Below are 225,436 nucleotides of genomic sequence, written 5' to 3' on the forward strand. Positions count from 1 at the left end.
CTCTGCGCCAAGGCGCGGATCCTGCCGGTGATCACCATCGCCCGCGAACAGGACGTGCTGCCGCTGGCCGACGCCTTGGCCGCCGGTGGTCTGACCGCGCTGGAAGTGACCCTGCGTTCGCAGTTCGGCCTCAAGGCCATTCAGATCCTGCGCGACCAGCGTCCGGAACTGATGACCGGTGCCGGCACCGTGCTCGATCGCAACATGCTCGCGGCGGCCGAAGCTGCCGGCTCGCAATTCATCGTCACCCCAGGCATTACCCGTGACCTGCTGGAAGCCAGCGTCGACAGCCCGATTCCGCTGTTGCCGGGCATCAGCAACGCCTCCGGCATCATGGAAGGCTACGGTCTGGGTTATCGCCGCTTCAAGCTGTTTCCGGCGGAAGTCAGCGGTGGCGTCGCAGCAATCAAAGCCCTCGGCGGACCGTTCGGCGAAGTGAAATTCTGCCCGACTGGCGGCGTCGGCCCGGCCAACATCAAAAGCTACATGGCGCTGAAAAACGTCATGTGCGTGGGCGGTAGCTGGATGCTTGATCCGGAGTGGATCAAGAACGGCGACTGGGCCCGCATTCAGGAATGCACCGCTGAGGCGTTGGCGCTGCTGGACTGATTGTTACCAAACACTTCGTTGTGTGTTCTACGGCTTTACGGTGCGCTCGGTCGGCGCACCGTTTTTTTTTGCCCGCAGAAAAGCCAACATCAAAAGATCGCAGCCTTCGGCAGCTCCTACAGGGCGTTGATACGGGATGCAATGTAGGAGCTGTCGAGTGCAACGAGGCTGCGATCTTTTGATCTTGCTTTCAAATGGCTAGGCCAAAAAGATCGCAGCCTGGAGTTACGACGCGATACATAGTTACCGCACACAGGCGATTGCGTGGCGCTAATCTGCGTACTCTTATGGAAGAGAGAACGCATCATGGATCGAGACGCTGCAACACCCTCACCGAACCTGGTGTATCAACTGGCCCCCGAGCAAATCGCCGGGCCATATTTTCGCAACCCGCAATTGCTGCGCCGCAACATCAGCGAAGGTGCGGAAGGCTTGCCGCTGCTGCTACGCCTGACCATCGTCGATGCCATGACCGGTGAACCGGTGAGCGGCGCGCTGGTGGACATCTGGCATTGCAACGCTCGCGGTGCGTACTCGGGCTGGAGCCGGATCAACCCGGATCTCGAAGTCGACGCCGAAGCCATCGGTTCGATCCCGCGCACCGACGATGACACCTACCTGCGCGGCAGTCAGTTCTGTGATCACAAGGGCAGGGAGCGCTTTACCACGATTTATCCGGGGTTCTACGCCGGTCGTGCGTTGCACATCCATGTGGCGGTGCGCATGGTCACGGGTACCGAGTACCTCGAAGAGCGCAACGTGGCGTGGGTCGGTCAGTTGTATTTCCCCGAAGTAGTGTCGCGCTCGGTGCTCAACGCCAAAGCCTATCGCGGTCGCGCCTCAACAGCGTTGAACAATACTCAGGACAGTTTCTTTGCCGACATGGGCGGCGAGGCGTCGACCCTGACCGTTTGGCCGATCGGCCGCGACTCCCACGAGGACGGTTTCTTCGGCCACCTGACCATCGGCATCGACACCTTTGCGGTGTCGTCGCAGATCAAACCCGAGGACTTCGACAAATACACCGTTTAGGCGATTCAGCGCAGCTCGTTCAGCGCGCGCGTGAGCAATTGCATCTCGGCAGCGGTGGTGGTCAGCCCCGGCGTGATGCGAATGCACGGTCCGCAGGCGGCGCCCGTGCGCACCACGGTGAACAGGTTGTATTCGTTGAGCAGACGCTCGGCCATCGCCTGTTGATTGTCATGGCGAGTGAAACGCAGCGCAGTGATCCCGCAATACAAGCGTGGATCGTCTGGCGTCATCACTTCGATGCCCGGCAACTGGCGCACGGCGCTGACCCACAGGTTGCGCAGGTAATTGATTCGCGCCCCTTTGGCCGCTGCGCCGCCGAGCGAGCGATGCTCTTCGAACACCAGCGGCAAGGTCATCAGCGCCGGAATGTTCGGTGTGCTGTACGAGGTGCGCGAGCGGATATCGTTGACCGGGTAGTGCATCTCGCCCATGTCCGGGTCGATATCGGCCAGCCGCTGCGGAGCGATATAGAGGAAACCGAGGGTCAGCGGTGCACCGATCCATTTGTGCAGGTTGTACGCGGCGAAGGCGATGCCGAGGGCTTCGAAGTCGAATTCGATCTGGCCGAGGGCGTGGGCGCCATCAAGGATGATGTCGACGCCATGCTCTTTGGCCAGCGCGGCGATGGCCTGCACCGGCATCACCAGACCGGTGCGATGGGTGACGTGCGTCAGCGCCATAAGTTTCAGTTTCGGGTGACGAATAAAGGTTTCGCGGTAGGTGGCCAGCAGGCTCTCGAAAGTCGCCGGATGCGCGTGGTCAATTTCGATGACTTCGACCCCGCGATGCTTGGCTAGCCAGCGCATGGCACCTTTGACCGTATCGTATTCGAGGTCGCAGATGAGCACCTGATCGCCGGGTTGCAGGCGGTTGTAGTTGCGGATCAGCGATTGCAGGCCTTCAGTGGCATTGCGGGTAAACGCCACGCTTTGCGCGCGCACGCCGATCAGCTCGGCCAATTGTGCGCGGATGTCGAGGTTGTCGTATTGCTCGTAGCGCTGGCGCACATACACCGAATTGCTGGTGTTGATCAGCTCGATGTTGCGCTGGTATTCCTCGATCACCGTGCGCGACATGCGTCCGAAGTAACCGTTCTCCAGATTGATCGGGCCGGGCTGGACGTCATAACGGCCGACAAACATTTGCCAAAAAGCTTCATCACGGGCGCGCAGGGTGTTATCGGGCATGGCGGCTGGCTCTATAGAGGAGGGCGCTTCAGTGGCGCGGGGCGGGTTTGCCATGTTTGGCACGCAGTGGTTCGAGCAGCTCGGACAAACCGTTATGGTCGATCTCCTGCATCAGTGCAAGCAATCCGCCGAGTTCGCCGTGCGGGAAACCTTCACGGGCGAACCAGTTCAAGTAAGGGCCTGGCAGGTCGGCGATGATCCGGCCCTTGTACTTGCCGAAGGGCATTTCTCGGGTGATCAGCAGTTCGAGTTTTTCGGGATTCATCAAAAGGATCGTCTGGCTTCAAATCAGATTGGAAAATACAGGCATTCTGCATGCAGGCCAAATGACAGATCATGCAAATAACCGCAATACAGATAGTTCATTTATATTTAAGTTGTTGATTTATATATGTTTTCTTTCGGAGTAAAAACTGGCACGCACACTGCAATATCCCTTGCATCTTCCACCGATCGCAAGGAATTGAAAAATGACCGACATGAATAAAGAAGCCATCTCTGTACTCAATGACCTGATTGAAACCAGCAAGGACGGTCAGGAAGGGTTCAAGACTTGCGCTGAAGACATCAAGCATCCAGAACTGAAAACCCTGTTCGTGACCCGCTCTGCCGATTGCGCTACCGCTGCAGCTGAGCTGCAAGCTGAAGTTCGCAAACTGGGCGGCGATCCGGAAACTTCCACCAGCGTCAGCGGTGATCTGCACCGTCGCTGGGTCGACGTTAAAGCGATGTTCACCGGCAAAGACGAAGAGGCTGTGCTGAACGAAGCCGAACGTGGTGAAGACCATGCGCTGAAGGCTTACAAAGAAGCACTGGAAAAAATCAACAAGCACAACCTGGTGGGCATTCGTGACCTGGTTGAACGTCAGTACCACGGCGTACAACGCAACCACGACCAGGTGAAAGCCCTGCGTAACCAGGCTCGCGCACGCTCTTAAGCGTACGCCGGTAACAAAAAACGCCAGCTAGTTTGGCGTTTTTTTATGCATGGGGGAAAGTAAAAGCAAGAGCCCCTCACCCTAGCCCTCTCCCGGAGGGAGAGGGGACTGACCGGATTGGATGTTGGAGGTACATCGACCTGAGCGATCTGAGGTGAACTCAAGTTTTGAAAAGCATGAAAATCGGCTCCCTTCCCCCCTCGCCCCCTTGGGGGAGAGGGCTGGGGTGAGGGGGAAAAGCTCTACCTGACACCCCGCCAATCAATCAACCAATACTAATCGCCGGCAATGTCGGCAATGTCACCGTCTGCTGCTTACGCGGTGCCAGAATCTCTGCCTCACCATCTACCACCAACTCATCACGCTGGTTAAACACGCGAGTGGCAATGCGCACGCGAAATTTCGGCAGTTTCTCGAGGATTTCCAGACGCACCGTCAGCGTGTCGCCAATCTTCACCGGCTTCTGAAAGCTCATCTGCTGACCGATATAAATAGTGCCCGGCCCAGGCATTTCGCACGCCACGGCGGCGCTGATCAACGCGCCACTGAACATGCCGTGAGCGATGCGCTCCTTGAACATGCTGGCGGCGGCGAACTCGGCGTCCAGGTGCACCGGGTTGTGGTCGCCGGACATCGCGGCGAACAGCTGAATGTCGCGCTCTTCGACGGTCTTGCTGTAGCTGGCGGTCTGGCCGACTTCGAGGGCTTCGTAAGGGATGTTGGTAACCTGGGTCATCGGTCTCGATTCCTGTGACGGATTAAATAAATCCACAAAAAATTATTCGCTGCGTTGCGGGCGCGGATGGCTGAGCACCTGATCGATCCAGGCCAGCACATCGGCAATCACCTCATCGCGATTGGTTTCGTTGAACAATTCGTGCCGCGCCTGCGGGTAGATCTGCAGTTGCAGGTTCTGGCTGCCGGCCGAGCGCAAAGCGTTGGCCAGATCAGTCAGACGCTTGCCTTCACTCACCGGATCACATTCGCCGCCAATCACCAGCAACGGCAGGCCCGGGTTGATCTGGGCGAGATTGGACGCTTTGCTGATTTGCTGCAAGCCGCCGAGCAAGTCGATCCACAGCTGATTGGTGCAGCGAAAGCCACACAACGGGTCGTTGGCGTACAGATCGACTTCAGCCGGATCGCGGCTGAGCCAGTCGAACGGCGTGCGCACCGGTTTGAATTTTTTGTTGAACGAGCCGAACGACAACCACTCGATCAGCGCACTGCGCCCCTTGCCGCCCTGGCGCAGTTTTTCCAGTCGGGCGATCTGCCGTGCCGCGCCATAAAGCGCCACCGGCTGGAAGTTCGAACCGCTGAGAATCGCACCCTGCAAACTGGCGCTGTGGTGCAGCAGATAGGCCTGCGCGAGGTAGCTGCCCATGCTGTGGCCGAGCAGGATGATCGGCACGCCGGGGTGCTGCTGGCCGATGTGTTGATTGAGGCTCGCCAAATCACCCAGCACCTTGCACCAGCCATCGTCGTCGGCGAAATGTCCGAGCGTACCGTGTTCGGCAGTTTTGCCATGTCCGCGCAAATCCGGCGCGTAAACGCCATAACCTTTGTCGCAAAACGTGTCGGCCAAACGGGCATATCGGCCGCTGTGTTCGGCCATGCCGTGGGCCAGCAGGATCACCGCTTTCAACGGCGCGGCGGGCAGCCATTGGTTGACGAACAGGCGGCTGCGGTCACTCGCGTCCAGCCATAGGGTGTGGTGGATCATGGCGATTCCTTTGCTCAGAGTCGGCACATTGTATAGCGCGTCTGATCAGCCCACGCCACGGGACTAAGATTCACACGATCAATGACGGCTTTGCCCGTATTTGCCTCAATGGCCATAACTGCTAGTGTCCGTGAAGCTCCGCTTTTTCAGAAATGACAGAAAGCGGCCCGGATCGGCTCAGGTAAAGAGGACAAGAACAATGCAACCTGATTTCTGGAACGACAAACGCCCGGCCGGCGTACCGCTGGACATCGACATGGGTGAGTTCAAGTCGGTGATCGAGGTGTTTGAGCGCTCCTGCAAGAAGTTCGCGGATCGCCCGGCATTCAGCAACATGGGCGTGACCCTGACCTACGCCGAGCTCGAACGTCAAAGCGCCGCTTTCGCCGGTTACCTGCAAGCGCACACCGATCTGGTGCCGGGCGATCGCATCGCCGTGCAGATGCCCAACGTCCTGCATTACCCGATTGCCGTGTTCGGTGCCTTGCGCGCCGGGCTGATCGTGGTCAACACCAACCCGCTGTACACCGCGCGGGAAATGCGTCACCAGTTCAAGGATTCCGGCGCACGTGCGTTGGTGTACCTGAACATGTTCGGCCAGAAAGTCCAGGAAGTGCTGCCCGACACTGACATTCAATACCTGATCGAAGCGAAGATGGGCGACTTGATGCCCACCGCCAAAGGCTGGCTGATCAACACCGTGGTCAGCAAAGTGAAAAAAATGGTGCCGGCGTATTCGCTGCCGCAGGCGATCTCCTTCAAGAGTGCGCTGCGCATGGGCCGGGGCTTGGGCATCAAGCCGTTGAAGGTCAGCCTCGACGACATCGCCGTGCTGCAATACACCGGCGGCACCACCGGTCTGGCCAAGGGCGCGATGCTCACCCACGGCAATCTGGTGGCGAACATGCAGCAAGTGCGCGCGTGTCTGGCGCAGCTCGGGCCGGACGGTCAGCCACTGCTGCGCGAAGGTCAGGAGGTGATGATCGCGCCGCTGCCGCTGTACCACATCTATGCGTTCACCGCGAATTGCATGTGCATGATGGTCTCCGGCAACCACAACGTATTGATCAGCAATCCGCGCGACATTGCCGGCTTCATCAAAGAGCTGAAGAACTGGCGTTTCTCGGCGTTGCTGGGTCTGAACACACTGTTCGTTGCGCTGATGGATCACCCGGATTTCAAGACCCTGGATTTCTCCAGCCTGAAACTCACCAACTCCGGCGGCACCGCACTGGTCAAAGCCACCGCTGAGCGTTGGGAGCAAATGACCGGTTGCCGCATCACCGAAGGCTACGGCCTGACCGAAACCTCGCCGGTGGCCTGCACCAACCCGTACGGCGATCAATCGCGCCTGGGCACGGTCGGTTTGCCGGTACCGGGCACGTTGTTGAAAGTGATCAACGATGATGGCGTCGAGCAGCCAATGGGCGAGCGTGGCGAACTGTGCATCAAAGGCCCGCAGATCATGAAGGGCTACTGGAACAAACCCGAGGCCACCGCCGAAGTGCTGGATGCTGAAGGCTGGTTCAAATCCGGCGACATCGCGGTAATCGATCCGGACGGTTTCGTGCGCATCGTTGATCGCAAGAAGGACATGATCATCGTCTCCGGTTTCAACGTGTACCCGAACGAGATCGAAGACGTGGTGATGGCTCACCCGAAAGTCGCCAACTGCGCGGTGATCGGTGTGCCGGACGAGCGTTCGGGCGAGGCGGTGAAGCTGTTTGTGGTGGCGCGGGAAACCGGCGTCAGCCTGGAAGAGCTGAAGGCGTACTGCAAAGAGAATTTCACCGCGTACAAAGTGCCGAAGCACATCGTGCTGCGCGAATCGTTGCCGATGACGCCGGTCGGGAAGATTCTGCGACGTGAGTTGCGCGATATCGCTTAACGCCTGAAAACAAAAAGATCGCAGCCTTCGGCAGCTCCTACAGGAAACGCATTCCATGTAGGAGCTGCCGAAGGCTGCGATCTTTTGCTTTGAAGCCCCCATTTTGCGGGACTTTCAAGGTGTTCTAGGGTTTTTGCTCTAAAATGACTGTTAGCAAGTCTTGAGTCATAAATATGACTGTATGGGCCGCTTTTGGCTCTAGTCGACCCTCGGCAAAGCTGCTACTCTCGGCGCGCTTTGTGACTTCTCGGCCTATCAAAAAGCCAGATTCACCAATACAAAACACACACCAATAATAATCGCATCAAATGCGGTGAAGAATTCGCGTTGCTGAGGAGTGGGCTTCCATGAACGAAGACTTTTGGAAGGATAAGTACCCCGCTGGAATTGCTGCCGACATCAATCCAGATGAGTACCCGAATATTCAGGCAGTGTTGAAGCAGTCCTGCCAACGCTTCGCCAACAAACCGGCTTTCAGCAACCTGGGCAAGACAATCACCTACGGTGAACTGTACGAATTGTCCGGTGCGTTTGCCGCGTATCTGCAACAGCATACCGACTTGCAGCCCGGTGATCGAATCGCCGTGCAACTGCCCAACGTTCTGCAGTACCCGGTGGCCGTCTTCGGTGCCATCCGTGCCGGGCTGATCGTGGTCAACACCAACCCGCTGTACACCGCGCGGGAAATGGAACACCAATTCAACGACTCCGGTGCCAAAGCCCTTGTTTGCCTGGCGAACATGGCGCACCTGGCCGAAACCGTGGTGCCAAAAACCGGCGTCAAACACGTTTTCGTCACCGAAGTTGCCGACCTGTTGCCGCCGGTCAAGCGCCTGCTGATCAACAGCGTCATCAAGTACGTGAAGAAAATGGTGCCGGCTTACCACTTGCCGAAAGCCATCAAGTTCAATGACGCGTTGAGTAAAGGCCAAGGCCAGCCTGTGGCCGAAGCCAACCCGCACAGCGGCGATGTCGCGGTGCTGCAATACACCGGCGGCACCACCGGAGTGGCCAAAGGCGCGATGCTCACCCACCGCAACCTCGTCGCCAACATGCTGCAATGCAAGGCGCTGATGGGCTCGAACCTCAATGAAGGTTGCGAGATCCTGATCACGCCGCTGCCGCTGTACCACATCTATGCGTTCACCTTTCATTGCATGGCGATGATGCTGATCGGCAACCACAACATCCTGATCAGCAACCCGCGCGACCTGCCGGCGATGGTCAAGGAACTGTCGAAGTGGAAGTTCAGCGGTTTCGTCGGCCTCAACACGTTGTTCGTGGCGCTGTGCAACAACGAAGGTTTCCGCAAGCTGGACTTCTCGGCGCTGAAAGTGACGTTGTCGGGCGGCATGGCCCTGCAACTGGCCGCTGCCGAGCGCTGGAAAGCGGTGACCGGTTGCTCGATCTGCGAAGGTTACGGCATGACCGAAACCAGCCCGGTCGCCACGGTGAATCCGATCCAGAACATCCAGATCGGCACCATCGGCATCCCAGTGCCATCGACCCTGTGCAAAGTCATCGACGATGCCGGTGTCGAGCAGCCAATGGGCGAAATCGGCGAACTGTGCGTCAAGGGCCCGCAAGTCATGAAGGGCTACTGGCAGCGTCAGGAAGCTACCGATGAGATGCTCGACAGCGACGGCTGGCTGAAAACCGGCGACATCGCGCTGATTCAGCCGGACGGTTACATGCGCATTGTCGATCGCAAGAAAGACATGATTCTGGTCTCTGGTTTCAACGTTTATCCGAATGAACTGGAAGACGTACTGGCGACCCTGCCGGGCGTGTTGCAGTGCGCGGCCATTGGCATCCCGGACGAGAAGTCGGGCGAAGCGATCAAGATTTTCATCGTCGCCAAACCGGGCGTGACGCTGACCAAGGAAACGGTGATGGAGCACATGCGCGCCAACGTCACCGGTTACAAGGTGCCGCGTTCGGTCGAGTTCCGCGATGCGCTGCCGACCACCAACGTCGGCAAGATCCTGCGCCGCGAACTGCGCGATGAAGAGCTGAAGAAGATCAAGGCCAAGTCCGCCGCCTAAAACACAAAGCCCCGCAGATGCGGGGCTTTTTGTTGGTGCAGAGCATGGCTTTGATCGTTCCCACGCTCCGCGTGGGAATGCCGCCCCGGACGCTCTGCGTCCAGAACTGCTGGGACGCAGAGCGTCCCTAGATGCATTCCCACGCAGAGCGTGGGAATGATCATGTAGGAGCTGCCGCAGGCTGCGATCTTTTGATTTACTGACGGAACGGCGCGAAATTCACATTAGTCCCCGCCGGACGCATGTCCTGCAGATACGAATCCTTGTCCGCGCTCAATTCCAGGCTCAGCGCCGCTTTGCGCTTGCCTTCATTGCGAATCACCAGCCCTTCGAGCTTTTCACGCAGAAACACCGTCGGCACTTTCAGGTGCAGCAGTTCGTCGGTGGCCGGCGTGTGCATCAGCAGGTGAATCCACTCGTACTGACCAATCGCCAGACGCGACACTGGCAGGTCGAACCACCAGATGTTGCGGTTGCGGTTCAGTTCGGCGAAGTGGCAATTGTTGGTGCCGAGCACGGCGCCGCCCAGTTCCTTGTTTCTACGGGCGATGGCGAGCGTTTTATCGAGTTTCATAACATTCCTGCAGGATCGGTTCCTGGCGCGTGGCGCCCTTATGTTGCGCATTCTCGGGGCATTGCACGCAAACATAAAGCCCAACCTGTTCGTCGCGACGAAATGATCCGGCGAAAAATAAATGAAACTTGGCGCAAACCCGGCCAGTCAATCATTACGTACTGACTTTTCCCCCTAATTGCACCAAGGAGAAACACCATGAGTAGCACAGGCGATAAAGTAAAAGGCATGGCCAACGAAGCGGTCGGCAACGTCAAGCAAGGCGTCGGTAAAGCCACCGACAACACCAAGCTGCAGGCCGAAGGCAAAGTCCAAGAGAAAAAAGGCGAAGCCCAGCAAGCGGTCGGCAAAGCCAAGGACGCTGTCAAAAAAGGCGTCGACAAGGCGTAATCCAGCCTTGAACGAAAGACACGAGCGGCCATCCAAGGATGGCCGTTTTTGTGTCGAAATCCTGCTGACACCCACCAAGGTTCGCCAAACAAGCTACCTTGATGTAAAAAACGGCCCCTGAGTCGCCACGACTTCAAACCTGTATTGCGGCGAAAGGAGACGCGAATGATATTTCCAGACATGAAAGGTCTGCCCCTGCACCGAGTGATGGTGCGCACGGTCACTGAATTCGTCGATGACGAAATGTCGACCTACGCCTCGGCACTGGCCTACCAGATGCTGTTCTCGCTGTTCCCGTTCATCCTGTTTCTGATCGCCCTGATCGGTTTCCTGCACCTGCCGGACTTCTTCTCCTGGCTGCGCCTGCAATCGGAACTGGTGCTGCCACCGCAGGCGCTGGAATCAGTCAACCCGGTGATCGACCAGTTGCAGCAGTCCAAGGGCGGCTTGCTCTCGGTCGGTATCGTCATCGCCCTTTATACCGCGTCTGCCGGCGTGCGCCTGATGATGAGCGCGATGAATGCGGCGTATGACGTGGTCGAAGGCCGACCAATCTGGAAGCGCTTTCCGCTGTCGGTGGTCTACACCGTCGGCATCGCCGGCATGCTGTTGATGGCCGCCGCACTGATGGTGCTCGGCCCGCAAGTCATGGGCTGGATCGCCGCACAAGTAGGGCTGGAAGAGGTCATCGTGACCATCTGGACGATCGCGCGCTGGCCGGTGATCGTGATTTTGATGATGGTCGCCGTGGCCCTCATCTATTACGTGATGCCCGACGTCAAACAGGAATTCCGCTTCATAACCCCAGGCTCGGTATTGGCCGTGGTGGTGTGGATCATCGCCTCGTTGGGTTTCGCGTTCTACGTGAAAACCTTCGCCAACTACAACGCGATGTATGGCAGCATCGGGGCGATCATCGTGCTCTTGCTGTATTTCTACATTTCCGCTGCGGTGCTGCTGCTCGGCGCGGAGATGAATGCGGTGATCGAGCACATGTCCAGCGAGGGCAAAGACGAGGGCGAGAAAGTCCCCGGCGAACTCGATGAACAACCCAAACAACACGTCTCGGGCCTGGGTCGCGATCATTCGCTCAAGCCGGACACTGACGAAGCCACATCATGATCCGTGAAATCCTCAAAATGGGCGACGAGCGCTTGCTGCGCATCGCCCCGCCGGTGCCGCCGGAAATGTTCAACAGCCCTGAGCTGTGGCAACTGATCGACGACATGTTCCAGACCATGGAAAGCGTCGGCGGCGTCGGCCTGGCCGCGCCGCAGATCGGCGTCGATCTGCAATTGGTAATCTTTGGTTTCGAGCACAGCGAACGTTATCCGGACGCTGAGGCCGTGCCGCAGACGATCCTGATCAACCCGCTGATCACGCCGTTGAATCCGTTGATGGAGGAGGGGTTTGAAGGGTGTTTGTCGGTGCCGGGTTTGCGTGGCGCGGTGGATCGTTATCAGCAGATTCGCTACGAGGGTTTTGATCCGAAGGGCGAGCCGATCATGCGTGTGGCTTCAGGTTTTCATGCGCGGGTGGTGCAGCATGAGTGCGATCATCTGATTGGCCGGTTGTACCCGTCGCGGATTACTGATTTCAGCAAGTTCGGTTTTACCGAAGTGATGTTCCCGGATCTCGATCCCACAGCTGACGATTAACCAGAATCAAAAGATCGCACCCTTCGGCAGCTCCTACAGGGATAGGTGTAGGAGCTGCCGAAGGCTGCGATCTTTTGATCTTCACCCCAGGCCCATCGCAATCATCGGCTTGCTCCGCGCATACCGGCTCAATCGCTCCGCCATCGCCTGCGGCAACTCAGGATCAAACCGGAACCCGCGCCGCTCATAAAACCCGCGCAAATCCGGATGACAGAACAGCCACACCGGTTCCGTCACATCCTGAACCGCCGCTGCCATCAACTGCGCCGCAATCCCCTGATCCCGACACCCCGGATCAACAAACAACCCGGTCAACCAATGCCCACCCGCCACCGGTCGCAAGCACAACGCCGCAACAATTTCCCCACGTCGCGCCACCCACAATTGCGCGTCACGCACGGCTTTCATCGAGGATTGGTGGCTGCGGTAAAACTTGTTCATCAACGGCCAGAGAGACGCGTCGAGCAGGCTGTATTGGGTATCGGGCATGGGTTCTGACTGTCGGTAGATTTCGCGGCGATTATAAAAGAACGCGCGCGTCTGGATAGGTGTATACCTGAGCTCACATCCCCTGTGAGTGGAGTACGCATCATGTCCAAAGGTATGGATTCAAAGAAAGCCGCGAAGAAGAAACCGGCCAAGACCGCGATTGAAAAACGCGCAGAGAAGAAGGCCAAGAAAACTGATATTTTCGGTCATTGATCACGCCTTTCGGAAGCCCGGTTCTCGGGCTTCCTTGTTGATCCAAAATAATCTGCAAGATTCTCGGTGGTCGTTGCACAGAAAGGGAAGGAACCCGCTGCGAGCAACGCCATGTCTCATTATTTCGACGCCGCCCACCGTCAACACATCGAAACCCTGCGCCAACGTTTTACCGCTCGCAGCGACTGGCCGACCTGGCTGTTGTTGATCGGCGTGTATGGCGGCTGGTTTGCAATCATGTTCAACAGCCACTGGCTGGGACGGGGTTGCAGTACCGTGCTGCTGATTCCGCTGCTGGTGCTGTGGCTGTCGGTGCAACACGAATTGCTCCACGGCCATCCGACGCGATGGATTCGCTTCAATAAAATTCTCGGCTATGCGCCGTTTGCCGTGTGGTATCCGTACACGTTGTATCGCGACAGCCATCTACTGCATCACCGCGATGAAGATCTGACGGTGCCCGGTGTCGATCCGGAAAGCCGTTACCTGACGCGGGGGCGCTGGCAGGGCAGTTCGCTATTTGAACGCAGCTTGCACTGGCTGAATAAAACCGTGCTCGGGCGTTTCGCCATCGGTGCGCCGTTGGGCTTGCTGGCGTTGGCGAGTGAAGAATTGCAGCGGCTGAAAAACCGTGAGCGCCAGGCCTGGCTGATGTGGCTGACGCATGGCGCGTTCACGCTGCTGATGTTGTGGTTTATCGCGCGCTACAGCGTGTTGCCGGTGTGGCACTACTTGTTGTTGATCAGTGTGCCGGCGCTGTCGATTGCGATGATCCGCTCCTACTACGAACATCGACCGCACGCGCAACCGGAGCAGCGCACGGTGCTGAACGAAGCCGGATGGCCGTGGCGCTGGCTGTTTCTTAATCTGAATTTTCATCTGGTGCATCATGATTTGCCGGGGCTGGCGTGGTACGACTTGCCCAAGGTGTATCGCGCGAATCGCGAGCAATGGGTGGCGAGGAGTGGCGGGTTTCTGGTGCAAGGGTATGGGCAGTTGTGGCGGGAGCATGGCGTCAGACCGATCGACAGCCCCGAGCATCCTTATCACTAATTTCAAGCACTCCATATATCCCCTGTAGGAGCGAGCCTGCTCGCGAAGGCGGTGTGTCATTCAAAGTGGTTTTTACTGTTACACCGCTATCGCGAGCAGGCTCACTCCTACAGTTGGAAATCTGTTGTCAGGAAATATGCGTATGACTCAACACCACGCCGAGCTCCTCATGTACACCGCCCCCGAGCCTATCCGTGTGGCCAACGAGCGCTGGCTCGCGCGCATCCTTGACCACCTCGGTCACACGCGCCTGAGCGCTGAAACCCTGTCACTGCGCGAACTCTGGTTATCCCCCAATCTCCTGCTTACACAAACCTGCGGCTATCCATTGATGACGGCATTAAAAGGCCAGGTTCGTGTGATCGGCCGCCCACGCTACGAACTCCCGGACGCCAGTGCCGGCAACCATTGCAGCCTGATCCTTAGCCGTGCCGATGACCCACGCAAAACCTTGCCAGCCTTTCGCGACAGTCGCGGCGTGATCAACAGCGACGACTCCAACAGCGGCATGAACCTGTTGCGTCAGCGCCTCGCCCCGTTGCATCGCGATGGGCAATTCTTCTCCACGGTCGGCATCAGCGGCGGTCACCGTGAAAGCCTGCGCTGGTTGCGTGAGAAGCGCGCAGATCTGGCCGCCATCGACAGCGTCACCTACGCCTACCTCGCGCAGCATGCGCCTGAGGAAGTCAGGGGGTTACGTGTTGTTGCGCGCAGTGCGTTCAGTCCGACGTTGCCTTTTATCACCGTCGCCAGTGCTACGGATGAACAGATCGAGCGGCTGCGACAAGTGATGAATCAGTCGTTGCACGAACTTCCGGATGTTGTGCAAACGTTGGGATTGCCTGAGGTGTTGGCGGCGGGAGAGGGTGATTATCAGGTGGTGCTCGACTACCAGCGTGAGGCTGAGGAGTTGGGGTATGGCCGCTTGCGTTGAAAGATCGCAGCCTTCGGCAGCTCCTACGTACTACTGTAGGAGCTGCCGAAGGCTGCGATCTTTTGATCTTGTATTCCATAATCGAATATAAAAATGAAATTTAAATATTATTAATGCATAAGGCGCCTTGCTACGATCGCGCCACCGGAACACCGGACATTCAGCGACCCCTAACCCAGGAGCCCCTATGTCCGGCGCCGACCTTTCCCATCGCCAACACCTGGCCGGCCTGTTCCGCGCCCATCACCACTGGCTTTGCACCTATCTGCGTCGGCATCTGTACGACGCGGCGAGCGTTGAAGACATCGCCGCCGAAACCTTCGCGCAACTGCTTGAATCATCATCACTGACCGCGATCCGCGAGCCCCGCGCCTTGCTCACCACTGTTGCCCAACGCCTGCTTTATCAACACTGGCGCCGTGCGGATTTGCAGCGTCGGCATCAGCTACAGGGCGATGAGGAGGGCACCGCTTCGCCCGAACATCTCGCGCAACTGTCGCAAACCCTGAAACGCCTCGATCACAGCCTGCAACGCCTGCCCGGCAAAGTCCGTTCGACCTTTCTGCTCGCCCGCGTCGATGGCCTGACCTACCCGCAAATTGCTGCCGAACTGGGCATCTCCCAGCGCTCGGTCAGCGTGTACATGACCCGTTCCCAAGCCCTGTGCGATCGCCACAGCGCCAACCAATTCCTACAAGACAAGAGGTCTGCATGAGATCGATCAAAACCCTGCTCGGCGGTTCGCTGCTGGCGCTGAGCTTGAGCGTCGGGGCAGTTTCTGCAACGGAGAAAACCGCGCCGATTCACTTCGGTGACATCACCTGGGAGAGCGGCAGTTTCATCACCGAAGTGCTGCGCCTGATTGTCGAAAAAGGCTACGGCTACCCAACCGATACGCTGCCGGGCAGCACCGTCAGCCTCGAAGCAGCGTTGGCAAAAAACGATATTCAAGTGATCGGCGAAGAGTGGGCCGGGCGCAGTCCGGCGTGGGTCAAGGCTGCTGCTGAAGGCAAAGTATTTGGGCTCGGCGATACAGTGAAAGGTGCCACCGAAGGCTGGTGGGTGCCGGAGTACGTGATCAAGGGCGACCCTGAGCGCGGCATCAAACCCTTGGCGCCGGAGCTGAAATCGGTGGCGGATCTGCCGCGCTACAAAGACGTGTTCCGTGATCCCGAAGACCCGAGCCGCGGGCGTTTCCTCAACAGCCCGACGGGTTGGACATCGGAGATCGTCAACACTCAGAAGCTCAAGGCCTATGCGCTCAACGACAGCTTCGTCAACTTCCGCACCGGCTCCGGCGCGGCGCTGGATGCCGAGGTGGCGTCGTCGATCAAACGTGGCAAACCGGTGTTGTTCTATTACTGGTCACCGACGCCGCTGCTAGGGCGTTTCAAACTGGTGAAACTCGAGGAACCGCCGTTTGATGCCGAAGCCTGGAAGACCTTGGCCGATGCCAATAATCCGAATCCCAAAGGCACGCGGTCGATGCCGGCGAGTCTGGCGATTGGCGTGTCGGCGCCGTTCAAGGCGCAGTATCCGGAGCTGGTGACGTTTTTTGAGAAGGTCGACTTGCCGATTGATCTGTTGAACCAGACGCTGGCGGGGATGAGTGAAAAACGTTTGCAACCGAGGGTGGTGGCGCAGGCGTTTTTACGCGATCAGCCGCAGGTGTGGAAATCGTGGGTGCCAGCAGAAGTGGCTACCAAAGTCAGCAACAGCCTCTAATTCCCAACGCCGCCCCCTGTAGGAGCTGCCGAAGGCTGCGATCTTTTGATCTTAAAAAAATCAAAGTCCAAAGATCGCAGCCTTCGGCAGCTCCTACAGGGGGCTGTTCATTTTCCGCTGAACCGATTCTTGTGCAAAAAGTCCTCACTACTGGCCGACTAGTGGCCTTGCGCAAGGTTTTGCGCTAGCTATGCTGCTCTGTAACTAACTATGTCGACCGTGCACGGTTAGTCTGCAAATTCATGCTGCCAGAGTGCGCAACCCAAGGCACCGACACTGAACCAACAAGGAGCATTTTTTAAATGGAAGTTCTTCAACGCGTTAGGGCTGGCCCGCGAGCGGGCTATCAAGAGAAGGATGTCTTGATTAGAGCGTCGCTGCATGGACTCTCCGATTGACCATCATTTATCACCTGACAACTTCCTCCCGTGGAGGAATGCGTGTGCCTGTTCTTTGGAACGTAGTGGTGGATCGTGAAAGACCTGAACTTTCATCAAATCAAAAGTCCGCGCGGAAGGTGATACAACCATGTTTAACCTACATCACAAGGCTGACCTGCTGGAAATCGAACGATTCAGCTGTGCCTTGACCGAGGCCAATGCCAAGTTGGCCGCGATCAGCCGTTCGATGGCGATGATCGAATTCACCCCCGACGGCATCGTTCTGGATGCTAACGAAAATTTCTGTAAAACCATGGGCTATGGCGCCGATGAAGTGCGCGGCAAACATCACCGGATCTTCTGTGAAGAAGCGTTTTATCGCAGCGAGGAATACGCCAAGTTGTGGCGCGACCTGGCCCGTGGTGAACCGATCAGCGGGACGTTTCTGCGTTTGAACAAAAGTGGCAAGGAAGTCTGGCTCGAAGCCAGTTACATGCCGGTGTATGGCCCGGACAAGCAAGTTAAAAGTGTGATCAAAGTGGCGTCCGACATTACCGCGCGGATGAACAAGGAGCATGAACAAGAAGCCATGCTCGCGGCGATCGGTCGCTCGATGGCCGTGATCGAGTTCACCCCGGAAGGCAATGTCATCACCGCCAACGACAACTTTCTCAAGACCATGCAGTACGCGCACAACGAAGTCGTTGGGCATCACCACAGCATGTTCTGCCACCGCAGCGAATCCGAGTCGTCGCAATACAAAGCCTTCTGGGCTTCGCTCAATCGCGGCGAATATCACTCGCACCGTTTCGAGCGCAAGAACAAGTCCGGGCACATGGTTTACCTCGAAGCCTCGTACAACCCGCTGTTCGACGCCAAGGGCCGCTTGTACAAAGTGGTCAAGTTCGCCAGCGACATCACCCAACAAATGACCACGCTGCAGAACGCCGCGGAATCGGCCCACAGCACCTCGGTACAAAACGACGCCTGCGCGCAAAAAGGCTCACAAGTCGTGCAGCAAACGGTGCAGATCATTCAGGACATTTCTCGCGACCTCAACGAAGCGGCAGTCAGCATCGATGCGGTCAGCAAACAGTCAGACATCATCGGCACCATCGTCCAGACCATTCGCGGGATTGCCGATCAGACCAACCTGCTGGCGCTCAACGCCGCGATCGAAGCGGCGCGTGCCGGCGAGCACGGGCGCGGGTTTGCCGTGGTCGCGGATGAGGTGCGAAGTCTGGCGGCAAGAACGAGTCAGGCTACTTTAGAGATCGTCGACGTTGTGCGCCGCAACCACGACCTGTCGCTGAGTGCGGTGTCGAGCATGCAGTCGAGTCTCAGCCGTACCGGACTTGGTGTGGAGCTGGCGAACGAGGCGGGGGCAGTGATTCAAGAGATTCAGCAAGGCTCACGTCACGTCGTCGATGCCATCAGCCAGTTCAACGAAACCCTGCAACTGAACTGACATTTTCTAAACAACACAAAACTTGTGGGAGCGGGCTTGCTCGCGAAAGCGGTGTGTCAGTCGGTGGAAATTTCACTGATACACCGCTTTCGCGAGCAAGCCCGCTCCCACATTGGTTTTGTGCAGATCTTCGGATTAGAGGGCAGCGAGGAATTTGTCCGCCGTTTTATCGCTGTCCTTCACGTCGTTGTTTTTCTCCGATTCCGCCAACTTCATCTTGTCCTGCAAGCGCTCGGCGATCTCTTTGCCGATCGCCTGTTGTTGGGCTGGCGGCATGGCTTTGATGTCGTCCTCGGTCAGGCCCATTGACTGCAAGATGCTGTCACGCAGGCGCTGTTCCGGCGACTTGCTCATATAGTCCTTGAACGCGTCGGTGGCGGAAGTGCCGCTGGTTTGGCTCGCATCGGAAGTGTCGGTGGTTTGCAGACCCACACGGGTCTTGGCGAATGCCTCGTCAACGTTGTCGCTGATGCGTGATGCTTCGCTGACTTGTTGCGTGGCAATCTGCGTGGCCGAGGTCTGCACCGTCGAAGCGGTCTGGCTCGATTGGAGTTGGGTCTGATTCTGCAGGTTTTGCAGCATGGCGCCGTGCAGGCCACTCTGCAAACCGGCGGCCGCGGTGGCCGTTGCGTCGTCATTCACTTGTTTGGGCAGGTGGATGATCAGCGGTTGTTTGGCACTGACGAACATGATGGATAAACCTGTGGTAATGACTGACCCCGGTAGCGGAGCAATTACCGTGCCTTTCAGATAAGTCTTTTCATTTCAATGAATTGAGATTTGTCGCGGTTGAGCAAGCGGTCATCCCTTGCCGGTGAGCGGCAGCGGATGACCGTTATGCCGGTCAGCGATGGGCAATGTTCTCCAACGCCAGATTACGCGTGCGCGGGCCGAAGTAGCCGATGGTCAGCATCACGATCAACATGCTGCTGGCAATGAACGCCAACACGCCGGGCGTGCCAAAACTGTCGAGAAAAAAGCCGATCAGCAGGCTGCTGAACACCGTCGACAAACGACTGAAGGAATAGCAGAACCCTACCGCGCGGGCGCGAATATTGGTCGGGAACAACTCGCTCTGGTACGAGTGATAACTGAAGCTCAGCCAGGCGTTGCAGAAGGTGATCATCACCCCGCAAAAGATCAGCCCGAACGCACTGGTCTGCAAGGCGAACAAGGTACCGAAGGTCATCGCACCGAGGGCCGAGCCGACGATCTGCCATTTGTTCTCGAAACGGTTGGCGAACTTGACGAACAGCAGCGGCCCGAGCGGGTAGGCGAGGGTGATGATGAACGCGTACATCAAACTGTGGGTGACGCTCACGCCCTGGCCGGACAGCAGCGCCGGCAACCAATTGCCAAAACCGAAAAAACCGATCGCTTGAAAGACGTGGAAGACGATCAGCATCAAGGCGCGGCGGCGATACGGTGGTTGCCAGATGTCGGCGAAACGACCCTTGCCTTCAACATCGACCGACACTGTTTCCGGCGTATCCAAGGGCTGGCCATGATCCTTCTCGCAGCGTGCCTCGATGTTATCGAGAATCCGGTTGGCTTCGTCGAATCGACCGTGCTGCGCCAACCAGCGTGGCGACTCCGGCAGACGCTTGCGCAACCACCAGATAAACAGCGCAAACACCGCGCTGGCCAACACCACCCAACGCCAGCCGGACACACCGAACGGCGCTTGCGGCACCAGCCACCACGACATCAACGCCACTGCCGGCACCGAGAGAAACTGCACGAAAAACGCGAAAGCGAACGCGGAACTGCGCATGCGTTTGGGCACCAGTTCCGAGAGGTAAGCGTCGATGGTCACCAACTCGATGCCCAAACCGATGCCGACCAGAAAGCGCATGCAGATGATGCCCAGCGCCGAACTCTGAATACCCATCAACACCGTCGCCACGGTGTACCAAACCAGTGCGAAGGTGAAGATCGCGCGGCGACCGAAACGATCCGCCATCGGGCTGAGCAGACTGGCGCCGAGGAACAATCCCAGAAACGTCGCCGAAGCGAACGCCGCTTGATCGGAGAAACCGAACACGCCCTGATTGCCGGTGGCGAAGATGCCGTCGCGGATCAGTCCGGGGCTAATGTAGGCGGTCTGGAATAAATCGTAGAGTTCAAAGAAACCACCGATCGATAGCAGCGCCACCAATCGCCAGATCGTCGCGACGGCGGGGAGACGGTCGATACGGGCGGAAACTTCGGCAGCGCGGATCGGATCGATGCCGTCGCTTTGCGCGGCGGCGGGGGCGTGTGCAGTCATGGGCAGATCCATTTTTTATTGATGGAAAAGCTTAGCCTGCTATCGGAAACCACGGATTGTGAAGATCAGCGATTTGCGCCGGGAAACCGCTGATTTCTTGCAATATCTGCTTACGAATTAACGATTTATGCCGCAGCCGCCGAATCCGGCAGTGCCGAGGCCGGCAAACCGAAAATCCGGTCGAACAGCCAGTTGAACGCGAACGTGTAGCACGGGATGAAAATGATCAGCGCCAGATCCAGCAGAAAGGCCTGCACCAGGCTGATGTTCATCCACCAGGCAATCAACGGAATCAGGAACACGATCAAGGTCAACTGAAAACCGATGGCGTGGGCGATGCGGCGTTTCACCGTGCGCGTGCGCGACACCTGACGGCTTTCCCAGCGCTCGAACAATGAGGTGTAAATGAAGTTCCAGGTCACGGCGATGGTGGTGATGATCACCGCCAGCGGCCCGGTGCTGCCCGGGGATGTGCCGGACAACAGCGCCAGACCGAGGGCGGAGAAGGTCATGCCGATCACTTCGTAGAGCGACACGTAGACCAGTTTGCGTTTGACGCCTTGCATGGGAATTGCCTCTTTCTTGCCGTTTGTTGGCCAGCGGGACTGGCGAAGGCGACGAAAGATAGCTTCAATAGGGCTGACAGAAAAAGTCAGTAGCTTTCAGTTTTGGTGATAGGTAGATGAAGTGAATTTCAACAGCGACAGCATCGAGTTGTTTCTTGCGGTGATTGAGCGCGGCTCGTTTTCGGCGGCGGCTCGGGCATTGGGTCGGGTGCCATCGGCGGTGAGCATGAGTATTGGCAACCTTGAGGCCGAACTCGGTTATCTGCTGTTTGACCGCAGTCATCGCGAGCCACAACCCACGGCGATGGCGCTGTCACTGGTGCCGCACGCGCGGCTAATCGCCGAGCAACTCAAGCAACTGCAAGTGCACGCGGTGGAGTTGTCGTTGGGGCTGGAGAGCAAGTTGTCGATTGGCGTGGTTGCGGACATTGATCGGCGGCGTTTGCTCGCGGCGATCAAGGTGATCGCCGAGCGCCATCCGCTGCTCGATATCGAAGTGCTGACCGCGCCGCAGGATGACGTGCTGGCGATGCTGCACAGTGGTCGTGTCAGTGTGTGCCTGGCGTTCGCCGGGTTGAGCATGAACGTGCTGGAGCGTTTTCAGTTCGTCGGCAGCGAACGGATGATCGCCACGCTGGCGGCGGACAGCCCGTTGTTGCGGGGGCAGGATTTGTTTCTGGAAGATCTGGTGCATGTGCGGCAGATCATTGTCGCCAGTCGCGATTTACCGATTAGCGAGACGCGGCCCTTGGTGGCGGAATCGTACTGGCGCACCGACAGTCTTGAGACGGCGATGGAAATGGTTGAGGCGGGATTGGGTTGGGGCAATTTTCCGTTGTCGGTGGTGCAATCGAGACTGGATAACGGCCGGCTGAAACGCCTGAATTTTCGCAATATCGAAAACGGTCTGGTGATGCCGGTGCATGCGGTGTGGCTCAAAAGCCAGCCGCTACAGAAAGGCGCATTGGCCCTCGTTGATCTGCTCAGTCACTAGAAACGGTGGAGATCCAATGTGGGAGCGAGCCTGCTCGCGAAAGCGCCGTGTCAGACGGCACAGGTTTATCTGAATAACCGCTTTCGCGAGCAGGCTCGCTCCCACAGGGTTTGTGTTTCAACGCCGTATTTGTGAGCTTCACCTAAAACTGTAGGAGCTGCCGAAGGCTGCGATCTTTTGATGTTGATTTTAAAAGATCAGATCAAAAGATCGCAGCCTGCGGCAGCTCCTACGGGGATCATTTTTCAACCCGGGATTTGTGCCCAGGGAATTCAGGCGTCAGGTACTTTCGCGAATCTTCAGTTCGAAGCCCATGTCTTCCACCGGGCGCGCGACCGAGTTACCCGCCATCAACGTCAACATCTGCTCCGCCGCACGCCGGCCGATCGCCTCACGCGGGGTGTTAATGCTGCTCAAGCGCGGCACCATGTGTTCGGACATCGGCAAGTCGTTAAAACCGAGAATCGCCACCTGTTCAGGAATCTTGATGCCATTGCGCAACGCTTCCAGCAAAGCACCCTGCGCCAAATCGTCGTTACCAAAAAAGATCGCATCAACATCCGGATGCGCCGCGAGCAACTGCAAAAACAATTCCCCACCCAAGCCCACCGACGAAGCACGCGGCGTCAGCACTTCCAGATCCGGGTCGTAACGCCCGGCCTTCTGCAGTGCTTTGCGAAAACCCTCACCGCGCAACAACGTACGTTGATCGAGTTGCGCGCCAATGTAAGCAAGACGCTTGCGCCCACGAGAGAGCAAATGCTCAGCCGCCGTCTCCCCGGCACTCAGCTGCGAAAACCCGACGCAATTCACCCCGGCAGCGCTGTCGAGTTCCATCATGTACACGCAAGGAATGTTGCTCGCCTCGATCATCCGTCGCGAACTTTCCGTGCGATCAAATCCGGTCAACAGAAACCCGCGCGGCTGATAGGCCATGTAGTTGCGCAGGAGGTTTTCTTCTTCATCGCGGGAATAGTGAAAGTTGCCGATCAGCACTTCGAAGCCCTTGGGCGTGAGCACCCGATGAATGGCTTCCAGCGTGTCGATAAACAAAAGGTTGGACAACGATGGCACCAAAACCACCACCGAATGGCTCTGCGCCGAGGCCAGAGCGCGGGCGGCAGGGTTGACCACGTAGTTGAGTTCGAGGGCGGCTTTGCGGACTTTTTCTACCAGTTCGGTGGCCACGGTGCTGACCCCACGCAAGGCGCGGGAGGCGGTAATCGGACTGACACCGGCCAGGCGGGCAACTTCATTCAGGGTGGGACGGCCGGTGGTGCGGGTATTTTTATCGTTTTTAGGGGTGGTCATCGACGGCTTGCCAAACAAAAATCAAGGCACTAAGGTAGCGCTGTCCTGATGCAGCTGTAAATGCGTAAGCGAGGTCCTGCCTGATCTTCGCTTTTTGGCGTTGGGCGCAAACCTGCTGCAACCCAAAAAAACGACAAGAAGGCGTCGGCAACTTCTGCCTGTGCACTAGAGTCATAGCTAGCAAAGGTAGCGCTGTCTGCGCGCTGAGGTGTTATATGAGTCATCCCATCACCGCCCTGGTCATCATGGGCGTTGCCGGTTGCGGCAAGACGTGCGTCAGCGAGGCCCTGTGCCAATTGAGCGGCGCCACTGCCATTGAAGGCGATACTTTCCATCCGGCCGCGAACATCGAAAAGATGAGCGCGGGGATCCCCCTGAACGACGACGACCGCGCCGGCTGGCTCGACAGCCTGTGCGTCGAACTGCGTCGCGTCGATGCGCTGGGCAAACGCCCGGTGCTGACCTGCTCGGCCCTTAAACACAGTTATCGCGAAGTGTTGCGCAGCGCCTTGCCGGGCCTGGGCTTCGTGTTTCTTGAATTGACCCCTGAAGTCGCCGCTGAACGTGTGTCCCATCGTCCGGGCCACTTCATGCCGGCCACGTTGATCGAAAGCCAGTTCGCCACCCTCGAATCGCCCAAGGGCGAGCCGTTGACCCTGGCGCTGAACGCTTCGATCCACAGCGTTGAAGAACTGGCTTCGCAGGCTCACGTCTGGTGGCAGGCCCACGGTCTGAAACAGGCGGTATGAGTGTGTTGAAAGAGATAGCGCTGTCCTCACGATTTCTGTTTAACCCGCTTTAATAACAACAACAATCCAGGAGACACCCCCAATGTTTGGCATGTCCCACGACGCGTTTCTGCTGCTTGATGCAGTGGTCACCGTGATCGGACTGATTGTCCTGATCACCAAGTTCAAGCTGCACCCGTTTATTTCCCTGACCATCGCTGCCGCGTTCCTCGGTCTGACTTCCGGTATGCCGATCGGCACCATCATCAAAGCGTTCCAGGACGGCTTCGGTGGCGTGCTCGGTTTCGTCGGCATCATCCTCGCGCTGGGCACCATGCTCGGCAAAATGATGGCTGAATCGGGCGGGGCGGATCAGATTGCCCAAACCCTGATTCGTGCGTTCGGCAAGGACAAAGTCCAGTGGGCGATGATGTTCGCCGCGTTTCTGGTCGGCATCCCGCTGTTCTTCGAAATCGGCTTTGTTCTGCTGATTCCACTGGTGTTCATCGTGGCGCGCCGCACTGGCGTATCGATTATCAAGATCGGTATCCCGCTGCTCGCCGGTCTGTCCGCCGTGCACGGTCTGGTGCCACCGCACCCGGGCCCGTTGCTGGCCATCGGCGTGTTCGGCGCGGACATCGGCAAGACCATTCTTTATGGTCTGATCGTGGCGCTGCCAACCGCGATCATTGCCGGTCCGATCTTCGGTACCTTCATCGCCAAGCACATTCCGGGTCACCCGAATCAGGAACTGGTCGATCAATTGGCCCGTGAAAACGATGACTCGGCGAGCCTGCCGAGCTTCGGTATCACCCTGGTTACCGTGCTGCTGCCGGTGTTCCTGATGCTGCTGAAAACCTTCGCCGACGTCGCGCTGCCGGACGGTCACTTCTTCCGCACCTGGATGGACATGATCGGTCACCCGATCTCCGCACTGCTGCTGGCGTTGCTGCTGTCGCTGTACACCTTCGGTCACAAACAAGGCATCGGTTCGCAACAGATGCTCAAGTGGCTGGACGCGAGCCTGGCGCCAACCGCCGCGATCATTCTGATCATCGGTGCGGGCGGTGGCTTCAAGCAGATGCTGGTGACCAGCGGCGTGGGCGACGTGATCGGCCACATGGCGGTCAGCGCACAGATCTCGCCGATCCTGCTGGCATGGCTGGTGGCGGCGGTGATCCGTATCGCGACTGGTTCGGCAACCGTTGCAACCATCACTGGCGCGGGCATTGTGGTGCCGGTGGTGGGGATGATTCCGGGCGTTAACCGTGAGTTGCTGGTACTCGCGACCGGCGCCGGTTCGTTGATCCTGTCGCACGTGAACGACGCCGGTTTCTGGCTGGTGAAGCAGTACTTCAACATGACCGTGGCCGAGACGTTCAAGACCTGGACAGCGATGGAAACCATCCTGTCGGTGGTTGCGTTGGGCTTCATCCTGCTGCTGTCGCTGTTCGTTTAAGCGCTTCTCGCAGACACAAAAAAACCGCAGCGATGCGGTTTTTTTGTGGGTGATGGTCTGCGTGAACACGGCACCTGTAGGAGCTGTCGAGTGAAACGAGGCTGCGATCTTTTGATTGTAAAAAACCAGATCAAAAGATCGCAGCCTGCGGCAGCTCCTACAGGGGATGGGTGTCAGTTATTTGGTAACCAGGCCATCGGCCCGGAACATCCCGCGAATGCCGCGCACAGCCTGACGAATCCGATCCTGGTTTTCGATCAGCGCAAAGCGCACGTGATCGTCGCCATACTCACCAAACCCCACCCCCGGCGAGACGCAAACCTTCGCTTCAGCCAGCAGTTTCTTGGCGAATTCCAGCGAACCCAGATGCGCATATGCCTCGGGAATCTTCGCCCAGACGTACATCGACGCCTTCGGATTCTCGACCATCCAGCCCAGTTCATGCAGGCCTTTTACCAACACATTGCGACGCTGCCGATACTGCTCGGCGATGTCGCGCACGCACTGCTGATCACCTTCCAGCGCCGCGATCGCCGCGACTTGCAGCGGGGTGAACGTGCCGTAGTCGTGGTAGCTCTTGATCCGCGCCAAGGCGTTAACCAGTTCCGGATTGCCGACCATGAAACCAATGCGCCAGCCCGCCATGTTGTAGCTCTTGGACAGGGTGAAAAACTCCACCGCGATGTCTTTGGCGCCCGGCACTTGCATGATCGATGGGGCTTTCCAGCCGTCGTAGACGATGTCGGCGTAGGCCAGATCGTGAATCACCAGCACGTCGTATTGCTTGGCGAGGGCGATCACCCGCTCGAAGAAATCCAGTTCCACGCACTGCGCAGTCGGGTTCGACGGGAAGCCGAGGATCATCATTTTCGGTTTCGGAATCGAGCCGCGAATCGCCCGTTCCAGCTCATCGAAGAAGTCCACACCGGGCACCAGCGGCACCGAACGCACTTGGGCACCGGCAATCACCGCACCGTAAATATGAATCGGGTAGCTCGGGTTCGGCACCAGTACGGTGTCGCCCTGATCGAGGGTCGCGAGCATTAAATGCGCCAGGCCTTCCTTGGAACCGATGGTGACAATGGCTTCGCTTTCCGGGTCGATATCGACTTCGTAGCGTTGCTTGTACCAGTTGGAAATCGCTCGGCGCAGGCGCGGAATGCCCTTGGACGTCGAGTAACCGTGGGTGTCTTCGCGTTGGGCCACTTGTACGAGTTTTTCGACAATGTGCGGCGGCGTGGCCCCGTCGGGGTTGCCCATGCTCAAGTCGATGATGTCTTCACCACGACGACGCGCGGCCATCTTCAGCTCGGCGGTGATGTTGAAAACGTAAGGGGGGAGTCGATCTATGCGCGCAAAGCGGCGCGGCGAACCTTGTTCGGCCATTGTTGCCTCGGATAACGTAAGCGCCCGGAACCGTCCGAGCGACGCTGGTCACTGCGGTGACCTGTGGCGGAAGATAAGGTCAGTGATGGCATACTGTCCAGCCCGTTTGTTAACAAATTTTTCCAAGGAAAATGGTTGATGGAATTCACCAGCGGCTTCTTGCTGAGCCTTTCGCTGTGCCTGGATATCGGCGTGGCCAACATCGCAATGATCACATTGGCGATGCAGCGCGGTTACTTTCAAGGCTTCGCGCTGGGCCTCGGCACCTGCGTCGGCGACCTGATTTACGCGGTGCTGGCGCTGGCCGGGATGACCGTTCTGCTGCAATACGAAAGCGTACGCTGGGTGCTGTGGATCGGCGGTTCGGCGCTGCTGATCTACTTTGCGGCGAAGATGATTTACTCGGCGATCCATCACGAAGCGCTGCTGGCCGAGACGGCGGAGGTGGGGCAGAACTCCCATCGCAAGGAATTCTTTCGTGGGATTTTTCTCGCCATGTCGTCGCCGAGCGCGATTCTTTGGTTCGCTGCGGTGGGCGGCACGCTGATCGCCCGCTCCGGTGGCGGTGGCCCGGTGAGTTCGGCGCTGTTCCTCGGTGGTTTCCTCTGCGCCGGGCTGCTCTGGTCGGCCGGTTTGTGCTTTGCTGCCAGCCACGGTGGCAAGCTGCTGGGCGACAAGCTTTTGCGCTATTCCTACATGGCATCTGCAGCGATCTTCTGCTATTTCGCGGTGTACGTGATCGTATCCGGCTACAACGAATTCGTCGGTTCCGGTGCCGTCGAGCAGTTGCATTCGCTGTAACCGTGCGAAACGGGTTTGGCTTTCTATACTCCCAGCCGAACCCCTTTTTTGTGCCAGGAGTCGAGTCATGGATGAGCAAACACGCGTCGAAGTGGCTGAACCTCGCTTCGAACATGGACACTTCCTGCTGATTGCAGGATTTGGCGATCGATTTACCCAAGACACCGCCAAGGACATCCCGGCGCTGTGGGAGAAATTCCTGCCTCATCTGGGGCGAATTCCCGGGCAAAAAGGCGAAGTGACCTACGGCGTGTGCTGCAATTTCGACGGCAAGGGCGGCTTCGATTACATCGCCGGCGTGGAAATCACCAAGCTCGACGAACTGCCGCAGGACGTCTATCGCTGGGTCGAAGTGCTGCCCCGTCAATACGCGGTGTTCGAACACAAAGGGCCGCTCGATCAGTTGCCGCAAACCCTGCAATACATCTACAAAACCTGGTTGCCGACCTCTCATTACGTCGAGCTGAACGCCCCGGAACTGGAGCGTTACAGCGCCGATTTCAACCCGCGCCTGCACACTGGCAAACTGGAAATCTGCGTGCCGGTCGATACCAAGGCCTGAGCCTCCAGCGATCAGGCGGATCAAAGGATCCGCCTCATGCGTTTGCGCCGTGTGCGGATCGATATGCCCCCGCGATTCCTTTATGCTTTCGGCACTTTCTTCTGCTGATTTCCGAGCCGCCATGAACACCGTCATCCGCAACGTCACCGCCGCTGATCTGGATCGCTGCTACGCCATCGAAACCGTTGCTTACGAAGGCGACGAAGCCGCCACCCGCGAGAAAATCGCCACGCGTATTGCCACCTGGCCGGAAGGCTTTGTCGTGGCGGAAGTGGATGGCGTGGTGGCGGGTTTCGTCAATTCGGGCGCGGCGTTTGATGTGCAGATGTCGGACGAGGCGTTCAAGGAGCTGATCGGCCATGACCCGAAAGGGCCGAACGTGGTGATCATGTCGGTGGTGGTGCACCCGGATTATCAGGGGCAGGGGCTGGCGAAGCGCTTGATGGCTGAGTTTATCGAGCGCATGCGCGGGATGGACAAGGCGACGATTCATTTGATGTGCAAGGAAAAGCATATTCCGCTGTACGCCGGGTTTGGCTTTGCCTACATCAAACCGTCGGAGTCGGATCACGGCGGCATGGCGTGGCACGAGATGATCCTGACCCTCTGACAACACCGCAAAACCCATGATCGTTACCACGCTGATCGTTCCCACGCTCTGCGTGGGAATGCCTCCCGTGATGCTCTGCGTCACGACTTTGGGACGCAGAGTGTCCCCGGCTGCATGCCCACGCAGAGCGTGGGAACGATCATCAAAAACCCTTGTGGGAGCAGTGGTGTGTTCACGCCATGTGTCAGAAAGGGCGATCTGCTTGCGCATCGCCCGCTCGTGCGGCAGTCAGTAAATCGCTTCCAGCGCTTCGACTGAGTCGATCATCCTTACTTAGAAAACCAGCCCCATGCGCCGTTCGTAACCGATCCGGCCCTTGTACGCTTCGCCGCTGTCGACATAGCCGTGCTTGGCGTACAGCGCAATCGCCGCGTCATTGTCAGCGTCCACCGACAACTCCAGCCCTTTGATCTCCGGCCACGCCTGACGCGCGACCTCGGGCAGCGCTTGCAGACACGCCTTGCCATAACCCTTGCCCTGCGCGCGGCGATCAACCTGCAACGCATGCAAGGTGGCGCTGTGTTCATCAGCCCAGGCCGGCAACACGGGCGGGCGCTTGAGCAGCAGAAACGCCACCGGCACTTCATCCGCCAGCAAGGCAAAACCCTTCACGCCGGGGCCGGGTTTCGACAACAAGGTGTGCAACGCACCGTGAATATCGCCGGAGAACTTGATCTGCTCGGCATGGATTTCAATCGCCTCGACTTGTTGACGCTGCAAAGCATTCAGGCTGTCGTACGGCACGAGTTGGGCTGACACGGGAATTTCCTTTTTCCTACAAAGATAAGCCTCGGATTCTAGCGATTTTGCCCTCAGTGGAATTTTTTTGTTTCGCCTGTCGATCTGCCGATCCACCAAGCGACTAAGGGTGTCTTCACAACAAAAACCACGGAGAACACCATGAGCGCACAATCCGAAATCCAGACCCTGATCAACACCTACCGCGACGCCGTGATGAAAAAGGACGTAGAGAAAGTCATGGCGCTATACGCCGACGACATCGTCTCGTTCGACGCGATCAAGGCCCTGCAATTCAAGGGCAAACCGGCGTACCGCGAACACTGGGTCGCGTGCATGGAAATGTGCCCCGGCCCGCACATTTTCGAATTCCATGAAATCGCCATCGAAAGCGCCGACAACATCGCCTTCGCCCACTGGGTCGCCAACTGCGGCGGCACCAATGAAAAAGGCGAAACCCAGAGCTGCTGGATGCGCGTCACCGCCTGCTATCGGCAGATCGGCGGCGCGTGGAAAATCGCTCACGAACACTGGTCGGCGCCGTTCGATCCGATGAGCGGCGCGACCCTGTTCGATGTGCAACCCTGATCTTCAGCCATAGTTGATCCGTCCGCTTCAGGAGAACGCCATGAAGTATTTATGCCTGGTCTACAGCGATGAGCGCTTGCTGCATTCATCGCCCGACAGCCCGGAAGACGCCGAGTGCTGGGCCTACGCCGAGTCGATTCAGGGCAGCGGGCGAATGGTTGCCGCTGAGGCCTTGGAGTCAGTGCAGACCGCCACCACGGTGCGCATGCGCAACGGCAAACTGTCGATCACCGATGGCCCGTTCGCTGAAACCAAGGAGCAACTGGCCGGTTTCTACCTGATCGACGCCAAGGATCTCAACGAAGCGATTCAGGTCGCCGGCAACATTCCGGCGGCGCGGGTCGGCAGCGTTGAAGTGCGCCCGGTGCGGCAGTTGAATGTCTGAGGTTCGGGCGCGGGTCGAGCAGGTCTATCGTGAAGACTCGCGGCGGATTCTGGCGACGCTGATTCGCCTGCTCGGTGATTTCGACCTCGCCGAAGAAGCCTTGCACGAGGCGTTCTTCGTCGCCGTCGAACGCTGGCAGCGCGACGGCGTGCCGGACAATCCGCGCACCTGGCTGGTCTCGACCGGGCGCTTCAAGGCGATTGATGTATTGCGCCGCCGCGCCCGGTTCAAAGCCTCACAGCCGATGTTGCTGGCGCAACTGCAAGAACTTGAACAGGCCGACTGGAGTGGCGAAGACGTGGAAGATGATCGCCTGCGGCTGATCTTCACCTGTTGTCACCCGGCGCTGGCGGCGGATGCGCAAGTGCCGCTGACCTTGCGCGAAGTCTGCGACCTGACCACCGAAGAAATCGCCCGCGCGTTTCTCTCGGCACCGGCGGCGATTGCCCAACGTATCGTGCGGGCGAAAGCCAAGATCCGTGACGCGAAAATCCCTTATCAAGTGCCGAGCTTGAGTGAATTGCCCGAGCGCCTCGACAGCGTGTTGCGGGTGATTTATCTGGTGTTCAACGAAGGCTATTCGGCGTCGGTCGGCACTGAACTGACCCGCGAAGATCTGACGCGTGAGGCGATCAGGTTGGGGCGGTTGTTGATGGAATTGTTGCCGGAGCCGGAAGTGATGGGGCTGCTGGCGATGATGCTGTTGCACGAATCACGACGCTCGGCGCGCACGTCACCGAGTGGTGAACTGGTGCTGCTGGATGATCAGGATCGTTCGTTGTGGGATGCCGGGTTGATCGCTGAAGGTTGCGCGCTGGTCGAGCGCGCGCTGACCAGGAGGCGGTTTGGGCCGTATTGTTTGCAGGCAGCGATTGCGGCGGTGCATGCCGAAGCGCCGACGGCGGCGCAGACGGACTGGGAGCAGATCGTTGGTTTGTATGACGTGCTGTTGCGGGCGGTGCCTTCGCCGGTGATTGAGTTGAATCGAGCGGTGGCGGTGGCCAAGCGCGATGGGGCGTTGGCGGGGTTGCAGTTGATTGAAGGGATTTTGGCGCGGGGCGAGTTGCAGGATTATCACTTGGCGCATTCGGCGCGGGCGGAGTTTTGTCGGCAGTTGGGGCGGGTGGAAGAGGCGCGTTCAGCCTACCTTCGCGCCCTTGAACTGACCCGGCAAGAACCCGAAAGACGTTTCATCGAAGCACGCCTGAATCAGTTATCCACCCCCCTGTAGAAGCTGCCGAAGACTGCGATCTTTTGACCTTGATAAGCGAGATCAAAAGATCGCAGCCTCGTTTCACTCGACAGCTCCTACAGGATGGCGTTGTGGGTATCAGGCCTGCTGCCGGGTCGCGGCCATCACTATCTCGCGAATACACACCCCCTGCGGTTGCCCATACGCATACTCAATCGCCGTCGCCACATCTTCAGCACTCAACACCGTGCCGCCCATGTCCTGTTTCCAAGCCTGATACCCAGTCTTGATCGCCTCATCCGTGGTGTGGCTCAGCAACTCAGTTTCAACCGCCCCCGGCGCAATCGTCGTCACACGCACATTGTGCGGCGCCAGCTCCTCGCGCAGATTCTCCGACAACCCATGCACCGCAAACTTGGTGCCGACATACGCGACATGGTTCGGGAACGTCTTGCGCCCGGCCACCGAGCTGACGTTGATGATCGTCCCGTGCTTACGCTTGATCATCCCGGCAACCACCGCGTGCACACCGTTGAGCAAGCCCTTCACATTGACGTCGAGCATCTGATCCCACTGCGCCGGATCCTGCTCGCTCATCGCACCGAGCAACATGACGCCAGCGTTGTTGATCAGCGCATCCGCCGGGCCGAATTGCGCTTCGGCTTCCGCCACCGCCGCGAGCAATGCGTTGCGATCGGTGATGTCGACTTTGCGGCTCAGGCTGTGCGGCAGCGCCAACGCTTCAAGGCGTTCAACGCGACGCGCGAGCAACAGCAGCGGATGGCCGGCCGCGCTTAAACGACGGGCGGTGGCTTCGCCGATGCCCGAACTGGCGCCGGTGATGATGATCAATGGCTTGCTCATGGGTGAACTCCTGAAATAAGTTTTTCAAATGACTGAACGATGGGCGCAGTATATTTAGCGCCGTTGCGGCTGAAAAATGCCTTATTCCTCTGTCTGCTATCGGAATCTCCTATGGATGTCCGTCATCTCAAAGCCTTCCTCGCCGTGTTCGAAGAACGCAACATCACTGCCGCCGCGCAGTGCCTGTTTATCAGCCAGCCGACGCTGTCGGTGACGATCAAACAATTGGAAGAAGAACTCGGCGCGACGTTATTCGTGCGCCAGCCGCGCGGTGTCGAGGTCAGTGATGAAGCGCGGTTGCTGTATCCGCAAGCGCGGCGGATGGTCGCCGACGCCGAGGCGCTGAGCCGAATGTTTCGCGGCCGCGAAAACCGTGCGCCGCTGACCCTCGGCATCGAGGGCGACATCGCTGCCAGCCACATTGAAGCCTTTGTGCGCATGGCGCATCTGGCGTTGCCGAATCTGTTGCTGACGATGGAGGAGGGCTGTCAGGGTGATGGACGCTTGGCGGTCGAAGAGATGTGTTGCGAGGACGAATTGTTCCTGCCGCTGTGGGAAGAATCCTATGTGATGGCGCTGCCGGTGAATCATCCGATGGCGGCGGTGCAAGCGAATTGGGCACCGATCGAGGATTGGATTACCTGTCCGCAGCATCCGTCGCATCAGCGCTTGATGGCGTTGTACGGGCGTTCGCCGGAAGCGGTGGCGGGGCATGCCGGGTCGTTGCAACAGGCGTTGCACATGGTCGCGGCGGGAGTTGGCGTGGCGATGTTGCCGCAGTCATTGGTGACCGGGCATGCGCGGGTGGTGGTGCGCGTGTTGCACCTGCCGGCGCCGACGCGAAGGGTCGGGTTGTGTTATGCGGCCCAGGCGCTGGAAATGCCGGCGATGCGTGGGTTGCATGAGTATTTTTTGTTGAATCGACCGGTGGTGATTGAGGCTGCTTGAGGATCAAAAGATCGCAGCCTTCGGCAGCTCCTACAGAGGTACGCATTCCCATGTAGGAGCTGCCGAAGGCTGCGATCTTTTGATCTACTCCAACATCTTGTTAAGCAACCAGCTCCCCGCCGGCCCCGGCGGATACAGCCGCGACCACAGTGCATCAACAAACACCGGTTTCGGCCAGCCGCGCACCTTCAACTCCACCAGCAAATCATTGCCAAACCGCTGCGCCAGCCAACGCGGCAACGGCGCCCAGCCGAAACCCTTTTCGGCCATTTCCAGCAACATCAAATAACTCGGCGCCGACCACACCCGGCCTTTGCCACGACTGTCGTACGGATTAACGATGGTCGCCAGGCGCAGCTCGCGATGCAGTTCCAAGGTGTGTTGATCAATGTGCTCAAGCGTCGCCAATGGATGATCGCGATTGACGAACAAAGCTATTTCCGTGCGTTCGGCCACGGTCGAGGTCACCAGATCTGGCGGGTAGTTTTCCTGCATCTCTGCGAAGGCCAGATGTGCGCGACCGCGTTGCACCAGTTCAATCAAGTCATCGCATTCAGCGATCAAACATTCCAGCTCCAGATCCGGATAACGCTGCTCGAACCCCACCAATGCCGCTTCAAAACGATACGACTGATATGTGTCGGAAATCGCCACGGTCAGCTTCGGCTCGACACCTTGCGACAACTGCCGCGCGGTCATTTCCAGACGACTGGTCGCCGCCAGAATCGCCTCCGCTCGTTGCAACATCACATGGCCCGCGGGGGTGAGCGTCGGTTTGCGGCTGCTGCGATCGAACAGCACCAGATCCAGATCGATCTCAAGGCTGGCCACCGCCGCGCTGATGGTCGACTGGCTGCGCCCGAGTTTGCGCGCCGCCGCCGAAAACGAACCTTGGGTCGCCGCTTGCACAAACGCCAACAGCACTTCTTGCGAGGCCATGAACTATCGCCTTGATCGATGGTTATTGGTTATGAAGTATCGGTGTGAGGGTAGATCATGGCAACCATCTTCACTCAAGGAGTCAGGCAATGACTGCCCCTAAATCCATCACTGAACGTATTTTCCAGGCCGTTGGTTTCGAACTGCTGGCCATTCTGATCTGCACGCCGCTGTTGGCGTGGCTGATGAAAAAACCGATGCTTGAAATGGGCGCGGTGACGGTGTTGATCGCGATGCTGGCGCTGGGCTGGAACGTGGTGTTCAACCGCTACTTCGACCGGGTACTGGCGCGGATGAATGTTGCGCACAACGCCTGGGTGCGTGTGGTGCATGCGCTGCTGTTCGAGGGTGGTTTGATTGTGATGGGCGTGCCGCTGATTGCGTGGTGGTTGTCGGTGAGTTTGTGGCAGGCGTTTTTGCTGGATATCGGCGTGCTGGTGTTCTTCCTGCCGTACACCTATGTGTATCACTGGGCGTACGACGTGCTGCGCGAACGCTTCATGACCCGTGGTGTTTGCCAAGGCTAACCCGATCCTCGTGTAGGAGCTGCCGAAGGCTGCGATCTTTTGATCTTGATTTAAAGGGCAAAATCAAAAGATCGCAGCCTTCGGCAGCTCCTACAGAGGTAGGTGTTTTCAGGGATGTTAGAGGAACATCCCGCCGGAGGCTTCAACCCGCTGCCCATTGATCCACTGCGCACCCGGCGACAGCAACAACGCCAGCGCCCCGCCAATATCATCCGGCTGACCGGCGCGTCCTAGCGCAGTGTTTTCCGCGACCATCGCATTCACTGCCGCATTATCGCGAACAGTCCCGCCACCAAAATCAGTTTCAATCGCGCCTGGCGCCAACGTGTTCACAGCAATCTGCCGCGCGCCCAGCTCTTTCGCCTGATAACGAGTCAGCACTTCAATCGCGCCTTTCATCGCCGCATAAGCACTGGCGCCCGGAATGGTGAAACGCGCGAGGCCGCTGGAGATATTGATGATGCGTCCGCCGTCGTTAATCAGCGGCAAGAGTTGCTGCGTCAGGAAGAACGGCCCCTTGAAATGCACGTTCATCAGCATGTCGAATTGCTCAACCGTGGTCTCGGCGAAGCTCACGTGCAAACCTACCCCGGCGTTGTTGATCAGGAAATCAAAACGCTCACGTTCAAATTGTTCGCGCAGCGCTTGCTCAACCTTCGCGCCGAACCCGGCAAAGCTGTCACTGCGACCGACGTCCAGTTGCAGCATCACCGCTTTGGCGCCGAGTTTTTCCAGCTCCACGACCAGCGCCTGCGCTTCATCCGCGCGGCTGTGATAAGTGCCGATGATGTCGATACCTTGGGCGGCGAGGTGCAGGGCGGCGTTTTTGCCGAGGCCACGACTGGCGCCGGTGATCAATGCGATTTTGCGGTTCATGGGCTTTCCTCGATTGTGATGAGTGGTGATGGGACTCAGTTTATTTGTCCGCCGATAGGTGATAAACAGACTGAAATCGGAATCACTGATCGGCTCAGCCGAACAATCGTCAGGTGCTCACATGAACAAACTGGAACTGCTGCGCACCTTCGCCCGGGTCAGCGAACTGTCGAGTTTCACCCTCGCCGGCGAGAGCCTTGGCCTGCCGCGCTCCACCGTTTCCGAACATGTGCAGGCACTCGAAACACTGGTCGGCACGCGTCTATTGCAGCGCACCACGCGCAAAGTGCAGGCGACGCAGGACGGTTTGGTGCTGTACGAGCGCAGCAAGGATCTGCTTTCGCACATGGACGAGATTGAAGGGTTGTTCCGCCAGGACGAGGCCTCATTGACCGGACGCATTCGTGTCGACATGCCGAACATTCTGTCGCGACGTCTGGTCATACCGCTGTTGCCTGAGTTCATGGATCGTCATCCGAATCTCGAACTGGAAATCAGCAGCACCGACCGCCGCGTCGATCTGCTCAGCGAGGGTTTTGATTGCGTGGTGCGCATTGGCGCGCAGCCGGATCAATCGGTGGTGGCGCGGCATTTGGGCGATTTTTCGATGATCAACTGCGCGAGCCCGGCGTACCTTGAACGCTATGGTGTGCCGCAGACGCTGGAGGATCTGGCGCAGCATCGGCTGGTGCATTACGTCGGCGTATTGGGTTCGCGTTCGGAAGGGTTTGTGTACGAGGAGGGGGGTGAGGTTAAGCGTTTGCCGATGGCGGGCAGTGTGACGGTTAACAGCACGGATGCTTATGAGTCGGCGTGTCTGGGTGGGTTTGGTTTGACCCAAGTGCCGCGCTCGGGCATGAAGCCGCATTTGGATAACGGCGAACTGCTGACGGTGTTGCCGCAATTCACGGCGCCGTCGATGGCGATTTCGTTGTTGTATGCCCGGCAGCGACATTTGCCGTTGCGCGTGCGGGTGTTCATGGATTGGCTCGGCGATGTGATCCGCTCAACCCTCTAACCCACACCTTGCACTCAAACCTCACTGGATCTCTATCTGAAACGGCTACCTGTAGGAGCTGCCGCAGGCTGCGATCTTTTGATCTTTAAAAACAGGATCAAAAGATCGCAGCCTTCGGCAGCTCCTACAGGGGAATTGTTGTGGGTCAGAAGATTTGGGTGAACAGCCAGTAGAGGCTGCCGGACAGCAGGATCGCCGCCGGCAACGTCAGCACCCACGCCATCAACAAATTGCGGATGGTCTTCATCTGCAACCCGCCACCGTTGGCAACCATCGTCCCCGCCACGCCCGACGACAACACATGCGTCGTCGACACCGGCAAACCGAACATATCCGCCGCGCCAATGGTCAGCATCGCCACGGTTTCCGCCGACGCACCCTGGGCATACGTCAGGTGCGTCTTGCCGATTTTCTCACCCACCGTCACCACAATCCGCTTCCAGCCAACCATGGTGCCAAGCCCCAGTGCGATGGCCACGGCGATCTTCACCCACAGCGGAATAAACCGCGTGGCGTTGTCGATCTGTTGCTTGAACAGTTGCAGTTTGCTGCTGGTGTCGGCGTCGAAATTGCCGACCTTGTTCTTGTCCATTAGGCGAATGCTTTCGCTGGCCAAGTACATGTCGTTACGCACGTTGCCCATGGCCTCGGCCGGGACTTTCGCCAGCGAACCGTAGCCCCGGACTTCTTCGCCAATGTGCCCGGTGAGGGCGGCGAGGGCGGGGATCAGTTGCGGCGTGGCTTCCTTGCTGCGCACGTAATCGGAAAGGATCGGACGCGGATCAGCCGGCGCCGGCTGCGGTGCACTTTTCACCAGCGCTTGCTGGGTGACTTGCGCCACAGCGGCGAACTGCAGCGATTGTTCCTCGGGCATGGTGCGGTTCAAGGCGTACGCCATCGGCAGCGTGCCGACCAGAATCAACATGATCAGGCCCATGCCTTTCTGGCCGTCGTTGGAACCGTGAGCGAAAGACACGCCGGTGCACGTGGCGATCAGCAAACCGCGAATCCACCATGGCGGCGGCGCGTTGCCTTCCGGTGCCTTGTACAGCGAACGATTCTTCACGAACGCGCGCAGCGCCAGCAGCAACAGCGCGGCACAACCGAAACCCACCAGCGGCGACAGCAGCAGCGCGTAACCGATCTTGGTCGCCTGCGCCCAATCGACACCGCTGGTGCCGTCGCGGCCATGCATCAAGGCATTGGCCACGCCGACGCCGATGATCGAACCGATCAGCGTGTGCGACGAAGACGCCGGCAAACCCAGCCACCAAGTGCCGAGGTTCCACAGGATCGCGGCGATCAGCAGGGCGAAGATCATCGCGAAACCGGCCGACGAACCGACCTGCAAAATCAACTCAACCGGCAGTAACGCGATGATGCCGAACGCCACCGCGCCGCTCGAAAGCAGCACACCGAGAAAGTTGAAAAAACCCGACCAGACCACCGCCACATTCGGCGGCAGCGAGTGGGTATAAATCACCGTCGCGACGGCGTTGGCGGTGTCATGGAAACCGTTGACGAACTCGAAGCCCAGCGCAATCAGCAGCGCCACGCCGAGCAGCAGAAACGGCGTCCACGTGGTGACGACCGTGCCGAGTTCGTGCATGTCGTGCATCAGGCTGTAGGCGGTGAACAGCATGCCCATCGCCAGCACGGCGAAAAAAATCACGTAGGTGAACGGGCTGGTTTTCTTGTCGAGGGCGGGCCTGCCGCTGGGGGCGGATGTGTGGCTGGCGGTCAGGGAGGGAGTAGCCATGAGCGGACAATCCTCAGCGAGGGAAGGAATGTCGCCCATGATCATTGCAGAATGTTACAGAGAGACTGCGGCAGATCAGTGTTTGGATGAATAGCCTGACCATTGATCTGTTGAGTCCATTCCTGAACTTTGGGGAATTCAGGTGAGCTTTTGTGGCGAGGGGATTTATCCCCGTTGGGTTGCGAAGCAGCCCCAAAACCATTCACCTCGGTGTATCAGTTCAACCGCGATCACCGGATTTACGACTGCTGCGCAGCCGAACGGGGATAAATCCCCTCGCCACAGGATCTTTGTCATCTCGATAGATCTCTGCAGCGACAATAGATCTGTGGTGCGCAAGGGTCAGTAATCACCCCTTTTACGAAACGCCCACCGCCCCGCAATCACGGTAAACGTCGCCACCAGCGCCACCAATATCCAGAACCCTTCCGGATCCTGCGACAGTGGCACCCCGCCCACATTCATCCCGAAAAAACCGGCAATGATGTTGATCGGCAGCGCCAGCACCGTCACCACGGTCAGGGTAAACAGCGTGCGGTTGCTCTGTTCGTTGAGGTTGGCGGCGATCTCTTCCTGGAGCAATTTGATCCGCTCACCCAGCGCCGTGAGGTCGTTGATGATCAGCGCAAACTCTTCAGTGGATTTGCGCAGCTCCTTGACGTCCTCTTTCTGCAACCACGGCGGCGGCCGATTGAGCAGACGCAGCAACGAACCCGGCTCCAGCGCCAACAGCCGTTGCAGCCGCACCAGCACCCGCCGATTGGCACCCAGTTCCGCGCGGTTGGTCGACAGCTTTGAGGAGAGCAATTCATCCTCGACCTGATCCACACTCATACTGGTTTTGCGCACGATTTGCGTCAGCACCTCGCCCTGATCCCGCAACAAATGCACGAGCAGTTCCGACGGTGAACGAAAGCGCTCGCCAGCCTTCACCGACGAACGCAATTTATCCACCGAGTGCAGCGGTTGCAGGCGCGCGCTGACGATCAATTTGCTGCGCACGCAGACCCACAATGTCGACACGTCCGACGACACCATGCTGCTGAGGTTGAACACCACATCGTTGACCACCGCCAGCAACGCCGAGTCGACATGCTCGATGCGCGTCGACCGCGAGCCTTCATGCAGCGCCTCGAAAAACTCTTCAGGCAATTGCAGATGACTCTTCATCCAGCGCTCGCACGCCGCGTGCGCCAGATTGAGATGCAGCCAGAGAAATTCGCCGCTGTCGCTGTCGTCCTGCAAACAGCGTAAGGCCGTCGCCGAATCCACTTCGCGGCCACGTTCGCCGGGCAGAAAACGAAAACCGTAGAGCAGGCCAAACAGATCGGGATCGCGATGACTGATGTCGAGGCTATGGTTCATGGAGGCTCGCTGCGAGGAGGGCGTCTGGCGTGGGGTTTACAGATTCACCTGCTCGGCATCTTCGCAATCGTGTGTGACGGTTTTGTGACCGCTCGATGACGGGGTGACATGTACCGATTTCGATACCGTGTGGGTACACAGTCGATCTCAATTCATCGCGGCTCTGGTCGATGACCGCTTATCTATCACCGGTATTGGAGTATTTCCATGGTCAGCATCAGCTCTGTTTCGATCAATCAGACTGTCACTACGTCCACCAGTAAAACCACGATCAACGACGTTGGCGACGACACCACCACCACCGCCGCGACGGCAACTGCGAGTGCATCCGGCGATGCGCCGAAAGCGGCGGGCGGCGCGGCACCGGCGGGGGATAGCAGTTCCAGCAGCAGTGAAGAATCGGATTCGGTGAAGGAGCTGCGCAAGCAGATTGCCGAGCTGCAAAAGCAATTGCAGCAACAGCAGCAGGCACTGCAAGCGGCGCAGGCGAAGCAGGAAAGCGCGGACGCGAAAGCGGCGGACGTGGCGGCAGCGCAGGCGCAGATCACCACGACGTCGGCTTCGTTGCAGACGGCTACGGCGTCGTTGTTGCAGGCATTGCAGGATTCGGGGTCGAGTACGTCGGGGGCGCTGGTCAGTACTTCGGCGTGATGGCTTTTCCCCTCACCCTAACCCTCTCCCGGGGGGAGAGGGGACTGACCGAGGTGTTCTTTTAAGGTTCACCGACCTGAGATTTCGAGCCGTACTTTGACTTTGAAAAGCTCACGATTTGCTCCCTTTCCCCCTCGCCCCCTTGGGGGAGAGGGCTGGGGTGAGGGGGTAAAATCCCACCGTCGACAAATCTCTCAGACCAAACACAAAAAAGCCGCACGATCTTTCAATCGTGCGGCTTTCGCTAGTGCGCTGTATCAGTGGTCTTGCTTGTTGCTCAGCACTTTACCGGTAGTGGCGTCGAAGTCGACATCCCACTCAGTGCCATCGGCCAGTTTCAGTTCAACTTCATACTCATAACCATTGAAGTGGTTATCGAGATCGGTGTCGGTGATGGTCGCACCCGGGTGCAGTTTCAACGCTTCGGCGTTCATCGATTCCAGCGACTTGATCTTGCCTTCCTTCACCAACTGAGGGATCTGGTCGACGCGAACATCAGCTTGGGCCAGGCCAGCAGTCAGGGTCAGAGCAGCGGCAGTAAACAGGGCAGTCAAAGTTTTCATCGGTTCAATCCTTTAGTGGTGTGTCTAATTGGGTGAGCTGTTTAAGTGAGTTCAGGTTAACCAGCGCAACTTAATTCACCCTTAAAAACTAGCACCGCCAACAAACTGCTCTTACAGGAGCGAGCCTGCTCGCGATGCAGCCAACTCGATCTCCGCTCAATAACCGTTGTTCTTCAATACCTGATCAACACTGCCGGCCGCCGGACGCTTATAGAACTTCAACAGTTCGCTGGCGCGGTTGGTGAAGATGCCGTCAACACCCGCAGCCATGACTTTCTCGAAATCCACCGGCTCATCGACGGTGTAAACGTGAACGAGCATGCCTTGATCGTGGGTGTACTTATTCATCCACGGTTGCACCAGATCCGAATAGCTTTGATCGCCGCTGTTGGTCAACTTCGCGGAAGGGCCGGTGCCGATTGCACCTTGCGCCTTGGCATAGTCGACCCACTGCTTGAACTCGGCTTCGGACTTCGGCTCCTGTTTGCCGTAGAAAACGTTTTTGTCCTTCTCGCCCGACTCGGCAAAGGTCACTTTCAACTTCGGTTCGATGCTGCCTTCGCCGACCCACAACAGCAGGATTTTCGGCACTTGCGGCATTTCTTTTTCCAGCAGTTCGAGGCTGTTTTTCTCGAACGTCTGCAGGATCACTTTGCCTTTACCCTGACCCACGCCCAACGGGCTCTTCGCCAGTTTCGAACCGGCCGGGCTCAGCCAGCCGCGATCCTGCAGTTTTTCCTTGAGGTCATGCTCGATGCCAGGGAACAGTTGCGGCTCTTTGGTTTCGATGTACAGGCCTGGCTTGTGGTGCGGGTTGGCCTGGGCGATGTTGATGATTTCGTCCAGGGTCAGAATTTTCAGCCCGGCATAAGAAGGACGCGCGCGCTCCGGGTACTTGGCGTTGAACCAACTGCCGGCGTCGAGGGTTTTCAGTTCGGCCATGGTGAAGGCGTTGGCCGGGCTGTCCTTGCGATCCGGGAACTTGCTCGCGACGTCGGTGGTGCGCTGCAGGTTGTTGTCGTGCAGGGCGAACAGCACGCCATCCTTGCTGCGCTGCAAATCCATTTCCAGATAATCAGCGCCGAGGTCGCGGGCCAGTGTGTAGGAGGCGGCGGTGGATTCCGGTGCATCGAAGGACGCGCCACGGTGAGCGATCACCGCCGGGTGCGGGATGCCATGCGCCCCGGCCACGGCGTCGGGATTGCTCTGGCTGGCGGCGTGCGCCTGACCGAGTCCGAGCAACAGGCTCAGCATGAGGGCGCTTTTGGTGAAAGTGGCGGGCATGTTCGAGATCCTTTCGCGGGTCTGTTTCAAAGACGTACCTTTTAACAACTGAATCGATTGCGTGCTATCGCCAGACCGACATAAATGTATTAAAACCGAATTTTCCTACAATTCTGCTCGCCAACTGCAGTACGCTTGCCCTCGGCAGACGCCCCGGCAGAGGGCGCGCCACTCGATCGCCTTGCGTGTAAACCATCGATCACTTTTCGTGAGGTTTACCATGCGCATTACCTCCCAACTCATCTGCCAGGCTGCCGACGACCTCAAGGGTTTTGTTGGCCTCAATCGTAAAACCGGTCAATACATCGTGCGTTTCAGCGAAGATTCGTTCGGCATGGACGTCGCCGATGACGGCATTATTCCGACCAGCGAATTCGTCTGGGCGCCGGCGACCGAGCAGACCATGACGCTTAAACGTGAGTTGATTCAGTTGCTGCTGGATCAGCATATCGATGAGCGGATCAACATTACCGAGCCGTTGCGGGTGTATATGCAGAAGGTTGAAGTGCCGGAGATAGTGGCGGTGCGCAGCTTGGTGCGTGGTTGAGATTTTGCTGTGACTGAGAGCGCCTCTTCGCGAGCAAGCTCGGCTCCTACAAGGATTGGTGGCGCTCGCAAATCTTTTGTAGGAGCCGAGCTTGCTCGCGAAGGCGGCCTAGACTGCGCCGCCACCCTCACTGCCCAAACCGATACTCACGCTCAACCCGGCAAACCCGCGTATGAAACTTCGAATACCAAATCGATCGCCCACGCTCCTGAATCACCCGATGCTCAGGATTCTGCCGCCACGCAAGAATCGCCGCCTCACTCTCCCAATACGACACAGTAATGCCGACACCATCCGCCCCACGAACCGACTCCACACCGAGATACCCCGGTTGCATATTCACCAGTTCTTCCATGCGCTCCGCAGCTGCGGCATAACCGTTATCACCCTCGGTGCGCGTCGAGGTGAAGATCACCGCAAAACACGAGGTCATCGTCGTGCCTCCGCGCAAGCTTCGACAAACGCCCGCACCAGCGGCGGGATTTTCCCTTTGAGCGCCGCGCGTTCCGGCTGGAACAACGTCGCGACGAAGAACCGATGATCCTTGAGCTCGATCGCGCGTAAATCGCCCACCGAATCATGCCCTGTGGCGTGTAGGCCATTGCTCAGAAGATCACCCTCGAACTGCGGATTCACACCGTAGCGGCAGCGATAGCCTTCCTCAATTTCCGACGTTTCGTACGCCTTGGCGATCAGCGAACCGGATACCAGATGAATGCTGTCTGTCGCTTCGACCAACGAACAAGTCAACGGCGTGAGCAAAGCACGTTCGGAATCGGGCGAGGTTTCGCCATGCTCGGCGTCGGCCCAGCCCAGCACGTTGCGGGAAAATTCCAGCACGGCATGTTGAAAACCACCGCAGGTGCCGAGGAAAGGTCGCTGCTGCTCGCGGGCAAAACGGATGGCCCGCAGAGCGCCGGCTTCGTTTTTGTAAGGGCTGGCAGGGACGCACCAGATACCGTCGAAACGATCCAGCGCGCTATCGGCGTGAATCTGGTCGGTGGCCAGCCATTGGAAATGCACGGGGCGGGCGAGGTGTTCAGCGATCAGCCCAAGGGCGACGGGGATGGCCTGGTGGGCCGTCACCTGCGGGTCGTAATCGCCGATGAGGGCGATGGAAACAGCGTCCATGTAAATTCCTTTTTGAATAGATCGATGAACCCCTGTGGCGAGGGGATTTATCCCCGTTGGGCTACGAAGCGGCCCCAAGATTTCAAGAGCGACGACTGCTTCGCAGCCGAACGGGGATAAATCCCCTCACCACAGAGTTTTGCGTTTGCTTTGAAGAAGGTGTGATTGCCCGCTAACGCCACTCACTATAGATTGGCGCTCACGCTCTCGATATTGGCGTTTCCCCAAGTGATCAATGCAGCGGCGCACTATCAGCTCGACTACCCCGATCTGGCCCTTATCCTCGCTTTAGTGCGCGGCGGCTCTCTGGCCCGCGCGTCTCAGCTGTTAAAAGTAGACGTCTCCACCGTGTTCCGCGCCGTGCGCCGTCTCGAGTCGGCACTCGGTCAGCAACTCTTCGAAAAAAGCCGCGCCGGTTACCTGCCGACCACCCTCGCACAGAACCTCGCCGAGCAGGCCGAACGCGCCGAGCAAGCCCTCGAAGCGGCACGCATTGGCGTGGAGCAGGGTGGCGAAGTGATCAGCGGCACGGTGCGTCTGACCTGCACCGACTCGGTACTGCAAGGCCTGCTGCTGCCGGCGCTGGCGCAGTTCATGCCCAACTACCCGGCGCTGACCATCGAACTGAGCACCTCCAACGACTTCGCCAACCTCAGCCGCCGCGATGCCGACATTGCCCTGCGTCTCACGCGCACACCGCCGGAGCACTTGGTCGGACGGCAACTGGCGAAGATTTCCTACAGGGTCTGTGCCAGTCCGCGCTATCTGCAGAACGTCGATCCTACAGATCTGGCCGCGCTGACCTGGATCGCCCCGGATGACTTTCTGCCCGATCACCCGACCATCGCCTGGCGCCGTCAGCACTTGCCCGGCGTGGTGCCGGGTTATCGCTGCAACAGCATGCTCTCGGTGACGGAGTTGGTACGCGCCGGGCTCGGTGTGGCGGCATTGCCGGATTTTCTGATGGGCGATGACCTGCAAGCCTTGAGCGAACCGTTGCACGGTTACGACACCGCGCTGTGGCTGCTGACCCGTCCGGATTGCCGGGCGTTGCGCTCGGTGGTCACGCTGTTCGATGAACTTGGACGGGCGCTGCGTCTGCCGTGATCAGCGCTGCGCAGACTGGCGCATGTGATCGTGCATCTCGCTGGTGAGACTTTCGATACGTTCGGTCAGGCTTTTGGTCATTTCGGTGAGGCGGGTGTTTTGCTCCAGCAATTCCAGTAACTGCGCGGTGTTCTGTGCCGCCTGAGCCTGACGCTCAGTATTAGCTCGCGCGAGGTCTTCACGGTGCTGGGCGTCGGCGTCGGATTGCGCCTTGTCGCGCGCGGCCTGGCGGGTTTGCGCGAGCAGAATCAGCGGCGCGGCGTAGGCCGATTGCAGGCTGAACGCGAGGTTGAGCAGGATGAACGGGTAAACGTCGAACGTGGTCACGCCGAAAACGTTGAGGCAGACCCACAGCAACACGATCAGGGTTTGCGCGCCGAGAAATGTCGGCGTGCCGAAGAACCGCGCAAAGGCCTCGGCGCGTAGAGCGAAGGTGTCGTTGCCGAACGTGGTGGCGAGGTGGGCGTGGGGGCGATGGAAGCGCAGGTGATCGGTGGGGTCGGTGGTGGGTTTTTCCGATGGGTCAGGGGTCATGATGGGCTCGGCGGGGTTGGGTGGCTGTGCATCACTATAGTCTTGCGTCGATGCTGCTGGCCCCTTCGCGAGCAGGCTCGCTCCCACATTTGAACTGCATTCCTACTGATGAAGCTCGGTCAAACTGTGGGAGCGAGCCTGCTCGCGAAGGCGGCGCCACGCTCGCTCAAACTCTGGCGTCATGCGCCAACGCCGTACTGATCGTATTGCGCCCCGTATGTTTCGCCGTATACAACGCCTTGTCCGCATCCTCCAGCCAATCCACCGCGTCCTTATACCCGGCCTGATAGCGCGCCAAGCCAATACTCAAACTCACCCGCAAATCCGGCACATCCGGATGGCGATACTGCTCCAGTGCCTCGCGCAATTGCTCCATCAGCACCTCGGCTTTGGCCAATGGCAACGTCGGCAGAATCACGCAAAACTCATCTCCACCATAGCGCCCGGCCAACTCATATTCATCGAGCACACGCTTGAGCTCCAGACTCAATTGACGCAGCGCCGCATCGCCAACGATGTGCCCAAAACTGTCGTTGATCACTTTGAAATGATCGATATCGATCAACGCCAATGTGGCTTGCGTGTTGTGCTGACGACACTGCTGAAACTTCAGATGTAGCAGGTCTTTCCAGGCGCCGTGATTGAGCAGGCCGGTCAGGCTGTCGGTACGGCTGAGCGCACTCAACGCACGTTTATGCTGGGACAATTTGATCGCCAGTCGATAACAAACCATGCCCAGCGCCAGCGGATACAAGGTGAGCATCGGCAGACAGGCCCAGACTTGCGCCTGTGTCATCGTCAGACTGAATTTGAAACCGAAGATCGACCAGCCCAGCAACACGCCGACCAGTTGGGCGAGGGCGCCAAACACGAACAGTCGTTGGCCACCGGCCGCCACGTTGTTCATGGTCATCATCGACAGGATGGTCACGGTCGCCAGCGGACTGAACTGAAAACTCGCCGCCCAGAACCCGCCGCACAGCGAGTCATAAAGCATGTTGCGGCGCTCGGCCTGATAGGGGAACGCAGAGCGCGTGGAGATCTGATACGCCAGATGCGGCCAGGCAAAGCCGTTAAACAGCAACAGTGCCCAGATCCAGCTCGGCATGTTCAGCGGATGCAGCGCGGCGCCGACACAGAAAAACCCGACGCCCAGACCGATGATCCGGGGCAGGTAAATACGTCTGGCGAATGACAAGCCTTTGCCGCGATTGTTTTCCATGGTGTCCTGCGCGTGATTCGTCCTGAAATACTTTGCAGTATATTTCCTCAGGTCGACCGTCTGTCGGTCGATTGTCGGACATTGTCATTTATTCCAACGGGAATGATCAGTGTCCTTCCGAGCCATTTAATCGGTGGCTCACGCAGGAGAGCGGCGACTTAGAGCTGATAGCAGCCGAGAAACATGTCCAGAGCCGATTCAACGACGGTGTTCTGCATCTCTGCATCCAGCGGCGGTTGGCCCATGGAAATCTGCGGCCAGAAGCCAAACGACTTCAGCAACCCTTGCACCTGATGCGCGGCGAACTCCGGATCGATAGGTTTCAATCGACCGTCGGCCACCGCCGCACGAATCCACACCGTCAGGCCTTCTTCGCGTTCGCCCATGCGCGCCACCATGTTCTGCGCACGCTCCGGGGAATGAATGGTGGCGGCAATCGCGACCCGCGCCAGACCAAGGAAATTGTCATCCGCCATCATCTGCAATTTGGCCATCAGCATCTGCCGCAGCTGCTCGCGCAAAGGCTTGTCGGCGCAATACGGTTCGCGCATTTCTGCGCTGATCCGCGCCCACAACTGATTAAGAATCTCGGCGAACAACTCTTCCTTGCTGGGGAAATGGTTGTACACCGTGCGCTTCGACACACCCGCCGTCGCGGCGATCTTATCCATGCTGGTGACCTCGAACCCGTTGGCACGAAATTCGGCAATCGCCGCCTGAATAATGGCTTCGCGTTTACGGTCGGTGAGGCGCTGTGGAGCTGTCATAAGTAAGCTTCGGCAGGAAGTGAATGAAATTACACTCGGTAGTTTACTTGTCATCGTGTTTGATGCAACCTAGAAACTACACCGCTCAGTGTAATGTTGCGTTAATCCTCGCAACCTAAAAAACAGACAGTTCGGCCTGTGCGTGCAGCCTTGGCCATTTATCGTCCCACCGTGAAACGCCGTGAATTCCCCGGTTTTTCAGGAGTCATTCAGTCATGGCCAACCCAAATCCCGCTTCCACACCCGAAGCCTCACGTCAGGCTCAAGGGCTGTTCCGCAACCACGCGCCGGTGCAGCGCGAAGGCCTGCGCAAAATGTTGCGGATCATGTGGAACATGATCTTCCATAAACCCCGCGACACCCGGCCCGCCGCGCCGATCCCGGTGCAAGCGCTGACCCGCGAAGACCTGCTGGCCGCGCCGAACCACAGCGTCTATCGCCTCGGCCACTCAACTCTTCTATTGAAGATGCGCGACAAATTCTGGATCACCGACCCGGTCTTTGCCGAGCGCGCCTCGCCCGTGCAATGGGCCGGCCCGAAACGTTTTCACCAGCCACCGATCAGCATCGATCAATTGCCGCCGATCGAAGCGGTGATCCTGTCGCACAACCACTACGACCACCTCGACTACCAAGCCGTACTCAAACTCGCCGACAAAACCAACTACTTCCTGACCCCGCTCGGCGTCGGCGACACCCTGATCAAATGGGGCATCGATGCCAGCAAAGTGCGCCAATACGACTGGTGGCAGGGCACCGAAATCGCCGGCATCCGCTTCATCGCCACCCCGTCGCAACACTTCTCCGGTCGAGGCCTGTTCGACGGCAACAGCACACTCTGGGCGTCGTGGGTGATGATCGACGGCGACACGCGCATCTTCTTCAGCGGCGACAGCGGCTACTTCGACGGCTTCAAACGCATCGGCGAAGAATACGGCCCGTTCGACCTGACCCTGATGGAAACCGGCGCCTACAACGTCGAATGGCCACACGTGCACATGCAACCGGAACAAACCCTGCAAGCGCACATAGATCTCAAGGGCCGCTGGCTATTTCCAATCCACAACGGCACGTTCGACCTGGCCATGCATGCCTGGCACGAACCGTTCGACCGGATCCTCGCGCTGGCGTGGGAGCGCAGTGTGACGATCACGACGCCGCAGATGGGCGAGGCGTTTAATCTGGCGCAACCGCAGCGGGGGAGCGCGTGGTGGTTGAATCTGGAAGAAATCACGTCAGAAAAAGCCTCCCCCCCGTGTAGCGGCTACAAGTCAGGCTGACTTTTCCTACTGCTGATTGTCCTTGTTGCTGACAGCGCTTTCTGACGGTGTCGGTAGGCTGTATCGCGAGTGAATGAGTCACTCGCGTTATTTCATACAAGGATGATCCACATGAAACACCCCTTCAAACGCCGCATAAACACGCTGGCGCAAGCAATTCTGATTTCGCTGACAGCCACAACCGTTGCCAGCACCGCCACCGCGAATAGCGCGCTCGAATACGCCAGCGTTACTGAGCTCGGCAACATGATGGCGAGCAATGAACTGACTGCCGTCGCACTGGTTGAGCACCTCACGCAGCGAATCGCTGACCTGGACAAACAAGGCCCGGCCCTTCACGCCGTTATCGAGCTCAACCCGCAAGCGCTCGATATCGCCAAGGCGCTGGATGAAGAGCGCGCAGCAGGTCAGACGCGGGGCGCGCTGCATGGCATTCCCGTGCTGCTCAAAGACAACTTCGATACCGCCGACAGTCTGCAAACCAGCGCGGGTTCTTTGGCGATGGTCGGTCAGCCGGCTGCCGCTGATGCTTTCGTGGTTAAGCAATTACGGGATGCTGGCGCGATTGTGTTGGGCAAAACCAACATGAGTGAATGGGCTTACGTGCGGGACATGGATCTGCCGCATGGCTGGAGCGGTCGCGGTGGCCAAGGGAAAAACCCACATCTGGCGAGTGAAAGCACCTGCGGCTCCAGCTCCGGTTCCGCCTCTGCTGTGGCAGCAGGTTACGCCCCAATTTCCCTGGGCACTGAAACCAACGGTTCGATCACTTGCCCGGCCTCGGCTAACGGCGTGGTTGGCGTCAAACCGACATTAGGTCTGTTAAGCCGATCCGGGATCGTGCCGATCACTCGACTGCAAGACACTCCTGGAACCTTAAGCCGAACCGTTCGCGATGCGGCGCTGACCTTAAACCTCATGCAAGGCATCGATGCAGCGGACTCGGCCACCTCGGGCGCACCGACAGGAATCGATTACACCGCGCTGCTAAGCAACGATGCCCTGCAAGGCAAACGCATCGGCTATCCCGTTGCATACGTCGGCACTAACGGTACGCCTCTGACGCCTGGCGTCGAATTTCTAATGGCCATGGCAGCGATGCAGGAACAAGGCGCCACGATCGTACCTGTGACTATCCGTTTTCCCTATTCCGCTGATTACATACCAAGTCTGATGGGCGGGATGAAACACGAATTGCCGGAATACTTCGCAAGCCGTCCCGACCTGCCAATTCAGTCGCTGCAAGCGCTGATCGACTTCAACAAAATCAATCCCGGCACTGAAGGTCACGGACAAAGCATGCTCGAAGCGATCAACGATATGGACATGACCCATGATCAGGCACGTGCTTCGCTCGCAACCATCAGCGAAAAATTCAAGGGCGCCATCGACGAACAACTGCAAGAACACAATCTCGATGCAATGGTTGCCGAAGCCGACGGCTACTCGCAGTTCGCCGCCGCCGTCGCCGGCTATCCAGCGATCACTGTGCCATCGGGCATGGACGATGACGGACTGCCGACCTCGGTGTTCTTTTTCGGCAAAGCCTGGAGCGAACCGCAACTGTTCGCCATGGCCTACAGCTATGAACAAGCCTCGGCCGAACTGCGTCATCCTGCCTTCAAGTAATCATCCGACCTGAGCAAAATCCCCACGCTCGACAGCGTTCTGCTGCATAGCCTGGGGATTCAATTTACGGCCTGGCGCGAACCCGGGAAAGAACACCAACCCCTGCGCTTCCAAGCGATACGCCAATGCCAGACGCGCCGCATCGGCCACATCCTGCTGCGCCTCAAACCGCTGAATGTCTTCGACAGACACCTGGGCCTCACGCGACAACTGCTCAACGCTCCAGCCCAGCATGGCTCGGGCCTGTACGCAGTGCGTCGGGGTAAACTGGAAAAGCGCGATATGTTCGAGAATGAGGTTCATCGCAGAAGTGGCCATGGTGTGCTCCGGGCTCAAGAGTGCTGATTGAAAATATACTGTGTTTTTGTACAGTTGTTTTCGGCCGGGATCAAACGCATTTTTTGATTTTCCCTGATTCGCCGCCTCCAACCAGACGGACGGTGCCTGACCTAGTCATCGCTGCTCGCTGAAACTCGGCCCGGTCTGCGGGCGCAAGAACGATCGAAGGTAGGCAAGCTTACGGGTAACTGCTCCGTCGGCTGTGGGAGTGTTTGACGTGTGTTGGGACGTTGCAGAAAACTCCGACACCGTGTGGGTAGCTTTCCTTCAGTCGTCACTGGGAAGGGCACGAGATCAGTGAAGTGGATACCCGGTTGATCTAAGATGGCCTCGGTATTCAAAAGATAAAACGCATGTTGATCTTCAATTGCACCGAAGCTGCCAGCAAGTTTTTCAGCCGGGTTCACAAAGGCAAAAAAATCACGCCGGTGGACAACAACCCCCCGTCGAAGGCCATTGAAGATGACGAGACCAGCAATTCCGTAGAGCAATGGCTAGTCCATGCGATCACGGTGCAACGTAAGCACGTATTGTTGGTTATCCATGTGAAAACCCGTTACTGCATGGTATTCGCCGAGGCGAAAAAAGCCGACGCAGAAGGTTTCGTTGCCTGGTTTGCTGGTCGTTGGCGTGAAGGATTGATCCGCGATGCGATCAATCACGGCTTTATGGATTGGGTCGATGCCGGTGTCATGCCGGAGCGCATGGATCAAGGCTGTCACGATTACAGGTTTTATCGGCGTAGCCATCGAAGTGCGCAAAAACACATTGATGAAATTGCCTGGTATTTCCAAGGCAGTGCATCTGAGTCGGGCTGTTTACCACCGGGTGAACGGGCAGCCATTGGTTTCGATGCCGCGATGAATGACACGCCCAGAAGCAGCAAAGGTCAGAAAGATATGTACTGGCCGAATGTCGAAATGGTCGCTCATTGGTTGCGTGAATATTGCGCAGTTGATGAGGCGGGTATCGAACGTGCCTTGAAGCGACGTCTGGAGGCGTGGCGAGAGATCAATGCTTGTCATAGGCGCTAGGGTGCAGCCCATGCTTGAGCAACTCGGGCGCGAAGTCATCAGCTATCACGCTCGTATGTTGCAGGGGGGGGGAATGCTGAGCAGCATGAGCGTCGCTCCAGCAGTTCTGTATCCCGACATAGTCAGCCTGCTGGCGCCGCCAACCTGCAACTGCCTCAGGGATAACCGTCACTCCAGCCCCGGCGCCTCACGAATAATGAAGTGATCCAGGTTCTCGATATTGGCATTGAAGACCTCGAAAGGCTTTTCGGGGTTTTTCTTGCCGGGCACCTGTTTCAACTCCGGCGTCACCCCATAGAAGAAACAGAACAACGCCTTGTCGCTATCCACCGCGTGCTTGATCTCCTCCAGAAACGCCTTGCGCTTGCGGTAGGTGTCGATCAGCTTCTTGTTCAGATAAACGCTGACCGGATACGGCTTCTTCTTGCTGTCCTCGGGCTTCTTGAACCAGACCTTGTCCTCGAAATCGATACGAAAACTGGCACTGTGGAAGTCCTCGATCTTCTTGATCCGCCCCCAGTAAATCAGTCCCTTGTTGTCCGTCAGATACTCAATCTTCTTGAAGAACGAACTGTACGGCGCCGAATGCTCGCCGACCTTCAACGGCATCCGCTTAAGCAACTCCTTGTCGGCGAAGTTGGAAACAAAGCACTCCACCGGATGCGCAAATACACTGGTCTTGTCCGGCGCCGATTCGCGACTCGCCGACTCTTTACCACCGTCCGCCGCCGCCCGCACCGGATCATCCCGCAACACATCCGCCGCCCCCGCTGGCGTGACAGGCTTGCGCACAAACTCGCGCCGGGTCAGTAACAACTCTGATGGGAAATGTTCCTCACGACCGTCATCCACCTCGCCATCCGCCGTCTCAACGCCAGAAGCCAAAGCCTTCAAACTCACATACGGACAACCCGTCACATGCTGCGTAGTGGGCAGGTTTTTGAAGTGCGGCGTGCGAACGTAATTCACATTCTTGGCGTTGAACGTGCCCAACTCGTTGGAAGCCTCGAACGCCGAGCGACAAGCATCGTTGGGGCACTGGAAGTGTTCCTTCGCGGAATCGAAGGCAACCGTCTCATCGAAATTGAGATCGCGAACATCATAGATCGACAACTTGTCGTCGAGGCTGAGGCAGTAGGCGAGATCGAATTTCATGGTGGGGCTCGGATCATTGAGTGGGGGAGGGGTATTAATAGCGGGAGGCGGGGTGGGTTGCACTGATTGTTTTCAGGATGATGCGGGAATTGTGGGAGCCAGCCTGCTGGGGATTGGTGGTATCAACTCATTACCGAATCCAGACACCCGCCCGGCAGCAACACGTTTCAATTGTGGTGAGGGGATTTATCCCCGATGGGCAGCGAAGCGGCCTCAAGGACTTTTGGCCACAAAAAATCCGCTGCTTGAAAACTCAAACAGCGGATTCTGAAACCATCAGCCTCCACGCAACAATCGTGAAGCCTTGCGCCACCAGGACTCATGACGATTAAACGGATCATTCGCCAACAAACAAGGCATATCCCGCAACCGAATCCACGGCTCATCCTGCCAGTGCAATGTACTCAGCGACATCTGCGGCCAACTCAAAACACTCAGCGTCGGCCGCTCGACAGAACGTGTCGGACGAGCATCACGCAGCGTTGGCACAACCTGAAGCGTCACCCACTCACGAAGCTGTCGGTACTCAGGACAGTAGTGATAGATCAGCAAGGCGTACACGCCGGACTCACTCACCATCCACTGTTCTTCGGTTTCACCAAAAAGCTCCACGCACATCAACTGACGCTGATCAGCATCGAGTTTGCGTAGCTGGCGCTCATCAAGATGTTTACCCATCAACCGTCCAAGATCATGGACGCAGAACCACACCTGGTTCTCAACCAGAACGGCATGCAGGTGCGTTTTGTTGCGGGTAAACCGAGTAGGTAAAAGTGGCTCAGACATGGCGGGCCTCCGGAGTCGGAAGCGACGAGAGCGTTCTTCGGGTACAGCGATTCACCTTCATCATGAAGGTTTGATATCCAGGCATTTCCATTTACCTCTGGCTGCTTTCTTAGGGCATTCGTTAGGGTGTCGGGAGCTAAGAAACCCACCAGAGACGGGCCGGACATATTCCCCTTTCGGGTCTTGTATTCGCCCACTCCCGACATAACGGGATTTTTCGCAGGCGTAGGGAAACCGCAGACGAAAAAAAGCCGCATGACTGTCGGGTGCGGAGAACCGCTCTGGTTTAAGGCGTTTCTTAGGCGCCGAATCGAAAGCCTACGGGCTCAGCGCTAAACGGTCAACCGACCGATATCGATCAAAGTGTTTCGAAGAGGTAACGCGAATTTTAAATGTTTAATCTGAAGATTTTTTGTATTTCAGTGCGTAAAAGCTCACGATTTTTCGTTTGGCATTCCCAAATGATTGCCACTCTCCATCCATCATTTTTGAGGGATTCTTGCGCATTTTTATCTCGCTCAACGTTCTTCGCCAATTTGGGGAGCCAAAAATCCTGCCTACTTTTGGGTGTATAAGCATATTTGCAATCAGTATGTCTATGCCAAAAACAGCCATGTACAAATATGCACAAACGATGTTTGGGGAACACCAAATCAGGTTTTCCGGTTAGATCCTTCCTATGCAGACGATAACGAAGTCCCATTTCATGACATACCGAACGTACGGCCATTTCAGGCTGTGTATTTTTTCCCCTGATCATTGACATGATCTTGGAACGATGGGCCGGTGAGACTATATCTGCACTCATAAGATTTTTTCGTCGTCTCTGCGAATCGACTTTAAGGCGGATGCGTTTTGGGAGGGGGCAGTCCAAGGCGTCCTCTTGGTAAGCCTAGTGGTTTTCGAGATCCTATCTGAATTTAGTTTTCGAAAGCGGGCGCCGATTTTGGCAAGGACACTCCATGAACGACGTAGTCTGTCTTACTCGGGAAGTTTTACCCTTTAGCCTCAGTTGTAGTGCTCTTCCTTTACGCGCTTCTGACAAGTAGATATTGTGAATGGCATTGCGCCACCGTTAATCCATTTTGGTATGCCAAGAACCAAATGATTTCTTTGAGTCACGTCTGTTGGATGGCTATCGGTAAGATCCTTCAATACCAAGCTGTAGGGCGTGCGAAATTGGCAAGCGGATCAAAGACAAGGAGTCGGCTCTGAAAGCAAAAAATACTTGTAGCAAGCTCATCATCGCGAAAGCAACGGTTGAGGTGAATGCATGGGTGTGTGGGTAGCGCTATGGCTAAGCTGAACCCTTTGCTTCGCATGGCAGTCATTGCCGGTGTTGAGGTTGCAGTTAAACTCCACATCAGACGGGGTGACAACCTCGATGCTAGCGATGGGAGTGGCGCAACTCCTCTAATGCTGGCCTCCGCTCGCAAGAAAGCGGGCGTTGTGCGGCTGCTGTTGGCGGCCGGAGCAAACCCACAGTTGCTCGACCCCAACGGCAAGTCTGCCCTTGAATATGCACAGAAGGCCGAGTGTTCCCAATGTATCTCTCAGTTAAGAGATGCACTTGAGTACCCCGTACGAGCGAATCATTACGACGTAAACGAAGAGCTTCTACCTCATTTCGGTGGTAAGCCGGGAGAGCTATTTCATCTACGCCAATCGAACGAGTCTCCGCGTCAATCCTCGGACAGTGAAACGCCCGCGTCCAGATGTCAGATTGAGGAGGTAGTTCTGTCTGTACAACCTCCAGATCTTGGGCCCAATAGTGAGGAGCAGAGTTGCATCGTCGTGAATGAAGTGGCGGCGTACTCAAGTCTGATTGATCTTGACGATGAACCTCTCGATTTAGGGTTCGAAGATGAGTGGATGGTCGAGTCGGAAGCGGTTGCCCCCAAGGGAGACGCAAACGTAGCTAAAGCAATCGTTGAATTGCAAAGAGCGATGAGGCATCACAAGGCCATCGACACTGATATGGGGTGGGATGATGTCGATCTGTTTCTGCCAGAAAGGGCACATCCTTTAGAGATTAGTGATGGCGATGAAATCCGCGGTTTGCTCTTCCGAGGTTTGCGCGAAGGCACCGTATCTGAGACAGCTCTTATCGATTTATGTCTTAAGCCTGAATTCTCCAGTAATGAGAGTTTTCGGCGTCTCCTGACTATTGTATTAGGCGATCTTGGCGTCGTAATTGATGAATGGGAGAGAGACGACGAACAATCCGATCTTCTCGATCCTACAATGGACGAAGACGTCACACTATCAGAGGCCATGGAATTTGCAGCAGACCTCTCGTCAGGCCGCAATGAGCCGCTAAGATTTTATGTAAAGGGGTTGAAAAGAGAGTTACTCGGGGCAGCAGAAGAAATTTCTTTAAGCCGCGAGATGGCGGAAGCAAAAGCGCAAGCCCTGGATGAGCTTTCGTGCTGGCAATCGGGGCTTCATGTCGTTTTTGATGCTGCTGACAAGGTTGCGCTCGGGGAGGCAAGTCACGAGCAGTTCATGTCCCGAGATGATCTTCTAGGAGACTATGAGGGGCTGGAGCGCAATAGTGAGATATCTGCGGGTGAGGAAGTTTATCAGGCGGACGAAGAGTTCGGACTTGATCCTATCGCATCTTCCTTTGTCGCTGCAGTTTCAGCTGCTCGCTCTGCCGGCAACGACTCATCGAAAATCCGTGATGCACTTATTGCCGCCAACCTTTCCCGAATTTTTCTTATCGAACTTTCGAGAATTGCAAATTGTGATTTGGCAGGTGCAGGATTCGTTTCTGCAATTCAACGCCAAGAAGCTGCGCGGAAGATGATGATTCTTTCCAATCTTCGTTTGGTACTTTCTATAGCCAATAAGTATCGATGGTCCGAGCTGCCTTTTGATGATCTTGTGCAAGAAGGTAATATAGGTCTGATGAGGGCCGTTGAGCGCTACGACTGGCGTAAAGGATTCAGGTTTTCTACCTATGCTACTTGGTGGATTCGCCAGCAAATTACGCGTGCAATTGCCAATCAAGAGCGGGCGGTCCGTGTTCCTGTTCATATGCAAGATTTGGCGAGAGGTGTTTTACGAGAGCGGGATAAATTTGAGTTTCAGATGGGTGGGGCTGAAAGTGAGCGGAGTACGTCTGATCGAACAGGTATAGCTCTCGACAAACTAAAAATCCTTTTGACGGTATTTGAGAAAGTCAGCAGTTTAGACGAACCTATTGAAGAAAGCTCAAGATCGTTGGTTGATCTCTTGGTAGAGGAAGAACCATCAGACCCGGCGATTGCAGCAGAAAATGCTTCCTTAAGGGAAATTCTACTAGGCATGATTGGAGAACTCGATGAGCGTTCGGCCAAAGTTATCACTCTCCGTTTTGGCTTAGGCCAAGATGACGCCATGACCTTGGAAGAGATCGGCTGCCTATTTGATGTCACTCGTGAACGTATTCGACAGATTGAGTCAAAAGCTCTTAATAAACTATGCCATCCGATAAGAATGGAAAAGTTGATCTTGTATGTAGGCGACTACTTCGAGATTAAACAGTCCCTTTCCTCAGGAGGGCCGCCAGAATCCGGCTCAACTCAACCTGCTGAGCACAGCGGTAAAATTAAGGCAAGTAAATCGTTAGCTGTGAGTGAGGGCGAAGTCTAGATGGGGCTGCTTTATCCGGTGCTCCGACAAGACAAGTATTCTTTCACGAGCGATTTTTATTCGATCTTCTAGACTAGGGCTCTTGGCCTTTGTGTTGAAGAGCAAGCTTCCGGTGACAGGCGAACTCATGCATCGCTGCCAACACAGCTAGATGATCAGGTTCGTAGGATAGCCCGCAGTATGGCTGATGTGGGCTTCACACTTCTTTCTGGAACTACTTATTTCAAATGAACGAACGCACCAGGTATGCCCCTCCGCGAGCCAGCGCGATGTTGGAAGCCCTACGTGGCCTTGGATACTCGACCTCCTCAGCATTAGCTGATGTCATCGACAACGGTGTTTCCGCCGGAGCGTCTGAAATACATGTAACGTTCACTTGGGATGGTGACAAAAGCCGGATTTCGATTTTGGACAACGGGCGAGGCATGGACGACGCTGAGTTAGAGGTTGCAATGACTCTTGGTGCAAAAAGCCCACTTGATGATCGTGCGTCGAATGATCTCGGTCGTTTTGGGATGGGCTTGAAAACCGCGTCCTTTTCTCAGTGCCGCCGTCTCACTGTTGCATCTCGACAAATGAATGGGCCTCTTTCCTGTCTGCGATGGGATCTCGATGCCATAGCAGCATCGACGGACGTTGGATGGAGAATGTTTGAGGGGGCAGCTCATGGTTCCGAAGCTTTCGTTGAGCCTGCTTATTCCTCGCCCTCCGGAACAATAGTTCTCTGGGAAAACCTGGACCGAATCGTTACGCCTGGTTATACCTCTGATCATTTTGCCGACTTGATAGACGATGTTGAGCTACGTTTGGCAATGGTTTTTCATCGATTGCTAGAAGGGGCGAACCCAGTTTTCCGGCTATACCTCAACAGCAAAATAGTTAATCCATGGGATCCCTTTATGACGGGGCATCCTGCGAAGCCATGGCATTCGCCAGTGGCCAGAATTCACACGCCTTCAGGCATCGTGGAAGCTCAGTGTCACGTGTTACCACATAAAGATAGACTGTCTGAAGAGGAATTCAGTCGGTCGGGTGGGGCAGAGGGATGGACCTCTCAACAAGGATTTTATGTATATCGCAATCATCGCCTGCTTCTTGCCGGCGGATGGCTAGGAATTGGGCAAGGCCGTGCATGGAACCGAGAGGAGCCTCATCGGCTTGCTAGGATTAGGTTGGACATACCTAATACAGCCGATTCCGATTGGAAGATTGACGTTAAGAAATCCACCGCCCGGCCTCCTGTAACAGTGCGTCCGTGGCTTACGAAATTGGCTGAAGATACGAGAGAAAGAGCCAGAAGGGTATTTGCTTTTCGCGGCACGCCAATGCCTGGGCTTGGGGGAGTTAAGATTGAGCAACAAGCATGGCGTGTCGATAGGCTGAAGGATGGTGTTCGTTACCGCATTGATCAGCGGCATCCGGCCGTGGCCGCAGTAATTGAGGCTGTCGGTGGTAATGCAAACCTTGTGAAAGCCATGCTACGGGTTGTCGAGGAAACTGTGCCTGTGCAACGGATATGGCTCGATACAGCCGAGAATAAGGAAACGCCGCGCACCGGGTTTGAGGGGGAGCCCAACGCGGCAGTGATCGAGGTTGCAGGCGTACTTTTTAATGACTTGATCGAACGTAAGGGGTTAAGCATAGAAGATGCTCGTAAATCGATGCTTCGTACTGAGCCATTTCAAAAGTACCCAACACTGATTGCCAAATTAGGTGAAAACGAATGACCTCAGCGGAAGAGATAGCTGCGCAACTAGAGCTACTGGAAAATGTGATCGCTACAGCGCAAAGGCTGGTAAAAACCGAGAAGGATAAGTCAAAAGTTACCCCAACCTTTATTGCCGAAAAGGTTCGGCTCGCGGCGGAAATGTTCTCCGGTGATTCATCTTTTATAGTGGATCAAGAAAAGGTTGTAGCCACGCTCATCCAGCGTTTCAGCCACTGGATCGGCAAATCGACCACGCTTAAAGACAACGCGGGGCACTTTGACTGGCTCACAGCCACGCGTAAACGAGATTGGCAATACTGGCGGCGTTATGAAGACTATTTGGAGTCTAAACTTTCCGACATAGTGGTCGAAGGAATTGATGAGGCTACTGATGACATCCTGGGCCTGTTGGAAGATCCGCAGCGTGTAGATGACTGGGATCGCAGAGGGCTTGTGGTCGGACACGTGCAATCCGGGAAAACCAGCAATTACTCAGGGCTTATTTGTAAGGCCGCCGATGCTGGCTATAAAATAATCATAGTGCTAGCGGGTATGCACAACAACCTGCGCTCGCAAACCCAAATGCGGCTAGAGGAAAGTTTCCTAGGCTACGAGACGACTATTGACCGTGATCCGGGCATGCCCATTGGCGTTGCGGAATTCGGCGAAGACCTAAAGACCAACTCTGCAACCACGCGAGCAGAGAACGGCGACTTCAACAACGCTATCGCTAAACATTTCCATGGTATTTCTCCTGAAGAGCGGCCGTGGCTTTTTGTGGTTAAGAAACAGAAATCTGTCTTAACTGCCCTGTTGAATTGGATACAAAAACGAGTAGCCGATAGCAACGATGCAAGTAATGGACGAAAGCTCGTCACAAAGCTGCCTCTATTGATGATCGACGACGAAGCAGATAACGCCTCGGTTGATACAGGTGAGCAGATGTTCAACGACGACGGCACGCCGGATGAGGAGCACCATCCTAAAACTATTAATAGCCTCATACGCCAATTGCTACACGCATTCTCACGTAAAGCCTATGTCGGTTACACGGCTACGCCCTTTGCAAACATTTTCATTCATCACAAAGGTGCTACGGCTAAGGAAGGCCCGGACCTTTTCCCTAGGTCTTTCAAAATTAACTTGGCCGCTCCTTCCAACTACGTTGGTCCTGCCCGCATGTTCGGCAAAATGACTAAGGAAGGACGCAAAGGCGCGCTTCCCCTCTCACGAAATATCGCAGATCACTATGATGCTGAGTCGGATTCGGGATGGATGCCACCCAAGCACAAAAAGACACATGTTCCTACCTACAAAGGGCAGGAAATCATTCCGCCGTCCTTGAACGAGGCAATATGCGCTTTTGTGCTGGCTTGTGCCGTGCGAGAGCTACGCGGCCAAGATGGTCAGCACAATTCGATGCTAGTGCACGTTACCCGCTTCGTGGACGTGCAAAATCATGTACGCGAACAAATTGAGGCGGCCGTGCGTCGCATGCGCCAAAAAATCACTCGCCGTATTGATGCTCAAGAGCAAATTGAGCAGCTGCGCAATCTCTGGGAGCACGATTTTCTTCCGATACGTGATGAAGTGGTAAAACTTTCTCCTGTTGAGGATTGCCCCCCAGAGATGCCTAGCTGGGATGACATCCTTGCAGTCCTGCCTGATGTGCTGAATGACATAGAAGTTCGTTCCATCAACGGCACGGCTAAGGACGCGCTGGATTATGCGACACCCGGCGCGGTGCTGAAGGTAATTGCTGTTGGTGGTGACAAGCTTGCCCGTGGTCTGACGCTGGAGGGGCTGTGTGTGAGCTACTTCGTGCGTACGACAAAGATGTACGACACTCTCATGCAAATGGGACGTTGGTTTGGCTATCGTCCAGGCTATCTTGATCTATGTCGCCTATACACCTCTGCTGATCTGGTGAAGTGGTTTGGGCATATTGCTGATGCTTCGGAGGAACTACGAGAAGAATTCGATTTTATGGCTGAAGCGAAGCTGACGCCGGAGCAATACGGGCTTAAGGTAATGTCGCATGAGGTACTTACTGTCACCTCTCCGTTGAAAATGAGAAACGCGCAAACGCTATCGTTGACTTATAGCGGGACTCGACCACAGACCATCCTATTTCATCGTGACGCCAAGATTCAGCAACAGAATCTTGACGCTACCGACACTTTAATCAGGTCACTTGGCAATTCATGGGAGAACTCGCCAAAGCACGATCGCGATGGTGAGCCAGACTCATGGCCAAATGCGCGTCTTTGGAAGGACATAAACGTATCTGATGTTCTAACGTTCCTTGGTGCTTATGTGACGCATCCGAATGCCACCAGTGCCAAGTCTGTTTTGCTATCGGAATTCATAACCAAGATGGTCGGTACCGGGCAATTGACGAAGTGGAGCGTTGCGTTGCTCGGCGGTGGTAACGGCGTCGGTGATCAGCACGAATTCCCCGGTGGCGAACCTTCGAGCAGTTATTCGATCCGTAAGACTGAGGACTCTGTCGATCCTGAAAGGGTTGATCAAAAGAGTTTTGCCATAGGCGTGCTCACCGACCCAAAAGATGAGGGTATTGACCTAAGCGATGATGCTTGGCGAGAGGCACTAGCTCTTACTCGTGCGGCTTGGAAGCCTGAACCTTCACGCGGACGAACCTCGTTGCCGAACTTCCCGAGTGGCAAAGGCATTCGCGAAACTCGCGGAAGACTTGGTGGAGATGTGGACCGTGGACTGCTTTTGCTTTATCCGCTAACACCGCATTTTTACAAGGAAAAGACGCCTGAACGGTTGATCGTCCCCGGGTGGAGCAAGCCTATCATGGCTTTTGCCATCGCGTTCCCTAGCAGTGACAACCCAATTAGCGTGGAATACGAAGTTAACCTCCTCTACTGGATGCAAGAATATGGTCCGTCCGAATAAAGAGTTTCTGCTTGCATGGTCGTCGTTGTCCGGAAACGACATCATACCTGGCTGGCAGGTTATTTCCCTCGCTCCTGCAGGCCCTATCGAAGTACAAGCAGGACGACGATCTCCGTCCAACGTCGAGGCGATATTGTTCTGCTTTCCGACGGCCAAGCTGCCTCGCACAGAAAAATTGCCTGAAGGGCAGGGCTTTTTGGTAGAGCGAGCCGAACAATTAAATTCTCCAGGATTTAGGCTCGCACTCACTCGACAAGAAGCTGGAAGTATTGAACTCTTCACTGCGATGGTTTGTGATGTCGTCGGTGCATTAGACGAGACTGCAGCTACTGGCGTTGACGAAACTAAACTGTTGCGAGTTTTAATCGGTCGAGTATTTGCTTGGAAGCAGTTCATGTCGCGCGGTGCGAATCCTCTGAGTATTGAGGCAGAACTCGGCCTGATAGGCGAACTCAACTTCATGATTGCTCTCCTAGAAATGGGAGTTTCGGTTGAAGAGGTCCTTAAAGGTTGGGTGGGGCCAGATGACGCTCCACAAGATTTTCTATTGGGAGATGGTGCTTTTGAAGTCAAGGCGACGATGTCCACGTCTGGCTTCCCTGTGAGAATAACTTCTCTTGAGCAATTGGACGACTCCGTAGCGTCGCCTCTCTTTCTCTCCGCGGAGCGTTTCTCGCGTGAGGAGGGCGGGCAAACTCTTCCCGAGTTAGTCGTGAAAACCGAGCTACGGTTAGGTGGAGAACTTGGAACTGTTAACTTTCTAAGAGAAAGGCTTATGGTTGCTGGTTATTTCGAAGGACACTCAAGTCACTACACCAGAAAATTCGAATCGAAAGAAAGGCGGGTTTTTTCTATATCTAAAGGCTTCCCGAGATTGACACCCGGGACTGTTCCCGTTGGAGTCAGTCGGGCCCTCTATGAGATCAATCTAGACTACGCCGGAGATTTCCTATTGAGCCTCGATGTAGCACTGAAACAACTAGGAGTGAAGGGATGACGCTAGATGATTTTTTCGCAGAGACTCGGAGCGAGATAGCGATCCAGATGTTAGACGGCGCCACCTTTGGTGAGCTCGTTTTTTCCGAGGTGGTGATGCAGCACCTTGTTGACGCTGGAATGACTTTCGATCCAGTTGTTTGCCATTTTCAAGGGAAGGTAGGGAACGCAAATTTACGCTTAAGCGGATATGCGATGTCAGAGGACGCTGACCAGCTTGACCTTTTCGTAAGTCTTTACGAGGGCTTCGAAAGCTTGAGCCCGATATCCGATCAAGACATCAAAACAGCAGCGGCCCAATGTGTTCGCTTCTTAGAACTTTGCGCAGCCGGGCGCATCGCCGAAAAACTCGATCCCTCAAGTGATGTCCATTCACTTGCATTGACGATCCGCGAAATTTATGACGAGCTGGAGCAGGTTCGTGTCTACGTACTTGCAGACGGTATTGCAAAATCGAAGAGTTTCAAGCCCAGAGACGTTGGTGGGAAGCATGTGAAGCTTGAAGTCATGGATATGGAAAGGCTTTATCGACATCGTTCGGAAGGTAAGCCGCGTGATGAACTTGTAATCGATTTCAAAGAAGTTTCCGGGTCCCCGCTTCCGTGCGTATTTGTGCCAGGAGAGACTGGCGATTATGACTACGCTCTTACTGCGATCCCAGGGGAAGCACTCCGGTTTATTTATGAGAAATTTGGCCCTCGGTTACTCGAAGCTAACGTACGCTCCTTCTTAAGTGTGAAGGCGAAAGGCGTGAACGCAGGATTGCAGAACACTTTGCGGAGTGCACCTGAAAGATTCATGGCTTATAACAATGGGATTGTATTAGTCGCGGACGAGATGCGGTTGGATCGCGCTGGGGATGGATCGCCCGGTATTGCATGGTTACGTGGTATGCAAATCGTAAATGGAGGTCAAACCACTGCTTCAATTTTCTTTGCCAAAAAGAAATATGCGGATACAGATCTGAGCAAGGTTCGCGTCCCAGCTAAAATCATCGTAATGAAAGAGCAAGATCCAGCAAAAGAAGAGGCGCTTGTCTCCGATATTTCGCGGTATGCAAACAGTCAGAATGCTGTTCGGCAATCGGATCTATCAGCTAATAAGCCGTTCCATGTTGATATCGAACGATTGTCTCTATCTGTTTATTGCCCTGATGGAATGGGAAGGTGGTTTTACGAGAGGGCTGCGGGCAGTTACAACACTCTGCTCTCCCGAGAAGGTACCACTCCAGCTAAGCTTCGAGCTCTGAGGGATTCCGTACCAACCTCAAGGAAAATTACAAAAACTGAGTTGGCTAAGTATTCAACTGCATGGGATGGATACGCTGACATTGTTAGTCTTGGCGCACAGAAGTGCTTTGATCGGTTTATGTTTGGTATGACTGACGCTGAGGCTAAAAGCACCTCCTTTAATCCGGATGTCTCCTATTTTAAGGCTATCGTCTCGAAAGCTTTGTTATTTAAGGCTGTTCATAAAGCAGCGCGACCATTGGTACCTGCTTTTTTAGCAAACGTTGCAGCATATACTGTTGCATTGATTTCCAAAACTTACGGGAAGTCTTTCAGCCACGAGCGAGTTTGGAGTAAGCAGGGGGTTTCCCCTCAGCTTGTTAAGCAAATTGAAATATGGGCGCGGGAGGTCAATGACCGCCTTTATGAGACAGCGAACGGCAGGATGATCTCTGAATGGGCAAAGCGTCCAGAGTGTCGGGAGGCTATGTTCTCTCGACCGTTCTCTTTACCGTTGGAAGTTATTCCTGAAGCGTTGTAATAATTGTTTTAATCCATAAGGTCTTCAAGCCATTGGAGAAGGGGAAGTCGATTTATACCTCTGTTGTCGGAGGCAGGTCAGAAATTAAACTCCATTGTGAGTTCCTGCCTCCGAAACTACTTGTTGCCTTTGGTCGACAGCCTATCCGACTCGATCAGGTAATAGTTGATGTTTAGCTGTTTTTTCCTGATCGATACGAGTCGATGATCGCAGCAACAACTGCCGCGATTTTTCTGGCAAGAAGCGGAGGTACTGCGTTTCCGATTTGAGTGTACTGCTGTGTTCTGGTCCCTTCGAAGAAATAATTGTCAGGAAAAGTCTGCAATCGAGCAGCCTCTCGAACAGTCAGACTTCTGCACTGGCTTGGATCCGGATGAATGTAGTAATGACCATCTTTAGCTATGTGGGCGACCACTGTAGTTGAAGGGCCAGATGCTATTTGAACTCTGAAGCGGTCGTTAAAGGGAACCGAGTCGGATGTAACATTTTCATGCGCTGGGAGGAGCCGCGCAGGAAATTGATGAATTTTGGGTGAGGTGCCATTCAAAGTTGCGTAGCTTGCTGCAAATATATATCTATGGAGGTCGGAGCGCATATGGCCTCTAGCCTCGTGCTGCAATACTCCCTTCAATCGTGAGTCAAGGAACCATTCGCGCTGCTTTGTATTCATTTCTGGAAATGTTTTCCAAGGTATAAATCTATTGCCGCTAGAAGTCAGCTTGTTTGCGTCTTTAGCGGCATTTTTCATCGCATCTATTAATTTTCCCTGGCCAACTTCATAGGAAGGAAGAACCAAAGAGCTAGCTTCCTCCAAGGTGGAAAGCCAAGCTTCGAGGGAGTCTCCTCCTCTGGAAATTTTGCTCCGAATTGGAGGGAGTCCTGATAAAGCCTGCCCAACTGTAAAAGTTGTTTTGCTAGGCTCCATGACAAGCCCTTTCTGATTTTCCAGTAGAGCTCGGCAATTCGAGGCAACGTCAGAGCGGACTCCAAGTAAGATAACCCTGTGCCGAGCCTGCGGAAGACCGTAACGTTCTGCTTGAATAATAAAATCGTGTGGATCGGGTCTATCTGCATTTTTAGGGACAACTAAGGAGCGGATGTTGTACGAAAGACCGTCACCAGGAGTCGACAAATCCTGGAGAATTTGCTCGAAAATATTCGAGCCGCTGTGCTTCGAGGACAATATGCCCTTCACATTCTCCATGACGAAGATCGTTGGTTTGAACTCGCGAATAATCCGCAGATATTCTTTGTAGAGAAAGTGCTTCTCATCGCTTTCAAACTCTTCTTGGCTTTCGCGTGTTCGACGGGAACGCCCAGCTAAGGAGTATGCTTGGCACGGAGGTCCACCAATCAGAACCCATTCATCTGCACCTGCCAGTGCTTTTCTAATCCAATTGTCCACTTCATCGGGTGATATTTTACCAAGCTCCGCGAGCTTGGCTTCTTGCGAAGCCTCCACTGCTTCCGCTGGTACGTCTTTATGTTTGAAAAACTCTTCACGAGTGATATCACCGCGAACATAGTCGTAGTAAGCCTCGGGCACTTCGCCTTTCGGAAAAGAGCGGAACAATGCGCGGAGCGACAGAGTTGCGTGAGCGACAGGATCTTTCTCGATCGACACACGAAGCTGGAACTTACGGACTCCTTTTTCATGGCCACCGATTGAAGAGAATCCCTCACCGAGTCCGCCCGGGCCAGCAAAGAGGTCGATGACCGGAATAGATTCCTTATATTTCATTGATTTATTCGATGCGCCTAAGACAAAAATAATAAAAGCGCATGCAGCGCTTAAAGAAGTCGTATCTCCAAAGAGGCACGCACTATGTTCGATAAATGGTAACGGTTCACTAGGTGGTGGGCAAGAAATGAACCTCGGGAAGAGGATCAAAACAATACCGGATGTACGCGGAAAAGCGTCCAGTCATTTGCCTTTATTAAGCAATGCCCATAATCGTCAAATTAACGTTACGGTTGGTATGGTTTTAGGTGGGGGACGGATTGGTAGCGGTTTCAAGTGGGGTAGGATTTTTGACGTCTACGTATGAGGTAGTGAGCACCTATTTACCAATAAAAAGCCCCGATCAGATCGGGGCTTTTTGCTTTCTCGACTCGCCGACTCAAACCGCAATCGTCAAATCGTGCCAAGCGAGACTATTAGTCCCAGCTCAACGCACCACCAGTTTGGTACTCAATCACACGAGTCTCAAAGAAATTCTTCTCTTTCTTCAAGTCCATAATCTCGCTCATCCAAGGGAACGGGTTAGTCGTCCCTGGATATTCCTCTTTAAGGCCGATCTGCGACAAACGACGGTTAGCGATGAACTTCAGATAATCCTCCATCATCGCCGCGTTCATACCCAACACCCCGCGAGGCATGGTATCCCGTGCGTATTCAATCTCCAGCTGCGTACCCTGCAGAATCATCTGGGTCGCTTCTTCCTTCATCTCAGCATCCCACAGGTGCGGGTTTTCGATTTTGATCTGGTTGATCACGTCGATGCCGAAGTTCAGGTGCATGGATTCGTCGCGCAGGATGTATTGGAACTGCTCGGCGACGCCGGTCATTTTGTTGCGGCGGCCCATGGAGAGGATTTGGGTGAAGCCGCAGTAGAAGAAGATGCCTTCCAGAACGCAGTAGTAGGCGATCAGGTTGCGCAGCAGTTCTTTGTCGGTGTCCGGGGTGCCGGTTTCGAACTTCGGATCGGAGATCGAACGGGTGTATTTCAGGCCCCAGGCGGCTTTTTTAGCGACCGATGGGATCTCGTGGTACATGTTGAAGATTTCGCCTTCATCCATGGCCAGCGATTCAATGCAGTACTGGTAGGCGTGGGTGTGGATCGCTTCTTCGAAAGCCTGGCGCAGGATGTACTGGCGGCATTCCGGATTGGTGATCAGGCGGTACACGGCCAGTACCAGGTTGTTGGCAACCAGGGAGTCGGCGGTGGAGAAGAAGCCGAGGTTGCGCATGACGATGCGGCGCTCGTCGTCGGTCAGGCCTTCCGGGTCTTTCCAGAGGGCGATGTCGGCGGTCATGTTGACTTCTTGCGGCATCCAGTGGTTTGCGCAACCGTCCAGATACTTCTGCCAGGCCCAGTCGTACTTGAATGGCACGAGTTGGTTGAGGTCGGCGCGGCAGTTGATCATGCGCTTTTCGTCAACGGCGACACGGGCGGAGGCGCCTTCGAGTTCGGCGAGGCCTTCGGCAACGTCGAGGGAGTTCAGTGCAGCCTTGGCGCGGGCCACGGCGGCCGAGTCGTCGGCGGTCACGGCGCGGGCTTCGATCGCGGCGGCACCGCCAGCGTTGTCGAGGCGATCCATGTTGGCTTCAGTAGCGTGGCCGGCGTTGGCGCCTTTCACTGCTGCTACTTCACTGTCTTCTTTGTCGAATTCGTCCCAGCTCAGCATGACGTGTCGTCTCCTGCGTGAGGGCCTGTCGCCCGTGTGAAACCTGATTGGTTGGTTTTTCACACGGTCGTACAGACCGCGTTGGATCTTAAGGAATCGTTTTTTGCAGCTATACGCAGGCAATAAAACAGAATTTTTTCCGGGTTTCCGAGAGCCTCTGACGGGCGCAATCAGCGTTGAACACTGCTGCGGGGCTTCAGAATGGCTTTTGATCCCTGTAAGGGAATATTGCTAACCCGATTAGGGCGGCATTATAGGGAAAAAAATGAGGTCGTGGGGGAGGGCGAAAGCGCGCAGGGCGGTCGATCAGGAAGGGGATTTCTGTCGGAGCGAGGGTTTACAGGGCTTTCGCTGGGATTGGCCCCTGAGAATTTTTTTTGATTAATTTTTTCGTCGGGCTTTGGTTGCTCAAGAAATGAGCAAAAAACCGCGTTTTTCACTATATCTTGTGTTTTGCAACCCTTTTGACCGACTCCAGACACAACTGAGCCCGACCGAAGCCGGGCTGGAATCGACCCTCAATGAAGCGCTGAGAGATCCAATTCGGTGCAGTCTGCAATCATCAATTGGTGCAGCCGTTGCCCATCACGCTGTAACGCAGGATGTGGCGCTGGCCGGTGGAGTCGTCGTATTCCATTTTCATTGGCACAACTTCGCAGACATTCGGAACTTCGCTCATCGATACAACGTTGGCGATGTCCAGGTGGGTCGAGTAAGTGTATTCCTCGATGGCCGGTTTTTGCTGGGCGACATCAGTCGGGACCTCGTTTGCCATGGCGGTTGCGCACAGACTGCTGAGGGCCAGAACCAATAAAGCTTTCATTTCAAATTTACCTTTTTGAGGTCGAGTGGGGTCACGCAACCTTTTTAGGGTTGCGTGTGGAACTTCATCGTTTGCAGTTATTACTTGAGAGCTGGATTAACGGCCTTCGTGGGGGCTGTAACGTTGTTAATCGCGTTTGCCTTGTCGGCGAGGTGAATTCTAGGGAGGAGGGGTGGGGGTAAACAGACCGGGTTTTGATAAACACTTTTCACATATTTGGTAACAATCCCCCAAAAAACACCTCAATCCCCCGTAGGAGCTGCCGAAGGCTGCGATCTTTTGACTTTGATTTTTAGAGGCAAGGTCAAAAGATCGCAGCCTTCGGCAGCTCCTACACGGGCCATCGTGGGTGGGTGAGGGGTTGTTACTACCATCGTCGAATGGTTCTATGGGCCCGGCCCCGTTACAACAGGGTCATACAAAAACAACTATTACACCGAGGTAAGAAAGATGAGTGCGGCTTCTCTGTATCCCGTTCGTCCCGAGGTTTTGGCTAACACGCTGACTGACGAGGCGACCTACAAAGCCATGTACCAGCAGTCGGTCGTCAACCCTGACGGCTTCTGGCGTGAGCAAGCCAAGCGCCTCGACTGGATCAAGCCTTTCACCACGGTGAAACAGACTTCTTTCGACGATCACCACGTCGACATCAAATGGTTTGCCGACGGCACCCTGAACGTTTCCTACAACTGCCTCGACCGTCATCTGGCCGAGCGCGGCGATCAAGTGGCGATCATCTGGGAAGGCGACGATCCTTCCGAGAGCCGCAACATCACCTACCGCGAACTGCACGAGCAAGTGTGCAAACTCGCCAACGCCCTGCGTGGTCAGGACGTACACCGCGGCGACGTGGTGACCATTTATATGCCGATGATTCCCGAAGCCGTGGTCGCCATGCTGGCCTGCACCCGGATCGGCGCGATTCACTCGGTGGTGTTCGGTGGTTTCTCGCCAGAAGCCCTGGCCGGTCGCATCATCGACTGCAAATCGAAAGTGGTGATCACCGCTGACGAAGGCATTCGCGCCGGCAAGAAGATTTCCCTCAAGGCCAACGTCGACGACGCGCTGACCAACCCGGAAACCAGCAGCATTCAGAAAGTCATCGTCTGCAAGCGCACCGGTGGCGACATCAAGTGGAACCAGCATCGCGACATCTGGTACGAAGACCTGATGAAAGTGGCAGGCACCGTTTGCGCGCCGAAAGAGATGGGCGCCGAGGAAGCACTGTTCATCCTTTATACCTCCGGCTCGACCGGCAAGCCGAAGGGCGTGCAACACACCACCGGCGGTTATCTGCTGTACGCGGCGATGACCCACGAGCGCGTGTTCGACTACCGTCCGGGCGAAGTTTACTGGTGCACCGCCGACGTCGGCTGGGTCACCGGCCACAGCTACATCGTCTACGGCCCGCTGGCGAATGGCGCGACCACGCTGCTGTTCGAAGGCGTGCCGAACTATCCGGACATCACCCGGGTGGCGAAGATCATCGACAAGCACAAGGTCAACATCCTCTACACCGCACCGACCGCGATCCGCGCGATGATGGCCTCGGGTCAGGCTGCGGTTGAAGGCGCCGATGGCAGCAGCCTGCGTCTGCTCGGTTCGGTCGGCGAGCCGATCAACCCGGAAGCGTGGGATTGGTACTACAAGAATGTCGGCAAGTCGCGTTGCCCGATCGTTGATACCTGGTGGCAGACCGAAACCGGCGGCAACATGATGAGCCCGCTGCCGGGTGCGCATGCGCTGAAGCCGGGTTCGGCGGCGCGTCCGTTCTTCGGTGTGGTGCCGGCGCTGGTCGACAACCTCGGTAACATTATTGAGGGCGAGGCTGAAGGCAATCTGGTGATTCTCGATTCGTGGCCAGGTCAGGCGCGCACGCTGTATGGCGATCACGATCGTTTCGTTGATACCTACTTCAAGACTTTCCGTGGCATGTACTTCACCGGTGATGGCGCGCGCCGTGATGCTGATGGTTATTACTGGATCACCGGGCGTGTCGATGACGTGCTCAACGTGTCCGGTCACCGTATGGGCACGGCCGAGATCGAGAGCGCGATGGTTGCGCATCCGAAAGTCGCTGAGGCGGCGGTGGTTGGGGTTCCGCATGACATCAAAGGGCAGGGCATTTATGTCTATGTCACGTTGAAGAATGGCGAAGAGCCGACCGAGCAACTGCGTCTGGAGCTGAAGAACTGGGTGCGCAAAGAGATCGGGCCGATCGCTTCGCCGGACGTGATTCAGTGGGCGCCGGGTCTGCCGAAGACGCGTTCGGGCAAGATCATGCGCCGCATTCTGCGCAAGATTGCCACGGCGGAATACGATGGGCTGGGGGATATCTCGACGCTGGCGGATCCGGGTGTGGTGCAGCATTTGATTGATACGCATAAGACGATGAATGTGGCTTAAGCGTTAGATGCATAGGAGCCCTGTCCGGTGAATGCCGGGCGGGGCTTTTTTGTGCGGCAAGATCAAGGGATCGCAGCCTTCGGCAGCTCCTACAGGTTAACTGTTAATCCTCGAAATACGCGGTAGACACAATCAATGTAGGAGCTGCCGAAGGCTGCGATCTTTTGATCGTTCCCACGCTCTGCGTGGGAATGCAGCAAGGGGCGCTCTGCGTCCCAGAAGCCGACGCAGAGCGTCGAGGGAGGTATTCCCACGCAGAGCGTGGGAACGATCAGCGACTCAACCAATAATTATCGACCAGCGCCGTAAGCCCTTTCCTACTGTTACCCGCCGCCATCTACGTAACCGAATGTGTAACCGCCCGCCCCGGAGCGGGGCATTGGGAAACGCATCGCCCCGTTTTAGAGCCTCCAAACCCCCGGTGAAAAATAAGACACAACGCTGCGCTTGCCGGATTAGAGGGGTTTGCGAATAATAGGCCCGCAATTTGCAGCATAGATCGGTTCACTGTCTTTCGCTCTTGCATGAATTTGCAAGGCTGTCAACGTGCTCAAGCGGGTTTCTCTGTGCATCTGTAATTAGTTGTCGCATTGAAGAAATATCGACTTCGGGCCTGTCGTTAGAATGCCGATCACTCGCTCATCGTGGCTGATGTTGAAATCTCTCCAGGTTTCAACAGGAAATTTCCCACTGATGCAGCAACCGATTTCCCGATTCACCCATTCGCATATTGGGCTGTCGCTCACTCTGCCGTTTTTGCCCTTTACCGATGGAGTCCCAAGATGAAGAAACTTGTGCTGCTTGGCGCCCTGGCACTGTCCGTGCTGTCGCTGAATTCCTTCGCTGACGAAAAACCTCTGAAAATCGGTATCGAAGCGGCTTACCCTCCGTTTGCTTCGAAAGCACCGGACGGCAGCATCGTTGGTTTCGACTACGACATCGGCAACGCTCTGTGCGAGCAGATGCAGGTCAAGTGTGTGTGGGTCGAGCAAGAGTTCGACGGTCTGATCCCGGCACTGAAAGTGCGCAAGATCGACGCGATCCTGTCGTCCATGTCGATCACCGAAGATCGCAAGAAGTCGGTCGACTTCACCAACAAGTACTACAACACCCCGGCACGTCTGGTCATGAAGGCCGGTACTCAGGTCAGCGAAGGTCTGGCTGAGCTGAAGGGCAAGAACATCGGCGTACAACGTGGTTCGATCCACGAACGTTTCGCCCGCGAAGTGCTGGCTCCACTGGGTGCCGAGATCAAGCCGTACGGTTCGCAGAACGAAATCTACCTCGACGTGGCTGCCGGTCGCCTCGACGGTACCGTGGCTGACGCAACCCTGCTGGACGACGGTTTCCTGAAAACCGACGCCGGTAAAGGCTTCGCGTTCGTCGGTCCTGCGTTCACCGACGTCAAATACTTCGGTGACGGCGTAGGCATCGCGGTGCGTAAGGGCGACGCCCTGAAAGACAAGATCAACGCTGCCATCGCGGCCATCCGCGAAAACGGCAAATACAAAGCAATCCAGGATAAGTACTTCGCCTTCGATATCTACGGCAAGTAACACGTCTCTGCGACAAGTCCGAAATGGCGCAAGCAACAGGATCTCTGAGGTTTGCGCCATTTTTTCATCCCAACTTTCGAGGACCTGAATCATGTTGAAAGGCTACGGGGCTGTCATCCTCGATGGCGCATGGCTGACGCTTCAGCTCGCCTTGTCGTCCATGGCTCTGGCTATCGTTCTCGGGCTGATCGGTGTCGCGTTGCGCCTGTCGCCAGTGCGCTGGCTGGCCTGGCTGGGCGATCTGTATTCCACGGTTATTCGCGGGATTCCCGATCTGGTGCTGATCCTGCTGATCTTCTACGGCGGTCAGGACTTGCTCAACCGCGTTGCGCCGCTGCTCGGCTTCAACGATTACATCGACCTGAATCCGCTGGCCGCCGGTATCGGCACCCTCGGTTTCATCTTCGGTGCGTACTTGTCGGAAACCTTCCGTGGCGCGTTCATGGCGATCCCCAAGGGCCAGGCCGAAGCCGGCATGGCGTACGGCATGAGCAGTTTTCAGGTGTTCTTCCGGGTGATGGTGCCGCAGATGATTCGTCTGGCGATTCCGGGTTTCACCAACAACTGGCTGGTACTGACCAAGGCCACCGCGCTGATTTCCGTGGTCGGTCTGCAAGACATGATGTTCAAGGCCAAGCAGGCGGCAGATGCCACCCGCGAACCTTTCACCTTCTTCCTCGCAGTGGCGGCGATGTACCTGGTGATCACCAGCGTCTCGTTGCTGGCATTGCGTCAACTTGAGAAGCGCTACTCGGTAGGCGTAAGGGCGGCTGATCTATGATCTTCGACTACAACGTCATTTGGGAGGCGATGCCGCTGTACCTCGGCGGGCTGTTGACCACCCTCAAATTGCTCGCGCTCTCGCTGTTTTTCGGTCTGCTGGCGGCACTGCCGCTGGGCCTGATGCGCGTCTCGAAAAATCCGGTGGTCAACGGTGCCGCGTGGCTTTACACCTACGTGATTCGTGGCACGCCGATGCTGGTGCAACTGTTTCTGATCTACTACGGTCTGGCGCAGTTCGAAGCGGTACGCGAAAGCTTTTTGTGGCCATGGCTGTCCAGCGCAACGTTCTGCGCGTGCCTGGCCTTCGCGGTCAACACCAGCGCCTACACCGCTGAAATCATCGCCGGCAGCCTCAAAGCCACGCCGAACGGTGAGATCGAAGCGGCGAAAGCCATGGGCATGTCGCGCTTCAAACTGTACAAACGCATCCTGCTGCCATCGGCCCTGCGCCGGGCGCTGCCGCAGTACAGCAACGAAGTGATCATGATGCTGCAGACCACCAGTCTGGCGTCCATCGTGACCTTGATCGACATTACCGGCGCGGCCCGTACCGTCAACGCGCAGTACTATCTGCCGTTCGAGGCGTACATCACCGCTGGCGTTTTCTACCTCTGCCTGACGTTCATTCTGGTCAAGCTGTTCAAGCTGGCCGAGCGTCGCTGGTTGAGCTACCTCGCGCCGCGGAAGCATTGATATGGAACGCATCGACCACGTTTTGCCGTGGAGCCATTTGGGCAGCGAGCGCAAGATTTCCGTATTCCGCTTCGGACGCGGCGAGCGCAAGGCCTACATTCAGGCCAGCCTGCACGCTGATGAATTGCCGGGCATGCGCACTGCTTGGGAGCTGAAAAAGCGCCTCGGCGAACTCGAAGCCAAAGGCTTGCTCAACGGTGTCATCGAACTGGTGCCAGTCGCCAACCCGTTGGGTCTCGGGCAATTGCTGCAAGGCAATCATCAGGGCCGTTTCGAGGCGGGCAGCGGCAAGAATTTCAACCGTGATTTCGTTGAGCTGAGCGCACCGGTTGCGGCCGCTTTGGCTGACAGTCTCGGTGATGATCCGCACGCCAATGTGCGTCTGATTCGTCAGGCGATGGCCGATCATCTCGCCGCATTACCGGAGGCGAGCAGCCAGTTGCAAGGCATGCAGCGTGTGTTGCTCAGCCATGCCTGCACCGCCGATGTGGTGCTCGATCTGCATTGCGATGCCGAAGCCGCGCTGCACATGTATGCGTTGCCGCAGCACTGGCCGCAGTGGCGTTCGCTGGCCGCACACCTGAATGTGCGCGTGGGTTTGCTGGCGGAAGATTCCGGCGGCAGCTCGTTCGATGAGGCTTGCTCGTTGCCGTGGTTGCGTCTGTCGCGTCAGTTCCCCGATGCGCAGATTCCGTTGGCGTGCCTGGCCACGACAATCGAATTGGGCGGCCAGGCCGACACCGGTCGCGCGGAGGCCGAGGCGTATGCTGAAGGCATTCTGGCGTTCCTCGCCGAGCAAGGTTTGATCACCGGCGAGTGGCCGAATCCTGCGCACGAAGCGTGCGAAGGCATGCCGTTCGAAGGCACCGAATTGCTCCTCGCACCGCACCCTGGCGTCGTAAGTTTTCTGCGCAAGCCCGGCGAGTGGGTCGAGGCGGGCGACGAGATTTTTGAAGTGATTGATCCTGTGTCCGATCGGGTCAGCACGGTGTGTGCTGGTACCTCCGGGGTGCTGTTTGCCATTGAACGGCTGCGCTATGCCCAACCCGGTTTCTGGCTGGCCAAGGTGGCGGGGCGCGAAGCGCTGCGTCACGGGCGCTTGCTCAACGACTGACTGACTGTTTTTGTGAGAACCGACCGCATGTACAAACTTGAAGTCCAAGACCTGCATAAACGCTATGGCAGTCACGAAGTGCTCAAGGGCGTGTCCCTGAAAGCGGCAGCTGGCGATGTGATCAGCATCATCGGCTCCAGTGGCTCCGGCAAAAGTACTTTCCTGCGCTGCATCAACCTGCTCGAGCAGCCGCACGCGGGCAAGATTCTGCTCAACAACGAAGAGCTGAAACTGGTGGCGAACAAGGACGGCGCGCTGAAAGCCGCTGATCCGAAGCAGCTGCAACGCATGCGTTCGCGCCTGTCGATGGTGTTCCAGCATTTCAACCTGTGGTCGCACATGACCGCGATTGAAAACATCATGGAAGCGCCGGTTCACGTGCTCGGCGTACCCAAGTACGAAGCGCGCGAAAAAGCCGAGTACTACCTGAACAAGGTCGGCGTGGCCCATCGTAAAGATGCGTTCCCGGGCCACATGTCCGGTGGCGAGCAACAGCGTGTGGCGATCGCCCGTGCACTGGCGATGGAACCTGAGGTGATGCTGTTCGACGAACCGACCTCGGCCCTCGACCCTGAATTGGTTGGCGACGTGCTGAAGGTGATGCAAGCGCTGGCTCAGGAAGGTCGCACCATGGTCGTGGTAACACACGAAATGGGCTTCGCCCGTGAAGTGTCGAACCAGTTGGTGTTCCTGCACAAAGGCGTGGTTGAAGAAAGCGGCAACCCGCGTGAAGTGCTGGTGAATCCGCAATCAGAACGTTTGCAACAATTCCTCTCGGGCAGCCTCAAGTAATCGCTGCCGTTATGCACCAAATTAGGTCATGCTTCGCGACCTGAAGGTTGGCTCCAATCCACTGTAGGAGCTGCCGAAGGCTGCGATCTTTTGATCTGTTTTTGAAGATCAAAAGATCGCAGCCTCGTTTCACTCGACAGCTCCTACAGGGGAAAGGCATTTCATTCCCGATGATGGATCTGCGTCAGGCTCAAGATTTGTGTTCATTTACGGGCTAGCATTGGCCCATGCCTTCATCACTGTTCTTCGCTTCGGATTGCCCGCCCATGACTGCCCATCGAATTGGTTTCCTGATTTGGCCCAGCACTAAAGCGTTGACGCTGGCGCTGGCGGAGGAAGCCTTGCGTGTTGCTCAGCGGGTGCACCCGGACGTGGTTTACGAACTGTCGTTCCTGCAAGCCGAACCTCCGGCAGAAGGCGCATGGCAACTGCCCGGTGAAGCGTGGACCGGCAAGCTCGAAAACTTCCAGAAACTGTTCCTGCTCGCTGACGAGCCGCCGACCACATTGGCCCCGGCACTCAGCAGTGCGCTCAAGCAATTGGTACGTGCCGGTACGGTCATCGGCGGTTTGTCTGCCGGTGTGTATCCGTTGGCACAACTCGGTTTGCTCGACGGTTATCGCGCTGCCGTGCACTGGCGCTGGCAGGATGATTTCGCCGAGCGCTTCCCGAAAGTCATCGCCACCAGTCATCTGTTCGACTGGGATCGTGATCGCCTGACTGCCTGCGGCGGCATGTCGGTTCTCGATTTGCTGTTGGCGGTACTGGCCCGCGATCACGGTGCGGAATTGGCCGGCGCCGTTTCGGAAGAACTGGTCGTCGAGCGCATTCGCGAAGGTGGCGAGCGTCAGCGCATCCCGTTGCAGAACCGTCTCGGCTCCAGCCATCCGAAGCTCACCCAAGCGGTGTTGCTGATGGAAGCCAACATCGAAGAGCCGCTGACCACCGACGAAATCGCCCAGCACGTGTGCGTGTCCCGTCGTCAGTTGGAGCGCATCTTCAAGCAATACCTCAACCGTGTGCCGAGCCAGTACTACCTGGAATTGCGCCTGAACAAGGCCCGGCAGATGTTGATGCAAACCAGCAAGTCGATCATCCAGATCGGCCTGTCGTGTGGCTTCTCATCTGGGCCGCATTTCTCCAGCGCCTACCGCAATTTCTTCGGCGCCACGCCGCGGGAAGATCGCAACCAGCGGCGCAGCAGCAGCCCGTTTGAATTGTCATCGGTGCCGCCAGAGCGTGGGTGATGATTGCGCTCAGGAGTCGGTGAATTTATTCGTCGATTTCCGAGCCTTCGGACGTTGAAACTTCCATCTCCGCCTCCTCTATCGTGTTCTCGATACCAAAGTCCATGCCGTGCTTTTTGAAGTAGGCGGTGAGAATTATCTTGCTCTGTTCGTTGAACGGATTGCCGCGCAGATTAATGACTTCGGCCATTTCCCCAGGCAGCTCGAGCAGGTCGCTGGGCATCTCGGTGATGGCATTGCCGCTTAAATCGGCGTTACCCAAGTGTTGAAGTTGGAACAGGCCCTCCGGGATTCTGCTGATGCCGGTATTGTTGAGCGTCAATCCCCTGAGGTTGCTTAACTGCCTCAGGTCCGGGGTGCGCCCCAACGTGTTGTAGCTCAAGTCGAGAAACTCCAGCTCTACCATTTCCCCCAGTGCGGCAACGCTCTGTGCGCTCAGGCTGATGTTGCATTCGGTCAGGTAGAGCGCCGTCAGATTGCCCATCTTGAACACGGCCTGAGGAATGTCTTCGAGTGAAAACTCACGAATGTTCAACGTTCTGAGGTTGGGGAAATTGTGCAGGAATTGGTTGGCGCCGGAGGTTGCGCCCTCTTCGCTGAACAGGGTCAAGGTCGAGACATGACTGAAATCAGCGTGCAAAGCAGGAAGCTCGCCGATGACAGTGGTGGGCAGGTTGAGCTCGTAGAGTGATTCACCGCTTTCGCCCACCTCATCAAACTCGCTTTCCCTGCGCCAGCATTCTTCGACAAGGGTTTTGAATTCATCCCGAGCCGCGTGTTCTTCCGCCAGTTCGAGTGCTGTAAACGGTGCTTGGCTAAAGGGATTTATCGCTGGGATATTGCCGGTCCAGGCCGCGAGATCGGTGCTCATGGTTCTGAACTCATCTTCCAGTCGAGTCAGCGCGAGTCTTGCATCCTGCGTGAAGCCCGGCATGCGGTAGAAAAACAGACTGGCTTCTTCGACATTGAATAAAGAATAAAGCTGCCGGATTCGCGCGATATCAACAGGCTCGCTGAGCACTCCCAGTGTCTGTCCGGATTGATGAAAATGCGCTCTGATTCTGTCGCGTGTCGCGGTCGATACCGGGTTGTGGGCGAAATCGAAGCCCGAAGTAATCTCGGGCGGGGAGAGGAAAAACGCCTGCGGTATGTCGCTGATCTGGTTGTTATTGAAGATGCCTGTATTCAGTGAGGGATGGCCTGCCAGACCGTTTGGAATGCGGGTGATGCCGGTGTCGGCAAGATCGATGTAACTCAGTTCAGGCATCGCTGTGATGCTGGGTGTGCGTCCCAGAGGATTGCCGTACAAATCCAGCGCAGTGAGGCTTTTCAGATTGTTAAGCGTTGCCTCTGCCGCGTCGTCCAGAGTGATACCACATTCGGCGAGTATCAGTTGATCCAGTTGCGGCATGTTGCTGATTGCTTGAGGAAGGCTGCCGAGATTGAAACTGCGGATTTCCAGATGCCGTAATTTTGGAAAACTTTGCAAAAAGTAGTTGATGCCAAGTGCGGCCGGACTGCCTTCCAGGGATAAGTGCGTGATGTGGCTGAAGTCCGCAGTCAGTTGTGGAAATTCGCCAATGATCGGTCGGGCGAAGTTCAGCAGGCTGCCAGCCTCGGGTGATGCTTCGTCGAGTGTGGTTCGCTTGAGCCAGCAATGCTGGACTACCTCTTTAAAAACCAGTCGATCAAATTGCGCCTCAGCAAACGCCGTTGCGTCGACGTGAACACCGGTTAGCGGATGGTGCGCCGGGGTTTGAGTCGTCCAGACATGCAGGTCGAGCTGCAGTTTTGCGTACTCGGCTCGCAGGCGCGAAAGCTCGATGCGCGGGCCGTCAGGATGGTCATGCAGCCTTTGCATAAAGGTTTGCAGCTGTGGCTCGGTGAGGGATGGATTGAGCTCCATGGCGCGCTGCTCCAGAGTCGGAGCGCGAGGGCGCAGGCGGCGATGGCCTTCGGTGCCGCCCGGCAATCGCATGAAATTCGGGTCGTAAGCAGGTTTGAGCTGGCGATGTTGTGACAACAATTTTTGCAGGTCTTCGCGCGCCAGTGCGTTATCGCGCAGGCTGTATTTGAGTTTTGCGCTTTCGCCGATATTGATGTTCAGGGAGTGGCGTGCGTCGTCCGGCAGAGCTTGCAATATGGCGCTGTAGAAATCCTGCGGTGCCGACAAAGCCTGTCCTTGTTCATCGAATGCCTGATAACGCGCATCTTCAAGCTGCACCAGCGTCTTGCGCACCTCGGCATCTTGCTGGCCGACACTGTCGCGCAGCGTGCCTTCAAAACCGAATTCACGAACGTCGATGCGCAGGTGGTCCGGCCAGCCGGCGAGTTTCTCGAGTGAGTGCAGCGCCAATCGATGCGTGTCGAGCTGGTTGATCGAGTCAAGGTAGAAGCCTTCGAAGGCGCGAGTGCTGCGCACTTCGTCCATCGCCCAACGTGCGAGCTGCACCAGTCGTTTGGGCACTGGCAGTTGTTTCAGTTGTTGCCGTTCTCGGCCGGTGGCGGCGCGTAATATTTCCCGTGCGAGGCTGGTGGGCAGGCCCGGTGTTGTGTCGATGAGTGCGTCCACGCCGGCGTCAGTTATGTGTTCGCTCGCCCGATAGCGGGTGTCGAACAGGATGTTGCTGCGTTCCGTGGCAATTTTTGCCAGAGTTTTTCTAAGGGTACGGGCGCGTGCGGTATGTGCCTGTGGTGGTAGCCCGGGATCTTCTTTGAGCAGTGTTTTAAGTTCGCTCTCGTCGAGCTCCAACAGCAAGTTGGCGAGCAGATCGCCAGAGTTCGTCAGCTCAATCGCAGGAAGATCAGGACGACTGCTTTGCCACACGGTTTCACCTTGCTGATCGAGTAATCGCAGGCTTTTGTTTTCCGGCCATGGGCAATGTTCGGTGAGCAATTTCAGTTGAGTGACCGGATCCGCTTGCGCATATTCCTCTGCGTCGGGGCTGTTCATTTGTTCGATGAACGTGCGGATGTTCTTGTCGATGGAAAAGCGCTTGAGGGTGTCATCCAGCAGCGGCGGTAATGGTTTGCGTTCGGCGTGGAATTTGCGCAAGACGTCTTCGTGATAGCCGCTGGCGTTCAGCGCCTGTTCCAGTTCAACCGGCGATAACGTGTCGATGGTATGACCGATGCGACGCAACAGTTTGTCAGTCGACCAGCTCAACGGTTGATCGAGCTCGGTCTGCCAGGTGCCGGTGTGGAAGTGTTCGAGGGCGGGGGGGTAAGCGTCCGGACGGTTTGGGTGTTCGATACGAAAGCCATAAGGTTCGGGGGCTGGTCTCACTGCGAACACTTTACCATCCAGCGGCAGGAGTAATTTTCCTTGATGCTGATACAGTCCGTTTTGTTTGGGAACCGAATATTTCGGCAGGGCAATATCCTGCTCGTAAGGACGAAGATCCGGTTTCCAGTAGAGGGTTTTGCCGTTCGGGGCGGTCACGGGTTTGAACCGGTCGATAAAACGTACGACGTGTTGCGGCAATACGTTACGAAATTCACCGGCAACCAGTAGGCCGCCGCCCGCAAAGATCCCCAGTTGCACCACCGATTCAACGGCATCCATCAAGTGCAAAAAGGCTTCTGTTCGCTGGCCTTGCGCCCATTCGATGATGCCTTCGAAAGTCTCGTCCAGTAGCTGATAGGCCATGTAGCCGAGCATCAATTCGCCAAGAAACGGTACGAACGGCATGGCCGCGAACGCTGCAATTGTCAGCAGCGTGGAAGCGACGCTCATCAGCGAATCCCACAGTGCCCAGCGCGCCTGTTGATCCACTCGCGCCGTGGAAACCGCTAGGCTTTGTCCGTCGTTGAGGATTTTGTTCAGTGCATCTTCGAACTGCTGTTGCCATAACGGAAGCTCAATGATGTCGGCGACAAACTGCAGGTCGGGCTTCTCGATAGCGACTTCGCGCCAAGCCGGGCGCGGATCACCTTGTTCGTGGGGGAAGTACTGCACGTGGCTCAGGCGCGATTTCAAGGTGCTGAAGAAGCGACCGCGTTCGTTGTGCGCAATGAAGCGGCTGAAGAAATGCTGATAGTCGGAATCGCGTAATTGTCGGGTCAGCTCGGCAGCGAATTCTGCGCTGGACCCGTATTGCTTGATCGGGTGCTCGGGGTCGTTCGGTACGTACACCACCAGCCGGCTTATCTGATCGCTGGCCTGAAGGTCAGGGGCAAACACAACAATGCCGTGCAACGGCGAAGACAGCAGCGATAAGGTTTGACTGTGCAAGGCCTGGCCATCAAGTCGCATTCCACGCAAGCCATCGATCAATCCGCTGATCAGCCGGTACAGGTCTTCCTGAATATCGTTGTTCATTCGCGCCTGCAGCAGGGCTGCTTTCAATGCAGACTTTTGACTGATCTGGACGTGCAGGCGCAGCGTCGCTGCCACATCGGGACGGTCGACACCCAACTGGCTTTGCAGGTGCTGTTGGTATTGCATGCCCAAATCGAGCGTTCGGCACAGTTTAATGAAGTCTGTGATTGGCATTGTCTGCGTGATGTCGGGCAGGGTTTCAAATTGCCCGAGGTTGTCCGGCGCAGTGATGAAGCAGGAGCTGTCATCGAAGGCGCCTGCTTCCGTTTCGTGAAGCTCGAAGTTGTGCAGGGCGGCATCGAGCATCGATACCGTCCAGATGCGTTCTGCACCAGTGGTGAAGCCAAACCACGGATTTTTAGCGGGGATGTAAAGGCGCACGAAGGTGTTTTTGACGTCGAGCGTCCGGCCGACCTGATCCTTGATCGCTGCTGCCAGCAACGGTGCGGCAAAAGCATCGACGTTCTTTAGGTCGGCGAGCAGGCGATCCACCTGGTTTTGCGCGGTCCAGTGCTGGGCATTCAGCACGCGTAATTGCGCGTGATGCTGGCGAGGCGTTGCGGCGTGCCAGTCTGCCAAGTGCGGGATTACGCGCCCGAGAGCTTCACGTTTTTGCGCCGAGGCGTTCGCCAGCCAATCCGGCGTGGTATCAAGCAAATGCACGAAGTGCGCGTCGTCGTGATCAAGATCGAGGGCGTCAAGACGACCGGTAGATTGAAGCGGTTGTGACAGGTTCATACGCTCATCCATTAGCGTGTGGAGAGCGCCCAGCAAATCAGAAAAAAAATCATCATGTGCGGTACATAGTTACCGCACATGGAATTCTTCGATCAAATACAGTGAAGCCACCGCAGATCCGCCCGGGCAGTTTAAACTGCGCCTTTGCGACGCTATATGTCGCATTGCCGTAAACCCGGGAAAATCCGGGGTTTGCGCTATAAGAAGTTGTCGCTTGGCGGCAAGGCCGGGCTGAAAACTGTCCTTACAATCCCCCCATCGCTCGCCAGTTTCAGGCGGGTGTTCCTCTTCAGGAGACTCCGATGTCCGTTGAGCACGCTGCGGTACAACGCGCCGATTTCGACCAGGTAATGGTTCCCAACTACGCGCCTGCCGCTTTCATTCCGGTGCGTGGCGCCGGTTCCCGCGTCTGGGATCAGGCCGGCCGCGAGCTGATCGACTTCGCCGGCGGGATTGCCGTTAACGTATTGGGCCACGCGCACCCGGCGCTGGTCGGTGCATTGACCGAACAGGCGAACAAGCTGTGGCACGTGTCCAACGTGTTCACCAACGAGCCAGCCCTGCGTCTTGCGCACAAGCTGATCGACGCCACGTTCGCCGAGCGCGTGTTCTTCTGCAACTCCGGCGCTGAAGCCAACGAGGCCGCTTTCAAGCTGGCCCGTCGTGTTGCATTCGATCGTTTTGGCACTGAGAAATACGAAATCATCGCCGCGCTGAACAGCTTCCACGGCCGTACTTTGTTCACTGTTAACGTCGGTGGCCAGTCGAAGTATTCCGACGGTTTCGGCCCGAAAATCACCGGCATCACCCACGTTCCTTATAACGACCTGGCCGCGCTGAAAGCGGCGGTTTCCGACAAGACCTGTGCGGTCGTGCTGGAACCGATCCAGGGCGAGGGCGGCGTGCTGCCAGCCGAACTGGCTTACCTGCAAGGTGCCCGCGAACTCTGCGACGCGAACAACGCGCTGCTGGTGTTCGACGAAGTGCAAACCGGCATGGGCCGCAGCGGCAAGCTGTTCGCCTACCAGCATTACGGCGTGACCCCGGATATCCTGACCAGCGCCAAGAGCCTGGGCGGCGGTTTCCCGATCGCGGCGATGCTGACCACCGAAGCGCTGGCCAAACATCTGGTTGTCGGCACTCACGGCACCACCTACGGCGGCAACCCGCTGGCGTGCGCGGTCGCTGAAGCGGTGATCGACGTGATCAATACCCCGGAAGTGCTGAACGGCGTGAACGCCAAGCACGACAAGTTCAACGCGCGCCTCGAGCAGATCGGCGAGAAATACGGCCTGTTCACTCAGGTGCGTGGCCTCGGTCTGCTGATCGGCTGTGTGCTGAGCGATGCGTGGAAAGGCAAGGCCAAAGACATCTTCAACGCCGCTGAAAAAGAAGGCCTGATGATTCTGCAAGCCGGCCCGGACGTGATCCGTTTCGCCCCGAGCCTGGTGGTGGAAGACGCTGATATCGATGCCGGTCTGGATCGTTTCGAGCGCGCGGCTGCAGCACTGACGCAAGCCTGATAGACCCTTCGGCGCCTGGAGCTTTTCAGGCGTCGATCAAAATTTTGATGCCGGACCAGATCAACTGTAGGAGTGAGCCTGCTCGCGATTGCGGTATGTCAGTCGACTCATTGGTTTCTGACAGACCGCAATCGCGAGCAGGCTCACTCCTACTGATCTCCATGTAGGCCCGGTTATTTCTTCTGTGAATTGATAAGAGAAAAGGAGTGACACCATGCTGGTGATGCGCCCCGCGCAAATGGCTGATCTGGGCGAGGTACAGCGTCTGGCTGCGGACAGCCCGATTGGTGTCACTTCCTTGCCGGATGACGTGGAACGTCTGAGCGACAAGATCGCCGCGAGCGAAGCGTCGTTTTCCGCCGAAGTGAGCTTCAACGGTGAAGAGAGCTATTTCTTCGTCCTCGAAGAATCCACCACCGGCAAATTGGTCGGTTGCTCGGCAATTGTCGCGTCCGCCGGTTACTCGGAACCGTTCTACAGCTTCCGTAACGAGACCTTCGTCCACGCTTCCCGCGAGCTGAAGATCCACAACAAGATTCACGTGCTCTCGCAGTGCCACGACCTGACCGGCAACAGCTTGCTGACCAGTTTCTACGTGCAGCGTGAGCTGGTCGGGTCGCCGTGGTCGGAGCTGAATTCCCGTGGCCGTCTGCTGTTCGTCGCCAGCCATCCCGAACGTTTCGCTGATTCGGTGGTGACCGAGATCGTTGGTTACAGCGATGAGAATGGCGACTCGCCGTTCTGGGACGCGATTGGTCGTAACTTCTTCGACCTCAATTACGCCGAAGCCGAACGCCTGTGCGGGCTGAAAAGCCGCACGTTCCTCGCCGAGCTGATGCCGCACTACCCGATCTACGTGCCGCTGCTGCCGGACTCCGCCCAAGAGGCGATGGGCCAGGTGCACCCGCGTGCGCAGATCACCTTCGACATCCTGATGCGCGAAGGCTTTGAGACCGATCACTACATCGACATTTTCGACGGTGGGCCGACCCTGCATGCGCGTGTTTCGGGGATCCGTTCGATCGCCCAGAGCCGCGTGGTGCCAGTGAAGATCGGCGAGCCGGTGAAAGGCGCCGGACGCCAGTATCTGGTGGCCAACGCGCAGTTGCAGGATTACCGCGCGGTGCTGCTGGAACTGGATTACGCGCCGGGTAAACCGGTGACTCTGGATCTGGAAGCGGCCGAAGCCCTGGGCGTCGGTGAAGGTGCCAGCGTGCGCCTGGTGGCGGTTTAACGCCTTAGCGAGTTTCACGGGTGGCGAAGGCGGCCCGTTTGAGGAGATAGCATGATTGTTCGTCCCGTACGCAGCAGCGATTTATCCGCGCTGATCGACCTGGCCCGTAGCACCGGCACCGGTTTGACTACTTTGCCGGCCAACGAAGAACGTCTGGCCCACCGGGTCGGCTGGGCCGAGAAGACTTTTCGCGGCGAAGCTGGCCGTGGTGATGCGGACTACCTGTTCGTGCTCGAAGACGATGACGGCCGCGTGGTGGGGATTTCCGCCATTGCCGGCGCGGTCGGCATGCGTGAGCCTTGGTACAACTTCCGTGTCGGCCTGACCGTCAGCGCCTCGCAAGAACTGAATATCTATCGCGAGATTCCGACGCTGTTTCTCGCCAACGACCTCACCGGTAATTCCGAGCTGTGCTCGTTGTTCCTGCACGCCGATTACCGCAGCGGTCTGAACGGTCGCATGCTGTCGAAGGCGCGGATGCTGTTCATCGCGGAATTCCCTGAATTGTTCGGCAACAAGATCATCGCCGAAATGCGCGGTGTCTCCGATGACGCCGGTCGTTCGCCGTTCTGGGAAAGCCTCGGTCGGCACTTCTTCAAGATGGAATTCAGCCAGGCCGATTACCTCACCGGTGTCGGCAACAAGGCGTTCATCGCTGAACTGATGCCGAAATTCCCGCTGTACACCTGCTTCCTGTCCGAAGGCGCGCGTCAGGTCATCGGCCAGGTTCACCCGGACACCGAGCCAGCCTTGGCGATGCTCAAGGGCGAAGGTTTCAGCTATCAGGGTTACGTCGACATCTTCGACGCCGGCCCGGCCATCGAATGCGAAACCGGCAAGATCCGCGCGGTGCGTGACAGCGAAGCGCTGGTGCTGGCTGTGGGTACGCCGGGCGATGACGCCACGCCGTTCATCATCCATAACCGCAAGCGCGAAGACTGCCGCATCACCGCTGCGCCGGCGCGTCTCGCTGCCGGGACTTTGGTGGTCGATCCGCAGACCGCCAAACGTCTTCAACTCAACGCTGGCGATCAAGTGCGCGCCGTGGCGTTGTCCGCTGCACGGGAGTCGAAATAATGAATTCGCTATACATCGCAGGTGAGTGGCTGGCCGGTCAGGGCGAGGCCTTTCAATCGCTAAACCCGGTGACCCAGCAAGTGCTGTGGTCGGGGGAGGGCGCCACGGCGGCTCAGGTTGAATCGGCTGTGCAAGCTGCACGTCAGGCGTTTCCAGGCTGGGCGCGTCGCACGCTGGACGAGCGCATCACGGTGCTTGAGGCTTTCGCCGCGTCGCTGAAAAACCACGCTGACGAACTGGCTCGCACCATTGGTGAAGAGACCGGCAAACCGCTGTGGGAATCGGCGACCGAAGTGACCAGCATGGTCAACAAGATCGCGATTTCGGTGCAGAGCTACCGCGAGCGTACCGGTGAGAAGAGCGGCCCGTTGGGCGACGCCACTGCTGTGCTGCGCCACAAACCGCACGGCGTGGTCGCAGTATTCGGCCCTTACAACTTCCCTGGCCACTTGCCAAACGGCCACATCGTTCCGGCATTGCTGGCGGGTAACAGCGTGCTGTTCAAGCCAAGCGAACTGACCCCGAAAGTGGCCGAGCTGACGGTCAAGTGCTGGATCGAAGCCGGTCTGCCAGCGGGTGTTCTGAACCTGGTACAAGGCGCCCGGGAAACCGGTATCGCGCTGGCCGCGAACCCGGGCATCGATGGTTTGTTCTTCACCGGTTCGAGCCGCACCGGCAATCATCTGCACCAGCAATTCGCCGGTCGTCCGGACAAGATTCTGGCGCTGGAGATGGGCGGTAACAACCCGCTGGTGGTTGATCAGGTCGCGGATCTGGATGCGGCGGTTTACACGATTATTCAGTCGGCGTTCATTTCTGCCGGTCAGCGTTGCACCTGCGCACGCCGTCTGCTGGTGCCGCAAGGCGCGTGGGGCGACAGCCTGTTGAAGCGTCTGGTTGAAGTCAGCGCGACCATTGAAGTCGGCGCATTCGATCAGCAACCGGCGCCGTTCATGGGCTCGGTGATTTCCCTCGGCGCGGCGAAAGCGCTGATGGACGCTCAAGAACATCTACTGGCCAACGGCGCAGTGTCGCTGCTGGAAATGACTCAGCCGCAAGCACAAGCCGCGTTGCTGACGCCGGGCATCGTTGATGTGACGGAGGTCGCCGAGCGTCCGGACGAAGAACTGTTCGGCCCGTTGCTGCAAGTGATCCGCTACGTTGATTTTGAAGCAGCGATCGTTGAAGCCAACAACACCGCTTATGGGCTTGCTGCTGGTTTGCTGTCGGATTCCGAAGCGCGTTATCAGCAGTTCTGGCTGGAAAGCCGTGCCGGCATCGTCAACTGGAACAAACAGCTGACCGGCGCTGCGAGCAGCGCGCCGTTTGGTGGCGTCGGTGCCTCGGGCAACCATCGCGCCAGCGCCTATTACGCAGCGGATTACTGCGCGTACCCGGTGGCGTCGCTGGAAACACCGAGCCTGGTGTTGCCATCGGCCCTTACGCCAGGCGTGAAGATGGCGTAACGGCCATCGCGAGCAGGCTCACTCCCACATTGGAATGCATTTCCCTGTGGGAGCGAGCCTGCTCGCGAAGGCCGCGCCTCGGTCGCAAAGAATAGTTACTGAAGCCTATAACAACAGATTCTCGTGGAGCCTCGCTGATGAAATCCTATGAAGTCAATTTTGACGGTCTAGTGGGGCCGACCCATAACTACGGTGGTCTGTCCTACGGCAACGTTGCGTCCCAGAGCAACAGCCAGCAATCTTCGAACCCGAAGGAAGCGGCGCTGCAAGGTCTGGCGAAGATGAAAGCGCTGATGGAAATGGGCTTTCAGCAAGGCGTACTGGCGCCGCAGGAGCGCCCGGACGTGGCCGCTCTGCGCCGTCTGGGTTTCAGCGGCACCGACGCACAGGTGATCGAACGCGCTGCCAAGGAAGCCATGCCGCTGTTGGTCGCCAGTTGCTCGGCGTCGAGCATGTGGGTAGCCAACGCCGCCACGGTCAGCCCGAGTGCCGACACTGCTGACGGTCGCGTGCATTTCACCGCCGCCAACCTCAATTGCAAATACCACCGCAGCATCGAGCACCCGACCACCAGCCGTGTGCTCGGCGCAATGTTCGCCAATCAGCAACACTTCGCCCATCACGCCGCATTGCCGGCGGTGGCGCAGTTCGGTGATGAAGGCGCGGCCAACCACACGCGTTTCTGCCGTGAGTATGGCGAGGCGGGCGTTGAGTTCTTTGTGTTCGGTCGCAGCGCGTTCGACAACCGTTTCCCGGCGCCGCAAAAGTACCCGGCGCGGCAGACCCTCGAAGCCTCGCAAGCCGTTGCGCGTCTGCACGGTCTACGTGATGAAGGCGTGGTTTACGCCCAGCAGAACCCGAACGTGATCGATCAGGGCGTGTTCCACAACGACGTGATTGCCGTGGGCAATGGCGAGGTCTTGTTCTATCACGAGGACGCGTTCCTCGACACCGAATCGATGCTGGCCGAGCTGCAAAGCAAACTGGCAAAAGTCGGTGGTAACTTCCAATCCGTGTGTGTGCCGCGTTCGGCAGTCACCGTGGATGACGCGGTGCGCTCGTACCTGTTCAACAGCCAATTGCTCTCGCGTCCTGACGGTTCGATGCTGTTGATCGTGCCGCAAGAGTGCCAGGCCAACGAACGCGTCTGGGCTTACCTGCAAAGCCTGACCAGCTCCGGCGGTCTGATCCGCGAAGTGAAGGTTTTCGATCTCAAGCAAAGCATGCAAAACGGCGGTGGTCCAGCGTGCCTGCGACTGCGCGTCGCGCTTAACGAAACCGAACTGGCGGCGGTCAACCCAGGGGTTATCATGACGGCACCGTTGTACGGTTCGTTGACCGCATGGGTCGAGAAGCACTACCGCGATCGCCTGAGCGAAACCGATTTGGCGGATCCGCAGTTGTTGCTTGAATGCCGGACGGCACTGGATGAACTGACGCAAATCCTTAAACTGGGCGCGGTTTATCCATTCCAGATCAATTGATGGCCGGCGCGCCGCCTGAACGCGGCGCGCGGCTTGTCTCACCAAGAGAGTAAAAATATGAGCGATTCCCTGCAGCTGATCCTTGAAGACACCGACGGCACGCAACTGGAGACCTCCTGCACCCGCGTTGCGGTCATGTGGCAAGGCAAAGAGCTGTGGATCCAGCAGGACGGCCGTGGCCAGTTGCTGATCGGCGTGGACGTTGAAGAAGGTGACGCCGAATACGCCAACCTGCTGCTGCGCCCATTGGCGACTAATCTGGTAAGTCTGCAACTGGAAATGGAACCGGCTGACGCTGGCGACGACGAAGACCACGTGCACGGCCCGGATTGCAACCACGACCACTAAGGAAACCGCTCTATGCTCGCCCTCGGCAAACTGCTTGAACTGACCCTCGCCGGCCGCGAACCGGCGGAGAAGACTCAACTGACTGTCGAAGGCGTGCGTATGCGCTGGTTGAGCGAAGGGGCGCTGGAAGTCCGGCCACCCGAAGCGCGCGACAATGGCCTGGATCTGCTGCTGTCGGCAGGGATCCATGGCAACGAAACAGCGCCGATCGAGTTGCTTGATCGGCTGCTGCACGACATCGCACGCGGCGATCTGAAGCCGCGCGCACGCATTCTGTTTCTGTTCGGCAACCCCGAAGCGATTCGCAAAGGCGAGCGCTTTGTCGAGCAGGACGTCAATCGGCTGTTCAATGGCCGTCACGAACTAAGCAGTGGCTCAGAAGCGCTGCGAGCCTGTGAGCTGGAACGTTTGGCGGCGAGTTTCTTCAGCCTGCCGGATCGCCAGCGCCTGCACTACGACCTGCACACAGCGATTCGCGGCTCGAAGATCGAGCAGTTCGCGCTGTATCCGTGGAAGGAAGGTCGTCAGCATTCACGCCTTGAACTGGCGCGCCTGCGCGCTGCCGGGATGGAAGCGGTGCTGCTGCAGAACAAGCCGTCGATCGTGTTCAGCTCTTACACCTACGACAAGCTCGGCGCCGAGGCTTTCACGCTGGAACTGGGCAAGGCGCGGCCGTTCGGGCAGAACGACGGGGTTAACGTCTCGCTGCTGGAAACTCGCTTAAAGCAGATCATTGAAGGCACTGAACCAGAGATGGCTGAAGCGCAGCTGGATGGTTTGCAGTTGTTCAGTGTCGCGCGGGAAATCATCAAGCACAGCGATGCGTTCCGCCTGAACCTGCCGCAGGACATTGAAAACTTTTCCGAGTTGGAGGTGGGTTATGTGTTGGCCGAAGATCTGGCCAATACCCGCTGGATCATTGAGGAAGAGGGCGCACGCATCATCTTCCCAAATCCCAAGGTCAAGAACGGCTTGCGCGCGGGCATCCTGATCGTCCCGACCAGCGACGAAAACCTCGCCTGACCCTGCCACATTTTCCTGTAGGAGCTGCCGAAGGCTGCGATCTTTTGATCTTGTGGTTTTTTAAGATCAAAAGATCGCAGCCTTCGGCAGCTCCTACAGGTGATGATCGTTCCCGCGCGATGCATGGGAACGATCATCAGTGGGTCAGACCGCTACTGCATGCGGCTCAGTACGGCGCAGTGCACGAACCTTGCGCAGCGTATCCGCGCAAGTCCGCGCCGCTTCCTGACCCTTGTGTACAAAGTGCTCAAAGAAGAATTTCTGATGCTCGTCACCCGCATGGAAGTGATGCGGCGTCAGCGACACCGAGAACACCGGCACTTCGGTTTCCAGCTGCACTTGCATCAGGCCGCTGACCACCGATTGGGCAACGAATTCGTGACGGTAGATGCCGCCATCCACCACCAATGCAGCCGCAACGATGCCGGCATAACGACCGGTTTTGGCCAGCAACTTGGCGTGCAGAGGCATTTCAAAAGCGCCGCCGACTTCGAAGATGTCGATGTCCGATTCCTGATAACCCAGGGCAATCATTTCGGCGACGAAGCCTTTTCGGCTCTGGTCGACGATTTCTTTGTGCCAGCAGGCCTGGATGAACGCAACGCGCTCGCCGTGTGGGTGTTTGCTTTTGCTGTCGATAGCGGTGGGTTGCATGTTCTGACTCCTGTTTGTGTGAAAAACAGGGCGTTATGAATCGAAAGGGATTCAAGGGTGCGCACACGCACAACATCGCGCGGACGGCCCTTTGGCGTTAATCCCGTTCTCTCTTCATCCGGACTATGACCGTCGGCCCCGGGATCACACCGGGTCTGCTGACCTTGCCGCCGATCTCAACCGAAGTCGTATTCGTCGCCAAGCGCTCGCGGGCTATGCGCATTGCGCGCAATTACCGCCGGTGGGGAATTGCACCCCGCCCTGAGAACGTTTTTGCCGCCCTTTCGCGGGCGGCGCAGCGTTTTTAACACAGATTTTGTGTCTGTGCATTGCGCCTTTTTGATGATTGCCATCGAAAACCTGAAAGCCTTGAAACGAAAAATCCTTGCGCAAGGGTTGATTAATCCGCGCCATGACCGCAGTAATTCCACTTCGTAAAGGGATTTCCCCTGCTGAATTGAGGCCAGGTTCATGAGCGTTATCGATCTTCGCAGCGACACCGTCACCCAACCGACACCCGCCATGCTCGACGCGATGACCGCAGCCGATACCGGTGACGATGTGTACGGCGAAGACCCGACGGTCAATCGTCTGGAAGCCGAACTGGCTCAACGCTTGGGCTTTGCCGCCGCGCTGTTCGTGCCGACCGGCACCATGAGCAATCTGTTGGGATTGATGGCGCACTGCGAGCGCGGCGACGAATATGTCGTGGGTCAGCAGGCGCACACCTACAAGTACGAGGGCGGCGGCGCGGCGGTGCTCGGTTCGATTCAGCCGCAGCCGCTGGAAGTGCAGGCCGACGGTTCGCTGGATCTGGATCAAGTCGCGGCAGCGATTAAACCCGACGACTTCCATTTCGCTCGTACCCGTTTGCTGGCGCTGGAAAACACCATGCAAGGCAAAGTGCTGCCGCTGGAATATCTGGCGCGGGCGCGTAAATTCACCCAAGACCACGGCCTGCAGTTGCACCTCGACGGCGCGCGGCTTTACAACGCCGCGGTCAAGCTAGGTGTCGATGCGCGGGAAATCACTAAACATTTCGATTCGGTATCGGTGTGCCTGTCCAAAGGCCTCGGTGCGCCAGTGGGATCGGTGCTGTGCGGTTCCGAGCAACTGATCGGCAAGGCCCGCCGTTTGCGCAAAATGGTCGGCGGCGGCATGCGTCAGGCCGGGTTGCTGGCGGCGGCGGGGCTGTATGCGCTGGATCACAACGTCGAGCGTCTGGCGGATGACCACGCCAACGCGCAGTTTTTGGCCGATGGTCTGCGTGAAGCAGGTTTCACCGTTGAACCGGTGCAAACCAACATGGTTTATGTGCAAATGGGCGACACAGCCGAAGCGATCAAGGCGTTTGCCGGCGAACGCGGGATCAAGTTGAGCGCCGCCGCGCGTCTGCGTATGGTCACGCACATGGACGTCAGTCGCGCGCAAATCGAGCAAGTGATCGCGACATTCGTCGACTTTTCGCGCAAGTGACAGCGTTAGCCGTCCAATTGACCGTTTCTATCGTATAAACACGCTGTACCCCGCGCGCAGGGCCGATATAATGCGGCCCTTTGCCGTCGCTTCGTCTGTTGACGTTTCGAACAGGCCTTTGGCCGCAGCCTCCGTGGAAGAACCTAATGAAAAGCGCAGAAATCCGTGAAGCCTTCCTTCGCTTCTTCGAAGAGCAAGGCCACACCCGTGTAGCCTCCAGCTCTTTGATTCCGGGCAACGACCCAACCCTGCTGTTCACTAACGCGGGGATGAACCAGTTCAAGGACTGCTTCCTGGGCCAGGAAAAACGTGCGTACACCCGTGCGACCAGCAGCCAGAAATGCGTGCGTGCCGGTGGCAAGAACAGTGACCTGGAAAACGTCGGTTATACCGCCCGTCACCACACGTTCTTCGAAATGCTCGGTAACTTCAGCTTCGGTGACTATTTCAAGAAAGACGCGATTACCTACGCGTGGACCTTCCTGACCGGCGTTCTGCAACTGCCGAAGGAAAAACTCTGGGTCACCGTCTACGCCTCCGACGACGAAGCGTATGACATCTGGACCAAAGAAATCGGTGTGCCGGTCGAGCGCATGATCCGCATTGGCGACAACAAAGGCGCGCCGTACGCTTCCGACAACTTCTGGACCATGGGCGATACCGGCCCGTGCGGCCCATGCACCGAGATTTTCTACGATCACGGCGACCATATCTGGGGCGGCCCGCCGGGCTCGCCGGAAGAAGACGGCGACCGTTACATCGAGATCTGGAACAACGTGTTCATGCAGTTCAATCGCACCGCCGATGGCGTCTTGCATCCGTTGCCTGCGCCGTCGGTCGACACCGGCATGGGCCTGGAGCGGATCAGTGCGGTGATGCAGCACGTCAATTCCAACTACGACATCGACCTGTTCAAGAACCTGCTGAAGGCCTCGGCTGAAGCGATTGGCTGCGAAAACGGCGATCAGTCTTCGTTGAAAGTCGTGTCCGACCACATCCGTTCGTGCGGTTTCCTGATCGCCGACGGCGTGCTGCCGTCCAACGAAGGTCGCGGTTATGTACTGCGCCGGATCATCCGTCGCGCTTGCCGTCACGGTAACAAGCTGGGCGCTACCGGCAGCTTCTTCTACAAGATCGTTGCCGCACTGGTTGCCGAGATGGGCGAAGCCTTCCCGGAACTGAAAAAGCAGCAAAGCAACATCGAGCGCGTGCTCAAGGCTGAAGAAGAGCAGTTCTCCAAGACTCTGGAGCACGGCCTGAAAATTCTCGAGCAGGATTTGCTGGAACTCAAAGGCACCGTGGTGCCGGGCGACGTAGTGTTCAAACTCTACGACACCTATGGTTTCCCGATGGACCTGACCGCCGACATCGCCCGCGAGCGCAGCCTGACTGTCGATGAAGTCGGCTTCGAACGTGAGATGGAAGCTCAGCGTGTGCGTGCGCGTTCTGCCAGCTCGTTCGGTCTGGACTACAACACCTTGGTCAAGGTTGACGTGGCCACCGAGTTCACCGGTTACAAAGACACCAGCGGTTCGGCAAAAATCGTTGCTATCTATAAAGATGGCCAGTCGGTCGACGTCTTGAATGAAGGCGAAGAGGCGGTGATCGTTCTGAATCAGACGCCGTTCTACGCTGAGTCCGGCGGCCAGATCGGCGACTGCGGTTATCTGCAGGCCGGCAGCAGCCGTTTCGACGTGCGCGACACCACCAAAACCGGCGGCGCATTCCTGCACCACGGTGTGCTGGATTCGGGCAGCCTGACCATCGGCGCGCCAGTGGAAACCCACGTCGACGCCGAAGTGCGTCACGCCACTTCGTTGAACCATTCGGCCACGCACTTGCTGCACGCTGCACTGCGCCAGGTTCTGGGCGAGCACGTTCAGCAGAAAGGTTCGTTGGTCGACAGTCAGCGTCTGCGTTTCGACTTCAGCCACTTTGAAGCGATCAAGCCTGAGCAGATCAAAGCGCTGGAAGACATCGTCAACGCCGAGATTCGCAAGAACTCCGCCGTTGAAACCGAAGAAACCGACATCGAAACCGCGAAGAACAAAGGCGCGATGGCGCTGTTCGGCGAGAAGTACGGCGACAACGTGCGCGTGCTGAGCATGGGCGGCGATTTCTCCGTCGAACTGTGCGGCGGTATCCACGCCAACCGTACCGGCGACATCGGCCTGCTGAAAATCATCAGCGAAGGCGGCGTGGCTTCGGGCGTGCGTCGTATCGAAGCGGTCACCGGTGCTGCGGCACTGGCTTACTTGAATGCTGCAGAAGAACAACTCAAGGAAGCGGCCAGCCTGGTCAAGGGCAGCCGCGACAACCTGATCGACAAGCTGTCGGCTGTGCTCGAGCGCAATCGCCAACTGGAGAAGCAACTCGAGCAGTTGCAAGCCAAGGCGGCGAGCGCGGCGGGCGACGATCTGTCGTCCTCGGCACTGGACGTCAAAGGCGTGAAGGTTTTGGCCGCACGTCTGGATGGTCAGGACGCCAAGGCGCTGCTGGCGCTGGTTGATCAGTTGAAGAACAAACTCGGCCGCGCAGTGATCCTGCTCGGCAGTGTCCATGAGGAAAAGGTCGTTCTGGTTGCAGGCGTAACCAAAGACCTGACTGGCCAACTCAAAGCCGGTGATTTGATGAAGCAAGCTGCTGCGGCAGTGGGCGGGAAGGGCGGTGGTCGTCCGGACATGGCGCAGGGCGGTGGCGTTGATGCCGGCGCGCTGGATGGTGCACTGGCGCTGACCGTTCCATTCGTCGAGCAGGGTTTATAAGACGGTCCGTCGTGCTCGCAGTCTAGTGGCGGGCGCGGCAGCTGTTCGAGTGATTATTGGGCGCCCTTCATGGGCAGAGGCGGCTTTGAAATGGCTTTGATCGTACAGAAATTTGGAGGCACCTCGGTCGGTACTGTCGAGAGAATCGAGCAGGTCGCCGACAAGGTTAAGAAATTCCGCGATGCCGGCGATGACCTGGTGGTTGTGCTGTCTGCAATGAGCGGCGAAACCAACCGTCTGATCGATCTGGCCAAGCAAATCAGTGGCGACGGTCAACCGGTTCCGCGTGAGCTGGACGTGATTGTTTCCACCGGTGAGCAGGTGACGATTGCCCTGTTGGCCATGGCGCTGATCAAGCGCGGTGTGCCGGCGGTGTCGTACACCGGTAATCAGGTGCGGATCCTGACCGACAGTGCGCACAATAAAGCGCGTATCTTGCAGATTGATGACCAGAAGATTCGTGGTGATCTGAAAGCAGGTCGCGTGGTAGTTGTCGCCGGTTTCCAGGGCGTCGACGAGCACGGCAACATTACCACTCTCGGTCGTGGCGGTTCCGACACCACCGGCGTGGCACTGGCTGCGGCGTTGAAGGCTGACGAGTGCCAGATCTACACCGACGTTGATGGTGTTTACACCACTGACCCGCGCGTTGTGCCGGTCGCTCAGCGTCTGGACAAGATCACCTTCGAAGAGATGCTGGAAATGGCCAGCCTCGGTTCCAAGGTGTTGCAGATCCGTGCCGTGGAATTCGCCGGCAAGTACAACGTTCCGCTGCGCGTACTGCACAGCTTCAAGGAGGGTCCGGGCACCCTCATTACTATTGATGAAGAGGAAACCATGGAACAGCCGATCATTTCCGGCATCGCTTTCAACCGCGATGAAGCCAAGCTGACCATCCGTGGCGTGCCAGACACCCCGGGCGTGGCGTTCAAGATTCTCGGCCCGATCAGTGCCGCGAACATCGAAGTCGACATGATCGTGCAGAACGTCGCGCACGATAACACCACCGACTTCACCTTCACCGTACACCGCAACGACTTCCAGGCTGCACAGAACGTGCTGGAAAACACTGCTCGCGAGATCGGTGCCCGTGAAGTGGTTGGCGACATCAAGATTGCCAAGGTCTCGATCGTCGGCGTCGGCATGCGTTCCCACGCAGGCGTGGCCAGCCGCATGTTCGAATCGCTGGCAAAAGAAAGCATCAACATCCAGATGATCTCGACTTCGGAAATCAAGGTTTCCGTGGTGATTGAAGAGAAGTACCTGGAACTGGCCGTGCGCGCTCTGCACACGGCTTTCGAACTGGATGCGCCGGCCCGTCAAGGCGAGTAATTCCGTTCAACTGAAGGGCGCGGTCTGACCGCGCCCTTTATTTTTTTGAATGGCGTGAGCCCTGACTGTTCTTTTGCTCGCGCTGGTCAATACTCAGGCATGTAGGGCTACGATCGCTCCGGTTGTAGGTCGGGTGCCTTTTTTTTGCAGACTGTTGTCCCTGAACTGAATTGCGTAAGGAGAAAGGTATGCTGATTCTGACCCGTCGGTGCGCAGAAAGCCTGATTATCGGTGACGGCGAAATCACCGTGACCGTGCTCGGCGTTAAAGGAAACCAAGTGCGCATCGGTGTGAACGCGCCGAAAGAGGTTGCCGTGCACCGTGAGGAAATTTACCTGCGTATAAAGAAAGAGAAGGACGAAGAACCAAGCCATTAATTTTTATCGATTTTTATGTTTGCAAACGGGGAAAAGGTTGGTTAAGATACGCCCCGTGTTGCGGAGAGCTGGCCGAGTGGCCGAAGGCGCTCCCCTGCTAAGGGAGTACACCTCAAAAGGGTGTCGGGGGTTCGAATCCCCCGTTCTCCGCCATTATTTGCTTAGTACGTCGTAATCTGGCTTTTTCTGTAAGTTGTTGAAATTAATAGAAAAAGTGGTTGGAATAGAGATTAGACGGGCTATAATGCGGCGCAACAAATGCACTCGTAGCTCAGCTGGATAGAGTACTCGGCTACGAACCGAGCGGTCACAGGTTCGAATCCTGTCGAGTGCACCATTTAAGAGTCAGTTACAGCAATGTAAATGACTTGGCTTCAACCAGATGTGATCTGGTCTAAAAACACAAATGCACTCGTAGCTCAGCTGGATAGAGTACTCGGCTACGAACCGAGCGGTCACAGGTTCGAATCCTGTCGAGTGCACCATTTAAGAGTTACTTGCAGCAATGCAGATAACTTGGCTTCATCCAGTTGTGGTCTGGGCTAAAAACACAAAATGCACTCGTAGCTCAGCTGGATAGAGTACTCGGCTACGAACCGAGCGGTCACAGGTTCGAATCCTGTCGAGTGCACCATATACCGAAAAGCCCGCGTTTATCGCGGGCTTTTTGCTGTCCGGGATTTGGCTTTTTCCTTCACGCATCCCCTCTGATCAAAATCGATTTGTGCCGTTCGGCCTCGCTTGAGGTCGTAACGATACGTTGTCGTCGATGTCCGAATATTGATCTTGTCCGGCTTGCCTAAAGCGCTTTCGACATCTTGCGCGCTCATCCCTGCGATAACACGCCGATTGATGATCGCCTGGCGGCGTTGTCTCGCATCGATCACGTTGCCGCAGATGTGCTCCGCGCCGCCGACAATGCCCGGTGCTCGGCCTCTGGTATTCATACCGGATGTTTCTTCGTGATTGGCTTCAGGCATCACCGCCACGACAGATCCGGGCGAGTAGGGGTGTACTTCCTGCACGGAGAGGTGTTCGCCGTGCGCGCAACTCATCGTGGTGAAGGTGATGCTGCCGTCAGGTGCTTCGCAGCGATGCAGGGTGGTCGTGGCCCCGGCGTGCGGTAGGCAGAGCAAAAAAGTCAGTACGAAAAAAGATGATTTGAGTGGCATTCGACGTCCTCCATGACGATCTACGCTCAAGGGTAGTCGCTACATTTTGCGCTGCCGGTGTGTTTTCTTTTCAAGATGAGTCGTCGCATTTGCATGGATCAGGATGGCGCTCAGGTTTGTCTCGCAAGCGCTTGTTTCAGCCGTGATTTTTTAACGTATTAAACCGTCAGGCGTGTATCATTGCGCCCGTCAGCCCCGCCGGGGCTTATGGAAAACCTCCATGGACTTACCCAGTAGTTGTTCAGTAACCCGTTTCACCAATCATGAATTGACTGATTGATTCTTCCGGCGTGCCCCGCTGCTGGGAGTGGAGTTCGCCTATGTCCGAAATCGAAGTAAAGAAAACACAGGAAAGCCTGCAGGATCGCCTGGCCCAAGTGGTCGAGCTTTTGCAGCGCCAACGAGTCGTCGAAGACCTGACTCATCGCCAGGAAGGCGCGCACAACGACCGGGTGGAAAACCTGGTTCACCGGCAGAATCTGGTCGAGTTGCAACGCAAACTGGATGATCTGCACTCCGCTGACGTTGCCTACATTCTTGAAGCCTTGCCGCTGGACGATCGTCTGACGCTCTGGCAACTGGTCAAGGCTGATCGCGACGGCGACATTCTTCTCGAAGTATCCGATTCCGTTCGTGAAACGCTGATCGCCGACATGGACGATCACGAGCTCCTGGCTGCGGCCAAGGACATGGACGCCGACGAACTTGCTGACCTGGCTTCCGAGCTGCCGCGAGACGTCGTCCATGGACTAATGGAGAGCCTCGATAACCAGCAGCGTGAGCGCGTGCGTTCGGCCCTGTCTTATGACGAGGAGCAGGTCGGTGCGCTGATGGACTTCGAGATGGTGACGATCCGTGAGGATGTCAGCCTCGAAGTGGTGCTGCGTTATCTGCGTCGTCTCAAAGAGCTGCCGGGCCATACCGACAAACTGTTTGTGGTCGATTACGACGGCGTGCTCAAGGGCGTGCTGCCGATCAAACGTTTGCTGGTCAACGATCCGGACAAACAAGTGGCCGAGGTGATGGCCAGCGACCCGGTGAGTTTCCATCCGGACGAAGACGCCTATGACGCCGCTCAGGCGTTCGAGCGTTATGACTTGATCTCGGCCCCGGTGGTCGACAAGAACGGCAAGCTGATCGGCCGTCTGACCATCGACGAAATGGTCGACCTGATTCGTGAAGAGAGCGAAAACGAAGTCCTCAACATGGCGGGTCTGCGTGAAGAGGAAGACATCTTCGCCTCCGTGTGGAAATCGCTGCGTAACCGTTGGGCGTGGCTGGCAGTCAACCTGATCACCGCGTTTGTTGCGTCCCGTGTGATTGGTCTGTTTGAAGGCTCGATCGAGAAGCTGGTAGCGCTGGCGGCGTTGATGCCGATCGTGGCGGGTATTGGTGGAAACTCCGGTAACCAGACGATCACCATGATCGTTCGCGCGATGGCGCTCGATCAGGTCAGCACCGGCAATACCTCGCGTCTGATGCGCAAGGAACTGGCCGTAGGTTTGATCAACGGCCTGGTCTGGGGCGGGGTGATCGGTGTGGTCGCTTATCTGCTCTACGGCAGCTGGTCGTTGGGTGTGGTGATGACGGCGGCAATGACGCTCAACCTGCTGCTGGCAGCGCTGATGGGTGTATTGATCCCGATGACGCTGGCCAAGATGGGTCGCGACCCGGCCATGGGCGCCAGCGTGATGATCACCGCGATGACCGACAGCGGTGGCTTCTTCATCTTCCTCGGGTTGGCGACAATCTTCCTGCTCTGACCCGCTGCAAACAAAGAGCCCGCCAAATTGGCGGGCTTTTTTGTGCCTGACAGGCAATACAAAACAATTGTGGTGAGGGGATTTATCCCCGTTGGGCTGCGCAGCGGCCCCAAAAACATTAGGACAGCTGCGCACTCCAGCGGGGATAAATCCCCTCGCCACAGGTACGGTGTTTGATCAGCCAAATCGAAGGCAAAAAAAAGCCAGCAATCATGCTGGCTTGAGATATTCGGTGTAGCTCAGGACGCGTCTGCGGCCATCTCGGCGTCGTGGGCGATCAACGACACCAATGCGTTCTGTTGACGGTGCGACAGCTGGCGGAAGCGTTGCAGCAACTCACGTTCGTGAAGCGACAGCTCAGGGCTATCGAGGCGCATGCTCAATTCTTCGCCCAGTGCACCTTCTTGAATAAGGCTCTGTTCAAGGCGCGCGATGATTTCGGAGTTCATGCTGCGATGATGATTGCGAGCCACCTCGGCAATGCGTTCACGCATTCCGTCTGGCAGACGTACGACGAACTTGTCAGCCGTACGGCTGGAATAAATTGCCTGTTTCAATGGGCGCATATATTTAACCGGTTAGTTCAGGGGAGCGGTTCTCGGGAATGGCCGCAGGATGTGTGATAGGACAAGCATCCGGACCAAATGGTTCAACCTGAATTGTTAAGAGGCGCGCATCATGCCTCAAAATTGCCAGTTCATTGGCGTCAATTCTGTGACAAATATTGAGCCGGGTAAAGGCGTAATGCCAGCACCAATTGTCAGAAATGCGGACTGGTTTGAAATCTTTGCCTTCGTCCGAATCACTGCCCGCTTCCTGTTGCACATCAATGGGTGTCCAAAGACCTCAGAACGTGCATGCTATGCGGCTTTCTATCCTTGTTCCTTACCTGTACAGGATAGTGGCAATTTGCCGATTTACTAGGGGCAGACCCGTGCCAGAGGGCATTTTCAGGATGGATGGCAAGCTTATTTATCTGATGGGGCCGTCCGGTTCAGGCAAGGACAGCCTGATCGAGGCCGCACGCGAACCTTTGCGTGCGATGAATTGCGAAATCATTCGCCGAGTGATAACCCGATCAGCGGAGTCTGTGGGTGAGGACGCGGTCGGGGTTACGCCGGAAGAGTTTGAACGCCGCCAGCAAGCCGGTGATTTCGCGCTGGCCTGGCACGCTAATGGCCTCGCTTACGGCATTCCAGTAGAAATGGATCGGTGGCTTAAAGACGGGCGAAACGTCTTGGTGAATGGCTCGCGGGCCAACCTGCGTCAAGCGCAGGAGCTGTATCCAACGCTGGTGCCAGTGCTGTTGACGGTGAGGGATGAAGTGTTGCGTGAACGCTTGCTCAAACGAGGCCGTGAAACCCTTGAGCAAATCGATGCGAGGCTGGCGCGCAATGCGCTGTTCAAAGACCGACGAGCCAGCGACACGCCCGTGAATCTGATCGACAACTCCGGCGATCTGGCGACCGCCGTCAATCAATTGCTGGATGTGCTCAATTTCAACGCAGCACCGGGTCAAACTTGATCCTGCGCCCGGCCACCAGCGCCAGCACAAACAACACCGCAAACACGCCGCAGCCGATCAGGGGCAGGGTGACCTGGGTGTCCTCGAACAGCGAAAAATGCAAAACGCCACTCAATAAAGCGAGGATCAGAAATCCTGCAGCTGATTTGGACATGCTGTACTCCTGAAGATATTTCAAAAAACCAGACGTTCGGAAACCTGCGCCGGCAAAGCCTGTTCAGCCTCGCTTACAGCTCTTGGGCCGTAGCTGCCCTGATCGCTCAGCACCGCCAGTTGCGGCTGCTTCTGCACTTGCAGGTAATGTGGCATGCGCTGGGCGACCGTCTCATGACTATCCGGGGCGAAGTGAAAGCCCACCAATACCGCCAATGCGATTGCGTTTGCAACCAAGAGGGTGCTGTTCATGAGGCGGACTCCGATTGTTCTTCTATGGAACAGACATAGCACCCGCCGTGCCAACAGTCTAACCGCTGTTAAGTCCTTTAAAAACAAGCATTTGAGAGGGTTTTTCGCAGCGCCTAGGTTGCAATCTGCAATGATGGCATTTTGTAGTAGTGCAAAATGCACGGTAAAACATCCCGCAGCCTTGCAGGGCGCCTGCCTACACTTAAAAAGCCCTACGGATGACATGACAAATCAGGGCCTGGCCGTTACCATGCACGCCGTCCGTCGCGCCGCGTCTGCCCGCGACAACTCAGTGTCTCAGTAGCTCAATTGGATAGAGCATCCCCCTCCTAAGGGGAAGGTTGCAGGTTCGAACCCCGCCTGGGACACCACTTTTCAAAGCCCCATTCAGGACAATCCCGGTGGGGCTTTTTTGTGCCTTTCGTATGAGAGTTCCAGCAATGTGGAAGTGATCTGGCTGAGTTGGTTTCTTTTTCAGCATCGCGCTCCGACAAACACATCAGGAATCTTCAGGCACACACCCTCAGGGAACGCCACCCGTTGCCGATAACGTACTCGGTGACTTCAAAGTCGCGTGAAATTGCTTGATAGCATTTTGCCGCCAGCTATCATCGTCGCGCCCGAAATTGCCCTCACTTCAATTGCCTGGAAATCTTCGATGCTGTCGTATCACCAAAAGCGTTTTCTGATCGTCGATGATTTCTCGGATTTTCGCAGTTCGGTTCGCTCGATGCTGCGTGAGCTTGGGGTCAAGGACGTCGACACTGCGGACACCGGTGAGCAGGCGCTGAAGATGTGTGCGCAGAAATCCTACGATTTTATCCTGCAGGATTTCCATCTCGGCGACGGCAAGAAGAACGGTCAGCAGGTGCTTGAAGACCTGATGCTGGAAAAGCTCATCAGCCATGAAGCGGTGTTTGTCATGGTCACCGCCGAGACCAGTCAGGCGATGGTGCTCAGTGCGTTGGAGCATGAGCCGGACGCGTATCTGACCAAGCCGTTCAACCGTTCGGGTCTGGCGCAGCGACTGGAGCGTCTGGAGCAGCGCAAGACTTTGCTCAAACCGATTCTGCAGGCCCTCGACCGTGGCAAACCGGTTGAGGTGCTTAACGCCTGCATCGCGTTGTGCAAGCAGGACATTCGCTACTCGCCGTTGTGCCTGCGTTACCGCGCCGATGCGCTGCGCGATCTCAATCAGAACGAAGCGCTGGAGCGCCTCTACGACGGCATCATTGCTGACCGGCCTTTGCCGTGGGCGTTTGCCGGGTTGGGCAAACTGTTGTTCAAGCGCGGGCAGATTGCGCAGGCCAAAGGCGTTTACGAAAAAGCCCTGAAGGTGTTTCCGATGATGCCGTCGCTGTATGACGGCATGGCCGATGTGCTGGTGGCGGAGGGTGATACCAAAGGCGCGCAGCGGGTGCTTGAAGAGGCGATTCGCTTGTCGCCGCTGGCGGTGCGCCGGCAGGCCTTGCTCGGCAAACTGGCGATGACCAATGAAGATTTTGACACCGCCTCGCGAGCTTATCGGCAGGCCGTGGCGCAGGGCGCGCAGTCGCGTTTCAAGGATGCGGAAAGCAATCTCGGTCTGGCCCACGCGTTGATCAGCAAGGGCAGCGAGCGCGGTCTCGATACGCGCACACGACTCGAGATCAACACCACGCTCAGCGCCGTGGCCAAGGAAAACCCGAGCGACCCGGGCCTGCAAATTCGTGCGCGGTTGATGAAGGCCACCAGCCTGTTGCTCAACGATGCCGAAACCGCTGACAAACTCACCGAACAAGCGATGTTGCGTCTCGACGGCATGGAGCAATTCATGAGTCCTGAGGCCGCGCTGTTGGTGGCCAAACAACTGCAAATGCTCGGTCAGGCCGAGGCGGGCACTTCAATGCTCAAGAGCTGCGCGGAGATCTACGGCGATGATCCGGCGGTGATGAAAGACATCGCCAAGCTTACCGATGACCCGACTATCCTCAGTTCGAGCAACGCCGCTGCCGACCTCAACCGTCAGGGCGTGCGCGTGTACAAGACCGGCAATCTGGTGGAGGCCCGCGAGGTGTTCCGCAAGGCGCTGAAGTTGCAGCCGAAGAACATCAGTATTGCGCTGAACTTGGCCCAGTCGCTGCTGCACGGTAGCGACACGTCGGTGCCGTCGGCGGAGCTGGAAGAATGTCGGGCCTGCCTGAAAATGGTCGGCCTGATGCCCGACACCGACGCGCGTCATGCGCGTTACCAGAAGCTGAAAAGCAAGGCGTTTGGCGAATGAACCACGACGAGCAAACACTGGATTTTTCCACGGTGATCGCCTCCACCGTTCACGACATGAAGAACTCGCTGGCGATGCTCATGCAGGCCCACAGCCAATGGCTGGCGCGGTTGCCACAGGCGCAGCGCGAGGGATCCGAGCTGGGCGTGATCGACTTCGAATTCGCTCATCTCAACGGCATGCTCGTGCAGTTGCTCGGGCTGTATAAGCTCGGTGTTAATCAGATGCCGTTGCAGCCGGCGTATCACGAGCTCGACGACTTCATCGAGGCGCAACTGGCGGCGCATCAGGAAGTGTTCGCCAGTCGCGGGATCATCGCCACCTATGAAATTGATCCGCTGTGTCCGCTGGGTTTCTTCGACCGTGAACTGATTGCTTCAGTGCTCGGCAACTGCATCAACAATGCGATCCGTTATGCCCGCGAGTCGTTGCTGATTACTGTCAGCGACGAGGCGGGGCAGTTGGTGCTGACCATTAATGATGATGGCGACGGTTACCCGGCCGAGATGCTCGAGCGTCAGGCCGATTACGTGCAGGGCATCAATCACAGCAGCGGCAGCACGGGATTGGGTCTGTATTTCGCCCACCGTATTGCCGCATTGCATCAGCGCAACGGCGTCGAAGGACGCACCGAAATCAGCAACGGCGGCCCACTCGGTGGCGGCCTCTTCAGCCTCTTCCTCCCCTGAGACGTTCGAGTGATCGTGACGGCAACGTTCTCCCCGTGTAGGAGCTGCCGAAGGCTGCGATCTTTTGATCTTGTTTTCACCAACAACATCAAAAGATCGCAGCCTTCGGCAGCTCCTACATGGGGGATTCGCGTTGTTTGATTTTTTTGTTTTGACGCTGCTTGATATTCCGAACAGCCGCAGCCTATTTTGTCCGGGTCGCCGTTCGCGGCTCGCACAACAACAAGGATTGCGTCATGACAACCGATGGCCAGCGCTCACTCGCACAGCGATTGACGGGCATTGATGAGATTGAATGTGTCACGCCGGATTTGAACGGCGTGCCGCGAGGCAAGGTGATGACCGCCGAGGGGTTCCTCGAAGGGCGGCGTTTGCAGATGGCGCGGGGTGTGCTGCTGCAATGCATCATGGGCGGTTACCCGGCGGCGAAGTTTTACGGCAGCGATGACGGTGACCTGGCGCTGGTGGCCGAACCGAGCATGATTCATCCGTTGCCGTGGAGCGACGAGCCGCGCGCATGGGCGATCTGCGATGCCGATGAGCTGACCGGCGAAAGCTCCAACCTGTCGACCCGTGGCCAGTTGAAGAAAGTCATCGCCCGTTATGCGGCGTTGGGCCTGGCGCCGGTGGTGGCGACCGAGCTGGAATTCTTTGTCTTCGCACCCAATACCGATCCGAATCAACCGTTCCGCCCACCCGTTGGTCTCGACGGTCGCCGCGAGGATGGGCAGTCGGCGTTCAGCGTCAGTTCCAACAACGGTCTGCGGCCGTTCTTCAACGAAGTCTATAAATGCATGGCGGCCCTCGGTTTGCCGCGCGACACCTTTATGCATGAAATGGGCGTCAGCCAGTTCGAGATCAACCTGCTGCACGGTGATCCGCTGTTGCTGGCCGACCAGACTTTCCTGTTCAAACACTTGCTTAAAGAAGTCGCGCTCAAGCACGGCCTGACCGTGGTGTGCATGGCCAAACCGCTGGCGCACACGCCGGGCAGTTCGATGCACATTCACCAGAGCATCGTCGAGATCGGCAGCGGCAAGAATGTGTTCAGCGACGAGAAGGGTCAGCCGACCGCAATGTTCCGCCACTTCATCGGCGGACAGCAGGCGGGCATGGCTGAATTCACCGCGCTGTTTGCGCCCAACGTGAATTCCTATCAGCGTCTGTGTCATCCATTTGCGTCGCCGAACAATGCCTGCTGGTCACATGACAATCGCGCCGCCGGCTTACGGATTCCCGCCAGCTCGCCGGTGGCCCGTCGGGTCGAGAACCGTTTGCCGGGTGCCGACGCCAACCCGTATCTGGCAATCGCCGCCAGCCTGGCCGCGGGCTTGCATGGCATCGAGCATGAGCTGGAACCGACTGAAGCAATTCAGGGTGAATTCGAAGTCCCGGACAATCTGTCGCTGCCGTGTACCTTGCATGCCGCACTCGAACGTCTGAAACGTAGCCAATTGGCCATGGAACTGTTCGGCAAGGAGTTCATCGAAGGCTACATCGCTTCGAAGACCATGGAGTTGACGAGTTTCTTTGATGAAATTACCCCCTGGGAACGACGTGTTCTAGCAGCCCAGGCCTGACGAACTGTCGCCACCGGGCTATCGTTTGATAGCCCGGACTCACTGCAAGGAGCCGCTCGGAACGCCGATGCGCCAAATCTGGAAATCCTTTCGAGCGCTGTATTTCGCCTCGCTGATGATGTTGATCGGCTCGGGCCTTTTGTCTACTTATCTGGCTTTGCGCCTGGCCGCCGACAATGTCGACGGGCTGTGGGTCGGTGCGCTGATGGCCTGCAACTATTTTGGTCTGGTGCTGGGCGGCAAGATCGGTCACCGCTTGATCGCCCGTGTTGGGCATATTCGGGCGTATTCGGCGTGCGCCGGGATCGTCGGTGCGGCGGTGCTCGGGCATGGTCTGGTGGACTGGCTGCCGGCGTGGCTGGTGCTGCGGACGATTGTCGGTCTGGGTATGATGTGCCAATACATGGTGATCGAGAGCTGGCTCAACGAGCAGGCCGACGCCAATCAGCGCGGGCTGGTGTTCAGCGGATACATGATCGCTTCGTATCTGGGGCTGGTGTTGGGTCAGTTGATTCTGGTCATGCACCCGGGGCTGGGGCCGGAGCTGTTGATGCTCGTTGCGCTGTGTTTCGCCCTGTGCCTGGTGCCGGTGACGCTGACCCGCCGCATTCACCCGGCGCCTTTGCATCCGGCACCGATGGAACCGCGCTTCTTCATTAAACGTGTGCCGCAGTCGCTGAGTACGGTGCTCGGCGCGGGTTTGATCATTGGTGCGTTTTACGGTCTGGCGCCGTTGTATGCCTCGCAGCAAGGGCTCTCGACCGAGCAGGTCGGTCTGTTCATGGGTAGCTGCATTTTTGCCGGGCTGCTAGTGCAGTGGCCGCTGGGGTGGTTGTCCGACCGTTACGATCGTGCGCTGCTGATTCGCTGCTTTGCCGGGTTCCTCGCGGTGGCGGCGCTGCCGTTGGCGATCATGCCGGAGGTGCCGCTGGAGGTGCTGTTTGTGGTCGGCTTCTTCTGCTCGCTGGTGCAGTTCTGTCTTTATCCGCTGGCGGTGGCGTTTTCCAATGACCACGTTGAGGGCGATCGCCGGGTTTCGCTGACGGCGATGCTGCTGGTGACGTACGGCGTCGGCGCGAGCATCGGGCCGTTGCTGGCGGGTGTGTTGATGAAGTTTCTCGGCAGCCAGAGTCTGTATGCGTTTTTCAGCTTCTTTGCGTTGGTGCTGGTGTGGCGAATCCGTCCGAAAGCCGTGACCAATCTGCACCAGGTTGATGACGCGCCGCTGCATCACGTGGCGATGCCGGACAGCATGTCGAGCTCACCGCTGGTGGCAGCGCTGGATCCACGGGTGGATGAACAGGTGGTGCAGGATCAGATGCAGACACCGGTCGAGCCTGAGCCTGAACCGGAAGTGGAGCCTGAATCTGAGACTCCGCCGGAGCCAGTGGTGGAAACAGAGCCGGATGATGGCAGCGATAAACCGACGCCAGACATCAGCGGTGCCAGACCCTGACTCTGACTGCAATATTCACCTGTGGTGAAAACAGATTTAATGATGAATGGATAACCTTGAGGTGAGTGAATTCTTGTGGCGAGGGGATTTATCCCCGTTCGGCTGCGCAGCAGTCGTAAAACCATCCAGCTCGGTTCAACAGGAAAAATGTGCAGTCAGGATTTGGGGCCGCTTCGCAGCCCAGCGGGGATAAATCCCCTCGCCACAAGAACTCACTCACCACAGATTCTTGGTTGAATTCTCTCAGGCACAAAAAAGGGCAGTCCCGCCAAGGACTGCCCTTTTTTTATTTGCCGCTACGAATCACATATCGTCTTTATCGAAACGCCGTGCTTCACGCTGCAACTGATACACAAAGCGCTCAACGTTACGCGCCGCCTGGCCACTGATGTTGTGGAAGCGCAGACCCGCAAAGGTGATGTTGAGTTTTTCTTCGAAATGCAGATAACGCAGTTCAACCGAAGTCGGCTGATTGCCGAACAGCGGCGGGGCGATCAGGCGGTCGTAGACCTGGCCCAGTTGCAGGCGGTCAGTGATGTCGCCTTCAAAGCGCAGCTTGCAACCGGTGGCGGAGATGTCCAGCAGCTTGCCGTTGATCGACGCCTTGAGTTTCTCGCCGCCGAGTTCTACGTTGACCAGATCGGTCAGCTTCAGCGCGGCGCGGAAGGCATTGCGGCGCTGGTGATAAACCACTTCGGTCGGCAGTTCGCCGGTGTAGAAGCGGTCGCCGTCGGCATCGACGATGTCCAGCGTGCCATTGCATTCCCAGGCGATGCGTACGCCTTCATGGAAACCCTCAACCTTGAACGGCTCGCCCGCCAGCAGAAAGCGTTCACCGTCACGTGGCACCATTTCATCGAGGTTAATCGAAGCGGTATCGCGATCGACCTTGATCAAGTAGCTCTGGAAACGCTGGCTGCGCTCGTGAAAGGTGATGATCAGCGGATCATGGCTGTCTTGCAGCTGACGCAGGTTGCTGGAGATTTCCAGAGGTGTGGTGAGCACCTTAGGAGGCTGCGGAGCATCATCCGCGCTGAGGGCGTTGGACACGGTTTATCAATCTCCAGACAAAATATGACGACTAGCCAGCATTTTGCCAGCATGTTTCGCGAGTTGATAGAGCTGGCGCATCAACGACTCATGCCTGGCTGAGCGGACGCGGCATCGCGGGTTTGGCAAACGTGCCGCTGGCGTCATACAACGCTGGCGCTTCGCCCCCGGTGAGGATCTTCAGTTGATTGCTGGTCGCGGCCTGTTGCATGAGGATCGACTGGCCGTTTTTGACGTTGGCCGCCTGACATTGGGCGATGAGATCGGTCAGGGCATCGCCCTGGGTCAGCAGCTGCTGGCCAACGCTCGATTGCGCGGCCAGTTGCTCAAGACCTTGACGGTCTGGCGTCAGGTTGAGGCTGACGAGGATTTCGCTGCGCTTGCGGCCATGCTGTTCAAGCAGAATGATCAGTGCCTGTTTGGTTGCCAGAATCTCTTCGAGCAGGGGCATGTCGCGACCGTGCAAAGCGAGGGACTCGGTTTGCAATAACTCCAGCAATTGTTGAGCTGGAGCAAAGTCGTCGTTGATCAGTTGCAATAAATTAGTGTCGTGCATGGCTGGCCTTGGGTTTTAAGCGTCCAAAAGCCTCGCGCTGGCAAAAGCCTAGCGCTGGGCTTCGAAGTTGAGCAGTTTGCTGGCTACACGGTTGCTGTCGACTTTATAGCTGCCATCGGCAATCGCGGCTTTCAACTCGGCCACACGGGCTTTGTCGACAGCAGGCTGATCGCGCAGCTTGTCAGTGACCTTCTGCAACTGTTGAGCCTCATTGCTGAGGTGTACCGATTCCCCGCTTTTAGCGGTACTGGCCGTTTCGGCCTGGGTATTCAGCGGCGCGGAAGTGCCGTTTTCGGCGGTTTCCTTAGGCGCGCTGGTACGTGTACTGCCTGTCAGTGACGAGGAGCTGTTCAAACGGCTGAAATCGATGACCATGATAAAAACCTCTGGGAATTTGGACGCTTGCCATGTTTTCGGCCATCTCCTGGAAAACTTTAGGCACATTTAGCAATGAAAGCTGCATGCACCCGCGCGCGTCCTGCTGCGGCACAGTTTAGGGAACAGCCATGGCCAGCGCCAGTTTTCTCCTCGGTGTTTACATGGAAACTTCCACCTGTCCCGGCGCGATGATTTGCGCCTTGATCACCCGTTGCGAATTGAGGTTTTTCACTCGGATCTGTTCTTTCAGTCCGCCGTTGGACAGGGCTTCACCGGGCATGCGCACGGCGAGTGTGCCGCTGCGCGCGGTGATGACCACTTGATCACCTTTGCGCACGACTTCGGCCTGCTCCAGGTGGACTTGGGTAATCACCTGATCGGCGACCGTTGGTCGGGTCAATTTTTGCCCGATCGCTTCGTCTACCGAGGTTAGAAAACCTTGATTGATCTGACTGACATCGCGCTCGCGCAACGTCACGTCCTGAGGTTCGATAATCCCGGCGCGTCTGAGCGCTCGGGTGGTGGTGACAATCTCGCGAAACAGGCGGACTTGAGCGGGTACGAACACCGTCCAGGGCGAACTGCCTTCACAGCGAACCTTGACCGTCACCCGGCCCAAAGGACGGGGGGTGTTCTCCAGCGACGCTGTCAATTCCTTGTCGCACATCGGCATGCGCATACGCGGATCGAGCTGCTTGACTTCGATCTCGTAGCGGCCTTCGGTTTGACTGGTTGCCAAATAGTCTTCTACGGTGAACTCAAGAAAGCCCTGAGTGACGCCGATAAGCATGTCAGGCAAGGTAACCGAATCCGCAATGGCAGGGCTGCCAGCGAGCAAACAGCAGGCGGCAGACACCGCGCAAAGCCCTTTGCGAAGGGGAGAGGTCAGGTGTCGGAAAACTGTCGTTTGAGCGTTCATACGAGTTAAAAAGCAAGCGCCGTGCCGTTTAGCAATGAATGTGCGTCGCAACAACACTTGGCGTTGAGGTAGGAGTCTGGGCATGGCTGGTGTAATGGATTCGGTAAACCAGCGCACGCAACTGGTGGGGCAGAATCGCCTGGAGCTGTTGTTGTTCCGTCTCGACGGTCAGCAGCTCTACGGAATCAACGTGTTCAAGGTGCGGGAAGTGCTGCAATGCCCGTCGCTGACGTTGATGCCCAAGTCCAGTCCTGTCGTGTGCGGGGTGGCAAATATCCGGGGGGCGACCATTCCGATCCTTGATCTGGCGATGGCGACCGGCTCCGGCGCGTTGAAAGACAAGAACAACCCGTTCGTGATCATCACGGAGTACAACACCAAGACCCAGGGTTTCCTGGTGCGCTCGGTGGAGCGCATCGTCAACATGAACTGGGAAGAGATTCATCCGCCGCCCAAGGGCACGGGTCGCGATCATTACCTGACCGCTGTGACTCGGGTGGACAATCAGTTAGTCGAAATCATCGACGTCGAGAAAGTGCTGGCGGAAGTTGCGCCGACGCCGGAAGCGATTTCGGTGGGCGTGGTCGATGTCGAGACCCAGACCAAAGCGTTGTCGCTGCGGGTGCTGACGGTCGATGACTCGTCGGTGGCGCGCAAGCAGGTGTCGCGTTGTCTGCAAACGGTCGGCGTCGAAGTGGTGGCGCTGAACGACGGCAAACAGGCGCTGGATTACCTGCGCAAACTGGTCGATGAGGGCAAGAAGCCGGAAGAAGAGTTCCTGATGATGATCTCCGACATCGAGATGCCGGAGATGGACGGATACACTTTGACGGCCGAGATCCGCAGCGACCCACGCATGCAAAAGCTTCATATCATCCTGCATACTTCGTTGTCCGGGGTATTCAATCAGGCGATGGTCAAGAAAGTCGGCGCCGATGACTTTCTGGCCAAATTCCGCCCTGATGACCTGGCATCCCGGGTAGTCGACCGGATCAAAGCAGCAGATATCAGCTAGGAGCGCTTTGCTCCTGGCGGTCAACACGATTTAAGAGGCGGCATCATTGTCTACGGGTAATTTGGATTTCGAACAGTTCCGGGTCTTCCTGGAAAAAGCCTGTGGCATTTTGCTCGGTGAAAACAAGCAGTACCTGGTCTCGAGCCGTCTCAACAAACTGATGGAACAGCAAGGCATCAAATCCCTGGGTGAGCTGGTGCAGCGTATCCAGACCCAGCCGCGCAGCGGTTTGCGCGAGCAGGTGGTCGATGCCATGACGACCAACGAAACCCTGTGGTTTCGTGACACCTATCCGTTTGAAGTCTTGAAGAAAAAAGTCCTGCCCGAAGCGATCAAGGCCAGCCCCAACCAGCGTCTGCGGATCTGGTCGGCGGCGTGCTCGTCGGGTCAGGAACCGTATTCGCTGTCGATGTCGATCGATGAGTTCGAACGCACTAACCTCGGTCAGTTGAAGATGGGCGTGCAGATTGTTGCCACCGATCTGTCCGGCCTGATGCTCAACAACTGCAAGACCGGCGAGTACGACAGCCTGGCCATTGGTCGTGGTTTGTCGCCGGAACGTCTGCAGCGTTACTTCGATCCGAAAGGCCCGGGGCGCTGGGTAATCAAGGCGCCGATCAAAAGCCGCGTCGAGTTCCGCTCGTTCAATCTGCTCGACAGCTACGCCGCGCTGGGCAGGTTCGACATCGTGTTCTGCCGCAACGTGTTGATCTACTTCTCTGCCGAAGTGAAGAAAGACATCCTGCTGCGCATCCACAGCACGCTGAAGCCGGGCGGTTATCTGTTCCTTGGCGCGTCGGAAGCGCTGAACGGTTTGCCGGATCATTACCAGATGGTGCAGTGCAGCCCGGGGATTATTTACCAGGCGAAATGAAGCATGTGCAGAAGAAGGGAGCCCTCAGGGGCTCCTTTTTTTTGCCGCATGCTTCACGTAGGAGCTGCCGAAGGCTGCGATCTTTTGATTTTGTTTTTTAAGATCAAGATCTAAAGATCGCAGCCTTCGGCAGCTCCTACAGGTGGAGGTGCTCGCAGGGCGAAGCGGCAGAAAAGCGGCATCTGGCGGAAACCGCTTGCCGCTTTTCTGGCATTGTCGCTTTGCCGACTGCCCGCAAAGCCCCGGTTTACGGGGTTTCTTCTGTTTGGCACGCGGCTTGCTAAAGCTCATGTACGAAAAACCGGTCACCTGAAGGTTCCCGACATGAGCATCAGCTTCGATAAAGCGCTCGGCATTCACGAAAAAGCATTGGGCTTCCGCGCCCAGCGTGCCGAAGTGCTGGCCAACAACATCGCCAACGCCGATACCCCGAACTACAAGGCGCGGGATCTGGACTTCTCGAAAGTGCTCGAAGCACAGACCCAGAAGAACGCCAACGGCACCATCGCCCTGAACATGACCAACAGCCGTCACATCGAAGCTGAAGGCCTGGGCAATGGCGACGAATCGCTGCTGTATCGCACGCCGATGCAACCTTCGATCGACCAGAACACCGTGGATGCGCAACTGGAACAGTCCAACTACGCGGAAAACGCCGTGGGCTTCCAGGCCAGCTTCACGCTGCTCAACAGCAAATTCAAAGGGCTGGTCTCAGCCCTGCGCGGAGAGTAATCCATGTCCCTGTCCAGCGTTTTCAACATTGCCGGCAGCGGCATGAGCGCACAAACCACGCGTCTGAACACCGTGGCGTCGAACATCGCCAACGCCGAAACCGTTTCGTCGAGCATCGACCAGACCTACCGCGCCCGTCACCCGGTGTTCGCCACCATGTTCCAGGGCGGCCAAAACGCTGGCAGTAACTCGCTGTTCCAGAGTCAGGACGCCGCGGGGCAGGGCGTGCAGGTACTCGGTGTGGTCGAAGACCAGAGCAACCTCGAAGCGCGTTACGAGCCGAACCATCCGGCGGCCGACGCCAAAGGCTACGTCTACTACCCGAACGTCAACGTGGTGGAAGAAATGGCTGACATGATTTCCGCGAGCCGTTCGTTCCAGACCAACGCCGAAATGATGAACACCGCCAAAACCATGATGCAGAAGGTACTGACCCTCGGTCAGTAATAAGGGGCGACTGCCATGAGCGTTACCGATACCACCAGCTCCCTCAGCATGAACGACATTCTGGCCAACTCGTCGAAGACGGCCAGCAGCAGCACCTCCGGCGGCATCGCTTCGGCGACCAACAGCGCCACCGGTGGCCAGGCGCTGGGCAAAGATGCGTTCCTGCAATTGCTGGTGACCCAGCTGAAAAACCAGAACCCGCTCGATCCGCAGGACAACAGTGCGTTCGTTGCACAGTTGGCGCAGTTCAGCAGTCTGGAAGGCATCACCACACTGAACAGCACCGTCAGCTCGCTGGCCGGCAACTACAACTCCTCGCAAGCCTTGCAGGCGTCGTCGCTGGTCGGTCGCAACGTGATCGTGCAGACCAACACCGCGCAGCTCGACGACCCAACCAAAGGCCTGACCGGTTCGGTCACCGTGCCTTCGTCGATCGCCGGCGGCACCGTCACCATCACCGATAAGGACGGCAAAGCTGTTCGCACCATCGACCTGGGCAGTCGCGCGGCCGGCGATGCCAGCTTCACTTGGGACGGCAAGGATTCTTCCGGCACCGTGGTGCCGGTCGGTACTTACACCTTCAAGGCCAGCGCACCGATCGATGGCGCCGCAACGGATCTGGCCACTTACCTGCCGGCCACGGTCAACAGCGTGACCATCAGCCAGACCGGCGGCGAGCTGATGCTCAACCTGGCCGGCAAGGGCAGCGTTGCCCTGTCCAAAGTACAAACCATTGGTATATAGAGCCGATTAACCCGGCACAAAGGAGTGGAATATGTCTTTCAATATCGGCCTTAGCGGTCTCTATGCAGCCAACAAACAACTGGACGTGACCGGCAACAACATCGCCAACGTTGCCACCGCCGGTTTCAAATCCTCGCGCGCAGAATTCGAAGACGTCTACTCGGCGACTCGTCTGGGCAGCGGCAGCAAAGTGATTGGTAACGGCGTGCGCCTGGCCAACGTTTCGCAGCAGTTCACCCAGGGTGACATCAGCAACACCGGTAACGTGCTCGACATGGGCATCAACGGTTCGGGCTTCTTCACCATGAGCAACAACGGTTCGGTGTCGTATACCCGTGCCGGTACGTTCAAGGTCGACAACGCCGGTTACATCACCAACACCGATTACACCTCGCGTCTGCAGGGTTACGGTGTGGATGCCAACGGCAAGATTCTCAACGGTGTGTTGACTGACCTGAAAATCGACACGTCGAACCTGGCACCGAAATCGACTTCGTCGGTGACCTCGACCATCAACCTGAACTCGTCGGCACCGGTGATCGTTGACACCGGCGCCAACGCGGTCAAGTTCGATCCATCGAAAGCCGAGACGTACACCAAGTCGTTCAGCACACCGATTTATGACACTCAGGGTAACTCCCACGTCATGGATCAGTATGTGGTGAAGACCAGCGATAACACCTGGAAGGTTTACACCCTGGTTGACGGCCGTAACCCGGACGCGACCGGCAGTGATCCAACCCTGACGGCGCCGACGGCTTCGACGTTGTCGTTCGACAGCTCGGGCAAGTTGACTCAGGTGAGCACACCGAATCCGGCGGATCCTGCAAATCCGATTATCAGCAGCGACTTGACGCTGAGTAACTGGAAGCCAGGCACTGTGACCAATGGTGTGTTTACGCCTAACGGTGCGGCAGCGAACCCGGCGGGTGTGACCATTTCGATGGCCAAGACTACTCAGTACAACGCTGATACTGCGCGTTCGATTCCGACTCAGGATGGTTATGCCACCGGGCAGATCACTAACCTGACGATTGATGGCACCGGTACCTTGTTCGCCAACTTCAGTAACAATCAGAGCAAGGCGATTGGGCAGGTGGCGTTGGCCAGTTTCACTAACGAGCAGGGTTTGCAGGCGGTTGGTGGTACTAGCTGGAAGGAGACGTTTGCTTCGGGTATTCCGGGGTACGATGCGCCGGAGACCGGGACTTTGGGTTCGATCGCGTCGAACTCGCTGGAGGAGTCGAACGTTAACCTGACGAATGAGTTGGTTGATTTGATCAAGGGTCAGAGTAACTATCAGGCGAATGCGAAGACGATTTCTACGCAGAGCACGATTATGCAGACCATTATTCAGATGACCTGATTTTTGGTTTTGCTGTTTGAGAAGGGCCCCTCTTTTTTGAGGGGCTTTTTTTTTGGGTGTATATCCGTTGCTGCGGGTGTTGCGGCTGGCGGTTTCGCCCTTACGGCGAGTCCCTTTGGCAAACGCCCCAAAGGAACCAAAGGTCTGTGCCCTGACGTCCGGCCCTCGCTAAGGCTCGGGTTCCTTCGCTCCGGGTTCATCCGGGGGCATCGCCTACGGTTTGCTTCGCTGCACCTCCTCTCGATGCTTTCCCCGTATGAATCCCTCCACTCAGCCTCCCGACGGGCTCTAAGATCAAAATCAAAAGCAGGCGAGCTGACACTCGGCCTAGTGGTTGGCTTGGGTTCGCCGCGATTTCATGTAGGAGCTGCCGAAGGCTGCGATCTTTTGATCTCGCTTTTGTAGGAGCAGAGCTTGCTCGCGAAGGCGGTCTGCCATTCGGCCCGTTTCTGTCAGGTTGAACTCTATTCAAATGTAGGAGCTGCCGAAGGCTGCGATCTTTTGATCTCGCTGTTGTAGGAGCCGAGCTTGCTCGCGAAGGCGGTCTGACAGCCGGCCGGTTTCTGTCAGTTGAATACTATTCAAATGTAGGAGCTGCCGAAGGCTGCGATCTTTTGACTTTGCTGTTGTAGGAGCTGAGCTTGCTCGCGAAGGCGGTCTGACAGCCGGCCGGTTTCTGTCAGTTGAATACTATTCAAATGTAGGAGCTGCCGAAGGCTGCGATCTTTTGCTGTTGTCACTAGTAGCAAGATCAACAGATCGCAGCCTTCGGCAGTTCCTACAGGGAGTTGGGGCAAAAAAAAGCCCCCAACAAACCAGAGGTCTGTCAGGGGCTTTTTCAATCAGGTGTTTTTCAACACCTGATTTCGCTCAGCTTATTGGCAAGCTTCGCAATCTGGCTCGTCGATCGCGCAGGCTTTTGGCACTGGCGCTGGGCCGGCTGGAGCAGCCAGGACCGAGTCATCACCGTGGTTGCCGCCGCTGGATACAGCGTTCAGCTTGCTGGTGCTGATGGTCGACTTCTCGGTGCTGGTTGCGGCCAGGGCACGGAGGTAGTAGGTGGTTTTCAGGCCACGGTACCAAGCCATGCGGTAGGTCACGTCGAGTTTCTTGCCCGATGCGCCAGCGATGTACAGGTTCAGCGATTGGGCCTGGTCGATCCACTTCTGACGACGGCTGGCCGCGTCAACGATCCACTTGGTGTCCACTTCGAAGGCAGTCGCGTAGAGCTCTTTGAGTTCTTGCGGGATGCGCTCGATTTGCTGAACCGAACCGTCGTAGTACTTCAGGTCGTTGATCATGACCGAGTCCCACAGACCGCGAGCCTTGAGGTCGCGAACCAGGTACGGGTTGATCACGGTGAATTCGCCCGACAGGTTCGATTTCACATAGAGGTTCTGATAAGTCGGTTCGATCGACTGCGATACGCCAGTGATGTTGGCGATGGTCGCGGTCGGTGCGATGGCCATGATGTTGGAGTTACGAATGCCTTTCTGTACACGGGCGCGAACCGGTGCCCAGTCCAGGGATTCGTTCAGGTCAACGTCGATGTACTTCTGGCCACGTTGCTCGATCAGGATCTGTTGCGAATCCAGTGGCAGGATGCCTTTGGACCACAGCGAACCCTGGAACGTCTCGTACGCGCCGCGCTCGTCGGCCAGGTCGCAGGACGCCTGGATTGCGTAGTAGCTGACAGCTTCCATCGACTTGTCGGCGAATTCGACGGCAGCGTCGGAACCGTAAGGGATGTGCTGCAGGTACAGCGCGTCCTGGAAGCCCATGATGCCCAGACCGACCGGACGGTGCTTGAAGTTGGAGTTCTTCGCTTGTGGCACCGAGTAGTAGTTGATGTCGATAACGTTATCGAGCATGCGCACGGCGGTGTTCACGGTGCGTTCCAGCTTGGCGGTGTCCAGCTTGCCGTTGACGATGTGGTTCGGCAGGTTGATCGAGCCCAGGTTGCAAACGGCGATTTCGTCCTTGTTGGTGTTCAAGGTGATTTCGGTGCACAGGTTCGAGCTGTGAACCACGCCGACGTGCTGCTGCGGGCTGCGCAGGTTGCACGGGTCTTTGAAGGTCAGCCATGGGTGGCCGGTTTCAAACAGCATGGAGAGCATTTTGCGCCACAGGTCTTTAGCCTGGATGGTCTTGAACAGACGAACCTTGCCTGGGTATTCGGTCAGGGCTTCGTAGTACTCGTAGCGCTCTTCGAAGGCTTTACCGGTCAGGTCGTGCAGGTCCGGTACTTCGGATGGCGAGAACAGGGTCCACTTGCCATCGTCGAAGACGCGCTTCATGAACAGGTCAGGGATCCAGTTGGCAGTGTTCATGTCGTGGGTACGACGACGATCATCACCGGTGTTCTTGCGGAGTTCGATGAACTCCTCGATGTCCATGTGCCAGGTTTCCAGGTAAGCGCAGACAGCGCCTTTGCGCTTGCCACCCTGGTTAACGGCGACGGCGGTGTCGTTCACGACTTTCAGGAACGGAACCACGCCTTGCGACTTGCCGTTGGTGCCCTTGATGTACGAACCCAGTGCACGCACCGGCGTCCAGTCGTTGCCCAGGCCGCCAGCGAATTTCGACAACATGGCGTTGTCGTGGATCGCGTGGTAGATACCCGACAGGTCATCCGGCACGGTGGTCAGGTAGCAGCTCGACAGCTGTGGACGCAGGGTACCGGCGTTGAACAGGGTCGGCGTCGACGACATGTAGTCGAAGGACGACAGCAGGTTGTAGAACTCGATCGCACGGTCTTCTTTCTGCTTCTCTTCGATCGCCAGGCCCATGGCCACGCGCATGAAGAAAATCTGCGGCAGTTCGAAGCGGATACCGTCCTTGTGGATGAAGTAACGGTCGTACAGGGTTTGCAGGCCCAGGTAGGTGAATTGCTGATCGCGCTCGTGGTTGATCGCCTTGCCCAGTTTTTCCAGGTCGAAGGTGGCCAGCACAGGGTTCAGCAGTTCGAACTCGATACCTTTGGCGATGTAAGCCGGCAGCGCCTTGGCGTACAGGTCAACCATCTCGTGGTGAGTAGCGCTTTCGGCCACACCGAGGAAGCCCAGGCCTTCGGCACGCAGGGTGTCCATCAGCAGGCGGGCGGTGACGAACGAGTAGTTCGGCTCACGCTCAACCAGGGTACGGGCGGTCATCACCAGGGCGGTGTTGACGTCGGTCAGGGCCACGCCGTCATACAGGTTTTTCAGGGTTTCACGCTGGATCAGGTCGCCGTCGACTTCTTCCAGACCTTCGCACGCTTCGGTGACGATGGTGTTCAGGCGGCCCATGTCCAGCGGCGCCAGGCTGCCGTCAGCGCGGGTGATGCGGATCGACGGGTGAGCGTTGACCGCTTCTTCGGTCGGGGCGTGGGCCGCGCGTTCTTTCGAACGACCGTCACGGTAGATCACGTAGTCGCGCGCCACTTTCTGCTCGCCGGCACGCATCAGGGCCAGTTCAACCTGATCCTGGATTTCTTCGATGTGGATGGTGCCGCCCGAAGGCATGCGACGCTTGAAGGTCGCGGTGACTTGTTCGGTCAGGCGGGCAACGGTGTCGTGGATTCGCGACGAGGCGGCAGCGGTGCCGCCCTCAACTGCGAGGAACGCTTTGGTGATAGCGACGGTGATCTTGTCATCGGTGTAAGGAACGACAGTGCCATTACGCTTGATCACGCGCAGTTGACCAGGCGCGGTGGCTGCCAGATCCGAATTCGAATCAGCGGCCTGCGGCAAGGTGCCCTGCGGGTTCTCGCGAGTTGTGTCGGTTTGCATGGGGGGTGATCTCCACATTCTCTAGTTTGTTTGGGCACCATCATGGTGCCCACCGTTCTGGCCAGAAGCACTACAACCGACGGGCGTCGGGCATAACAACTTCGGACCAGTAGGAAAAAGGCTAATGACGCCGCGTCCCTGCCGAAGTTTTTGGCTGCGAGCCAAGGCTCGAGCCGGGTTCCATCCCGGGTGACAGTAATGACTGCAACACCCGTACCGTTTCGGTCGTTTCCGACCTGAAAAACGGTGCCATCCGCAAGTGCGGTTTGGTCTTCAGAAAACTTGCTTGGTTCAACCGGAAACCGGCAATAAATCGCTTGAGTTTCAGGTCTGAAATGTGGTTGGGCTTTTCAGTCAAAAACCCTATATGTAGGGTTTTTTTGGCGCCGTGCTACAAGATAATGCGTTTCGAGGGGTGTTGCAACGTACTACCTGTGGATAAACCTGTGCGTAAATTGTGTAAGAAAGGTGGAATTCTCGTGTAGGCCGCGAACCTGCTGAGCTAGACCGTTTGTCACCGTTTTCTCACGGGAAAAACGCTTCAGCGGATTTTTAAGGGCGCGAACCCTACCACAAAAAATCGCCTTGTCCGAACGCATTTACCGACTTGTGTTCTGGCTGTACGCCGTTTATACAATCGGGCCATGTGAGCGCGACAAAAGCACGAGAGGATCCCCCGTAGGAGCTGCCGAAGGCTGCGATCTTTTGATCTTGATAAAAACAAAATCAAAAGATCGCAGCCTCGTTTCACTCGACAGCTCCTACAGGGGGTCGTGGATTCGGGCAATCGTCTTCCTTTATTAATAACAATAGAAAGCAGAGGTCACCGGTGGAGCAACAAGCCTGGCAGGTATTGATCGTCGAGGATGACCAGCGACTGGCCGAACTCACGCGCGATTACCTGCAAGCCAATGGACTGCGCGTGGAAATCGAAGGCAACGGTGCGCTCGCCGCAGCGCGGATCATCAATGAGCAACCGGATCTGGTGATCCTCGACCTGATGCTGCCCGGCGAAGATGGCCTGAGCATCTGCCGCAAAGTCCGCGACCGTTACGACGGGCCGATCCTGATGCTCACCGCGCGCACCGACGATGCCGACCAGATCCAAGGCCTCGACCTCGGCGCCGACGATTACGTGTGCAAACCGGTGCGCCCGCGTTTGTTATTGGCGCGGATTCAGGCGTTGCTGCGACGCAGTGACTCACCCGAGCCGACCAGCGAAAAAAGCCGTCGCCTGCAATTCGGCCCGCTGGTGGTCGACAACGCATTGCGCGAAGCCTGGCTCAGCGATAACGGCATCGAACTGACCAGCGCCGAATTCGATTTGCTCTGGCTGCTGGTCTCCAACGCCGGGCGCATTCTCTCGCGGGAAGAAATCTTCACCGCCCTGCGCGGCATCGGTTACGACGGCCAGGATCGCTCGATCGATGTGCGCATCTCGCGCATTCGCCCGAAAATCGGCGACGACCCCGACCATCCACGCCTGATCAAAACCGTGCGCAGCAAAGGCTACCTGTTCGTCCCTGAAGCCTGCGTAGACTTGCCGCTGTGAACTCGATCTTCCTGCGCATTTACGGCGGCATGTGCGCAGCGATCATTCTGGTAGCGGTGCTCGGCGTGCTGGCGCTGAACCTGCTCAACCAAGTGCGCAGCGAGCAGTACCGCGAGCGTCTGGCCCACGGCACGTTCTCGCTGATGGCCAGCAACCTGCAACCGATGAACGAAACCGAACGCCATCGCGCATTGCTGGTGTGGGAACGTTTGCTGGGGATTCCGCTGGCGCTGAAGAAGTTTACTGACACCGATCTCGACCTGACCCAGCGCACCCGCGTGCAGCGCGGCCAGGCTTTGGTCGAACAGACCGGCCCGCACGCGGCGAAGGTCTATCGACTGGTCAGCGACAAAGAGCAGCTTGTGCTCGTAGGCGAGGTGCAGCAGATCAGCGAGCAACTGGCGCGCGCGACTATTTACCTGCTCGCCGATGAGCTGGTGCGCGTGCCGGTCGCTGACCAACCGAAACGGCTGGCGCAGATAAAGGAAGAGAAGGGCTTCGGGTTCGATTTGCGTTTGGTCACGGTGGATGACGCCGACATGGACGAAGACCAGAGCCGCCGCGTGTCTGAAGGCGACACGGTGATGGCGCTGGGCAAGGGCGGCGATTCGATCCGCGTGTTCGCCGGTATGGTCGGCACGCCGTGGGTGCTGGAGATCGGCCCGCTGTATCAGATGAATCCCTATCCGCCGGAGTGGCTGGTGCTGATCGCCGCGCTCGGGCTGAGTCTGATCGGCTTGATCGTTTACTTGCTGGTGCGCCAACTCGAACGGCGTTTACGCGGTCTCGAAGCCGCAGCCACGCGCATCGCCAAAGGCAGTCTGGAAACCCGTGTGCCGGCGCGCGGTGCCGACTCGGTCGGACGGCTGGCGGCGGCGTTCAATGGCATGGCTGAGCACTTGCAACAACTGCTGGCGATCCAGCGTGAACTGGTGCGCGCGGTGTCCCACGAACTACGCACGCCGGTGGCGCGTCTGCGTTTCGGTCTGGAAATGATCGGCTCGGCGACCACCCCGCAAGCGCTGGAAAAATACCGCGAAGGCATGGATCACGACATCGAGGATCTCGATAAGCTGGTCGATGAGATGCTCACCTACGCACGACTGGAGCAGGGCTCACCGGCGCTGACCTTCCAGCGGATTGATCTGGATGCGCTGGTCAATCAGGTCATCGAAGAATTGGCGCCGTTGCGCGCCGAGGTCACGGTGCAGCGCGGGCTGTGTCTGTCGGCTGCGGACAATGACGATGCCTGGGTCGAGGCTGAGCCGCGTTATCTGCACCGCGCGTTGCAGAATCTGGTGAGCAACGCCATGCGCCATGCCCGCTCGAATGTGACGGTGAGTTATCAGGTCGGGCAGTTGCGTTGCCGGGTCGACGTTGAGGATGACGGGCCGGGTGTGCCGGAAGTTGCCTGGGAGAAAATCTTCACGCCGTTTCTGCGCCTGGATGACAGCCGCACGCGGGCGTCGGGTGGGCATGGACTGGGGTTGTCGATTGTGCGACGGATTATTCACTGGCACGACGGCCGGGCGTTGATTGGCAAGAGCAAGAGTTTGGGTGGGGCGTGTTTTAGTTTGAGTTGGCCAAGGAATCAGGAGCGCCGGTAATTCTTGTGGTGGCCGCGATGCCGCCTTCGCGAGCAGGCTCGCTCCCACAGGGGAATGCATTTCAAAATGTGGGAGCGAGCCTGCTCGCGAAGAGGCCTGAACAGACGCTGAAAGATTTCAGGCGTGGATACTGACCAAACTCAACAACTGCCCATCCCGCACCCCAAACTGCGCATCCAGCTCCGTCCCGCTGCACCACTCAGCCGACAAATCCGTCAGCAGCCGCAAGCGCACTTCACCGGCCTCCGTCCATTCCAGCACTTCCGCATGCTCGAAATAAAAGCGCTTCTGCACAATCGGATACAGCGCTTTGAACAAACTCTCCTTCACCGAAAACGTCAGCGTCACCCACAACGCCAACTGATCCCGCGAGCCTGCTGCCATGCGCTGCATTTCCGCCGGCGTGAGGATTTCCCCGGCGAGGCGTTCGGCGCGTTCGGCGTTGAGCAGGTTTTCCAGATCCATGCCCAAGCCGCGCCAGTGCTGCTTATTGGCAACAATCGCCGCCGCGCGCCCGGTGCTGTGGGTGATCGAGCCGCAGATATGCGCCGGCCACACCGGTGCGCGATCTTCGCCAATCGGCGGAACCACGCTGGAGCCTTCCAGTTGCTGCAACGCCGCCCGTGCGCAGATCCGCCCCGCGAGAAACTCAGCCTGACGCTTGGCCACCGAACGCTGAATGCTCGGCGGCGGCTCGATGGCGCTGCGACGAAAGTCATCGCCGAGCAGTTGCGCCGGATCGAAGTGAGTACTGAGCAGCACGGTATCGGCCAGCACCGAGGGCAACGGCCAATCGGCATCGAGCGGGGTGCAGCAGGCGGGGAGGGTGAGGTTCATGGCGGGCATTTTGCCGGTTAGCACCCACGCTGACCAGTGCCTGCCCGTGTAGGAGCTGCCGAAGGCTGCGATCTTGATCGTTCCCACGCTCTGCGTGGGAATGCCTCAATAGACGCTCTGCGTCCGCGTTGGGACGCAGAGCGTCCCGGGCTGCATTCCCACGCAGAGCGTGGGAACGATCAGGGTCGGGGACGGTTAGCTGAAGATTTTCTGGAAGAACGCTTTCATGTCCGCCCAGGATTTCTCATCCGCCGCCTTGTTGTAACCAATATCCGGCCCGCCATGTTCGCCATGGCTCAAACGATCCGCATCCGGGTTGGTAAAACCATGCTTGGCACCCTCAAGCGTGACGAACTTGTAGTTGGCCCCGGCCTTGTCCATTTCCGACTTGAAGGCGATGACATTGTTCGGCGTGACCATGCTGTCCAGCGCGCCATGCTCCACCAGAATTTTCGCCTTCACACTGCCGGGCGTCGCCGGCGTATTGGTCGCCAACGCACCGTGGAAACTCACCACGCCCAACAACGGCTCACCCTGACGCGCCGCGTTCAGCACCACGCCACCGCCGAAGCAATAACCGATGGCCGCGAGTTTGTTCACGTCGGTCTGTGGCTGCTGCTTCAGCACATCCAGACCGGCTTCGAAGCGTTTGCTCGATGCCGCCGCATCCTTGCTCGCCGCCTGCATGAAAGCCATCGCATCCTTCGGGTGCTCGGTGTTCTTGCCCTCGCCGTACATATCAATCGCCAGCGCGCTGTAGCCAAGCTCGGCGAGATCGCGCGCTCGGCGTTTGGCGTAATCGTTCAGGCCCCACCATTCATGCACCACGACGACACCGGGGCGTGCGCCTTTTATAGCGTCGTCATAAGCGTAATAGCCGATCAGTTTGGTGCCGTCGGCACTCTGGTAAGGGATTTCTTCGGTCTTGATCGCTGCCTGAGTCAGGCTGCTGACCGCCAGCAAAGTGAGGGCGAGGAACAGGCGCATGGTCGGGGTCTCTTTATCGAAAGTGGTCAAAACAGCCTAGTCGATTTGGTTCAGGTCAGGTTCAGAGACGGTTCAGGGGCGGTACAGGGGCTGGTCAGTAACCTTGCGCCATACCCAAACAGCACTGTGAAAGAGGAAATACCCATGACTCGTCTAAACAAACTGCTGCTGGCATTTACCCTGTTGGGCTCCAGCCTCGCGGCCAATGCCGACGACACCACCAATTTCGCCGGCCTGTCCTTCGGCCAGACCAGTGACAAGATCGACAAGTCCAACGCGCTGAACGACAACCTCGGTCACCCGAACGCCACCGGCGCCATCGATGGCAACAACACTTACGGCGTGCGCCTCGGTCAGCAAAACAGTCAGGGTCGCTACTACGCCACCTACGACAACGTGTCGGGCTCGCACAATGGCATTAAACTGCGGCAGGAAAATCTGCTCGGCAGCTACGATCTGTTCTACCCGGTGGGCGGCAGCACCAAGTTGTTCGGCGGTGCCACGGCGGGTCTGACTAAACTGACTCAGGATTCGCCAGGCTACAGCCGCGACAGTGACATCGGTTATGCGGTCGGCGGCCAGTTGGGTGTGTTGCAACAAGTCACCCAGAACACCTCGGTGGAACTCGGTTATCGTTACCTGATGAGCAATGCCAGCACCGAAATGAAAGAAAGCGGCGGCAGCAAACAAGGCTCGCTGGATCTGAACAGCAGCGCGCAGACTTACCTGTCGGCCAACTACAACTTCTGAGGACGACAGCGAAATTATTGTAGGAGCAAAGCTTGCTCGCGATGGCGCCGGATCAGTCGACTTCTAATTGACTGATTCACCGCTTTCGCGAGCAAGCTTTGCTCCTACAGGTGTGTTTTTGGAGATTCTGGATTTACCCGGGAGAGCGTTATGAAACTGTTGGTCGTCGAAGATGAGGCGCTGTTGCGCCATCACCTGCAAACCCGCCTCACGGAGAGCGGTCACGTGGTCGAGTCCGTGGCCAATGCCGAAGAGGCGCTGTACCAGACCGGTCAGTTCAACTTTGATCTGGCGGTGATCGATCTCGGCTTGCCGGGCATGAACGGCCTCGACCTGATCCGCCAGTTGCGCTCGGGCGGCAAGACCTTTCCGATCCTGATCCTCACCGCGCGCGGCAACTGGCAGGACAAGGTCGAAGGCCTCGCCGCCGGTGCCGACGATTACGTGGTCAAGCCGTTCCAGTTCGAAGAACTTGACGCGCGCCTGAATGCCTTGCTGCGCCGCTCCAGCGGTTTCACCCAGTCGACCATCGTCGCCGGCCCGCTGCTGCTCGACCTCAATCGCAAACAGGCGACCCTCGACGAACAACCGCTGGCGCTGACCGCCTACGAGTACCGCATCCTCGAATACCTCATGCGCCACCATCAACAAGTGGTGCCCAAGGATCGCTTGATGGAGCAGCTCTACCCGGACGACGACGAGCGCGATCCGAACGTCATCGAAGTGCTGGTCGGCCGTCTGCGCCGCAAGCTGGAAGGCCCGGCCGGGTTCAAACCGATCGACACCGTGCGCGGCCTCGGCTACCTGTTCAATGAGCGCTGCACTTGATTCGTTCGCTTCGCGTTAGGCTGATGCTCGCCGCCACCACGTTGGCGGTGTTGTTCATGCTCGCCTTGCTCCCGGCGATGCAGGGCGCGTTCAGTCTCGCGTTGCAGGACTCGATCGAACAGCGCTTGGCTTCGGACGTCACCACGCTGATCTCTGCCGCACGCATTGAAAACGGTCGGCTGGTGATGCCGAATCAGTTGCCGGACGAGCGCTTCAACCTCACCGACTTCCGCCTGCTCGGCTACATCTACGACCGCGAAGGGCACTTGGTCTGGCGCTCGAAAGCCACCCAGGAAGAACAGATCAACTACAAACCGCGCTACGACGGCCTCGGCAACGAGTTCGCGCGGATTCGTGAGGCCAACGGTCAGGAATTCTTCGTCTATGACGTCGAAGTGAAACTGCTCGGCGGCAAAAGCGCGGCGTTCAGCATCGTCGCGCTGCAACCGGTGCGCGAATACGAAGTCACCCTCGAAGGCCTGCGCGAAAACCTCTACCTCGGTTTCGGCGCAGCTTTGCTGGTGTTGCTGGCGCTGTTGTGGATCGGCCTGACCTGGGGCTTAAAAGCGTTGCGCCGACTCAGTCAGGAACTCGATGAAATCGAAGGCGGCACCCGCGAAAGCCTCACCGAACAACACCCGCGCGAACTGCTGCGCCTGACCGGCTCGCTCAACCGCTTGCTGCACAGCGAACGCCAGCAGCGCAGCCGCTATCGTGACTCCCTCGATGACCTCGCGCACAGCCTGAAAACCCCGTTGACGGTGTTGCAAGGCGTCAGCGAAGACATGGCCCAGCGCCCCGAAGATCGCGATCAGGCCTGGGTGCTGCAATCGCAGATCGAACGCATGAGCCAGCAGATCGGCTACCAACTGCAACGCGCAAGCCTGCGCAAAAGCGGCCTGGTGCGCCATCAGGTGCGACTGCAACCGGTACTGAAAAGCCTTTGTGACACGCTGGACAAGGTCTACCGCGACAAACATGTGCGCGTGGCGTTTGATCTGCCGGAGCATTGTTACGTGCCGATCGAGCAGGGCGCCTTGCTGGAGATGATGGGCAACCTGCTGGAGAACGCCTATCGCCTGTGTCTGGGCGAAGTGCGCATCAGCGTGCGTGAAAATCACGCCGGGGTTGAACTGTGTATCGAAGACGACGGCCCGGGCGTACCGCCGGATCAGCGCGCGCGGATTCTCGAGCGCGGCGAACGCCTGGATGCCCAGCATCCGGGGCAGGGGATCGGGTTGGCGGTGGTCAAGGACATCATCGAGAGTTACAGCGCCAAGCTCACGCTGGGGGATTCACCGATGGGTGGGGCGGCGTTCAGGATTCATTTTCCGGCGGTGTGATTGGGGGCTGCCCTCACCCTAACCCTCTCCCAGAGGTAGAGGGGACTGACCGAGGTGTCTGGCGTTATCCATCGACCTGAAATAGCCAGTCGATTATGGATTCAACCGCGAAGTATCAGGTCGGCGGAGATTTCGAGCATCCCCCAATCAGTCCCCTCTCCCTCCGGGAGAGGGTTAGGGTGAGGGGCTTTTGATGTGGTGCCTCACTGTTCCTGCGCCCGATAAGCCCCCGGCGTCAGCCCCGTCCATTTCTTGAACGCCCGGTGAAACGCCGACGGCTCAGAAAACCCCAACTGCTCGGCAATCTGCTGCAACGACAAATCCGCCCGTCCCAAATGGTAGATGGCGATATCCCGCCGCAGTTGATCCTTCAACTCCTGAAAACTCGTGCCTTCCTCACGCAAATGCCGGCGCAGCGTCTGTGGGCTGATGTGCATTTGCGCGGCCACCGCTTCCAGATCCGGCCAATTCGCACTGTCACGGCTGAGCAAGCGGCGCAACCGACTGCTCAGGCTGTCACCATCATCCGGGCGTGAGAGCAAGTCAGCGGGGGAACGTTCGAGGAAGTGTTTGAGCGTGCGTTCGTCCTGCAACAACGGCATGTGCAGGTAGCGGCTGTGAAACAGCAGGCTGCTCTGATCGCTGGCAAACGTCATCGGGCAGGGAAACAGCAAATCGTATTCCGCGCCGTGTTCGGGGCGCGGATAGCTGAACGTCACCTGCTCCAGCCGGATGCGCTGGCCAATCAGCCAACTGCCGAGGCGATGCCAGATCACCAGCAGGCTCTCGGTGAGAAAGTGATCCGGATCCCACAATTGCGCATCGGCGAGGCTCAAACGCACCCATTCGTCTTCGCGGCTCAGGGTCAGGCGCGGGCCTTGCGGGAATAGGCTATAAAACAATAAGCCGCGTTGCAGAGCCTTCTCCAGATTGCGGCAATGAATCGAGGCGTGGCACATCATCGCGAAGCTGCCGGGCTTGCTCGGCGCGTTGCCGAAACCGAGGTATTCGTCGTCCAGCGCCAGCCACAGGCCCTGGATCAACTGAGTGAACTGCTCCGGCGCGAGACGCGCGCGAGGTTCGTCGAGCAATTCCGGGCTGATGCCCAGTTGCAGCAACAGACTCGAATAGTCGAAACCCAGGCGGCGTGCGCCACCGAGGGCGGCACGGGCGAAATGACTGGCGATGGTGCGTTCGCGCATAAGCGGCAAATCCTTCCTCAGGCGCCGGATGGTATCCGGGGGTGATGCGAGCAACAAGGCGGATTTCCGCCAAATTGTAGGACGACAAGCGGCGAGTTGGCGGAAATCCGCCACACTCAACTCACCGGAAGGTGACACTGAAAACACCTGCAGCCCTTGATGTCAAAAGGCTTGCCGGGAAATGCACCAAAGTGGCACGGCGTTTGCGATAAGAGCGACAGAAGCGTGCGTTTATCCCGCCCGGAAAACGCCGCTCCAACAACAAATCCCTCCAGTGCAGGAGGGTTCGCAATTCAGGTTTCGCGGCGTAACAGATGGATGTTGCACGCGGGGCTCTTGAGGAAACTTGCAATGACGACTCGTCAGCCACTGTACAAATCCCTGTATTTCCAGGTGATCATCGCGATCATCATCGGTATCGCGCTTGGTCATTACTACCCGCAGTTCGGCGTGGCGGTAAAGCCGCTGGGTGACGGGTTTATCAAACTGATCAAAATGATCATCGCTCCGATCATCTTCTGCACCGTGGTCAGCGGCATCGCTGGCATGCAAAGCATGAAATCGGTCGGCAAGACCGGTGGTTACGCGCTTCTGTACTTCGAAATCGTTTCGACCATCGCTCTGCTGGTTGGTCTGGTTGTGGTCAACATCGTGCAGCCGGGCAACGGCATGCACATCGACGTTGCCACCCTCGACGCTTCGAAAGTCGCTTCCTATGTCGCGGCGGGCGCTGACCAAAGCGTTGTCGGCTTCCTCCTCAACGTGATCCCGACCACCATCGTCGGCGCGTTCGCCACCGGTGACATCCTGCAAGTGCTGATGTTCTCGGTGATCTTCGGCTTCGCCCTGCATCGCCTGGGTGACTACGGCCGTCCGATCCTCGACTTCATCGATCGCTTCGCCCACGTGATGTTCAACATCATCAACATGATCATGAAGCTCGCGCCAATCGGTGCCTTCGGTGCCATGGCCTTCACCATCGGCGCTTACGGCGTGGGTTCGCTGGTGCAGCTGGGTCAACTGATGATCTGCTTCTACATCACTTGCCTGCTGTTCGTGTTGATCGTGCTTGGCGGTATCGCCCGCATGCACGGTTTCAGCGTGCTGAAGATGATCCGTTACATCCGTGAAGAGCTGCTGATCGTACTCGGCACTTCGTCGTCGGAATCGGTATTGCCACGCATGCTGATCAAGATGGAGCGTCTGGGCGCGAAGAAATCGGTAGTGGGTCTGGTGATCCCGACCGGTTACTCGTTCAACCTCGACGGCACCGCGATCTACCTGACCATGGCCGCCGTGTTTATTGCTCAGGCAACCGACACGCACATGGACATCACGCACCAGATCACTCTGCTGGTGGTGTTGCTGCTGTCCTCCAAAGGCGCAGCCGGTGTGACCGGTTCGGGCTTCATCGTGCTGGCCGCGACTCTGTCGGCGGTAGGTCACTTGCCGGTGGCCGGTCTGGCGCTGATCCTCGGTATCGACCGCTTCATGTCCGAAGCACGCGCACTGACCAACCTGGTGGGCAACGCCGTTGCGACCATCGTGGTTGCCAAGTGGGTGAAAGAGCTGGACACCGACGTACTGCAATCCGAGCTGGCTTCGGGCGGTCGCGGTATCGCTGATACCCGCCCTGAAGATGATCTGGGTGTGGCTGAAGGCCCAACCCCGAGCAGCGTCAAGTAACACCTTGTAGTAAGGGGCTTAACTGTGGCGAGGGAGCTTGCTCCCGCTGGACTGCGCAGCAGGCCCCGGCTTTTTTATTTAGAACGGGGGGCCGCTACGCGACCCAGCGGGAGCAAGCTCCCTCGCCACAGATGGACTGAAAAACCTGCTTTGGCAGGTTTTTTATTGCCTGCGATTTGAGCGTAACGGTCACACCCGCTGACATATCCGGTGATTGCTGCTTCGGCAATGGCTGCCTAGGCTGAGTGCATCGCCCAAGGAGTTCGCCCATGTCTGCACCGCTGGCCTCACTGAAAATCCTCGATTTCTCCACGCTGTTGCCGGGGCCGTTCGCGTCGCTGTTGCTGGCGGACATGGGCGCCGCGGTGCTGCGTATCGAATCGCCGACGCGCATGGATCTGCTGCGCGTATTACCGCCGCACGATGGCGGGATGTCTGCCAGTCACGCCTATCTCAATCGCAATAAGCGCAGTCTGGCGCTGGATCTCAAGCAGCCCGAAGCACTGGACGTGGTCAAGCAATTGCTGGCGGATCACGACATCGTTTTGGAACAGTTTCGTCCCGGCGTGATGGAGCGATTGGGCCTGGGTTATGAAGCGTTGAAGGCGATCAATCCGAAGCTGATCTATGTGTCGATCACCGGTTACGGCCAGACCGGCCCGTACAAGGATCGCGCCGGTCATGACATCAACTATCTCGCCCTCGCCGGGCTCTCCAGCTACACCGGTCGCGCCGACAGCGGGCCGTTGCCGTTGGGTATGCAGGTGGCGGATGTCGCCGGTGGTTCGTTGCACGGGGTGATCGGTTTACTCGCAGCGGTGATTGCGCGTCAGCAAACGGGGCAGGGTACCCATCTGGACGTGAGCATGACCGATTGCGCATTCAGCCTGAATGCCATGGCCGGCGCCGGTTATCTCGCTTGCGGCGAAGAGCCGGGCTGGGAAGACCAGATGCTCAATGGCGGCAGCTTTTACGACTATTACCGTTCGCGGGATGGGCGCTGGATGTCGGTCGGCAGTCTGGAGCCGGCGTTCATGCAGCAGCTGTGTACGGCGCTGGGCCGGCCGGAGTTGGCGGCGCAAGGCTTGTCGCCGAAACCTGCACAGCAGCGGGCGCTGAAGGAAGCATTGAAGATCGAGTTCGAACGGCATGACTTTGCTGAACTGTGCGAACTGTTTGCCGGGATCGATGCGTGTGTCGAACCGGTGTTGAATTTGAGTGAGGCGGTGCGGCATCCGCAGTTGCAGGCGCGCGAACTGGTGACGCAAGTGCCGCGCGGGGATGGCACGACGCAGGCGCAGATGGCGTGTCCATTGAAGTTTTCCGAGGATTTACCGGCGCCACGGCATGTGGGGGCGGTGTTGGGGCAGCATACGGATGAGGTGTTGGGGGAGTTGGGGTTTAGTCCTGAGCGAATTGCAGAATTGCGCTCTGTCAAAGTCGTTCTTTAGTGCCTGTGCCGGCCTCATCGCGAGCAGGCTCACTCCTACAATTGGAATGCATTTCACCTGTAGGAGTGAGCCTGCTCGCGATGGGGCCAGAACAGACAACACAAATCTGACTATTCCACCCGCATCTCACCACTGAACACCAACGTATTCCGGCAACTACGACACAAATACCGCCGCCCCTGCCGCACCAGGCTATGCCGCTGCGCCGAAAACGGAAAATCACTGTCCACGCACGGGCATTTGTAGATATAGCGGGTAACGCTGCGACGTTTAATGGCGTAGGTGTGGCAGCGATCCGGCGGCAGTTCGTAAACCCCGCGCATGATCAGTTGCCATTCCTCGCCGTGCGGCTGAATGCGGTCGCCAAACAACTGATGGGCGATCAGGTGCGCAACTTCGTGGGCCACGGTTTGTTTGAGGAAATGTTCGGTGTTTTCCCGGTACAGCTGCGGATTGAAGCGCAGCAGGTTCTCGTGCAAATGCGCGACACCGGCTTTTTGCCCGCGCAGCTTGAGACTGACGACAGGGCGTTGGAAGTGACGTTTGAAAAAGGATTCAGCGAGTTGGTAACAGTCTTCGACGCGGGTATTGAGTTGCTCGGGCATGCTTGATGGATCTCCAGAGACGTCGAGTATGCCGCAACCCTGGGGACTTGCGAATCGTCGAGCTGCCGAATGGTCGTCCGGCAAACGACAAGGCCGCCTCGCGGCGGCCTTTATGAACAAGACGTTTGCTAGTTGGTGTATACGGGCCCTACGCCCAGCCCCCAGACGATCACGGTAAACGCCATGATGGCGACCAGCACCACTAGACCCACCGCCAGCACTGAGCTTGAGAACAGGAAACCTTCATCCGACGGAATATTCATGAACGTCGGCAGCCCCACGTACAGCAGATAAACCGTGTAACAGATGGCCGCCGTGCCGACGATCATCCCCAGCCACATATGCGGATACAGCGCCGCCAGTCCGCCGACAAACAACGGTGTTGCGGTGTAAGTGGCGAATGCGACACAACGGGCCAGACTCGGGTTGGCGTCGTACGTACGCGCCATCCAGTGCACGAAAGCGCCCATGACCGCGACGCCGCCGAGCATCGCCAGGTACGACATGACGGTCATCCAGATCGCGCTTTCAACGGTGAGCATCACCGGTGCGCGGTTGCCGATCACCCAGCCGACCTGAGTGGTGCCGATAAACGCCGAAATGGCGGGGATCGCCGCCAGAATCAGCGTGTGCGTCAGGTACATGTGGCTGATGCTTTCCTCTTGGTCGCCACGGATTTCCTTCCATTCCTGATCGGGGTGGGTAAAAAGTCCCACTACGTGATGGATCATGCCAGTCACTCCTCTTGTTATTGCCATCGCCCCCCAACGGAGCGCCTACGGGCCAATGAGGCCGAGCAAAGTCAGGTCATGGATGTGTGCGACCTTATGTCGCAGTATAGAAAGGACTTAACCTCACAGGTATTAGGGGCTTAGAGCAAATCGCGCTGTAAACTCGGGGCTTAATCGCCGTACAGTCTTGAGTGATCGAACTTCCGATCCTGTAGGAGCTGCCGAAGGCTGCGATCTTTTGATCTTGTTTTAAAAATCCAAATCAAAAGATCGCAGCCTTCGGCAGCTCCTTGTATGTTGCCCTCACACCAGTCAATTGAGATCTAGGCTCACTGGTGCGGACATACGAAGATGTTTTTCTGGGGGAGACCGATCGCTCCTAAAGGCAGGACTTGCTCCTGACCTTGTCTGTAGAGAGGTCCCCCCGCCTCATTGCCCACCACGAAGAGTATCGAGAAGCCGACGAGTCGGACTTCGCATTACAAGGTTGCAGTGGCATGAAGTTCGAGGTCAGGGGAACCAGGAAGCATTTTTAACCCAGTTCACTCGGAGTTGAAAGCATGAGCATGCATGTCGGTTTGGATGTGGGGTCTCGCACGACCGCCATGGGTTGGCGTAACGACGGTCGTTTTGCAGGCGCCTGCAACATCGACCAAACACCCGCAGGGCGTAAGGCGGCGATCAACAAGTTGCTCGAACTCAAGCCTTTATCCGTGGTGATGGAAGCCACCGGCATCTATTACCTGGATTTGGCCATGGAGCTCGCTGCGGCGGGTTTGCCCGTTTCGGTTATCAATCCGAAGAGCTTTCATAACTTCGCCAAGCTGATGCTGAAAAACAGCAAAACCGATGCAATCGATGCCCAATTGCTAGCTGAATACGGCGAGCGCATGAGCCCAAGATTGTGGACTCCACCTACAGCCATACAGCTGGAGTTGCGGGCTATCGGAAGGCATATCAATCGTCTGACATGTCATCGCACCCGAGCCAAGAACGAGCTGCATGCGCTGAAGGCTACTCAAACAACCCTGACGATGTTGATTGAAGACGAAGAAGAAGCCATTGAGGCCTTCGACAAGCGAATCGAGCGTTTCAGGCTCGCAGGCCGGGCACTGATCGACAATTGCCCGACGTTAAGCGCCCAGTTCGGGCACATGATCGCAGCGCCGGGGATGGGCGAAATTTCAGTATTTGCGGCACTGGCTGAATTGACGACTTTGCCGGTGACGCTTAAATCCGCGCAGGTCAGCCGACATGCAGGACTCGATGTGCGGCTTACGCAATCAGGTACCAGCATCGATAAACCTGGGCGGATAAGTAAGGGCGGAAACGCCTACCTACGCTCAGCGATGTATATGCCAGCGCTGACCGCCATTCGTTGCGACAGCAACGTGAAAGCCTTTTACGAAGCGCTGATCGGGCGAGGAAAGAGAAAGATGCAGGCGATCGTCGCCGTCATGCGCAAATACCTGACCGGTCTGTGGGCTTGCATGCAAGCCGGAGAAGATTTCGATACGGCCAAGCTTTTTAGCGCAAAAGACCTCGCAAAAGCTTGACCGTAAACAGAGTATCTACATGATTATGCATTTCAGAATGCGGCCGGTCGGTATGCTTCGCCCACGCGAGGTTTTTGCGTAAAATGCCGGCCTTTCGTCACACCTCACGGATTTCGCGTCATGGGCACTCTTACGGTCAACCAGAACAAACTGCAAAAGCGCCTGCGCCGCCTGGCCGGCGAAGCGGTTGCTGACTTCAACATGATTGAAGACGGCGACAAGGTCATGGTCTGCCTGTCCGGGGGCAAGGACAGCTACACCATGCTCGACGTGCTGCTGCACCTGCAGAAGGTTGCACCGATCAAGTTCGAGATCGTCGCGGTGAACATGGATCAAAAGCAGCCGGGCTTCCCCGAGCACGTGCTGCCGGCCTATCTGAAAGAACTGGGCGTCGAATACCACATCGTCGAGAAAGACACCTACTCGGTGGTCAAGGAACTGATTCCGGAAGGCAAGACCACTTGCTCGCTGTGTTCACGTCTGCGTCGCGGCACGCTGTACACCTTTGCTGACGAAATCGGCGCGACCAAGATGGCCCTCGGTCATCACCGCGACGACATCGTCGAGACGTTCTTCCTCAACATGTTCTTCAACGGTTCGCTGAAAGCCATGCCACCCAAGCTGCGCGCCGATGACGGCCGCAACGTGGTGATCCGTCCGCTGGCGTACTGCAACGAGAAAGACATTCAGGCCTATTCGGATCTCAAAGAATTCCCGATCATCCCGTGCAACCTCTGTGGTTCGCAGGAAAACCTGCAGCGTCAGGTGGTCAAGGAAATGCTCCTGGACTGGGAACGCAAGACACCCGGTCGAACGGAAAGCATCTTCCGCAGTCTGCAGAATGTCATCCCGTCGCAACTGGCCGACCGCAACCTGTTCGACTTCACCAGCCTGAAGATCGACGAAACTGCGGCTTCGCGCTTCGTGAACGTCGTCAATCTGTAAACCCATTTGCACTTGTAGGAGCAAGCTCTGCTCCTACAGTTTTTTTATTCAATTCACCAGGAGAGGGCATGCGCGATTACAAGTGGCTGCACGAATACTGTCTGAACCGCTTCGGTTCGGCGGCTGAACTGGAAGCCCATCTGCCCGTTCCCAAGACTCCCGCACAACTGCGCAAAATCAGCGACGACCGCTACCTTTCGACCATGGCCCTGCGCGTGTTCCGTGCCGGCCTCAAGCACAGTCTGGTCGACGCCAAGTGGCCGGCCTTCGAAGAAGTGTTCTTCAAGTTCGATCCGGAAAAAGTCGTGCTGATGAGCGCCGAACACCTCGAACGCCTGATGCAGGATGCGCGGATCATCCGCCACCTCGGCAAGCTGAAAAGCGTGCCGCGCAATGCACAGTTCATTCTCGATGTGGAAAAGGACAAGGGCAGTTTCGGCGCACTGATCGCCGACTGGCCGGTGACCGATATCGTCGGCCTGTGGACGTATCTGAAAAAGCACGGCCATCAACTCGGCGGGCTGTCAGCGCCACGGTTTTTGCGCATGATTGGCAAGGATACTTTTGTGCCGAGCTACGACGTGGTCGCGGCGCTGAATGCGCAGAAGATCGTCGACAAAGTGCCGACCAGCCAGCGTGATCTGGCGATTGTGCAGAATGTCTTCAATCAGTGGCATGAAGAGAGTGGCGGACGGCCGATGAGCCAGATTTCGATGATGCTTGCTTACACCGTCAACCATTGAATCGCTAAAAGATCGCAGCCTTCGGCAGCTCCTACAGGGAAATGCATTCCAAATGTAGGAGCTGCCGAAGGCTGCGATCTTTTTCCATCAGGCGACGCTGATCTCGCCTTCACCCGCCAACTTGCGATTCAACTGATACCGCCACCGCACATACAGCAGCGCGGAGCAGAACACCGCCAGACTCGCGACCATCTCCAGCACGCCAAACAACTGCCGGTTGGGGTCATACGCCGCCAGTGCGCCTTTGATGAAATACAGATTCACCACAAAACACATCCACGAATGACCACGGGCGCTGCCCATGATCATCGCCGGGGCGAGAACCAGCCACGGGATCAGCTCGACCAGCAGAATCACCCACGGCCGCGCGCCGTGCAGATCGGCGAAGATCAGATAGTACGCAGCGAGCAACCCGGCCAAGGCAAAAAAGCTCAGCAGACTGATCACCCGCATCGCTTTCACGCGCGGCTCAAGCCACTCGACCGAGGGCAGGACTTTCGCCTTCTTCGCCACCGTCAGCCCTCCAGTTTCTGCGCAGTCTTGGCCAGACGATGGCCGAGCGCACGGCACAGCGCGACTTCGTGCTGATCCAGACCCTTTTTGCCGTCCGCCCCAGCATGATGACTGGCGCCGTATGGCGTGCCGCCGCCCTGGGTTTCCAGCAGTGCCGATTCGCTGTACGGCAGACCGGTGATGAGCATGCCGTGGTGCAGCAGTGGCAGCATCATCGACAGCAGCGTGGTTTCCTGTCCGCCGTGCAAACTGGCGGTGGAAGTGAACACGCCGGCCGGTTTGCCAACGAGAGCGCCGGTCAGCCACAGGTTGCTGGTGCCATCGAGGAAGTATTTCAGCGGCGCGGCCATGTTGCCGAAACGCGTCGGACTACCGAGGGCCAGGCCGGCGCAGTTTTTCAGATCATCCAGCGTGGCGTAGAGCGCGCCTTCGTCCGGAATGCTTGGCGCAACGGCTTCGCACTCGGTGGAGATCGCCGGCACGGTGCGCAAACGCGCTTCGAGGCCAGCCTGCTCGACACCGCGAGCAATCTGCCGCGCCATCTCGTTGGTCGAGCCATTGCGGCTGTAATACAACACCAGAATGTACGGCGCGCTCACGGCAGCAACTCCAGCACATTTTCCGGCGGACGACCGATCACGGCTTTGTCGCCGACTTCAAGAATCGGTCGCTCCATCAGTTTCGGATGCTGGGCGATGGCGTCGATCAATTGCGCTTCGCTGAGGCTTTCATCCGCCAGTTGAAGCATTTTGTATTCATCTTCCCCGGTACGCAGCAACTGGCGTGCGCTGATCCCGAGCTTGCCGAGCAGGGCCTTGATTTGCGCCGCATTCAGCGGGGTTTCGAGGTAACGCACGACGTTTGGGCTCAGGCCGCGGGCTTCAATTAGTTCCAGCGCGCCGCGGGATTTCGAGCAGCGCGGATTGTGATAAAGCGTCAGATCGGTCATGGCGGGTCGCTTCTGGCGTAAAGTGGCGGCTATTCTAACTGTGCAGCGCGCAATCCAGAACCGTCAGAGGCGATGGGTCGCAGGCGCGTTTAAATTTTCACAAGGAACATGACATGACACGGCGATTGGCAGCGGCATTGACGATTATCGGGGCGTTGATGCTGGGGGGCTGCGGCAACGACTACGGCATCGACCAGAACGGGCAGAAAGTCGCGTCCGAGCGTCTGGACAAACAATGGGTAGTGCTTAACTACTGGGCCGAATGGTGCGGGCCGTGCCGAACGGAGATTCCGGAACTCAATCATCTGGCTGACGAGCTCAAGGGCAAGAACGTCGGCGTGTTCGGGGTTAACTTCGACAACGTGCAGGGCGCGGAGCTGAAAGAGGCCAGTGAAAAACTCGGTATCAAGTTCACCGTGCTGGCGCAGGATCCGGCGGAGTTGTTCGACGTGCCGCGCAGTGAAGCGCTGCCGGTGACGTACATCATCGACAACAAAGGCAAGGTGCGTGAACAGCTGATGGGCGAGCAGACGGCGGCGGGGGTGATGGCGAAGCTGGAGGCGTTGCAGGCTACTAAATAGGTTGTTGCCGGTCAGGCTCGTTCCCACGCCGGAGTGTGGGAACGATCAAAAGATCGCAGCCTTCGGCAGCTCCTACAGGGGGTACGCGGACTCATGTAGGAGCTGCCGAAGGCTGCGATCTTTTTTGCGGCTGAACAATCAACCCTCTTCCAGCCACCAACGCAAAGGCTTGCCTTCAGCCGGCCAGAAGCGCATCTGCTCGATCGGCGAGATGTCCCAGCGCTCGACATGTTCCAGCGCCTCGAGGAAACGTTGCTCCTGCTCCATCAACGCCGGCGCGCACAGTTTGCGGGTCTTGCCGATTTTGCCGAAGCTCAGCTTGTCGCCTTCCAGCGTGTACGGCGCGAACCAATGGTTGCAGCCGCCGTTGCCGTAAGCGCGACCATCCTCGCCGAGGGTCACGGTCAGATGGCTGTAATCCATCAATGGCCGTTCACCGATCCATTCCAGAATGTAGCTGCGGTTTTGTTGCAGTTGCACAGGCTCAGCCGCACAACCCACCAGACCAACACCGACCAACGCGGTCAGGGCAAAGCGTTTCATCACGCAGGCTCCTGGCATTTCGGGCACAGGTGCTTGTCGCCAACGGCTTTCCAGCCCAGCTCGGCGATACGCGCGGTGGCCGCCGGTTTCTCTGCGGTTTTGCCCAGCTTGGCGTCCACGGCGAACTCAAAGCTCAGCTCTTTGGCGCAGCTGTCGCAGTTGACCTGCCAGGTGTGGATCGCCAGTTCGCCGAACACCGGGCCGGTGGTCATCGCAGTCCATTGGCCCGGCGGATTGATCAGGTGGCGGACGGTTTCGACGGTCAGGCGCATGGACAAATCCTTGCTGCCTTTAAGGGTGACCAACAGCGCGTCACCGATGCGAATCGAACCACCGTTGCCGGTGACCTGATAGCGGCCCGGAACGAGGGCGCGGCATTCGGTGAGGGTGTGTTGCGGGTTCATCAGCGTGTAGCGGAAATCGTGTTCGACCATGGGTCCTCCAAATATGCGCGACATGCTAGCACGGGCTCGATTGCAGGATGATGCGCGCGTGCGACCTTCGATCCGGTTCAAATCGACCCGCACCCATGGCAAACTGCCGCCCTCGACTCTGAAGGAACGGAACATGGCGCTGATCGAATGTTATGAATGCAAGCGGAACATCAGTTCCGAAGCCTTGGTGTGCATTCATTGCGGGGCCCCGATGGCCGAGCAAGCGGCGCATGTGCAAGCGCAGGCCGCCGCTGCCCCCACGAAGGCCCCGACGATTTCTTTCGGCAGTCTGCCGCGCAACAAGGCTGTGCCGGAGGCCGTTGTCCCGCCCGCCGCTGAACCGCTACCGAAAGTGATGCCCGCCGCAGCAGGGCGCCGTCGTCGTCAGCAAGCGGCGCAACCGGTTCAACCGCAGATCAATGCCGATGGCAGCCGCCCGGTCGAAGGCTGGCTGAAGATCATGATCTTCCTGCTGCCGATGGTGTTTGTCTGGTTCTTGCTGCGCAACGGGCACTCGGCGAAACAACGGCTGTTCGGCTTCGGCTGGCTGGCCTTGCTGATTCTGGCGTCGTCGCTGTCGCCGAAATAACGGTCAGCCCTCGACCTGGTTCTGCGGCGAACCCGCCGCCCAGGTCGCGATGTTGTGCAGCGTGGTTGCCGCGATCGCGCCCAGTGCCTCGCGCGTGAGAAACGCCTGATGCGCGGTGATGATCACGTTAGGAAAGGTCAGCAATCGCGCCAGCACATCGTCCTGTAACGGCAAGTCCGAACGATCCTCGAAAAATAGCTGTGCCTCTTCCTCGTAAACATCCAGCCCCAGATAACCGAGTTGACCGTCCTTCAGTGCGTCGATCAGCGCTGGCGTGTCGACCAGTCCGCCGCGCCCGGTGTTGATCAGCATCGCGCCGGCCTGCATGTGCGCCAGTGACTCGCGGTTGATCAGGTGTTTGCTCTGCTCATTGAGCGGGCAGTGCAGGCTGATGATCCGCGACTGCGCGAGCAGCTCCGGCAAGCTCAGATAACGCGCGCCCAAAGCGACAACGTCCGGGTTTGGATACGGGTCGTAAGCGAGCAACTTGCAGCCGAAACCGTGCATGATTTTCGCGAAGGTCGCACCGATCTGTCCGGTGCCGACGATGCCCACCGTTTTGCCAACCAGATCAAACCCGGTCAGACCGTGCAGGGTGAAATCACCTTCGCGAGTGCGGTTGTAGGCGCGGTGCAGACGACGGTTGAGGGCGAGAATCAATGCCACCGCATGTTCAGCTACAGCATGCGGCGAATACGCGGGAACACGCACGACCGCCAGTCCTAAACGCTTGGCGGCAGGCAGATCGACATGGTTGTAACCCGCCGAACGCAAGGCAATCAGCCGCGTGCCACCAGCGGCGAGACGTTCCAGCACCGGCGCGCTGAGGTCGTCATTGATAAACGCGCAGACTACTTCGTGCTGATCGGCGAGGGCCGCTGTGTCGAGGCTGAGCCGGGCCGGTTGAAAATGCAGTTCGAGATCCGCCGGGCAGTCGGCGGCGAGGAAGCTGTCGCGGTCGTAGGTCTGGCTGCTGAAAACGATCGTGCGCATGAAATCCTCCTAGAGCATCGACGCGGGTTGAAACACCCGCGAGCACTTTAGCGGCAACAGCGGTAGGCGGTGTTGCGCTGGGTCAGGCGCTGATCTTCGCTTGCGTGGCCAGGCGATTGATCGAGCGTTCAAGTTCATCCAGCGCTGCCGAGGCCTTGGGGTCATCCTGCTTGAGCAGGGTTTCGCTGCGCTGACAGGCCGCGCGCAATTGCGGCACGCCGCAGTAACGGGTGGCGCCGTGCAAGCGATGCACGCGCTCAAGCAAAGCGTTTTGATCGTGGCTGTCGCGGGCCGTGCGAATCGCTTCACGGTCGGCTTCAAGCGAGGCCAGCAGCATCGCCAGCATGTCCGCCGCCAGATCGGCTTTGCCGGCGGCCAGACGCAAACCTTCGTCGTGATCGAGCACCGGCAATTCATGGTTGAGTGCAGCGCTGTCGCTGAGTCGATCCGGCGCCTGATTGCGCAAGGCCAGACCGGTCCACTTCAACACCACCTGCGCCAGTTGCCGCTCGCTGATCGGTTTGGTCAGGTAATCGTCCATGCCGCTTTGCAGTAGCGCGCGTTTTTCGTTGGCCATCGCGTGGGCGGTGAGGGCGACGATCGGCAGCGGCGTGCAATGCCGCTCGCTTTCCCACTGGCGAATGGTTTCGGTACTCTGACGCCCGTCCATGCCGGGCATCTGCACGTCCATCAGCACCAGATCGAAGGATTCCGTTTGCACGGCTTTGACAGCGGCGTAACCGCTCTCGACCGCGAGCACTTTGGCGCCCATGTCTTCGAGCAAGGTCTGCACCAGCAACAGGTTTGCCGGGTTGTCGTCGACGCACAGCACACGCGGCGCACGACTCGACAACGGCTCGCCCGGTTCGCTGCGCATCTGGCGCGGATTGACCAGATCGGACAAGGCCCGGCGCAACTTGCGCGTGCACGCCGGTTTCGCCTGCAACTGGCTGTGCGGGTTGGGCACCGACAGATGGAACAGCGTCTGCTCGGTGGTCGGGCACAGCACCAGTACTTTGCAGCCGAGGTGTTCGAGATCCCAGATGTGCTGGTTCAAACGCTCCGGCAGCATGTCGTTGCTGGTGATGCCGATGACCGCCAGATCAATCGCCTGATCGGTCTGATGCGCGCCGGTGACGCCATTGGTCAAGGTTTCGAGGGTATTGAACGGTGTGACGTCGAGGCCGCAATCTTCCAGTTGATGCTGCAAGGCCTGACGCGCCAGTTCGTGATTTTCCAGCACCGCCACGCGGCGCCCGAGCAGCGGCGCGGCGGGCAGGTCTTCGGCGTCGTCGCGGGTTTTTGGCAGGCTCAGGCTGATCCAGAATTCCGAACCTTCGCCCGGCGTGCTGTCGACGCCGATTTCGCCGCCCATCTGCTCGATCAAGCGTTTGGAAATCACCAGCCCCAACCCGGTGCCGCCGGGCTGGCGCGACAGCGAATTGTCGGCTTGGCTGAACGCTTGAAACAGTGCGCGCACGTCCTGATTCGACAGGCCGATGCCGGTGTCCTGAATGCTGATGCGCAGTTGCACGCTGTCTTCGTGCTCTTCTTCGAGCATGGCGCGGGCGACGATGGTGCCTTCGCGGGTGAACTTGATCGCGTTGCTGACCAGATTGGTGAGGATCTGCTTGAGGCGCAGCGGATCGCCGACCAGCGACAGCGGCGTGTCGCGATACACCAGACTGACCAGCTCCAATTGCTTGGCGTGCGCGGCTGGGGCGAGGATGGTCAGAGTGTCCTGCAACAGGTCGCGCAGGTTGAACGGAATATGGTCGAGCACCAGTTTGCCGGCCTCGATTTTCGAGAAGTCGAGGATCTCGTTGATGATGCCCAGCAGGCTGTCGGCGGATTTTTCGATGGTGCCCAGATAGTCGAGCTGACGCGGGGTCAGTTCGCTTTTCTGCAACAGATGCGTGAAGCCGAGAATGCCGTTGAGTGGCGTGCGGATCTCGTGGCTCATGTTGGCGAGGAATTCGGATTTGATCCGGCTCGCCTCCAGCGCTTCTTTGCGCGCCAGATCCAGTTCGATGTTCTGGATCTCGATGGTTTCCAGATTCTGGCGCACGTCTTCGGTGGCCTGATCGACGCTGTGCTGCAACTCTTCGCGGGCGTTCTGCAGGGTGCCGGCCATGCGATTGATGCCGGAAGCGAGTTCATCCAGTTCCTGACTGCCGAGCGGCGGCAGGCGGGTTTCCAGATGACCGTCCTTGAGTTGCGCGACGGCCTGTTTGATCTGGCCCAGCGGACGGTTGATGGTGCGGCCCATGCGCAGCGCCAGCAGCGCGGCACCGGCCAGACCGGCGACTATTAATAGAAGGCTGGCGAACAGGCTGCGATAACCGCGTAGCAACATGCCGTTGTGCGACAGCTCCAGTTCGACCCAGCCCAAGAGGCGGTCTGACTCTGCCGGGATCAGTTCACCGGCGAGGTTGCGATGCTTGCCGAACACCGGCATCAGGTAACGCGTCGCGTCATTGCCGCTGCGTCGTTGCAGTTGCGCGCTGTCGCCGCTCGGCGCCTGATTGAGCATGGTCGGGCCGGCGTGGGCCAGCGGCGAGCGATCCGGCGCTAGGAACGTCACCGCGCGCACGTCGGGTTGTTCAAGGGATTGCGTGGCGATGCGCTCCAGCAACTCATTGTTGCCGTGACCCATGGCGGGTGCGACCAGCGGGGCCAGTTGTTCGGCGATCATTTCGCCGCGCTGCATCAATTGGCTCTGCAAGTCGGACTGCTGCATCCAGGTGAAATAGCCACCCAGCACCAGCGCCATCAGGCTGGTCGGCAACAAGGTCAGCAACAACACGCGACCTTTGATTCCCAGTTTCTTGAGCACGCCTATCTCCTGCATCCCGCTGATCTGTTGACTCATGCGTGCATCCGGCACGCGACATTGGCGCAGTGTAGCGATTTGCTCGCGGGCAATCTCCGGAAAAATGGTGTCGCCATCGGTCAGCGTGTGGGTGCTCGTTTGTCCGAAGGGCTAACCATCAGTTGCCCGATGCCCGGCAATCTTGAATAATCGCCCTCAACTGAGAATGACTTGCAGATACTCATGACTCCTGTTTCCGTTGGCCAGCCACGCATACTTTCCATCGAGGACGATCCGGTACTCGGCGCCTATGTTCACGAACATCTGGGCCGCAGCGGCTTTCAGGTGACCTGGTGCCAGAACGGTCAGGAGGGCTTGAACATTGCCAAGCGCCAGCCGTTCGACGTGGTGCTGATGGATATTCTGCTGCCGGGCATGGATGGTTTGAACGTGCTGACGCAATTGCGCCAGAGCCATTCGACGCCGGTGCTGCTGATGTCGGCCCTGGGTGCCGAGGCCGATCGCATCAGCGGTTTCCGACTGGGCGCCGATGATTATCTGCCCAAGCCGTTCAGCATGGCCGAGCTGCATGTGCGCATCGAAGCGATCCTGCGCCGGGTCGCGCTGGATCGGCGTCCGGCGGCGAGTGCGCCTGCCGCGACGATCAGCGCGCTGCATTTTGACGATGAACAGTGCGACGTGTTTTTCCGCGATCAACCTGCCGGGCTGACCCGTAGCGAATTTCGTCTGCTGGAAACCCTCAACCGCAATGATGAAGAAGTGCTGAGCAAAGCCTTCCTTTATCAGCACGTTTTGCAACGCGGCTACGCGGCCCACGATCGCAGCCTCGACATGCACATCAGCCAGATCCGCCGCAAACTCAAAGCCATCGGTTACATCGAGCGGGAAGTGCGCACGGTGTGGGGCAAGGGTTATGTACTGAGCGGTGCCGATGAAACTGTCTGAACTGCCGGGCCGCCATTCGCTGTTCTGGAAACTCGCCTGTCTGCTGGTCGCCTTCTGTCTGCTGATGATCTGGCTGAGCTGGTCGTGGGGCCGCTATATGGAGGAGCGCAATCAGTTTCTCTCCGATGAGGCGCGCGGCACCTTAACGCGTTATGCCGGTGAGGCCGAACGTGCCTGGCAGCGCGGTGGTCGCAGCGGTATTGATGACTGGTTACAGAGCATGGAATTGCGCGAGGCCAGTTGGGTCGGCGTGATCGGCGGCAATTTGCAGTCGCTGAGCAACGACCCGCTGAACGATCAGGAAACCCAGCACCTGACCTTTTTGCGCGGCCTCGACTGGCCGATTCACAAACAGGGGCGGCCGTGGCTGCGCATTCCATTTCCCAAAGACCCGGCCGCTGGCAGTCTGGTGATCGAATTGCCCGAGCGTTTTCTGCCGGGCAAATATCGGGTGTTCTGGCGGGTGATCACCAACGGCGTGATTCCGGGACTGTTCACTTTGCTGTTGTGTGTCGGGTTGTATCGCTTGCTGGTGGTGCCGCTGAATAATTTGCGCGAACAGGCCAACGCCTGGCGTGCTGATCAATTGAATGTGCGGTTGTCGAGCGGGATTACCCAGCGCCCGGATGAGCTCGGCGAACTGGCAAGGGCGTTTGACTCGATGTCCGAACGCCTGCAATCCACCGTCGCCCTGCAACAGCAATTGCTCCGCGACCTGTCCCACGAATTGCGCACGCCGCTGAGCCGCCTGCGCGTGGCCAGCGAAAGTGAGCAAGGTCTGCCGCAATTGCGCGAGCGCATCGGGCGTGAAGTCGACGGCATGCAACGGCTGGTCGAAGACACCTTGCAACTGGCCTGGCTCGACACCGACCGCACGCCACTGCCGGACGAGGCGATCCAGATTCAGGCGCTGTGGGAAATGCTTACCGACAACGCCTGTTACGAAAGCGGCTGGCCGAGCCTGCAATTGCAGTGTTCGGTCGAGGCATCGTGCTGGGTGCGCGGCAATCTCAACACGCTGGCGCAGGCGCTGGAGAACATTTTGCGCAACGCCATTCGGCATTCGCCGGAAGGCGGGATCGTCCGGCTCGATGGACGGCGTGATGGTGATTACTGGCATTTGTGGCTGGAGGATCAGGGCGGTGGTGTGGCTGACGCGGATCTGCAGCGGATCTTTTTACCATTCACCCGACTGGATGGCTCGCGGCCCGGCGACGGAGGGTTTGGTTTGGGGCTGAGCATTGCGCGCAATGCGGTGCAGCGTCAGGGCGGGTTTATTTGGGCGGAGAATGGCGGGGTGGGGTTGCGGCTGAATTTGCGCTTGATGGCTGAAGGTGACATTGCGCCGACTGACGCATTCGCGAGCAGGCTCGCTCCCACATTGGATCTTTGTTCACCACGGATTGTGTAATCAACACTTCTAACTGTCAGCACTGTTGACACTAATTTTTTGAGCGACACCGTCCCCTGTGGGAGCGAGCCTGCTCGCGAAGAGGCCATTCTCATCGCTACAAATGAAACTGCCGAGCTTAAAACTCTCACCAGTGGTGAGACAAATGCTGCTTATTCCCATAAACCATAAGCACCGCACTTTGCGTGATATGGCCTGCGCGGGTTTGCCGGTATGATAGGCGCCCCCGCACGTCTGGATTGCGAATACGCCATGACCTTGCAGTACCCAACCATCGCCGATTGCGTCGGCAACACTCCGCTGGTGCGTTTGCAGCGCCTGCCCGGTGCCACCAGCAACACCCTATTGCTCAAGCTCGAAGGGAATAACCCGGCGGGTTCGGTCAAGGACCGTCCGGCGTTGTCGATGATCACTCGCGCCGAGTTGCGTGGGCAGATCCACGCCGGCGATACGCTGATTGAAGCGACTTCGGGTAACACCGGCATTGCGCTGGCCATGGCCGCCGCGATCAAGGGTTACAAGATGATCCTGATCATGCCGGACAATTCCAGCGCCGAGCGCAAAGCGGCGATGACCGCTTACGGTGCCGAGCTGATTCTGGTCAGTCAGGAAGAAGGCATGGAAGGCGCGCGCGACCTCGCGCAGCGTATGGAAGCCGAAGGCCGTGGCAAGGTGCTCGATCAGTTCGCCAATGGCGACAATCCTGAAGCGCACTACACCACCACCGGTCCGGAAATCTGGCGTCAGACCCAGGGCACCATCACCCATTTCGTCAGTTCGATGGGCACCACCGGCACCATCATGGGCGTTTCGCGCTACTTGAAAGAGCAGAGCGACAACGTGCAGATCGTCGGTTTGCAGCCGATGGAAGGCTCGGCCATTCCCGGCATTCGCCGCTGGCCGCAGGAATACCTGCCGAAGATTTATCAGGCTGACCGTGTTGATCGTATCGTCGACATGGCGCAAAGCGAAGCCGAAGACGTCACCCGGCGTCTGGCCCGTGAAGAAGGCATCTTCTGCGGCGTGTCCTCGGGCGGTGCGGTGGCAGCGATGTTGCGCCTGTCCAAAGAAGTTGAAAACGCGGTGATCGTCGCGATCATCTGCGACCGTGGCGACCGTTACCTGTCGACCGGCATTTTCGACGCGCCCAACTGATGGCCAAGCACGAGAGAGGCCTGCGCTTTCAACCCACCGGTGGCAGCAAGGCTGCGCAAATTCCGACCGGCAAGAAGCAGCGCTTGAGCATCGAGCGCCTGGCCAATGACGGTCGCGGCATCGCGTTTTTCGAAGGCAAAACCTGGTTCGTCCTCGGCGCCCTTGCCGGTGAAGAGGTCGAAGCGCGGGTGCTCGGCGCCCACGGCAAAGTGGTCGAGGCGCGCACCGAGCGCGTGTTCACCGCCAGCGAACTGCGTCGCCCGGCGCCGTGTCAGCATGCCGGTCGTTGTGGCGGTTGCAGCGTTCAGCATTTGCCCCACAGCGAACAGCTTGCCCTGAAACAGCGCATGCTCGCCGAGCAATTGTCGCGCGTTGCCGGTGTCGAACCTGAAGAGTGGGCAGCGCCGCTGACCGGCCCGGAATTCGGCTATCGCCGTCGTGCCCGGATCGCGGTGCGCTGGGACATGAAAGCGAAGAAACTCGAAGTCGGTTTTCGCGCGGCTGGCAGTCAGGACATTGTCGCGATCAGCGAATGCCCGGTGCTGGTACAGCCCTTGCAACCGATCATGACCCGCTTGCCGGAGATGCTCCGTCGCTTGAGCAAGCCGCAAGCGTTGGGTCACGTCGAGTTGTTCAGCGGCTCGTCGCTGGCGGTATTGCTGCGGCACATGGCGCCGTTGTCCGAAGCGGATCTGAGCATCCTCAAGGACTTCTGCCAGTTTCATGAAGCGCAATTGTGGCTGCATGGCGAAGGCGAGCCGCAACCGGTCGATGCCACGCAGTCGCTGGGCTATCGCCTGGAGCAGTGGGATTTGAACCTGGCGTACCGGCCGGGCGACTTTATTCAGGTCAACGCCGGCGTCAACGAGGCGATGGTCGCGCAGGCGCTGGACTGGTTGACGCCGGGCAGCGATGAGCGCGTGCTGGATCTGTTCTGCGGCCTCGGCAACTTTGCCTTGCCGCTGGCCAAATCCGTGCGTGAAGTGGTGGCGGTCGAAGGCGTGCAGACCATGGTTGATCGCGCCGCAGCCAACGCTGCTAGTAACAATTTGCATAACACAAAGTTTTTTCAAGCCGATTTATCCCAGCCTTTGAGCCATGCTCAGTGGATCGGAAACGGTTTTTCTGCGGTACTCTTGGATCCACCGCGTGACGGTGCTTTCGAGGTGGTACGCAAGCTTGCGACCCTTGGCGCCAAGCGGTTGGTGTATGTGTCGTGCAACCCGGCAACGCTGGCGCGCGACACGGTCGAATTGATCAAGCAGGGCTACCGGTTAAAACGTGCCGGGATTCTCGATATGTTTCCTCAGACGGCACATGTCGAGGCCATGGCGTTATTTGAAGCGAGCCAGGATGGCTCGTCTGAATCCGCCTGACCTGTCCGCGCAGCGCTCGCATCAGCCCCGCGAGCGCAAACGGGCAGTAGAGGTCAGCGATTTGACGCATTGAATCTGCGTCGTAGGGAAGGTAAAGCAAGATGGTACAGGTGAGAGCACACCAGCCGATCAACACTGACGGCAGTATCAATCTCGAGGCTTGGCTCGATCACGCGGTCAGTGTCGATCTGGCACTGGATCGCGAAGCCTTGAAAGAAGCCTGCGAGTTCGCTCGCGAGGCCGAACAACAGTCCAATGCCAAGAAGAATCTGTGGGCCGAAGGCTCCGGGAGTTTCAGCACGGGACTTGAGATCGCCGAGATTCTCGCCGACCTCAAACTCGATCAGGATTCGCTGGTCGCTGCGGTGCTGTATCGCGGCGTGCGCGAAGGCCAGATCGAACTCGCGGCCATCAGCCAGCGCTTCGGCCCGGTGGTGGCCAAGCTGATCGACGGCGTGCAGCGCATGGCTGCGATCAGCGCCAGCCTCAGTCCGCGTCAGTCGATGGTGATGGGCACGCAAGGGCAGGTGGAAAACCTGCGCAAGATGCTCGTGGCGATGGTCGACGACGTGCGCGTCGCGCTGATCAAACTGGCCGAACGTACCTGCGCGATTCGTGCGGTGAAAACCGCCGACGATGAAAAGCGTAACCGCGTCGCCCGCGAAGTGTTCGACATCTATGCGCCGCTCGCGCATCGCCTCGGCATCGGTCATATCAAATGGGAACTGGAGGACTTGTCCTTCCGTTACCTCGAGCCGGATCAATACAAACAGATCGCCAAGTTGCTCCACGAGCGACGGCTTGATCGCGAGCGTTTCATCGCCGACGTGATGACCCAGCTCAAGGACGAATTGCAGGCCACCGGCGTTGACGCCGACATCAGCGGCCGGGCCAAACACATCTATTCGATCTGGCGCAAAATGCAGCGCAAGGGGCTGGAATTCAGCCAGATCTACGACGTGCGTGCGGTGCGTGTGCTGGTGCCGGAGATGCGCGACTGCTACACCGCGCTCGGCATCGTCCACACCTTGTGGCGGCACATCCCGAAAGAATTCGACGACTACATCGCCAACCCGAAAGAGAACGGCTACCGCTCGCTGCACACGGCGGTGATCGGCCCTGAGGGTAAAGTGCTTGAGGTGCAGATCCGGACGCACTCGATGCACGAAGAAGCCGAGCTCGGCGTCTGCGCGCACTGGCGCTACAAAGGCACCGACGTCAAATCCGGTTCGAATCACTACGAAGAGAAAATCTCCTGGCTGCGCCAGGTGCTCGAGTGGCACGAAGAGCTGGGCGATATCGGTGGTCTGGCCGAACAGTTGCGCGTCGATATCGAACCGGATCGGGTGTACATCTTCACCCCCGACGGTCACGCCATCGACTTGCCGAAAGGCGCGACGCCGCTGGACTTCGCTTACCGCGTGCACACCGAGATCGGTCACAACTGCCGTGGCGCGAAGATCAACGGGCGCATCGTCCCGCTCAACTACAGCCTGCAGACCGGTGAACAGGTCGAGATCATCACCAGCAAGCACGGCACGCCGAGCCGCGACTGGCTGAACTCGAACCTTGGCTACGTCACCACCTCGCGGGCGCGGGCGAAGATTGTTCACTGGTTTAAATTGCAGGCGCGTGATCAGAACGTCGCCGCCGGTAAAACCCTGATCGAACGCGAACTGGCGCGCCTCGGTCTGCCAGCGGTGGACTTCGACAAGCTGGCCGACAAGGCCAACATGAAAACCGCCGAAGACATGTTCGCCGCCCTTGGTGCCGGCGACTTGCGTCTGGCGCAACTGGTCAACCTCGCGCAACAACTGGTCGAGCCGGAGCGTGGTAACGAGCAGCTGGAACTGATACCGCGCAAAGCCACCGGTTACAAACCGGGCAAGCGCGGCGACATTCAGATTCAGGGCGTCGGTAACTTGATGACGCAGATGGCTGGCTGCTGCCAACCGCTGCCGGGCGATGCGATCGTCGGCTACATCACACAGGGCCGTGGCGTGAGCATTCACCGTCAGGACTGCGCCTCGGTGCTGCAACTGTCGGGGCGCGAGCCAGAGCGGATCATTCAGGTGAGCTGGGGCCCGGTGCCGGTGCTCACCTATCCGGTGGACATTATCATCCGTGCCTACGACCGTTCCGGTCTGCTGCGTGACGTTTCGCAGGTGCTGCTCAACGAGCGCATCAACGTGCTGGCGGTCAACACCCGCTCGAACAAAGAGGACAACACCGCGTTGATGTCCCTGACCATCGAGATCCCGGGTCTGGATGCGCTGGGACGGTTGTTGGGGCGGATTTCCCAGTTGCCGAACATCATCGAAACGCGGCGTAACCGTACCCCGTGAAGATCGACGCCGATCAACTGTGGGAGCGAGCCTGCTCGCGAAGAGGGTGTGTCAGTCGACATCATTGTTGCAGACACACCGCTTTCGCGAGCAGGCTCGCTCCCACAAGGTTTTGTGGTGAGAGATAAATGATGTACAGCCTTGAAGACCTGCTCCATCTGATGAACTGTCTGCGCGATCCGCAGTTCGGTTGCCCGTGGGACATCAAGCAAACCTACGCGACCATCGTTCCGCACACCCTTGAAGAAGCCTACGAAGTGGCCGACGCCATTGAGCGTGGCGACTTCGATCATTTGCAGGGCGAGCTCGGCGATCTGTTGTTCCAGGTCGTCTATTACAGCCAGTTGGCCAAGGAAGAAGGGCGCTTCGAATTTGCCGGGGTGATCGACAGCATCACTCGCAAACTCATCCGTCGTCATCCGCACGTGTTCCCAACGGGCGATCTGTACGCGCCGCTGGACGTGCCGCGCTTGAGCGAAGAACAGGTCAAGCAGCGCTGGGAAGAGATCAAGGCCGAAGAACGTGCCGAGCAATCCGCTGCGCCCGAGCAACTGTCGCTGCTCGACGACGTGCCGGCCACGCTGCCAGCCTTGTCGCGTTCAGCCAAGCTGCAGAAGCGTGCCGGGCAGGTCGGTTTCGACTGGCCGGAGGCTTTGCCGGTATTCGACAAGGTGCGCGAAGAGCTCGATGAAGTCCTTGAAGCCATGTCGCAAAACGATCCTGTCGCCGTGGCGGACGAGATCGGTGATTTGCTGTTTTCCGTGGTCAATCTGGCCCGGCATCTGAAGGTCGACCCGGAAACTTCGCTGCGTGGCGCCAACAGCAAATTCGAAAGACGCTTCCGTTTTATCGAACAGGCATTGCGCGACACCCACCGTCCCATAGAAGATTGCACCCTCGAAGAGTTGGACGCCCTGTGGGGCGAAGCCAAACGTCAGGAAAAGAATGCGCCCAGCTGCGGCTGAGCAACTGCCCAAGTGAGTAAGCATCAATGAGTATTTCCCTTCGCGACCAGTTGCTCAAAGCAGGCCTGGTCAACCAAAAGCAGGCCAAGCAGGTCGGCAAAGACAAGCAGAAGCAGCAGCGTCTGGCGCATAAAGGCCAGATCGAACTGGATGACTCGCAACAGCGCGCCGCTCAGGAAGCCAAGGCCGAGAAGGTCAAGCGCGACCAGGAGCTGAACCGCCAACAGCAGGAGAAAGTAGAAGCCAAGGCGCGTGCTGCTCAGGTCAAGCAACTGATTGAAGTCTCGCGTCTGCCGAAGCTGACCACCGAGGACTACTACAACTTCGTCGACGACAAGAAGGTCAAGCGGATCTCGGTCAACACGCTGATGCGCAACAAGCTCAGCAGCGGTTCGCTGGCGATCGTCCACCATGCCGGCGGCTACGAAGTGATTCCGCGTGAAGCGGCCCTGAAGATCCAGGAGCGCGATCCGCAGCGCATCGTGCAACTCAACGTGCAGACCGAAGAAGTCAGCACCGAAGATGATCCGTATGCGGCGTATCAGATTCCTGATGATCTGATGTGGTAATGGTTTAATGTTCTAGCGACTTACATCTTTGTTAGTACTTTGAAAGTGTTTATAGATTGAACCCGCCGATTCGTATCGATACGATCGGCGGGTTTTCTTTTGGCAGAAATTAACGTGTTTGAAGTGTGAAGATTTTGCGCTGCTTATAAACAGCGCGTTGCATTTTTATATAGGTTTTTTTTGTAGGGGAGAATAAATGGAATTAACTTGAATGAATAAGGATATTGCTAATGTTATTAAGCATTGCTTCGTTGCGCCAACCGACTTTTGAACCGCAGTTTTTTGAGTTGCGGGCGCCTGGCCAGTCAATTACCGATTACGTGATCAGCGAACTGGATGTGCGGGCCGAGTACGTACGCCGCAAGATCAGGATCGCCGCCAAGGCCGCTGCCGCGGATCACGATGGCGCGGACTGTCTGTTCTTCACCCTGCCAGAGTTTTTCTGGAATATCCCTTGGCGTGAAGTCGACAGCGAAGAAGAACTGCACGAACTAACGACCGCTTACCTGGAAAAAGTCCCCGCGTACATTTCGTCGTTAATGAAAGATCTGCCGATGGAACGCTATGGCAAGATTGTACTGTTGGCGGGAAGTTGTGCGACGTTGGTAAAGATAGGCGAGGGTGACGCAAGTTATTACGAGGTCATCAATTATTTGCTGACCATCACAAATAAAGAATACGAGGCAGATATACCGTTGATGTCGATGTGGCCCAAGCGCCATGTTTCCGGCATCGATTTTGGTCAGCATATTGGCAATGAAGATGGTTTTGGTTCTTCAGGCTGTTTGATGAGTTTGTCATCAAGGTCAAGGATCACAGTTCCGTCAGCGCGGAGCACAGTTACTTTGACGGATACGAAGGGCTGTTTATCAATAGCCTGGTGCCGGGATGCCCGTTCGGCATTAACGTGTGCCTTGACTATGCCGTGCTGAAGGAAGGTGAGCGGGATAAGGAAGTTGAAATCCCTGAAGTGAAAATCGACTTCCTGATTGCCTGCGGCATGTCCTTGGACTACGACAAGCAGCACCCGACTGCCGTGCAGTACTCAATCAGGAATGACGGCATGGGCCGTGGTGCATGTGAGGTGGTCAGACTCGAGGAGGGGCTGATCGTCGATGAAATAGCTTCGGAGGAAATCGACGACAACCTTTATTTGAGTGTGATTCGCGTGGTGTGAAGGTTTTGATGTTGTTGCAGCCTGCCACCCCGAAAGGGGCAGGCTGCAACCCTGAAGAGTGGTGAGTCAGGCGGATCGTAGATCCCGTTGCTGTTCTTGCACTTCCAGTTCGGCCTTATAGTTGTGGGCATCGATCTCGTTGTGGAACATGCCGACCAGCAAGTCTTGTTGATGCACATCCCAGATCCGTATACCCGCGGCTACGCCTTCATGGGACATGTGTGAATCGTCGCGTTCAGTTACTTTTACAGTCATCTGCTAGCTCCAATCTCTGGTTTATCTGCAGCAAGGCGTGTGCAGGACTCTTTTATATGTTTTGTTAGCTTGCTAAGTAAACGGCTGATTTATGCAATGTGTTGTTGCGGTTTTTGCAACAGTGCTGCAGCCCCCGTAAACCGCGACATTCGGTCGCAGGGGGTAAAGTTTCATGACAGAAGTTTCATTTCCAGATGCACGCAACCCTGTGTAGGAGCTGCCGAAGGCTGCGATCTTGATCGTTCCCACGCTCCGCGTTGATCGTTCCCACGCTCTGCGTGGGAATGCCTCTTGGGACGCTCTGCGTCCAGTGACGCGGAGCGTCACGGGCAGCATTCCCACGCAGAGCGTGGGAACGATCAGATAGGGGATTTGTGTTGGGCCAGGAGTTTTCTTCAGACGAAAAAAAACGCCCCGAACCAGTCGGGGCGTTTTTATGTGTGGCTCAAGCTCGGGGAATTACTTGCCTTCCCAGCGCTTCAGTACCAGCGTGGCGTTGGTGCCGCCGAAGCCGAAGCTGTTGCTCATCACGGTGTTGATGGTGGCGTTCTCGCGGGTCTTGGTCAGCACCGGCAGATCGGCCACTTCAGGGTCCAGCTCGTCGATGTTGGCGGAGCCGGCAATGAAGTTGCCTTCCATCATCAGCATGCAGTAGATCGCTTCGTGAACGCCGGCAGCGCCCAGGGAGTGACCGGACAGGCTCTTGGTCGAGCTGATCGCCGGTGCCTTGTCGCCGAACACTTCACGCACACCTTTCATTTCCGCAACGTCGCCGACCGGAGTCGAAGTGCCGTGGGTGTTCAGGTAGTCGATCGGGGTATCAACGGTGGACATCGCCATCTGCATGCAGCGGATCGCGCCTTCGCCGCTCGGGGCAACCATGTCGTAGCCGTCGGACGTCGCGCCGTAGCCAACGATTTCGGCGTAGATTTTCGCGCCACGGGCCAGAGCGTGTTCCAGCTCTTCAACCACGACCATGCCGCCACCGCCAGCGATGACGAAACCGTCACGGTCTTTGTCGTAGGCACGGGAAGCCAGTTCCGGAGTGTCGTTACGCTTGCTGGACAGAGCGCCCATGGCGTCGAACAGGAACGACTGGCTCCAGTGCTCTTCTTCACCGCCACCGGCGAAGACGATGTCCTGCTTGCCCATCTGGATCTGTTCCATGGCGGTACCGATGCAGTGAGCACTGGTGGCGCAGGCAGAAGCGATGGAGTAGTTCAGGCCTTTGATCTTGAATGGCGTGGCCAGGCAAGCGGAAACGGTGCTGCTCATGGTCCGCGTTACACGGTATGGGCCAACGCGCTTCACGCCTTTCTCGCGCAGGATGTCCAGCGCTTCCATCTGGTTCAGCGTGGAAGCACCACCGGAGCCAGCAACGAGGCCGGTACGCGGGTTGGACACTTGCTCTTCGGTCAGGCCGGAGTCAGCAATGGCGTCTTTCATGGCCAGGTAGGCGTAAGCCGCTGCGTGGCCGACGAAGCGATAGATCTTGCGATCGATCAGCTCTTCAAGGTTGAGGTCGATGGAGCCGGAAACCTGGCTACGCAGACCCATTTCGGCATATTCCGGGTTGAACCGGATGCCAGGGCGGCTTGCACGCAGGTTAGCGGAGACGGTCTCTTTGTCATTGCCCAGGCACGAAACAATGCCCAGACCAGTGATAACGACGCGGCGCATGCGAATAACCCTTAGAAGTTGTCAGTGGAGGTGAACACGCCGACGCGAAGGCCTTCGGCGGTGTAGATTTCGCGACCGTCAACAGACACCGAACCGTCGGCAATAGCCAGGTTCAGCTTGCCCTTGAGGACGCGCTTGATTTGAATGTTGTAAGTGACTTTCTTGGCGGTCGGCAGTACCTGACCGAAGAATTTCACTTCGCCCGAACCCAGCGCACGGCCACGGCCCGGCAGGCCTTGCCAGCCCAGGAAGAAGCCGACCAGTTGCCACATGGCATCCAGACCCAGGCAGCCCGGCATCACCGGATCACCTTCGAAGTGGCACGCGAAGAACCACAGGTCAGGGTTGATATCCAGTTCGGCGACCAATTCACCTTTGCCGTACTTGCCACCCTCTTCACTGATATGGGTGATGCGATCCACCATCAGCATGTTCGGGGCGGGCAGTTGCGCGTTACCTGGGCCGAACAGCTCACCGCGACTGCAGCGCAGCAGATCTTCCCGAGTAAAGGCGTTTTGTTTGGTCATGCGAGCTCCTCAATAATCCCATGCGGCAGGTGGGGCAAATCTTCCCGACCGTTCGAAGCGTTCATGCCTCGAACCGGCAGCCTACTCATAGACTATTGCGTTGTGGTGAAAGTCACAGCACCAAGGACATGAATGTACACTTGTGCACTGAAATTTTTAATCAAGCCCCTTTTGAGGCTCGTTCGGGTGCCTAAGACTGCCGCACTTTCGCTTTTCACGCCAGTCGCAGATGGTCGAAAGGCCCACTCTACGACACCCAGCGCTGCAGAATCTGCTGCAGATCATTACGTTTGAACGGCTTCGCCAGATAATCGTTCATACCCGCCTGCAGGCAGGTTTCGCGGTCGCCCTGCAAAGCGTTGGCAGTCAGCGCGATGATCGGCACGTCGGTGCGCCCGGGCAGACAGCGAATCTGCCGAGTCGCCTCGTAGCCGTCGATAATTGGCAAGCGGCAATCCATCAGAATCACTTCGAAATCATTTTCTTCGGCACTGCGCACCGCTTGCGCGCCATCGGTAGCCACGCTGACAGTAAAGCCCAGACTGCGCAGCATCGCTTCAATCACCGTTTGATTGACCGGGTTATCCTCGACCAGCAGCACATTGCGCCCTTCACCGTGGCCGTCGCCATTCAGCGTGCGCGGCGCGGTCAATTGCGGCAACGCCTGCTTCGACAGCGCCAGCGGAATCTCCAGGGTAAACACTGAGCCGCGACCTTCCTCGCTTTGCGCGCGCAATGTGCCGCCCATGCGCTCGGCCAGCGTTCGCGCGATCGGCAAACCGAGGCCGGTACCGCCGTAACGCCGTGAAATCGAACTGTCCGCCTGCTGGAACGCGTTGAACATCAGCTCCAGACTCTCCGACGAAATACCGATGCCGCTGTCGCGCACCGAGCAGGTGAACCACAGCAGTTCGTGATCCAGCGACTGCCACTGCGCCTCGATGCTGACCCGACCCTGTTCGGTGAACTTCAGCGCATTGCCGACCAGGTTGACCAGAATCTGCCGGATCCGCGTCGGATCGCCCTGTACTTGCAAGCCGCGCATGTCCTCGGGAACCCGCAGATTCAGCGCCAGACCCCGTTGTACCGCGCTGTGCTGGAACGACTGCGCGCAGGCACTGATCAACTCGGCGAGGTTGAACGGAATGTGTTCCAGCTCCAGCTCTGAGCGTTCGATCCGCGAGAAATCGAGAATATCGTTAATGACTTTCAGCAAGTGTTCGGTGGACTCGGAGGCGAGGGCGGCGTACTCGACCTGCTCCTCGGTCATCTCAGTGGTTTCCAGCAGTTGCAGCATGCCGAGTACGCCGTTCATGGGCGTGCGCAGTTCATGGCTCATCATCGCCAGAAAGTCGGATTTGGCGTTGTTGGCCTTTTCCGCTTCCTCGCGGGTCTGGATCAACTGCGCCATCGCCTGATGCTGTTCGCGGCTGGCCTGCTCCAGCGCCTGAGCAAGGTTATTGATGTGCTGTGACAGCGCGCCGAGTTCGGTGTCATCGACAATCGGCAGCGGAGTTTTGTACTCGCCTTCCTGAATCGCCTTGACCGCATTGCCGATGTCGCGGATCGGCTGCGACAGACTGCCGGCCAGACGCCGCGCCAATACGAAGGTGAAGAGCAGGGCAAACAGCGCGAGAATTCCGGCCTTGAGCAGAATTTCCTGCTGACGCTGATTAAAGGCATCGTTGGACAGACCGACGATCACCCGCCCCAGATAATCCTCGCCGGCCGCCGCGTTATTGGCTTTGGTGTCCTGGAAAAAATCATTGTGCAGAGCGATGCGTTGCAATCGCACCGGCGCCTGAAACACCTCGACCTGATGCGGTTGGCTGTGGGACGCCGCCGGTTGCTCGACGTACACCAGAATCCGGTTGGCGCTGTCCTGCACCTCAAGGAAACGCACATTCGGCGTGGCCAGCGTGGCCCTGAGCAGACTTTCCAGCACTTCATTGTTGCCGGAAATCACCCCGTATTCGGTGGCGGGCGCCAGTTGGTTGGCGATCAACTGACCGGTGTGAGTCAGCTCTTGCCGCAAATCCTGAATGCGCACAAAGGTGAAGAAGCTGATCAACAACAAGGTCAGCAACAGCGCTGGGCCCAAGCTGATCAACTGGGTGCGGGTGTTGATGTCCCAACGGCGACGGAAACTCATCAGTGGCGTTCTCCTTCAGCCAGCGTTCTGGCGACAGACGCTTCATTCAACGGTTCGATCCCTAAGGAACGCGCTACCTGCGCATTACTTGAGACTTTAAAACGTTCGGGATAGAGCGTTCGCGGCCAGCGCGTGGTGGGCTGGTCGAGCAAATCATCCAGAATCGCCAGCCAGTCGCTCTGGTCGCTGTAACTGCTGGCCAGGCTGCCGGCGCGTACGAAGGCAGCATTCGGTCCGATTAGCGCGACGTGCCGCGCATAGCTGCTGAGCAGCAGGTTCTTCGCGGTTTTCGGGTTGTACAGGTCAGGGTCGTCGAGGCCGAGCAGCACGTCGCTGTTTTTCAGGACTATTTGTAACGGGCGACTGTCGTTGGTGTTGTCCCAGCGCTGGCTGAAGATCTGCAGATTCAGCGGCTCGGCAATCAGATTCAGTTCTTTGAGGAGGAATTCGCTGTGCTCATCGAACAGCACGCCGACCCGCTTGGCCTGCGGCAGAATCCGTCGGATCAATTGCAACTGTCGAGCCAGCGGCGGATCGCTCCACAACAGGCTCAGGTGCGGTGGTTGCGCTGTACCAAAACGTTGCCGCGCTTGCAGACGGCTGATGCGCAGCACCAGCGTTGCCGGGCCTTGGGCATCTTGCAGGCGCCAGTCCAGCGCCGGCAGGTCAAGCAGGATAAGCCGCAGGCTGGACGGTAATTTACCCGGCGCCGGCAGGCTTGCCAGTGGCTGAAAACGCACGTTATCGGTCGGGCGCAATTCGCTCAGCGCCTCGACGAACGCCTGCACACCGGGGCTGTCTTCGGTGCCGGTCAACAGAATGTCGGCGGCCTGCACTCCGACGCCGTGCAGCCACGCGGTCAAAAACAGGCAGAGCCCGGCCAGCCAGTGGCCCAGGGTTGGCGTCTTCCGTGACGTGCCCAATCGCATCCTAGAACTCCAACTCGGCGCTGAAGTACATGACTCGGCGCTCGTCGTAGTTGTTGTCAACGAAAGTGGTCGGCTCATGGTCGAGGCGCTGTTGCAGCACGCCGGCCAGTTGCAACTGCGCCTTGCCCAGCGCGATGCGTTTGGCGATGCGCGTGTCGACCCGTTCGAAGCGGTAGCCGTTGAGGGCGTTGTCGCCGTAATAGAAGAGGGCACTGTTCCAGCCGTGGCCCCAGTCGCGCAGCCAGCCGGCGGAACCACTGTTGCGCGAAGTGAATTGCTGATCCATTGGATTGCTCGCCTCGGCATCGACGAAGGCATACGTGAAGCGCAAACGGTCGGCCCGGCTCACGCGCCAGTCGAGCTGGGTTTCGGTGCCGCGAAAACGTGAGCTGTTGGCGTTGCTGGCGATGTACTGATTGTTGCGCAACGGCTCGCTGATCATTCCGGTGATTTCGTCGTAGAACAGCTTCACGTCGAGGGCCAGACCGAGCTCGGCGAAATAGCCGTTGTAGCCCAACTCGCGCGAGCGCATGTGTTCCTGATCGAGATCGCCCGGGCCACGGGTCTTGACGAAATAACGCGCCGAAGACTGGCCGTAGGCCGAGGGCCGCAGGTTGCTCACCTGATAGCTCCAGTTGACGTTGTTTTCGAACATGTCCGGCGAGCGGATCGCTTCCGAGTACACCGCGCGCAGGCTGTGGCGCGGATTGATCAGGTAGTTGATCGCAAAGCGCGGGGTCAGCGAACTGCCGATCAGTTGCGTGTCCTCGTACATCGCGCCGCCCTGCAACAACCAGTGTTCTGTCGCGCGCCATTCCAGTTGGCCGAACGCGCGCCAGGTGGTGTCGTCCAGTGTGCCGTTGAAATAGGTTTCGGAGTCGGCGCGGTCGTAACGATAGTTCATGCCGCTGACCAGACGCAGGCTGTCGGACAGGCTGAGGGTGTCCTGCAATTCGAGGTCGTAGCGCGATTCGCGGGCGCTCTGGTCGATGTCACCGCACAGGGTTCGGCTGGCACCGTTGCGCCATTGATCGAGCACTTGGTTGGCCAGGGCCATTTCCTGCGGCGTACCGGGCGCGGCACCGGGGCCGGTGAACTGGGTGATGTTGCGCGCCAGGCGTTCGGTGTAATTCGGGTTGAGCTGCCACAGTTGCGTCAACTCAGGGCTGAACGACACTTCGGCATCACAGGCGCGCCACGTTTGCTGACGATCCCAGTGTTGCGCCGAAGCTTGTACATAAAGGCTGTGCTCGGGATTGATGTCGAGATTCCAGCGCACCGAACCAGCGTAATCCTTCGCCACCACGTCGGAATTGTTCCCGGCGGCGGTAATCCCCGAGAACACCGGGTGGTAGGTGTAGGGCCGCTGGTTGGTGCCGTCCTTGGCGTTGACCTGCCAGTCGAGGCTCTGGTTATCGCTGAGGGTGTGGCTGACCGCGAGGCTGAAGCGGTTCAAGCGGCGGCTGTCGCGATAGTCGTCGCCACGGCGGTCGCTGTCGAAACCGTCATCTTCCTGACCGGACAACGACAGGCGAAGATCGCCGCCATTCCAACCGGTGCCCTGACTGGCATAGAAATCATTGATGCCGCGCTGGCCACGGGTGATTTTCAGTCGCGTGCCGTGGCTGTCCGCCGGGTGACGGGTGATGATGTTGACCACCGCCATCAGCGCGTTGGCGCCGTAGCTGACGGTGTTCGGGCCGCGAAAGACTTCGATGCGCTCGATGTCTTCCATGGCCACCGGAATATCGCTCCAGTCCACCGTGGCCAAACCGGCGCGGTACACCGAACGGCCGTCGATCAGCACTTGCATGCGCCGCGCTTCGGTGGCGTTGGTGCCGTGGTAATTGACCGCCGCCTGATTGCCGCTGATGTTGCCGACCATCATTCCCGGCACCAGCCGCAGCAGTTCGCTGATGTCGCGGGCGCCGCTGGCGTTGATCAATTCACTGTCGAGTACGGTCATGCTTCCCGGCACTTCCGCCGGCGTCTGCTTCAAACGCGTGGCGGTCAGCACCTGCGGCAGCGCTTCGCTGTCGATGAACAGGTCGTCTGCCAGCACCACCGGGCTGAATAACAGCGCCAGCAACAGTGACGAACGCGGAGGAGGGGAACCGACGGACACGACACAGCCTTGAAAGCAAAGAATTGGCGCGCATGTTAACCGAGGACAGCGACTTTTCCAGTCACGTTGCGGGCATTTTCCTAGGTTTTATTGGTCTTCTTCCTACAAGTGTCGGTAATTGTTGCGGGGGCTGGCCGCGACCGGGTCGCCCCGTATAATGCCGCCATCGCCACTGGTATGGATTAACGGATTGCATATGACTGAACAGCGCCCGATTGCGGTCCTGGGAGGCGGAAGTTTTGGTACCGCCGTGGCCAATTTACTGGCCGAGAACGGCCATCAAGTCCTGCAATGGATGCGTGACCCCGAACAGGCTGAAGCCATCCGGGTCAATCGCGAAAACCCGCGTTACCTCAAAGGCATCAAGATTCTGCCGGGCGTGACTGCGGTCACCGACCTGCAAGCCACGCTCGACGCCTGTGATTTGTGCTTTGTCGCGCTGCCGTCCAGCGCGCTGCGCACGGTGCTCGCTGCCCACGCCGAGCGCCTCAGCGGCAAGATGCTGGTCAGCCTGACCAAAGGCATCGAAGCGCAGACTTTCAAACTGATGAGTCAGATTCTCGAAGAGATCGCCCCGCAAGCGCGCATCGGCGTGCTGTCCGGGCCGAACCTGGCGCGCGAAATCGCCGAGCACGCGCTGACCGCCACGGTGGTCGCCAGTGAAGACGAAGATCTGTGCAAAGCCGTGCAAGCCGCGCTGCACGGCCGCACCTTCCGCGTTTATGCGAGCGCCGACCGTTTTGGTGTCGAGTTGGGCGGGGCGTTGAAAAACGTCTACGCGATCATCGCCGGCATGGCGGTGGCGCTGGAGATGGGTGAGAACACCAAAAGCATGCTGATCACCCGTGCCCTCGCGGAGATGACCCGGTTTGCGGTGAATCAGGGCGCCAACCCGATGACCTTCCTCGGCCTGGCCGGTGTCGGCGATTTGATCGTCACCTGTTCGTCGCCGAAGAGCCGCAACTATCAGGTCGGTTTCGCCCTCGGTCAGGGTCTGAGCCTTGATGAAGCGGTGTCGCGTCTCGGTGAAGTCGCCGAAGGCGTAAATACGCTGAAAGTGCTCAAGGCCAAGTCGCAGGAAGTCGGCGTGTACATGCCGCTGGTCGCCGGGCTGCACGCGATCCTGTTCGAAGGACGCACGCTGGAGCAGGTCATCGGTCTACTGATGCGCGCCGAGCCGAAAACCGACGTCGACTTTATTTCCACCAGCGGTTTCAACTGAGTGAGCCGGGAGTAGCAAGCCATGAACGATCCGAAAACCGAAGCCAAGTACGAATCCATCCTCCTGCGCGTGCTGTGGATGATCGTTTACGTACTGGTCTGGCAAGTGGCGCAGTTCATCCTTGGCGCGGTGGTGCTGGTGCAACTGATCTATCGTTTGATCTATGGCGCGCCGAGCGCCAGCCTGATGAATTTCGGCGACAGCCTGAGCCAGTTTCTGGCGCAGATCGGCCGTTTCGGCAGTTTCCACAGCGACCAGAAACCGTGGCCGTTCGCCGACTGGCCAACGCCGCGTACCCCGGAAGGTGAAGCGCCGCACGCCGTCGCGCCGGCACCGCATCCGGTTCGAGATGAGGAGCCCAAGCTATGAAACTCTGGGTATTGCGTCACGGTGAAGCGGTGCCTTACGGCTCGTGCCCCGACTCCGAGCGGGAACTGACCGACCACGGTCGCAAAGAAGGCTTGAGCAGCGCCGCCCATTTGATCGGCCAGCCGCTCACGGCGATCTACGCCAGCCCGTATTTGCGTGCGCAGCAGACCGCGCAGATTGTGCGCGAGGCGCTGGGTTTTGAGCCGGAGATTCGTACGGTTGAGTGGCTGACGCCGGAGGTTGATCCGGACAAGGTCACCGATCAATTGGTCTCGGTGAGCAATGTGTTGTTGGTCAGCCACAATCCGTTGGTGGGCAATCTGCTCAGCTATTTGCAGCATGGCGCCGGTTATCCGCCGGAGAAGGTCAGCACTGCCGGGTTAGCCGAGCTGGAAAGCCCTGAGTTGCTGATTGGCTCGATGACCCTTAACAGCCTCAAACACCCTTAAAAGCAAAGATCGCAGCCTTCGGCAGCTCCTACATTGGAATGCATTTCCCTGTAGGAGCTGCCGAAGGCTGCGATCTTTTGATCTTGTTTCTTTTGGTAAAAAATCCAACCAAGCACTTGCTTGGTTGACTACGCTTGCTCCAGACCTAAAAAACAGGAGCGAGTCGCATGTCTGCCGCCTTCCGTTTGCCGCTGGACGTGTTCTACGAACGAGAAGCCCGGCACCCGCGCCAGCGCTTTCTCGTGCAGCCCATCGGTGGCGGGCAAGTCGAGACCCTGAGCTGGGCCGACGTCGGCCATCAGGCCCGCTGCGCCGCGCATTGGCTGCGTGCTCGCGAGTTGCCGCAAGGCAGCCACATCGCCCTGATCTCGAAAAACTGCGCGCACTGGATCATCGCCGACCTCGCGATCTGGATGGCCGGGCATGTCTCGGTGCCGCTCTATCCCAATCTCACCGCCGATTCCGTCGCGCAGGTGCTCAATCACTCGGAAAGCGTGCTGGCGTTTATCGGCAAACTCGATGACTGGCCGAGCATGTCCAAGGGCGTGCCGGATGATTTGCCGACCATCAGCCTGCCGCTGCACCCGCCTGGCGACTTTGATTTTAGCTGGGCTGACTTGCAGCGCAGCTCACCGATTCAGGACGATCCGCGTCCCGCCGCCGAGCAACTGGCGACGATCATCTACACCTCCGGCACCACCGGCCTGCCCAAAGGCGTGATGCACAGTTTTGCCAATCTCGGTTTCGCCACGACGCGCGGTACGCAGCTGTTCGGGCTCAACGAGAACGATCGGCTGCTGTCGTACCTGCCGCTGTGTCATGTTGCCGAACGGATGTTTGTGGAACTGGCCTCAATCTACACCGGGCAAACCGTGTTCTTCGCCGAAAGCCTCGACACCTTCATTACCGACCTGCAGCGCGCACGGCCCACCGCGATGTTCGGCGTGCCGCGTATCTGGACGAAGTTCCAGATGGGCGTGTACAGCAAGATCCCGGCGAAGCGTCTGGATTTCCTCCTCGGCTTGCCGTTCATCGGCAAACGCGTCGGCCACAAAGTGCTCGCGGGGCTGGGGCTGGATGCCTTGCGCGTGGCGTTGTCCGGCGCGGCGCCGGTGCCGCAGACCTTGCTCACCTGGTATCAGAAACTCGGCCTCGATGTACTCGAGGTTTATGGCATGACCGAGAGTTGCGGTTATTCGCACATCTGCCTGCCGGGGCAATACAAACAGGGCTGGATCGGCAAGCCGTGCCCGGATGTCGAGGTGCGCATCGATGAAACCGGCGAAGTGCAGGTGCGCAGTCAGGCGACCATGCTCGGCTACTTCAAGGATCCCCAGAAAACCGCTGAAACGCTCACCGAGGATGGCTTCCTGCGCACCGGCGACAAGGGCGAACAGGATGCCGAAGGGCGCTTGCGCCTGACCGGGCGGCTGAAGGAAATCTTCAAAACCAGCAAGGGCAAATACGTCGCCCCGGCGCCAATCGAAAATCGCCTGGCAGTGCATTCGCGCATCGAACAGGTCTGTGTGGTCGGCGATGGTTTGAGTGCGCCGCTGGGCTTGTGCGTGCTGTCGACGGTCAATCAGGAGGAGGGCCGGGCGAGTCTCCATTCCAGCCTGGAAAAACTCCTCGAAGAGGTCAACGCCGTGCTCGACAAACACGAACGCCTGCGCCGTCTGGTAGTGGTCAAGGACAGTTGGGCGGTGGAAAACGGATTTCTCACGCCGACCTTGAAGATCAAACGCAACGTCATCGAAGACACTTACGGCGCGCGATTCGAAGAATGGAGCGAGCGCAGCGAGGCGGTGCTGTGGCAGGATTGAGCGACGACTAAAACAACAAAGGAAGTCTGCGATGAGCTTGTGGCGTACCACTCCGAACATCGAGCAGTTGAACGCGATCCAGAAAAACACCATCGGCGAAGTGCTGGACATTCGCTTCGAGTCTTTCGACGAAGAGTCGCTGACCGCGAGCATGGTCATCGACCATCGCACCCATCAACCGTACGGTCTGCTGCACGGCGGCGCATCGGTGGTGCTGGCGGAAAGCGTCGGTTCGATGGCCAGTTATCTGTGCATCGATGCCAGCAAGTTTTATTGCGTGGGGCTTGAGATCAACGCCAACCATTTGCGTGGTTTGCGCAGCGGTCGGGTGACGGCGGTGGCCAAGCCGATTCACATCGGCCGCACCACGCATGTCTGGGATATTCGGTTGACCAGCGATGAGGGTAAAGCCAGTTGCGTGTCGCGGCTGACCATGGCGGTGGTGCCGTTGGGGCAGACGCCGCCTGCGCAGTGAGTCAAGGGCTGGATCAGGTTGATTGGCGACGGCCATATTGGGTCATCGACAGCCTCATCGCATTCGGTAATTCCGGGTGGTAGTCGGGTTCGAAGCTTCTCAGGATGCTGTTCGGAGGAGTAAATCGATCCAGCCTGAATTTCCTGTCGTCAGCGCCGATTAACTTGCTCACGCCGAACTGTACATGTTGCCCAAGGTAAGTGCGGGCTTCAGTGGGCGTTGCCAGACTGTTGATCGCTGCGGATTGTAAGTTGGCATTGCTGATTTTGCCTGTTTCAGAGGCTAAGCCCAATGTCAGGGTTGCAGTCAAAGTCGACCCTGCAGTACGCGTCGCCACCCCATACAGCACCTCCCCGAACTTCGGTTTCGAGAGTCCACTGTTTTCAGGGCGTTGGTATTTCCCCCCCCGGAATGAGTTGATTGTGGTGATAGATACGCCGTCCAGAGCTTCAACAACCGCACCGACAGCAACCCCGGCCGCAAACTCCGATAGTTCTGGTTTAACCGAGCCGCCGGCCGCCAGCAATACTGCGTAAGCGCTGGTGCGCAAGGCTGTCGTGCGGAACGAAGGTGCCACGGTAACGCTAGGGCCAGCGTCGGCGAGTATGCGTTGCCCGGTTTCTCTTGTCAGATTCCCGGGTGCGCTGGCTAGGATTCCAATGGCCGTTACGTTTAAAGCTTCACGGTTGGCGAGGTAGGCGTAAACCGGGGCAGCGGCTCCCGCCGCAGCCCCCACCAGCCCCAATGCGCCAGCCATGAATTTCTGTGTTTTGCGGCCGTAATTACGACCGATGGCAAGCCGACTACCCGCTCCCAATCCCATCGATCCACCGGCAGCGGCACCGACAATCGCGCCTGCGATGGTCAATCCCAGATTGACACCGGCATCCGGGGGCGAGTCCGTATCGCCAGAGGCCCATTGCTCCAATCCTGCGGCGGCAAAATATTTCACCGTACCGCCAGCCAATGCGCTCACGCCGTCTCGGAGGAAGGTAGCGAGTACCGCTGCCGTGCCTTCTTGCACCGTGATCAGCCCCTGCACATCGATGTTGCCGACCGGATTGCCATGCACCATGCCAAACAGATTCAGGCCGTCCGCAATGCCCAATGGATCAGCATTGAGCCAGCGCTGCAGCCACGGCGCGTAATAACGAAAACCGTAGTAATACAACCCAGTGGCATCGCGTTCTTTGCCCGAATAACGCAGGGTTTTGTAACTGGCTTGCACCTGATTGCGCCCAGCCCACCAACAGGTCTCTCCGTAGGGGTAAAACTCTTCCCGCGAGATAAGTTGTGCCTGTGCGTCCAGTTCCACGGTGCTGGAATTCAAGTGATCGCTGAAGTTGTAGCGCTGTTGATCCTGCACCAGGCCCGACGGCAGACCTTTCTCCCAATGCAGCACCTGGACGGTCGCGCGTGCAGCCTTGATCGAGATGACGTGGACAATCTGATCCGGCTCAGTGCGAATTTCCAGACCCGGGAGATAACGGGTTTCACTGCGCCGCGTCACCGAACCGGTGAAGGTTTGACGGATTTTGCGCTGGCGCTGGCCGCCGCCGTCATACAGATAAATCTCGACGTCATCAGGTTCGGCATCGCGAGCCACCTTCTTGACCCGCTGTAATTCATTGCGCCGATTCCATTGCAGATCATTTCCATGCTGCAAAAGCAGGCGATTCCCGCTGGCGTCATACGCCGTAGCAATGTCGCCTTCATCCGGCATCTGGCCGTCGGGTTTCTCCGCCAGACTGCGATTGCTGGAGTGGGCGACGGCGGTGCGTTCGGTGCGGTTACCGCTGGCGGCGCGGTGTTCCATGCGCAGTAAATTACCGGCGCAATCGTAGGTGTAGGTACGCGTGTAGTTTTCCAGTTCTGCCGGATCGGCAGGCGAGGAAAACTCCGGTAACTGTGGGCCGCCAGTGGCGTTACGGATCTGCCGGCCACTGGCCTCAATCAAGCGCGAGAGACTGTCGTAGCGATAGCGACAGGTCGCTTCGGTGCGCTGGTTGCGGTGAAAGTGAGCGGGCGCTGCGTGATCGGCGATGCAGACGATGTTGCCGACCGCGTCATATTGGTAAAGCAGATCCTGCACGGACTGGCCATCGGGTGTCCGGCTGAGCAGATGCTGCAGGCGACCATCTTCAGGGCCGAATGCTGCAAAAGTCTCCACGCCATTTCCTGCACGTTGGTGCTCCAGATGACCCTCGGCGTTGTACTGAATACCGCTAGCCAACGTCTGGCTCTGGACGCTGGCAGCCAGCGTCAGGCGGATTTCGCGCAACTGGCCGGCGCGATCCTGTAACAGTATTTGTTGATTACCCAGCGCATCAATCTGACGCGTCAACTCGCCCACTGCGTTGTAAGTGCAGAGCGTCGTGGCCGGGTTACTTTCCAGAAAGTGATCCCTATCGGTGTCCACCTCCGGCCAGTTCACCGGCCACTCCGGGTCGGCGCAAAAGGTGCGACTGCATTGCAGGGGCAGACCGCTCATGCTCAATTGCGCAAAGTGCAGGGTGCCTGCCGTATCGTCATGCCGAATCAATCGACCGCGACGGTTGCGGGCGATTTCAGCCGGTTCGTCGCCATAGGTGAAGCGCGCAGTGCAGTGCTCAGGCTCGTTCGCAGCCTGCTCGAATATCGCGCTGGGGCGACGCAGCGAGTCGAGGCCAGTGCGGCGGTGGTTGCGTTTCTCATCCCAGCCTTCAAGGCTGATACCGTCCGCTGCGATCAGGCTCAGGCGCCAGCCGGCGTCGGTGTTTTCACTTAACAGCGGCGATCCCGAGAGGCTGAACACGTTGCGCTGATTCGCCGGGGCCGAACGGTCGAGCTGATGCTGGAGGAACAGCCTCGGATCGCGGCTCTGCAGCGCGCGTCCTGCTGCATCGTAAATCTGTTGAGTGATGTAGCTTTCAACTGTCGAACTTGCGTCGCGGCGGTGACAGGCCACGCTGCGCACGGGCAATCCCCTTGGATCGAGCGCCTGGATGGCCGGCGTATTCGCGTGAGTCATGAGGAACCAGCGCCAGTCAAAAGGGGATAGGTTTTTATCGGCCTGAGCAGGGCGCCTGTCAACTGACAGAACTGACAGTTGACAAGTGCCACAACGGCGCGCGCCATAGCCGTGGCACGACTGTCATCATTCCTGGCAGTTACGGTCATTGCTGTCGCGCGCCGTCTTGCGGACAATCAACGCCACGTTTCCCGCTCATGGATGTACCGGTATGTCGCAACCCATCTTTTTCGCCCACGCCAACGGCTTCCCTTCGGGCACCTATGGCAAGTTGTTCGCGGCGCTGGCGCCCGAATACCGGGTCGCGCATCTCGAGCAGCATGCCCATGACCCGCGCTTCCCGGCGGATGACAACTGGTACAACCTCGTCGATGAGTTGATCCACCATTTGCAGCAGCAAGATCAACCGGTGTGGGGCGTTGGCCATTCGTTTGGCGGCGTGCTGCACCTGCACGCGGCACTGCGTTGCCCGGAGTTGTATCGCGGCGTGGTGATGCTCGATTCGCCGGTGCTCACGCGCACCGATCAATGGGTGATTCGTGCGGCCAAGCGTTTTGGCTTCATCGACAAACTGACCCCCGCCGGTCGCACCTTGGGCCGCCGCGAAGAGTTCGCCGACCTCGACAGTGCGCGCAGCTATTTTGCTGGCAAAAGCCTGTTTCGTGGCTTTGATCCGGAATGCTTCGACGCTTATCTGCAACACGGTTTGCACAAGGTCGGCGACAAGCTGCGCTTGCGCTTCGACCCCGCCACTGAGATCAGTATCTACCGCGGCGTGCCGCACACCAGCCCTGGCCGCACCGGGCAATTGCAAGTGCCGCTGGCGGTGGTGCGCGGGCACAAGAGTCGCGTGGTCATGCGCCATCACACGCGGTTCGTTTCGCGACTGGCGCAGGGCGAAGCGCTGAGCATGCCCGGCGGCCACATGTTTCCCCTTGAGCGCCCGCAGGACACCGCGCGGCTGCTGAAGACTCTGTTCACGCGCTGGGAAAACCGTCAGGACAAGGATTGCGCATGAGCCCGACTTTCGAAGAAGTGCGCTTAAGCCTGCCGCATATCGAATTGGCGGCGCATTTGTTCGGCCCCGAGGACGGTCTGCCGGTGATCGCCCTGCATGGCTGGCTCGATAACGCTAATAGCTTCGCGCGGCTGGCACCGAAGCTTAAAGGCTTGCGCATCATTGCACTGGACATGGCCGGGCACGGCCATTCCGGGCATCGTCCGAACGGCGCCGGTTACGCCCTGTGGGACTACGCCCATGACGTGCTGCAAGTCGCCGAGCAACTGGGCTGGAAGCGTTTCGGTCTGCTCGGGCATTCGATGGGCGCGATTGTTTCGCTGGTGCTGGCGGGTGCGTTGCCGGAACGCATCACCCATCTGGCGCTGATCGACGGCGTGATTCCTCCTACAGACAAAGGCGAAAATGCCGCCGAGCGCATGGGCATGGCCCTGCAAGCGCAACTGGATCTGCGCGAGAAGCGCAAACCGGTTTACAACACCCTCGACGGTGCGATCGAGGCACGGATGAAAGGGTTGGTGGCGGTCAGTCGTGAGGCGGCCGAACTCTTGGCCCAGCGCGGTTTGATGCCGGTGCCGGGCGGTTACACCTGGCGCACCGATAATCGCCTGACCTTGCCGTCGCCGTTGCGTCTGACCCAGGAACAGGCGATGGCTTTCGTCGCGCGCATCAGTTGCCCGGCGCAACTGGTTGTCGCGGCCGACGGCATGCTGGCGAAACATCCGGAGCTGCTGGAACGTCTACCCTTTAGCCGGGAACAGCTGCCGGGTGGCCACCATTTGCACCTGAACGATGAGGCCGGTGCCGACCTTGTCGCAGACTGTTTCAATCGGTTCTTCGCCATTCCTTGACTTGCTGCGGGCAACTGTCGAGGCTGGGCGGGTTGAAATGGGAGACAACCACGATGGATTTCTATACCGCTGCGACCTCGAATCACACAGTCATGCCGATCCGATGAGCCTGACTATGCGGTCACTCAGTCTGTTGGCGCTGTGCTGTTTCAGTACCTTTTCATTCGCCGCCGATGTGCCCGGCAGTCAGGATCTGCAGATCGTGCCGCGTCTGGCCGATGCGCAGATTGTCGACTATCGCCCTCCGGTGGAGCTGGAGCGCATCTATCCGATGGGCTCGATCCGCAAGATCAGCGGCCAGTTGCGCTTTGACGGCCAGGTCACCGCCCGAGGCCAAACCACGGCGGTGACCTATGAGTTGCCACCCGAACATTCCGCCACCGAAGCCTTCACCGCTGCCCGCGAAGCCCTGCAAAAGCAGGATGCCGAGTTGCTGTTCTGGTGTCAGGCGCGTGATTGTGGCGAGAGCAGCCTGTGGGCCAACGAGGTGTTCGGCAACTCCAAACTGTACGGCGCTGACGAACAACAGGCGTACTTGCTGTTGAGGCTGGCAGCTCCGCGCGACAACACGCTGGTGGCGCTTTACAGCATCACTCGCGGCAATCGCAAAGCCTATCTGCACGTTGAACAGTTCGAAGCAGTAGCGCCACTGGGCGAGCTGCTGCCGACCTCGGCGACCTTGTTGCGTCAATTGAAAAGCACCGGTGAGCTGGATTTCCCGAACCGCGTGGATGCTCCGGATGACGCTTGGCTGCGGCTGATTTCCCGTGGCTTGAATCTTGACACGACGTTGCGCGTGACGGTGTCCGGACCCAAGGCCGAGGCGTGGCGTCAGGCCTTGATCAATCAGGGCGTACGTGCGGCGCGTATGGAGACCGGCAGCGTCGATGGTGTTGGCCTGCGCATCGATCTGTTGCGATAAGCTGTATCGGGCGAGCGCGCGCGGCGTGTTCGCCTACTCTTGGCCTGACTGACTTTTTCGGAATCTTACATGCTCAATAACGATCGCCTGCTGGTGCAGATCCTCCTGCTGGTGTTGTTTGGCGCCAGCCTGTGGGTGATGGCGCCATTCTGGTCGGCGCTGTTCTGGGGCGCGGTGCTGGCATTCGCCAGTTGGCCGCTGATGCGCCTGCTGACCCGCTGGCTCAATGGCCGGGAATCGCTGGCGGCAGCCATTTTGACGCTGGGCTGGATGTTGCTGGTGGCGGCGCCGCTGGTTTGGCTGGGGTTCAACCTGGCGGACCATGTGCGCGATGCCACGGGTTTCATCAAGGACGTGCAGGTCGACGGTTTGCCGGAAGCGCCGGTGTGGCTGGGGACTGTGCCGTTGGTGGGCGAGCGTCTGGTCGGCATCTGGGACAGTATCGATCAGCAGGGCGCGGCGCTGATGGTGTCGATCAAGCCTTATCTGGGGCAGGTCGGTAACTGGTTGCTGGCGCGCAGTGCGCAGATCGGGGGCGGCATTCTTGAGCTGACGCTGAGTATTGTGTTTGTGTTCTTTTTCTACCGTGACGGGCCGCGACTGGCGGCGTTTGTTCATGGTTTGCTGGAGCGGTTGATTGGTGATCGCGCCGGGTATTACATCGAGCTGGTGGCCGGTACGGTGCAGCGGGTGGTCAACGGTGTGATCGGTACGGCAGCGGCGCAGGCGGTTCTGGCGTTGATCGGGTTTTTGATTGCCGGGGTACCGGGGGCGCTGGTGCTGGGGATTGTGACGTTCCTGCTCAGTCTGATTCCGATGGGGCCGCCGTTGGTGTGGGTGCCGGCGACGGCCTGGCTGGCGTGGAAGGGTGAGTATGGGATGGCGGTGTTCCTCGGGATTTGGGGGACGTTTGTCATCAGTGGCGTGGATAACGTGCTCAAGCCGTATTTGATCAGCCGCGGGGGGAATTTGCCGTTGGTGATTGTGTTGCTTGGGGTGTTTGGCGGGTTGATTGCGTTTGGGTTTATCGGGTTGTTTATTGGGCCTACGTTGTTGGCGGTGGCTTATAGTTTGTTGACGGATTGGAGTAAGAGTCAGGGTAGGGTTGAGGATCGGCGCTGAGTTGTTTGGGCATATCCGTTGCTGCGGGTGTGGCTGATTATGGTTTCGCCCTTACGGCGAGTCACCTTTTCCAAACGCCGAAAAGGTAACCGAAAAGGCTTTGCCCTGACGTTCGGCCCTCGCTGGGGCTCGGGTTCCTTCGCTCCGGGATTGATCCGGGGTTCATCGCCTACGGTTTGCTTCGCTGCACCTCCTCTCGATGTGTTTGGCTGCGCCAAACGGTCGCTGCGCTCCCACCCCGGATCAATCCCTCCACTCAGCCTGCCGACGGGCTCCGAGATCAAAATCAAAAGCTTGTCGAGCTTGCGCTCATCCTGTGTGGGAGCTGCCGAAGGCTGCGATCTTTTGATCTTCGTTGGATTCGCCCCTCACCCCAGCCCTCTCCCGAGGGAGAGGGGGCCGATTTTTGGGCTTTTCAAAATTTGTGTTCGACTCGGTATCCCACGTCGGCGTACCTCTTCCAAACACCTCGATCAGTCCCCTCTCCCTCAGGGAGAGGGCTAGGGTGAGGGGCTTTTGATTTTCCGCTGTAGATTGCGTCGCAGGCTCAAGTCGCCACGTTCAAATACTTGCCGACCGGCGCCGCGTTATCGAGCGAGTACTGCTTGCTCAAATTGGCAATCATGCGATTCAGCGCTTCTGTCGTGCTTTGAGTCGAAGCCGTCTGGTCTTCATCCGGGCGTTCGCGTCCAGCCTGTAAAGCGGCTTTCAGTTCATCACTGCTTACGCCGCCACTGCTGTCGCTATCGAGTACTTGGAGCAGGGCGGCGCTGGTGTCGGTGTTGCTCGTTGAGGTGCTGTCGCTGGTTTGCAACGCGCTGCTCAGTTCGGTGGCGGTGACGCTGCCGTCGCCATCGGCATCGAGTTGGCTGAACAGTTCGTCGCTGTTCATTTGTGGCGGTGGCGGTGGCGGGGGTGGCGTCAGGCTGGCGGTGAGTTCGTCCTGGCTGACGGTGCCGTCCTTGTTTTTGTCCAGGGCGGAGAAGATTTCGCTGCTGTCGGCGCTGGTCAGGCCGCTGCTCAGTTCGTCGCTGTTGATGGTGCCGTCGCCGTTGCTGTCGAGTTTGGCGAACAGTTCTTTTTGCAGTTCCTGACTGCGGGCGTTCCGTGTGGTGTTGCTGGTGCTGGTATAGCTCGTGTAGTTGCTGACGCTACCGATCATTGGACTCACTCCCTGGAATGAAAACCGGTGGGTGTACCGGCTTATGCAGCGTCGGGGCGCAAGTTGTCGGGGGTATGTGCGATTTGTACCGGGAGGTACACAGATCAAAAAAACACGACAAAACCCTGTGGAAGCGGGCTTGCTCGCGAATGCGGTGGGTCAGTCAAATCATTGCTGGCTGACACGCCGCTTTCGCGAGCAGGCTCACTCCTACAAGGGGATGATGGTGGTTTCAGGGGCGGGGCAGGCGGATGATGGCGGTGAGGCCGCCACCGGGGGTTTCTTCCAGATTCAGCTGTCCGCCCAGACGCTGCGCGGCTTCGCGGGCGATGGTCATGCCGAGGCCGACGCCGCCGGAGTTGCGGTTGCGTGAGCCTTCCAGTCGGTAGAACGGTTCAAACACCGCTTCACGTTTGTCGGCGGCGATGCCCGGGCCGTGGTCGATCACGTGAATCAGCAGTTGTTCACGCTGATCCTGCAGTTCGATCCGCGCCTGCCCGGCATAGCGCAACGCGTTGTCCATCAGGTTGTTGAGGCACGAGCGCAGCGCCATCGGTTGCACCGGCAGCGGTGCGCAATGGCCGCTGACCTGCACGTCGGCGCCCTGATCCTCGGCGTTTTCGCACAACGATTCGACCAGCGCCTGCACGTCCATCAGTTGCAGGGCTTCGCTGGTGCGCTGTTCGTGAAGGTAGGTGAGGGTGGCGTCGAGCATGCCGATCATGTCGTCGAGATCCTGACGCATCTGGCCTTGCAGCTTTTCATCGCTGATGTTTTCCAGACGCAGTTTCAGGCGTGACAGCGGCGTGCGCAGGTCGTGGGAAACGGCGCCGAGCATGCGCGCGCGTTGCTGCACCTGTTCGCGGATGCGCTGTTGCATCAGGTTGAAGGTGTGCGCCGCTTGCCGGGCTTCTTTCGGGCCTGATTCGTCGAGCGGCGGGCTGTCGAGGTTTTCGCTGAGGCGTTCGGCGGCGTCGCTCAGGCGCTGGATCGGTCGGGTCAGCAGTTTGGCGCCGTACCATGCGGCGATCATCAGCGAGATGAACTGAAACGTCAGCGGCACCAACGGCCCGCCAAACCATGGGCGCGGTGGACGCGGTTCGAAGCGCGGATCCATCGGCGGACGCTGGCCGTCGACGACCTCGGAGAAATCCGGCGGTGGCGGCGGCGGAGGCGGGCCGTAGTGGTGGAACCAGGCAAACGCCAGCAAGTGCGCCAGGACGATCGCCACGAACAGCATGCCAAACAGGCGGCCGAACAGCGTGTCGAAGCGCGCTCGCATCAGCCGATGTCCCGCGCGTCGAACAGGTAACCCTCACCGCGCACGGTTTTGATCAACTGCGGGGCTTTCGGATCGTCGCCGAGTTTCTGTCGCAAGCGTGACACCAGCAAATCGATGCTGCGGTCGAACGCTTCGATCGAGCGACCGCGCGCGGCATCGAGCAGTTGTTCGCGGCTGAGCACTCTGCGCGGGCGTTCGATAAACACCCAGAGCAAACGGAATTCGGCGTTGGACAGCGGCACCACGAGGCCGTCATCGGCGATCAACTGGCGCAGGACGCTGTTCAGGCGCCAGTTGTCGAAGCGAATATTCGCACGCTGTTCGGTACGGTCGTCGCGCACGCGACGCAGAATCGTCTGAATGCGCGCCACCAGTTCGCGCGGTTCGAACGGCTTGGCCATGTAGTCATCAGCGCCGAGTTCGAGGCCGATGATGCGGTCGGTCGGCTCGCAGCGCGCGGTGAGCATCAGGATCGGGATGTCCGATTCGCTGCGCAGCCAGCGGCACAGCGACAAACCGTCTTCGCCGGGCAGCATCAGGTCGAGCACCACCACGTCGAAATGTTCGGCCTGCATCGCCAAACGCATCGCCGCGCCGTCGGTCACACCGCTGGCGTGGATATTGAAACGCGCAAGGTAGTCGATCATCAGCTCGCGGATCGGCACATCGTCGTCGACGATCAGCGCGCGAATGCTCCAGCGTTTGTCGTCTTTGGGCTCATCAGTCGCGGTCATTTGGGTGTTGTGCATGAGGCTGTTCGTCTGCCAGGTAGGCCGCCAACCACAAAGATGGGCTGCGAGGTAGTGGTTTCAGCATAGGCGTCCGGCCGTGAGGCGGGAAGTGCTGATGTAAGGACGTGTTGCGGCTGGCGAGGCTAGCGCGGGCGCTTGTTGCTGGCGTGTCGGCTGTGTATCGGAGTCGACACAATAGCAGCGAGCGCTATGCTGATCACGGTTGGCGCGACGATTTACCGATCATCGGGTGCCGCGCCGCCGCCGGTTCCGCTACAATGCGCGCCGATTTCGTCCTGCCTGAGAGCCCATTCATGTCCGCCTGCCAGACTCCTATCATCGTCGCCCTGGATTTTCCCACCCGTGACGCCGCACTGAAGCTGGCCGACCAGTTGGACCCGAAACTGTGCCGGGTCAAAGTGGGCAAGGAATTGTTCACCAGTTGCGCCGCAGAAATCGTCGGCACCCTGCGTGACAAGGGTTTTGAGGTATTCCTCGACCTGAAATTCCACGACATTCCCAACACCACCGCGATGGCCGTGAAAGCCGCTGCCGAGATGGGCGTGTGGATGGTCAACGTTCACTGCTCCGGCGGTATGCGCATGATGGCTGCTTGCCGTGAAGTGCTCGACAAGCGCACGGGCCCGCAACCGTTGCTGATCGGCGTGACCGTGCTGACTTCGATGGAGCGAGAAGATTTGGCCGGTATCGGTCTGGACATCGAGCCACAAGAGCAAGTGCTGCGTCTGGCTGCACTGGCCGAGAAGGCTGGCATGGACGGCCTGGTGTGCTCGGCGCTGGAAGCCACCGCACTGAAAACTGCGCACCCGTCGCTGCAACTGGTGACCCCGGGGATTCGCCCGGCGGGCAGCGCGCAAGACGATCAGCGCCGCATTCTGACCCCGCGTCAGGCGCTGGATGCCGGTTCGGATTATCTGGTGATTGGCCGTCCGATCAGCCAGGCGGCGGATCCGGCTCAGGCATTGGCTTCGGTAGTCGCCGAAATCGCCTAAAAGATCGCAGCCTTCGGCAGCTCCTACAGGGCTATGTGAACACCTGTAGGAGCTGCGGCACGCTGCGATCTTTTGATCTTCTGCTTTAAACCTTCAACACCAACTTGCCAAAGTTCTCGCCGCTGAACAATTTCATCAGCGTCTCCGGAAAGGTCTCCAGGCCTTCGACGATATCTTCCTTGCTCTTGAGCTGCCCCTTGGCCATCCAGCCGGCCATTTCCTGCGCCGCGCTGGCGTACTGCGCCGCGTAATCCATCACCACAAAACCCTCCATCCGCGCACGGTTAACCAGCAGCGACAGGTAATTGGCCGGGCCTTTGACCGCTTCTTTATTGTTGTACTGGCTGATCGCGCCGCAAATCACCACCCGCGCTTTCAGATTCAAACGGCTCAGTACCGCGTCGAGAATGTCACCGCCAACGTTATCGAAATACACGTCCACGCCTTTCGGGCATTCGCGCTTGAGCCCGGCGATCACGTCTTCGTTTTTGTAATCGATGGCGCCGTCGAAACCCAGCTCATCGATGAGAAATTTGCACTTGTCGGCGCCACCGGCAATGCCCACCACGCGGCAACCTTTGATCTTGGCGATCTGCCCGGCAATGCTGCCCACCGCGCCGGCCGCGCCGGACAACACCACGGTGTCGCCCGCTTTCGGCGCGCCGACATCCAGCAGGGCGAAGTAAGCGGTCATGCCGGTCATGCCCAGTGCTGACAGATACACCGGCAGCGGGGCCAGTTTCGGATCGACTTTGTAGAAACCTCGTGGCTCGCCGAGGAAATAATCCTGCACGCCAATGGCACCGTTAACGTAGTCGCCGACGGCAAAACCCGGATTGTTCGAGGCGACGACTTTTCCCACGCCCAATGCGCGCATGACTTCACCGATGCCGACCGGTGGGATGTAGGACTTGCCCTCGTTCATCCAGCCACGCATGGCCGGGTCGAGGGACAGGTATTCGTTCTTGACCAGAATCTGGCCCGCCGCCGGCTCGCCGACCGGTACTTCCTGATAGGTGAAGGTCTCGCGGGTGGCAGCGCCCACCGGGCGTTTGGCGAGCAGGAACTGGCGATTGGTCTGGTTGGTCATGGCAGGCACTCGAACGGAATGAAGCCTTGTTGATAGACCTTCACCGCCGATGCCGCAAGGTTGGCTGATGCGGCGAATGCACGTCGATCCAGTGCAGTGATGATCACCGGGCCGGTTTTATCACTGCAACGCATGGGCGCCTAAACAGCCACTGGATAGTGCTGACGCCCGGCCAACCGCTGTGGCTATGCTGCAACGCTAAGCATTCCCCCTGCATCTATGCGTTCGAGGACATAACAATGAGCATGACGTTTTCCGGTCAGGTTGTCGTAGTCACAGGCGCGGCCAACGGCATCGGCCGTGCGACCGCCCAGGCATTCGCCGCCGAAGGCTTGAAAGTGGTGGTCGCCGATCTGGATAGCGCAGGGGGCGAGGGCACCGTGGCGCTGATTCGTACAGCCGGCGGCGAAGCGACCTTCGTCCGTTGTAACGTGACCGTCGAGAGCGAAGTGAAAAATCTGATGGACGAGGTGATCAATACCTACGGCCGTCTCGACTATGCCTTCAACAATGCCGGGATCGAAATCGAGAAGGGCAAGCTGGCTGAGGGCTCGATGGACGAGTTCGACGCGATCATCGGCGTCAATGTCAAAGGCGTCTGGCTGTGCATGAAGTACCAGTTGCCATTGCTGCTGGCGCAGGGCGGCGGGGCGATCGTCAACACCGCTTCGGTCGCCGGTCTTGGCGCAGCGCCGAAGATGAGCATTTATGCGGCGTCGAAACACGCAGTGATCGGCCTGACCAAGTCGGCGGCCATCGAATACGCGAAAAAGAAAATTCGCGTCAACGCCGTGTGCCCGGCGGTGATCGACACCGACATGTTCCGTCGCGCCTACGAGGCCGACCCGAAGAAAGGCGAGTTTGCCAACGCCATGCACCCGGTCGGCCGCATCGGCAAGGTCGAGGAAATCGCCAGCGCCGTGTTGTACCTGTGCAGTGACGGCGCGGCGTTCACCACCGGTCATTCGCTGGCAGTAGATGGCGGTGTGACCGCGTTCTGAACCTGCTCCCTCACCCAGCAATGTGTATCAAATAGTTAGATCGAGCGCTTTTGTCGGCTTTGTCGCACAGCCTCCTGACGGCGGCTGTGATTTACTGCGGCCAGCAAAACGGACAGGAGTTTGTGCGCTCATGGAATTGAGAATCGACCGACAGGCATTGGTGCCAGTGGTGCAGCAAATCGTTGATGGAATGACGGAGTGGGTCGCGCAGAGTGGCGTCGCGCCCGCCACTCGTTTGCCCTCGGTTCGGCAAATTGCCCGGGGCAACTTGCTCAGCCAGTCCTGTGTGACCGAGGCCTGCGAGCGGCTGGTCGCGCAGGGGATTCTGGCTTCATGCCAGGGCACGGGGTTCATGGTGGCCGCGTCACCCAAAACGCTGTGCGGACAGGGCGAGGGCGAGGCTGGTTGCAGCGGCTTCTACGGCGCTGCTGGCGGATTGAAGCTGGGCAGCGGCGGCTTGCCCGAGAGTTGGCGCGAGTCCGATGACTTGAGCTATGCGATCCGCGAGGTTGCCCGCACGGACATGGCCAGCCTGTTCAACTACAGCAGCGCGGCAGGCCTTCCGGCGCTACGCGAGCAGATCGTCAAACGCCTGAAAATATTCAATATCGATGCGCCTGCAGAGCAATTGCTCACCACGGCGGGTGCCAGCCATGCACTGGATTTGATCGTGCGCACCCTGTTGCAAGCGGGAGATTGCGTGGTCGTGGAAACACCCGGATACGCGCCACTGTTCAATCTGCTGCGCTTGAACGGAGTGAACATGATCGAGGTGCGCCGCACGCCGACCGGGCCTGATCTCGACGCGCTTGAAAGGTTGCTGGGTGAATTTCGCCCGGTGGCGATGTTCATCAACAGTCATCACCACAATCCCACGGGTACCAGCCTGACAGCGGCCGCGGCTCAGCAGGTTTTGTACTTGTGCAGGCTGCATGATGTCCGCCTGATCGAAGACGATGTCTACGCCGACCTACACACTGGCAACGGTACCCGGCTGGCGGCGCTGGATGAACGGGTGATTTACGTCGGCAGTTTTTCGAAAACCCTGAGCAGTTCATTACGGGTCGGTTTCGTCCTCGCCGAACCTGAAGTGATTGCCCGTCTGGCGCAAGTGAAGATGATCAGCAGCATGGGCGCCTCGAGCTTCAGTGAGGCGGTTGTGGCAAGCCTCATGGCCAGCGGCGCTTATCGAAAACTGGTGCAGCGCCAGCGCCAGCGCCTGAATACCGATCGCACCGCCGCATTGCAGTTGCTGGAAGACGCCGATTGGGAGGTGTTCGGCAAGCCTACGGGCGGATTGTTCATTTGGGCGCGGGCCCCGCAGACCGATGATGTTCGGTTGTGTCGCCAGGCTCAGCGCAGTGGTGTGTTGCTGTCGGCGTCCAGTGTGTTCAGTCCGAGTGGCGAAAGCAGCGACTGGCAGCGGATCAATGTGGCGCATGCCTGTGATCCGCGCGCGCGGCAGTTTTTTCGCAACACTTGTGCGGATCGACCTCGAGTGTCCTGAAAACGACGCGGACGTAGCTTTTTGCCATTATTCCGACGCCAGAGACTTGTGCTGCCTGTTGGCCGTTGCGACTCTGCGTTCACAGACTTTGGCAGGGGATTAAGCGCAATGATTTCGGCCGTGCAAGGACGTTTTGCTAACCTCGGTATGGCAAAAAAACTGGGTATCGGATTTGCACTGGTGCTGCTGTTGACCGCGTTGGTCGCGGCGATTGGCGTCTGGTCTCTGCAAACCATCAGTCAGCGTTTTGATGGGCTCAAACAGATGTCATCGCTCAATAGCGGTCTGCTCGATGTGCGGCTGCTGGAGCAGGAATATGCGTTGCGCGGCAATCCGAAAACCGCCGATGCCTTGCGTGAAGGCGTCGATGGGCTGATTGCTCAAGCCAATGCGCTCAAGGCGCAATCAGCGGCCAACGTGCCGGTGATGAACGATGTCGTGCAATCGCTGGAGGCCTATCGCAAGGCTTTCGATGAATTTGTTTCGCTGACCCAGACCAAGGATCTGGCGCTGGAGATGGCCAGTTGGTCGGTGTCCAGCGTCGCCAATAACCTCGATGTGTTGCAGGCCGGGTTGGCGGACGACGGCGCCTATACCTTGAAAGAGTCCGAGGGCAAGGACGGTGCGCAATTCATCGAGCAAGCCAGTCAGGTCAGTCAGGTGTCGCGGCTGATGTTGCAGGCGATGAACGAGGCACGGGTTCGTCTGGATCAAAGTCGCAAGGGCGATGCCGACGGTGCCGACAAAGGCAATATCGAGCAGGCCGCGCAGGCTCAGGCGCAGGCCGAGGCGCTGAAGTCGACGGTCAAGGACGAGGGTTATCTGACGGTGCTCAATGAAGTGTCGGGGCACATTGCCGGTTTCAACGAGAAGCTGGCGGAGTACACCCGGTTGTTGGCGCAGGAAAAAACCGTCTACGACCAATTGCATCAGCGGGCCGCGCAAGTGGTGGAGCGGGTCAATCAGGCGTACGTCGCTGAAGACGGCGCGATGCAGGCTGAGCTGAAGAAGAATTCGCTGCTGATTATTGCTTCGTCGGCGTTGGCGCTTTTGGTCGGGTTGATTGCGGCGTGGGTGATTACGCGATTGATCGTTGCGCCGTTGCGAAGTGTGATTCAGGTGGCGCAGCAGATTGCGGCGGGGGATTTGAGTGCGACAGTGCCGGTGACGCGTCGTGATGAAATTGGCCAGTTGATGCTGGCGATGCAGCAGATGGGCGCGGGGTTGAGCACGATTGTCAGCGGGTTGCAGGCGGGTATCGAGCAGTTGGCGAGTTCGGCGCAATCGCTGTCGGCAGTGACTGAGCAGACCAATCTTGAGGTCAGCAGTCAGAAGGAGGAAACCGAGCAGGTTGCCACCGCGATGAACCAGATGACGGCGACGGTGCATGATGTTGCGCGCAATGCCGAAGAAGCGGCGTTGGCGGCGCAGACGGCGGACAGCAAGGTCGAAAGTGGTCAGCAGGTGGTGCGGCAGAGCATGGCGCGGATCGAGCAACTGGCGGATTCGGCAACGTCGGCGAGTTCCAGCATCGAGAGCCTGAGTGCCGAGATTCAGAACATCGGCACGGTGCTGGGGGTGATCAAGAGCGTGGCCGAGCAGACCAATCTGTTGGCGTTGAACGCGGCGATCGAGGCGGCGCGCGCCGGGGAGCAGGGCAGGGGTTTTGCGGTGGTCGCGGATGAGGTGCGTGCGTTGGCGCGGCGTACGCAGCAGTCGACCGAGGAGATTGAGCGCTTGGTCAGTGCCTTGCGGGCGGCGGCGCATTCGTCGGTGCAGCAGATTCAGAGCAGTGGTGAGTTGGTGAAGCTGGCGGTGAGTGATGCGCTGCAGACGGAGAGTGCGTTGGGGAGTATTGCGGCGGCTGTTTCGTTGATTCAGCAGATGAATCAGCAGATTGCGGCGGCGGCGGAGGAGCAGAGTTCGGTGGCGGAGGAGATTAATCGCAGTGTGACGAGTATTCGTGCGAGTGCGGATCAGTCTTCGTTGGCTATGCGGGGGAATGCGGCTTCTAGTGTGGAGCTGGCGCAGTTGGGGGTTGGGTTGCGGGGGATGGTTGGGCATTTCCGGCTTTGACGCTTTGACTTGGCGGCCTTTGGGCCGACCATGTTCTTGGGGTTTTGGGTGTATATCCGGATCTTCGGGGGTTGCGGCTGGCGGTTTCGCTCTTACAGCGACTCCCTTTGGCAGACGCCCCAAAGGAAGCAAAGGTCTGGGCCCCGGCGTTCGGCCCGCTCGCTGGGGCTCGGGGTTCCTTCGTTACGGGATTCATCCGGGGGCATCGCCTCCGGTTTGCTTCGCTGCACCTCCTCTCGATGTGTTTGGCTGCGCCAAACGTCGCTGCGCTCCTACCCCCGGATAAACCCCTCCACTCAGCCTTCCGAAGGGGCCAGCACGGCAAGATCAAAAGCTGCAGCCGAGCTTGCGCTCATCCTGTGTAGGAGCTGCCGAAGGCTGCGATCTTTTGATCTTGATTATGCTTTTGTAGGAGCAGAGCTTGCTCGCGAAGGCGGCCTGACAGCCGACCCATTTCTACGGTTGTACTCAATCCCTGTGGGAGCAGGCTTGCCAGCGATGACGCCCTCACAACCAACAATTATCTGACTGTACGCACCCAATCCAACTGTAGGAGCTAGCCTGCTAGCGATGACGCCCTCACAACCAACAATTATCTGACTGTACGCACCGAATCTAATTGTGGGAGCTAGCCTGCTAGCGAAAGCGGCCTGACATTCCCCTCAGTCCCCATCCATCACCCACAAAAAAGCCACCTCCCGGTGGCTTCTCTCGCTACTTCTTCAATCAGTCGTAAATCACTTTCTTCTTCCAGTCCGCATCCGCCTCTACATCCTTCAAACCTGTGGTCAGTTGGTTCTCTTCACCTTCCACGGGTGCAATTTTGTCCATGACCTGGGCGTTGGCGCGGGCGAGCAGTTTTTCCAGGTATTGCAGTTGTTCGGCGTAGGCCTGCGGGTCTTGTTGTTTGCGCAGGTATTGCACGCCGCGTTCGAAGGCGAGGCGGGCTTGGCCGGGTTGGTTTTGTTGCAGGGATTGTTGGCCGAGGTTGTTGAAGAATTCGATGTGCAGCAGTACGAGGATGTGGCGGACTTCGCGGATCCACTGTTTGGCTTCGTTCGGTGGCAGGAAGCCGTCGTGGGCGGCGCGGGTGATTTGGCCGTGCAGGGCTTCGAGCAGGAAGCGCACGTCTTTGGCTTTGGCTTCGGTCAGGATCGGTGCCGGCGGGTTGTTGACCGGGATCGATTCGCCCTGGGCGACCAGTGCGCTGAGTTCGCTGATGCGCGCTTTGGTGGTGGCACTGGTTTTTTCCAGGTTGAGCAGGCGCTGGCAGACGTTGAGTTCCAGTCGGGTCAGCAACAGTTTGAGCGCAGGGGTCATGAACTGGCCGGGAAAGGTCTCGGTCAGTTCGCCGCAACGGCGCAGGCGGTCGTTGAGTTCGACCTTGGTGCGGGCCTTCTCCAGTTTGTTGTTTTCCACCACATGGTTCATGTAGCCAATGACGATCAGAATTGCGATCCCGGCTACGACTAGCAGGGTGATCATGAGTGGTGTCACCGGTAAGACCTCTTTATAGGGTTCACTTGCGAGTTCAGTGGCTCGGCATTCAGCTGGCTGCCGCTGCTCGACACGTTGGATCGGTAGCTTCTGTCTATATCGGCCACGCACTGCTTAGATAAATGCTGGCGCGGTAAGCGCATATGGCCATCACTGTGCGGTGGACTATAACGCCTTGGCGAGTGGCGGAATATAGGCGTCAATCGTCGGGCGACGGAAAAGCCTGATTGACTTGGTAAAGCAGGTCGAAGTCATTGATTTAAATAAATTTATATCAAGGGGTTGACGACCCCTTAATCCATCCATAGAATGCGCGCCACTTACAGCGTAAAGCACACAGCGAAACGCGGTAGGGAGTGAAGTTGTAGCGTGTCCCCTTCGTCTAGTGGCCTAGGACACCGCCCTTTCACGGCGGTAACAGGGGTTCGAGTCCCCTAGGGGACGCCATTGCGGGAATAGCTCAGTTGGTAGAGCACGACCTTGCCAAGGTCGGGGTCGCGAGTTCGAGTCTCGTTTCCCGCTCCATTTTTAAACAGCAGTGCTTTCGGGCGGTGCTGAGTGAAACCAGAACCAAGTCTTCGGATGCGGATCTGGACACCGAAACACACACCATGTGTTCCGGGTAGCGTGTCCCCTTCGTCTAGTGGCCTAGGACACCGCCCTTTCACGGCGGTAACAGGGGTTCGAGTCCCCTAGGGGACGCCATTTGCGGGAATAGCTCAGTTGGTAGAGCACGACCTTGCCAAGGTCGGGGTCGCGAGTTCGAGTCTCGTTTCCCGCTCCAAATTCTAGAAACGCCGCTCAGTGAGCGGCGTTTTTATTAGTGAAAGTTGTAGCCTGTGTCCCCTTCGTCTAGTGGCCTAGGACACCGCCCTTTCACGGCGGTAACAGGGGTTCGAGTCCCCTAGGGGACGCCATTGCGGGAATAGCTCAGTTGGTAGAGCACGACCTTGCCAAGGTCGGGGTCGCGAGTTCGAGTCTCGTTTCCCGCTCCATATTCAACAAAAACGCCGATCAGTGATGATCGGCGTTTTTGTTTGTGCGCGATTTATCGTCGCCCATAAAAAAGAACCTTTACGGTCCTTTTTTTGTTTCCGTTACAGCTTCGGCAGTTGCCCGATGCGCCCCATCATTTCGGTGACGATCTGCAGATCCAGCAAGAACTGGTCAACAGTCTTGAATTCGCCATCGGTGTGCCCGGTGTATTTCACCTCGGGACGCGCCAGACCAAACTGCACGCCATTCGGCAGTTCATGCACCGACGTCGCGCCGGCAGAGGTGCCGAACTCGTGCTTCATGCCAAGGTTTTCCGTCGACACTGCCAGCAGCGCCTTGACCCATTCGCCTTCCGGGTTGCGGTACATCGGCTCGGCGATCGAGTAATCGAAGGTCACGGCAACGTGGGTTTTCTTCGTCCACGCGCTCAGCTTGTCAGCAATTTCAGCCTTGAGTTTTTCTGGCGATTTGCCCTTCGGCACGCGCAGATTGACTGCCAGTTTGAAGGCTTTGTCGTTCTCACCAACGTAGGTCAAAGAAGTGGTCAGCGGGCCCATGAAGCTGTCGGCGAAACCGACTTTCAAGGTGTTGCCCAAGTAATCCAGGCCCCAGTTGTCAGCGGCATAATGCGCGGCGTCGGTGAACTGATTGTGCTTGAGGGCGACTTTGCCGTTCAGGCTATTGATGAACACCAACATGCGCGCCACCGGGTTCACACCCGATTCCGGCTCGGAGGAGTGCGCAGAAACACCAGTCACCGTCAGTTTGACGTCTTTGCCATCAACCTTGGCCGCCACTTCGAAGTTGCCGCCGTTGTTTTTGGCGAACTCATTGCCGGCCTTTTGCAGACTCGCCGCCAGTTCGGCAGGTTTGTCCGTCACCAACGTCACGACGGACGCCGACGGAATCTGGTTGGTCGCCAGGCCGCCGGTCATCGAAGTGATTTCGGCGCCTTTGCCTTCAGCTTTGCGCTTGGCGAAGTTGGCCATCACGGTGCCGTAACCTTTCTCGGCAATTACCACCGGGTAACCGCCATCCAGCGCCATGTTGTAGGCCGGCGTCGGGTTGTGTTCGAAGTAGTAAGGGATCGCATCGCCGGTGGTCTCTTCGGTGGTGTCGACCAGCAGCTTGAAGTTGCGTGCCAGTGGCAGCTTTTCTTCTTTGATGACCTTCATCGCGTACATGGCGACGACGATGCCGTTCTTGTCATCCTCGGTGCCGCGACCGTACATGCGATCGCCAATCAGCGTGACCTTGAACGGATCGAGTTTGGTGCCGTCCTTGAGCACCCAGTTTTCCGGGGTAACCGGCACCACGTCGGCGTGCGCGTGAATGCCGACGACTTCATCGCCCTGGCCTTCCAGCGAAATCTCGTAAACGCGGTTATCGACGTTGCGGAAATTCAGGTTGAAAGACTCGGCCAGGCTCTTGATCTTGGCAGCGATCTTGATGAACTCAGGGTTGTCGTGCTGTGCCACACCTTCCTTCTGGAAGGTCGGAATCTCGACCAGTTCGCGCAGGGTTTCCAGCGCGGCTTTGCCGTACTTCACGCGCGTATAGATGCCCAGCAGACGATGAATCTCGTTTTGCTGCTCTGCGTTCAGGGTTTTGTTGTCGAGGAAAGCGCTGATGGCCGGGCCGAGGTTGTCGGTTTTAGCGATGTCGCTTTTGGCCAGACTGCCCAGAAACTCGCGAAAATCCGTGACGGTTTTGGCGTCGAAGGATTTCAGGATGACCGCGCTCTGCTCTGGGGTGATGTTGGCTTGAGCGGCGGTGGTGAACGAGGCGAGGCTGGCCAGCATCAGGGTAGCGGCGGCCAGTTGCTTGAGGGAAAAGTCCATTACGGAGGCATTCCTTTGCAGGCGGTTAATGAGATGTTGCCGACGGGTGTGTCAGAAACATTTCGCAAACTAACACTGCAAGCACCTGCCGTGGGAGGCTCTAAACGGGATGTGTCGCACAGAACTGCAAAAGAGGCGCACAAATGAAAAAGTCCCGGCAGGCATCGCCGGGACTTTTTTTGCATTACATGGAGAGCATCAAGCGCCCGGCGAACAGAATCAAAATCACCCCCATGCTGCGTTCGAACCAGTGGCCCATGCGCATAAACAGCACGCGTACTTTGTTGCTGGAGAAGAACAGCGCGACGATGACAAACCACAACGCGTTTACAAAACACATCCACAAACCATACAAGGCCTGGATTTGCAGGGGCGTGCTGGCGCTGATGATCGTGGTGAAGATCGCCAGGAAAAACAGGGTTGCTTTGGGATTGGTCGCATTGGTCAGAAAACCGGTGCTGAACGCTTTGAACAAAGACTGTTCCACCAACGGTTCGTCGGCCGCTTTTTCCCCTTCCAGCGCTGTCTTCGGTTTGCTGCGAATCAGACTGACACCGAGGTATAAAATGTAAGCACCGCCAACCACTTTGGCCACGGTCAGCAACCACGGCGTGGTGTGCATCAGCGCGCCGACCCCAAGCAACGTGTACAGCACGTGCACGGAAATCCCCGCACCAATGCCCAGCGCCGTGCAGATCCCCACCAGTCGCCCGAAGCGCACGCTCTGGCGGATGGTCACCGCGAAATCAGGGCCGGGAGCGACCACGGCAAGGAAGTGAATAGTGGCCAGCGCCAGAAATTCGCCCAGGTAATTCGAATACATCTCAGCTCCAGAAAGTCAGGGGTGAAGCATTGCCGCGATAGCCGACAAAGAAGGAAAGGCTCAAACGCGGATCGGCCACGCCCGGGGTCACCGAGTGCATGCAGCGCGAATTGAACATGATGAAATCGCCGGGTTCGGGGCGTACCTCAAGGGCTGGGCGGCCTAACAGCGCCGGGTCGATGCCGTAGCTGTCGCCGCGCATTTCGTCGAACTGATCCGGCGTGATGTCGTCGTCCCACATCTGCAATGCGCCGCCCTCGGTGGGCATGTTCAGGTACACGTTGCAGGCAAATTGCGCATCGAGGCTGCGCGCCTGAAAACTGTCCGGAGCGTCCTTGGCGAAAATGTCGTGATGGGCGAGAAAGCACACGCCGGGCTTCACCACGCGCGACAGGCCGACGTACATTTTGCGGCCGTAAAGGTTTTCCAGATGCGCACCGGCCGGCCAGGATTCATCGAGCATGCAGCGCAGCGTGTCGACCGGCGAGGAGTAGGGCGCGCAGCGATGGCGCAACTCGGCGATGTTGCGAGTGGCGAGTTCGAAGTAGTCCTCGATCAGCATCGGCTGATTTTCTGCCTCGTAAAACGCCATGCCGATTCGGCCGATACTCGGCGCGTTGATGTAGCCCTCATAACCTGGGGCGAGGATCTTGTCGCCAATTTCGATCGCCAGCGGCTTGGGCAAAAAGCCTTTGACGCGGATGGCGAGGACTTCTTCGTTGGCCAGTTTTTTTATGCACGTCTCATCGAGACGCTCGACGTCTAGCATCATTTTATTTTAGGTCCATCTATCGATAGTCAACGGAACCGGCGAGTGCGGTTCCACGGCGTCGGGCGCTGCGTGGCGGCAGCGCCCGAAATGCTCAATCCACGCTGTAGTGGACGGACAGCGTGCCCTTCTTCTGCGAGAGGGACGCGATCGTGACTGTGCCCAGATCCTTCAGGCTACGTACATGGGTGCCGCCGCAACCGTAGGCTGGCAGCTCACCGAAACTGATTTCCCGTGCGCCTTCGCGCAGCGAGGTGAGGCGTGGCAGATCGTGTTCGATCCACTGGCCGACGCCGTATTGAACGGTCTCGGCATCGACTTCCTGAGCGACATCGCTCGGTTTGAATTGCACTCGGCCTTCGTCCGGCCAGTGATGCGCCTTGATCGGTGTCCAGCCCATGGCCTGGACGAAATGACCGATCAGGTGCCCGGCCGAATGCATGCGTGTGTTGAAGCGGCGGCGATCTTCGTCGACGCGGATACAAGTCATGCCGAGCGCTACCGGGCGATCAACGAAATGCACGATGCGCTCTGGCTCCTGCACCACGCGCAACACCTGGCTTTCGCCGATCCAGCCGGTATCGCAAGGCTGACCACCGCCCTGCGGGTGAAACAGAGTGGCGCGCAGTACCACGGCAAATTCGTTTTCGTGGGGTGTGCAGTCGAGGACTTCCACGTTGGCCTTGAGGTCATCACTGTGGAAAAACAGGCGAAGCGTCATGTTTCAGGCCTTATTAAAGTTCTGTTTTTATTATATGAATCGTGCAATAACGTGATAATCCATCCAAACATCAAAGGACTTGTGCGCTGTGAGCATCAATCTGCCGCTACCGCTGCTCGGTGAAATGGCGATTTTCGTCAAGGTCGTGGAGACCGGCAGCTTTTCTGAAGCGGCTCGCCAACTGGGCTCTTCGCCGTCGGCGGTCAGTCGCAGCATCTCGCGGTTGGAGAAAGCCCTGGCCACGCGCTTGTTGCAGCGCACCACGCGCAAACTGCGCCTGAGCGATGGCGGCGAAGAAGTGTTCAAGCGCTGTCAGGAGATGGTCAGCGCGGCCAAGTCGGTGATGGAAATCAGCGGCCAGTTCACCCACGAAGCGGAAGGGCTGGTGCGCGTCAGCGTGCCGAAAGCGGTGGGGCGTTTTGTGATTCATCCGCACATGCCGGAGTTTCTGCGGCGCTATCCCAAAGTCGATGTCGAGTTATTGCTGGAGGATCGGCAGGTCGATCTGATCGATGATCATGTTGATCTGGCCATCCGCATCACCGATCGGCCGCCGGCGGGGTTGGTCGGACGTCAATTACTGACCATCGACCATATGCTCTGCGCCACGCCGCAATACCTCGCCGAGCACGGCACACCCACACATCCGCATGACCTGCTCAATCACAGCTGTATTTATCTGGGCGAAACCCCGAGCGATGCGCGCTGGAAATTCAAGAAGGGCAGCAAAGCGGTGACGGTTGGTGTGCGTGGTCGCTATGCCGCCAATCACACTGGCGTGCGACTGGGCGCAGTGTTGCAGCACATCGGCATTGGCAGCCTGCCTTACTTCACTGCGCGTTATGCGTTGGAGCAGAAGTTGGTGGTGCAGGTGTTGCCGGACTGGACATTTTTGGCGTCTTACCACGGTGGGCTGTGGTTACTGCATTCGCCCACACGGTATCTGCCGCCGAAGCTGCGGGTGCTTATCGATTTTCTGGTGGAGTGTCTGGAGAAGGAACCGACCCTGAGCAAGCCGGGGAAGGTGGGCAATGCGAGTAACGCCGCGATGGCATATGAACTGCCTGAAAGCGAAGGGTTGTTGTAGCGCAAAAGCAAAAAATCGCAGCCTTCAGCAGTTCCCTGTAGGAGCTGCCGAAGGCTGCGATCTTTTGATCTTCAACCAATCTATTTGATCAGTGCTTGCTGTCCTGAGCAGACATCGCCAGCAACTGCTTTTCCTGATTCCAGTCGAACGGTTCGTCGTTCTGTTCAGCTTCGAAACGACGTTCTTCCAGCGCCTGATACAAGTCGATTTCTTCATCGGCCAGGTAATGCAGGCAATCACCGGCGAAGAACCACAGCAGATCCCGCGGGATCAGGTGGGCAATTTGCGGATAACGGCTAATCACTTGAGTCAGGATGTCCTGGCCCAGGTATTGGCTTTCGATCGGATCGATCGGCAACGAAGCGAGCAGTTCGTCGAAACGCTCCAGAAACAAGGCATGGCTTTCTTCGGGAACCTGTTCGGCCTCACCTACGGCGACCAGGATACTGCGCAGGTGGTCGAGCAACACAAGATGATCGGCAACGACGTTGGACACGAGATAAGTCCTCAAGAGCAAAACGGGCGCGGGAGTATAAAGCTCGTGCGCCCGCTTGGACATGGGTCTCAGGATCAGCGGACTTTGCCCTCTGCCTGTTTCAGCTCATCTTTGTCGAAATCATCGACATCGATCACCTTGCGTCGCGCCGCTTCGGCATCACGCAGGCTCTGCGCTTCCACCGCTTGCAGTACGCCAGCCTCCAGTGCCGCGTCGATCGCGTGTTCGCCGGCGACCGGTTTGACCTGACCGCTTTTCAGCGACGCATGCAGCTTTTTATGCAGCGGTTGCGCAGTCGTCAGCAGGTCGCTGGCGTGTTGCAGCGCACCCACCGCATCGTCCGGCGACTGTGGGCGATAGCAACCGGCGAGCAGTTCTTCCAGCGCCGGATCACCTTTCGCCCGACCAATCACGCCAGCCACTTCGGCCCCGAGTTTGTCCGACGGGCCCTTGTGAAGACGGCCAAACGGGAAGACGATGACGCGCAGCAGGCAACCGAAGACTTTGTTCGGGAAGTTGCGCAGCAACTCGTCCATGGCGCGTTCCGCCTGGCCGAGGCTTTCTTCCATCGCCCAGCGGAACAGCGGCTCCATATACGCCGGCGAATCCAGATCGTGATAACGCTTGAGCGCAGCCGACGCCAGATACAAGTTGCTCAACACATCGCCCAGTCGCGCCGACAGACGCTCGCGGCGTTTCAGCTCACCGCCAAGCAGCATCATGCTGAAGTCGGCAAGCATCGCGAAAGCCGCTGCCTGACGGTTAAGCGCGCGGAAGTAGCCTTGGCTGATCTTGTCGCCTGGTGCGTGTTCGAAGTGGCCGAAACCAAGGTTCAGCACCAGCGTGCTGGCGGCGTTGCTCACGGCAAAACCGATGTGCTTGAGCAGCAGACCGTCGAACTCTTTCAGCGCCTGATCCTTGTCCTCACGACCGGCCAGGGCCATTTCCTTGAGCACGAATGGATGGCAGCGAATCGCGCCCTGACCGAAGATCATCAGGTTGCGCGACAGGATGTTCGCGCCTTCCACGGTGATGAAGATCGGCGCACCGTTCCAGCTGCGCCCAAGGTAGTTGTTCGGGCCCATGATGATCGCCTTGCCGCCGTGGACATCCATGGCGTGGCTGATGCATTCGCGGCCGCGTTCGGTGAGGTGGTACTTGAGGATCGCCGACAGCACCGACGGTTTCTCACCCAAATCCACCGCGTTGGCGGTGAGCATCCGCGCCGCGTCCATCATCCACGCGTTACCGCCGATGCGCGCCATCGCTTCCTGAATGCCTTCGAACGCCGACAGCGGCACGTTGAACTGCTCACGAATCTGCGCGTACTGGCCGGTGACCAGACTGGTGAATTTCGCCGCACCGGTACCCACTGCTGGCAGCGAGATCGAACGGCCGACTGACAGGCAGTTCATCAGCATCATCCAGCCTTTGCCGAGCATCTCCTGACCGCCGATAAGGAAGTCCAGCGGGATGAACACGTCTTTGCCGGAGTTCGGGCCGTTCATGAACGCGGCGCCCAATGGCAGGTGACGACGGCCGATCTCGACGCCGTCGGTGTCGGTTGGGATCAACGCCAGGCTGATGCCGAGGTCTTCCTTGTCGCCGAGCAAGTGCTCTGGGTCATAGGCTTTGAATGCGAGGCCGAGCAGCGTCGCCACCGGCCCGAGGGTGATGTAGCGTTTTTCCCAGTTCAGGCGCAGACCAATGACTTCCTGACCTTCCCACTGACCTTTGCAGATAATCCCGGTGTCGGGCATCGCCCCGGCATCGGAACCGGCGAGCGGGCCGGTGAGGGCGAAGCACGGAATGTCGTCGCCACGGGCCAGACGTGGCAGGTAGTGATTGCGTTGTTCGTCGGTGCCGTAGTGCAGCAACAATTCGGCCGGGCCGAGGGAGTTGGGCACCATCACGGTGGAGGCGAGGTCGCCACTGCGGGTCGCGAGTTTCATCGCCACTTGCGAGTGGGCGTAAGCCGAGAAGCCTTTACCGCCAAATTCTTTCGGAATGATCAGGGCAAAAAAACCGTGTTCCTTGATGTGTGTCCAGGCTTCCGGCGGCAAGTCCATCGACTGGCCGATCTGCCAGTCAGTGACCATCGCGCACAGTTCTTCGGTCGGGCCATCGATAAAGGCTTGTTCTTCTTCGGTCAGTTGCACCTTGGGATAGGCCAGCAGTTTGTCCCAGTCCGGACGGCCGCTGAACAGCTCTCCATCCCACCACACGGTGCCGGCATCGATCGCGTCGCGCTCGGTCTGCGACATCGGCGGCAGGGTTTTCTGAAACCAGTTGAACAGCGGCGCGGTGAAATGTTTGCGGCGCAGGTCAGGCAGCAGCAACGGCGCGGCGACCACCGCCAGCAGCACCCAGAGCACCAGCATTAGCCAGCCGTGCGCGTGACTGAAAATGCCCATTGCCAATAAGTAGACGGCAACGATGCCCAACGCGGGCAGCGGGGCGATACGCCGGTGGGCGATGTACGCCACGCCGACAATCAAAACCAGTATCCACAACAACAGCATATTTCAGTCCTCCGTGAACCAAGGCAAATCGACCCTCCAGAGCTTAGACCGCATCTGCAAAACCGGGTGGTCAGACCAAGGTGATTGAAATCGTGGGAAACCCCGGATGGTGTTCGTAGGTTCGGTGGGCAACACGTGTGGGAAATCGTTCGGTGATCCCGCGTCTTTGCGTCCAAGTTTGGCCGAAACGTCGTTATCTCTGTGCTTGAGCTGTCGCTAGACTCCAGTTTCATCAAGGAGATTGTCGTCATGCACGAATATCTGAGTCCCGGCCGCTTCACCGATAGTGACCACCCGGCGGTGGTGGAGTTCGCTGAACGACATCGGGGTGCCAGCCGCGACCCGGTCGAGCAGGCGATCAATCTTTATTACGCCGTGCGCGAAGCGGTGCGCTACAACCCTTACACCTTCAGCCGTGATCCGCAAACCCTGCGTGGCAGCTATGCATTGGCGGCGGGGGAGAGTTATTGCGTGCCCAAAGCCACGCTGCTCGCGGGTTGCGCGCGGCATTGCGGGATCCCGGCGCGGATCGGTCTGGCCGACGTGAAGAATCATTTATCGACGCCACGTCTGCTCGAATTGCTGAAAAGCGACATGTTCGCCATGCACGGCTACACCGAGTTTTTCCTCAACGATCGTTGGGTAAAGGCCACACCGGCGTTCAACCAGAAACTCTGCGAACTGTTCAACGTCGCGCCGCTGGAATTCGACGGGATCAACGACAGTGTTTTCCACCCGTTCAACCGTGATGGCGCGCAGTTGATGGAGTACCTGGTCGATCACGGCCAGTTCACCGATGTGCCGGAAACCTTCTTCTTCGAACACCTGGAAAAATGCTATCCGCACCTGTTCGGCGATCAGCAGCCACAACTGTTGGGCGACATGCACAACGATGTAAGCCGCGTCTGATCCGGCGTATGCTGGCCGCCCACTCATTTGAAAAGAGGCGGTCATGCTGAAGATCTGGGGACGGAAAAACTCATCGAATGTCAGGAAGCCATTGTGGGCTGCCGAGGAACTCGGTCTGGCTTACGAGGCGATCGATGCCGGTGGCGCGTTCGGTGTGGTCGACACGCCGGAGTACCGGGCGATGAACCCGAACGGGCGCGTGCCGGTGATCGAAGACGACGGTTTCGTGCTGTGGGAATCCAACGCCATCGTGCGTTATCTGCTGGGCAAGCATGCGCCGAACAGCGCTTGGTATTCGGCCGATCCGCAAGCCCGCGCCCTCGCAGACAAGTGGATGGACTGGACGACCTCGAGTTTTGCCGGGCCGTTCCGCACGGTGTTCTGGGGCGTCTTGCGCACCCCGGCGGACAAGCAGGACTGGCCTGCGATCAACGCCGCGATCAAGGAATGCAGCGAGTTGCTGAGCATGGCCGACGAGGCGCTGGCCAGCCAACCGTATCTCTCCGGTCCAGACATTGGCATGGGCGATATTCCACTGGGCAGTTTCATTTATGCCTGGTTCGAGATGCCCATCGAACGCGCCCCGCAACCGCATCTGCAGGCCTGGTACGAGCGCCTGAAGCAGCGTCCGGCCTACAAAAAAGCCGTTATGACCGCGTTGACTTAATACCTACTATCGACACACTTGACTGTACTTGTACGGCGGCGGCAAGCACCATTGCGCACTTGCGCTGCGGTTCGATCCTTCGCCGCCGTCTTCTTTTTCCCTTCAATGGTGCGTAAATCAGATATGAGTTCCGCTCTGTCCATCCGGCAGCTAACCAAAACCTACGGCAACGGGTTCCAGGCCTTGAGTGGTATCGATCTGGACGTCGCCGAAGGTGACTTTTTCGCCTTGCTCGGCCCCAACGGTGCCGGCAAATCCACGACCATCGGCATTCTCTCGACCCTGGTCAACAAGACCAGCGGCAGCGTGAATATCTTCGGTCATGACCTCGACAAGAACCCTGCGCAGCTCAAGCGCTCGATCGGCGTGGTGCCGCAGGAATTCAACTTCAATCAGTTTGAGAAGACCTTCGACATCGTCGTCACTCAGGCCGGTTACTACGGCATTCCGGCGAAGATCGCCAAGGAACGCGCCGAGCAGTACCTGACGCAACTGGGCCTGTGGGACAAGCGCGATGTGCCGTCGCGTTCGCTGTCCGGCGGCATGAAGCGCCGTTTGATGATCGCCCGCGCGCTGGTGCACGAACCGCGTCTGCTGATCCTCGATGAACCGACCGCAGGCGTCGACATCGAGTTGCGCCGCTCGATGTGGACGTTCCTCACCGAGTTGAACCAGAAAGGCATCACCATCATCCTCACCACGCATTATCTGGAGGAGGCTGAGCAACTGTGCCGCAACATCGGCATTATCGACCACGGCACCATCGTCGAGAACACCAGCATGAAACAGCTGCTGGGCCAGTTGCACGTGGAAACCTTCTTGCTCGATCTGAAAAACGACTTGAGCGTCACGCCGCAATTGCTCGGCTACCCCGCGCGGTTGATCGACAGCCACACCCTGGAAGTCCAGGTCGACAAATCCATGGGCATTACGGCGTTGTTCACTCAATTGGCGCAGCAGAACATCGAAGTGCTGAGCCTGCGCAACAAAACCAATCGCCTTGAGGAGCTGTTCGTGTCCCTGGTGGAGAAAAATCTGTCGAAGGTGGCGGTATGAGTTCCGAGTTACGTCCCAACCTCGTCGCCCTCAACACCATCGTTTATCGCGAGGTTCGACGCTTCACGCGGATCTGGCCGCAGACCCTGCTGCCGCCGGCGATCACCATGGTTTTGTACTTTGTGATCTTCGGTAACCTGATCGGTCGACAGATCGGCGACATGGGTGGCTTCACCTACATGCAGTACATCGTGCCGGGGCTGATCATGATGTCGGTGATCACCAACTCCTACGGCAACGTGGTGTCGAGCTTCTTCGGCAGCAAGTTCCAGCGCTCCATTGAAGAACTGATGGTGTCGCCGGTGTCGCCGCACACAATCCTGATCGGTTATACCTGCGGCGGCGTGCTGCGCGGTTTGATGGTCGGCGTGATCGTGACGATTCTGTCGATGTTCTTCACCGATTTGCAGGTGCATCACCTCGGCGTGACGATTTTGGTGGTGGTACTGACGGCGACGATTTTCTCGCTGCTGGGCTTTATCAACGCCGTGTTCGCGCGCAACTTCGATGATATTTCGATCATTCCGACGTTCGTGCTGACGCCGCTGACCTACCTAGGCGGCGTGTTCTATTCGATCACCTTGCTGCCGCCGTTCTGGCAGACCGTATCACTGGCCAACCCGGTGCTGCACATGGTCAACGCCTTCCGTTACGGCATTCTCGGTGTGTCCGACATCAAGATCGGCATCGCCATCACCTTCATGCTGGTGGCTACGGTGGTGCTGTACCTCGGTTGTGCGCGGCTGCTGGTGAGTGGGCGCGGGATGCGTACCTGATCCACACACAATCCCTGTAGGAGCTGCCGAAGGCTGCGATCTTTTAATCTTGAAGATCACAATCAAAAGATCGCAGCGTGCCGCAGCTCCTACAGATAGTGTCCAGATAGCACAAACCAAAACGGCCTCCCATCGCGGAGGCCGTTTTGCATTGAGGATGTGTCGTTGGCCAACCCGGTGCTGCACATGGTCAACGCCTTCCGTTACGGCATTCTCGGTGTGTCCGACATCAAGATCGGCATCGCGATCACCTTTATGCTGGTGGCGACGGTGGTGCTGTATCTCGGTTGTGCGCGGTTGCTGGTGAGTGGGCGCGGGATGCGTACCTGATCCACACACAATCCCTGTAGGAGCTGCCGAAGGCTGCGATCTTTTGAACTTGAAGATCACAATCAAAAGATCGCAGCGTGCCGCAGCTCCTACAGATAGTGTCCAGATAGCACAAACCAAAACGGCCTCGCATAGCGGAGGCCGTTTTGCATTGAGGATGTGTCGTTGGCCAACCCGGTGCTGCACATGGTCAACGCCTTCCGTTACGGCATTCTCGGTGTGTCCGACATCAAGATCGGCATCGCCATCACCTTCAGGCTGGTGGCGACGGTGGTGCTGTATCTCGGTTGTGCGTGGTTGCTGGTGAGTGGGCGCGGGATGCGTACCTGACCCACACACAATCCCTGTAGGAGCTGCCGAAGGCTGCGATCTTTTGAACTTGAAGATCACAATCAAAAGATCGCAGCGTGCCGCAGCTCCTACAGTTCGTGTCCAGATAACACAAAACAAAACGGCCTCCCATCGCGGAGGCCGTTTTGCATTCAGGATTTGCGACTTTTCTTGCGCCGCGCCCACTGCCGCGCCACCCACCAGCGCCAATACATCATCACCAGAAAATAGGCGAGGGCACCGAGCACCAGTCCCACTACCACCGACCCCAGCAAAAACGGCTGCCACAACGTCGACAACTCACCGCTGATCCATTCCCAGGTCAACTCATCGGGCAGATGCCGCGCGGGTACATCCATCAACCACGCCCCGGCTTGATAGGTGCAGAAAAACACCGCCGGCATGGTGATCGGATTGGTCAGCCAGACCAGGCTCACCGCAATCGGCATATTGCCGCGCACCATGACGGCAAGCGCGGCAGCCACCAGCATCTGCGCCGGAATCGGCAGGAAAGCGGCAAACAATCCGACCGCCATCGCCCGCGCGACCGAGTGGCGATTGAGGTGCCAGAGGTTCGGGTCATGCAGCAACTTGCCGAGAAAGCGTAAGGATTTGTGTTCCCTGATGCTCGTCGGGTCGGGCATGTAACGTTTGAATAAGCGCCGGGGCATAAGGCTTCTCGGTCGGTTAAGGCGGCAAGTATGTCTGGATTCGATGAACCGCCCATTCAGACTTTGTGACAATTGTTGACGGCGCAAGTGCGCAACACCCGCTATGCCTAAGAACGGGACTCTCAAGGACGGGCTTATGCGCACAGGGATGATGGCGCTGGCAGTCGGTCTGCTGGCCCCGATGTTTTTACCGGCATTACCGCCGGTCGGCTTGATGCTGGTATTGCCGGTGGTGGGTTTGATGTTGCTGCCGTTTCGCAGCTATCCAGTGGCGTTTTTGTTGTTGGGCTTTACGTGGGCTTGTGTCAGTGCGCAATGGGCGCTGAATGATCGACTGCCCGCACATCTCGACGGTGAAACCCGTTGGCTCGAAGGGCGGGTGGTCGGCTTGCCGCAAAACGCTGACGGCGTGGTGCGTTTCGAACTGGCCGATGCGCACTCGCGGCACGAGAAATTGCCGTCGCTGCTGCGTCTGGCCTGGTACGCCGGGCCGCCGGTCAACAGCGGCGAGCGCTGGCGACTGGCAGTCAAACTCAAGCGTCCCGTTGGTTTGCTCAATCCGGATGCGTTCGATTATGAGGCGTGGCTGCTCGCGCAACGTGTCGGCGCGACGGGCACGATCAAGGATGGCCAGCGCCTGAGTGAGGCGCGCTGGGCCTGGCGCGACAGCATTCGTCAGCGCTTGCTGGCAGTGGAAGCGCAAGGTCGCGCCGGAGCATTGGCAGCGCTGGTGCTGGGCGATGGTTCGGGGCTCAGCCGTGAGGATTGGCAGATTCTGCAGGACACCGGCACTGTGCATTTGCTGGTGATTTCCGGGCAGCACATCGGTTTGCTGGCGGCGGTGATGTACCTGCTGGTCGCCGGGCTCGCGCGGTTTGGACTGTGGCCATTGCGCTGGCCATGGTTGCCGTGGGCCTGCGGATTGGCGTTCGCGGCGGCGCTGGGTTACGCCTTGCTCGCTGGTTTCGACGTGCCGGTGCAGCGCGCCTGCGTGATGGTCGGATTGGTGTTGTTGTGGCGCCTGCGATTTCGTCATCTGGGCGCGTGGTGGCCGCTGTTGCTGGCGTTCAACGGCGTGCTGTTGCTGGAACCGCTTGCCAGTTTGCGTCCGGGTTTGTGGCTGTCGTTCGCGGCGGTGGCGGTGTTGATTTTCACCTTTGGCGGCCGCTTGGGCGCGTGGCGTTGGTGGCAAACGTGGACGCGGGCGCAATGGTTGATTGCCATCGGTTTATGCCCGGTGCTGCTGGCGCTGAACCTGCCGATCAGTCTGAGCGGGCCGCTGGCGAATTTGCTCGCGGTGCCCTGGATCAGTCTGGTGGTGCTGCCGCCGGCGCTGCTCGGCACTGTGTTGTTGCCGGTTCCTTATGTCGGCGAAGGACTGCTGTGGCTGGCCGGCGGTTTGATCGATTGGCTGTTTCGCGCGCTGGCGCTGATTGCCGGGCAATGGCCTGCGTGGATTGCACCGTCGATATCGATCTGGGTGTGGATTCTCGGCAGTCTCGGCGCCGTGCTGTTGCTATTGCCACGCGGGGTGCCGCTGCGACCGCTGGGCTGGCCGTTGCTGCTGATTCTGCTGGTGCCGCCGCGCGAGCGACTGGACGAAGGACTGGCCGATGTCTGGCAGCTCGATGTCGGCCAAGGCCTGGCAATCCTGATCCGAACCCGCCATCACACGCTGCTGTACGACGCCGGCCCGCGCTTCGGCGATTTCGATCTCGGCGAACGCGTGGTGCTGCCAGCCCTGCGCAAACTCAGCGTGGACAATCTCGATGTGATGCTGCTCAGTCACGCCGACGCCGATCATGCCGGCGGTGCGCTGGCGATTGCGCGGGGCATGAAAGTCGTCCGTGTATTGAGCGGCGATCCGCCGGGCCTGCCTGCCGAATTGAGCGCTGAAGCCTGCGAAAGTGGCGAGCAATGGCAGTGGGACGGTGTGCGTTTTCAACTGTGGATGTGGGCGGACGCCCGCGACAGCAACCAGCGCTCCTGTGTATTGCAGATCGAAGCCAACGGCGAGCGTTTGCTGCTGACCGGCGATATCGATGTCCATGCTGAGCGCGTTCTGCTCGACAGTCCGTTGGCGGTGCCAACGCAATGGCTGCAATCCCCGCACCATGGCAGCCGTAGCTCATCATCCATGGCCCTGCTCAACGCGCTGAAGCCCGAAGCCGTGCTGATCTCCCGAGGCCACGGCAACGCCTTCGGCCATCCGCACCCGACCGTGCTGGCGCGTTATCGCAAACAAGGCCTGCGCATCTACGACAGTGCCGAGCAGGGCGCCATTCATCTGCAACTGGGCCGTTTCAAAGCGCCGTGGACGATGCGTCAACAGCGGCGTTTCTGGCGCGATCCGCCGGCGCTCGCCCGTTGATCGGGGGGCGCAAAAATGCGCTATCACGGTCGTCGGGGAGTCGGGACTCAACGTTTACCCTATATGGTAAAGTGGCGCACTTTTTCGAGGGGACTGTCACTGTGTGGGAATTGGTCAAATCCGGCGGCTGGATGATGTTGCCGATCATTCTGAGTTCCATCGCGGCCATGGCGATTGTCGCCGAGCGCCTGTGGACCCTGCGCGCCAGTCGCGTCACCCCCGAGCATTTGTTGGGCCAGGTCTGGGTCTGGATCAAGGACAAACAGCTCAATAAAGAAAAACTCAAGGAATTGCGCGCCAACTCGCCGCTGGGGGAAATCCTCGCCGCCGGTCTGGCCAACTCCAAGCATGGTCGCGAGATCATGAAAGAGTGCATTGAAGAGGCCGCCGCCCGCGTCATTCACGAGCTCGAACGCTACGTCAACGCGCTGGGCACCATCGCTGCGATGTCGCCGTTGCTCGGCCTGCTGGGTACGGTGCTGGGCATGATCGACATTTTCAGTGCCTTCACCGGTTCCGGCATGACCACCAACGCCTCGGTATTGGCCGGTGGTATCTCGAAAGCGCTGATCACCACGGCGGCTGGCCTGATGGTCGGTATTCCGGCGGTGTTCTTCCACCGGTTCCTGCAACGCCGCATCGACGAGTTGGTGGTCGGCATGGAGCAGGAAGCGATCAAACTGGTTGAAGTGGTGCAGGGCGACCGTGACGTCGATCTGGCCGAGGGCCGCGCGTGAAATTCCGTCGCAAACCACGGGAAACGATCGACATCAACCTCGCGTCACTGATCGACGTGGTGTTCATTCTGTTGCTGTTTTTCGTCGTGACCACCACGTTTACCCGCGAAACCCAGTTGCGCGTTGATCTGCCGGAAGCCGTCAGCGGCTCGCCCGCCGAAGATCAGCAGCTCAAGCAGATCGACGTGGCCATCAGCGCTGAGGGCGTGTTTTCGGTGAACAACAAGATTTTGCCGAAAAACGACCTGGCGACGCTGATGGAAGCGATGCAGAAAGAGTCCAACGGTGACACCAACCTGCCGTTGTCGATCAGTGCCGACGGCAAGACTCAGCATCAATCCGTGATCACCGCCATGGACGCGGCCGGCAAGCTCGGTTTCAGCCATCTGCGCATGACCACGGTCGAGGCGGCGCCCAAATCCTGATGAGCCTGTCCGATCGCTTGCTCGCCGCGTGGTATCAGGGGCACCCGGCCCTGACGTTGCTGCGGCCGCTGGAAATGTTGTATCGCCGCGTGGTGGTCAACAAGCGTCAGCGTTTTCTCGATGGCCAGGGCGAAATTTATCAGCCGCCGGTGCCGTTGATCGTGGTCGGCAACATCACCGTGGGCGGCACCGGCAAAACGCCGATGATCCTCTGGTTGATCGAACACTGTCGGCGCAGTGGTTTGCGCGTCGGCGTGGTCAGCCGTGGTTACGGCGCCAAACCGCCGCACTTGCCATGGCGCGTTGACGCGGATCAAACCGCTGACATCGCTGGCGACGAACCGCTGCTGATCGTCCAGCGCACCGGCGTGCCATTGATGATCGATCCCGATCGCAGCGCCGCCGTCAAAGCCTTGCTCGCCAGTGAACCGCTGGATCTGATCCTCTCCGATGACGGCATGCAGCATTACCGGCTGGCGCGGGATATGGAGCTGGTGTTGATTGATGCCGCTCGCGGTCTCGGCAACAAGCGCTGCCTGCCGGCGGGGCCGTTGCGTGAGCCGATCGAACGTCTGCAAAGCGTCGACGGCGTATTGTTCAACGGTGCCACCGAAGATCGCGACGACGGTTTCGCTTTTCATCTGCAGCCGACCGCGCTGGTCAATCTGCGCAGTGGCGAGCGCAAGTCGCTCGAGCATTTTGCGCCGGGGCAGAGCGTCCACGCAGTCGCCGGGATCGGCAATCCGCAACGTTTCTTCAATACCCTCGAAGCGCTAGACTGGCGCGCAGTCCCGCATGCATTTGCCGACCACGCTGAATACAGCGTGCAGGCCTTGAATTTCACACCGTCATTGCCGTTGGTGATGACCGAAAAGGACGCGGTGAAGTGCCGTGCCTTCGCTGCTGCCGACTGGTGGTATCTGGCGGTCGATGCCGTGCCGTCGCCGGCCTTCGTGGCCTGGTTCGACACACAGCTGATGCGCCTGATGCCCGATCGGCTTTTGCCTTAACTCATTTATCAGGGAAAGTTCATGGACACCAAATTGCTCGACATCCTCGCGTGCCCGATCTGCAAAGGCCCGCTCAAGCTCAGCGCCGACAAGACCGAGCTGATCAGCAAGGGCGCCGGCTTGGCCTATCCGATCCGCGACGGCATCCCAGTGATGCTCGAAAGCGAAGCGCGCACCCTGACCACTGACGAGCGTCTGGATAAATGACCACCGCCTTCACCGTTGTCATCCCGTCGCGTTATGCCTCGACCCGTCTGCCCGGCAAACCGCTGCTGGACATCGCCGGCAAGCCGATGATCCAGCACGTCTGGGAACAGGCGAGCAAAAGCAGCGCGAGCCGCGTGGTCGTTGCGACTGACGATCCGCGCATCGTCGAGGCCTGCAAAGGCTTTGGCGCCGAAGTGGTGCTGACCCGTGAAGATCACAATTCCGGCACCGATCGTCTGGCTGAAGTCGCGGCGAAACTGGGCCTTGAGCCTGACGCGATAGTGGTCAACGTGCAGGGCGACGAGCCGCTGATTCCGCCGAGCGTGATCGATCAAGTCGCTGCCAACCTGGCCGCACACACCGAAGCGCGCATGGCCACCCTGGCCGAGCCGATCGAAGACGTGGAAACCCTGTTCAATCCGAACGTGGTCAAGGTCGTCAGCGACATCAACGGTCTGGCGCTGACCTTCAGCCGCGCGACTTTGCCATGGGCACGCGATGCCTTCGCCAAAAGCCGCGAGCAACTGCCGGAAGGTGTGCCGTACCGTCGCCATATCGGCATTTATGCCTACCGCGCCGGGTTCCTTCAGGACTTCGTGAGCTGGGGCCCGTGCTGGCTGGAAAACACTGAATCCCTCGAGCAACTGCGTGCGCTGTGGCACGGCGTGCGTATTCATGTTGCTGACGCGTTGATCGCGCCGCCGACTGGCGTCGACACCGTCGAAGACCTCGAGCGCGTTCGTCGCCTGCTGGGGGCCTGATGCGCGTTCTGTTTGTGTGCCTGGGCAACATTTGCCGTTCGCCCACGGCTGAAGGCGTGTTACGCCACAAGTTGCGCGCCGCAGGGCTGGCGGATCAGGTTGAAGTGGCCTCCGCCGGCACCGGTGACTGGCACGTCGGCAATCCGCCGGACAAACGCAGCCAGGCCGCTGCCAAAGTGCGCGGTTATGACTTGTCGGCGCAACGCGCGCAGCAAGTCAGCCGCGCCGATTTCGCCAGTTACGACCTGATTCTGGCGATGGACAACAGCAACCTGCGCAACCTCAAGGCCCTGCAACCGTCCACCGGCCGCGCCGAACTGGATCTGTTCCTGCGCCGTTATGCCGGGTTGGTGGATGAAGTGCCGGATCCGTATTACGACGGCGATCAAGGGTTTGAGCAGGTGCTGGATCTGATTGAAGCGGCTTGTGACCAATTGTTGATCGAAGTGAAGGGCCGGTTATGAGTTTGCAGGTGCAACCGCAGGTTTCCCTGAAACCGTTCAACAGTTTTGGCGTCGACGTTCGCGCGCAACTGTTCGCCGAAGCCCATAGCGATGGCGATGTTCGTGAAGCGCTGGCCTATGCCGTTGCTCATGATGTGCCGCTGCTGGTGATCGGCGGTGGCAGCAATTTGCTGCTCACGGCAGATATTCCGGCGCTGGTGCTGCGCATGGCTACACGCGGGATTCGTGTGATCAGCGATGACGGTAACCGTGTGGTGATCGAGGCGGAAGCGGGCGAACCGTGGCATCCGTTCGTGCAGCACACGCTGGCGCTAGGATTTTCCGGACTGGAAAACCTCAGCCTGATTCCTGGCACCGTTGGCGCTGCGCCAATGCAGAACATTGGCGCTTACGGCGTCGAGATCAAGGATGTGTTTGCCGGGCTCACCGCGCTGGATCGTCAGAAGGGCGAGCTGCGCGACTTCAGCCTCGAAGAATGCAACTTCGCCTACCGCGACAGCCTGTTCAAACAGCAGCAGGGGCGTTGGTTGATTCTGCGCGTGCGCTTCAAACTGGATCGCGTCGCCCATCTGCATCTGGAATACGGCCCGGTGCGTCAGCGCCTGACCGAGCAGGGCATCGAACAACCGACGCCGACTGACGTCAGTCGCGCGATTTGCAGCATCCGCAGCGAAAAACTGCCGGATCCGGCGGTGCTCGGCAATGCCGGCAGTTTCTTCAAGAACCCGCTGGTGTCGGCGGCCATCGTCGCGCAGATCAAAGCGCAGCATCCGGATGTGGTGGCTTATGCGCAGCCGGACGGGCAGATGAAGCTCGCTGCTGGCTGGTTGATCGAACGCGCCGGTTGGAAAGGTTTCCGTGAAGCCGATGCCGGCGTGCACAAATTGCAGGCGCTGGTGCTGGTCAATTACGGCGCGGCGACCGGCCTGCAATTGCTCGATCTGGCGCAACGTATCCAGAAAGACATTGCCGAACGTTTCAATGTCGACCTGGAAATGGAGCCCAATCGGTATTGAAGCAGCTGCGAGCTTCAAGCTTCTAGCGGCAAGCTACAATCTCTGCAACATGAACCAGCAACTGCTCTTACTTGCAGCTTGCAGCTAAAAGCTCGCCACTGAAAAGCCCTGTCTCAGCAGGGCTTTTTCGTTAATGTTGGGTTAACTTAGCGAGCTAACGATAACCGTCATTTGCTCCACCAAAGGCCCGGTGCAGACGTTCGCGTCGACACAAGAGAGCCTCATTAGCCTGAGTCGATCTGCGTGAACCACCGCCGATGCAACGGCGGCAGATTGCTCGACCCCATAACCACCAAAAATATGCGGGCGTCCCCATGATTACCCTGAAACTCAATGGCCAGGATCATTCTCTCGACGTCACGGAGGACATGCCGCTGCTCTGGGCGATCCGCGACGTTGCCGGTTACAACGGCACCAAGTTCGGTTGCGGCATGGGCCTGTGTGGCGCGTGCACCATTCATATCGATGGCTTGCCGGCGCGCAGTTGCATCACGCCGATCGGCTCGGTGATCGGGCAGAACGTCACCACCATCGACAATCTGCATGCCGACCCGGTCGGGCAAGTCGTCCAGCAAGCCTGGCTCGACACGGCGGTCGCGCAGTGCGGTTTCTGTCAGGGCGGGCAAATCATGTCGGCCACCGCGTTGCTCAAAACCAATCCAAACCCGAGCGACGAGCAGATCGAAGAAGCGATGGTCGGCAACATCTGCCGCTGCGGCACTTATAACCGCATCAAAACCGCGATCCGCCAGGCCTCCACGCATTTGAAGGAGGCGAAAGCATGAGTCGCCTTCCGAACGATTTCGCCCTGAGCAATCTCAGTCGCCGCGGTTTCCTCAAAGGCGTCGGCGCGACGGGCGCGTTGGTGCTGGCCGCGAGTTGGGGTTGGCAGGATGCGCTGGCCGACGAGAAAGAAAAGAAATTCGGCGCTGATGGCATGCCCAACGGCTGGATCGATGACCCGAAAGTCTACGTGAGCATTGCCGCTGACGGCACGGTCACCGTGGTCTGCAACCGTTCGGAGATGGGGCAGGGCGTGCGCACCAGTCTGACCATGGTCGTTGCCGATGAACTGGACGCCGATTGGGCCAGGGTCAAAGTGCAGCAGGCGCCAGGCGATGAAGTGCGCTTCGGTAATCAGGACACCGACGGTTCGCGCAGCATGCGTCACTGGTACGAGCCGATGCGGCGTTGCGGTGCTGCAGCGCGGACGATGCTTGAACAAGCGGCGGCCACGCAGTGGAAAGTGCCGGTCGGCGAATGCCACGCGCAGTTGCACAAAGTCATTCACAAACCGTCTGGCCGTGAGCTGGGTTATGGCGAACTGGCCGCCGCCGCGAGTGCGTTGGCGGTGCCAGCGCGTGACAGCCTGCGCCTCAAGCAACCGTCGGAATTTCGCTACATCGGCAAGGAAGGCACCAAAGCCATCGACGGTGCCGATATCGTCAACGGCCGCGCGGTGTACGGTGCCGACGTGCATTTCGACGGCATGGTTTACGCGACCATCGCCCGTCCGGCGGTGTATGGCGGCACGGTCAAATCGCTGGATGACAGCGCTGCACTGAAAGTCCCCGGTGTGCTGAAAGTGCTCCAGATTGAAGGCCGTCCACTGCCTTCTGAATTTCAGCCATTGGGTGGCGTGGCGGTGGTGGCCAGCAATACCTGGGCTGCAATCAAGGGCCGCGAAGCGCTGAAGATCGAGTGGGACGACGGCCCCAACGCCAGTTACGACTCGATCGCCTATCGCAAGGAACTCGAAGCTGCCTCGCTGAAACCCGGCAAAGTGGTGCGCAACACCGGCGATATCGACAAGGCATTGAGCGGCGCTGCCAGCACCCTTGAAGCGTCCTACTATTTGCCGCATCTGGCGCAGGCACCGATGGAGCCAATGGTCGCCATCGCCCGTTACAAGGACGGTGTCTGTGAAGCCTGGGCACCGAGTCAGGCGCCGCAAGTCACCCGCGAACGCATTGCCGAACGCCTCGGGCTGCCCTTCGACAACGTCACCTTCAATGTCACGCTGCTCGGCGGCGGTTTCGGGCGCAAGTCGAAACCGGACTTCGTCGTTGAAGCGGCGATTCTCGCCAAAGAATTTCCCGGTAAAGCCGTGCGAGTGCAGTGGACGCGTGAAGATGACATCCACAACTCGTACTTCCACACCGTGTCCGCCGAATATTTGAAAGCAGGCATCGGCAAGGACGGCATGCCGTCCGACTGGTTGCATCGCACCGTGGCACCGAGCATCACTGCGCTGTTCGCGCCGGGCATGAACCACGAAGCGGCGTTCGAGCTGGGCATGGGTTTCACCAACATGGCCTACGCCATTCCCAACGTACGCCTGGAAAACCCCGAAGCGACCGTGCACACGCGGGTCGGCTGGTATCGCTCGGTGTCGAACATTCCTCATGGTTTCGCCATCCAGAGTTTCGTCGATGAGCTGGCGCACAAGGCCGGTGAGGATCCACTCAAGTACCAGATCAAACTGCTTGGGCCTGATCGCCAGATTGACCCGCGCACCTTGAGCGAAGAGTGGAATTACGGCGAATCCCCCGAGCGTTATCCGATCGATACCGGGCGCATGCGCACCGTGCTGGAAACCGCTGCCAAAGCCGCCGGTTGGGGGCGTAAATTACCCAAGGGCCGTGGCTTGGGGCTGGCGGTGCATTACAGCTTCGTCACCTATGTGGCGGCGGTGATCGAAGTCGAGGTTAAAGACGATGGCACGCTGATCGTGCACAAAGCTGACATCGCCGTGGATTGCGGGCCGCAGATCAACCCTGAGCGGATTCGCTCGCAGTTCGAAGGCGCCTGCGTGATGGGCCTTGGCAACGCGGTGCTGGGTGAAATCAGCTTCAAGGACGGCAAGGTTCAGCAGGACAACTTCCATATGTACGAAGTGGCGCGCATGTCGCTGGCGCCGAAGGAGGTCGCAGTGCATCTGGTGACGCCGCCGGGCGATGTGCCGTTGGGCGGTGTCGGCGAACCGGGTGTGCCGCCGATTGCGCCGGCACTGTGCAATGCGATTTTTGCTGCCACGGGCAAGCGCATTCGTAACTTGCCCGTGCGTTATCAACTGCAGGATTGGCAGAAGGCGGACGCCTGATGGACAGTGTCGACCTCAACGTTCTGCGCAGCGTGCTCGAATGGCGCCGCGCCGGGCAGCGGGTGGTGTTGTTTAGCGTGGTGCAAACCTGGGGCACAGCGCCTCGGGCGCCCGGGGCGATGCTCGCCTTGCGCGAGGATGGCGTGGTGATCGGTTCGGTGTCGGGCGGTTGCGTCGAGGATGACTTGATCGCCCGCCTGCACGACGGGCGGATTGCCAGTGATGGGCCGCCGGTGCAACTGATCACGTATGGCGTCACTCGGGAGGAGGCGGCGCGGTTTGGCTTGCCCTGCGGAGGTACGCTGCGCCTGACCGAAGAGCGGGTTGGCGATCCGCAGTGGGTCGCCGAGCTGCTCGCGCGTTGTGAAGCCCACGAAATCGTCGCCCGCGAACTGAATATCGAAACCGGTGAAGTGGTTTTGACAGCGGCGAGCAAAACCGATGCTCTGGAGTTCGACGGCAAGCTTCTGCGCGCGATTTACGGCCCGCGCTGGCGCTTGCTGTTGATCGGTGCCGGGCAATTGTCACGCTACGTCGCGGACATGGCGCGGTTGCTGGATTTCGAAGTGCTGATCTGCGATCCGCGCACTGAGTTCGTTTATGGCTGGGAAGAGCAACACGGTCGTTTTGTCGCGGGCATGCCGGATGAGGCGGTGTTGAACATTCAGACCGATGAGCGCACAGCGATTGTCGCGTTGACCCACGATCCGCGTCTGGATGACATGGCATTGCTGACCGCGCTGGATTCGCCGGCGTTTTATGTCGGCGCACTCGGCTCGCGGGTCAATAGTTTGAAGCGCCGGGAGAATCTGGCTCAGCTAGGCTTGTCGGTAGAGGCGATTGCTCGATTGCATGGGCCGATCGGTCTGCACATCGGCAGTCATTCGCCGGCGGAGATTGCCTTGTCTTTGCTCGCAGAGATTGTTGCGATCAAAAACGGCGTTGAGTTGAAGCAGAAGAAACCCGTGGAGGGCGCATGAGCCGAACCATTGGCGTGATTGTGTTGGCCGCAGGCGAGGGCAGTCGCTTTCGCAAAGTGGCGGGTGCGGACAAGGATAAGTTGCTCGCCGATTGCACCGGTCGCGATGGCGCGGTGCGCTCGGTGATCGAGCAGGTGCTGGTGAATCTGCCGGCGAGCCTCGACAAGCGTGTACTGGTCACGACGGAAGAACGACCGCAAGCGATGCGTATGGCTCAGGCGTATGGCTGTGAAGTTGTGACGATTGGCACGACCGGCATGGGCGACAGCATTGCGGCGGGCATCGCGACGTGCCCGCAAGCGGATGGCTGGCTGATTGTGCTGGGGGATATGCCGTTTATCTTGCCGTCGAGTATCGAGCGGGTTGTTGCGGCGATGGCTGATGATGCGGTGAGCGTGCCGGTGCAGGACGGTGAGTTTGGGCATCCGGTGGGGTTTGGCCGGTCGTTTGGTGCGGGGTTGCTGGCGTTGAGCGGTGATCGTGGGGCTCGGCCGTTGTTCAAGCAGGGCAGGGTGGTTGAGGTGGCGGTGGATGATCCCGGGGTGTTGTGGGATATCGATGTGCCGGAGGCTTTGGTTTTTAAATAACAGCAAGATCAAAAGATCGCAGCCTTCGGCAGCTCCTACAGGGGAACGTATTTCAAATTGTTGGAGCTGCCGAAGGCTGCGATCTCTTGATCTTTTAAATGGCATAAAAAAAGCCCCGCCAGGCTTTCACCGGGCGGGGCTTTTTTACAGCTTCAGGAATCAGACGAGGGGTTTAGGCTCGTGTTCTTTTTCCTGGGCTTCTTCGTGGTGCTCTGCTGCGTCTTGAACGGAGCGAGGCGCTTCAGCGATGACCGCTTCAACAACCGCTTGTTCAGCGACGACTTCTGCCACCGGAGCAGCAGCGGCAGCCTGTTCGGCTTCCTTCTGCAGGCGCTCTTCTTCACGCTTGCGACGACGCACTTCACGAGGATCGTTCGGTGCGCGACCGTTTGCAGCCAGAGCGCTGACCGGAGCCACTTCAGCCACCGGAGCAGGAGCTTCGACAACTACCGGCGCTTCGACGACTGGAGCTGGTTCAGCAACAACCACTGGCTCGGCAGCTTTGGTCTCTTCAACCACTGTAGCTTCGGCAACAGGCGCTTCGTACGCTGGTGCTTCGAACACTGGCGTCTCAACAACCGGCGCTTCAACCACTGGCGCTGGCGTTTCAGCGACAACCGGCTCTGCGACCCAGTTGAAAGCGGTCTGCTCTTCGCGAACTTCACGCACGGTTTCGGTCACGGTTTCAGCGACGGTTTCAACCACCGGCTCAGCAACCACAACTGGAGCCGGCTCTACCTGAGGCAGCGTTTCCTGAACCGGAGCCACTTCGACTTCCGGAGCAGCAACCACTTCTACTGGAGTGGTCGCTTCAACAACCGGCGCTTCCACTGGAGCAGTTTCCTGAACAGCAGCGGTGGCGCGTTCGGCTTGCTCAAAGGCTTGGGCTTCGGCCGGAGCGCTGATCACGGTGCTGGCAACGGCTGCGGTAACAGCCAGGCCGGCGGCCAGATCGGCAGTGCTTGGCTCTTCAGCGTTTTCGCCGGCTTCGGATTCTTCCGAACCTTCGATCACGTTGCCGTTGGCATCACGCTGACGCTCACGACGGTTGCTGCGACGACGCTGACCGCGCGAACGACGACGTGGGCGATCGCCTTCGGCGCTCTCCGAACCGTCTTCCGGCAGTTGCTCTTCGTTGGTGTTCACTTCTTCTTCAGCGACGGCAGCGGCGGCCTGTTCGGCGCGCGGTTGACGCTCTTCACGCGGCGGACGCGGTGCGCGCTCTTCGCGTGGCTGACGAACCGGACGCTCTTCAGCAGCCACCTCGGTGGTCACGGCAGGGGCGGCGTCGAGTGGCTCGCGCAGTTCACGTACACGCTCTTCACGCTCGCCACGTGGCTTGCGATCTTCACGCGGAGCGCGCGGAGCACGTTCTTCACGCGGCGCACGTGGCGCGCGTTCTTCACGGGCGGCTGGCGCTGCTTCGGTACGGGCTTCACGCGGCTCGCGAACTTCACGGGCTTCACGAGGCTGACGCTCTTCACGCGGCTCGCGTGGGGCGCGTTCTTCACGCGGTGCACGCTCTTCGCGCGGTTTGCGTTCTTCATCGCGGCGACCATTACGGTTGCGGCTCTGTTGACGACCGTTGCGACGCTCTTCGTTACGGGCTGGACGCTCGGCAGCCGGTTTTTCAACCACGGCTGGAGCAACTGGCTCTTCTTTGGTAGCGAACAGGCTGACCAGCGACTTCACCAGACCTTTGAACAGGCTTGGTTCTGGCGCGGCAGCCGGAGCCGGCGCGGCAGCAGCAGGTGCGGCCACTTCGGTCGGCACCGGAGCGTTGGCGCGAGCCGGTGCAGTTTTGACCGCGGCTTCCTGGCGAACCAGGGTGCGGGTCGCGGCGGCTGGCTGAACTTCTTCAACTTCGGCAGCGGCGGCAGCGATTTCGTAGCTGGACTGGTTGGTCGCGGCTTCCGGGCTGTCGTCACGCAGGCGCTGAACTTCGAAGTGCGGCGTTTCGAGGTGATCGTTCGGCAGAATGACGATGCGAGCACGGGTGCGCAGTTCGATCTTGGTGATCGAGTTGCGTTTTTCGTTGAGCAGGAACGCGGCCACCGGGATCGGCACTTGTGCGCGAACTTCGGCGGTGCGGTCTTTCAGGGCTTCTTCTTCGATCAGGCGCAGGATCGCCAGCGACAGCGATTCAACGTCACGAATGATGCCGGTGCCGTTGCAACGCGGGCAGACGATGCCGCTGCTTTCGCCCAGCGATGGACGCAGGCGCTGACGCGACATTTCCAGCAGGCCGAAGCGCGAGATGCGGCCGATCTGCACGCGAGCGCGGTCGGCTTCCAGGCATTCGCGGACTTTCTCTTCCACGGCGCGCTGGTTCTTGGCAGGGGTCATGTCGATGAAGTCGATGACGATCAGGCCGCCGATGTCGCGCAGGCGCAACTGACGGGCGATTTCTTCGGCGGCTTCAAGGTTGGTCTGCAGAGCGGTTTCTTCGATGTCGCTGCCTTTGGTGGCGCGCGCCGAGTTGATGTCGATGGACACCAGGGCTTCGGTCGGATCGATAACGATGGAGCCGCCGGAAGGCAGTTCAACGACGCGCTGGAAAGCGGTCTCGATCTGGCTTTCGATCTGGAAACGGTTGAACAGCGGAACGCTGTCTTCGTACAGCTTGATCTTGCTGGCGTACTGCGGCATCACCTGGCGGATGAAGGTCAGGGCTTCGTCCTGGGCTTCAACGCTGTCGATCAGCACTTCGCCGATGTCCTGGCGCAGGTAATCGCGGATGGCCCGGATGATCACGTTGCTTTCCTGATAGATCAGGAATGGCGCGGAGCGATCCAGCGAGGCTTCTTTAATAGCCGTCCACAGTTGCAGCAGGTAATCGAGGTCCCACTGCATTTCTTCGCTGCTGCGGCCAAGGCCGGCAGTGCGCACGATCAGACCCATGTCGGCCGGTGCAACCAGACCGTTCAGCGCTTCACGCAGTTCGTTGCGCTCTTCGCCTTCGATGCGGCGGGAGATACCGCCGGCACGCGGGTTGTTCGGCATCAGCACGAGGTAACGACCGGCCAGGCTGATGAAGGTGGTCAGGGCTGCGCCCTTGTTGCCACGTTCTTCTTTTTCGACCTGAACGATAACTTCCTGGCCTTCGCTCAGGACGTCCTTGATGTTGACGCGGCCTTCGGGGGCTTTCTTGAAGTATTCGCGGGAGATTTCTTTGAGGGGCAGGAAGCCATGGCGCTCAGAGCCAAAATCGACAAAGGCAGCCTCAAGGCTTGGTTCGATGCGAGTGATACGGCCTTTATAAATGTTGGCCTTCTTCTGCTCGCGTGCACCGGATTCGATGTCCAGGTCGTAGAGGCGTTGGCCATCTACCAGTGCAACACGCAACTCTTCGGGTTGAGTTGCGTTAATCAGCATTCTTTTCATGTAGTACCGTCGGTTTCCGGGCTGCCGGAAACGGCGTTCGGCACACACGACTTCTCACGGTCGGTGTCAGGTGCGTCGGGAGTGGTTGGCCATTCCCGTGTCCAGCGATATGCGGCCAATTGGGCCGATATAGCGACGTACGCGTCCTGCTTGCTGTGGCTACTTAAGCACTCAGTCAGGAGGAGGAATCAACCGTGGCTGTGGACGAGATGAAGCGTCTTGATAAAGCCTATTGCTACACAGTCCAGCGGTTGTGCATCTCCACCCTACACGTATCCCTGATAATTCGGGTGCTGCCGCGCGCAGAATCCGCAGCGGGTTGGCATTTACCGTGAGCTCCGAAAGGGGAGGTCACGCATCATGGCTAATCAGGCGGTGTTTCCGAAGCTCTCGCTCGGGGTCATCTGCGGTTGACTGCACTTTGTGAACTGGCCGTGAATATCTGCCTGTCAGGCGAGTAAAAACTCTGCTCGACGGTGTAATTCAGGCCTCATGTCACCTGCGCTTGTTACAACTGCAAACTCCACCGTTACGTAGCAAAAGCCCCGTAGGACGGCCTCGCGTCCTGGTGAATTGCGATGGTCAGGGCCGGTTTTTGACCGTGGTGCCGCTGTCCAGGCCGCTTTTGGCGGCGTTCGCGACTATAGCAGCAATGATTAAGTGCTTCAATTCCATAAAAATTGTTATCATCCGCGGCATGACAACTACTGCCCCTTCGACTCCAGGCGTTCAATTGCTTGAAGTCTCGCCGGAGTATGCCGGCCAACGAATCGACAATTTCCTTCTCGCCCGGCTCAAAGGCGTGCCCAAGACCCTGATTTACCGCATTTTGCGCAAAGGCGAAGTGCGCGTGAACAAAGGTCGGATCAAGCCCGAATACAAGCTGCAGGCCGGCGATATCGTGCGCGTGCCGCCCGTTCGCGTGCCTGAGCGCGACGAACCGGTGCCATTGGCCCAGGGTCTGTTGCAGCGCCTGGAAGCCTCGATTGTCTTCGAAGACAAAGCCCTGATCGTGATCAACAAGCCCGCGGGCATTGCGGTTCACGGCGGCAGTGGCTTGAATTTCGGTGTGATCGAAGCCTTTCGTCAGTTGCGCCCGGATACCAAAGAGCTGGAGCTGGTTCACCGTCTCGACCGTGACACCTCCGGCCTGCTGATGATCGCCAAAAAGCGCAGCATGTTGCGTCACCTCCACGAGCAATTGCGCGGCGATGGCGTCGACAAGCGCTACATGGCGCTGGTGCGTGGCAACTGGGCGACCTCGATCAAGAAAGTCAGCGCGCCATTGCTCAAGAGCAATCTGCGTTCCGGCGAGCGCATGGTCGAAGTCAACGAAGAAGGCAAAGAGGCCCTGACGATGTTCAAGGTGCTGCGCCGCTTCGGTGATTTCGCCACCATGGTCGAAGCCAAACCGGTTACCGGTCGCACCCACCAGATTCGCGTACACACCTTGCATGCTGGCCATTGCATTGCTGGCGACAGCAAGTATGGCGATGAAGACTTCACCAAGGAAATCCGCGATCTGGGCGGCAAGCGTCTGTTTCTGCACGCTTACATGCTGACCGTGCCGCTGCCGGATGGCGGCAAGCTGACCTTGCAGGCGCCGGTCGACGAAATGTGGGCCAAGACCGTGGAGCGATTGAGTGCGCCCATCTGATTACAAGCTACTGATTTTTGATTGGGACGGCACGCTGGCCGATTCCATCCATCGGATCGTCGAGGCGATGCACTCGGCGTCCGGGCGCTCCGGTTTCGAGTTGCGCGATGATTTCGCCGTCAAAGGCATCATCGGCCTGGGCCTGCCTGAGGCGATCCGCACCTTGTATCCCGAGATCAGTGACGCCGAAATGACCTTGTTTCGCGAGTATTACGCGGATCACTACATCGCCGCCGAAGCCGTGCCTTCGCCGTTGTTCGAAGGGGTCGTCGAGTCGATGGCTTCGTTCCGCGAGCAGGGTTATCACCTGGCTGTGGCCACCGGCAAGAATCGCCGGGGTCTGGATCGAGTGCTCAAGGCCAATGGCTGGGAAGATTATTTCGATATCACCCGCGCTGCCGATGAAACTGCGAGCAAGCCGCACCCTCTGATGCTGGAGCAGATCCTTGCTCATTGCGGCGTGCGCGCCGAGCAGGCGCTGATGGTTGGTGATTCGTCCTTCGATCTGCTGATGGCGCGTAACGCGGGGATGGATTCGGTGGCGGTCAGTTATGGCGCGCAATCGATCGAATCGCTGCAGCAGTTCGAGCCGCGCCTGTCGATCGACCGTTTTTCCGAATTGCATGCCTGGCTGGCGCAGCAGGCTTAATACGTTTTTGCTGGGGTGGATGGCATGACCGACGAATGGAAAGCACCAGCCAAGGCAGATGCCGACGGCGGTGACGAGAAAAGCTGGAAGCTGCTGGAGAAGACTCTCCTGGCCGGCGTGCAAGAGCAGCGCCGTTCGCGGCGCTGGGGGATCTTCTTCAAGCTGCTGACGTTTGTTTATCTGTTTATTGCGCTGATCCTGTTCACGCCGCTGATGGACATGGAAAAAAGCGCCACCCGTAGCGATAACTACACCGCGTTGATCGATGTCACCGGGGTGATCGCCGATAAGGAGCCGGCCAGCGCCGATAATATTGTCGGCAGTCTGCGCGCAGCGTTTGAGGACAAGAAGGTCAAAGGTGTCGTCCTGCGTATCAACAGCCCGGGCGGCAGTCCGGTGCAGTCAGGTTATGTGTATGACGAGATCAAGCGCCTGCGCGGCCTGCACCCGGATATCAAGGTGTATGCCGTGATTTCCGACCTGGGTGCCTCCGGTGCTTATTACATCGCCAGCGCGGCGGATCAGATCTATGCCGACAAGGCGAGTCTGGTCGGTTCGATCGGTGTGACGGCGGCCGGTTACGGTTTTGTCGGCACCATGGAGAAGCTTGGCGTTGAGCGTCGCACGTACACTTCGGGCGAGCACAAGTCGTTCCTCGATCCGTTCCAGCCGCAGAAGCCGGATGAAACGGCGTTCTGGCAGACGGTGCTGGATACCACGCACAAACAGTTCATCAATAGCGTCAAGCAGGGCCGTGGTGATCGTCTGAAGGACAAAGAGCATCCGGAACTGTTCTCCGGGCTGGTCTGGTCGGGTGAGCAGGCGCTGCCGTTAGGTTTGATCGATGGGCTGGGCAATGCCAGTTCGGTTGCGCGTGACGTGATTGGCGAGAAAGAACTGGTGGATTTCACCGTTCAGGAATCGCCGTTTGATCGCTTCTCGAAAAAGCTTGGCGCCAGCGTGGCTGAGCAGTTGGCGATGTGGATGGGTTTCCATGGGCCTTCGTTGCGTTAGTTCGTTGTAAAGATCAAAAGATCGCAGCCTGCGGCAGCTCCTACAGGGTTTTACATTCCCTTGTAGGAGCTGCCGAAGGCTGCGATCTTTTGCTTTAAGGGATCTGCACACCCTCAGCCAATAACATGTCGATCAGCCGAATCAGTGGCAGGCCAATCAGGCTGGTAGCGTCAGGCCCTTCAGTGGATTGGAACAGGCTTACCCCCAGTCCTTCGGCCTTGAAGCTGCCAGCGCAGTCATAGGGCTGCTCGATACGCAGGTAGCGCTCAATGCGCGCCTGATCGAGCTGACGCATGTGCACGGTGAACGGCACGCAGTCGGCCTGGCATTCACCGGTCTGGCTGTTGAGCAGTGCCAGGCCGGTCAGGAAGGTCACACTGGCGCCGCTGGCGGCCATCAGTTGCTCGCGGGCCTTCTCGAAGGTGTGCGGCTTGCCGATGATCTGCTCGCCGAGCACGGCAACCTGGTCAGAGCCGATGATCAAGTGCGCAGGATGACTGTCGGCCAGTGCCCGGGCTTTTTGTTCGGCGAGGCGTTTGACCAGTTCGATGGCTGGCTCGCCCGGACGATGACTTTCATCGATATCCGGCGAGGAGCAGACGAACGGCACGTGCAGTCTGGCGAGCAATTCGCGACGATATGTCGAGCTTGAAGCGAGTAATAAAGGCAGCATTCGTGTCTCCTGAGGCAGGTGCGAATTCTAGCGGAGGCGTGCAAGTGACGGACAGGGAACAATTTCCTTTGACATGGGTGGGTGCATCCCTATAATGCTGCGCCTATGTTGAATGACCCGATTCCACCTCACGTTGACCCGCGCAAATTGGCTGATCGTGGCACCACCCTTCAAGGTGAATTGCTGCTGGCCGATTTGAAGAGACTCTGCGACCCGCTTTCCGACGATGTCGGTACGGTGCAGGCGAAATTCGTTTTTGAACGAGATGAACGTAAATCTGTGGTGATCCACAGCTTTATCGACACCGAGGTCAAAATGGTTTGCCAGCGTTGTCTTGAGCTGGTCACCCTGCCGATCCACAGCGAATGCAGTTATGCTGTGGTGAAAGAGGGTGCGAATACCCAGTCGTTGCCGAAAGGTTATGACGTGCTGGAACTGGGCGAAGATCCATTGGATCTGCAGTCACTGATCGAGGAGGAGCTTCTGCTCGCCTTGCCCATTGTGCCTGCTCATCATCCGGAAGAATGCCAGCAGCCGGCGGGTCTCGATGAGCCCGAACCGAGCGAGGACGAGTCAACGCGGTCCAACCCGTTCAGTGTATTGGCGCAGTTAAAGCGTGACCCAAACGTTTAGGAGTTAATCAATTATGGCTGTTCAGCAGAACAAAAAATCCCGCTCTGCCCGTGACATGCGCCGTTCGCACGACGCTCTCGAGGCTAGCACCCTGTCTGTAGAAAAAACCACTGGTGAAGTTCACCTGCGTCACCACGTATCGCCAGAAGGCGTATACCGTGGCCGTAAAGTGATCGACAAGGGCGCTGACGAGTAATCACTTGTCCGCTCAAGTCATCGCGATTGACGCAATGGGCGGGGACTTCGGTCCCCGCAGCATTGTTCAGGCCAGCCTTGCTTGCCTTTCTGCTACGCCCTCGCTGCACCTGACCCTCGTCGGTCAACCCTCCCTTCTTGAAGAATTGATCCACGGCCAATCGGCTGCCGATCGCGCGCGCCTGACGATTGTGGGTGCCAGCGAAGTCATCACCATGGACGAAAAACCGACTCAAGCCCTGCGTGGCAAGCCGGACTCGTCGATGCGTGTCGCCCTGGAGCTGGTGCGTGATGGCAAGGCGCAAGCCTGTGTCAGTGCCGGCAATACCGGTGCGTTGATGGCGCTGTCGCGATTTGTGCTGAAGACCTTGCCGGGTATTGATCGCCCGGCGATGGTGGCGGCGATTCCGACGCAGAAGGGTTTTTGCCAGTTGCTCGATCTGGGCGCCAATGTCGATTGCAGTGCCGAGCATCTGCTGCAATTTGCGGTAATGGGTTCGGTGGCGGCGCAGACGCTGGGGATCAATCGTCCGCGTGTGGCGCTGCTGAATATCGGCACTGAAGACATCAAGGGTAACCAGCAGGTCAAACTGGCGGCGACGTTGTTGCAGGCTGCTCGTGGCATCAACTACATCGGCTTCATTGAAGGCGACGGGTTGTATCGCGGCGAGGCGGATGTGGTGGTGTGCGACGGTTTCGTCGGCAATATTCTGCTCAAATCCAGCGAAGGTCTGGCGACGATGATTGCTGTGCGCATCGAGGCGCTGTTCAAAAAGAATCTGGCGTCCCGTGCAGTGGGTGCGTTGGCGCTGCCATTGATGAAGCGTTTGCAGGCGGATCTGGCGCCGGCGCGACACAATGGCGCAAGCTTTCTCGGCTTGCAGGGCATCGTCGTGAAAAGTCACGGTTCGGCCGGTGTTCAGGGCTTCCAGAGTGCGATCCAGCGTGCGCTGATCGAGATTCAAGAGAACTTGCCCGAGCGTCTCCACGGTCGTCTGGAGGATTTGTTGTCTTAGGCGTTTTCGTCGGACAATGCTTAAATGTGACCGCCCGGTTCAAAGGGCCATCCAACTGTCAGTTTCTTGCGTCCCCAAGCGGGGCGTCATTTTCCGACGACAAGATCATTAGGGGCTTGTTACATGTCTGCTTCCCTCGCATTCGTCTTTCCAGGACAGGGTTCGCAGTCCCTCGGCATGCTGGCCGAGTTGGGCGCGCAATACCCGCTGATCCTCGAAACATTCCAAGAAGCCTCCGCTGCTCTGGGCTATGACCTGTGGGCACTGACCCAGCAGGGCCCGGAAGAGCTGCTCAATCAAACCGATAAAACCCAACCGGCCATTCTGACCGCTTCGATCGCTCTGTGGCGTCTGTGGCTGGCAGAAGGTGGCGCGCGTCCGGCCTTTGTTGCCGGTCACAGCCTGGGTGAATACAGCGCGCTGGTTGCCGCTGGCAGCCTGACGCTGGCTGACGCCGTGAAGCTCGTTGAGCGCCGTGGCCAACTGATGCAGGAAGCGGTTCCGGCCGGGCAGGGTGGCATGGCTGCCATCCTCGGTCTGGAAGACGCTGACGTGCTGGCAGCCTGCGCCGAAGCTGCGCAAGGTGAGGTGGTCAGCGCCGTCAACTTCAACTCGCCTGGCCAAGTCGTTATCGCCGGTGCCAAGGCTGCCGTTGAGCGCGCCATCGAAGGCTGCAAGGCCCGTGGTGCCAAGCGCGCGATGCCGCTGCCGGTAAGCGTGCCGTCGCACTGCGAACTGATGCGTCCGGCCGCCGAGCGCTTTGCTGAATCCATCGCCGCCATCGACTGGCAGGCGCCGCAGATCCCGGTGGTTCAGAACGTCAGCGCGCAAGTGCCGGCTGATCTGGAAACCCTCAAGCGTGATCTGCTCGAACAACTCTACAAGCCAGTCCGCTGGGTTGAATCGGTACAGACGCTGGCAGCCAAGGGCGCGACCAATCTGGTCGAATGCGGCCCGGGCAAAGTCCTCGCCGGTCTGAACAAACGTTGCGCTGAAGGCGTGGCGACTTCCAACCTCAATACCCCAGACGCTTTCGCTGCCGCTCGCGCAGCGCAAGCCTGAATCAGGAGAAACTTGCATGAGTCTGCAAGGTAAAGTTGCACTGGTCACCGGTGCAAGCCGTGGCATCGGCCAGGCCATCGCGCTGGAACTGGGTCGTCAGGGCGCCATCGTTATTGGCACCGCGACCTCGGCTTCGGGTGCTGAGCGCATTGCTGCAACCCTGAAGGAAAATGGTATTCAGGGCACTGGCCTTGAGCTGAACGTGACCAGCGATGAATCGGTCAGCGCAGTGCTGGCGAGCATTCAGGAGCAGTTCGGTGCGCCAGTGGCGATCCTGGTCAATAATGCCGGCATCACCCGCGATAACCTGATGATGCGCATGAAAGACGATGAGTGGTACGACGTGATCGATACCAACCTGAACAGTCTATTCCGCCTGTCCAAGGGCGTTCTGCGCGGCATGACCAAGGCGCGCTGGGGTCGAATTATCAGTATTGGCTCGGTAGTGGGTGCCATGGGCAACGCTGGCCAAGTAAACTATGCAGCCGCCAAGGCCGGTCTGGAAGGTTTCAGCCGTGCCATGGCGCGTGAAGTCGGTTCGCGTTCGATTACGGTCAACTCGGTAACCCCAGGGTTTATCGACACCGATATGACCCGCGAACTGCCTGAAGCACAGCGTGAAGCCTTGCAGACGCAGATTCCGCTGGGTCGTCTGGGACAAGCTCAAGAGATCGCGTCTGTGGTCGCTTTTCTTGCATCCGACGGTGCGGCATACGTCACTGGGGCTACAATCCCGGTGAACGGTGGGATGTACATGTAAGTAAAATGTGACGGATTGCTTCAAAAAAATGTCATACGAGCTGTCTAAAATCCGTTATAAAGCTGCAATCTATTTATAGGCAGAGGGCCACCGGGTTTGAGGAGTGAAGCTTTCAGTTGAAAAGCTGAAAAGTCTTTCTATACACTTACCCACTGGCCAGCTGCCTGAATTTGTCCATTAGGAGTGAAAACAAGGTATGAGCACCATCGAAGAGCGCGTCAAGAAAATCGTTGCCGAGCAACTGGGTGTTAAAGAAGAAGAAGTGGTTAACACCGCTTCCTTCGTAGAAGACCTGGGTGCCGACTCCCTTGACACCGTTGAGCTGGTGATGGCTCTGGAAGAGGAATTCGAGACCGAAATCCCTGACGAAGAAGCTGAGAAGATCACTACTGTACAAGCTGCAATCGACTACGTTACTAGCCACCAGGCGTAATAGTTTGTAATCGTTGTTTGCTGTCATGGAAAAACCGCACTGCCATCATGGCGTGCGGTTTTTTCTTTAGGCCTGATGCAAAGTCGTCGTCATTTGAAAAAGGAGAGTGCTGTGTCGCGTAGACGCGTCGTAGTCACCGGTATGGGTATGTTGTCGCCACTGGGCACGGATGTGCCGAGCAGTTGGCAGGGCATTCTGGCTGGCCGCAGTGGCATTGGTCTGATCGAACACACCGACCTTTCTGCCTATTCCACCCGCTTTGGCGGCTCGGTAAAGGGCTTCAATGTCGAGGAATACCTGTCGGTCAAGGAAGCACGCAAGCTCGACCTGTTCATTCAGTACGGTCTCGCCGCCGGTTTTCAAGCCGTGCGCAACTCCGGTCTGGAAGTCACCGACGCCAACCGTGAACGCATTGGCGTGGCCATGGGTTCGGGTATCGGCGGTCTGACCAACATCGAAGAAACCAGCCGTACCCTGCATGAGACGGGCCCGCGTCGAATCTCGCCATTCTTCGTGCCAGGCTCGATCATCAATATGATTTCCGGTTTTCTGTCCATCCATCTGGGTGCACAGGGGCCTAACTACGCCATCGCCACTGCATGCACCACCGGTACGCACTGCATCGGCATGGCCGCGCGCAACATCATGTACGACGAAGCCGACGTGATGATTGCCGGCGGTGCCGAAATGGCCGCGTGCGGTCTGGGCATGGGCGGCTTCGGCGCGTCCCGTGCGCTGTCGACCCGCAACGACGAGCCAACCCGTGCCAGCCGTCCGTGGGACAAGGGCCGTGACGGTTTCGTCCTGTCCGACGGTGCCGGTGCACTGGTGCTTGAAGAACTCGAACACGCCAAGGCACGTGGCGCGACCATCTACGCCGAGCTGATCGGTTTCGGCACCAGCGGCGATGCGTTCCACATGACTTCGCCACCTGCCGACGGCGCCGGTGCAGCACGCTGCATCACCAATGCACTGCGCGACGCGAAGATCAACGTCGATCAAGTGCAATACATCAACGCCCACGGCACGTCGACTCCGGCCGGCGACCTTGCCGAAGCCAACGCGATCAAGTCGGTGTTCGGTGAGCACGCCTACAAGTTGGCGGTCAGCTCGACCAAATCGATGACCGGCCACCTGTTGGGTGCGGCGGGCGCGGTTGAAGCGATCTTCAGCGTGCTGGCGATCAACAGCCAAGTGGCACCGCCAACCATCAACCTCGATGAGCCGGACGAAGGCTGTGATCTCGATTTTGTGCCGCACACTGCGCGCAACATGGACATCGATGTCGTGCTGTCCAACTCCTTCGGTTTCGGCGGCACCAACGGCACCCTGGCGTTCCGTCGGTTCGCAGGCTGATGGACTGCTGGGTCGACGGTCAACCGGCTGACGCTCTGTCGCTGAAAGATCGCGGCCTGGCTTACGGCGATGGTCTGTTCGAGACCATTGCTGTGCGTGGCGGCCAACCGATCCTGCTGGATCGGCATCTGACGCGACTGGCCGATGGCTGTTCGCGTCTGGCCATCGCCGCCGATATCGAGTTGATTCGTCATGAGCTGCTGAGCTATGCGGCAGCGATGGGCGAGGGCGTGCTCAAACTCATCCTCACCCGTGGCGACGGTTTGCGCGGTTATGCGCCCGATCCTGCGGCGCCGGGCCGACGCATTCTGCAAGGCAATCCACCGGCGGCTTATCCCGTTGTTCATGTTGAACAAGGCGTTCGCCTGTTTCCGTGCAGCACACGCTTGGCTATTCAGCCATTGCTTGCCGGACTCAAACACCTCAACCGACTCGAACAAGTGCTCGCCCGTGCCGAATGGCAGGACAGCGAGCACGCCGAAGGCTTGATGCTCGATCAGGCTGGTCGCGTCATCGAAGGGGTGTTCAGCAACGTGTTTCTGGTGCGTGACGGTGTGTTGATCACGCCCGATCTGAAACGCTGCGGTGTTGCCGGTGTGATGCGCGCCGAAATATTGTTTCAGGCCGAGTCATTGGCCATCCCCACGCAAATCGCCGACATCAGCCTCGAACAGCTGCAATGGGCTGATGAAGTGTTCCTCTGCAACAGTGTTTATGGCGTGTGGCCGGTACGCGCCTACGCTGCACTGAGCTGGCCGGTTGGCCCGCTCACCCGTAAACTGCAAACCATTGCCCGCGCGCTACTGGATGCCTGATTCGTGAGACGTAAACTTTTGCTGCTGCTGGAAACCGGACTGGTTCTGGCAGGGCTGTTGTTGGGCGCCAGCGCCTGGAAGATTCACTCCGCACTGGAACAACCCCTGAACATCACGCAGGAAGAGCTGCTGGATGTGCCGAAAGGCTCTACCCCCACCCGTACTTTCCTCGAACTCGAAACCGATGGCGTCATCAAGGACGCGTTCTGGCTACGGGTTTACTGGCGCTTCAACCTCGCCGGCACACCGATCCACAGCGGTGAATACCGCATGCAGCCGGACATGACCGTTAATGGTCTGATCGACTCTTGGAAGCGCGGCGACGTGGTTCAGTACAGCCTCACGCTGGTGGAAGGCTGGAACTTCCATCAAGTGCGTGCTGCATTGGCCAAGGACGAGAAAATCGAGCAGACCCTGAGCGGTTTGAGCGACAGCGACGTAATGGCGAAGATCGGCCATAAAGGCCTGTTTCCGGAAGGGCGTTTCTTTCCTGACACCTATCGCTTCGTGCGCGGTATGACCGATGCCGAGTTGCTGAAAAAGTCCTTCGACCGTCTCGATGAAGTGCTGGCCAGCGAATGGGAAAAACGTGCGTCGGACGTGCCTTACCGAGAGCCGTATCAAGCGCTGATCATGGCTTCGCTGGTCGAAAAAGAAACCGGCGTCCCGCAAGAGCGTGGGCAGATTGCCGGGGTCTTCGTACGGCGGATGGCGTTGGGCATGCAGTTGCAGACCGACCCGACGGTGATCTACGGTTTGGGCGATCGCTACACCGGCAAGCTGACGCGCGCGCATTTGAAAGAGCCGACGCCGTACAACACTTACGTGATTCCTGGCCTGCCGCCGACGCCAATTGCGATGGTCGGGCGTGAAGCGATTCATGCGGCGCTGAATCCGGTCGATGGCACCAGCCTGTATTTCGTCGCGCGTGGCGACGGCAGCCATGTGTTCTCGGATGATCTCGATGCGCATAACGCGGCGGTGCGTGAGTTTCAGCTCAAGCGCCGTGCGGATTATCGTTCCAGCCCGGCGCCTGTAGTTGCACC

Annotated in this window: 204 protein-coding genes, 11 tRNA genes, 5 pseudogenes and 1 riboswitch (2 of these 221 running past the window's edge); of the genes and pseudogenes, 144 read left to right on the forward strand and 76 right to left on the reverse strand. The window is 58.3% G+C overall.

Going from position 1 to position 225,436, the window contains the following annotated elements; all coding sequences use genetic code 11:
* On the forward strand, positions 1-609 hold the 3' portion of the coding sequence (locus ACP3TY_RS03775) for a bifunctional 4-hydroxy-2-oxoglutarate aldolase/2-dehydro-3-deoxy-phosphogluconate aldolase (RefSeq protein WP_008082815.1). Its footprint begins 57 nt before the window's first position; only the last 609 of its 666 coding nucleotides appear in the window; the start codon falls outside the window, past its left edge; its stop codon occupies positions 607-609.
* Between the two features lie 306 nt (positions 610-915).
* Positions 916-1,641 (forward strand): intradiol ring-cleavage dioxygenase, encoded by a 726-nt coding sequence (locus ACP3TY_RS03780; RefSeq protein ID WP_426619266.1) that lies wholly within the window; start codon positions 916-918, stop codon positions 1,639-1,641.
* A 5-nt stretch (positions 1,642-1,646) separates the two neighbouring features.
* On the opposite strand, the gene ACP3TY_RS03785 is transcribed toward ACP3TY_RS03780, so the two are convergent.
* Complete coding sequence (locus tag ACP3TY_RS03785) at positions 1,647-2,828, reverse strand: aminotransferase class V-fold PLP-dependent enzyme (protein WP_426619267.1); 1,182 nt, start codon at positions 2,826-2,828, stop codon at positions 1,647-1,649.
* A 28-nt stretch (positions 2,829-2,856) separates the two neighbouring features.
* The gene (locus ACP3TY_RS03790; protein ID WP_003213031.1) at positions 2,857-3,093 is read right to left on the reverse strand and encodes a DUF3820 family protein; all 237 of its coding nucleotides are present in this window, start codon (positions 3,091-3,093) and stop codon (positions 2,857-2,859) included.
* Between the two features lie 205 nt (positions 3,094-3,298).
* Between ACP3TY_RS03790 and ACP3TY_RS03795 the strand changes: the two genes are divergently transcribed.
* The gene (locus ACP3TY_RS03795; RefSeq protein ID WP_038369175.1) at positions 3,299-3,766 is read left to right on the forward strand and encodes a ferritin-like domain-containing protein; all 468 of its coding nucleotides are present in this window, start codon (positions 3,299-3,301) and stop codon (positions 3,764-3,766) included.
* A gap of 265 nt (positions 3,767-4,031) precedes the next feature.
* On the opposite strand, the gene ACP3TY_RS03800 is transcribed toward ACP3TY_RS03795, so the two are convergent.
* Together ACP3TY_RS03800 and ACP3TY_RS03805 are read right to left on the reverse strand one after the other, a co-directional pair.
* Positions 4,032-4,502 (reverse strand): MaoC family dehydratase, encoded by a 471-nt coding sequence (locus ACP3TY_RS03800; RefSeq protein ID WP_053123003.1) that lies wholly within the window; start codon positions 4,500-4,502, stop codon positions 4,032-4,034.
* A 42-nt stretch (positions 4,503-4,544) separates the two neighbouring features.
* Entirely contained in the window at positions 4,545-5,489 is a 945-nt protein-coding gene (locus ACP3TY_RS03805; RefSeq protein ID WP_159812803.1) for an alpha/beta hydrolase, read from the reverse strand.
* Positions 5,490-5,688: 199 nt separating this feature from the next.
* On the opposite strand from ACP3TY_RS03805, the gene fadD2 reads away from it, so the two are divergent.
* Together fadD2 and fadD1 are read left to right on the forward strand one after the other, a co-directional pair.
* Positions 5,689-7,377, forward strand: coding sequence for a long-chain-fatty-acid--CoA ligase FadD2 (gene fadD2, locus ACP3TY_RS03810; protein ID WP_426619268.1), 1,689 nt, complete (start codon positions 5,689-5,691; stop codon positions 7,375-7,377).
* Between the two features lie 347 nt (positions 7,378-7,724).
* On the forward strand, positions 7,725-9,422 hold the full coding sequence (gene fadD1 / locus ACP3TY_RS03815) for a long-chain-fatty-acid--CoA ligase FadD1 (RefSeq protein ID WP_212548889.1): 1,698 nt from the start codon (positions 7,725-7,727) through the stop codon (positions 9,420-9,422).
* A gap of 196 nt (positions 9,423-9,618) precedes the next feature.
* On the opposite strand, the gene ACP3TY_RS03820 is transcribed toward fadD1, so the two are convergent.
* Entirely contained in the window at positions 9,619-9,996 is a 378-nt protein-coding gene (locus ACP3TY_RS03820) for a hypothetical protein (protein ID WP_008082340.1), read from the reverse strand.
* A 198-nt stretch (positions 9,997-10,194) separates the two neighbouring features.
* Between ACP3TY_RS03820 and ACP3TY_RS03825 the strand changes: the two genes are divergently transcribed.
* The 3 genes from ACP3TY_RS03825 (at position 10,195) to def (ending at position 12,044) form a co-directional block, all read left to right on the forward strand.
* On the forward strand, positions 10,195-10,386 hold the full coding sequence (locus tag ACP3TY_RS03825) for a CsbD family protein (RefSeq protein WP_053122994.1): 192 nt from the start codon (positions 10,195-10,197) through the stop codon (positions 10,384-10,386).
* 165 nt (positions 10,387-10,551) lie between these two features.
* Positions 10,552-11,508, forward strand: coding sequence for a YihY/virulence factor BrkB family protein (locus ACP3TY_RS03830; protein WP_053122992.1), 957 nt, complete (start codon positions 10,552-10,554; stop codon positions 11,506-11,508).
* Positions 11,505-12,044, forward strand: a complete 540-nt coding sequence (gene def, locus ACP3TY_RS03835) for a peptide deformylase (protein ID WP_053122989.1) — start codon at positions 11,505-11,507, stop codon at positions 12,042-12,044. The genes ACP3TY_RS03830 and def overlap by 4 nt, the downstream gene beginning before the upstream one ends.
* 81 nt (positions 12,045-12,125) lie before the next feature.
* Here def and ACP3TY_RS03840 read toward each other — a convergent pair whose 3' ends face one another.
* A complete protein-coding gene (locus ACP3TY_RS03840; protein ID WP_426619269.1) occupies positions 12,126-12,533 on the reverse strand; it encodes a GNAT family N-acetyltransferase in 408 nt (135 codons plus the stop codon).
* Positions 12,534-12,857: 324 nt separating this feature from the next.
* Here ACP3TY_RS03840 and ACP3TY_RS03845 point away from each other — a divergent pair, with 324 nt between their 5' ends.
* The 6 genes and pseudogenes from ACP3TY_RS03845 to ACP3TY_RS03870 all read left to right on the forward strand — a co-directional run.
* A complete protein-coding gene (locus ACP3TY_RS03845; RefSeq protein WP_426619270.1) occupies positions 12,858-13,799 on the forward strand; it encodes a fatty acid desaturase in 942 nt (313 codons plus the stop codon).
* A gap of 142 nt (positions 13,800-13,941) precedes the next feature.
* Entirely contained in the window at positions 13,942-14,733 is a 792-nt protein-coding gene (locus ACP3TY_RS03850) for a phosphate/phosphite/phosphonate ABC transporter substrate-binding protein (protein WP_426619271.1), read from the forward strand.
* 187 nt (positions 14,734-14,920) lie between these two features.
* Positions 14,921-15,448: a sigma-70 family RNA polymerase sigma factor gene (locus ACP3TY_RS03855; protein ID WP_426619272.1), complete on the forward strand. Its 528-nt coding sequence runs from the start codon at positions 14,921-14,923 to the stop codon at positions 15,446-15,448.
* A complete protein-coding gene (locus tag ACP3TY_RS03860) occupies positions 15,445-16,458 on the forward strand; it encodes an ABC transporter substrate-binding protein (RefSeq protein ID WP_426619273.1) in 1,014 nt (337 codons plus the stop codon). The genes ACP3TY_RS03855 and ACP3TY_RS03860 overlap by 4 nt, the downstream gene beginning before the upstream one ends.
* A 528-nt stretch (positions 16,459-16,986) precedes the next feature.
* A pseudogene (locus tag ACP3TY_RS03865) lies at positions 16,987-17,763 on the forward strand (PAS domain-containing protein); the annotation flags it as partial.
* A 114-nt stretch (positions 17,764-17,877) separates the two neighbouring features.
* Positions 17,878-18,306: pseudogene (locus tag ACP3TY_RS03870) on the forward strand (methyl-accepting chemotaxis protein); the annotation flags it as partial.
* Between the two features lie 135 nt (positions 18,307-18,441).
* On the opposite strand, the gene ACP3TY_RS03875 reads toward ACP3TY_RS03870, so the two are convergent.
* The 3 genes from ACP3TY_RS03875 to ACP3TY_RS03885 form a co-directional block, all read right to left on the reverse strand.
* Positions 18,442-18,996 carry a hypothetical protein gene (locus tag ACP3TY_RS03875; protein ID WP_426619274.1) on the reverse strand — a complete coding sequence of 185 codons (555 nt, stop codon included), beginning with the start codon at positions 18,994-18,996 and terminating at the stop codon, positions 18,442-18,444.
* Between the two features lie 154 nt (positions 18,997-19,150).
* Positions 19,151-20,575: an MFS transporter gene (locus ACP3TY_RS03880; protein ID WP_426619275.1), complete on the reverse strand. Its 1,425-nt coding sequence runs from the start codon at positions 20,573-20,575 to the stop codon at positions 19,151-19,153.
* A gap of 125 nt (positions 20,576-20,700) precedes the next feature.
* Positions 20,701-21,141, reverse strand: coding sequence for a PACE efflux transporter (locus tag ACP3TY_RS03885; protein ID WP_053122973.1), 441 nt, complete (start codon positions 21,139-21,141; stop codon positions 20,701-20,703).
* Between the two features lie 121 nt (positions 21,142-21,262).
* Between ACP3TY_RS03885 and ACP3TY_RS03890 the strand changes: the two genes are divergently transcribed.
* A complete protein-coding gene (locus ACP3TY_RS03890; RefSeq protein ID WP_053122971.1) occupies positions 21,263-22,135 on the forward strand; it encodes a LysR family transcriptional regulator in 873 nt (290 codons plus the stop codon).
* A gap of 279 nt (positions 22,136-22,414) precedes the next feature.
* Here the strand turns inward: ACP3TY_RS03890 and ACP3TY_RS03895 are convergent, their stop codons facing one another.
* Positions 22,415-23,446, reverse strand: a complete 1,032-nt coding sequence (locus ACP3TY_RS03895) for a LacI family DNA-binding transcriptional regulator (RefSeq protein WP_053122969.1) — start codon at positions 23,444-23,446, stop codon at positions 22,415-22,417.
* Positions 23,447-23,661: 215 nt separating this feature from the next.
* On the opposite strand from ACP3TY_RS03895, the gene ACP3TY_RS03900 reads away from it, so the two are divergent.
* Together ACP3TY_RS03900 and ACP3TY_RS03905 are read left to right on the forward strand one after the other, a co-directional pair.
* Positions 23,662-24,195: a gluconokinase gene (locus ACP3TY_RS03900; RefSeq protein WP_426619276.1), complete on the forward strand. Its 534-nt coding sequence runs from the start codon at positions 23,662-23,664 to the stop codon at positions 24,193-24,195.
* A gap of 82 nt (positions 24,196-24,277) precedes the next feature.
* Positions 24,278-25,633 carry a GntP family permease gene (locus tag ACP3TY_RS03905; protein ID WP_159812783.1) on the forward strand — a complete coding sequence of 452 codons (1,356 nt, stop codon included), beginning with the start codon at positions 24,278-24,280 and terminating at the stop codon, positions 25,631-25,633.
* Between the two features lie 177 nt (positions 25,634-25,810).
* Here ACP3TY_RS03905 and alaC read toward each other — a convergent pair whose 3' ends face one another.
* Positions 25,811-27,019 (reverse strand): alanine transaminase, encoded by a 1,209-nt coding sequence (gene alaC / locus ACP3TY_RS03910; RefSeq protein ID WP_053122962.1) that lies wholly within the window; start codon positions 27,017-27,019, stop codon positions 25,811-25,813.
* A 138-nt stretch (positions 27,020-27,157) separates the two neighbouring features.
* On the opposite strand from alaC, the gene ACP3TY_RS03915 reads away from it, so the two are divergent.
* From ACP3TY_RS03915 to ACP3TY_RS03925, 3 genes are all read left to right on the forward strand, one after another.
* Positions 27,158-27,820, forward strand: coding sequence for a LysE family translocator (locus ACP3TY_RS03915; RefSeq protein ID WP_212543864.1), 663 nt, complete (start codon positions 27,158-27,160; stop codon positions 27,818-27,820).
* 67 nt (positions 27,821-27,887) lie between these two features.
* A complete protein-coding gene (locus tag ACP3TY_RS03920) occupies positions 27,888-28,382 on the forward strand; it encodes a GyrI-like domain-containing protein (protein ID WP_053122959.1) in 495 nt (164 codons plus the stop codon).
* A 121-nt stretch (positions 28,383-28,503) separates the two neighbouring features.
* Positions 28,504-28,992 (forward strand): GNAT family N-acetyltransferase, encoded by a 489-nt coding sequence (locus ACP3TY_RS03925; RefSeq protein ID WP_053122958.1) that lies wholly within the window; start codon positions 28,504-28,506, stop codon positions 28,990-28,992.
* A 273-nt stretch (positions 28,993-29,265) separates the two neighbouring features.
* On the opposite strand, the gene ACP3TY_RS03930 is transcribed toward ACP3TY_RS03925, so the two are convergent.
* Positions 29,266-29,751 carry a GNAT family N-acetyltransferase gene (locus ACP3TY_RS03930; RefSeq protein ID WP_159812775.1) on the reverse strand — a complete coding sequence of 162 codons (486 nt, stop codon included), beginning with the start codon at positions 29,749-29,751 and terminating at the stop codon, positions 29,266-29,268.
* 141 nt (positions 29,752-29,892) lie between these two features.
* Between ACP3TY_RS03930 and ACP3TY_RS03935 the strand changes: the two genes are divergently transcribed.
* From ACP3TY_RS03935 to ACP3TY_RS03945, 3 genes are read left to right on the forward strand one after another with little or no spacing between them, the layout of a single operon-like run.
* Complete coding sequence (locus ACP3TY_RS03935; protein ID WP_400753398.1) at positions 29,893-30,318, forward strand: YybH family protein; 426 nt, start codon at positions 29,893-29,895, stop codon at positions 30,316-30,318.
* A 40-nt stretch (positions 30,319-30,358) separates the two neighbouring features.
* Complete coding sequence (locus tag ACP3TY_RS03940; RefSeq protein ID WP_008081988.1) at positions 30,359-30,703, forward strand: YciI family protein; 345 nt, start codon at positions 30,359-30,361, stop codon at positions 30,701-30,703.
* Positions 30,696-31,934, forward strand: a complete 1,239-nt coding sequence (locus tag ACP3TY_RS03945; protein ID WP_426619277.1) for an RNA polymerase sigma factor — start codon at positions 30,696-30,698, stop codon at positions 31,932-31,934. Before ACP3TY_RS03940 ends, ACP3TY_RS03945 begins: the two co-directional genes overlap by 8 nt.
* A gap of 99 nt (positions 31,935-32,033) precedes the next feature.
* Here the strand turns inward: ACP3TY_RS03945 and ACP3TY_RS03950 are convergent, their stop codons facing one another.
* Positions 32,034-32,759: an SDR family oxidoreductase gene (locus tag ACP3TY_RS03950; RefSeq protein ID WP_426619278.1), complete on the reverse strand. Its 726-nt coding sequence runs from the start codon at positions 32,757-32,759 to the stop codon at positions 32,034-32,036.
* Positions 32,760-32,870: 111 nt separating this feature from the next.
* Between ACP3TY_RS03950 and ACP3TY_RS03955 the strand changes: the two genes are divergently transcribed.
* Positions 32,871-33,707 carry a LysR family transcriptional regulator gene (locus ACP3TY_RS03955; protein ID WP_426619279.1) on the forward strand — a complete coding sequence of 279 codons (837 nt, stop codon included), beginning with the start codon at positions 32,871-32,873 and terminating at the stop codon, positions 33,705-33,707.
* Positions 33,708-33,791: 84 nt separating this feature from the next.
* On the opposite strand, the gene ACP3TY_RS03960 is transcribed toward ACP3TY_RS03955, so the two are convergent.
* Complete coding sequence (locus tag ACP3TY_RS03960; RefSeq protein WP_159812766.1) at positions 33,792-34,646, reverse strand: LysR family transcriptional regulator; 855 nt, start codon at positions 34,644-34,646, stop codon at positions 33,792-33,794.
* Positions 34,647-34,735: 89 nt separating this feature from the next.
* On the opposite strand from ACP3TY_RS03960, the gene ACP3TY_RS03965 reads away from it, so the two are divergent.
* Entirely contained in the window at positions 34,736-35,173 is a 438-nt protein-coding gene (locus ACP3TY_RS03965) for a multidrug/biocide efflux PACE transporter (RefSeq protein WP_426619280.1), read from the forward strand.
* 117 nt (positions 35,174-35,290) lie between these two features.
* Here ACP3TY_RS03965 and ACP3TY_RS03970 read toward each other — a convergent pair whose 3' ends face one another.
* On the reverse strand, positions 35,291-36,049 hold the full coding sequence (locus ACP3TY_RS03970; protein WP_426619281.1) for an SDR family NAD(P)-dependent oxidoreductase: 759 nt from the start codon (positions 36,047-36,049) through the stop codon (positions 35,291-35,293).
* Positions 36,050-36,170: 121 nt separating this feature from the next.
* Here ACP3TY_RS03970 and ACP3TY_RS03975 point away from each other — a divergent pair, with 121 nt between their 5' ends.
* Positions 36,171-37,067 carry a LysR family transcriptional regulator gene (locus ACP3TY_RS03975; protein WP_426619282.1) on the forward strand — a complete coding sequence of 299 codons (897 nt, stop codon included), beginning with the start codon at positions 36,171-36,173 and terminating at the stop codon, positions 37,065-37,067.
* Between the two features lie 145 nt (positions 37,068-37,212).
* Here ACP3TY_RS03975 and ACP3TY_RS03980 read toward each other — a convergent pair whose 3' ends face one another.
* A complete protein-coding gene (locus tag ACP3TY_RS03980) occupies positions 37,213-38,826 on the reverse strand; it encodes an inorganic phosphate transporter (protein WP_212543853.1) in 1,614 nt (537 codons plus the stop codon).
* Between the two features lie 342 nt (positions 38,827-39,168).
* Positions 39,169-40,191, reverse strand: coding sequence for a transporter (locus ACP3TY_RS03985; protein WP_212543852.1), 1,023 nt, complete (start codon positions 40,189-40,191; stop codon positions 39,169-39,171).
* A gap of 207 nt (positions 40,192-40,398) precedes the next feature.
* Between ACP3TY_RS03985 and ACP3TY_RS03990 the strand changes: the two genes are divergently transcribed.
* Positions 40,399-40,842 carry a hypothetical protein gene (locus tag ACP3TY_RS03990; protein ID WP_426619283.1) on the forward strand — a complete coding sequence of 148 codons (444 nt, stop codon included), beginning with the start codon at positions 40,399-40,401 and terminating at the stop codon, positions 40,840-40,842.
* Between the two features lie 257 nt (positions 40,843-41,099).
* On the opposite strand, the gene ACP3TY_RS03995 is transcribed toward ACP3TY_RS03990, so the two are convergent.
* Together ACP3TY_RS03995 and ACP3TY_RS04000 are read right to left on the reverse strand one after the other, a co-directional pair.
* Complete coding sequence (locus tag ACP3TY_RS03995) at positions 41,100-41,405, reverse strand: PepSY domain-containing protein (protein ID WP_282357912.1); 306 nt, start codon at positions 41,403-41,405, stop codon at positions 41,100-41,102.
* 156 nt (positions 41,406-41,561) lie between these two features.
* Entirely contained in the window at positions 41,562-42,689 is a 1,128-nt protein-coding gene (locus tag ACP3TY_RS04000; protein ID WP_426619284.1) for a glycerophosphodiester phosphodiesterase, read from the reverse strand.
* A gap of 220 nt (positions 42,690-42,909) precedes the next feature.
* On the opposite strand from ACP3TY_RS04000, the gene ACP3TY_RS04005 reads away from it, so the two are divergent.
* On the forward strand, positions 42,910-43,236 hold the full coding sequence (locus ACP3TY_RS04005; RefSeq protein WP_159812749.1) for a DUF2025 family protein: 327 nt from the start codon (positions 42,910-42,912) through the stop codon (positions 43,234-43,236).
* Positions 43,237-43,363: 127 nt separating this feature from the next.
* Here the strand turns inward: ACP3TY_RS04005 and ACP3TY_RS04010 are convergent, their stop codons facing one another.
* On the reverse strand, positions 43,364-43,669 hold the full coding sequence (locus ACP3TY_RS04010; RefSeq protein WP_159812747.1) for an antibiotic biosynthesis monooxygenase family protein: 306 nt from the start codon (positions 43,667-43,669) through the stop codon (positions 43,364-43,366).
* Complete coding sequence (locus ACP3TY_RS04015; protein WP_426619285.1) at positions 43,666-44,367, reverse strand: CTP synthase C-terminal region-related (seleno)protein; 702 nt, start codon at positions 44,365-44,367, stop codon at positions 43,666-43,668. Before ACP3TY_RS04015 ends, ACP3TY_RS04010 begins: the two co-directional genes overlap by 4 nt.
* 228 nt (positions 44,368-44,595) lie before the next feature.
* Here ACP3TY_RS04015 and ACP3TY_RS04020 point away from each other — a divergent pair, with 228 nt between their 5' ends.
* A complete protein-coding gene (locus ACP3TY_RS04020) occupies positions 44,596-45,474 on the forward strand; it encodes a LysR family transcriptional regulator (RefSeq protein ID WP_420851013.1) in 879 nt (292 codons plus the stop codon).
* Here the strand turns inward: ACP3TY_RS04020 and ACP3TY_RS04025 are convergent, their stop codons facing one another.
* From ACP3TY_RS04025 to ACP3TY_RS04035, 3 genes are all read right to left on the reverse strand, one after another.
* Positions 45,475-46,008, reverse strand: coding sequence for a DUF1003 domain-containing protein (locus tag ACP3TY_RS04025; protein WP_053122919.1), 534 nt, complete (start codon positions 46,006-46,008; stop codon positions 45,475-45,477). It lies immediately after the preceding gene.
* Positions 46,009-46,174: 166 nt separating this feature from the next.
* On the reverse strand, positions 46,175-47,230 hold the full coding sequence (locus tag ACP3TY_RS04030) for a diguanylate cyclase (protein WP_426619286.1): 1,056 nt from the start codon (positions 47,228-47,230) through the stop codon (positions 46,175-46,177).
* 158 nt (positions 47,231-47,388) lie between these two features.
* Positions 47,389-47,997 carry a TetR/AcrR family transcriptional regulator gene (locus tag ACP3TY_RS04035; RefSeq protein WP_426619287.1) on the reverse strand — a complete coding sequence of 203 codons (609 nt, stop codon included), beginning with the start codon at positions 47,995-47,997 and terminating at the stop codon, positions 47,389-47,391.
* 215 nt (positions 47,998-48,212) lie between these two features.
* On the opposite strand from ACP3TY_RS04035, the gene ACP3TY_RS04040 reads away from it, so the two are divergent.
* The gene (locus ACP3TY_RS04040; protein ID WP_426619288.1) at positions 48,213-49,277 is read left to right on the forward strand and encodes an MBL fold metallo-hydrolase; all 1,065 of its coding nucleotides are present in this window, start codon (positions 48,213-48,215) and stop codon (positions 49,275-49,277) included.
* 111 nt (positions 49,278-49,388) lie between these two features.
* The gene (locus tag ACP3TY_RS04045) at positions 49,389-50,906 is read left to right on the forward strand and encodes an amidase family protein (protein WP_426619289.1); all 1,518 of its coding nucleotides are present in this window, start codon (positions 49,389-49,391) and stop codon (positions 50,904-50,906) included.
* On the opposite strand, the gene ACP3TY_RS04050 is transcribed toward ACP3TY_RS04045, so the two are convergent.
* On the reverse strand, positions 50,907-51,224 hold the full coding sequence (locus ACP3TY_RS04050; protein ID WP_426619290.1) for an XRE family transcriptional regulator: 318 nt from the start codon (positions 51,222-51,224) through the stop codon (positions 50,907-50,909).
* A gap of 374 nt (positions 51,225-51,598) precedes the next feature.
* Here ACP3TY_RS04050 and ACP3TY_RS04055 point away from each other — a divergent pair, with 374 nt between their 5' ends.
* Positions 51,599-52,279 carry a DUF6933 domain-containing protein gene (locus ACP3TY_RS04055; protein WP_426619291.1) on the forward strand — a complete coding sequence of 227 codons (681 nt, stop codon included), beginning with the start codon at positions 51,599-51,601 and terminating at the stop codon, positions 52,277-52,279.
* 168 nt (positions 52,280-52,447) lie between these two features.
* Here the strand turns inward: ACP3TY_RS04055 and ACP3TY_RS04060 are convergent, their stop codons facing one another.
* The 3 genes from ACP3TY_RS04060 to ACP3TY_RS04070 form a co-directional block, all read right to left on the reverse strand.
* Positions 52,448-53,434 (reverse strand): hypothetical protein, encoded by a 987-nt coding sequence (locus tag ACP3TY_RS04060; RefSeq protein WP_426620426.1) that lies wholly within the window; start codon positions 53,432-53,434, stop codon positions 52,448-52,450.
* Positions 53,435-53,710: 276 nt separating this feature from the next.
* Complete coding sequence (locus tag ACP3TY_RS04065) at positions 53,711-54,220, reverse strand: BRO-N domain-containing protein (protein WP_426619292.1); 510 nt, start codon at positions 54,218-54,220, stop codon at positions 53,711-53,713.
* Positions 54,221-54,608: 388 nt separating this feature from the next.
* Positions 54,609-55,028, reverse strand: a complete 420-nt coding sequence (locus ACP3TY_RS04070; protein ID WP_082341476.1) for a very short patch repair endonuclease — start codon at positions 55,026-55,028, stop codon at positions 54,609-54,611.
* Between the two features lie 485 nt (positions 55,029-55,513).
* On the opposite strand from ACP3TY_RS04070, the gene ACP3TY_RS04075 reads away from it, so the two are divergent.
* The 5 genes from ACP3TY_RS04075 to ACP3TY_RS04095 all read left to right on the forward strand — a co-directional run bounded on the left by ACP3TY_RS04075 (position 55,514) and on the right by ACP3TY_RS04095 (position 65,255).
* Positions 55,514-57,856 carry a sigma-70 family RNA polymerase sigma factor gene (locus tag ACP3TY_RS04075; protein ID WP_426619293.1) on the forward strand — a complete coding sequence of 781 codons (2,343 nt, stop codon included), beginning with the start codon at positions 55,514-55,516 and terminating at the stop codon, positions 57,854-57,856.
* 269 nt (positions 57,857-58,125) lie between these two features.
* Positions 58,126-59,583 (forward strand): ATP-binding protein, encoded by a 1,458-nt coding sequence (locus ACP3TY_RS04080; RefSeq protein WP_053123308.1) that lies wholly within the window; start codon positions 58,126-58,128, stop codon positions 59,581-59,583.
* Positions 59,580-62,489: a Z1 domain-containing protein gene (locus tag ACP3TY_RS04085; RefSeq protein ID WP_426619294.1), complete on the forward strand. Its 2,910-nt coding sequence runs from the start codon at positions 59,580-59,582 to the stop codon at positions 62,487-62,489. Before ACP3TY_RS04080 ends, ACP3TY_RS04085 begins: the two co-directional genes overlap by 4 nt.
* Positions 62,473-63,486 carry a PD-(D/E)XK motif protein gene (locus ACP3TY_RS04090; protein WP_426619295.1) on the forward strand — a complete coding sequence of 338 codons (1,014 nt, stop codon included), beginning with the start codon at positions 62,473-62,475 and terminating at the stop codon, positions 63,484-63,486. Before ACP3TY_RS04085 ends, ACP3TY_RS04090 begins: the two co-directional genes overlap by 17 nt.
* The gene (locus ACP3TY_RS04095) at positions 63,483-65,255 is read left to right on the forward strand and encodes an AIPR family protein (RefSeq protein WP_426619296.1); all 1,773 of its coding nucleotides are present in this window, start codon (positions 63,483-63,485) and stop codon (positions 65,253-65,255) included. Before ACP3TY_RS04090 ends, ACP3TY_RS04095 begins: the two co-directional genes overlap by 4 nt.
* A gap of 172 nt (positions 65,256-65,427) precedes the next feature.
* Here the strand turns inward: ACP3TY_RS04095 and ACP3TY_RS04100 are convergent, their stop codons facing one another.
* The 3 genes from ACP3TY_RS04100 to ACP3TY_RS04110 all read right to left on the reverse strand — a co-directional run bounded on the left by ACP3TY_RS04100 (position 65,428) and on the right by ACP3TY_RS04110 (position 69,486).
* Positions 65,428-66,996 (reverse strand): DNA cytosine methyltransferase, encoded by a 1,569-nt coding sequence (locus tag ACP3TY_RS04100; protein WP_053122888.1) that lies wholly within the window; start codon positions 66,994-66,996, stop codon positions 65,428-65,430.
* A 416-nt stretch (positions 66,997-67,412) separates the two neighbouring features.
* A complete protein-coding gene (locus ACP3TY_RS04105) occupies positions 67,413-68,663 on the reverse strand; it encodes a ribonucleotide-diphosphate reductase subunit beta (protein WP_064119947.1) in 1,251 nt (416 codons plus the stop codon).
* 562 nt (positions 68,664-69,225) lie between these two features.
* A complete protein-coding gene (locus tag ACP3TY_RS04110; protein WP_053122884.1) occupies positions 69,226-69,486 on the reverse strand; it encodes a DUF2790 domain-containing protein in 261 nt (86 codons plus the stop codon).
* Between the two features lie 450 nt (positions 69,487-69,936).
* Here ACP3TY_RS04110 and acs point away from each other — a divergent pair, with 450 nt between their 5' ends.
* The 7 genes from acs to argR all read left to right on the forward strand — a co-directional run bounded on the left by acs (position 69,937) and on the right by argR (position 78,077).
* Positions 69,937-71,892, forward strand: coding sequence for an acetate--CoA ligase (gene acs, locus ACP3TY_RS04115; RefSeq protein ID WP_053122882.1), 1,956 nt, complete (start codon positions 69,937-69,939; stop codon positions 71,890-71,892).
* Positions 71,893-72,674: 782 nt separating this feature from the next.
* Positions 72,675-73,448, forward strand: a complete 774-nt coding sequence (locus tag ACP3TY_RS04120) for an ABC transporter substrate-binding protein (RefSeq protein ID WP_053122880.1) — start codon at positions 72,675-72,677, stop codon at positions 73,446-73,448.
* 91 nt (positions 73,449-73,539) lie between these two features.
* Positions 73,540-74,229 carry an ABC transporter permease gene (locus tag ACP3TY_RS04125; RefSeq protein ID WP_053122878.1) on the forward strand — a complete coding sequence of 230 codons (690 nt, stop codon included), beginning with the start codon at positions 73,540-73,542 and terminating at the stop codon, positions 74,227-74,229.
* Entirely contained in the window at positions 74,226-74,924 is a 699-nt protein-coding gene (locus ACP3TY_RS04130; RefSeq protein ID WP_053122875.1) for an ABC transporter permease, read from the forward strand. Before ACP3TY_RS04125 ends, ACP3TY_RS04130 begins: the two co-directional genes overlap by 4 nt.
* Position 74,925: 1 nt before the next feature.
* Positions 74,926-76,038, forward strand: a complete 1,113-nt coding sequence (locus ACP3TY_RS04135; RefSeq protein WP_282358401.1) for a M14 family metallopeptidase — start codon at positions 74,926-74,928, stop codon at positions 76,036-76,038.
* Between the two features lie 27 nt (positions 76,039-76,065).
* Positions 76,066-76,830 (forward strand): ABC transporter ATP-binding protein, encoded by a 765-nt coding sequence (locus ACP3TY_RS04140; protein ID WP_007912705.1) that lies wholly within the window; start codon positions 76,066-76,068, stop codon positions 76,828-76,830.
* A 266-nt stretch (positions 76,831-77,096) separates the two neighbouring features.
* Positions 77,097-78,077 (forward strand): transcriptional regulator ArgR, encoded by a 981-nt coding sequence (gene argR, locus ACP3TY_RS04145; protein ID WP_034153329.1) that lies wholly within the window; start codon positions 77,097-77,099, stop codon positions 78,075-78,077.
* A 25-nt stretch (positions 78,078-78,102) separates the two neighbouring features.
* On the opposite strand, the gene ACP3TY_RS04150 is transcribed toward argR, so the two are convergent.
* Positions 78,103-83,136: a dermonecrotic toxin domain-containing protein gene (locus ACP3TY_RS04150; RefSeq protein ID WP_426619297.1), complete on the reverse strand. Its 5,034-nt coding sequence runs from the start codon at positions 83,134-83,136 to the stop codon at positions 78,103-78,105.
* 302 nt (positions 83,137-83,438) lie between these two features.
* Here ACP3TY_RS04150 and ACP3TY_RS04155 point away from each other — a divergent pair, with 302 nt between their 5' ends.
* From ACP3TY_RS04155 to astE, 7 genes are all read left to right on the forward strand, one after another.
* On the forward strand, positions 83,439-84,659 hold the full coding sequence (locus ACP3TY_RS04155) for an aspartate aminotransferase family protein (RefSeq protein WP_426619298.1): 1,221 nt from the start codon (positions 83,439-83,441) through the stop codon (positions 84,657-84,659).
* A gap of 214 nt (positions 84,660-84,873) precedes the next feature.
* Positions 84,874-85,893 carry an arginine/ornithine succinyltransferase subunit alpha gene (aruF, locus tag ACP3TY_RS04160; RefSeq protein WP_053122867.1) on the forward strand — a complete coding sequence of 340 codons (1,020 nt, stop codon included), beginning with the start codon at positions 84,874-84,876 and terminating at the stop codon, positions 85,891-85,893.
* A gap of 51 nt (positions 85,894-85,944) precedes the next feature.
* Positions 85,945-86,970, forward strand: coding sequence for an arginine N-succinyltransferase (astA, locus tag ACP3TY_RS04165; RefSeq protein WP_053122864.1), 1,026 nt, complete (start codon positions 85,945-85,947; stop codon positions 86,968-86,970).
* Positions 86,967-88,436 (forward strand): succinylglutamate-semialdehyde dehydrogenase, encoded by a 1,470-nt coding sequence (gene astD, locus ACP3TY_RS04170; protein WP_426620427.1) that lies wholly within the window; start codon positions 86,967-86,969, stop codon positions 88,434-88,436. The genes astA and astD overlap by 4 nt, the downstream gene beginning before the upstream one ends.
* A gap of 137 nt (positions 88,437-88,573) precedes the next feature.
* Positions 88,574-89,920, forward strand: coding sequence for an N-succinylarginine dihydrolase (gene astB, locus ACP3TY_RS04175; RefSeq protein WP_053122860.1), 1,347 nt, complete (start codon positions 88,574-88,576; stop codon positions 89,918-89,920).
* 57 nt (positions 89,921-89,977) lie between these two features.
* Complete coding sequence (locus ACP3TY_RS04180) at positions 89,978-90,268, forward strand: hypothetical protein (protein WP_008077915.1); 291 nt, start codon at positions 89,978-89,980, stop codon at positions 90,266-90,268.
* A 12-nt stretch (positions 90,269-90,280) separates the two neighbouring features.
* Positions 90,281-91,291 carry a succinylglutamate desuccinylase gene (gene astE, locus ACP3TY_RS04185; protein WP_426619299.1) on the forward strand — a complete coding sequence of 337 codons (1,011 nt, stop codon included), beginning with the start codon at positions 90,281-90,283 and terminating at the stop codon, positions 91,289-91,291.
* A 144-nt stretch (positions 91,292-91,435) separates the two neighbouring features.
* Here the strand turns inward: astE and ACP3TY_RS04190 are convergent, their stop codons facing one another.
* Positions 91,436-91,945 carry a 6,7-dimethyl-8-ribityllumazine synthase gene (locus ACP3TY_RS04190; protein WP_007919335.1) on the reverse strand — a complete coding sequence of 170 codons (510 nt, stop codon included), beginning with the start codon at positions 91,943-91,945 and terminating at the stop codon, positions 91,436-91,438.
* Positions 91,946-92,046: 101 nt separating this feature from the next.
* Positions 92,047-92,218: riboswitch (FMN riboswitch) on the reverse strand.
* A 198-nt stretch (positions 92,219-92,416) separates the two neighbouring features.
* On the opposite strand from ACP3TY_RS04190, the gene ltaE reads away from it, so the two are divergent.
* The 8 genes from ltaE to ACP3TY_RS04230 all read left to right on the forward strand — a co-directional run bounded on the left by ltaE (position 92,417) and on the right by ACP3TY_RS04230 (position 98,529).
* Positions 92,417-93,421, forward strand: a complete 1,005-nt coding sequence (ltaE, locus tag ACP3TY_RS04195) for a low-specificity L-threonine aldolase (protein WP_426619300.1) — start codon at positions 92,417-92,419, stop codon at positions 93,419-93,421.
* Positions 93,422-93,567: 146 nt separating this feature from the next.
* A complete protein-coding gene (gene alaS, locus ACP3TY_RS04200; RefSeq protein WP_159812715.1) occupies positions 93,568-96,186 on the forward strand; it encodes an alanine--tRNA ligase in 2,619 nt (872 codons plus the stop codon).
* Positions 96,187-96,276: 90 nt separating this feature from the next.
* Positions 96,277-97,518: an aspartate kinase gene (locus ACP3TY_RS04205; RefSeq protein WP_053122853.1), complete on the forward strand. Its 1,242-nt coding sequence runs from the start codon at positions 96,277-96,279 to the stop codon at positions 97,516-97,518.
* 188 nt (positions 97,519-97,706) lie between these two features.
* Complete coding sequence (gene csrA / locus ACP3TY_RS04210; RefSeq protein WP_002554426.1) at positions 97,707-97,895, forward strand: carbon storage regulator CsrA; 189 nt, start codon at positions 97,707-97,709, stop codon at positions 97,893-97,895.
* A gap of 62 nt (positions 97,896-97,957) precedes the next feature.
* Positions 97,958-98,048, forward strand: a tRNA-Ser gene (locus ACP3TY_RS04215).
* Positions 98,049-98,155: 107 nt separating this feature from the next.
* Positions 98,156-98,232, forward strand: a tRNA-Arg gene (locus tag ACP3TY_RS04220).
* Positions 98,233-98,303: 71 nt separating this feature from the next.
* Positions 98,304-98,380 (forward strand) — tRNA-Arg (locus ACP3TY_RS04225).
* Positions 98,381-98,452: 72 nt separating this feature from the next.
* Positions 98,453-98,529, forward strand: a tRNA-Arg gene (locus tag ACP3TY_RS04230).
* A gap of 19 nt (positions 98,530-98,548) precedes the next feature.
* On the opposite strand, the gene ACP3TY_RS04235 is transcribed toward ACP3TY_RS04230, so the two are convergent.
* The gene (locus tag ACP3TY_RS04235; RefSeq protein ID WP_426619301.1) at positions 98,549-99,067 is read right to left on the reverse strand and encodes a cell envelope protein SmpA; all 519 of its coding nucleotides are present in this window, start codon (positions 99,065-99,067) and stop codon (positions 98,549-98,551) included.
* Between the two features lie 320 nt (positions 99,068-99,387).
* Here ACP3TY_RS04235 and mgtE point away from each other — a divergent pair, with 320 nt between their 5' ends.
* Positions 99,388-100,830, forward strand: a complete 1,443-nt coding sequence (gene mgtE / locus ACP3TY_RS04240) for a magnesium transporter (protein WP_053122849.1) — start codon at positions 99,388-99,390, stop codon at positions 100,828-100,830.
* 239 nt (positions 100,831-101,069) lie between these two features.
* On the opposite strand, the gene ACP3TY_RS04245 is transcribed toward mgtE, so the two are convergent.
* Positions 101,070-101,396 (reverse strand): Arc family DNA-binding protein, encoded by a 327-nt coding sequence (locus ACP3TY_RS04245; RefSeq protein ID WP_003178899.1) that lies wholly within the window; start codon positions 101,394-101,396, stop codon positions 101,070-101,072.
* A 389-nt stretch (positions 101,397-101,785) separates the two neighbouring features.
* Between ACP3TY_RS04245 and phnN the strand changes: the two genes are divergently transcribed.
* The gene (gene phnN, locus ACP3TY_RS04250) at positions 101,786-102,355 is read left to right on the forward strand and encodes a phosphonate metabolism protein/1,5-bisphosphokinase (PRPP-forming) PhnN (protein ID WP_426619302.1); all 570 of its coding nucleotides are present in this window, start codon (positions 101,786-101,788) and stop codon (positions 102,353-102,355) included.
* Here phnN and ACP3TY_RS04255 read toward each other — a convergent pair.
* A complete protein-coding gene (locus ACP3TY_RS04255) occupies positions 102,330-102,509 on the reverse strand; it encodes a PA3371 family protein (protein WP_053122845.1) in 180 nt (59 codons plus the stop codon). The genes phnN and ACP3TY_RS04255 overlap by 26 nt on opposite strands.
* A 20-nt stretch (positions 102,510-102,529) precedes the next feature.
* Positions 102,530-102,760, reverse strand: coding sequence for a hypothetical protein (locus ACP3TY_RS04260; protein WP_282357628.1), 231 nt, complete (start codon positions 102,758-102,760; stop codon positions 102,530-102,532).
* Between the two features lie 294 nt (positions 102,761-103,054).
* Between ACP3TY_RS04260 and ACP3TY_RS04265 the strand changes: the two genes are divergently transcribed.
* The 5 genes from ACP3TY_RS04265 (at position 103,055) to ACP3TY_RS04285 (ending at position 108,748) form a co-directional block, all read left to right on the forward strand.
* Positions 103,055-103,131: transfer RNA gene (locus tag ACP3TY_RS04265), tRNA-Arg, on the forward strand.
* 287 nt (positions 103,132-103,418) lie between these two features.
* The gene (locus tag ACP3TY_RS04270) at positions 103,419-105,023 is read left to right on the forward strand and encodes a response regulator (RefSeq protein WP_426619303.1); all 1,605 of its coding nucleotides are present in this window, start codon (positions 103,419-103,421) and stop codon (positions 105,021-105,023) included.
* Positions 105,020-105,712 carry a sensor histidine kinase gene (locus ACP3TY_RS04275; RefSeq protein ID WP_400755476.1) on the forward strand — a complete coding sequence of 231 codons (693 nt, stop codon included), beginning with the start codon at positions 105,020-105,022 and terminating at the stop codon, positions 105,710-105,712. Before ACP3TY_RS04270 ends, ACP3TY_RS04275 begins: the two co-directional genes overlap by 4 nt.
* A 338-nt stretch (positions 105,713-106,050) precedes the next feature.
* On the forward strand, positions 106,051-107,292 hold the full coding sequence (locus ACP3TY_RS04280) for a glutamine synthetase family protein (RefSeq protein WP_212543940.1): 1,242 nt from the start codon (positions 106,051-106,053) through the stop codon (positions 107,290-107,292).
* Positions 107,293-107,359: 67 nt separating this feature from the next.
* Positions 107,360-108,748, forward strand: coding sequence for an MFS transporter (locus tag ACP3TY_RS04285; protein ID WP_053122834.1), 1,389 nt, complete (start codon positions 107,360-107,362; stop codon positions 108,746-108,748).
* A 303-nt stretch (positions 108,749-109,051) separates the two neighbouring features.
* Here ACP3TY_RS04285 and ACP3TY_RS04290 read toward each other — a convergent pair whose 3' ends face one another.
* The 4 genes from ACP3TY_RS04290 to flgA all read right to left on the reverse strand — a co-directional run bounded on the left by ACP3TY_RS04290 (position 109,052) and on the right by flgA (position 111,651).
* On the reverse strand, positions 109,052-109,798 hold the full coding sequence (locus ACP3TY_RS04290; RefSeq protein WP_426619304.1) for a flagellar brake protein: 747 nt from the start codon (positions 109,796-109,798) through the stop codon (positions 109,052-109,054).
* An 88-nt stretch (positions 109,799-109,886) separates the two neighbouring features.
* Positions 109,887-110,354 carry a flagella synthesis protein FlgN gene (locus tag ACP3TY_RS04295; RefSeq protein WP_053122830.1) on the reverse strand — a complete coding sequence of 156 codons (468 nt, stop codon included), beginning with the start codon at positions 110,352-110,354 and terminating at the stop codon, positions 109,887-109,889.
* A gap of 48 nt (positions 110,355-110,402) precedes the next feature.
* Positions 110,403-110,729, reverse strand: a complete 327-nt coding sequence (gene flgM / locus ACP3TY_RS04300) for a flagellar biosynthesis anti-sigma factor FlgM (protein ID WP_053122828.1) — start codon at positions 110,727-110,729, stop codon at positions 110,403-110,405.
* A 160-nt stretch (positions 110,730-110,889) separates the two neighbouring features.
* On the reverse strand, positions 110,890-111,651 hold the full coding sequence (gene flgA / locus ACP3TY_RS04305) for a flagellar basal body P-ring formation chaperone FlgA (RefSeq protein ID WP_426620429.1): 762 nt from the start codon (positions 111,649-111,651) through the stop codon (positions 110,890-110,892).
* A gap of 82 nt (positions 111,652-111,733) precedes the next feature.
* Between flgA and ACP3TY_RS04310 the strand changes: the two genes are divergently transcribed.
* The 6 genes from ACP3TY_RS04310 (at position 111,734) to flgE (ending at position 116,829) form a co-directional block, all read left to right on the forward strand.
* Entirely contained in the window at positions 111,734-112,666 is a 933-nt protein-coding gene (locus ACP3TY_RS04310; RefSeq protein WP_159812703.1) for a chemotaxis protein CheV, read from the forward strand.
* 46 nt (positions 112,667-112,712) lie between these two features.
* On the forward strand, positions 112,713-113,540 hold the full coding sequence (gene cheR / locus ACP3TY_RS04315; protein ID WP_426619305.1) for a protein-glutamate O-methyltransferase CheR: 828 nt from the start codon (positions 112,713-112,715) through the stop codon (positions 113,538-113,540).
* A gap of 324 nt (positions 113,541-113,864) precedes the next feature.
* On the forward strand, positions 113,865-114,272 hold the full coding sequence (gene flgB, locus ACP3TY_RS04320) for a flagellar basal body rod protein FlgB (RefSeq protein WP_053122819.1): 408 nt from the start codon (positions 113,865-113,867) through the stop codon (positions 114,270-114,272).
* A 3-nt stretch (positions 114,273-114,275) separates the two neighbouring features.
* The gene (flgC, locus tag ACP3TY_RS04325; RefSeq protein ID WP_053122816.1) at positions 114,276-114,719 is read left to right on the forward strand and encodes a flagellar basal body rod protein FlgC; all 444 of its coding nucleotides are present in this window, start codon (positions 114,276-114,278) and stop codon (positions 114,717-114,719) included.
* 15 nt (positions 114,720-114,734) lie between these two features.
* On the forward strand, positions 114,735-115,463 hold the full coding sequence (gene flgD, locus ACP3TY_RS04330) for a flagellar hook assembly protein FlgD (protein ID WP_053122813.1): 729 nt from the start codon (positions 114,735-114,737) through the stop codon (positions 115,461-115,463).
* A 31-nt stretch (positions 115,464-115,494) separates the two neighbouring features.
* Complete coding sequence (gene flgE, locus ACP3TY_RS04335; RefSeq protein ID WP_159812701.1) at positions 115,495-116,829, forward strand: flagellar hook protein FlgE; 1,335 nt, start codon at positions 115,495-115,497, stop codon at positions 116,827-116,829.
* An 875-nt stretch (positions 116,830-117,704) separates the two neighbouring features.
* Here flgE and ACP3TY_RS04340 read toward each other — a convergent pair.
* Positions 117,705-120,599 (reverse strand): ribonucleoside-diphosphate reductase subunit alpha, encoded by a 2,895-nt coding sequence (locus ACP3TY_RS04340; protein WP_053122809.1) that lies wholly within the window; start codon positions 120,597-120,599, stop codon positions 117,705-117,707.
* 829 nt (positions 120,600-121,428) lie between these two features.
* On the opposite strand from ACP3TY_RS04340, the gene ACP3TY_RS04345 reads away from it, so the two are divergent.
* Both ACP3TY_RS04345 and ACP3TY_RS04350 read left to right on the forward strand, forming a co-directional pair.
* Complete coding sequence (locus ACP3TY_RS04345; RefSeq protein ID WP_159812697.1) at positions 121,429-122,151, forward strand: response regulator; 723 nt, start codon at positions 121,429-121,431, stop codon at positions 122,149-122,151.
* Positions 122,148-123,758, forward strand: a complete 1,611-nt coding sequence (locus tag ACP3TY_RS04350) for an ATP-binding protein (RefSeq protein ID WP_426619306.1) — start codon at positions 122,148-122,150, stop codon at positions 123,756-123,758. Before ACP3TY_RS04345 ends, ACP3TY_RS04350 begins: the two co-directional genes overlap by 4 nt.
* 117 nt (positions 123,759-123,875) lie before the next feature.
* Here ACP3TY_RS04350 and ACP3TY_RS04355 read toward each other — a convergent pair whose 3' ends face one another.
* Entirely contained in the window at positions 123,876-124,595 is a 720-nt protein-coding gene (locus ACP3TY_RS04355; RefSeq protein ID WP_400754182.1) for a 4'-phosphopantetheinyl transferase family protein, read from the reverse strand.
* Between the two features lie 195 nt (positions 124,596-124,790).
* Complete coding sequence (locus ACP3TY_RS04360; protein ID WP_426620430.1) at positions 124,791-125,582, reverse strand: dienelactone hydrolase family protein; 792 nt, start codon at positions 125,580-125,582, stop codon at positions 124,791-124,793.
* A gap of 144 nt (positions 125,583-125,726) precedes the next feature.
* Here ACP3TY_RS04360 and ACP3TY_RS04365 point away from each other — a divergent pair, with 144 nt between their 5' ends.
* The 3 genes from ACP3TY_RS04365 (at position 125,727) to ACP3TY_RS04375 (ending at position 128,503) form a co-directional block, all read left to right on the forward strand.
* Positions 125,727-126,332 carry a hypothetical protein gene (locus ACP3TY_RS04365; protein WP_159812689.1) on the forward strand — a complete coding sequence of 202 codons (606 nt, stop codon included), beginning with the start codon at positions 125,727-125,729 and terminating at the stop codon, positions 126,330-126,332.
* Between the two features lie 150 nt (positions 126,333-126,482).
* A complete protein-coding gene (locus ACP3TY_RS04370; RefSeq protein ID WP_053122799.1) occupies positions 126,483-127,160 on the forward strand; it encodes a response regulator transcription factor in 678 nt (225 codons plus the stop codon).
* Positions 127,157-128,503, forward strand: coding sequence for an ATP-binding protein (locus tag ACP3TY_RS04375; RefSeq protein WP_053122797.1), 1,347 nt, complete (start codon positions 127,157-127,159; stop codon positions 128,501-128,503). The genes ACP3TY_RS04370 and ACP3TY_RS04375 overlap by 4 nt, the downstream gene beginning before the upstream one ends.
* A 203-nt stretch (positions 128,504-128,706) precedes the next feature.
* On the opposite strand, the gene ACP3TY_RS04380 is transcribed toward ACP3TY_RS04375, so the two are convergent.
* Positions 128,707-129,705 (reverse strand): AraC family transcriptional regulator, encoded by a 999-nt coding sequence (locus tag ACP3TY_RS04380; protein ID WP_212548941.1) that lies wholly within the window; start codon positions 129,703-129,705, stop codon positions 128,707-128,709.
* Between the two features lie 351 nt (positions 129,706-130,056).
* Here ACP3TY_RS04380 and ACP3TY_RS04385 point away from each other — a divergent pair, with 351 nt between their 5' ends.
* Both ACP3TY_RS04385 and ACP3TY_RS04390 read left to right on the forward strand, forming a co-directional pair.
* Positions 130,057-131,391, forward strand: coding sequence for a dicarboxylate/amino acid:cation symporter (locus ACP3TY_RS04385; RefSeq protein WP_053122793.1), 1,335 nt, complete (start codon positions 130,057-130,059; stop codon positions 131,389-131,391).
* A gap of 269 nt (positions 131,392-131,660) precedes the next feature.
* Positions 131,661-132,842, forward strand: a complete 1,182-nt coding sequence (locus ACP3TY_RS04390; RefSeq protein WP_426619307.1) for a CaiB/BaiF CoA transferase family protein — start codon at positions 131,661-131,663, stop codon at positions 132,840-132,842.
* Between the two features lie 110 nt (positions 132,843-132,952).
* On the opposite strand, the gene ACP3TY_RS04395 is transcribed toward ACP3TY_RS04390, so the two are convergent.
* Together ACP3TY_RS04395 and ACP3TY_RS04400 are read right to left on the reverse strand one after the other, a co-directional pair.
* Positions 132,953-133,447 carry a SprT family zinc-dependent metalloprotease gene (locus ACP3TY_RS04395; protein WP_053122789.1) on the reverse strand — a complete coding sequence of 165 codons (495 nt, stop codon included), beginning with the start codon at positions 133,445-133,447 and terminating at the stop codon, positions 132,953-132,955.
* Between the two features lie 128 nt (positions 133,448-133,575).
* Positions 133,576-134,178, reverse strand: a complete 603-nt coding sequence (locus ACP3TY_RS04400) for a Yip1 family protein (RefSeq protein WP_053122787.1) — start codon at positions 134,176-134,178, stop codon at positions 133,576-133,578.
* 560 nt (positions 134,179-134,738) lie between these two features.
* Between ACP3TY_RS04400 and ACP3TY_RS04405 the strand changes: the two genes are divergently transcribed.
* The 3 genes from ACP3TY_RS04405 to ACP3TY_RS04415 all read left to right on the forward strand — a co-directional run bounded on the left by ACP3TY_RS04405 (position 134,739) and on the right by ACP3TY_RS04415 (position 137,422).
* Positions 134,739-135,734 (forward strand): IS110 family transposase, encoded by a 996-nt coding sequence (locus ACP3TY_RS04405; RefSeq protein ID WP_426617800.1) that lies wholly within the window; start codon positions 134,739-134,741, stop codon positions 135,732-135,734.
* A 120-nt stretch (positions 135,735-135,854) separates the two neighbouring features.
* Positions 135,855-136,679, forward strand: coding sequence for a tRNA 2-thiocytidine(32) synthetase TtcA (gene ttcA, locus ACP3TY_RS04410; RefSeq protein ID WP_038367448.1), 825 nt, complete (start codon positions 135,855-135,857; stop codon positions 136,677-136,679).
* Between the two features lie 68 nt (positions 136,680-136,747).
* Positions 136,748-137,422: a DNA-3-methyladenine glycosylase I gene (locus ACP3TY_RS04415; RefSeq protein ID WP_426619308.1), complete on the forward strand. Its 675-nt coding sequence runs from the start codon at positions 136,748-136,750 to the stop codon at positions 137,420-137,422.
* An 87-nt stretch (positions 137,423-137,509) separates the two neighbouring features.
* Here the strand turns inward: ACP3TY_RS04415 and ACP3TY_RS04420 are convergent, their stop codons facing one another.
* From ACP3TY_RS04420 to arsC, 3 genes are read right to left on the reverse strand one after another with little or no spacing between them, the layout of a single operon-like run.
* Positions 137,510-137,935: a DUF2069 domain-containing protein gene (locus ACP3TY_RS04420; RefSeq protein ID WP_426619309.1), complete on the reverse strand. Its 426-nt coding sequence runs from the start codon at positions 137,933-137,935 to the stop codon at positions 137,510-137,512.
* A gap of 2 nt (positions 137,936-137,937) precedes the next feature.
* Positions 137,938-138,534 carry an NAD(P)H:quinone oxidoreductase gene (gene wrbA / locus ACP3TY_RS04425; RefSeq protein WP_053122780.1) on the reverse strand — a complete coding sequence of 199 codons (597 nt, stop codon included), beginning with the start codon at positions 138,532-138,534 and terminating at the stop codon, positions 137,938-137,940.
* Entirely contained in the window at positions 138,531-138,884 is a 354-nt protein-coding gene (gene arsC / locus ACP3TY_RS04430) for an arsenate reductase (glutaredoxin) (protein WP_053122778.1), read from the reverse strand. The genes wrbA and arsC overlap by 4 nt, the downstream gene beginning before the upstream one ends.
* Before the next feature lie 113 nt (positions 138,885-138,997).
* Here arsC and ACP3TY_RS04435 point away from each other — a divergent pair, with 113 nt between their 5' ends.
* Positions 138,998-139,465: a TlpA disulfide reductase family protein gene (locus ACP3TY_RS04435; protein WP_159814989.1), complete on the forward strand. Its 468-nt coding sequence runs from the start codon at positions 138,998-139,000 to the stop codon at positions 139,463-139,465.
* 138 nt (positions 139,466-139,603) lie between these two features.
* Here ACP3TY_RS04435 and ACP3TY_RS04440 read toward each other — a convergent pair whose 3' ends face one another.
* Positions 139,604-140,008: an META domain-containing protein gene (locus tag ACP3TY_RS04440; RefSeq protein WP_053122774.1), complete on the reverse strand. Its 405-nt coding sequence runs from the start codon at positions 140,006-140,008 to the stop codon at positions 139,604-139,606.
* On the reverse strand, positions 140,008-140,442 hold the full coding sequence (locus tag ACP3TY_RS04445; protein ID WP_038367468.1) for a hypothetical protein: 435 nt from the start codon (positions 140,440-140,442) through the stop codon (positions 140,008-140,010). The genes ACP3TY_RS04440 and ACP3TY_RS04445 overlap by 1 nt, the downstream gene beginning before the upstream one ends.
* A 133-nt stretch (positions 140,443-140,575) precedes the next feature.
* Between ACP3TY_RS04445 and ACP3TY_RS04450 the strand changes: the two genes are divergently transcribed.
* Positions 140,576-141,031, forward strand: coding sequence for a hypothetical protein (locus tag ACP3TY_RS04450; protein WP_426619310.1), 456 nt, complete (start codon positions 140,576-140,578; stop codon positions 141,029-141,031).
* 3 nt (positions 141,032-141,034) lie between these two features.
* Here the strand turns inward: ACP3TY_RS04450 and ACP3TY_RS04455 are convergent, their stop codons facing one another.
* Both ACP3TY_RS04455 and ACP3TY_RS04460 read right to left on the reverse strand, forming a co-directional pair.
* Positions 141,035-142,024 carry a 2-hydroxyacid dehydrogenase gene (locus tag ACP3TY_RS04455; protein WP_426619311.1) on the reverse strand — a complete coding sequence of 330 codons (990 nt, stop codon included), beginning with the start codon at positions 142,022-142,024 and terminating at the stop codon, positions 141,035-141,037.
* Between the two features lie 82 nt (positions 142,025-142,106).
* Complete coding sequence (locus tag ACP3TY_RS04460) at positions 142,107-144,860, reverse strand: response regulator (protein ID WP_053123306.1); 2,754 nt, start codon at positions 144,858-144,860, stop codon at positions 142,107-142,109.
* 219 nt (positions 144,861-145,079) lie between these two features.
* On the opposite strand from ACP3TY_RS04460, the gene ACP3TY_RS04465 reads away from it, so the two are divergent.
* From ACP3TY_RS04465 to ACP3TY_RS04505, 9 genes are all read left to right on the forward strand, one after another.
* Positions 145,080-145,802: a response regulator transcription factor gene (locus ACP3TY_RS04465; RefSeq protein WP_426619312.1), complete on the forward strand. Its 723-nt coding sequence runs from the start codon at positions 145,080-145,082 to the stop codon at positions 145,800-145,802.
* Positions 145,789-147,213, forward strand: a complete 1,425-nt coding sequence (locus tag ACP3TY_RS04470; protein WP_426619313.1) for a histidine kinase sensor domain-containing protein — start codon at positions 145,789-145,791, stop codon at positions 147,211-147,213. The genes ACP3TY_RS04465 and ACP3TY_RS04470 overlap by 14 nt, the downstream gene beginning before the upstream one ends.
* A 252-nt stretch (positions 147,214-147,465) precedes the next feature.
* The gene (gene cysM, locus ACP3TY_RS04475; RefSeq protein WP_053122764.1) at positions 147,466-148,368 is read left to right on the forward strand and encodes a cysteine synthase CysM; all 903 of its coding nucleotides are present in this window, start codon (positions 147,466-147,468) and stop codon (positions 148,366-148,368) included.
* A complete protein-coding gene (gene rlmD / locus ACP3TY_RS04480; protein ID WP_426619314.1) occupies positions 148,368-149,744 on the forward strand; it encodes a 23S rRNA (uracil(1939)-C(5))-methyltransferase RlmD in 1,377 nt (458 codons plus the stop codon). The genes cysM and rlmD overlap by 1 nt, the downstream gene beginning before the upstream one ends.
* Before the next feature lie 101 nt (positions 149,745-149,845).
* Positions 149,846-152,089, forward strand: coding sequence for a GTP diphosphokinase (gene relA / locus ACP3TY_RS04485; protein ID WP_053122760.1), 2,244 nt, complete (start codon positions 149,846-149,848; stop codon positions 152,087-152,089).
* 131 nt (positions 152,090-152,220) lie between these two features.
* Entirely contained in the window at positions 152,221-153,054 is an 834-nt protein-coding gene (mazG, locus tag ACP3TY_RS04490; protein ID WP_426620431.1) for a nucleoside triphosphate pyrophosphohydrolase, read from the forward strand.
* Between the two features lie 26 nt (positions 153,055-153,080).
* Positions 153,081-153,623, forward strand: a complete 543-nt coding sequence (locus tag ACP3TY_RS04495) for a DUF2058 domain-containing protein (RefSeq protein WP_053122756.1) — start codon at positions 153,081-153,083, stop codon at positions 153,621-153,623.
* 230 nt (positions 153,624-153,853) lie between these two features.
* A complete protein-coding gene (locus ACP3TY_RS04500; protein WP_426619315.1) occupies positions 153,854-154,555 on the forward strand; it encodes a hypothetical protein in 702 nt (233 codons plus the stop codon).
* A complete protein-coding gene (locus ACP3TY_RS04505; RefSeq protein WP_426619316.1) occupies positions 154,549-154,800 on the forward strand; it encodes a hypothetical protein in 252 nt (83 codons plus the stop codon). Before ACP3TY_RS04500 ends, ACP3TY_RS04505 begins: the two co-directional genes overlap by 7 nt.
* Positions 154,801-154,866: 66 nt before the next feature.
* On the opposite strand, the gene ACP3TY_RS04510 is transcribed toward ACP3TY_RS04505, so the two are convergent.
* The 6 genes from ACP3TY_RS04510 to ACP3TY_RS04535 all read right to left on the reverse strand — a co-directional run bounded on the left by ACP3TY_RS04510 (position 154,867) and on the right by ACP3TY_RS04535 (position 162,468).
* Positions 154,867-155,055, reverse strand: a complete 189-nt coding sequence (locus tag ACP3TY_RS04510) for a hypothetical protein (RefSeq protein ID WP_008079144.1) — start codon at positions 155,053-155,055, stop codon at positions 154,867-154,869.
* A 459-nt stretch (positions 155,056-155,514) separates the two neighbouring features.
* Positions 155,515-156,735: a beta-ketoacyl-ACP synthase I gene (gene fabB / locus ACP3TY_RS04515; protein ID WP_053122750.1), complete on the reverse strand. Its 1,221-nt coding sequence runs from the start codon at positions 156,733-156,735 to the stop codon at positions 155,515-155,517.
* An 11-nt stretch (positions 156,736-156,746) separates the two neighbouring features.
* On the reverse strand, positions 156,747-157,262 hold the full coding sequence (gene fabA / locus ACP3TY_RS04520; RefSeq protein ID WP_003172830.1) for a 3-hydroxyacyl-[acyl-carrier-protein] dehydratase FabA: 516 nt from the start codon (positions 157,260-157,262) through the stop codon (positions 156,747-156,749).
* Between the two features lie 247 nt (positions 157,263-157,509).
* Positions 157,510-159,414, reverse strand: a complete 1,905-nt coding sequence (locus ACP3TY_RS04525; protein WP_053122748.1) for a response regulator — start codon at positions 159,412-159,414, stop codon at positions 157,510-157,512.
* A complete protein-coding gene (locus ACP3TY_RS04530) occupies positions 159,414-160,343 on the reverse strand; it encodes an ABC transporter substrate-binding protein (RefSeq protein ID WP_426619317.1) in 930 nt (309 codons plus the stop codon). The genes ACP3TY_RS04525 and ACP3TY_RS04530 overlap by 1 nt, the downstream gene beginning before the upstream one ends.
* 1 nt (position 160,344) lies before the next feature.
* Positions 160,345-162,468, reverse strand: coding sequence for a TonB-dependent receptor plug domain-containing protein (locus tag ACP3TY_RS04535; protein ID WP_426619318.1), 2,124 nt, complete (start codon positions 162,466-162,468; stop codon positions 160,345-160,347).
* A 196-nt stretch (positions 162,469-162,664) separates the two neighbouring features.
* Here ACP3TY_RS04535 and ACP3TY_RS04540 point away from each other — a divergent pair, with 196 nt between their 5' ends.
* The 5 genes from ACP3TY_RS04540 (at position 162,665) to ACP3TY_RS04560 (ending at position 166,806) form a co-directional block, all read left to right on the forward strand.
* Positions 162,665-163,690 (forward strand): NAD(P)H-dependent glycerol-3-phosphate dehydrogenase, encoded by a 1,026-nt coding sequence (locus ACP3TY_RS04540; RefSeq protein WP_159814978.1) that lies wholly within the window; start codon positions 162,665-162,667, stop codon positions 163,688-163,690.
* A gap of 21 nt (positions 163,691-163,711) precedes the next feature.
* Entirely contained in the window at positions 163,712-164,059 is a 348-nt protein-coding gene (locus tag ACP3TY_RS04545) for a DUF4389 domain-containing protein (RefSeq protein ID WP_008087808.1), read from the forward strand.
* Entirely contained in the window at positions 164,056-164,508 is a 453-nt protein-coding gene (sixA, locus tag ACP3TY_RS04550; protein WP_426619319.1) for a phosphohistidine phosphatase SixA, read from the forward strand. The genes ACP3TY_RS04545 and sixA overlap by 4 nt, the downstream gene beginning before the upstream one ends.
* Positions 164,509-164,675: 167 nt before the next feature.
* Entirely contained in the window at positions 164,676-166,331 is a 1,656-nt protein-coding gene (locus ACP3TY_RS04555; protein WP_426619320.1) for an AMP-binding protein, read from the forward strand.
* Between the two features lie 31 nt (positions 166,332-166,362).
* Positions 166,363-166,806: a hotdog fold thioesterase gene (locus ACP3TY_RS04560; protein WP_053122736.1), complete on the forward strand. Its 444-nt coding sequence runs from the start codon at positions 166,363-166,365 to the stop codon at positions 166,804-166,806.
* Between the two features lie 13 nt (positions 166,807-166,819).
* On the opposite strand, the gene ACP3TY_RS04565 is transcribed toward ACP3TY_RS04560, so the two are convergent.
* Entirely contained in the window at positions 166,820-169,762 is a 2,943-nt protein-coding gene (locus tag ACP3TY_RS04565; RefSeq protein WP_426619321.1) for an RHS repeat-associated core domain-containing protein, read from the reverse strand.
* Between the two features lie 265 nt (positions 169,763-170,027).
* Here ACP3TY_RS04565 and ACP3TY_RS04570 point away from each other — a divergent pair, with 265 nt between their 5' ends.
* The 4 genes from ACP3TY_RS04570 (at position 170,028) to ACP3TY_RS04585 (ending at position 173,729) form a co-directional block, all read left to right on the forward strand.
* On the forward strand, positions 170,028-170,834 hold the full coding sequence (locus ACP3TY_RS04570) for an alpha/beta fold hydrolase (RefSeq protein WP_053122732.1): 807 nt from the start codon (positions 170,028-170,030) through the stop codon (positions 170,832-170,834).
* Positions 170,831-171,685, forward strand: a complete 855-nt coding sequence (locus ACP3TY_RS04575) for an alpha/beta hydrolase (protein ID WP_426619322.1) — start codon at positions 170,831-170,833, stop codon at positions 171,683-171,685. The genes ACP3TY_RS04570 and ACP3TY_RS04575 overlap by 4 nt, the downstream gene beginning before the upstream one ends.
* 115 nt (positions 171,686-171,800) lie before the next feature.
* Entirely contained in the window at positions 171,801-172,607 is an 807-nt protein-coding gene (locus tag ACP3TY_RS04580) for a DUF4892 domain-containing protein (RefSeq protein ID WP_159814973.1), read from the forward strand.
* Between the two features lie 69 nt (positions 172,608-172,676).
* Positions 172,677-173,729, forward strand: a complete 1,053-nt coding sequence (locus ACP3TY_RS04585; protein WP_053122726.1) for an AI-2E family transporter — start codon at positions 172,677-172,679, stop codon at positions 173,727-173,729.
* Between the two features lie 547 nt (positions 173,730-174,276).
* Here ACP3TY_RS04585 and xopAW read toward each other — a convergent pair.
* The 3 genes from xopAW to ACP3TY_RS04600 all read right to left on the reverse strand — a co-directional run bounded on the left by xopAW (position 174,277) and on the right by ACP3TY_RS04600 (position 176,922).
* Positions 174,277-174,891: a XopAW family type III secretion system calcium-binding effector gene (gene xopAW / locus ACP3TY_RS04590; RefSeq protein ID WP_426619323.1), complete on the reverse strand. Its 615-nt coding sequence runs from the start codon at positions 174,889-174,891 to the stop codon at positions 174,277-174,279.
* Between the two features lie 232 nt (positions 174,892-175,123).
* Positions 175,124-176,173: a sensor histidine kinase gene (locus ACP3TY_RS04595; RefSeq protein ID WP_426619324.1), complete on the reverse strand. Its 1,050-nt coding sequence runs from the start codon at positions 176,171-176,173 to the stop codon at positions 175,124-175,126.
* On the reverse strand, positions 176,173-176,922 hold the full coding sequence (locus ACP3TY_RS04600; RefSeq protein ID WP_053122719.1) for a response regulator: 750 nt from the start codon (positions 176,920-176,922) through the stop codon (positions 176,173-176,175). The genes ACP3TY_RS04595 and ACP3TY_RS04600 overlap by 1 nt, the downstream gene beginning before the upstream one ends.
* A gap of 296 nt (positions 176,923-177,218) precedes the next feature.
* Here ACP3TY_RS04600 and pyrF point away from each other — a divergent pair, with 296 nt between their 5' ends.
* Positions 177,219-177,917, forward strand: a complete 699-nt coding sequence (gene pyrF / locus ACP3TY_RS04605; protein ID WP_172680142.1) for an orotidine-5'-phosphate decarboxylase — start codon at positions 177,219-177,221, stop codon at positions 177,915-177,917.
* 85 nt (positions 177,918-178,002) lie between these two features.
* Here pyrF and ACP3TY_RS04610 read toward each other — a convergent pair whose 3' ends face one another.
* A complete protein-coding gene (locus ACP3TY_RS04610) occupies positions 178,003-179,007 on the reverse strand; it encodes an NADP-dependent oxidoreductase (RefSeq protein ID WP_159811473.1) in 1,005 nt (334 codons plus the stop codon).
* Positions 179,004-179,141, reverse strand: coding sequence for a hypothetical protein (locus ACP3TY_RS04615; RefSeq protein ID WP_426619325.1), 138 nt, complete (start codon positions 179,139-179,141; stop codon positions 179,004-179,006). Before ACP3TY_RS04615 ends, ACP3TY_RS04610 begins: the two co-directional genes overlap by 4 nt.
* 105 nt (positions 179,142-179,246) lie before the next feature.
* On the opposite strand from ACP3TY_RS04615, the gene ACP3TY_RS04620 reads away from it, so the two are divergent.
* The 4 genes and pseudogenes from ACP3TY_RS04620 (at position 179,247) to ACP3TY_RS04635 (ending at position 183,591) form a co-directional block, all read left to right on the forward strand.
* A complete protein-coding gene (locus ACP3TY_RS04620) occupies positions 179,247-180,008 on the forward strand; it encodes an SDR family oxidoreductase (RefSeq protein WP_053122713.1) in 762 nt (253 codons plus the stop codon).
* 130 nt (positions 180,009-180,138) lie between these two features.
* Positions 180,139-181,515 carry a PLP-dependent aminotransferase family protein gene (locus ACP3TY_RS04625; RefSeq protein WP_159811475.1) on the forward strand — a complete coding sequence of 459 codons (1,377 nt, stop codon included), beginning with the start codon at positions 180,139-180,141 and terminating at the stop codon, positions 181,513-181,515.
* A 990-nt stretch (positions 181,516-182,505) separates the two neighbouring features.
* Positions 182,506-182,730 (forward strand): annotated as a pseudogene (locus ACP3TY_RS04630) (HAMP domain-containing protein); the annotation flags it as partial.
* The gene (locus ACP3TY_RS04635) at positions 182,728-183,591 is read left to right on the forward strand and encodes a methyl-accepting chemotaxis protein (RefSeq protein ID WP_426620433.1); all 864 of its coding nucleotides are present in this window, start codon (positions 182,728-182,730) and stop codon (positions 183,589-183,591) included. The pseudogene ACP3TY_RS04630 and the gene ACP3TY_RS04635, both read left to right, overlap by 3 nt.
* A 726-nt stretch (positions 183,592-184,317) precedes the next feature.
* On the opposite strand, the gene ACP3TY_RS04640 is transcribed toward ACP3TY_RS04635, so the two are convergent.
* The gene (locus ACP3TY_RS04640) at positions 184,318-185,076 is read right to left on the reverse strand and encodes a hypothetical protein (RefSeq protein ID WP_426619326.1); all 759 of its coding nucleotides are present in this window, start codon (positions 185,074-185,076) and stop codon (positions 184,318-184,320) included.
* A gap of 383 nt (positions 185,077-185,459) precedes the next feature.
* On the opposite strand from ACP3TY_RS04640, the gene ACP3TY_RS04645 reads away from it, so the two are divergent.
* The 6 genes from ACP3TY_RS04645 to ACP3TY_RS04670 all read left to right on the forward strand — a co-directional run bounded on the left by ACP3TY_RS04645 (position 185,460) and on the right by ACP3TY_RS04670 (position 186,083).
* Positions 185,460-185,535, forward strand: a tRNA-Glu gene (locus ACP3TY_RS04645).
* Positions 185,536-185,537: 2 nt separating this feature from the next.
* Positions 185,538-185,613: transfer RNA gene (locus tag ACP3TY_RS04650), tRNA-Gly, on the forward strand.
* Positions 185,614-185,717: 104 nt separating this feature from the next.
* A tRNA-Glu gene (locus ACP3TY_RS04655) sits at positions 185,718-185,793 on the forward strand.
* A gap of 3 nt (positions 185,794-185,796) precedes the next feature.
* Positions 185,797-185,872 (forward strand) — tRNA-Gly (locus tag ACP3TY_RS04660).
* Positions 185,873-185,929: 57 nt separating this feature from the next.
* Positions 185,930-186,005, forward strand: a tRNA-Glu gene (locus tag ACP3TY_RS04665).
* A gap of 2 nt (positions 186,006-186,007) precedes the next feature.
* Positions 186,008-186,083 (forward strand) — tRNA-Gly (locus ACP3TY_RS04670).
* 102 nt (positions 186,084-186,185) lie between these two features.
* Here ACP3TY_RS04670 and ACP3TY_RS04675 read toward each other — a convergent pair.
* From ACP3TY_RS04675 to ACP3TY_RS04690, 4 genes are all read right to left on the reverse strand, one after another.
* Positions 186,186-187,925, reverse strand: coding sequence for a dipeptidase (locus tag ACP3TY_RS04675; protein ID WP_426619327.1), 1,740 nt, complete (start codon positions 187,923-187,925; stop codon positions 186,186-186,188).
* 184 nt (positions 187,926-188,109) lie between these two features.
* Complete coding sequence (locus tag ACP3TY_RS04680; RefSeq protein WP_400650804.1) at positions 188,110-188,748, reverse strand: LysE family translocator; 639 nt, start codon at positions 188,746-188,748, stop codon at positions 188,110-188,112.
* Between the two features lies 1 nt (position 188,749).
* Positions 188,750-189,520: a 2OG-Fe(II) oxygenase gene (locus tag ACP3TY_RS04685; protein ID WP_053122688.1), complete on the reverse strand. Its 771-nt coding sequence runs from the start codon at positions 189,518-189,520 to the stop codon at positions 188,750-188,752.
* A 91-nt stretch (positions 189,521-189,611) separates the two neighbouring features.
* Positions 189,612-190,238 (reverse strand): alanyl-tRNA editing protein, encoded by a 627-nt coding sequence (locus ACP3TY_RS04690; RefSeq protein ID WP_426619328.1) that lies wholly within the window; start codon positions 190,236-190,238, stop codon positions 189,612-189,614.
* An 88-nt stretch (positions 190,239-190,326) separates the two neighbouring features.
* Between ACP3TY_RS04690 and ACP3TY_RS04695 the strand changes: the two genes are divergently transcribed.
* Positions 190,327-191,325 (forward strand): LysR family transcriptional regulator, encoded by a 999-nt coding sequence (locus ACP3TY_RS04695; protein ID WP_053122682.1) that lies wholly within the window; start codon positions 190,327-190,329, stop codon positions 191,323-191,325.
* Between the two features lie 88 nt (positions 191,326-191,413).
* On the opposite strand, the gene ACP3TY_RS04700 is transcribed toward ACP3TY_RS04695, so the two are convergent.
* Together ACP3TY_RS04700 and ACP3TY_RS04705 are read right to left on the reverse strand one after the other, a co-directional pair.
* Entirely contained in the window at positions 191,414-191,821 is a 408-nt protein-coding gene (locus tag ACP3TY_RS04700; protein WP_053122680.1) for a PA2817 family protein, read from the reverse strand.
* Positions 191,822-191,895: 74 nt separating this feature from the next.
* Positions 191,896-194,343 (reverse strand): acyl-CoA dehydrogenase, encoded by a 2,448-nt coding sequence (locus ACP3TY_RS04705; RefSeq protein WP_426619329.1) that lies wholly within the window; start codon positions 194,341-194,343, stop codon positions 191,896-191,898.
* Between the two features lie 249 nt (positions 194,344-194,592).
* Here ACP3TY_RS04705 and ACP3TY_RS04710 point away from each other — a divergent pair, with 249 nt between their 5' ends.
* The 6 genes and pseudogenes from ACP3TY_RS04710 to ACP3TY_RS04735 form a co-directional block, all read left to right on the forward strand.
* Positions 194,593-195,252: a transglutaminase-like domain-containing protein gene (locus ACP3TY_RS04710; protein WP_426619330.1), complete on the forward strand. Its 660-nt coding sequence runs from the start codon at positions 194,593-194,595 to the stop codon at positions 195,250-195,252.
* Between the two features lie 43 nt (positions 195,253-195,295).
* Complete coding sequence (locus ACP3TY_RS04715; RefSeq protein ID WP_426619331.1) at positions 195,296-195,919, forward strand: glutathione S-transferase family protein; 624 nt, start codon at positions 195,296-195,298, stop codon at positions 195,917-195,919.
* 123 nt (positions 195,920-196,042) lie between these two features.
* Complete coding sequence (locus tag ACP3TY_RS04720; RefSeq protein ID WP_053122667.1) at positions 196,043-196,975, forward strand: ABC transporter ATP-binding protein; 933 nt, start codon at positions 196,043-196,045, stop codon at positions 196,973-196,975.
* A complete protein-coding gene (locus ACP3TY_RS04725) occupies positions 196,972-197,751 on the forward strand; it encodes an ABC transporter permease (RefSeq protein WP_053122664.1) in 780 nt (259 codons plus the stop codon). Before ACP3TY_RS04720 ends, ACP3TY_RS04725 begins: the two co-directional genes overlap by 4 nt.
* A gap of 153 nt (positions 197,752-197,904) precedes the next feature.
* Positions 197,905-198,081 (forward strand): annotated as a pseudogene (locus tag ACP3TY_RS04730) (ABC transporter permease); the annotation flags it as partial.
* Positions 198,082-198,234: 153 nt separating this feature from the next.
* Positions 198,235-198,411: pseudogene (locus ACP3TY_RS04735) on the forward strand (ABC transporter permease); the annotation flags it as partial.
* A 152-nt stretch (positions 198,412-198,563) separates the two neighbouring features.
* Here ACP3TY_RS04735 and ACP3TY_RS04740 read toward each other — a convergent pair.
* Complete coding sequence (locus tag ACP3TY_RS04740) at positions 198,564-199,082, reverse strand: DUF2062 domain-containing protein (protein WP_053122655.1); 519 nt, start codon at positions 199,080-199,082, stop codon at positions 198,564-198,566.
* A 136-nt stretch (positions 199,083-199,218) separates the two neighbouring features.
* Here ACP3TY_RS04740 and ACP3TY_RS04745 point away from each other — a divergent pair, with 136 nt between their 5' ends.
* From ACP3TY_RS04745 to ACP3TY_RS04800, 12 genes are all read left to right on the forward strand, one after another.
* Positions 199,219-201,453, forward strand: coding sequence for a DNA internalization-related competence protein ComEC/Rec2 (locus ACP3TY_RS04745; RefSeq protein ID WP_426619332.1), 2,235 nt, complete (start codon positions 199,219-199,221; stop codon positions 201,451-201,453).
* A 101-nt stretch (positions 201,454-201,554) separates the two neighbouring features.
* Positions 201,555-202,190, forward strand: coding sequence for a MotA/TolQ/ExbB proton channel family protein (locus ACP3TY_RS04750; protein WP_007908216.1), 636 nt, complete (start codon positions 201,555-201,557; stop codon positions 202,188-202,190).
* Positions 202,187-202,615, forward strand: coding sequence for an ExbD/TolR family protein (locus ACP3TY_RS04755; protein ID WP_400753085.1), 429 nt, complete (start codon positions 202,187-202,189; stop codon positions 202,613-202,615). Before ACP3TY_RS04750 ends, ACP3TY_RS04755 begins: the two co-directional genes overlap by 4 nt.
* The gene (lpxK, locus tag ACP3TY_RS04760) at positions 202,615-203,625 is read left to right on the forward strand and encodes a tetraacyldisaccharide 4'-kinase (RefSeq protein WP_426619333.1); all 1,011 of its coding nucleotides are present in this window, start codon (positions 202,615-202,617) and stop codon (positions 203,623-203,625) included. Before ACP3TY_RS04755 ends, lpxK begins: the two co-directional genes overlap by 1 nt.
* 21 nt (positions 203,626-203,646) lie before the next feature.
* Positions 203,647-203,832: a Trm112 family protein gene (locus ACP3TY_RS04765; RefSeq protein WP_003174668.1), complete on the forward strand. Its 186-nt coding sequence runs from the start codon at positions 203,647-203,649 to the stop codon at positions 203,830-203,832.
* Positions 203,829-204,593: a 3-deoxy-manno-octulosonate cytidylyltransferase gene (gene kdsB, locus ACP3TY_RS04770; RefSeq protein ID WP_053122642.1), complete on the forward strand. Its 765-nt coding sequence runs from the start codon at positions 203,829-203,831 to the stop codon at positions 204,591-204,593. Before ACP3TY_RS04765 ends, kdsB begins: the two co-directional genes overlap by 4 nt.
* Positions 204,593-205,057, forward strand: a complete 465-nt coding sequence (locus tag ACP3TY_RS04775; protein ID WP_053122639.1) for a low molecular weight protein-tyrosine-phosphatase — start codon at positions 204,593-204,595, stop codon at positions 205,055-205,057. Before kdsB ends, ACP3TY_RS04775 begins: the two co-directional genes overlap by 1 nt.
* Entirely contained in the window at positions 205,054-206,073 is a 1,020-nt protein-coding gene (gene murB, locus ACP3TY_RS04780; RefSeq protein ID WP_426619334.1) for a UDP-N-acetylmuramate dehydrogenase, read from the forward strand. The genes ACP3TY_RS04775 and murB overlap by 4 nt, the downstream gene beginning before the upstream one ends.
* Before the next feature lie 314 nt (positions 206,074-206,387).
* Positions 206,388-206,858, forward strand: a complete 471-nt coding sequence (locus tag ACP3TY_RS04785; RefSeq protein WP_053122632.1) for a (2Fe-2S)-binding protein — start codon at positions 206,388-206,390, stop codon at positions 206,856-206,858.
* Positions 206,855-209,176, forward strand: coding sequence for a molybdopterin cofactor-binding domain-containing protein (locus tag ACP3TY_RS04790; protein WP_426619335.1), 2,322 nt, complete (start codon positions 206,855-206,857; stop codon positions 209,174-209,176). The genes ACP3TY_RS04785 and ACP3TY_RS04790 overlap by 4 nt, the downstream gene beginning before the upstream one ends.
* Positions 209,176-210,156, forward strand: coding sequence for an XdhC family protein (locus ACP3TY_RS04795; RefSeq protein WP_426619336.1), 981 nt, complete (start codon positions 209,176-209,178; stop codon positions 210,154-210,156). Before ACP3TY_RS04790 ends, ACP3TY_RS04795 begins: the two co-directional genes overlap by 1 nt.
* On the forward strand, positions 210,153-210,743 hold the full coding sequence (locus ACP3TY_RS04800) for a nucleotidyltransferase family protein (protein ID WP_400650833.1): 591 nt from the start codon (positions 210,153-210,155) through the stop codon (positions 210,741-210,743). Before ACP3TY_RS04795 ends, ACP3TY_RS04800 begins: the two co-directional genes overlap by 4 nt.
* 159 nt (positions 210,744-210,902) lie before the next feature.
* Here ACP3TY_RS04800 and rne read toward each other — a convergent pair whose 3' ends face one another.
* Positions 210,903-214,127 carry a ribonuclease E gene (rne, locus tag ACP3TY_RS04805; protein WP_426619337.1) on the reverse strand — a complete coding sequence of 1,075 codons (3,225 nt, stop codon included), beginning with the start codon at positions 214,125-214,127 and terminating at the stop codon, positions 210,903-210,905.
* Between the two features lie 697 nt (positions 214,128-214,824).
* On the opposite strand from rne, the gene rluC reads away from it, so the two are divergent.
* From rluC to sppA, 3 genes are read left to right on the forward strand one after another with little or no spacing between them, the layout of a single operon-like run.
* Positions 214,825-215,784 carry a 23S rRNA pseudouridine(955/2504/2580) synthase RluC gene (gene rluC, locus ACP3TY_RS04810; protein ID WP_045123283.1) on the forward strand — a complete coding sequence of 320 codons (960 nt, stop codon included), beginning with the start codon at positions 214,825-214,827 and terminating at the stop codon, positions 215,782-215,784.
* A complete protein-coding gene (locus tag ACP3TY_RS04815) occupies positions 215,771-216,433 on the forward strand; it encodes an HAD-IA family hydrolase (RefSeq protein WP_053122618.1) in 663 nt (220 codons plus the stop codon). Before rluC ends, ACP3TY_RS04815 begins: the two co-directional genes overlap by 14 nt.
* 24 nt (positions 216,434-216,457) lie before the next feature.
* Positions 216,458-217,447: a signal peptide peptidase SppA gene (gene sppA, locus ACP3TY_RS04820; RefSeq protein ID WP_053122616.1), complete on the forward strand. Its 990-nt coding sequence runs from the start codon at positions 216,458-216,460 to the stop codon at positions 217,445-217,447.
* 94 nt (positions 217,448-217,541) lie between these two features.
* On the opposite strand, the gene ACP3TY_RS04825 is transcribed toward sppA, so the two are convergent.
* On the reverse strand, positions 217,542-218,120 hold the full coding sequence (locus ACP3TY_RS04825; RefSeq protein WP_426619338.1) for a Maf family protein: 579 nt from the start codon (positions 218,118-218,120) through the stop codon (positions 217,542-217,544).
* A gap of 105 nt (positions 218,121-218,225) precedes the next feature.
* Between ACP3TY_RS04825 and ACP3TY_RS04830 the strand changes: the two genes are divergently transcribed.
* The 9 genes from ACP3TY_RS04830 to mltG form a co-directional block, all read left to right on the forward strand.
* On the forward strand, positions 218,226-218,753 hold the full coding sequence (locus ACP3TY_RS04830) for a YceD family protein (RefSeq protein ID WP_008086273.1): 528 nt from the start codon (positions 218,226-218,228) through the stop codon (positions 218,751-218,753).
* Between the two features lie 13 nt (positions 218,754-218,766).
* Complete coding sequence (gene rpmF / locus ACP3TY_RS04835; RefSeq protein ID WP_003179396.1) at positions 218,767-218,949, forward strand: 50S ribosomal protein L32; 183 nt, start codon at positions 218,767-218,769, stop codon at positions 218,947-218,949.
* 4 nt (positions 218,950-218,953) lie between these two features.
* Positions 218,954-219,964, forward strand: a complete 1,011-nt coding sequence (plsX, locus tag ACP3TY_RS04840) for a phosphate acyltransferase PlsX (RefSeq protein ID WP_426619339.1) — start codon at positions 218,954-218,956, stop codon at positions 219,962-219,964.
* A 123-nt stretch (positions 219,965-220,087) separates the two neighbouring features.
* On the forward strand, positions 220,088-221,026 hold the full coding sequence (fabD, locus tag ACP3TY_RS04845) for an ACP S-malonyltransferase (RefSeq protein WP_159811495.1): 939 nt from the start codon (positions 220,088-220,090) through the stop codon (positions 221,024-221,026).
* Between the two features lie 16 nt (positions 221,027-221,042).
* Entirely contained in the window at positions 221,043-221,786 is a 744-nt protein-coding gene (gene fabG, locus ACP3TY_RS04850; RefSeq protein WP_007908254.1) for a 3-oxoacyl-ACP reductase FabG, read from the forward strand.
* Positions 221,787-221,982: 196 nt separating this feature from the next.
* Positions 221,983-222,219, forward strand: a complete 237-nt coding sequence (gene acpP, locus ACP3TY_RS04855; protein WP_003175607.1) for an acyl carrier protein — start codon at positions 221,983-221,985, stop codon at positions 222,217-222,219.
* A gap of 111 nt (positions 222,220-222,330) precedes the next feature.
* Positions 222,331-223,575, forward strand: a complete 1,245-nt coding sequence (gene fabF / locus ACP3TY_RS04860; protein WP_053122604.1) for a beta-ketoacyl-ACP synthase II — start codon at positions 222,331-222,333, stop codon at positions 223,573-223,575.
* The gene (pabC, locus tag ACP3TY_RS04865; protein ID WP_426619340.1) at positions 223,575-224,390 is read left to right on the forward strand and encodes an aminodeoxychorismate lyase; all 816 of its coding nucleotides are present in this window, start codon (positions 223,575-223,577) and stop codon (positions 224,388-224,390) included. Before fabF ends, pabC begins: the two co-directional genes overlap by 1 nt.
* A 3-nt stretch (positions 224,391-224,393) precedes the next feature.
* Positions 224,394-225,436 carry the 5' portion of an endolytic transglycosylase MltG gene (gene mltG, locus ACP3TY_RS04870; RefSeq protein WP_426619341.1) on the forward strand. The gene runs 130 nt beyond the window's last position, so the window shows 1,043 of its 1,173 coding nt (coding positions 1-1,043); its start codon is at positions 224,394-224,396; its stop codon lies beyond the right edge, outside the window.

The organism is Pseudomonas rustica (genome assembly GCF_049959085.1).
Lineage (GTDB): Bacteria > Pseudomonadota > Gammaproteobacteria > Pseudomonadales > Pseudomonadaceae > Aquipseudomonas > Aquipseudomonas rustica.

What these genes read in the sequence shown, in the direction of transcription:
- ACP3TY_RS03780 (WP_426619266.1), top strand. Translation starts at nt 916, where the DNA reads ATGGATCGAGACGCTGCAACACCCTCACCGAACCTGGTGTATCAACTG.
- ACP3TY_RS03785 (WP_426619267.1), bottom strand. Translation starts at nt 2,828, where the DNA reads ATGCCCGATAACACCCTGCGCGCCCGTGATGAAGCTTTTTGGCAAATG.
- ACP3TY_RS03790 (WP_003213031.1), bottom strand. Translation starts at nt 3,093, where the DNA reads ATGAATCCCGAAAAACTCGAACTGCTGATCACCCGAGAAATGCCCTTC.
- ACP3TY_RS03795 (WP_038369175.1), top strand. Translation starts at nt 3,299, where the DNA reads ATGACCGACATGAATAAAGAAGCCATCTCTGTACTCAATGACCTGATT.
- ACP3TY_RS03800 (WP_053123003.1), bottom strand. Translation starts at nt 4,502, where the DNA reads ATGACCCAGGTTACCAACATCCCTTACGAAGCCCTCGAAGTCGGCCAG.
- ACP3TY_RS03805 (WP_159812803.1), bottom strand. Translation starts at nt 5,489, where the DNA reads ATGATCCACCACACCCTATGGCTGGACGCGAGTGACCGCAGCCGCCTG.
- fadD2 (WP_426619268.1), top strand. Translation starts at nt 5,689, where the DNA reads ATGCAACCTGATTTCTGGAACGACAAACGCCCGGCCGGCGTACCGCTG.
- fadD1 (WP_212548889.1), top strand. Translation starts at nt 7,725, where the DNA reads ATGAACGAAGACTTTTGGAAGGATAAGTACCCCGCTGGAATTGCTGCC.
- ACP3TY_RS03820 (WP_008082340.1), bottom strand. Translation starts at nt 9,996, where the DNA reads ATGAAACTCGATAAAACGCTCGCCATCGCCCGTAGAAACAAGGAACTG.
- ACP3TY_RS03825 (WP_053122994.1), top strand. Translation starts at nt 10,195, where the DNA reads ATGAGTAGCACAGGCGATAAAGTAAAAGGCATGGCCAACGAAGCGGTC.
- ACP3TY_RS03830 (WP_053122992.1), top strand. Translation starts at nt 10,552, where the DNA reads ATGATATTTCCAGACATGAAAGGTCTGCCCCTGCACCGAGTGATGGTG.
- def (WP_053122989.1), top strand. Translation starts at nt 11,505, where the DNA reads ATGATCCGTGAAATCCTCAAAATGGGCGACGAGCGCTTGCTGCGCATC.
- ACP3TY_RS03840 (WP_426619269.1), bottom strand. Translation starts at nt 12,533, where the DNA reads ATGCCCGATACCCAATACAGCCTGCTCGACGCGTCTCTCTGGCCGTTG.
- ACP3TY_RS03845 (WP_426619270.1), top strand. Translation starts at nt 12,858, where the DNA reads ATGTCTCATTATTTCGACGCCGCCCACCGTCAACACATCGAAACCCTG.
- ACP3TY_RS03850 (WP_426619271.1), top strand. Translation starts at nt 13,942, where the DNA reads ATGACTCAACACCACGCCGAGCTCCTCATGTACACCGCCCCCGAGCCT.
- ACP3TY_RS03855 (WP_426619272.1), top strand. Translation starts at nt 14,921, where the DNA reads ATGTCCGGCGCCGACCTTTCCCATCGCCAACACCTGGCCGGCCTGTTC.
- ACP3TY_RS03860 (WP_426619273.1), top strand. Translation starts at nt 15,445, where the DNA reads ATGAGATCGATCAAAACCCTGCTCGGCGGTTCGCTGCTGGCGCTGAGC.
- ACP3TY_RS03875 (WP_426619274.1), bottom strand. Translation starts at nt 18,996, where the DNA reads ATGTTCGTCAGTGCCAAACAACCGCTGATCATCCACCTGCCCAAACAA.
- ACP3TY_RS03880 (WP_426619275.1), bottom strand. Translation starts at nt 20,575, where the DNA reads ATGACTGCACACGCCCCCGCCGCCGCGCAAAGCGACGGCATCGATCCG.
- ACP3TY_RS03885 (WP_053122973.1), bottom strand. Translation starts at nt 21,141, where the DNA reads ATGCAAGGCGTCAAACGCAAACTGGTCTACGTGTCGCTCTACGAAGTG.
- ACP3TY_RS03895 (WP_053122969.1), bottom strand. Translation starts at nt 23,446, where the DNA reads ATGACCACCCCTAAAAACGATAAAAATACCCGCACCACCGGCCGTCCC.
- ACP3TY_RS03900 (WP_426619276.1), top strand. Translation starts at nt 23,662, where the DNA reads ATGAGTCATCCCATCACCGCCCTGGTCATCATGGGCGTTGCCGGTTGC.
- ACP3TY_RS03905 (WP_159812783.1), top strand. Translation starts at nt 24,278, where the DNA reads ATGTTTGGCATGTCCCACGACGCGTTTCTGCTGCTTGATGCAGTGGTC.
- alaC (WP_053122962.1), bottom strand. Translation starts at nt 27,019, where the DNA reads ATGGCCGAACAAGGTTCGCCGCGCCGCTTTGCGCGCATAGATCGACTC.
- ACP3TY_RS03915 (WP_212543864.1), top strand. Translation starts at nt 27,158, where the DNA reads ATGGAATTCACCAGCGGCTTCTTGCTGAGCCTTTCGCTGTGCCTGGAT.
- ACP3TY_RS03920 (WP_053122959.1), top strand. Translation starts at nt 27,888, where the DNA reads ATGGATGAGCAAACACGCGTCGAAGTGGCTGAACCTCGCTTCGAACAT.
- ACP3TY_RS03925 (WP_053122958.1), top strand. Translation starts at nt 28,504, where the DNA reads ATGAACACCGTCATCCGCAACGTCACCGCCGCTGATCTGGATCGCTGC.
- ACP3TY_RS03935 (WP_400753398.1), top strand. Translation starts at nt 29,893, where the DNA reads ATGAGCGCACAATCCGAAATCCAGACCCTGATCAACACCTACCGCGAC.
- ACP3TY_RS03940 (WP_008081988.1), top strand. Translation starts at nt 30,359, where the DNA reads ATGAAGTATTTATGCCTGGTCTACAGCGATGAGCGCTTGCTGCATTCA.
- ACP3TY_RS03945 (WP_426619277.1), top strand. Translation starts at nt 30,696, where the DNA reads ATGTCTGAGGTTCGGGCGCGGGTCGAGCAGGTCTATCGTGAAGACTCG.
- ACP3TY_RS03950 (WP_426619278.1), bottom strand. Translation starts at nt 32,759, where the DNA reads ATGAGCAAGCCATTGATCATCATCACCGGCGCCAGTTCGGGCATCGGC.
- ACP3TY_RS03955 (WP_426619279.1), top strand. Translation starts at nt 32,871, where the DNA reads ATGGATGTCCGTCATCTCAAAGCCTTCCTCGCCGTGTTCGAAGAACGC.
- ACP3TY_RS03960 (WP_159812766.1), bottom strand. Translation starts at nt 34,646, where the DNA reads ATGGCCTCGCAAGAAGTGCTGTTGGCGTTTGTGCAAGCGGCGACCCAA.
- ACP3TY_RS03965 (WP_426619280.1), top strand. Translation starts at nt 34,736, where the DNA reads ATGACTGCCCCTAAATCCATCACTGAACGTATTTTCCAGGCCGTTGGT.
- ACP3TY_RS03970 (WP_426619281.1), bottom strand. Translation starts at nt 36,049, where the DNA reads ATGAACCGCAAAATCGCATTGATCACCGGCGCCAGTCGTGGCCTCGGC.
- ACP3TY_RS03975 (WP_426619282.1), top strand. Translation starts at nt 36,171, where the DNA reads ATGAACAAACTGGAACTGCTGCGCACCTTCGCCCGGGTCAGCGAACTG.
- ACP3TY_RS03980 (WP_212543853.1), bottom strand. Translation starts at nt 38,826, where the DNA reads ATGGCTACTCCCTCCCTGACCGCCAGCCACACATCCGCCCCCAGCGGC.
- ACP3TY_RS03985 (WP_212543852.1), bottom strand. Translation starts at nt 40,191, where the DNA reads ATGAACCATAGCCTCGACATCAGTCATCGCGATCCCGATCTGTTTGGC.
- ACP3TY_RS03990 (WP_426619283.1), top strand. Translation starts at nt 40,399, where the DNA reads ATGGTCAGCATCAGCTCTGTTTCGATCAATCAGACTGTCACTACGTCC.
- ACP3TY_RS03995 (WP_282357912.1), bottom strand. Translation starts at nt 41,405, where the DNA reads ATGAAAACTTTGACTGCCCTGTTTACTGCCGCTGCTCTGACCCTGACT.
- ACP3TY_RS04000 (WP_426619284.1), bottom strand. Translation starts at nt 42,689, where the DNA reads ATGCCCGCCACTTTCACCAAAAGCGCCCTCATGCTGAGCCTGTTGCTC.
- ACP3TY_RS04005 (WP_159812749.1), top strand. Translation starts at nt 42,910, where the DNA reads ATGCGCATTACCTCCCAACTCATCTGCCAGGCTGCCGACGACCTCAAG.
- ACP3TY_RS04010 (WP_159812747.1), bottom strand. Translation starts at nt 43,669, where the DNA reads ATGACCTCGTGTTTTGCGGTGATCTTCACCTCGACGCGCACCGAGGGT.
- ACP3TY_RS04015 (WP_426619285.1), bottom strand. Translation starts at nt 44,367, where the DNA reads ATGGACGCTGTTTCCATCGCCCTCATCGGCGATTACGACCCGCAGGTG.
- ACP3TY_RS04025 (WP_053122919.1), bottom strand. Translation starts at nt 46,008, where the DNA reads ATGACCCCTGACCCATCGGAAAAACCCACCACCGACCCCACCGATCAC.
- ACP3TY_RS04030 (WP_426619286.1), bottom strand. Translation starts at nt 47,230, where the DNA reads ATGGAAAACAATCGCGGCAAAGGCTTGTCATTCGCCAGACGTATTTAC.
- ACP3TY_RS04035 (WP_426619287.1), bottom strand. Translation starts at nt 47,997, where the DNA reads ATGACAGCTCCACAGCGCCTCACCGACCGTAAACGCGAAGCCATTATT.
- ACP3TY_RS04040 (WP_426619288.1), top strand. Translation starts at nt 48,213, where the DNA reads ATGGCCAACCCAAATCCCGCTTCCACACCCGAAGCCTCACGTCAGGCT.
- ACP3TY_RS04045 (WP_426619289.1), top strand. Translation starts at nt 49,389, where the DNA reads ATGAAACACCCCTTCAAACGCCGCATAAACACGCTGGCGCAAGCAATT.
- ACP3TY_RS04050 (WP_426619290.1), bottom strand. Translation starts at nt 51,224, where the DNA reads ATGGCCACTTCTGCGATGAACCTCATTCTCGAACATATCGCGCTTTTC.
- ACP3TY_RS04055 (WP_426619291.1), top strand. Translation starts at nt 51,599, where the DNA reads ATGTTGATCTTCAATTGCACCGAAGCTGCCAGCAAGTTTTTCAGCCGG.
- ACP3TY_RS04060 (WP_426620426.1), bottom strand. Translation starts at nt 53,434, where the DNA reads ATGAAATTCGATCTCGCCTACTGCCTCAGCCTCGACGACAAGTTGTCG.
- ACP3TY_RS04065 (WP_426619292.1), bottom strand. Translation starts at nt 54,220, where the DNA reads ATGTCTGAGCCACTTTTACCTACTCGGTTTACCCGCAACAAAACGCAC.
- ACP3TY_RS04070 (WP_082341476.1), bottom strand. Translation starts at nt 55,028, where the DNA reads ATGAGTGCAGATATAGTCTCACCGGCCCATCGTTCCAAGATCATGTCA.
- ACP3TY_RS04075 (WP_426619293.1), top strand. Translation starts at nt 55,514, where the DNA reads ATGGCTAAGCTGAACCCTTTGCTTCGCATGGCAGTCATTGCCGGTGTT.
- ACP3TY_RS04080 (WP_053123308.1), top strand. Translation starts at nt 58,126, where the DNA reads ATGTTGGAAGCCCTACGTGGCCTTGGATACTCGACCTCCTCAGCATTA.
- ACP3TY_RS04085 (WP_426619294.1), top strand. Translation starts at nt 59,580, where the DNA reads ATGACCTCAGCGGAAGAGATAGCTGCGCAACTAGAGCTACTGGAAAAT.
- ACP3TY_RS04090 (WP_426619295.1), top strand. Translation starts at nt 62,473, where the DNA reads ATGGTCCGTCCGAATAAAGAGTTTCTGCTTGCATGGTCGTCGTTGTCC.
- ACP3TY_RS04095 (WP_426619296.1), top strand. Translation starts at nt 63,483, where the DNA reads ATGACGCTAGATGATTTTTTCGCAGAGACTCGGAGCGAGATAGCGATC.
- ACP3TY_RS04100 (WP_053122888.1), bottom strand. Translation starts at nt 66,996, where the DNA reads ATGAAATATAAGGAATCTATTCCGGTCATCGACCTCTTTGCTGGCCCG.
- ACP3TY_RS04105 (WP_064119947.1), bottom strand. Translation starts at nt 68,663, where the DNA reads ATGCTGAGCTGGGACGAATTCGACAAAGAAGACAGTGAAGTAGCAGCA.
- ACP3TY_RS04110 (WP_053122884.1), bottom strand. Translation starts at nt 69,486, where the DNA reads ATGAAAGCTTTATTGGTTCTGGCCCTCAGCAGTCTGTGCGCAACCGCC.
- acs (WP_053122882.1), top strand. Translation starts at nt 69,937, where the DNA reads ATGAGTGCGGCTTCTCTGTATCCCGTTCGTCCCGAGGTTTTGGCTAAC.
- ACP3TY_RS04120 (WP_053122880.1), top strand. Translation starts at nt 72,675, where the DNA reads ATGAAGAAACTTGTGCTGCTTGGCGCCCTGGCACTGTCCGTGCTGTCG.
- ACP3TY_RS04125 (WP_053122878.1), top strand. Translation starts at nt 73,540, where the DNA reads ATGTTGAAAGGCTACGGGGCTGTCATCCTCGATGGCGCATGGCTGACG.
- ACP3TY_RS04130 (WP_053122875.1), top strand. Translation starts at nt 74,226, where the DNA reads ATGATCTTCGACTACAACGTCATTTGGGAGGCGATGCCGCTGTACCTC.
- ACP3TY_RS04135 (WP_282358401.1), top strand. Translation starts at nt 74,926, where the DNA reads ATGGAACGCATCGACCACGTTTTGCCGTGGAGCCATTTGGGCAGCGAG.
- ACP3TY_RS04140 (WP_007912705.1), top strand. Translation starts at nt 76,066, where the DNA reads ATGTACAAACTTGAAGTCCAAGACCTGCATAAACGCTATGGCAGTCAC.
- argR (WP_034153329.1), top strand. Translation starts at nt 77,097, where the DNA reads ATGACTGCCCATCGAATTGGTTTCCTGATTTGGCCCAGCACTAAAGCG.
- ACP3TY_RS04150 (WP_426619297.1), bottom strand. Translation starts at nt 83,136, where the DNA reads ATGAACCTGTCACAACCGCTTCAATCTACCGGTCGTCTTGACGCCCTC.
- ACP3TY_RS04155 (WP_426619298.1), top strand. Translation starts at nt 83,439, where the DNA reads ATGTCCGTTGAGCACGCTGCGGTACAACGCGCCGATTTCGACCAGGTA.
- aruF (WP_053122867.1), top strand. Translation starts at nt 84,874, where the DNA reads ATGCTGGTGATGCGCCCCGCGCAAATGGCTGATCTGGGCGAGGTACAG.
- astA (WP_053122864.1), top strand. Translation starts at nt 85,945, where the DNA reads ATGATTGTTCGTCCCGTACGCAGCAGCGATTTATCCGCGCTGATCGAC.
- astB (WP_053122860.1), top strand. Translation starts at nt 88,574, where the DNA reads ATGAAATCCTATGAAGTCAATTTTGACGGTCTAGTGGGGCCGACCCAT.
- ACP3TY_RS04180 (WP_008077915.1), top strand. Translation starts at nt 89,978, where the DNA reads ATGAGCGATTCCCTGCAGCTGATCCTTGAAGACACCGACGGCACGCAA.
- astE (WP_426619299.1), top strand. Translation starts at nt 90,281, where the DNA reads ATGCTCGCCCTCGGCAAACTGCTTGAACTGACCCTCGCCGGCCGCGAA.
- ACP3TY_RS04190 (WP_007919335.1), bottom strand. Translation starts at nt 91,945, where the DNA reads ATGCAACCCACCGCTATCGACAGCAAAAGCAAACACCCACACGGCGAG.
- ltaE (WP_426619300.1), top strand. Translation starts at nt 92,417, where the DNA reads ATGAGCGTTATCGATCTTCGCAGCGACACCGTCACCCAACCGACACCC.
- alaS (WP_159812715.1), top strand. Translation starts at nt 93,568, where the DNA reads ATGAAAAGCGCAGAAATCCGTGAAGCCTTCCTTCGCTTCTTCGAAGAG.
- ACP3TY_RS04205 (WP_053122853.1), top strand. Translation starts at nt 96,277, where the DNA reads ATGGCTTTGATCGTACAGAAATTTGGAGGCACCTCGGTCGGTACTGTC.
- csrA (WP_002554426.1), top strand. Translation starts at nt 97,707, where the DNA reads ATGCTGATTCTGACCCGTCGGTGCGCAGAAAGCCTGATTATCGGTGAC.
- ACP3TY_RS04235 (WP_426619301.1), bottom strand. Translation starts at nt 99,067, where the DNA reads ATGCCACTCAAATCATCTTTTTTCGTACTGACTTTTTTGCTCTGCCTA.
- mgtE (WP_053122849.1), top strand. Translation starts at nt 99,388, where the DNA reads ATGTCCGAAATCGAAGTAAAGAAAACACAGGAAAGCCTGCAGGATCGC.
- ACP3TY_RS04245 (WP_003178899.1), bottom strand. Translation starts at nt 101,396, where the DNA reads ATGCGCCCATTGAAACAGGCAATTTATTCCAGCCGTACGGCTGACAAG.
- phnN (WP_426619302.1), top strand. Translation starts at nt 101,786, where the DNA reads ATGGATGGCAAGCTTATTTATCTGATGGGGCCGTCCGGTTCAGGCAAG.
- ACP3TY_RS04255 (WP_053122845.1), bottom strand. Translation starts at nt 102,509, where the DNA reads ATGTCCAAATCAGCTGCAGGATTTCTGATCCTCGCTTTATTGAGTGGC.
- ACP3TY_RS04260 (WP_282357628.1), bottom strand. Translation starts at nt 102,760, where the DNA reads ATGAACAGCACCCTCTTGGTTGCAAACGCAATCGCATTGGCGGTATTG.
- ACP3TY_RS04270 (WP_426619303.1), top strand. Translation starts at nt 103,419, where the DNA reads ATGCTGTCGTATCACCAAAAGCGTTTTCTGATCGTCGATGATTTCTCG.
- ACP3TY_RS04275 (WP_400755476.1), top strand. Translation starts at nt 105,020, where the DNA reads ATGAACCACGACGAGCAAACACTGGATTTTTCCACGGTGATCGCCTCC.
- ACP3TY_RS04280 (WP_212543940.1), top strand. Translation starts at nt 106,051, where the DNA reads ATGACCGCCGAGGGGTTCCTCGAAGGGCGGCGTTTGCAGATGGCGCGG.
- ACP3TY_RS04285 (WP_053122834.1), top strand. Translation starts at nt 107,360, where the DNA reads ATGCGCCAAATCTGGAAATCCTTTCGAGCGCTGTATTTCGCCTCGCTG.
- ACP3TY_RS04295 (WP_053122830.1), bottom strand. Translation starts at nt 110,354, where the DNA reads ATGCACGACACTAATTTATTGCAACTGATCAACGACGACTTTGCTCCA.
- flgM (WP_053122828.1), bottom strand. Translation starts at nt 110,729, where the DNA reads ATGGTCATCGATTTCAGCCGTTTGAACAGCTCCTCGTCACTGACAGGC.
- flgA (WP_426620429.1), bottom strand. Translation starts at nt 111,651, where the DNA reads ATGAACGCTCAAACGACAGTTTTCCGACACCTGACCTCTCCCCTTCGC.
- ACP3TY_RS04310 (WP_159812703.1), top strand. Translation starts at nt 111,734, where the DNA reads ATGGCTGGTGTAATGGATTCGGTAAACCAGCGCACGCAACTGGTGGGG.
- flgB (WP_053122819.1), top strand. Translation starts at nt 113,865, where the DNA reads ATGAGCATCAGCTTCGATAAAGCGCTCGGCATTCACGAAAAAGCATTG.
- flgC (WP_053122816.1), top strand. Translation starts at nt 114,276, where the DNA reads ATGTCCCTGTCCAGCGTTTTCAACATTGCCGGCAGCGGCATGAGCGCA.
- flgD (WP_053122813.1), top strand. Translation starts at nt 114,735, where the DNA reads ATGAGCGTTACCGATACCACCAGCTCCCTCAGCATGAACGACATTCTG.
- flgE (WP_159812701.1), top strand. Translation starts at nt 115,495, where the DNA reads ATGTCTTTCAATATCGGCCTTAGCGGTCTCTATGCAGCCAACAAACAA.
- ACP3TY_RS04340 (WP_053122809.1), bottom strand. Translation starts at nt 120,599, where the DNA reads ATGCAAACCGACACAACTCGCGAGAACCCGCAGGGCACCTTGCCGCAG.
- ACP3TY_RS04355 (WP_400754182.1), bottom strand. Translation starts at nt 124,595, where the DNA reads ATGAACCTCACCCTCCCCGCCTGCTGCACCCCGCTCGATGCCGATTGG.
- ACP3TY_RS04360 (WP_426620430.1), bottom strand. Translation starts at nt 125,582, where the DNA reads ATGCGCCTGTTCCTCGCCCTCACTTTGCTGGCGGTCAGCAGCCTGACT.
- ACP3TY_RS04365 (WP_159812689.1), top strand. Translation starts at nt 125,727, where the DNA reads ATGACTCGTCTAAACAAACTGCTGCTGGCATTTACCCTGTTGGGCTCC.
- ACP3TY_RS04370 (WP_053122799.1), top strand. Translation starts at nt 126,483, where the DNA reads ATGAAACTGTTGGTCGTCGAAGATGAGGCGCTGTTGCGCCATCACCTG.
- ACP3TY_RS04380 (WP_212548941.1), bottom strand. Translation starts at nt 129,705, where the DNA reads ATGCGCGAACGCACCATCGCCAGTCATTTCGCCCGTGCCGCCCTCGGT.
- ACP3TY_RS04385 (WP_053122793.1), top strand. Translation starts at nt 130,057, where the DNA reads ATGACGACTCGTCAGCCACTGTACAAATCCCTGTATTTCCAGGTGATC.
- ACP3TY_RS04390 (WP_426619307.1), top strand. Translation starts at nt 131,661, where the DNA reads ATGTCTGCACCGCTGGCCTCACTGAAAATCCTCGATTTCTCCACGCTG.
- ACP3TY_RS04395 (WP_053122789.1), bottom strand. Translation starts at nt 133,447, where the DNA reads ATGCCCGAGCAACTCAATACCCGCGTCGAAGACTGTTACCAACTCGCT.
- ACP3TY_RS04400 (WP_053122787.1), bottom strand. Translation starts at nt 134,178, where the DNA reads ATGATCCATCACGTAGTGGGACTTTTTACCCACCCCGATCAGGAATGG.
- ACP3TY_RS04405 (WP_426617800.1), top strand. Translation starts at nt 134,739, where the DNA reads ATGAGCATGCATGTCGGTTTGGATGTGGGGTCTCGCACGACCGCCATG.
- ttcA (WP_038367448.1), top strand. Translation starts at nt 135,855, where the DNA reads ATGGGCACTCTTACGGTCAACCAGAACAAACTGCAAAAGCGCCTGCGC.
- ACP3TY_RS04415 (WP_426619308.1), top strand. Translation starts at nt 136,748, where the DNA reads ATGCGCGATTACAAGTGGCTGCACGAATACTGTCTGAACCGCTTCGGT.
- arsC (WP_053122778.1), bottom strand. Translation starts at nt 138,884, where the DNA reads ATGACCGATCTGACGCTTTATCACAATCCGCGCTGCTCGAAATCCCGC.
- ACP3TY_RS04435 (WP_159814989.1), top strand. Translation starts at nt 138,998, where the DNA reads ATGACACGGCGATTGGCAGCGGCATTGACGATTATCGGGGCGTTGATG.
- ACP3TY_RS04440 (WP_053122774.1), bottom strand. Translation starts at nt 140,008, where the DNA reads ATGAAACGCTTTGCCCTGACCGCGTTGGTCGGTGTTGGTCTGGTGGGT.
- ACP3TY_RS04445 (WP_038367468.1), bottom strand. Translation starts at nt 140,442, where the DNA reads ATGGTCGAACACGATTTCCGCTACACGCTGATGAACCCGCAACACACC.
- ACP3TY_RS04450 (WP_426619310.1), top strand. Translation starts at nt 140,576, where the DNA reads ATGGCGCTGATCGAATGTTATGAATGCAAGCGGAACATCAGTTCCGAA.
- ACP3TY_RS04455 (WP_426619311.1), bottom strand. Translation starts at nt 142,024, where the DNA reads ATGCGCACGATCGTTTTCAGCAGCCAGACCTACGACCGCGACAGCTTC.
- ACP3TY_RS04465 (WP_426619312.1), top strand. Translation starts at nt 145,080, where the DNA reads ATGACTCCTGTTTCCGTTGGCCAGCCACGCATACTTTCCATCGAGGAC.
- ACP3TY_RS04470 (WP_426619313.1), top strand. Translation starts at nt 145,789, where the DNA reads ATGAAACTGTCTGAACTGCCGGGCCGCCATTCGCTGTTCTGGAAACTC.
- cysM (WP_053122764.1), top strand. Translation starts at nt 147,466, where the DNA reads ATGACCTTGCAGTACCCAACCATCGCCGATTGCGTCGGCAACACTCCG.
- rlmD (WP_426619314.1), top strand. Translation starts at nt 148,368, where the DNA reads ATGGCCAAGCACGAGAGAGGCCTGCGCTTTCAACCCACCGGTGGCAGC.
- relA (WP_053122760.1), top strand. Translation starts at nt 149,846, where the DNA reads ATGGTACAGGTGAGAGCACACCAGCCGATCAACACTGACGGCAGTATC.
- mazG (WP_426620431.1), top strand. Translation starts at nt 152,221, where the DNA reads ATGTACAGCCTTGAAGACCTGCTCCATCTGATGAACTGTCTGCGCGAT.
- ACP3TY_RS04495 (WP_053122756.1), top strand. Translation starts at nt 153,081, where the DNA reads ATGAGTATTTCCCTTCGCGACCAGTTGCTCAAAGCAGGCCTGGTCAAC.
- ACP3TY_RS04500 (WP_426619315.1), top strand. Translation starts at nt 153,854, where the DNA reads ATGTTATTAAGCATTGCTTCGTTGCGCCAACCGACTTTTGAACCGCAG.
- ACP3TY_RS04510 (WP_008079144.1), bottom strand. Translation starts at nt 155,055, where the DNA reads ATGACTGTAAAAGTAACTGAACGCGACGATTCACACATGTCCCATGAA.
- fabB (WP_053122750.1), bottom strand. Translation starts at nt 156,735, where the DNA reads ATGCGCCGCGTCGTTATCACTGGTCTGGGCATTGTTTCGTGCCTGGGC.
- fabA (WP_003172830.1), bottom strand. Translation starts at nt 157,262, where the DNA reads ATGACCAAACAAAACGCCTTTACTCGGGAAGATCTGCTGCGCTGCAGT.
- ACP3TY_RS04525 (WP_053122748.1), bottom strand. Translation starts at nt 159,414, where the DNA reads ATGAGTTTCCGTCGCCGTTGGGACATCAACACCCGCACCCAGTTGATC.
- ACP3TY_RS04530 (WP_426619317.1), bottom strand. Translation starts at nt 160,343, where the DNA reads ATGCGATTGGGCACGTCACGGAAGACGCCAACCCTGGGCCACTGGCTG.
- ACP3TY_RS04540 (WP_159814978.1), top strand. Translation starts at nt 162,665, where the DNA reads ATGACTGAACAGCGCCCGATTGCGGTCCTGGGAGGCGGAAGTTTTGGT.
- ACP3TY_RS04545 (WP_008087808.1), top strand. Translation starts at nt 163,712, where the DNA reads ATGAACGATCCGAAAACCGAAGCCAAGTACGAATCCATCCTCCTGCGC.
- sixA (WP_426619319.1), top strand. Translation starts at nt 164,056, where the DNA reads ATGAAACTCTGGGTATTGCGTCACGGTGAAGCGGTGCCTTACGGCTCG.
- ACP3TY_RS04555 (WP_426619320.1), top strand. Translation starts at nt 164,676, where the DNA reads ATGTCTGCCGCCTTCCGTTTGCCGCTGGACGTGTTCTACGAACGAGAA.
- ACP3TY_RS04560 (WP_053122736.1), top strand. Translation starts at nt 166,363, where the DNA reads ATGAGCTTGTGGCGTACCACTCCGAACATCGAGCAGTTGAACGCGATC.
- ACP3TY_RS04570 (WP_053122732.1), top strand. Translation starts at nt 170,028, where the DNA reads ATGTCGCAACCCATCTTTTTCGCCCACGCCAACGGCTTCCCTTCGGGC.
- ACP3TY_RS04575 (WP_426619322.1), top strand. Translation starts at nt 170,831, where the DNA reads ATGAGCCCGACTTTCGAAGAAGTGCGCTTAAGCCTGCCGCATATCGAA.
- ACP3TY_RS04580 (WP_159814973.1), top strand. Translation starts at nt 171,801, where the DNA reads ATGCGGTCACTCAGTCTGTTGGCGCTGTGCTGTTTCAGTACCTTTTCA.
- ACP3TY_RS04585 (WP_053122726.1), top strand. Translation starts at nt 172,677, where the DNA reads ATGCTCAATAACGATCGCCTGCTGGTGCAGATCCTCCTGCTGGTGTTG.
- xopAW (WP_426619323.1), bottom strand. Translation starts at nt 174,891, where the DNA reads ATGATCGGTAGCGTCAGCAACTACACGAGCTATACCAGCACCAGCAAC.
- ACP3TY_RS04595 (WP_426619324.1), bottom strand. Translation starts at nt 176,173, where the DNA reads ATGCGAGCGCGCTTCGACACGCTGTTCGGCCGCCTGTTTGGCATGCTG.
- ACP3TY_RS04600 (WP_053122719.1), bottom strand. Translation starts at nt 176,922, where the DNA reads ATGCACAACACCCAAATGACCGCGACTGATGAGCCCAAAGACGACAAA.
- pyrF (WP_172680142.1), top strand. Translation starts at nt 177,219, where the DNA reads ATGTCCGCCTGCCAGACTCCTATCATCGTCGCCCTGGATTTTCCCACC.
- ACP3TY_RS04610 (WP_159811473.1), bottom strand. Translation starts at nt 179,007, where the DNA reads ATGACCAACCAGACCAATCGCCAGTTCCTGCTCGCCAAACGCCCGGTG.
- ACP3TY_RS04615 (WP_426619325.1), bottom strand. Translation starts at nt 179,141, where the DNA reads ATGCGTTGCAGTGATAAAACCGGCCCGGTGATCATCACTGCACTGGAT.
- ACP3TY_RS04620 (WP_053122713.1), top strand. Translation starts at nt 179,247, where the DNA reads ATGAGCATGACGTTTTCCGGTCAGGTTGTCGTAGTCACAGGCGCGGCC.
- ACP3TY_RS04625 (WP_159811475.1), top strand. Translation starts at nt 180,139, where the DNA reads ATGGAATTGAGAATCGACCGACAGGCATTGGTGCCAGTGGTGCAGCAA.
- ACP3TY_RS04635 (WP_426620433.1), top strand. Translation starts at nt 182,728, where the DNA reads ATGGGCGCGGGGTTGAGCACGATTGTCAGCGGGTTGCAGGCGGGTATC.
- ACP3TY_RS04640 (WP_426619326.1), bottom strand. Translation starts at nt 185,076, where the DNA reads ATGATCACCCTGCTAGTCGTAGCCGGGATCGCAATTCTGATCGTCATT.
- ACP3TY_RS04675 (WP_426619327.1), bottom strand. Translation starts at nt 187,925, where the DNA reads ATGGACTTTTCCCTCAAGCAACTGGCCGCCGCTACCCTGATGCTGGCC.
- ACP3TY_RS04680 (WP_400650804.1), bottom strand. Translation starts at nt 188,748, where the DNA reads ATGTATTCGAATTACCTGGGCGAATTTCTGGCGCTGGCCACTATTCAC.
- ACP3TY_RS04685 (WP_053122688.1), bottom strand. Translation starts at nt 189,520, where the DNA reads ATGATGCTAGACGTCGAGCGTCTCGATGAGACGTGCATAAAAAAACTG.
- ACP3TY_RS04690 (WP_426619328.1), bottom strand. Translation starts at nt 190,238, where the DNA reads ATGACGCTTCGCCTGTTTTTCCACAGTGATGACCTCAAGGCCAACGTG.
- ACP3TY_RS04705 (WP_426619329.1), bottom strand. Translation starts at nt 194,343, where the DNA reads ATGCTGTTGTTGTGGATACTGGTTTTGATTGTCGGCGTGGCGTACATC.
- ACP3TY_RS04710 (WP_426619330.1), top strand. Translation starts at nt 194,593, where the DNA reads ATGCACGAATATCTGAGTCCCGGCCGCTTCACCGATAGTGACCACCCG.
- ACP3TY_RS04715 (WP_426619331.1), top strand. Translation starts at nt 195,296, where the DNA reads ATGCTGAAGATCTGGGGACGGAAAAACTCATCGAATGTCAGGAAGCCA.
- ACP3TY_RS04720 (WP_053122667.1), top strand. Translation starts at nt 196,043, where the DNA reads ATGAGTTCCGCTCTGTCCATCCGGCAGCTAACCAAAACCTACGGCAAC.
- ACP3TY_RS04725 (WP_053122664.1), top strand. Translation starts at nt 196,972, where the DNA reads ATGAGTTCCGAGTTACGTCCCAACCTCGTCGCCCTCAACACCATCGTT.
- ACP3TY_RS04740 (WP_053122655.1), bottom strand. Translation starts at nt 199,082, where the DNA reads ATGCCCCGGCGCTTATTCAAACGTTACATGCCCGACCCGACGAGCATC.
- ACP3TY_RS04745 (WP_426619332.1), top strand. Translation starts at nt 199,219, where the DNA reads ATGCGCACAGGGATGATGGCGCTGGCAGTCGGTCTGCTGGCCCCGATG.
- lpxK (WP_426619333.1), top strand. Translation starts at nt 202,615, where the DNA reads ATGAGCCTGTCCGATCGCTTGCTCGCCGCGTGGTATCAGGGGCACCCG.
- ACP3TY_RS04765 (WP_003174668.1), top strand. Translation starts at nt 203,647, where the DNA reads ATGGACACCAAATTGCTCGACATCCTCGCGTGCCCGATCTGCAAAGGC.
- kdsB (WP_053122642.1), top strand. Translation starts at nt 203,829, where the DNA reads ATGACCACCGCCTTCACCGTTGTCATCCCGTCGCGTTATGCCTCGACC.
- ACP3TY_RS04775 (WP_053122639.1), top strand. Translation starts at nt 204,593, where the DNA reads ATGCGCGTTCTGTTTGTGTGCCTGGGCAACATTTGCCGTTCGCCCACG.
- murB (WP_426619334.1), top strand. Translation starts at nt 205,054, where the DNA reads ATGAGTTTGCAGGTGCAACCGCAGGTTTCCCTGAAACCGTTCAACAGT.
- ACP3TY_RS04785 (WP_053122632.1), top strand. Translation starts at nt 206,388, where the DNA reads ATGATTACCCTGAAACTCAATGGCCAGGATCATTCTCTCGACGTCACG.
- ACP3TY_RS04790 (WP_426619335.1), top strand. Translation starts at nt 206,855, where the DNA reads ATGAGTCGCCTTCCGAACGATTTCGCCCTGAGCAATCTCAGTCGCCGC.
- ACP3TY_RS04795 (WP_426619336.1), top strand. Translation starts at nt 209,176, where the DNA reads ATGGACAGTGTCGACCTCAACGTTCTGCGCAGCGTGCTCGAATGGCGC.
- ACP3TY_RS04800 (WP_400650833.1), top strand. Translation starts at nt 210,153, where the DNA reads ATGAGCCGAACCATTGGCGTGATTGTGTTGGCCGCAGGCGAGGGCAGT.
- rne (WP_426619337.1), bottom strand. Translation starts at nt 214,127, where the DNA reads ATGAAAAGAATGCTGATTAACGCAACTCAACCCGAAGAGTTGCGTGTT.
- rluC (WP_045123283.1), top strand. Translation starts at nt 214,825, where the DNA reads ATGACAACTACTGCCCCTTCGACTCCAGGCGTTCAATTGCTTGAAGTC.
- sppA (WP_053122616.1), top strand. Translation starts at nt 216,458, where the DNA reads ATGACCGACGAATGGAAAGCACCAGCCAAGGCAGATGCCGACGGCGGT.
- ACP3TY_RS04825 (WP_426619338.1), bottom strand. Translation starts at nt 218,120, where the DNA reads ATGCTGCCTTTATTACTCGCTTCAAGCTCGACATATCGTCGCGAATTG.
- ACP3TY_RS04830 (WP_008086273.1), top strand. Translation starts at nt 218,226, where the DNA reads ATGTTGAATGACCCGATTCCACCTCACGTTGACCCGCGCAAATTGGCT.
- rpmF (WP_003179396.1), top strand. Translation starts at nt 218,767, where the DNA reads ATGGCTGTTCAGCAGAACAAAAAATCCCGCTCTGCCCGTGACATGCGC.
- fabD (WP_159811495.1), top strand. Translation starts at nt 220,088, where the DNA reads ATGTCTGCTTCCCTCGCATTCGTCTTTCCAGGACAGGGTTCGCAGTCC.
- fabG (WP_007908254.1), top strand. Translation starts at nt 221,043, where the DNA reads ATGAGTCTGCAAGGTAAAGTTGCACTGGTCACCGGTGCAAGCCGTGGC.
- acpP (WP_003175607.1), top strand. Translation starts at nt 221,983, where the DNA reads ATGAGCACCATCGAAGAGCGCGTCAAGAAAATCGTTGCCGAGCAACTG.
- pabC (WP_426619340.1), top strand. Translation starts at nt 223,575, where the DNA reads ATGGACTGCTGGGTCGACGGTCAACCGGCTGACGCTCTGTCGCTGAAA.